We start from the raw sequence: 230686 nt of genomic DNA on the forward strand, positions 1-230686 counted from the left end.
GCGGCGAGCAGGTCTTCCCGGGAGGCACGCAGCAGCCGCCCGCTGCGGGAGGTGCCGAGCAGGTAGACGACGACGATCACGACGGCGGCCAGCGCGATCGGGGCGTCGACGACGGGGAACACCGGGACCTGCGGCAGCACCTGGGGGCCCGGCCCGACGGACGTCGCATGGAAGAAGACGTTGTCCGCGACCATCAGCACGGCGAACGTCGCGATCGCCGCGGAGAGCCCGTTGAGGCGCATGAGCAGCGCGCCGACACCGGCCGCGACTGCGGCGCCGATGACGACGGCCAGGGGGATGGACAGCCACACCGGGCCGTGGGCCGCTTGCAGCGCGGGGAGCAGGTCGGTCAGCACGTTGGCCTTGATCACCGCGGGCATGGTCAGCAGCCCGGTGGTCAGCCCGCCGAGGAGCGCGAACGCGCCGTGTGCGAAGGACAGCACGCCGCTGTTGCCCGTGAACAGCTGCAGGGCGAGCACGAGGACGAGGAGCGTCGCGGTGCGCTCTGCGAGGAAGGCCAGGCCGGCGGACGTGAAGGCCGCCAGGTAGGCGACGCCCACGAAGACGAGGACCGGCCCGAGCACCTCGGCCGGCCTTCGCCGGGTCGCTCCGGTCGGCTGCGGCTTCGTCCTGAGCGGTGCCGCGTTCTCGACGGTCATCGGGTCACACCCTCTCCTTGACGACGCCGCGGCTCAGCAGTCCCGTGGGGCGCAGCAGCAGCACGGTGATGACGAGCACGAACAGCACCGTGTAGCTGTACACGCGGGCGGCGCCGAGCACGGTGTTGAGCACAGAGAGCGTGATGCCGACGAGCATCCCGCCGAGCGCGGCACCTTGGAGGCTCCCCAGGCCGCCGACGACGGTGCCGACGAGCGCCAGGATGGTGATGTTGACGCCGAACCGCGGGTCGACCTGCCCACGCTGGGCGACGACGAAGAAGGCGACGACGGCGGCGAGGAGGCCGCTGACGGCGAACGCGCTCAGGATCACCCGGTTCGAGCGCACGCCGAGCAGTCGCGCGGTGCGGAAGTCCGCGGACGCGGCGCGCAGCTGAAGGCCGACGGTGGTGCGCTCGACGGCGACCTTCATGACGGCCAGCAGTGCCAGCGTCAGGGTGAGCGTGGTCACCGAGCCGCGACTCACCCTGACGTCGCCGAGGGTCCAGACGCCGGCCATCCAGGGTGCGACCTGCCCGGAGAGGGGCAGCGCCCCGAACACCAGCTCGTAGCACCGTTGCAGCAGCACGCTCACGCCGAAGCTCGCGATCAGCAGGACCGAGGGTTCGGCGCCGCGCAGCCGCGAGAACACGCCGAGGTCCATGACGATGGCCAACGCGGCGACCCCGGCAAGTGCGACGAGGATCGCGGGTATCACCCCCCAGCGCAGCGTGACCATCAGGAGGTAGGCGCCGAGAGCGACGAGCTCCCCGTGGGCGAAGTTCACGAGGCGCATGACGCCGAAGACGAGACCGATGCCGAGTGCGGCGAGCCCGTAGAGCCCTCCGTTGCCCAGCGCGTCGACGATTGCCTGGATCACCACGAGCGCACCTCCGTGCCGAAGTAGGCGGCCTCGAGCCGCGCGGTGTCGGCGTCGTCGGCTGCGGTGAGAGTGTCGCGGAGCCTGCCTTCGCGCAGGATGTGAGTTCTCGCCGCCCGCCGGATCAGCAGGTGGGCGCGTTGTTCGACGACGACGGTCCCGGTGCCGCGCGCGACGATCCCGTCGAGCAGCTCGAACACGTCGCGCACGACCGTGGGTGCCAGTCCCAGACTGGGCTCGTCGAGCAGCAGGATGCGCGGTTCGGCGACGAGCGCGCGCGCGATGGCGAGCTGTTGCTGCTGGCCGCCGCTGAGCCCGCCGGCGGGCTGGTGCCGGTGACTGACCAGGACGGGGAAGAGGTCGGTCACCGCGTGCATGGCGGTGCGGGCACCCGCCGTGTCGCGTCGAGCGGTCAGGCCGAGGCGCAGGTTCTCGTCGACCGTGAGGTCGGTGAAGATGTGCCTGCCTTCGGGCACGAGCGCGAGTCCGGCGCGCACGATGTCCTCCGCTCGCCGGGAGCGCAGTTCGGTGCCGGCGAGCCGGACCGATCCGGTGGCGCTGCGCACCGCTCCGGCGACGGCGCCCAGCAGCGTCGACTTGCCGGCCCCGTTGGGGCCGACGATGCCCACGAGCTCGCCTGCGCCGACGGCGAAGGTGACGTCGTGGACGACAGAGAGGTCGCCGTATCCAGCGCTGAGCCCCGAGACGTCGAGCAGGGCCGTCATCGGCGCACCCCCTCGATGTTGTCGGGGCGCCGGGCCGCTACCCCGAGTGCCGCGTCTCCCAGGTAGGCCGCCTGGACGTCAGGGTGGCGCGTGGCGTCACCGGGCGGCCCGTCGAAGATGACCCGCCCGGAGGAGAGCACCACGACGCGGTCGCACACCTGGCCGACGAGCGACACGTTGTGCTCGATGAGCAGCATCCCGCAGCCGAGGTCGTCGCGGATGCGGTGCAGTGCGGCCAGCAGCGCAGGGACCTCGTGCTCGTTGAGGCCCGCGGCCGGCTCGTCCATCACCAGGTACTTGGGCTGTGCGGCCATCGCACGGGCGAGTCCGGCCAAGCGCGCCAGGCCGTGGGGCAGGCCAGCGGCCTCGACGTCGGCGCGGTCGGCCAGCCCGAGTGCGTCGAGCACCCGGGCCGCGACCTCGTCGGCCTCTCGGCGGCTCGCCCCCACGCCCAGCGCTCCGAGGGCGGTGTTCTCGCCGACCGTGAGACGCGGGAACAGGCGCGCCGACTGGAAGGTGCGGGCCAGGCCGAGGCGCGCCCGACGGTCGGGGCCGAGGCCCCCGAGCGGGTCGCCGTCGAGCGCGGACTCCCCCGCGTCGGGTGTCTCGTAGCCGCCGAGGATGTTGACCAGCGTGCTCTTGCCTGCCCCGTTGGGGCCGAGCATCCCGACGATCTCCCCGCGGGCGACGGAGATCGTCACGGAGTCGAGCACCCGCAACGCGCCGAACGACTTGGCGATTCCTGTCGCCGTCAGGGCTCCGTCCGGAGTCATTCGGCGACCGGCTTCTCCGCAGCGCGGTACTCGACGAACCGGTGCTCGCCGTTCTGCACCTCGATCACGGCCATGGGCCTGGAGACGTTCACGTGCAGCTGGGGCGAGAACGACGTCGGCCCCGCGGTCAGGGCGACGTCCTCGAACGTCTCGAGCGCGTCGGACAGCGCCTGACCTTCGAAGCTTCCCGCGCGCCGGGCGGCCTCGGCGAACGCCTCGATCGAGGAGGCACCGGTGACCAGGCCGCTCGTTGCCGCCGGCTGGCCGGAGCTCGCCTCGTATGCCTTGAGCAGGTCGGTGATCTCCTTGTTCGGGTCGTCACCGAAGACGGACGCGTAGGTCACGAACGTGAAGTCGGACAGCCCCGGCACGGCGCCGAGCCAGAACCCGCCGTCCATCCCGAACCCTGCGACGGTGGGTGTGTCCACTCCCGCCTGCCGCAGGGCGGCCATCGCCTCGGCGCCGCCACCCGGGTAGGAGCACAGCGCGACGACGTCGGGGTCGACGTTGGCGATCTCTGCGACCTGGGCGGTGACGGGCGCGGCGAGCGAGCCCTCGGGCGTCTGGGTGAACTCTGGTGCCGCGACGATCTCGCCGCCCAGCTCCTGCCAGCGGGTCTGGAACGCGGAGCACTGGTTCTGCGTGTACTTGATCGTCTGGTCGCGCAGCAGCGCCGCCCGGGGCCCGTACTTCTCGTACGCGTACTCGGCCATGATGGCCGCCTCGCCGGGCACGGCGGAGCCGAGCGAGTACCCGAGGGTCAGCCCGGCCTTGGGTCCCATGATCGTGTCGCCGACGCACGGGGCGATGACCAGCACCCCTGCGGACTGTGCCACCTGCGCAGCCTTGGCGTTCACGTCGTAGTCGCACGTGACGAGCAGCATCCTCGCGCCCTTGGCGATCATCTCGGTGGCGATCTGGGCGCCCTTGTCGGGGTCGGTCTCTCCGTCGATCTCTTCGAGCACGATCTGGCATCCGTTGACGCCGCCGTCGGCGTTGACCTTGTCGATCGCGATCCGCGCGGTGTCGAGTGCAGGGGCGTCGAACGGCGCCATGAAGCCGGTGCGGGCCATCGCGCTGCCGATCAGGACGGACTCGCTGCACGCGCCGTCGCCCGATGTGCCGGCGCCGTCCGCCGAGGTTCCTCCGCCCGCAGGTCCTCCTTCGTTCGTCGACACGCAGGCGGACAGGCTGAGGCACAGCGCCAGGATCGTGCCCGTGGTGGTGGCGGCTGAGCTTCGCGACAGTCGGGTCATCTCGGTACTCCTTCGTCGGGGAGTGCCTGGCTGGGCGCCGGACATGTGGCCGCATGGTTGCGCTATTGAACATTTCATGTCAACCGCTATCGTGGAAAAACTGAAACGTCGTCGCGGCCGGGGCCGACGGCGCCCGAGCGGTGCGTTCGCGGGGCACGTCGTCGAACCGGATCCGCGCCACGCCGTCGTCGACAACGCCGCGACGAGCACGCACGGCTGCCCGCCCGTGCGGGCTCATCTCCAGGACGCTTGCCACGCGCGATCGCACGTGGTTAGGTGAGCCTCACCTTAGCGCGGGGATCCGCGCAGAGCCGGAGCGCGAGACGGGCGACCGCCCGGGGAGAGGACCCACCATGACCAACCCTGGCGGCCCACAGGTTCTGCTGGCCGGCGACGTCGGCGACGTCCAGCGCATCCGGATGGTCCTGGACCACGCCGTCCCGTGCGTCTACGGGCAGATCTACATCGAGATCGAGGACGGGCAGGCGTACCGCGTTCGCGCCATGCTGCCCGAAGACCTGCCCGACGGCCTGTCGCTGACGTTGCTCACCCGTGGCCCGGCGTCCGCGCCCGGCGAGACGCTCGCCAGCGCCCTGACGGGGTGGGCGGCCGAGTGGGCCACCGACGACGCGACGGAGACCGACGAGATCATCGCGATGTGGGTCGGCTGCTCGGGCACCCCCGCGGTCGACGTCGTGTGCCGGTCGCTGGCCGCCCGGCTCAACCGCACCCCTGTCCACCTGCACCGCGACTGACCGACCCCGCTCCAAGGAGGGTTCCTGTCATGCCCGTCACGGCCGCCCCGGCCAACACCACCGGCCACGTCACGCGACACCGCGTCGAGCCCCTGGGACGCCGCATCCTGACCGTGGTCCGCTGCGAGGACGTCACCCCGCGCTACCGCCGCATCGTCCTGTCGGGGCCCGGCCTGGACGGCTTCTCGTTCGTCCGCTTCGCCTGCACCGACCATGTGAAGGTCGTGCTCCCCGACCCGTCCAGCGGAGAGGTCGCGCTCCCCGTCCCGACGCCGCAGGGCCCTCGCCTGCCCGACGGCTCACGGCCCGTGATGCGCGACTACACCGTCCGCGCCTGGGACGCACACGCCGGCGAGCTGACGCTCGACTTCGTCATCCACGAGCACGGTCCCGCCGGGCGCTGGGCCGCCCAGGCCACCGCGGGCGACCGGATCGGAGTCCTCGGCCCACGCGGCCACGTGCTGCTCCCCCAGGGCTACCCCACCTACCTCGCCGTCGGCGACGCCACCGCGCTGCCCGCCGTCGCCCGCGTCGTCGAAGAGCTCCCTGACGGTGCGCGCGCCACCGCGATCATCGAGGTCGCCAACGCCGACGAAGAACAGCCGCTCACCGCACGTGACGGCGTCGAGGTGATCTGGGTGCACCAGGCGCCCGGCGCGCTCGACGCGGCGGTGCGCGCCTGGACGCCGCCGGACGGGACCGACTGGTTTGCCGTGGCTGCAGGCGAGGCCGGGGCCATGACCGCTGTCCGCCGCTACCTGCGGCACGAGGTCGGGCTGCCGAAGCAGCAGGTCGCCGCCGACGGCTACTGGAAGCGCGGAGTCGCCGGGCTCGACCACCACGCCGTGACCGTCGGCGACGACTGAGGATCGGTACGGCGCGCCGGCCCCCTGACCGGCGCCGACCCGTCAGTGCTCGTCGTAGTGATCCCCATGAGGTGCGTGCTTGTGCCCGTCATGGACGTAGTCGACGTGGTCGCCGTGCGGCACCGCCTCGTGCCCGCACCCGCTCCCGTGCGCGTGCTGACCCGTCGAGTGCTCCGCGACCGACTCGTGCTCGTCGTAGTGATCCCCGTGCAGCGCGTGGTGGTGCGTGCCGTGGACGTAGTCGACGTGGTCGCCGTGCGGCACCGCCTCGTGCCCGCACCCGGTGCCGTGCTCGTGCTCCGCTGTCGAGTGTTCCGCGTGGTTGTCGATCGTCGTCATAGCGTGTCCTCCAGTCTGCGATCCGGTCGACCGCTCGTGGGGCGCAGGCCACACGGCGCTCCCGTGGACGAGCCCGTGCTCGGCACCCTCGGCTCCACTCGACCACAGTCGCGTGCGTCACGCAGCACTTTCGGGAAATCGATCAGTCTGCCCGTGTTTTGTGCGTTTCGGGGCCCGTGCCGACCGGTCAGGCCGTTTCCCGGCGACGACGGACAGCCGCCACCACCAGGAACGCGGTCGAGAGGCGCGGCAGGGCATCCGACCGCCGCCCGGGAGGCCGCCGCCGCACGCGTTGCAGCGCAAACGTTGTCCACAGGCGTTTCCGGCCGGTCGGCCGATGCGGTTATCTTGTCGGCTGCGCGGACCCGGACGACCCGCGCGCAGGACCGCACGACAGGGGGACCGCCCGCATGACCCGCACCTTTCTTGCCCGCACCCGCGAAGCCCGCACTCGCACTGCCAGCACTCGCGCTGCCCGCACCGCGGCCCTCGCCGCGGTGGGCGTGGTGCTGAGCCTCACGGCCTGCTCGCCCGACGGCGGCACGTCTGCCGCGCCCCCCGCCCCGGCCGCGTCAAGCCCGGCACCCACCCCGAGCCCGACGGCGTCACGGGTGGTGATCAAGCCCGCGCGACCCGCCGCGATGGACGACGACGGACCTGCGGGCGCGGAAGCGGCGGCCAGGTACTTCCTGGAACTCGACTCGTACATGCAAGCGACCGGGGACACCACCGAGTGGGAGGCCATGTCGCACCAGTCCTGCGAGTTCTGCGCCAAACGTCGGGACCAGGCAAGACAGATCGCCGCCAACGGCGACATCTTCAGCGGTGGCGTCTCTTCCGTTCAGGTCGTCGACACCTACGTGCAGGAACCGACGACAGGCCTCTGGCCAGTCGACCTAGAACTGCACGAGTCGGCGACGACGATCACCGACGACAGCGGCGAGGCCGTCTATCGGAACGCAGCGAACTCTCATCGGACGATCGTCAAGGTCGGGCGCCGTGACAACCAGTGGGTCATTGTCGTCGTTGGGCATGCAGCCTCATGAGAAGACTCCACGCTGCGACCACCATCATGCTGCTCACCACGGCGCTGGTAACCAACGACTACGGTGGCGTCGCAGACGACGAGAACGACAACGTCATCGTTGAAAGCTCTGACTCCGCGTGGACGTCGGCCCCTGACGGGGGCCGCGAGCCCAACCCCTCGACACCACCCCCGGTCAAGTACCTGCGCGCGAACGACATGTACTGCGCCGTCACCGACCTGGACCCCATGGTCACCTGGGCCGAGTACTTCCAAGGCTCCTGCCCCGACGGCAGCGTCAACCTCGCCGCCACCCTCACCTGCCCACCCGACACCTACCAGCTCGACCCCCTCTGGGTCCAACACCTGCAACCCGACGGCACCTACACCACCCCCCAACCCGTCACCGGCACCCAGTGCATCACCCCCGCCGACCTGACCACCCAAGCCCGCAACGCCTTCACCACGATGCACATCCCCACCCCCACCGCCACCCTCCAGACCGCCACCCCCACCCTGCTCCTCAACACCTGGTACCCCGCCTACACCACCCCCACCCCCACCACCCAGCACACCACCCTGCTCGACGTCCCCGTCGAGATCCGCGCCCTCCCCACCCACTACACCTGGGACTTCGACGACCCCTTCTCCCCCACCGGCCCCACCCTGACCACCACCGACCCCGGCCACCCCTGGACCCCCGGCGACCCCGACGTCGACCACCACTGGACCGCCCACGCCTGGACCCGCCTCGGCGACCCCCACACCCCCACCGGCCACACCGCCGGCACCCGCACCACCCCCGACGGCATCCACTACCGCACCGACGTCACCATCACCCTCACCACCACCTGGCACGGCCAATACCGCATCACCGGCACCCCCACCTGGACCGACATCCCCGACACCCTCACCACCACCAGCACCGCAGGCACCTACACCCTCACCGAAGCCCACACCCGCCTCTACTGCGACACCCTCGACGGCCACACCACCTGCTGAACGGTAAGTTCACGACGCACCCACGCACGGCAGGACGGTCGCCGGTCGCCGGTTGCCGGTCGCCGGTCGCCGGTCGCCGGTCGCCGGTCGCCGGTCGCCACGAACACGATCGGCCCGCACCCGGCGGACGCGCGCGCACGGTCGCCGCGCACCCGGCCGGCACGACCCGGCCGACGCCCGGCCACCGGGTCAGCCTCCGGGTCGGCCTCCGCCTGGGGCTCGTCAGGATGTCCGGCTGGTCGCCCCGGCCGGGCCGCCCCGCAGCCCCGCGTCGTGCGGTGCCGCCGCAAGGTCGGACCGAACGTCCCCGGTGGGTCTCGTCGGCACAGGGTCCTGGTCGGTGGCGGCGGCGCCCCCGGCACGCTCCCCGCCGTCAGACGCCCCGCGGTCAGACACCCCGCCGTCGGACGCACCGCGTGACGCCGTCGCTCCGCCGCGAGGCGCGGCCAGCGGCCGCGCGGCCCCCGCCGCGAGCACCGCGACCAGCACCGGTACGGCGACCACCACGAGCGCGCCCCGGTATCCGAGGTGCCCCGCGACGACGCCGATGACTGCGGGTCCGATGATGTACGCGCAGTACCCGATGGTCGTCACCACGGAGACGCGCATCGCGGCGCGGAACGGGTCGTCCGATGCGGCGGAGACGCCGAGCGGGAACCCGAGCGCGGCTCCCAGGCCCCACACGAACGATCCCGCGAGCGCGAGCGGAAGCCAGGGCGAGAGCGCGAAGAGCGCGACGCCGGCGAGCACGGCGCCCGCGCACAGCCGCAGCGCCGTCACGCGCCCGAGACGGTCGACGAGGCGGGTCCCGAGCAGACGCATGGTGAGCATGGCCGAGAAGAACACGGCGACGCCCGCGGCTCCGGCAGCCTCCGATGCGCCGAACCCCGACACGAGCCCAAGGCTGGTCCAGTCGCTCGCGGCGCCTTCGGCGAGCGCCGCGCCGAGGATGACGAGACCCAGCAGCAGCGTGCGCGGTTCGCGCCAGGCGGCGAGGGTCGCATGCAGGGTGCTTCCGCGCCGGGCGCGGTCTCCACGATCGGCATGTGCGTGCGTTCCCATGGCAGGCGGTGGCAGGAACGCCCGCGAACTGAGCAGAGCCGTCCCCGCCGCGACGACCGCGGCGAGCCCCATGTGCGCGAGCAACGGCAGCCCTGTTGCGGCGAGCACGGCGCCGGCTGCCGATCCGGCGACGGTCCCGAGCGACTCGCCCGCCTGGAATCGCGGCATCGCGGAGTAGCCGAGGCGACGCTCGACGAGCGCACCCTCGTAGGTGGTGGACGCGGCCCAGGTCCCTTCGCCGACGCCCGCGGTGAACAGGCCGACGACGGCGAGCGGGGCGTTGCCGAGCGTGACGCCGACGGCGAGGCACAGGTGTCCCATCGCGGCGACGACACCGGACGTGGCGGCGGTGCGGGCGGGGCCGACGCGGGTCGTGACGATGCCTGACAGCGGCAGCGCGAGCACGGACCCGAGCGCCCACATGAGCAGCAGGGCACCCATCTGCGTGGAGTCGAACCCGAGCCCGGCGCGGACGGTGGGCAGCCGCGACGCGACGGTGCCGATCGCGAAGCCCGCGGCCCCGTAGGCGGCGAACACGGCCCACGCCGCACGCGTCACGCGTGCGGTGCCCGATCTCGCCTGGTCGTCGTCCACCGGCAGATTCTCACCGGGCCCTGAGCGCAGTTCAAAGGCACCGTGCACAACGCGCCGCGCTACGCATCACCGGGGCTTCGGCAGGTGCGACGGCGCTCCGACGGCGGCGCCGTCGCACGGCGTTCCGGAGGCCGCACCGAGGCGCTCCCGCGAGCGGTCGTAGGCGCGCGCACGTCGGCCATCGGCGCAACAGCGGGACCTTGAGATCCTCGTCACACTTGCCCGGTTCGGCGGGCGGCAGCCTTCACGCTGCGGCACGTTCCTGGTTTCCTCGCTGTGTGCCCACGACTCTCAGACCCCTGTTCACGCGGCTCGCGACCCTCGCCTGTGCGGCCGCGCTGCTGTCCGCATGCGCCACGACAGGCTCCTCGTCCGGAGGCCCGAGCACGGCAACCCAAGCGAGCTACCTGTCGGTCGCAGACCCGTGGGTCAAGGCCGCCGAGAGCGGGATGACGGCGGCGTTCGGCACGCTGACCAACGACGGCGCCGACGACGCCACGGTCGTCTCGGCCGCGAGCGACGTCGCCGGCGAGGTCCAGCTCCACGAGACGGTGATCGACAGTTCCGGCCAGGGCACGATGCGCGAGAAGGACGGCGGGTTCCTGGTCCCTGCGGGCGGCACGTTCGACCTGGAGCCGGGCGGCGACCACGTGATGCTCATGGACCTGAAGGCGCCGCTGGAGGCTGGTGACCAGGTGACGTTCACCCTCGCGTTCGCCGACGGGTCCACGCTCGACGTCACCGCCCCGGTCAAGGACTATGCGGGTGCGAACGAGTCGTACGACGACATGGGCGGCGACGAGCCCGGCGACGGCACGGACGGCACGGGCATGGACGGCATGGACATGGGCGGCGACTCCCACTGATGCCTGGCCGCGACAATCCCGGCGGGTCACAGCTGTCCCGGCGCCACCTGCTGCTGGGTGGAGCGGTCGGCCTCACGGCGGCCGGTGCCGCGGCCGCGGCCGTGGCGTCCCGGCCCGAGGACCATGACGCCCCCACACCTCCCGAGGCCCTCTTCGGCGACGACCGGGTGCCGTTCCACGGCACCCACCAGGCGGGTGTCGCGACACCGCCGCCCGCGCACGTCGCGTTCGTCGCCCTCGACCTGCTCGCACAGACCGACGCGACGGCGCTCGCGCGCCTGATGCGCATCCTGACCGACGACGCCGTGCGGCTCACCCAGGGCCGAGGCGCGCTGGCCGACACGGAGCCCGAGCTGGCGACGTCGCCGGCACGGCTGACGGTCACGTTCGGGTTCGGCCCGGGGTTCGTCGAGCGCGCGGGCGCGGCGGCCTCGCCCTCGTGGCTGCGCCCCCTGCCCGCGTTCGGCATCGACCGGCTCGAGGACCGATGGTCGGGCGGCGACCTGCTGCTCCAGGTCTGCGCGGACGACCCGCTGACGGTCGCGCACGCGGTACGCATGCTGCTCAAGGACTCGCGCACCTTCACCTCCTTGCGCTGGTCGCAGCGCGGCTTCCGCCGCGCGCACGGCACCGAGCCTGCGACGGCGACCGTGCGCAACCTGTTCGGCCAGGTCGACGGCACCGTGAACCCGGCTCCGGGCACGGACGACTTCGAACGGCTCGTGTGGTCGCACGGCCAGGTGCCATGGCTGGAGGGCGGCACCAGCCTGGTGCTGCGCCGGATCGCGATGGACCTCGACCGCTGGGACCTGGTGGACCGTGCGGGGCGGGAGTCCGCCGTCGGGCGACGCCTTGACACGGGGGCACCACTGACGGGTGTCGCCGAGCATGACGAGCCCGACTTCGACGCGAAGACGCCCGCAGGTTTCCCGGTCATCGCGGACTACTCCCACCTGCGGCGTGCGCGCAGCGACGACCCGGGGCAGAAGATCCTGCGGCGCGCGTACAACTACGACGACGAGCCGGGCACGGACGACGGCGTCTCCCGCTCCGGTCTCCTGTTCGCGGCCTACCAGGCCGACGTCGACGCCCAGTTCGTGCCCATCCAACGGCGGCTCGACGAGCTCGACCTGCTCAACGAGTGGACGACCCCGATCGGGTCGGCCGTCTTCGCGATCCCTCCCGGGTGCCAGGCCGACGGGTTCGTCGGCGACACGCTCCTGGCGTGAGGCGGAGCCGGCGCCGTCCGACGACACCGCAGCGACACCTCCGAGCCACCTGGGCGCCGCGACCGGTCACGCCAGGCCCGCGTGGCGAATACTCGGGAGAGTCGAGCGCGTCCGCACGTCACCGGAGCCGCCCATGACTCCCGAGGTCATCTCGGTCCTTGTCCTTGCCGCGCTGTTCGTCCTCGCGACCGTGCGCAACGTCCATCTCGGTGCGGCAGCGCTCGCCGCGTCCTGGCTCGTGGGCACGCTCGTCTTCGGCGTCTCGGTCGACGTGGTGGTCGCAGGGTTCCCGGCCGGACTGTTCCTCACGCTCGTCGGGGTGACGTACCTGTTCGCGTTCGCGGAGCGGGCAGGGGCGATCAGCGCGGTCGTCTACGCCGCCGTGCGCGCGGTCCGTGGGCGCATCAGTCTCGTGCCGTGGGTCATGTTCCTCGTGACGGCGCTCATCACGTCGGTGGGCGCGCTGACGCCCGCCGCGGCGGCGATCGTCGGTCCCATCGCGATGGGACTGGCGAAGCGGCACAAGATCCACCCCGTGCTCATGGGGATGGCCGTCATCCAGGGTGCGTCCGCCGGGTCGTTCTCACCCATGGGCGTCTACGGCGTGATCATCAACGACATCGTCAGGGCCAACGGTCTGCCCTCCAGCCCGATGGTGCTCTTCGGCGCGGCGTTCGCGTTCATCGTGCTCACGGTCGCCGCCGCGTACGTCGCCTTCGGTGGCGTCGCGCTGTGGCGGGCCGACCACGACCACACCGCCGAGCACGGAGCCGTCATGGAGCGTCCGCGGATCGACGCCAAGGTCGTGTGCTCGCTGCTGGGGATCGTCGCGCTCGGCGTCGAGGCCTTCGTCTTCCAGCACGACATCGGGTTCGTCGCGCTGCTCATCGTCGTCGTGCTGTCGGCGGTGTTCAGCGACACGGCCAAGGGGGCCGTCGCCAACGTCTGCTGGCCGACGGCGCTCCTGGTGTGCGGCGTGGTCACGTACGTCAACCTGTTGCAGAGCCAGGGCGTCGTCGACTGGCTGGGCGGCACGGTCGCACGCATCGGCGCGCCACTGCTCGCGGCGCTCGTCATCTGCCTGATCGCCGCCGTCGTCAGCGCCCTCGCGTCGACCACCGGCATCCTGGGCGCGCTCGTGCCGCTGGCCGTGCCGTTCCTCCTGACTGGCGAGGTCTGGGCGATCGGCCTGGTCGCCGCTCTCGCCGTCTCGGCGAGCGTGGTCGACTGCTCGCCGTTCTCGACGAACGGCGCGCTCATGGTCGCCTACACCGAGGAGAGCCGTCGCGAGCGCACGTACCGGCAGTTCCTCGGCTGGGGCGGCACTCTCGTGCTGCTGGCCCCCCTGGTCTCGTGGGGGGTGCTCGTCGTCGTCCCGGCGCTGTAACCGGAACGGCCCGCACGCCACGCGACGTCTGCCGGACCGGCTCCGTTGCGGCCGGCCCCGCTCAGCCGACGGGCACGACCGCCGCGACGCGCGCCCGCTCCAGACGTTCGACGAGCGCCACGACGCCGGCTGCCGCCGGCACGAGGACGAGGTTGCCGAGCAGCTGCGGGCGCAGGAACGGCAGGCCTGCCGTGTAGCTCGCGAGCAGCCCGTCCCAGCCGCGGGGGTACAGGGCCCCGGACCCGAGCGCCCACACGCCGGAGTTGGTCCACAGGAAGAACACGGCCGTGCCGCCGACGCCGAACGCGACCGAGGCGGCGAACCGTCTCCAGCCGGCCGTGCGGCGCGTGAGCAACGAGCCGAGGCCGATCACCGCCCACGCGCTCCACGTGAACGCGAGGATCGAGGTGTTTCCCAGCAGGAGGTCGCTGGCGGCGACCACTCCGAGCGGCGCGAGGGCTGCGGCACGGTGGCGCAGCACGCCTGCGGCGAGGAACGCGGCGGCGGTCGACAGCTCAAGGTTGGGCGGGGCACCCAGGTCGTTCTTCACGAGTCGCCAGACGACGGCCAGCACGACGGCTGTGACGGCGACTGCGGGCCGCCACCAGCGGCGGGCCAGGTCTGTCAGGGTCAGGTCGCGCATCAGTACGTCTCCAGCTTCCAGGTGATCTCGTCGCCGTCCTTCATGACGTAGGAGCCGGCGCCCACCTGGGCCTGCTCACCGTTGACGTAGAACGCCCAGAACTCGTTCTTGGACTGGTCGGATGCGCGACCGCCGATCGTCGTGACGAACGCGTTGGCGCCCTCGCCGTCGGCGAATGCCTGCGGGTCGAGCGCGAGCAGCCACTCCAGAGCCGTCTTGCCCGCGACGCCCTGGTAGGAGACCTCGGTGCCGTCGGCCGACGTGGTCAGGCCGGTCCCGTCCGATGCGGAAGTCTGGCCGGGCGCTGGCTCGTCGATCCCGGCCCCGTCCCCCGAGCAGCCCGCGGGGAGCCCGAGCGCGAGCACCCCGGCGGTCGGTAGGGCCAGGGCACGGGTCAGGAGGGCTCGTGTCTTCACAAGGCGCGAGTCTAAAGCCTGTCGAACAACCTCGGTGAGGTGTACGGCAGCGTCCTTCTCGGACGTCCTTATGCCGCGGTGGCGGTGAGGGTTCCCACGTCATCCCGGCTGGTTTCGTCTGCGCGTGTGCGCGGGCCAGAGCCGTCTGGTCGGTGGGCGTTGGTGACCTGGCCTCGTGCTTCGGGGTCCAGGACCTGGGTGGTGTGGTGCTGTTCGCCCCAGGTGGCGAGGTTGATCGCGGCGTTGCGGTCGCGATCGATCGTCAGCCCGCAGTCCTCGTTCTCACAGGTGAAGACGCGGTCGCCGAGGGTGAGCGTGGTCTTCACATCACCGCAGGCCGAGCAGGTCTTCGACGAGGGGAACCACCGGTCCGCTGTGACGACTTGCCCGCCGCGCCAGGCCATCTTGTAGCGCAGTTGGCGGGCGAGCTCACCCCAGGCCGCATCGGAGATCGCTGCGGCGAGCCGGTGGTTGGCGAGCATGCCGGTGATGTTGAGGTCTTCGATGACGAGCCGGTCGTGGGTCTGGACCAACGAGTTCGAGACCTGGTGCAGGAAGTGGTGACGGCGGGCACGGACCCGCTCGTGGTGACGGGCGAGGCGGCGCACGGCGGCACGCCGGCTGGCGGAGCCCTTGACCTTGCGAGACACCGACTTCTGGAGTCGCCGGGTGACCGGTTGCGCGGTAAGCAACGCTTTGGGTGCCGTGGCCACACGCAGCACCTCGCTGCCATCGCGGGTAGCGGCGACGACGGGTGCGTGCAGCCCGCGGTCCACACCGGCCCACCCAGCGTGATCGGCGTCGTCACGGGCGGGGTGCTGGGCGGCGGGGTGCAGGTCGGCGGCTTCGACGTTCAAGCTGATGCGCCACCGGCCGCCACGCCGCGAGACGGTTGCGAACAAGATCCGTGCCCGGCCCTTGGCGAGCATGCGCCGCAGGCGGCGGGTGTCGTCGTGGACCTTGATGGCGCCGATCCCGGGCAGCGTGACCGAGCGGGGACCGGCCTCGCCGAGACGGATCGTGGTCCGCTGGCCGGTCCTCGTCTTGGAGGTCTTGTTGCGCAGGCGGAATGAGCCGCGCTCGTAGTTCTTCTTCTTGAACCGTGGGTGCCCGACCGGCCGGCCGGCGCGCTTGCCGCGCCGGGAGCTGGTCCACGCCCCCAGTGCTTTGCCGAGGTCGACGACGGCTTCCTCGAAGACCTGCGCGGATACCTCCGAGCGCCACACAAGACCTGTGACCTCCAGATCAGCAGTCCCGTCGGCGGCGACGACGAAGCAGCGGCCGGCGTCCTCGGTCTTCTTCCACGCGTTGAACGCGTTGATGAGGTCGAACCCCGTCCACGGGACCAACACCGCGTCGGGGTCGTCGCCGGTGAGCACCTCGGTGGCGTTCCTGGATGCCTGGCGGGCGTTCAGGTGCAGTCGCAGGCCCTGGTTGAACGCGAACCGTGCGGCGCCCTCGTGCCGGGCCAGGGCACGCGCCTGCTCCGCGGTGGGGTCAGCCACCAACTGGAACGTCGTATGCCGGGCCACGACCAGGACGCTACCGGCGGGCACAGACACGACCAGGGATGTCAGGCCTGACGGCGACGATGCCGTGGGTGTGACCGCTCCCGCCCGCGCCGCCAGTACCCGTCCGACCTGACCGACACCGCATGGTCGCGGATCAGCGCGCTCGTGATCCCAGCCCACACCCGTGGCGGGCGGCCGTGCCGTGAGCACCGGTGGCGTGAGTACGTCGACGCGCTGCTGTTCGTCGTGACCACGGGCATCCCGTGGCGGGCGCTCCCGCACGACTTCACCATCACCTGGTCCGCGACGCACAAGCACTTCACCAGATGGACGAACAGACGGCTGTGGGAGCAGGTCCTCGCTGTCCTGCGCGCCGAGGACCGCGTCCAAGACGGCCGCGACCAGCGGCCGACGGCGGCCGTTGTCGACTCCTCGTCCGTCAAGTCCACCCCGGTGCCCGGCGAGCGCGGCTTCGACGGCGCGAAGAAGGTCGACGGGATCAAACGCCACATCCTCGTCGACACCGCCGGACGGCTCCTGGCCGCCCACCTGACCGCAGCGAACATCCAGGACCGGGTCGCGTTCGCCGACCTCCTCGCAAAGAACCCCTGCCCCATTACTTCCTAGCGGGTCCTGCGAGGCTCCGGTTCTTGACCGGGTTGCCGCGTGAGGATGCGCGTGGTGGCCGCCGGGCCCGGCATGATTGCTGCCCCCTGTCGCGAGACATGATCCGGGGGGTGTTGTCACCGGGCTCGGCTGGCAGGTCGTCATCGCTGATAGGGGCAAGGCTAGAGGGGCGCGTCGGCGCCGCTCAGGTCGCTCGTAATGTGGATGCCGAGACGTCCTGCCGGTCGACCACCGCCTCGTGTCGGTCCGGCTGGGAGGATGCACAGGTGGTCTCGCAGATCGTTGGGTACGACGACATCGCGGTCTTCATTGGCCTGGACGTCGGCAAGGGTGAGCACCACGCCGTCGCCCTCGACAAGGCGGGCGAGAGGCTGTTCGACAAGCCGCTGCCGAACTCCGAGGCGAGGCTGCGGGCGCTGCTCGAGCCGCTCATGGACCGCGGCCGGGTCCTCCTCGTGGTGGACCAGCCGGCCACGATCGGCGCGCTGCCCGTCGCGGTCGCCCAAGCCCAGGGTGTGACCGTCGGCTACCTGCCGGGCCTGACGATGAGGCGTGTGGCGGACCTGCACCCCGGAGAGGCGAAGACCGACGCCCGCGACGCGCTGATCATCGCGGAGACGGCCCGCACGATGCCGCACACTCTGCGCAGCGTCGACCTCGGCGACGAGCAGGTCGCCGAGCTGACGATGCTGTGCGGCTTCGACGACGACCTGACCGGCGAGATCACGAGAGTGACCAACCGGATCCGCGGGCTGCTCACCCAGATCCACCCCGCCCTCGAACGAGCGGTCGGCCCGCACCTGGACCACCCCGCGATGGTCGACCTCCTGGCCCGCTGGGGCACACCCGCCGCGCTCCAGAAGGCCGGCAAGAGGCAGGTCGCCGACCGTCTGCGCAAGCGCGCCCCCAGGGCTGGGGCGCGGTGGGCCGAGACGGTCTTCACCGCCCTGGGCGAGCAGACCGTCGTCGTGGCGGGCACGGACGCGGCCGGGGCCGTCATCCCCCGCCTGGCCAAGCAGCTCGAGCTGCTGCGCGCACAACGTGACGACGTCGCCGAACAGGTCGAGGCCCTCGTGGAGGCCCACCCTCTTTCCCCAGTCCTGACCTCGATGCCAGCAGTCGGAGTCAGGACAGCGGCCCGCTTGCTGACCGAGGTCGTCGGCAAGACCTTCCCCACCGCCGGGCACCTGGCCGCCTACGCCGGCCTTGCCCCCGTGACCTGGCGCTCTGGGTCATCGATCCGCGGCGAGCACACCTCCCGGCGCGGCAACAAGATCCTCAAACGCGCCCTGTTCCTCTCCGCCTTCGCCGCCCTCCGCGACCCCAGGTCCCGGGCCTACTACGACCGCAAACGCGCCCAAGGCAAGACCCACACCCAAGCCCTACTCGCCCTCGCCCGCCGACGCTGCGACGTCCTGTTCGCCATGCTCCGCGACGGCGCCTTCTACGACCCGCCCACAGCCACCCGACCCGCCGCCGCTTGACACCCGAAGGAGATAGGGGCACCCCCCCGTAGCGCACGTGTGGGCCGACAAGGGCTACACCGGCCAGGCGCCCGCTGACGCTGCGGCAAAGGCTGGGATCCAGCTTCAGATCGTCTCCGGCCCCAAGCCTGCCAGCGGTTTCATCGTTCAACCACACCGGCGGGTGGTCGAGCGGACGAACGGGCGGATCAACCGGCATCGCCGCCTCGTACGGCAGTACGAAGCCACCCTCACCGCCCACGAAGCATTCGTCATCCTGTCCCAGATCCAGCTACTCCTGCGCCGGCTCGACCGCTGCGGGTAGTTGTTCGACAGGCTTTAGGCAAAGGCAGGTCGGAAGCTGTCGGGCGTCTCGCGGGCGCGGCACCTATGCGTCGATCTTCGACCGGTCGAGCGCCCCGGCGCCCGCCACGATGAAGTCCTTGCGCGGTGCGACGTCCGAGCCCATGAGCAGTTCGAACACCCGCTCAGCCGCCTCGGCGTCTTCGGCGCGCACCCTGCGCAGCGTGCGGTGGCGCGGGTCCATGGTCGTCTCCGCGAGCTGGTCGGCATCCATCTCGCCCAGGCCCTTGTACCGCTGGATGTCGTCCTTGTAGCGCTTGCCCGCCCGCTCCAGACGCTTGAGCGTCGCCTGCAGCTCGGCCTCCGAGTACGTGTACACGTACTCGTTGGGCTTGCCTCGCCCGCCGATCACCTCGACGCGGTGCAGCGGCGGCACCGCCGCGTAGACGCGTCCGTCCTCCACGAGAGGCCGCATGTAGCGGTAGAACAGGGTCAGCAGCAGGGTGCGGATGTGTGCGCCGTCGACGTCGGCGTCGGTCATCAGCACGATCTTCCCGTAGCGCGCCCCCTCGAGATCGAAGGACCGCCCCGAGCCCGCGCCGATCACCTGGATGATGGCGGCGCACTCGGCGTTGCGCAGCATGTCGCTGATCGACGCCTTCTGGACGTTGAGGATCTTGCCGCGGATCGGCAGCAGCGCCTGGAAGTCGCTGGAGCGCGCGAGCTTGGCGGTGCCCAGCGCCGAGTCACCCTCCACGATGAACAGCTCGGACCGTTCGACGTCGTCCGACCGGCAGTCGGCAAGCTTGGCCGGCAGCGACGACGTCTCCAGCGCGTTCTTGCGCCGGGAGATCTCCTTCTGCTTGCGCGCGGTCACCCGCGCGCGCATCTCCGCCACGACCTTGTCGAGCAGCAGCGACGCCTGCGCCTTGTCGTCGCGCTTGGTCGACGTGAGGATCGCGCCGAGCTCCTTCTCGACGACGCGGGCCACGATGGCACGCACGGGGCCGTGCCCAGCACCTCCTTGGTCTGGCCCTCGAACTGCGGCTCAGCCAGTCGCACCGTGACCACGGCCGTCATCCCGGCCATGATGTCGTCCTTCTCGATGCGCTCGCCGCCGTCCTTCGCGGTGATCTTCAGGCGCCGGGCGTTGGCCTCGATCTGCTTACGCACGACCTTGAGCAGCCCCTGCTCGAACCCGGACAGGTGAGCGCCGCCCTTCGGGGTGGCGATGATGTTGACGAAGGTGCGCACCTCGGTCTCGTAGCCGGTGCCCCAGCGCAGCGCGACGTCGACCTCGCAGTCGCGCTGCACCTCGCGCGGCGTCATGTGCCCGCGCTCGTCGAGCACCGGGACCGTCTCGGTGAACGTCTCGTGCCCGCGCAGCGTCCAGGTCGCCGTGACAGGCGTGTCCGGCGCGAGGAAGTCGACGAAGTCGACGGCGCCGCCGGAGTGCTGGAAGACCTCCTCGTGCGGCCCCGACTCCCCCGGCGTCCCGGGCAGCCCGCGCTCGTCGCGCACCGTGATCTCGAGACCGGGCACGAGGAACGTCGTCTGCCGCACCCGGGTGACCAGCTCGTCGTAGCTGAACACCGCCGATGTCGGGAAGATCTGCCGGTCCGCCCAGTACCGCACACGGGTGCCCGTGGCCCCCCGCTTGGTGCGCCCGACCACCGCAAGCTCGCTGTGGTCGACGAACGGCGCGAAGACCGACTCGGGCGACGGCCCCGCGGGCCCGTCGGCGAAGGTGCCCGGCTCGCCGCGGTGGAACGTCATGCGGTGGGTCTTGCTGCCGCGGTCCACCTCGACGTCGAGGCGCGCGGACAACGCGTTGACCACCGACGCGCCGACGCCGTGCAGCCCGCCCGACGCGGTGTACGACCCGCCGCCGAACTTCCCGCCTGCATGGAGCTTCGTGAAGACGACCTCGACGCCCGTCAGCCCCGTCTTGGGCTCGACGTCCACGGGGATGCCGCGACCGTCGTCGGTGACGGTGACGGAGGTGTCGGCGTGCAGCACGATCCCGATGTGCTTCGCGAACCCGCCGAGCGCTTCGTCGACGGAGTTGTCGATGATTTCCCAGAGGCAGTGCATGAGGCCGCGCGAGTCCGTCGACCCGATGTACATGCCCGGCCGCTTTCGCACCGCTTCCAGCCCCTCCAGGACGGAGAGGTGCCGGGCGGTGTAGCTCGATTCCGGGGAGGCGGTTGTGGTCACGCCTTGCAGGGTAGACGACGCCGCCGACAGGCCCGCGCAGGCGCCCCGCCCCGCGCCAGCCGGTCACGCAGGGCCGTCCCCTTCGCTACGCCCCTGGCGAACCGGGCCCGCTGACGGGGAATGGACCGGCGCACGGATGGTTGGATTCTCTCGTGACCACTTTGACGACCGAACCGCTCACCGCCGCCGACCGCTGCGACCGCTGCGGTGCTCAGGCGTACGTCCGCGTGGTCCTGCCCGTGGGCGAGCTGCTCTTCTGCGGCCACCACTCACGCGAGCACGCACCGGCCTACGCCGACATCGCGACAGCAGTGCAGGACGAGACCGACAGGCTGCTGGCGGAGCACGGCGCCCGCTGACCCCGCCGTCACTCGAGAGGCCCGCACCCGCCACGGGTGTGGGCCTCTCGTTGCTCGGGCAGCTGTGCGGGCAGTTGCGCGGGCTGTGCGGGCATGTCACGGGCATGTCGCGGGCATGTCACGAACGGCTGACGCGATCCTCTCTCCCGGTGAGCGCATCACGATGCGGGGAGGTCGCATGCCGTCGCCCGAGGCCGTCCAGAGCACCGGTTCGCACGAGGCGCGTGCCGTCGAGCCCGGCCGCGACCCGGCTTCGGCTGCCCGCGTGGCCGTCACCTCCGCCCAGGACGTCGTCCACGCGCTGCGTCATGCGGCGTCCGCCGGACTGCGCGTGACGACGACGCCCCCTGCCGGGTCGGGCACGCTGCTCCTCGACCTGTCCGCGTTCGACGCGACGACCGTGAGCCCGGCCGACCGCACGGTCCGGGTCGGCGCAGGCGTTCGCTGGAACCGGCTCGTCGCCAGCACGGCCCCGCACGGCCTGGCCTCGCTCGCGAGCGAGGACCGGACCCGCAGCGCGGTCGCCGAGACCCTCGTCGGCGCGGTGAGCCCGCTCGCACGCACGTTCGGGCTCGCGTCCGACCACGTGCTGTGCATCGACATCGTGACGCCCGACGGCGCCGTCCGCGCCGTGACCCCCGAGGCAGACCCCGACCTCTTCTCCGCGCTGCGCGGAGGCGCTGCGGGGCTCGGGGTGGCGACGGGGATGATCCTCGGCGTGGTCCCCCTCGACGCGCTCCAGGCCGGAAGCTGGCGGTTCTCCCCGCGGCCGGCCGACGCGGTGGCCGACCTCCTGCATCGCTGGCGCACGTGGTTGGTCGGCCTGCCGGAGTCGATGTCGACGCGCGCGACGGTCGTCGCGTGCGCGGACGGGCTTGCGCTCGACCTGTGGTTCGCTCACGCAGGTCCTCGCGCCGACGGCACGGCGCTCCTGGAGGAGCTGCGCGAGGTGCTCCCCGCACCGGCGGCCGTCACCGTGGCCGACGTGCACCGCCGCGGGTCGCGCCCTCATCCGAACGCGGACGCACCCCGGGTCGGTTTCGTGCGCGGCGCGCTCCTGGACGCCCTGCACCCGGACGCCGTCGACCGCCTCGCGGAAGCAGTCCGCGCCGCACCTCCCGGCACCTGTGCCGAGGTGCGCCTGCGGGGCGGTGCGATGAGTCGCCGCGCCCCCGTCCCCGGCTGCGTACCTGGTCGGCGTGCCGCGTTCAGCGTGCGCGCCGTCGCGGCCGCACAGGCCGACGCCGACACGCTTGCCGACGCGCTCGACCCTTGGGCCACCGGTGGCACCTCCCTCGATCTCGACGATCCGCGCGACGCCCGCACGGCTCGCGCCCTGCGCGTGGGATGGGGTGAGAAGGCGTTCTCCCTGCTCACTGCGCTGCGTGGTCGGCTCGACCCCGACGGCGTCCTGGCAGCGCCGTGGGAACCCGGACCGGTGTCGTCCTGAGCACCCCACAGCAGGAAGGCCCGCACCCCCGACGGGGGTGCGGGCCTTCACCGAGCATCTGTCCCGGGCTGGTCAGTCCAGGTAGTCGCGCAGTAGGGCCGCTTGTGCGCTGTGCGCGACCAGCGGAACCGCTGGGAACGTTAGGCCAGGTCACAAGCGCTGTGGTGCGAAATATCCTGGCCTGAGAATGCGGCCCGAGAGAGCGCGTCAACACTCCCCCGGGCCTAGGCCAGGAACCTTCGCAGGAGGTTCGGCCATGAACAGCAACCCTACAGACCGCGACCCGCTCGACGTCGAGCTCGCGGAACTCCTGTCTTTCGAGGCCGCCGTCGCGGACGTGCTGGCCTTGGTCGGCCGCGGTGGTGCGCGGTGAGCGCGCTGACGTTCCGGCCCGGCGATCGTGTGCGCTCGACGTCGGCCAGCAGCGCCGGCCGCGTGGGCGTGGTGCGTGAGGCTCGGGCATACCTGGCCCGGCTCGACGGCGCCGGCGTAGTGATCGTGCCTGCACGCCAGGTCGTGACGGTCGACCTCGACGGCGAGAGCGCCGGTGTCGCGTTCGTCGCTGACGGCGGCGCGCCGTTGGCGCTCGAGCTGCTCGACGGCGCGCCGATGCCTGAGCCGAACTGCCCGGCGTGGTGCGATCGCTCGCACGGCGGCTTCGACGGGGAGACGTCGCCGGGAGACATCGCGGTGATGCACTCGGCCGTTCGTGGCGGGGTGATCGTCGGTGCGGTCGAGTACCTCGACCCGGATGGGTCGAGGACGCTGACGACGCTCTCGCTCGACCTGCCGAACTCTTCGGGTGACTTCGAGGCCGAGACTCCGGCGGGGATCGCCGTTCAAGTTCGCGCCTTGAACTTGAACCTTGCTGCTCTCGCCGACGCGCTCGACGGCGGCCCCCGGTGAGCGCGCTGGCGGTTCCCGGGGTCGCCCTGGCGTGGCTGCGGCAGTCGGTGGGCCTGACGGTCGACGAGACAGCCCGTCGCGCCGGAGTGGCGCCCGCGTTCCTCGCCCGCGTCGAGGCCGGTGACGCGAGAGCAACGCCCGCATGGCTCGGGGAGGTTGCCACGGTCTTGGCTGACGCTCTCGCCGACCGTGCGCCCGCGCCTGGCCCCGAGCCTGGCAGGACCGACGACGGCACACCGACCCGCTTGCACGAGCACGGCGGAAACGACCGTTGAGCGTCGCCGAGGGTGTCTGCCTGGCAGACACCCTCGGCGGCTCTGAGCGGCCGTCTCTGGCCCTCCCTGCGCCTCCCACAAGGCGGCACAGCCGTACTCACAGCCACGGTGGTCAACGCCGTGGTCGGCCTCGCTCGTCACGTCGCTGAGCCGTAATCAGTCGACGCCCGTCTCTCCCACGCTGCGGGGCGTGGGCCGTAGGTGCGCGGTACAAGCACCCTGCCTCTCGTGAGCGTCCCGGCCGGGGTCGCGTGAGGTCCGAGCACAGCGCGCCGTCGTGACGACGGGGCGCTACTCGGCGTGGATCAGATAGCGCGAGAGCTGGTATCTGGGCGAACTTCTGGGGTGGGGGATCTTGCAAGGCCAGTCGCGCGCAGCGCGTCCGCTCTGCCAGCGCCGCGAGGAAGGCCCGCATCTCAAATGCGAACCCTCCGCTAACTTGGCGGAGGGTTCGTGGCAGCCGTGGCCGTAACGGCCACGGACGGTGCCGATCGCGGCGACCTTGCGGGTGGCGCGGGCGGCGGGGGAAACCTCGTCCAAGATGGACGAGGTTTCGGAGGCTGCCCTCGGGCGCCCGCCCGCCCTTGTTCAGCTGTCACCCGTTCGGCTTCGATCGCGTTGACTTCGACCGCGACTGCTTGCTGTCGATGGTCTCAGGGTCCTGGAACCGGAAACCCTTCGCGACGGGTCGCGCCTGCAGTATTCCTGTGAACATGAGCGCAGCGCCGAAGGCCGCGAGCAGTAGTGCTACACCGCGGAGCCAGGGACTCTCCGTCCGCCAGAGCACTACCGTGATGCTCCCGAAGACGAGCGCGACGACGACGACGGCGGCAACGGTGGGGCCTTCCAGGCGCCGGCGCGCACGAGCGCTCTCCCTGAAGGCGAGCTCCTGGGCGAGCAGCCCAACCTGCTGTTCCACGGCCTCTCTTGCCTCGCCCTCCGGCAAGAGCCCAGCGATCTCGGCAAGCCGTCGAACGCGCTGGTGGAGCGCGCGTTCCCCGGTGGGCCACACGACCTTGAGCAGCGCTGCGACCGCCGGGAGCGATCCGAGGACAAGGGCCAATGCGGGGGGAGACTGAGCCACGGCGACGGACTCTAGCGAGTCGCCGTTGCGATCCGCTGGGGTTCGGCGCCCTACGTGGCCTGCCACGCCTCACGCTCACGACCACAGTGGTGCGTAGGTCATTGGCCGGTGTCGGCAGGCCGGGGTCGGCGTAGGTCAGGGCGCCCACTGGCACCCTCGCCCGGGCGCGTCCCACCTGCTCGACGACGTGTCGATGCTGGCTGCCTGGCAGCGTCGCCGGTCGAGGTAGCCGACGCGCTCGGGGAGGCCGAGGCCTGCGGCCAGGCACCACGCCGAGCGGAATGCGTCGAACCGCAGCCACGGATGGGCCTCGGCGAGCGTCGGGGCTTCCCGTCCGGCGAGCACCCAGGCCCGGGGGCGCCCGACGTCGACCACGAGCCCGAGCTGGGTAGCCAGGCGCTCGACGGCCTCGGCGTCAGACCACAGTGGGTCGCGGCGGGAGGACAGCGCGAGCGGGACGGCCGACAGGTCGGCGGCCGACCCGGCGCGCCTGGCCCTCTTGGCGTCGCGGCGGCTCACTCGACGACCCACCCGAGTGCGAGCATCCCGGCCGGGGTCAGGCCGAGCTTGTCGCCCAGGTGGCGAAACTCCTGGGCCTGCCACGCTGATGCGGCGTCACGGTAGATCGCCGAGGCGTGGCACACGTATGCGGCCACGGCAGCGATGTACGAGTCGTCCCACACGTTCGCCTGCGGGGAGGTCCACAAGTCCTTCCACAACCGCTTCTCTTCGGCCGACCACTCGCGGCCACGCGGGAGTCGGGGCACCGGCAGGTCGCACGAGTCGGGCAGGACCACGAGCGCGCGCGTTGCGGTCGTCGAGGGTGTGCGGTGCGCCCGGCTGTTGGGCTTGGCCGCATTGCGGGTCGGTCCTGGCATCAGTTCTGCCCTCTCTGCGATGGGTCTATCTGGTCGTCGCGCATCGCGCGGCCCTCCCCGGCGGTCAGCGCCGGGTCGGCCTAGGGGTCACCCCCTGGGGTGCAGGCGCGACCGGGGCGCGCGGCTCGACGTGGCGGCTTGGAACGTGAGCGGCGCGGCCCCGACGCCGAAGGTCGGGGCCGCGCGTTCCTCAGAGCCAGCCGCGCGATGCGGCTGGGATCGCGTCTGCGGGTTCGTTCGTCTCGGGGTCGTAATCGACGGGTCGAAGACCGGTCGCGGTTCGCAGGTAGCGCGTCTCGATCGGCTTCGGTCGTCGGTATGGACGAACGTCGGTGACGGCTTCGGGGCGACGAGCTCGGCGCCGAGCCGGTGGAGCGTGCCCCACTTACCCAAGCGACCCTGCTCGCCGTCGAGCGCCTCGAACACCTTGCGGCGATCAGCGCTTTCGGGCACGCGCGCAAGAAGGCCGAGTCCTTCGGGACCAGGGTCGACGTCGCAGGCGGCAGCGACGAGTGACAGGGCGTCGGCGGCGGTGTCGACCTGGGCGGCCAGGCCGGGCGCTTGCCCCCATGCCTCGCGGACGCGCGCGGGAGCACTCAGCAGTGTCTCGGGTGGTGCGTCGAAGTCAACCGCGGCGATCACCTTGACCAGTGCGGCGGCGGCCGTGTTGTACGCCTTGGCCGCCCGCGCGTAGTTCTCGGGGAGCGTCTTGGCCCACTCGGCGCGCTGGGTCGGCAGGACGCCGGCGGCGACGGCGTTGAGTACGTCGGCCCCGTGCGCGGGCTGGACGCTGGCCAGGACGGCGTTGTTCGCTGCTGCGAGCACTGCTGCGAGCTCGCCAGGGTCGGCGTCGAGGTCGCCGGTGATCTTCGCGGTGAGGTTTGCGACGTGGTCGGGCTCGACGAACAGGCTCTCCCACCGCATGCGGATGGCTTCGAACCGCTGGGTCACGGTTCCGCCGTGGGCGGTCATGGCGTCGGCCTGCCGGTGCAGGACGTTGAGTTGGGTGGTTGCGCTCATCGGTCTGTCTCCTTGCTGGTGTCGGTTGTCGTGATTCCCAGGGCCTTGCACAGTGCGGCCGTCAGGGCGTCGTCGTTCAGGGCAGGGGCGTCGGTCGGGGACGGTTGGCGATCGCCATACGAACCGGGTCGCGGCGCTGGGCCGCCAGGTATCGCTCGAACTCTCGGGCGAGCGGGTCGTCAGTCATGGGTGTCTCCGTCTTCGTAGATGCGCCAGGCGATGTGCGCGGCGCGGGTATGCGGGCAGTGGTCGGGCCGGAAACCGACGCCGTGGCGCTCACAGGTCCAGCGGGGCCGGCGCCCGCGCGGCGTCACCCATGCGACCGACACGGCGCGCGCCTGCCCCTTGGCGAGCACGAACGCCGACCACGGCTGCCCGTGCCCTGGCGGGGCGTACAGATGGGCCTCTCCGTCTGGGGCGGCGATCACCGCCGTAGGGCGCGGCGCGCTCACCGTGACCGCCGGGCGCCATGGGCGGGACGCTTGCGGCGCGCGGGCCCGACGTGCTGCCCAGCGCACGCGGGTGCGGGCTCGTCGAGCCGGTCGAGGCACAGGGCGCAGCGTGCGTCGGCGGCGGCCTGCACGAGCCGGTCGCGCACCGAGTTGTGGGGGCGTTCGGTCAGCGCGGCCAGGCGCTCGGCGACGTCGGGCGGCAGCCGGTCGGCGAGGCCGGTCACGAGAGTTCCTGCCGAGCGTTGCGGGCGGCGTCGGCGAGACCGGCGCGCAGGTCGTGTTGGAGGGGTCCGCGGCCGTGGTCGTGCAGGGCGTCGGTCACGTCGAGGACGGGGTCGAGGACGTGGCGGGCGAGCATGCGCAGCGCGGCGGCGGCGACGTATCCGAAGGCGTCGGTCCCGGCTTCGGTCAGGTGCCGGGCGGCGACGGTGTCGAGGGCGTCGGGGTCGTGGCATGCCTCGGCCATGTCGTAGGCGAGCCGGATGGCCTGGCTCTGGACGGTGTCGACGTCTACGAACGCGATCGGGAGTCCGGCGGTGTCGGTCACGAGCAGTCGGCCGGGCAGGTTCTCGGTGGTCATGCTGACTTCCTCTCGGGAGTTGCGGTGTGGGCGGGGCGGCAGCGGGCGAGCAGGCCGGGCGCGGCGAGGGGTTCGCCGCACTGGCTGCACGATGGGGTCGGCTCGGTCTGGGCGAGCAGGGCGTGAATGTCGACGGGCCGGAGGGCCGGGGTCGGCGGGGCGGGGGTCGGCCGGTCGACATCGAACAGGGCAGTGGGCGCCCCCTTTGTCTCCTGGGAGTCCGCGACATGCGCGACATGCGCGACGGTCGGGTGTTCGCGCAGGTCAGGGACTTGCGGGGTGTCGCGGATGGTGTCGCGGTTCTGCGTGGGTGTCGCGGATTCCGTGACAGGTGTCGCGGATGGTGTCGCCCTTTCCGCGACGCTGTGACCTGCGGTGTCGCCCTTGTCGCGGACGCCGCCCTTCTCCGCGGAAGGAGTGGGGGCGTATCGCTGCCATGCGTCCCACAGGTCTTCGCGTCGGTATCCCTTGCGGACACCGAGCGGGGTGCGGACGTCGGTCGGGCGTATGCCGTACTCGCCGAGCAGGTGCGCGAGCTTGCGCGGCTTGAGCCCTTCCCCGTACAGGTCGGCCCACGGCGCCTCGTCGAGCTCGCCGAGGCTCAGGAGCAGGTCTGCGGTCGACATGGTCGGGCGGTCGACGGGCCACACCGCGCGCAGGTCGACCAACAGGCGGACGCCGAGGCTCACGCTCGACAGCGGCTTGTCGGCGATGAACAGCAGACACGCCCGCCGGGCGCGGTCGGGCCAGTGGCCGCGGGCGTGGTCGGCGACCATGAGCAGCGGCTCCCACACGTCGGCGTCACGGTCGGCGACACCCTCGGGCAAGTCGGGGTAGGGCAGCGTCTCGACGGCGCCAGCCCATGCGGCGAGGTCGGCTTGCAGCGTGTTGCCCTCGGCGCGGTGGATGCGGTCGCGCCAAGGCTCGACGCTCTCGCCGGGGGCGCGACGCTTCATGCGCAGGATGATCGAGCGGGACATGAGCGTGTCGGGCAGGTTGCCGAGCCCGGCCATTGCCACGGGCGTGAACACGCGGAACGACTGCACCTCGTCGCGGTTCTGCCCGCCGACGCGCTGCACCACGGCGCCGGTTCGGTAGCCGTTGTTGATGACGCGGCGCAGGTCCTCGGTGCCCTCGGACTTTGACTTGCCGGTGAAGATCGCGTCGACCTCGTCGAGCAAGATCGTGGGCTGGTTGTCGTTGACGATGCGGAAGAACGCCGACATGGACAGGTCCAGCGCGAGCAGCGGGTTCGAGCTGACGGTGTCGAGCACTTCGAGCACGCGCGTCTTGCCGCTTCCCGGCTCCGGGCTCAGGCAGGCAAGTCGCCCGGTGGTGTCCAGCAGACCGATGAAGTGGGTGTGCGCGGCCCACAGCGTGACGGCGACGTATGCCTCGTCAGACGGCAGCACGCAGAACCGCCGCACGAACGTCTCGACGTCGTCGAGCAGCCGGGCCGGGTCGCCGGTGAACGCCGCTCGCGGGGCGGGCGCCGGCTGAGCCTGAGTGGCTTGCTCGGCGATCGGCTCGGGCATGGCCTTGTGGACGTACTGGCCCAGCTCGTCGACGTCGTGCTCGGCGAGGAAGTCGTCGAGTCCGGTCTTGCCCTCGCCGACGTCGGGCAGCACCAGATACCGGACCTCGGCGACGCCACGGTGCAGCAGATAGGCCGCGAGGGCTTCGAGGGCCTTGCGCACAGCGGGCTTGACCATGACGTCTGAGTCGAACGCGAGCACGATCCCGCGGCCCTTGAGTCCCATGTCGTCCCAGTCGGCGACCGCGACGCTCGTCTCGTGACTCGTGCGGCCGGGCTTGCCCTTCCACGACCACACGCCCGGCAGCGCGACGCACACCAGACCGCGCGCGGCGGCGGCGTCGGCCTTCTTCGTCCCCTCGGTGACCCACAGCGGGCGCGTCAGGTCGGCGAGCCCGGCGCGGGCCGCGGGCGGCACGTCGATGCCGTTGCGCTGCCCGGTCGGCGTCTCGTACTTCACCGGCTTGCCGCCGCGCTCGCGCGGGTCGTCGGGCCGGTACTGGAAACCCCACTCGGACCCGTCCGCGCGGCGCATGGGCACCAGCAGGCCGGGCGTGCGCCGACCGGCCGGCGTGATCCCGATGCGCTCGAGAACCGCCTTGTCGCCGATCGAGCGATACCCCCGCGCGTTCGCGGTCTGCGGGTCGATGCCCGACGCCGCGAGCATCCCCGCATGCTGGGGCTGCAAGGCGATGGTGTAGTCCGTCACCAGGCCACCCCCTCGGGCAGCACGTTCGGCACCAGGCGCCCGGTGTCGTCGCGGGCGACCTCGCACGGAACGTCGGCTGTCGGCGGCCGGTGGTTCGTCGTTGCGGTCACCGGCACGAGCCGCACGAGCACCAGGTCGGCGCGGTCGCCTCGTGCCAGGGCGCGCCTCACGGCCCGCTCGGCGGCCGGAAGGTTGAAGTACAGGTGACGGCGCACGGACTTGCCGCGCACGAGCACGGCGAACGACGTCCTGAAGAACACGGCCGCCGTGTCGTGGTCGACGTCGGGGGCGGTCGGTAGAATCGGGAGTGATCCGGCGCCCACCTGATCTGTGAAGCCTTCGCCCTCGGTTCTCCGGCCGGGGGCGTCGGCGTGTCTGGGGTAGTTCACGAGGCGTCACCGCCCAGCGCGGCGAGTTCGGCGTCAGCGGTGACGGCCTCGGCGGCCAGTTCGCGGGAGCGACGGCGGGCGCGGGCGGACTTCAGGGCGAGGCGTTGGAAGTAGGCGCGGCGCAGGTGCTCCGCACGCCGCGGGTCGCCCCCGGCCTCGGCGAGGAACTTGTCTTCCAGCGCACGACGCGCAGGAGCAGTGCGGGCGGATCGGTCGGGGGTCGCGGCCCATGACTCGTGGGCGGCGATGCTGGCGGCGAGGCGCCGCTCGGTTGCGGTGGGCGAGGCCATCTCGCGTCTCCCTCTGGAAACACGAACACCGAGCACGGACGAGTCATCTGGACTCGTTCGCTACTCGGTGTGTGGCATCGCGCCGCGACCGCCCCTCGGAGTGGCTCGACCTTGGCATCGCGCCGCGGTCGCGCCTCCCGTCTCGGGGGGCCTGGGCCGTAGTCCTGAGCATCACGCTCGCGGACACTTGCCGCCCCAGGTTCGCTGGTGTTCTCTCGAACACGATCACCATGCACGATCAGGGCGTGCGCTGTCCACTCGCCGCGCCGCACAGTGCTCGGCGTGTCGCGGCTACAGGTCACCGAGGTTCAGGGCGCGGGCCTCGGCGGCAGCGCGCTCGGCCGCGCGCGCCTTGGTGTACCGGGTGAGCATGTCGGGCCGGGTCCAGCCGGCCACCGCCATAAGCCCGCCCTCGGAGCCGCCCGCGGCGAGCCAGCGGTGCGCGGCGGTGTGGCGCAGGCGGTGGGGGTGGAAGTTCTCGACCCCGGCCAGCGCGGCGCGGTATCTCAGCGTCTTGTGCAGTCCGTCGTAGTTGAACGGCTTGCCGCGATCGCCGAGCCAGAACGCGGGCGTCGACGCGAGCAGGTGCGACGCACGCAGGCGGCGGTAGCGGTCCAGTGCCCGAGCGGTCTGCGGGCCGAACGGGACCGTGCGGCCCTTGCCGCCCTTGCCCCGGCGGACGACGGCAACCCCGTCGAGGAGGTTGACGTCGTCGAGGTCGAGCGCGGCGACCTCCCCGCGCGGGCGCCGGTCTCGACCATGAACCGGATCAGCGCCTCGTCGCGGCGGTCGCGCAGGTCGGCGCCCTGGCATGCCTTGATCAGCGCCTTGATCTGGTCACTGGTCAGGGGCTCGACGATCTTCTGGTCCAGCTTCGGGGCGCGCAGGCCGAGCAGCGGGTCGGCCGGGATCTCACCCTCTTCGGCGAGCCATGCCGCGAACCGCCGCACGCCGAGCTGGCGCGCGCGGACGGTCGACGCCTCACGCCCGGCTTCGAGCAGGTGCGCACTGTAGGCGGTGACGGCCGACTTGGTGAGCACCGGCGGGTGGCCCGTCTCGGCGCACCAGGCGAGGAACCCGCTCACTGCGGCGGTGTAGCTCTTGACGGTCGCGGGGCTCTTGCGCTCCGCGCGCAGCGAGAGCACCCACGACTCAACGAGCGGGGCGAGGTCCGGGTGATCTGGGGTGCGCGGCACGCCACCAGGATAGCGATATCTCGACTAGGAGCGCTGTGCGGTGCTACCGTCAGCGTGTCAGGCACCGAAAGGCGCTCGTCACCTGGGGTAACACCGCACAGCGGCAGGCCGTCTCAGTCGAGATAGTCGCGCAGCACCTGCGAGCGTGACGGGTGCCGCAGCTTGGACATCGTCTTGGACTCGATCTGGCGGATGCGCTCACGAGTGACGCCGTAGACCTTGCCGATCTCGTCGAGCGTCTTGGGCTGACCGTCCTGCAGGCCGAAGCGCATTGAGACCACGCCCGCCTCACGCTCGGAGAGCGTGTCGAGCACCTGGTGCAGCTGCTCCTGGAGCAGGGTGAACGACACTGCGTCGGCCGGGACCACGGCCTCGGAGTCCTCGATGAGGTCACCGAACTCCGAGTCGCCGTCCTCGCCGAGCGGCGTGTGCAGCGAGATGGGCTCGCGGCCGTACTTCTGGACCTCGACCACCTTCTCGGGGGTCATGTCCAGCTCCTTGGCCAGCTCCTCCGGCGTGGGTTCGCGGCCCAGGTCCTGGAGCATCTGGCGCTGCACGCGGGCCAGCTTGTTGATGACCTCGACCATGTGCACCGGGATGCGGATGGTGCGCGCCTGGTCGGCCATGGCACGCGTGATGGCCTGGCGGATCCACCACGTGGCGTAGGTCGAGAACTTGTAGCCCTTGGTGTAGTCGAACTTCTCGACCGCGCGGATCAGACCGAGGTTGCCCTCCTGGATCAGGTCCAGGAAGAGCATGCCGCGGCCGGTGTAACGCTTGGCGAGCGAGACGACCAGTCGCAGGTTGGCCTCGAGCAGGTGGTTCTTGGCGCGCTTGCCGTCATGCGCGATCCACTGCAGGTCCCGCACCAGGCGTCGCGTGTCGGCGTCCGCCTTCGTGCGGTCGAATCCGGCGAACTCCTTGCCGAGCTTCTCCTCGGCGAACAGTCCCGCCTCGATGCGCTTCGCGAGCTCGACCTCCTGCTCCGCGTTCAGCAGGGCGACCTTGCCGATCTGCTTGAGGTAGTCCTTGACCGGGTCGGCCGTCGCGCCCGCGGTCACGACCTGCTGGGCCGGCTGGTCCTCGTCGTCCGAGTCGGAGACAACGAACCCCGTGTCCTCCTCGTCGGCGCCTGCGGGCTTGGCGGCCGCCGGCTTGTCGCCCTCTGCCTCGTCGGTCTCGGTCGCCTCCGCGCCGTCCGCGTCCTCGGCGACGTCGACCTCGTCCACGAGCTCGGCCTCGTCGATCTCGGCGTCGTCGATCTCGACGTCGTCGTCCTCGGACGTGACTTTGGACTCCTTGGCGGGAGACGTCTTCTTGGCGGCGGCCTTGCGGGTCGTCGCGGGCTTGGCGGCGGCCTTGGCCCGGGGGGCGGGCTTGCCGTCCGACGCCTCGTCCGTGCCGGCTGCGGGCTTTGCCGCGCGCGCCGACGGCGCCTTTGCGCGGGCCGAGGTGCTGGTGCGTGCTGTGGTCGCCGCGGCGACCTTGGCCACAGTCGGCATCACCACGTCGACACCGGCGATCGACAGCGCTTTCAGCACGGCCTTGAGGCGCTTTGCGTCGCCGACGCCAGCCGCTTCGCACGCGGTGCGGAACGCGTCGGCGTCGACGTTGCCCTGCGACGTCCCGCGTGCCAGCAGCTCCTGGAGCGCTGGGTGCTCAAACTCACGGGGCAGTGTGGTGTTCTGCTGTGCGGTGCTCTGGGACGTGGACGCCACTAACCGACCTTTCGGGATTCGAGGGGCGGTGTCCCGCCGGTGAGGGTGCGTGCGGCCCGTTGGCCGAGCTCGGACCGTCGAGGCTCCGGCGGACACGGATATTGTACCGTCGCGACTCGTCGCAACCGCGCCGGAACGCGCAATCCGCGCGCAACGCGCCGCACTTCCACCCGCCCGGCGACGAGCGCCGCGTACCCCGGTGTCAACCGTCGAGCCACCGTGAGGATTCCCGAAACCGGTTCATCGATGGGCCCAGTCGTGGCCCCGGCGACCGGGAACACGACCCTGACCTCAGGACTTGACCGCGAGCACGGGGCACGGCGCATCGAGAAGGATCCGCTGTGCGCCGGCTCCGAGGATCAGCTTGCCCACCGGGCTGCGACGCCGCAGCCCGATGACGATCAGCTCGGCGCGCGTGCGCACCGCCGCGTCGACCAGCGCCTCGGCGAGGTCACCTGGCGCCGTCACGACCTCGTGCGTCACCCCGAACTGGTCGAGCCGGGCCAGCACCTCCGCGAGCGCCTCGCCGCCCGGGGCCTCGTGCGGCACCGCCGGCGCAACGACGACGAGCCTGGCCGAGCGCGCGCGCGCCTCCGCCACCGCCGTCGACAACGCCTGCCGACCCTCCGGGTTGTTCAGGTGGCTGACCACGACCGTCATGAGGCGCACGTTACCCGAGGACGGCGCCGACGCCGCGCGCACGTCACCGGTCGCCACGCGCACGCACCCACCCCGGCGGCAGGCCCGCCTCGAGCGCCGCGCCGAGAAGCAGCGCGAGCCGGTGCCCGGGGTCGGCTGCGAGCGCCTCCCGGAGACGGTAGGCGGCTCGTGCGCCTTCACCCGACCACCACGCAACGAACGCCAGCAGCGTGAGCGGCGAGCACGTCCTGCGCCGCGCGGCGTGTGCGACGACCGCTTCGAGGACGGCGACACCGGCCCGAAGCCGTTCCGGGTCGGGAGCCTGGGCGCGCTGCGCGTCGACGACCACCGCCATCGCGTCGCTCGCCGCGGCGTCGGCGTCGGCGGCGGACCAGTCGCCCGCTGCGACGGCAGCGGCGTGTGTCTCGGCTCCCGGGACGAACCACAGCAGGACGGCGTCGCGCACCGCCCTGTCCTCAAGCGCCGCGGCGATCCGGCCGAGGAGAGCGGGCGGGAGCTCGTCGGCGTGCCTCGCGGCGGCGGTCGCCTCGAGCCACGCGCCGAACGACTGCGTGCGCCACGCCTGGTCGTCGCCGCCTGCCCGCCCGCCCGTGCGCTCCCACCGCCCGGCGGCGCGCCCTGCCAGCCCGCGCCGGGCCGCGTCCGCTCGCGCGACGCGGTAGAGCTCCTCGCGCGTGCGAGCGGGCGCGTGTCCTTCGAGCACGAGCTGTGCGCCGGGAACCGTGGACTCAAGGCCGCCGACCGGAAAGCCCTCGGGCGGGCAGCACGCCGCGTCGGTGCAGTCGAGCGACCAGTAGCGCTCGCCGCCGACGGCCCACGACTCGACCTCTGGCACCGCACCGCGCAGCGCGTCCGCCATGCTGTCCGCGGCGGCACGGGCCACGCTTCCGGCGGCGACGTCGCCGCCGCCGTAGAGGACGATGTAGGCGGCCACGGTGCCGTCCTCGGCGGCTCGCGCGGCGACGAGCTCGGCCATTTCTCTCCGCTCGCGGGGGCGGCGCACGCTCGCGAGATCGGTGCGCGCCACGAGGCCGAGGCCGCCGCCGCGGCGCACGCACACCACGACCAGGGACTCGGTGGGACGGTAGCCGAGGGCGAAGGGGACGATGGACAGCAGGTCGCGTGTGTCGCGCACCCGCACGGTGGGGACGGCTGCCGCCGTGGTCGATGTCATGGCCCGATCCCAGCCTGCGCGAGCGGGCACGCCGGCACGCTCATCGGCTCCTCGTTCACAACCCTCGCCGCTCTTCGTATGTGCGCCCGCTCCGCGCGTTCCGCGAAGGCTCGGCGACGCCGACGAAGCAACGGCCGCTACGGTGTGCCCGTGAACCGCCGCGCACCCTTGACCTCCGCGCTCGCGGCCCTGGTCATGGTGGGGCTCACCACGGGCTGCACGGTCGCCCCGTCCGGCCGTCTCGACACCGCACCGAACGGTGGCCTGCCGTCGGAGCAGCCCTCGCCGCCCGCCCCGGTGTCCGACCTGCCGACGTTCGATGCGTCGTCGGCCGTCGGCGGCTACGCCGAGGGCTTCCCGCGGTCGCTGCTGGAGGCCCCGGACGACGCGAGCATCATCGCGAGCTCGGCCGGCCAGGCCGACGGCGGCCTGACGCGCGTCTCGCTCAGCCTGTCCACACCCCGCACCGCCGACGACGTGCTAGCCCAGCTCGGCGGCCCGCTCGCGACGAACGGGTTCACCGAGACACCGCAGGCGCCGTCGGGCCTCACCGCGCAGACCGCCTGGACCCGCCGGACCGAGCGCCCCGAGGGGCCGCTCGTCGAGACGCTGCTGATCGGGGTGCTCGACGAGGGCGACCACCGGCTCGTGTCGGTCAGCGGCACCGTGCTCGCACCCACGGGCTGAGCGGGGCCGTGCCCCTGCCGCGCGGGCCCGTCCCGACGCCGCTGGCATAGGCTTCCCGCATGCCTGACGTCGTCGACCTCGAGAACCTCCGCGCCGACGTCGATGCCGCCGTCAGCCGCCACCTGGCGGTCCTGGAGGGGCAGGTCGCCGTGATCGGACGCGACGCGACCGTGCTGATCGACCAGGCCGCAGCCCTGCTCAGCGGCGGCAAGCGGTTGCGGGCGGCGTTCGCGTACTGGTCCTTCAGGGCCCACGGCGGGGGCGACGCCGGCCACGAGCGCGAGGCGGCGGTCCGCGCGGGTGCCGCGCTCGAGCTCTTCCAGGCAGCCGCGCTCCTGCACGACGACGTCATGGACGCCTCCGACACGCGGCGCGGCCTGCCCACGGCTCACCGTGCGTTCCAGGCGCGGCACGCGGCCTCGGGGTGGGCCGGTGACCCTGGCCGGTTCGGCGAGTCGGCCGCGATCCTGCTCGGCGACCTGTGCCTGATCGCCGCGCAGCGTGAGATCGCCGAAGCGCTCGCGCCCTTGCCCGTCGACCGGGCCCAGGCCGTGCGCACCCAGTTCGACGCGATGCAGAGCGAGGTCATCGTCGGCCAGTACCTCGACGTGCTCGTCCAGGCCGAGCCGTGGGGGGTGGACCCCGCCGCCGACGAGGAGCGGGCGCGCGCCGTGCTGCGGGCCAAGTCCGCCAGCTACTCGGTGCGCCAGCCGCTCGTGATCGGCGCCCTCATCGCGGGTGCCGACGCCGCGCAGGTCGCCGCCGTCGCCGCTGCCGGGCAGCCGCTGGGCGAGGCGTTCCAGCTGCGCGACGACGTGCTCGGCGTCTTCGGCGACCCCGAGATCACCGGCAAGCCCGCCGGCGACGACCTGCGCGAGGGCAAGCGCACGGTGCTCGCCGCGCGGACCATGGCCGCAGGGGACGCCCACCAGCGCGCGCTGCTCACGCAGCGGCTGGGGGACCCCGGCCTCACCGACGCCGACGTGACCGCGCTGCGGGACGCCGTCGTCGCCTCAGGGGCGCTCGACGGCGTCGAGCAGCTCATCGACGACCTCACCCGGACCGCCCTGGCAGGACTGGAGACGGCGGCGCTGACCGAGCGCGGTCGCGCCGTGCTGATCGCGCTCACGCACGCCGCCGTCGACCGCGCCGCCTGATCACGCGACCCGGTCAGCCGACCGCCTGAGCCACCCGCCGCACCTCCGCGCGACGCCCGGCCCGCAACGCCTCGACGGGCGCGACGCCGAGCGACGGCTCGGTCGTGAACAGCCACTCGAGGATCTCGTCGTCGGCGAACCCCTGGTCGCCGAGCACCAGCACCGTGCCGCGCAGCGTGGGGATGACCTCCTCGCCGCCGTCCTCGGCCGGCATCAGGAACGCCTCGGGCACCTGGAACGTGGTGCGCTCACCCCGCTTGACGCCGACGACCGCCCGGTCGCGCAGCAGCGCACGCACACGCGGGAACTCGACGCCGAGGCGTTCGGCAAGATCGGGCAGGGTCAGCCAGCGCGGGACGAGCGCGTCCAGGTCGGTGGTCACGACCGACAGCCTAAGCCGGGTGCGGCCGGCACGGCCCGTGTCCGGCGCCCGTCCGAGGCGCGCCGCACGTCGATGAGGGGACGCCCACGACGGCCCTCCGTACAATCGCCGCGTGGCCCTGGTGACGACCGACCCCCTGCTCGGCCGCCTGATCGACGGGCGGTACGAGATCCGCGCGCGCATCGCGCGCGGCGGGATGGCGACCGTCTACCTCGCGCTGGACCGCAGGCTCGACCGCGAGGTCGCGCTCAAGGTCATGCACGCCCACCTCGCCGACGGAGTCGACGGGGCCGCGTTCGTCTCGCGGTTCCGGCGCGAGGCCCGCGCCGCCGCGCGCCTCACCCACCCGGGTGTCGTCGCGGTCTACGACCAGGGCCTGGACGGCGACACCAGCTACCTGACGATGGAGTACGTGCCGGGCAGCAACCTGCGGCGCGAGCTGCGTGCGCAGGGCACGCTGACGGTAGGGCGCACGCTCGACCTGCTCGAACAGGTGCTCGCGGCGCTCGCCGCAGCGCACGCGAAGGGCCTGGTCCACCGCGACGTCAAGCCCGAGAACGTCCTGATCGCGGCCGCCGAGGGATCTGCGAGCACCGAACGGGGCGATCGCGTCAAGGTCGCGGACTTCGGCCTGGCGCGCGCCGTGACCGAGGTGACCAGCACGACGACGGGCACGATCCTCGGGACCGTCGCCTACCTCGCCCCCGAGGTCATCGCGACCGGTGCGTGCGACGCGCGCACCGACGTCTACGCCGTGGGCATCCTCGCCTTCGAGATGCTCACGGGCGTCCTGCCCCACGACGGCGCCACGCCCATCCAGGTCGCGTTCCAGCATGTGCACGACGACGTGGCGCCGCCCAGCACACGCGTGCCGTGGCTGCCCGACACGGTCGACGACCTCGTCGGCCTGTTCACGGCCCGCGACCCCGCGGCACGGCCCGCCGACGGCGCCGCGGCGCTCGACCTGCTCCGCGCCGTCCGCACGGCCCTCGAGGCGGCCCAGCCCGAGGTGCTCGGGCGCCGCGCCGACCCGCCCGAGGGGTTCGCCACGGTCGCCGACTCCCCTGGTGCCGAGCGGGACGGGGACCCGGACACCACGGGATCCCTCGACGAGATCGACGGCGACGAGCTCGACGCCATCCCGCTCGCCGGAACGCTCACGACACCGTCGGGGCACGCCTCCGAGATCGACCGGCTGTTCCCCGGCGAGGGGACCGCCACCGAGCGGCTCGTCGAGCAGCCGACGACGCGGGTCCGCTCCGGGGACGGCGCCGGCACTCTCGCCGTCTCGACGAGCACGCGAGCCCCGCGCCGCCGCTGGGCGCGCGTGCTCGCCTGGACCGCGGGCCTCGCTGTCGTCCTCGGAGCGAGCGGCTACGGCGCCTGGTGGTGGTTCGACGAGGGTCCGGGCGCCTGGACCACCGTTCCGGGCGGACTCGAGGCCACGTCCGTCGACGACGCGACCGCGCGACTCGCGGCCCACGGGCTCGGCGCGGCGACGACGAAGCAGCACGACGACACCGTCCCGGAGGGGGGCGTCGTGTCCGTCGACCCGGGCGAGGGTGAGCGAGTCCGCAAGGACGGCACCGTCGACCTGGTCGTCTCGCTCGGCATCCGCATGGTCACCGTGCCGGGCGGGCTGGTCGGCGCGACGCAGGCCGACGCCGAGACGGCGCTGCGGGGCGTCGGGCTGACGGTCGGCGAGGCGCAGCAGGAGTGGTCCGACACCGCGCCCACGGGGCAGGTGCTCGCTGCGTCGCAGGACGCCGACACGCTCGTGCCGCACAACACCGTCGTGACCCTCGTCGTCTCCGGGGGCCCGCGCCCGCCACGGTCACGCAGCAGGTCGGGCGCTCCAAGGAGGACGCTCAGGCCGCGCTCGAGGACCTGGGGTTCAAGGTCTCGTTCACGCCGGACGAGGCGTCCGAGACGGTGCCCGCCGGGCGGGTCATCCGCCAGTCGCCCGAGAGCGGCACGAGAGCGCACCGCCTCGACACCATCATGCTGACCGTCTCGTCCGGTCCGCCGATCGTCGCGGTACCCGACGTCGTCGGGATGTCGACGGCCGAGGCCAAGGACGCGTTGACGAACGCAGGGTTCCAGGTCAAGACGACCCGCTACCTGGGCGGTCTGCTGGACCGCGTCCGGTTCCAGGACACGTCGGGCACGGCTCCCAAGGGGTCGACCGTCACCATCACCGTCTTCTGACGCAACCGGCGGCGCCCGTCCGCGCACGGACGGCGGTCAGCGCGTGCGAAGCATCTCGGCGACGAGGAACGCCGTCTCGAGCGACTGCTGGTGGTTCAGGCGCGGGTCGACGAGCGTCTCGTAACGCCGGGCCAGCCCCTCCTCGTCGATCGCCTCGGCGCCGCCGAGGACTTCCGTCACATCGTCCCCCGTCAGCTCCATGTGCAGGCCCCCAGGTACCGTCCCGAGGGCACGGTGCACCTCGAAGAAGCCCTGCACCTCGTCCAGGACGTCGGCGAACCGCCGGGTCTTGTAGCCCGTGCCCGAGGTGATGGTGTTGCCGTGCATGGGGTCGGTCACCCAGGTGACGGCGACGCCTTCTGCCGTCACCTTCTCGACGAGCCCGGGCAGCACGTCCCGCACCCTGCCCGCGCCCATGCGCGCCACGAAGGTCAGCCGGCCCGGCACGTTGCCCGGGTTGATGCGGGAGGCGAGCGCGAGAGCGTCGTCGGGAGTCGTCGTCGGGCCGAGCTTGACGCCGATCGGGTTCGCGACGCGCGAGAGGAACTCGACGTGCGCGCCGTCGAGCTGACGCGTGCGCTCGCCGATCCACAGGAAGTGCGCGCTCGTGTCGTACGCGTTGCCGGTGCGCGCGTCGACGCGTGTCAGCGCGCGCTCGTAGTCGAGCACGAGGGCCTCGTGCGACAGGTAGAGCTCGACGGTGCGCAGCGCGTCGAAGTCCGCTCCGCAGGCCTCCATGAACCGGATGGCCCGGTCGATCTCAGCGGCCGTGCGCTCGTAGCGCGCGTAGGCCGGGTTGCGCATGAACCCGCGGTTCCACTCGTGCACCTGCCGCAGGTCGGCGTACCCACCCTGCGTGAACGCGCGCACCACGTTGGCGGTGGCCGCCGAGATCCGGTAGGCGCGTTCGAGTCGCCGGGGGTCCGGCGTGCGCGCCTCGACGGTGAACTCGAAGCCGTTGATCATGTCGCCGCGGTAGGCGGGCAGCGTCACGCCCTCGCGCGTCTCGTTGTCGGACGACCGCGGCTTGGCGTACTGGCCGGCGAGGCGGCCGATCTTGACCACGGGCGTCGAGGCACCGTGCGTGAGGATGACCGCCATCTGGAGGATGGTGCGGATCTTGTTGCGGATCCGCGTGGCGCTGGCCTCGGCGAAGATCTCGGCGCAGTCGCCGCCCTGGAGCACGAACGCCTCGCCCCGGCCGGCGGCGGCGAGCTTGGCGCGCAGCGTGTCCGCCTCCGCCGGCAGGACCAGCGGGGCCGCCTGGCCGAGGCGGGTGGCGACGGCGTCGAGCGCGGCACGATCGGGCCAGACGGGCTGCTGCAGCGCGGGCAGCGAGCGGAACGTGTCCAGAACCTGCGCCATCGACGCGGACGGCGCGTCGGTGCCGGGACCCCCACGGGTGCCCGCGACCCGTCGTGCGGACTCCTGGGGCTGCGCGGCGATGCTCATGGTGTCGGCCACTTCGGTAGTTGGGACCCTGGCACGGCGAGCCTACCGAGGCCGTGATCGGCCTCGGTAGGCTCGCCGTCCGACCGGGTCAGTGCGCGGCGGGCGTCGCCGGCTTGAACGGCTGGCCGATCTCGCCGAGCAGGCCGGTGAACCAGTCCTGGTTCACGTCGAACGCCTTGCCGCCCGCGATGCGCGGGAACGCGATCGCCTTGAGCTTGTCGCCGTCCTCCTCGTCGTGGCCGATGACGCCGGGCTCGCCGCGCAGGGCGCACTCGACGGCCAGGTCGGTCATCGACTTGATGAGGCGCAGGTCCTCGGCGTTGGCGGCCGCGGCACGCGAGAAGTAGCCCGACTTCTGGACCATGACCTTCTCGGCGCCCAGCTTCTCGGCGAACTGCCGGGCGAACCACTGGCCGGGGTTGATCTCGTCGAGCCGCACGTGCCCGAACGGGTCACGGGCCGGGGGCGTGCCTGCGGCCTCGAGCTGCTCGACGATCTCGTGCATGCCGGCGCCCTCGGACAGCCAGATGTTGACGTTGCCGATCTCGTCCATGACGCCCTTGAGGCGGGCGGCCTCGGCGTCGATGTCGATGGCGAGCTCGGGCACGAACACCGCGTGGATGTCCCAGCGCTCGCGCGTGAGCCCGAGCGCGGGCGCGAACTCCTTGGCGTCGAGGCGCTTGCGGTACTCGGCAGCCGAGGCGGCGGTCAGCCAGCCGCAGTGGCGGCCCATGACCTCGTGCACGATGAGCATGCGGGGGCCCGAACGGTGCTCGCCGATGATGTTCTCGCCGAAGGCCGCGGTCTGCTCGGCCGCGGTCCAGGCACCGAGCGACTGGCGGATCGGCACCACGTCGTTGTCGATGGTCTTCGGGAGTCCGACGACGGTCAGCTCGTAGCCGTTCTCGTGCAGGTAGGCGGCCAGGTCCGCTGCGGTCGTGTTGGTGTCGTCGCCACCGATGGTGTGCAGGACGTCGACACCGTCGGCCTTGAGCTGCTCCGCGGCGACCGTGAGCGGGTTCTCGCCCTCCTTGACCAGACCGCGCTTGACGGCGTCGGCCACGTTGGTGAGCTTGACCCGCGAGTTTCCGATGGGCGAGCCGCCAAAGCGGTGGAGGATGCCTGCCTGCTTACGACCCTCCTCGTCGATCACGATCTTCGTGCCGGTCAGCAGGCCGTGGTAGCCGTGCATGTAGGCGATGATCTCGATCGACGGGTCGAGCTCGTTGTACCGCTCGATGAGCCCGCCGACGGCGGACGAGAGGCACGGGGCGAAGCCGCCGGCCGTCAGCAGGGCCACGCGACGAACAGCCATGTTCAAGCACCTTCCGGGTGGGGGTTGGACCGTGCTCGATCCTAGAGGCTTGCGTCGTGAGGGGCGCAGCCACGGGCGCGCAGCGCGGGCCGTTCAGTCCTCCTCGGCCGCTCCGTCCGCCGGGGAGCGCCCCTCGGCGGCCCTTCGTTCGGCGGCTCTCTCGGCCGCGATCCGGGCCTTGGCCGTGGCCGCGTACACGTCGACGTACTCCTGCTCCGACAGGCGCAGGACCGCGTAGACGATCTCGTCGGTGACCGCCCGCAGCACGAACCGGTCGTTCTCCATGCCCTTGTACCGCGAGAAGTCGAGCGGCTCGCCCAGGACGACACCGATGGGCATCGGCTTGGGCAACGCCTGACCGAGCGGCTGGGCGACGTCGGTGCCGACCATCGCCACCGGCACGACGGGCGCCCCGGACTCGAGGGCCAGCCGCGCGACACCCGTCTTGCCTCGGTACATGCGGCCGTCCGGGCTTCGCGTCCCCTCGGGGTAGATGCCGAACAGCCCTCCCTGGTCGAGCACCCGCAGGCCCGTGCGCAGCGCGGCCTCGCTCGCCTTGCCGCCCGCCCGGTCGACAGGGATCGTGCCGACGCCGCGCATGAAGCCCGCCACGAGCCGGCCCTTGAGCCCGGCGCCGGTGAAGTAGTCCGACTTGCCGAGGAACTGCACCTTGCGGTCGAGCACCAGCGGGAGCACGAAGGAGTCGATGACCGCCAAGTGGTTGGACGCCAGGATCGCCGGTCCGTCGGCCGGAACGTTCTCCAGCCCCTTCGTCCAGGGGCGGAAGTACAGCTTGAGCAGAGGACCAGCCACGACGTGCCTCATGAGCCAGTAGAACAAGCGGTCCTCCTCGAACCTCCGGCGGGCGTCACCACAGAACCGGCTCGGTCAGGCCCGGACCCGGGTGCGCGCGGGGCAGCGCGCAACGCTGCATGAACTCTAAGGTGTTGTCATGGCCGGGACGAGCACAGGCGGCGGCACGGGGCGCGACGACGACGCCCAGGGCGACGGCGCCCGGGGCGCCTCGCGGGAGCCTCCACTCGGAGAGGCGGAGGTCGAGGCACGCTGGGTCGACATCGTCGCGCGGCTCGCCGAGCTCGACGACGGCGAGGCCCCCGCGGACCCGGCCGCGCAGGCTCCCGCCGCCGAGTCGGCGCCTACGGCACCGGGCCACGTCGTCGCCCGCACGGCCGGGCCCCGCGACTGGCCGACGACCCCCGAGGTCGAGGCGCTGGAAGAGGCCGAGTCGCACTTCGCGCCGCCGGACCCCGGCCCCGTGCTCACCTCGCGCGACCCGCTCGCGACCCTGGCCTGGGCCGGTGCCGCGGGCATCCCGTTGCTCGCCGTGGTGGCGCTCGTCGTCCGTTCGTTCCTGCCGGGGATGTCCGTGCCGGGGTGGGCGGGACCGACCGCCGCGCTCGTGTTCCTCGCCTCGGTCGCGGTGCTCGTGTGGCGCATGCCTCACCGCCGGGACCCGTCGGACCACGACGACGGCGCCGTCGTCTGACGCACCTCAGGGGCCTCCTCGGTGGGCTCAGGGCCGGCGTTCAGTGACGCGCCAGGTCTGCCGCACCGACGACGCCCGCCTCGTTGCCCTGCTCGGCCAGCTCGAGACGCGCCATGGGCCGGTGCCCGAGCGCCGAGAGCTGCGCCTCGAACCCTGCACGGGCCGGAAGGAGCAGCAGGTCGCCCGCCCCCGCGACCCCGCCGCCGATGACGATGAGCTCGGGGTCGAGCAGCGCCGCGACCGACGCGGCACCCTCGCCGATCCATCGACCCAGCTTGGCAAGCAGCTCGACGGCGAGCTCGTCGCCCTCCTGCGCCGCCGTCGTCACGTGCGGACCCTTGATCTTCTTGCGCTCCCCGCCTGCCAGCTCGAGCAGCCGCCCCGCCTTGTGAGGAAGCGCTACCACGGCCGCTTTGGCATCCCGGACGAGCGCGCTTCCCGAGGCGTACTGCTCCCAGCAGCCCTCGTGCCCGCACCCGCAGTAGTGCCCGCCGGGGACGACGCGCATGTGCCCCACCTCGGCGGCCGCACCCCATCGCCCGCGCACGAGCGAGCGGTCGACGACGACGGCGCCGCCCAGGCCGGTGCCGATGGTCAGCATGAGCATGTCGGAGCTCCCCCGACCGGCACCGAAGCGGAACTCGGCCCAGCCGGCGGCGTTGGCGTCGTTCTCGACGACGACGGGGACGTCGATGTCCACGAGCTCGGCGATCTTGCGAGCCAGCGGGTACTCGCGCCACGCGATGTTCGGAGCGAACTGCACCGAGGTGCGGTCCGAGCTGACGAAACCGGCGGCCGCCACCCCGATCGCCCCGACCTCGTAGGCCTTGGCGAGCTCGGTACATGCGTCCGCGATCGCGTGGTCGATGCTGGCCACGTCGTCGGGGTCGGTGTCGCGCCGGACCTGCGCGAGGATGCGCCCCGCCTCGTCGACGACGCCGATCGCGATCTTCGTCCCGCCGATGTCGACACCGATCGCATGCATGGGTGAGGTCCTCACGTTCGTCGTTGAAGCCCGCCGGACGTTCGGCGGGCATGCGCGTCGTCCGACGAGGCCCCTGAGGGCACCGGAGCGCGGGTCCAGCCTATCGAGCGCGTCGCGGCTGCGCGGCGCGGGGCCGTTCGCCCAGCGCCAGGTCGCGATACGGTGACGCTGGTCACAAAAGGCGTGAGACCGAGTATCGTGGCGCTCCCCGACGTCACCTGCCACTGGAGCCAGCATGGACGAGATCACGAACCCGCTGCGGATCGAGCTGCCGCGGGAGGCGAACCTCAACGACATCATCGCCGAACGCATGCGCGAGGCCCCGGACGCCGTCCTGGCCGAGGTGCCCCGGGGGCGGGGCTGGGCGCCCATCTCGGTGCGGCAGTTCGACGCTCAGGTCGTCGAGGTCGCGAAGGGCCTCGTGGCCAAGGGCGTCCAGCCGGGCGACAGCGTCGGCATCATGTCCCGCACGCGCTACGAGTGGACGCTGCTCGACTTTGCGGCCTGGGCCGCCGGAGCCGTCCCCGTCCCGATCTACGAGACGTCGAGCGCCGAGCAGGTGCAGTGGATCTTGACCGACGCCGCCGTGACCGTCCTGGTGGTCGAGTCCGCCGAGAACGCCGCGACGGTCGCCGAGGTCCGCAGCCACGCGCCGGCGTGCCGCGAGGTCCTGGTGATCGACGCGTCCACGGGCCCCGGTGCCATCGAAGCGCTGACCACCGCCGGCGCCTCGGTGCCCGACGACGAGATCGCCCGTCGTCGTGCGCTCGCAGACCTGGACGACCTGGCGACGATCATCTACACGTCGGGCACCACGGGCCGCCCCAAGGGCGCCGAGCTCACACACCGCAACTTCCTGTCGCTGACGACCAACACCATCCCCGACGTGCCCGACGTCTTCGCCGCCGCCGGAACCCGCACGCTCCTGTTCCTGCCGCTGGCACACGTCTTCGCGCGGTTCATCGAGGTGCTCGCGGTCCACAGCGGCACGGTGCTGGGCCACTCCCCCGACATCAAGACGCTCGTCGAAGACCTCGGCCAGTTCCGCCCGACGTACATCCTCGCGGTGCCTCGCGTCTTCGAGAAGGTCTACAACGCGGCCGAGCAGACCGCGGCCGCGGGCGGCAAGCTCCGCATCTTCCACTGGGCCGCGTCGACGGCCATCGCGTGGTCGCGTGCATCCGACACGCTCCGCGGACCGTCGGCCTGGCTGCGCGCCCAGCACGCGCTCGCCGGCGCCCTCGTCTTCGGGAAGCTGCGTGCCAAGCTGGGCGGGCAGGCCGCCTACGCCGTCTCGGGCGGCGGCCCCCTGGGCGAGCGGCTGGGGCACTTCTACCGAGGCATGGGCCTGACGATCCTCGAGGGGTACGGCCTCACCGAGTCGACGGCGCCGACGTGCGTCAACCGTCCCGAGCGCACCAAGATCGGCACCGTCGGCGCCCAGCTCCCCGGTTGCTCGGTCCGGGTCGCCGAGGACGGCGAGATCCTGCTCAAGGGCCATCACATCTTCCGCGGCTACCACAACAACCCTCAGGCCACGGCCGAGGCGTTCGACGGCGAGTGGTTCCGCACCGGGGACCTGGGGTCGCTCGACGAGGACGGCTTCCTGCGGATCACGGGCCGCAAGAAGGAGATCATCGTGACCGCCGGCGGAAAGAACGTCGCTCCGGCCACGCTCGAGGATCGCATCCGAGCCCACGCCCTGGTCAGCCAGTGCGTCGTCGTCGGAGACAACCGACCATTCATCGGCGCCCTGGTGACGATCGACCAGGAGGGGCTGCCCGGCTGGCTGACGATGCACGGCAAGCCCGAGCTGACGGTCGAGCAGGCCATGACCGACCCGGACGTGCTCTCGGCGCTCGACCAGGCGGTCACGCGCGCGAACGCCGCGGTGTCCAAGGCGGAGTCCATCCGCAAGTTCACGGTGCTGCCCGGCGACTTCACCGTCGAGAACGGATATCTGACGCCGTCGCTCAAGGTCAAGCGGGCCCTCGTGCTCAAGGACTTTGCCCCCGACGTCGAACGCATCTACGCCCCCGCCGCCGACAGGAAGTCGCTGCACACGGTCTGACGGACGGGCGTGTCGGGGGCTCGTCGTACCGTTCCCGGCATGATCCGCCAGGCAGCCGCGACCGACGCGGGGTACCAGCCCTCGTTCGAGGACCTGGGAACGCCGTTGCGTGACGTCACCTTCGTCGTCGTCGACCTCGAGACCACCGGCACGCGCTCCGACGACGCCGGGATCACCGAGATCGGCGCCGTCAAGGTGCGCGGAGGGCAGGTGCTGGGCGAGTTCCAGTCGCTCGTGAACCCGGGACGCGACGTCCCGGCGTTCGTCGCACGCCTCACCGGGATCACGACGGCGATGGTCGCCACCGCACCCGCGATCGACCTCGTCCTGCCGTCGTTCCTCGAGTGGGCGCACGGGTCCGTGCTGGTGGCTCACAACGCACCTTTCGACGTCGGGTTCCTCAAGGCCGCGGCTTCGGGCCTCGGCTATCCGTGGCCGGGCTTCCCCGTCGTCGACACCGTGCCCCTCGCCCGCCGTGTGGTCACTCGCGACGAGGTGCCCAACCACAAGCTCTCGACGCTCGCGAACCTGTTCCACGCCCGGGTGACGCCCGAGCACCGCGCCCTGGCGGACGCGCGCGCCACCGTGGACGTCCTGCACGGGCTGCTCGACCGGCTCGGCGCCATGGGGGTCACCCACCTGGAGGACCTGGCTTCGGCGGCCGACCCCGTGCCACCCGACGTGCGCCGCAAACGCCATCTCGCCGACGGGCTGCCTGAGTCGCCTGGCGTGTACCTGTTCAAGGGCCCGGGGACGAGGTGCTGTACGTCGGGACCTCGACCAACATCCGCAAGCGCGTGCGCAGCTACTTCACGGCCGCCGAGAAGCGCCGACGCATCACCGAGATGGTGCGGATCGCGCACGAGGTGACACCTGTCGTGTGCGCGACGCCGCTCGAGGCGGCCGTGCGGGAGCTCCGGCTCATCACCGAGCACGAGCCGCGGTACAACCGCCGCTCCAAGCACCCCGAACGGCACGCATGGGTCCGGCTCACCGACGAGCCCTACCCCGCCTCTCCGTGGTCCGGGAGGTGCGAGAGGGCGCCCCGCACATCGGACCGTTCGGCTCGCGCCGCGTCGCGCAGGACGCGGTCGACGCGCTGCACGACGCGCTGCCGCTCAGGCAGTGCACGCTGCGCCTGGCCACCGTCTCGCGTGCGCTCGGCAGCCCGTGCGCCCTGGCCGGGATGGGCCGGTGCTCGGCGCCGTGCACGGCCGTCGACACCCCGGACGCCGCGTACGCGGCCGTCGCACGGGCCGCAGCCGACGCGCTCACCGGCGACCCCTCACCCGTCGTCGCAGCGCTGGCGTCACGGATCGCGCGGCTCGCGGCCGAGGAGCGGTTCGAGGAGGCCGGGCTCGTCACCGGTCGCCTGCGCGCGTTCGTGCAGGGCGCGGGCAGGGCTCAGCGACTCGCACCGCTCGCGGCATGCGCCGAGCTTGTCGCCGCGCGGCCGGATGCCTTGGGAGGCTGGGAACTCGTCGTCGTGCGCCACGCGCGGCTCGCGGCCACCGCGGTGAGCCGGCCGGGCGAGGATCCGCTGGCCGTGGTCGCCGCGCTGCGCGCAACCGCGGAGACGGTCGACCCGCCGGTGCCGCCCGCGCCTGCCTGCCACCCCGAAGAGGCCGGGCTGGTCGTGAACTGGCTCGAGTCGCCCGGCGTGCGGCTCGTGCACGCGAGCACACCGTGGGCGCTCCCCGTGCGATCGGCGCTGTCCCACGCCGACCTTGCGGACGTCTCAGGCGAGGTCAGGCAGCGCATCACTACCATGGCACCATGCTGACCGCGATCGTCCTCATCGACACCGAGCCGAACATGATCCCCGAGGTCGCCGACCAGGTGGCCAACCTCAAGGGGGTCAGCGAGGTCTACTCGGTCACCGGCAAGGCAGACCTCGTCGCCATGGTGCGCGTGCGCGCCCACGACGAGCTCGCCGACGCGATCGCGGACGGCATCAGCAAGGTGCCCGGCGTGCTGCGCACCGAGACGCTCATCGCGTTCCGCGCCTACTCGAGCGTCGACCTCGACCAAGCGTTCGCGCTCGGACTCGACGAGTAGCCGAACCGCGCCTGTCGCACCCGGGCCCGGCGCGATGCCCGGCCCGGGCGGCGTGAACGGCTGAACGCGCGCTCACGCGGAGGCGGCGCGCCACCGTTCGAGCGCCCGCAGGGCCGCACCGTCGTCGATGCTGCGCGCGGCAATCCCCAGCCCCACGGCGAGTCGCTCGAGGAGCGTGCCCGAAGCCGTCCCTGGCAGAGTGCCGTCGGCGACGAGCGCCGCCGCCGCGTTGAGCAGCACGGTCTCGCGCACCGGCCCGCGGTCCGCTCCGTCCAGCACGCCCAGCGCGACGCGTGCGTTGTGCTCGGCGTCGGCGCCTCGCAGGTCGGCGACCTCGATGCGTGTCAGCCCGAGGTCCTCCGCTGCGTCGATCCGCACCGGCGAGACAGCCCCGTCGCGCACCTCCCACACGGCCGTGCCCCCCGTCGCGGCGAGCTCGTCGAGGCCATCGTCTCCTCGGAACACCAGCGCGGACGTGCCGCGTGCGGCGAACACGCCTGCCATGAGCGGGGCCATGCGCGCATCGGCGCAACCGACCGCCGTCGCACTGGTCAACGCCGGGTTGGTGAGCGGACCCAGGAAGTTGAACGCCGTCGGCACCGCAAGCTCCTTGCGCGCCACCCCCGCGTGCCTCATCGAGGGGTGGAACACGGTCGCGAAGCAGAACGTGATGCCGGCCTCGACGGCGATCTGCGCCACGCGGGAAGGCTCATGGTCGAGCCGGATGCCAAGCGCCTCGAGCACATCGGCCGCGCCCGATGCGCTGGTCGCGGCACGGTTGCCGTGCTTGACCACGCGCAGACCGGCCCCGGCGACCACGATCGCCGCCATCGTCGAGATGTTGACGGTGTGCGCGCGGTCACCGCCCGTGCCCACGAGGTCGACCGTGCGACCCGGGACCTCGATTCGCGTGGCGTGCGCGATCATCGACGTCGCGAGACCTCCGAGCTCCTCGACGGTCTCGCCCTTGGCGCGCAGGCCCATGAGAAACCCCGCCAGGCGCGCCGGAGACACCGCACCGGACATGACCTCGTCCATCGCCCAGGCGGCCTGAGCCGCCGTCAGGTCGTCACCGACGACGAGCCGGTTCATGACGACCGGCCACGCCAGCGTGGGATCGGTCGCAGGGGCGTTGTCGACGTCGGGCTGACTCAACGCGGGTCCTTCTCTCGGTGCGAGACGGTGTGCGGACTGGCATCGACCCCGCGTGCGGGCGTGCCGCAACCTGCGAGGTCACCCCGAACGCTACCGGGTCGCGCGCCGAACCGACCCGTCGTCCCGCGACTCAGACCGTCGCGCCGGCCAGCAGCCCCGCGACGGCACTCTGGAGAGCAACCGAGTCCAGCGGTCGCGGCACGACGGCATCGGCGAGCGACCACGAGGCGAGCCACGCGTCCTCGGCCCTGCCCGTGAGCACGAGCACCGGCGGGCACTCGTAGATCTCGTTCTTGAGCTGGCGCGCCAGGCCCATGCCACCGGCCTTGTCCGCCTCGCCGTCGAGCACGACGAGATCCCACCGCTCCCGGTCGGCCGCGTCGACGACCGCCGCGGCGGTCGCCACCTCGAGCCAGTCGATCTCCGGCGCGTGCGCGCGCAGGCGCGGCCCGACGGCGGTTCGCACCTGTGCGCGCACCGTTTGATCGTCGCTGTACAGAAGGACGCGCGGGCCACCTGTGCGCGTGCTGGAACTCGTCATGCGTCATGCCTCCCATCGAGCCACCCGGAGCGACATCGCGCGCCCGCCGGCAGCGTCTCCTCACGTTTTAATGGCATCGTGACACACGCGCGTCACGTCGAGAACCGATAGAACGTGGTCTTTTCGTGGCACTCTCTCACTGATCGTCAGATCGCGCGAGCACTTCGGCGTGAATCCGCGGGTTTTCGCGGTCCACGAACCCCGAAGTGCCGTTTGGCATGGTCACAAGTGTGGTCGAGTCCGCAATAATGACTCCGTGTCCACGACCGAAACGGCTGCTGCCCCCGCTGCCCGACCGCATGTGAGCGTCAACCGCCCGAACCCGGTGTCGGTCGGGACGATCGTCTGGCTCGCCAGCGAGCTGATGTTCTTCGCCGCTCTGTTCGCGATGTACTTCACCATCCGCTCCGTGATGGACCCGGCAGAGTGGGCCGCGCAGACAGACAAGCTCAACATCCCCTTCGCGTTCGCCAACACGACCGTCCTCGTGCTGTCCTCCGCGACCTGCCAGCTCGGGGTGCTCGCAGCAGAGCGCTTCAAACCCGCACGCTCGGGCCGGATCTGGCAGGCCGGTCAGTGGGGCATGCACGAGTGGATGACCCTGACCTACGTCATGGGCGCGATCTTCATCGGCGGCCAGCTCTTCGAGTACGCGTCGCTCGTCCGCGAAGGCCTGACCATCTCGTCCAGCGCCTACGGCTCGGTCTTCTACCTGACGACGGGCTTCCACGGCCTGCACGTGCTCGGTGGGCTCATCGCGTTCCTGTTCCTCCTCGGACGCTCCTTCGCAGCCAAGCGGTTCGGCCACCACGAGGCCACGACCGCCATCGTCACGTCGTACTACTGGCACTTCGTGGACGTCGTGTGGCTCGCCCTGTTCGCCGTCATCTACCTGGCCAAGTGACGGGATCGGCCGCGCACGCACGGGGGCACAGCAGCTCCCGTACCACCCCCGGAAACACCCAAAGCCACGAGACGAGGTCACTGTCGTGAAGGCACTCGCCGCCCGCAGGCACCACCGGTCAGCCCCGGTCGTGCTCCTGCTGATGGCGCTGCTGGTCACGGGCGGCGTGTACGCCGCCCTCGCCCCGAGTCCGGCGAACGCCGCGACCACCAGCACCGCGGACATCGAGACCGGCAAGCAGCTGTTCCAGGCGAACTGCGCCACCTGCCACGGCCCGAACGCCGAGGGAGCCGGCGAAGTGCCCTCCCTGGTGGGGGTCGGCGCCGCCGCCGTCGACTTCCAGGTCTCGACCGGCCGCATGCCGATGCAGATGAGCGGACCGCAGGCTCCGGCCAAGCCACGTCAGATGGACGAGGAGCAGACGGCCGCGCTCGCCGCGTACGTCGCCTCCCTCGGCAACGGCCCGGCGATCCCGACCGACGCCCAGGTCGATGCCTCCCAGGGCAACGCAGCGAACGGCATGGCCTTGTTCCGCACCAACTGTGCGATGTGCCACAACGCGGTCGGTGCGGGCGGCGCCCTGTCCCAGGGCAAGTTCGCGCCATCGCTCATGAAGACGTCGGAACGCAACATCTACCAGGCCATGCTCACCGGCCCTCAGTCGATGCCCGTCTTCAACGACGCCACCATCACCCCGGAGGGCAAGCGCGACATCATCGCGTTCCTCGACGAGCAGCATGCCGGCTCGGCCGGCGGCAACGCGCTCGGCGGGCTCGGCCCGGTGTCCGAAGGGTTGTGGGCCTGGGTCATCGGCCTCGCCATCATGATCGGCGGAGCGATCTGGATCGGAGCGAAGTCCTCGTGAGCGACAGCAACACCCCCGTGAACCCCTCGGGCGACGTCGAACGCGCGCACGACGCGAGTGCGCTCGTCCAGGCCGAGCGCTTTCCCGACCCTGGCGTCCCCGCGCACAAGCCGCGCCTGACGGACACCGACCCCCGGGCCGCCAAACGCGCCGAGCGCACCGTCGTCATCCTCTTCACCATCTCGGCCCTCGGCACGATCGGCTCGCTCGTCGCCTACTTCGCGGTGCGTCCCGACGGCACGACCGCGGGCACGCGACTGTCGACGCTGCTGTTCGGTGTCACGCTGGCCATCTCGCTCCTCGGCATCGGCTTCGCGGCCATCCACTGGGCGAAGGCACTCATGTCCAACCGTGAGTACACCGACGAGCGCCATCCGACCGCGACCTCGCCCGAGGCTCGCGAGGTTGCCGTCATCGCGCTCCAGCAGGGCGTCGAGGACTCGGGCATCGGCCGCCGCGGGGTGCTCAAGGGCGCGTTCGTGGGCGCGCTGGCCCTGTTCCCGCTGACGATCGCCGTACCCCTCGTCAGTTCGGTCGGCAGCGACTGGAACATCAGCAAGTTCCGTCACACGTTGTGGCAGAAGGGCCGGCGACTCGCCTACGACCCGGACGGGCGCCTCGTCAAGGCCACCGACCTCACCGTCGGTTCCGTCGCCCACGTCATGCCTGACGTCCCCGAAGAGGAACGCCGGACGGAGGAGTGGATCTCCGAGAAGGCCAAGGCCATCGTCCTGCTCGTGCGCCTCAACCCCGAGGACATCCGTTCCGAGCACAGGCCCGGAGCCTCGTACGAGGGCATCGTCGCCTATTCGAAGATCTGCACCCACGTCGGCTGCCCCGTCGCGCTGTACGAACAGCAGACGCACCACCTGCTGTGCCCGTGCCACCAGTCGACCTTCGACATCGCCGACGGCGCGAAGGTCGTCTTCGGCCCCGCCAAGCGCCCGCTGCCCCAGCTCCCCATCACCGTCGACGACGAGGGGTACCTTATTGCTGAGGACGACTTCTCCGAGCCCGTCGGCCCGAGCTTCTGGGAGCGCCTGAAGTGAGCACCGCAACCACGTCCCAGACCGCGAAGCGCCGCCCGTCGGCCGAACCGACGACGGCGGCAGGGAAGGCCGCGGACTACCTGGACCAGCGCACGTCGATCGGCGTGGCGGTCAAGGAGTTCGCGCGCAAGATCTTCCCGGACCACTGGTCCTTCATGCTCGGCGAGATCGCCCTGTTCTCGTTCGTCGTCCTCCTCATCACCGGTGTGTTCCTCGCGCTGTTCTTCCAGCCGTCGATGGCGCTCGTGACGTGGAACGGCCCGCTTCCGCAGCTGAACGGCCAGCAGATGTCGGCCGCGTTCGCGTCGACGCTCGACCTGTCGTTCGTGGTCCGCGGCGGCCTGCTGATGCGCCAGATCCACCACTGGTCTGCACTGATCTTCATGGCGTCGATCGTGACGCACATGATGCGCGTGTTCTTCACCGGAGCCTTCCGCAAGCCGCGCGAGCTCAACTGGCTCGTCGGCGCGACGCTGCTGATCCTCGGCCTGGCTGCCGGGTTCTCCGGCTACTCGCTGCCCGACGACGTGCTCTCCGGCAACGGCCTGCGCATCGCCGACGGCGTGGTCAAGTCGATCCCGATCATCGGCTCGTACATGTCGTACTTCATCTTCGGAGGCGAGTTCCCCGGCGAGCACATCATCGCCCGGTTGTTCACGGTGCACATCCTCCTCGTGCCGGGACTGATCCTCGCGCTCGTCGGTCTGCACCTGTTCCTGATGGTGCTGCACAAGCACACGCAGTACCCGGGCGGCGGCCGGACCGACAAGAACGTCGTCGGCTACCCCGCGTTCCCCGTGTACATCGCGAAGATGGGCGGCAACTTCTTCTTCGTCTTCGGTGTCCTCGCCCTCATGGGCGGAACGATGGCGATCAACACGGTGTGGAACTACGGGCCCTTCGACCCGTCCCCCGTGTCCGCCGGCGCCCAGCCGGACTGGTACATGCTGTTCCTCGAGGGTGCGTTGCGCCTCATGCCTGGGCAGGCAGAGATCGTCATCGGCGGGTTCACGCTGTCGCTGAACGTGCTCGTGCCTGCGCTCGTGGTGCCTGGCATCCTGTTCACGTTCCTGCTCGCCTACCCGTTCATCGAGGCGAAGGTCACCGGCGACCACCGTGAGCACCACGTGCTCGACCGCCCGCGCAACGTCCCGGTGCGCACCGGCCTGGGAGTCGCGTTCCTCACGGCGTTCATCATCCTGGCGCTCGCCGGCTCGAACGACCTCATCGCGACGCACTTCCACCTGTCGATCAACGAGATCACCTGGGTCTTCAGGGTGCTGCTCTTCGTCGGCCCCTGGTTTGCCTTCTGGGTGACCAAGCGCCTGTGCCTCGGTCTTCAGCGCAAGGACCGCGAACTGGTGCTGCACGGCCACGAGTCCGGCCGCATCGTTCGCTTCGCGAGCGGTGAGTACATCGAGGTGCACACCCCCCTCGACGAGCAGGAGCGGTGGCTGCGCGTCAACTACGAGGCCCGCACCCCCCTCGAGCTCGCGCCCGCCACCGATGCCCGCGGCGTCAAGCGCAAGGGCTACGCAGCAGAGAAGCGCTGGCACCGACTCTCGAAGTTCTTCTTCGAGGACCGCATCGAACCCGTCACGCCCGCCGAGCTCACCGCCGCCCACGCGCACGGCGAGCACGAGGCGATCGACGCCACGCGCGAGGAGCACACGGCCCTTCCAGCCGGTGCCACCCGCACCGACCAGGAGCGCTGAGCTCTGACCTGACCAACGGCGACGCACGGCCCGTGCGGCGGCCCCCGACGACGGGGCCGCTACGCGGGTCGTCGCCGTTTCCCCACCCGACCGCCACCCGGACGGCCGGACCGCAACAGGAGGAAGTTGATGGCTGTTTACACGCTCCCTGACCTGAGTTACGACTACGCCGCACTCGAGCCCCACATCTCGGGGCGGATCATGGAGCTGCACCACTCGAAGCATCACGCCGCGTACGTCGCCGGCGCCAACGCCGCGCTGGAGAAGCTCGCCGAGGCCCGCGAGAGCGGCGATCTCGCCTCGGTGAACCTGCACGAGAAGAACCTCGCGTTCAACCTCGGCGGGCACGTCAACCACTCGGCATTCTGGACGAACCTCTCCCCCGAGGGCGGCGGCGAGCCGACCGGGGCGATCGGCTCCGCCATCGACGAGCACTTCGGCTCCTTCGAGAAGTTCAAGGCACACTTCGCAGCCGTCGCCGCGGGTGTCCAGGGCTCGGGCTGGGCGATACTCGCCTGGGACTCGATCGGCCAGAAGCTCGTCATCGTCCAGCTCTACGACCAGCAGGGCAACATCGCCCTCGGTCTCGTGCCGATCATCCTGCTGGACTGCTGGGAGCACGCGTACTACCTCGACTACCAGAACGTCCGCGCGAACTACGTGACCGCCTGGTGGAACATCGTGAACTGGGCCGACGCCGAAGCGCGCCTGGCCCGCGCGACGTCCCAGACCGCGGGTCTGATCGTCCCGGCGCTCTGAGTCTCGCCGAACCCGCTCACTGATCGCTGAGAAGCGCCTCGCTCCGGCCCTGCAGGGGCCGGAGAGAGGCGCTTCTTTGTGTGCGTCCTGACTCTCGCCCCGTCTTGCGTGAGGGGCATGTTCGCCGAGGGATGCTCGTGCGACAGGCGCGCCGACGGCGGCACGATCCCGGCGCACGGCATCGGCCCCGCGAAGCCTCCTTCCGCGAGGCGGAGGACTGAGCGCTGGTTCCGACACGCGCGATTTGCGGCATGAGATCGGTCCGTGGGGCTACTCGTGTGCCCCGAATTCGCCGTCCTCGCGGCAGAGCAATGAGGAGGCCCGCCCCTTGACCGGAGCGGACCCCCTCATGTCGCGGCCCGTGGTGGCCGCACCTCCCCCTCGCCTCGTGGAGCGGGGAGGAGTGGTCAGTCAGTGTGCGTGCTGCCCCCGGCTGAACTCGAACACCCAGCCGACCAGGCCGATGACGCCGACGACGAACCCGAAGTACAGCACCCACCACCCGACGGCAAGCCCCAGGAATGCGAGTGCTGCGGCCGCAGCGATGACCAGAGGCCACCAGCTCCACGGCGCGTAGACACCCTGGTCTCCGGCGCCGTCAGCGATCTCGCCGTTCTCGTCGTCCTCGGGCCGCGCGTCGATTCGGCGCGCGGTGAGCGCGAGATACGCCCCGATCATCGCCACGAGAGCGCCGAGCAGGGGCATCCCGAGGAACCCGACCGGCTCCTGCCAGCTGGTGATGAACCCGTAGATGATGCCCATCGCGACGAAGAAGGGCGCAAGATAGACGAAGAGCCTCGTCTCGATCTTCACTTCGCGGCCCCTTCGATGGTGGTGGTGGACGCACCGGCGTACTGGGGGTAGAGCTCCGGGTGCTCCATCGCGGCGACCTCCGGGTGGTGCAGATCAAATGCCGGGGACTCGCTGCGAATGCGCGGCAGCGAGGCGAAGTTGTGCCGCGGCGGCGGGCAGGACGTCGCCCACTCGAGCGAGCGTCCGTAGCCCCACGGGTCGTCGACGGTCACGAGCGGGGCGTTGCGCCAGGTCGTGTAGACGTTCCAGAAGAAGGGCAGCAGCGAGGCCGCGAGGATGAACGAACCGACCGTGGAGACCTGGTTCATCCAGGTGAAGCCTTCCTCGGGCATGTAGTCCGCGTAGCGACGAGACATGCCCATGACGCCCAGCCAGTGCTGCACGAGGAAGGTGGCGTGGAACCCGACGAACGTGAGCCAGAAGTGCACCTTCCCCAGCCGCTCGTTGAGCATGCGTCCGGTGAACTTCGGCCACCAGAAGTAGAAGCCGGCGAACATCGCGAACACGACGGTTCCGAAGATCACGTAGTGGAAGTGCGCGACGACGAAGTAGGAGTCGGAGACCTGGAAGTCGAGGGCCGGGCTCGACAGGATGACGCCGGTCAGACCGCCGAGCAGGAACGTCACGAGGAATCCGATCGTCCACACCATGGGCGTCTCGAACGTCAGCTTTCCTCGCCACATCGTGCCGATCCAGTTGAAGAACTTCACGCCCGTCGGGACCGCGATGAGCATCGTCATGAACGCGAAGAAGGGAAGCGTGATCGCGCCCGTCACGTACATGTGGTGCGCCCAGACGGTGACCGACAGCGCGGCGATCGCGATCGTCGCGTACACCAGGCCCTTGTAGCCGAAGATCGGCTTGCGGCTGAAGACCGGGAGCACCTCGGAGACGATGCCGAAGAACGGCAGCGCGATGATGTACACCTCGGGGTGGCCGAAGAACCAGAACAGGTGCTGCCAGAGGATGGCGCCGCCGTTGTCCGGGTTGAAGACCTGGGCTCCCAGTCGCCGGTCGGCGCCGAGCGCGAAGAGCGCGGCCGCAAGCGGCGGGAAGGCCATGAGCACCAGGATGCTCGTGATGAGCGTGTTCCAGGTGAAGATCGGCATGCGGAACATCGTCATGCCGGGTGCGCGCATCGTGATGATCGTGGTGATGAAGTTGACGGCACCGAGGATGGTGCCGAAGCCGCCGAGCGCGAGACCGAAGACCCAGAGATCTCCTCCGAGCCCAGGACTGAACGCCGTGTTGGACAACGGCGCGTAGGCGAACCAGCCGAAGGATGCGGCGCCCTGGGGCGTGAAGAAGCCCGCGGCGGCGATGAGGCCACCGAAGAAGAAGAGCCAGAACGCGAACATGTTCAGGCGAGGGAAGGCGACGTCCGGCGCACCGATCTGGAGCGGCATGATGATGTTGGCGAAGCCGGCGAAGAGCGGCGTCGCGAACAGCAGCAGCATGATCGTGCCGTGCATCGTGAAGAGCTGGTTGTACTGCTCCTTGCTCTGCACGATCTGCAGCCCCGGCTCGAACAGCTCGGCGCGGATGAACAGGGCCAGCACGCCACCGATGCAGAACCAGATGACCGAGGTGATCAGGTACATGTACCCGATGGTCTTGTGGTCGGTCGACGTGACCCACTTGACCACCGTGCGGCCGAGGGTCTGACGGCGTGGCGCCAGACCTGGGACCAGCGCGGTGCTGGCGGATGCAGTCGTGGCCATCAGTTCTCGGCCTCCTGGGTCTCGGTGGAGGCGCGAACCTCCTGGTGACGGTTCAGGTCGAGGCCGAGCTCGCCCGTGTTCCCCTGCGAGCGCAGGTCGTCCATGTGGGCGTCGTACTCGTCGCGCGTGACGACCTTGACGTTGAAGAGCATCCCGGAGTGGAACTCGCCGCAGAGCTCGGCGCACTTGCCGGCGTACGCTCCGATGCGCTCGGGCGTCACCTCGAACACGTTGGTGCGTCCCGGGAACATGTCCTCCTTGTAGAGGAACGCGGGGATCCAGAACGAGTGGATGACGTCGCGTGAGTCGAGCGTGAACTCGACCTTCTCGCCGACGGGCAGGTAGAGCGTCGGCAGCGCCTTCGACGTGCCGGGCGCACCGTCCACCTCGTCCGCCTTGGTCTGGCTGCCCGGGTCGACGAGGTGCTGACCCGTGTCGTAGACGTCGTCGTCCAGGTAGTTGAAGTCCCAGCTCCACTGCTTGCCGATGACTTGGATGTGGACGTCGGCGTCGCCGTCGACGCGGGTGACGTCAGAGGCGACGCGGTCCGTGTGGTGGAAGAGCACCAGCACCATCGCCAGCGGCACGATCACGTACATGAGCTCGAGCGGCACGTGGTAGCGCGTCTGGACCGGGAGCTGGTCGTCGTCGCGCCGCTTTCGGTAGGCGGCGACGCACCAGAGCATCAGGCCCCAGGTGATGACGCCGACGGCCAGGGCAGCGACCCAGGAACCCACCCACAGCTGGCGCAGGCCCGCGGTCTGGTTCGTCACCTCCCCGTCGGAGTAGCCGGGGAGGTAGCCGCGCTTGACGGCGTCGCTCGCGCAACCTGAGGCCAGCACCCCGACCGTGACGGCAAGGGCCGTCACGCGCAGGATGGTCCGCGGGGCGCGGGTGGGGAGCTTCGACTGCAAGGGAGGCCTTTCACTTCACGACCCGCGCCGTTCGGAGCTTTCAGCGTCAGCGTGTGACACGTCGCGCGCCAGCCCGGTGGCGGGTCCTACTCGTCCTCGATAGCCGAAGCCTAGCGCGCTCGCCGTCGATCGCGGGAGGTCCTCAGGCGGCTGGGAGGTGACGCCGCCCCCCGGGCGCGCCAGCATCTGCGCAGGTCACGACACTGCTCGGAGAGATGTCAGATACCTCGCCCCGCGGTCACCGTCATCCTCGCGCGACGGCGGCAGGTGCTGACGCTCTCTCTCCGAGCGTCTGCACGGCTGTGACGAACACCACCTTCAGAACGAAGAGCGGCCCGGTTCTGCGGAGACTGTGCTCCGCGGAACCGGGCCGCTCTGGGCCGATCGGTCAGGCGAACGATCCGCCGCAGGCACAGGAACTGCCGGCGTTGGGGTTGTCGATCGTGAAGCCCTGCTTCTCGATCGTGTCCGCGAAGTCGACGGTCGCGCCCTCGAGGTACGGGACGCTCATCTTGTCGACCACGACCTCGACGCCGTCGAAGTCGGCGAGCGCGTCGCCGTCCAGCAGACGCTCGTCGAAGTAGAGCTGGTAGATCAGGCCCGAGCAGCCACCGGGCTGCACGGCAACGCGCAGACGCAGGTCGTCGCGGCCCTCCTGCTCCAGGAGGCTGCGAACCTTGGCGGCGGCGACGTCGGTCAGGACCACGCCGTGCGTGGCGGTCTCGAGGGTGTCGGTCATGCTTCCTCCAACGACAGGACGGTTCTCGCTCTTCCCGATACTACGCATCGCGCGCCACGATGCCGCTACCCCGCCTCACCCGCGGCCGCGGTGGTCGACCATCTGGGCGCCCAGGTACGCGCCGCTCGCGCCACGGCGTCGCCGCGCCCACCGACGTCGGCACCAACCTCGTGGACGCCGCTGAGGCCGCCGGTCGACCACTCGCGCCGGCTCACCTCGCTGACGCCCGCCAGCACGACGACGGGAACCGCCCGCTCTCCCGCCAGGCGCGCGACGAGCGGCAGCAGGCCCTCGTGCAGCGCCGCGCCGTCGAGCAGGTCGACGTGGACGACGACGACGTCCGCCGTCCCGAGAAGCGATCGCAGCCGCACCTCGTCGGGATCCGTGGCCGGCGGCGGCGTCGCCAGCCCGAGCGCCGAGAGCGGGACGAACACCCCCGACGGGGCGGGCGTGGGAGGGCGAGGGGCAGGACCGCCGGCTCGACCGAGCCGGTCGACGCGGCCCGCCACTCGGCGGCGAGCTCCTCGGCGAGCGCGGCCCGCGCGGCCAGCAACAGCACATGCACGGTGCCGATGGTGGCACGACGATGGTCCGCATGACGACCAGCGCGGGCCCGCACGTCGGCATCCTCCTGTTCGACGGCGCCGAAGAACTGGACGCCGTCGGCCCGTTCGAGGTTCTGGCGGCCTGGACCACCAGGTCGGCGCTCCAGCCCACGGTCACGACGTTCTCCCGTGACGGCGCCGGGGTGCGGCTCGCGCACGGCCTGCGCATCGTGCCCGCCGCGGCGGCGGACGACGTCGGGCCGCTGCACCTGCTGATCCACCCGGGCGGGCCGGGCGCGGGCGCGCTCCGCGCCGACGCGGAGCACCTGCAGTCGCTGCGCCGCGCCCGCGCCACGACGCCCGTCGTCGCGGGTGTCGGCACGGGTGCCCTCGTCCTGGCAGCCGCGGGACTCCTCGCCGGGCGTCCCGCCACGACTCACCACGTCCACTACGACGAGCTCGCGGCCGTCGACCCGTCGGTCGTCGTCGACACCGAGGCACGGTTCGTCGACGACGGCGACGTCGTCACGTCGGCGGGCGGGATCGCGGGCATCGACATGGCTCTCCACCTGGTAGCGCGGTTCGAGTCGGTCACGGCAGCGCGCGCCGTGCGGAGCGCTCTCGCGCACGAGTCGGCGACGGGGTCCGAACGAGGGATGTGACCCACCTGTGTGACGCAGGTATCGCTCGCGCGCGCACCGCAGTACCCTGCGCGCGTGACCCGGATGCTGCAGCTCGCCTGGAAGACCTTCCGCCCTCGCAAGCCCGTGCCCGGGATGGGCGTGCTCGACCCGTCGGTGACCGAGATGCGCGTCCACCCGGGCGATCTCGACGTCCTGCTCCATGTCAACAACGGCGTGTACCTGCAGATGGCCGACGTCGCTCGCTGGAACTTCGTGGCGGACCTCGACGGGTCCACGCGACTGGGCGACCGGCGCTGGTACCCCGTCGTGGCCGCGTCGACGGTGAAGTACCGGCGGTCGCTCCAGCTGTGGGACCGCTTCCGGATCACCACACGCGTACTGGGGTGGGACGAGCGGATCGTCTACCTGGAGCAGGTCTTCACGCGCGGCGACGACGTCTGCGCGACCGCGTGGCTGGCAGGCCGCTTCCTCTCGAAGGACGGCTCACGCATCCCGATGCCGGACGTCATCGCGCTGCTCGGCCAGGACGCCCCGCCGGCGAGTCCGCCGCTCCCTGCGGAGGTCACGGCCTGGGCGCGTTCCCTCGATGTGGCCCACCGCAGCCCGGCGCCGACGGGTCCCACGCCCGGCACCACGTCGCTGCCCTGACGCGAAGAGCGGCCTCGCCGGGCAGGGTGGTCCGCGGGTTCCGACGCCGGGCTCCGGGGGCGCTCCTCGCGACCGGGCTCGGTCAGCGGGTCGTCTGCGCGATCTGGGTCAGCAGGAGCGCCTCCGCCAGGACGACCTTGCGCAGCTCGCCCAGGTGGACCGACTCGTTCGCCCCATGGGCGCGCGAGTCCGGGTCCTCGACGCCCGTCACCAGGATCGCCGCCTCGGGGAAGACTTCGAGCAGGTCGGCGATGAACGGGATCGACCCGCCGATGCCCGTGTCGACCGGGTCCGTCCCCCACGCCGCCGCGAAGGCCGCGCGGGCGGCACGCATCGCGGCCGTGTCGGCGGGCGCCAGGAACGGCTTGCCCGTCTCCTTGGTGGTCCACGTGACCTTGGCGCCGAACGGGGCGTTGGCCAGCAGGTGCGCCTCGAGGGCCGTGGCGGCGGCCCGCGGGTCCTGCCCCGGCGCGAGGCGCAGCGAGAGCTTCGCCCGCGCGCGCGGCGTGAGGGTGTTGGACGCCTGCGCGACCGGCGTCGCGTCGATGCCGATGACCGACAGCGCCGGCTTGGTCCAGATCCGCGCGGCCAGCGGGCCGGTTCCGGCGAGGGCGACGCCGTCGAGCACCGACGACTCCTCGCGGAACGCGGCCTCGTCGTACTCGACCCGAGGCTCGGGCGCCTGCACGAGACCCGGGACCGCGACGTCGCCGGCGTCGTCGTGCAGCGTCGCGATCAGGCGCGACAAGAGCGTGAGAGCGTCGAGCACCGGGCCGCCGAACATGCCGGAGTGAACGGCGTGCCCCAGCACCTCGACCTCGACGAACCCGTCGACGAGGCCCCGCAGCGACGTCGTCAGCGCAGGGACGCCCACCTTCCAGTTCGCGGAGTCGGCGACGACGATGACGTCCGCCGCGAGCAGCTCCCGGTGGTCTTCGAGGAACGCACGGAACGACGGCGACCCGTCCTCCTCCTCGCCCTCGACGAACACCGTGACGCCGACGTCGGGGAGGCGCCCCGCGGCGGTGAGCGCACGCAGCGCACCCAGGTGAGCCACGATCCCGGCCTTGTCGTCCGCAGCGCCGCGCCCGTAGAGCCGCTCGCCGACCTGCACGGGTTCGAACGGGTCCGTCTGCCACCCCTCGCCCACCGGCTGTACGTCGTGGTGCGCGTACAGGAGCACCGTCGGCGCTCCCGCGGGCGCGGGACGCCTTGCGACGACGGCGGGCGCGCCCGGCTCGCCGTCGGGGCGCAGCGAGCGCAGCACCTGCACCTCGGGCAGCCCGACGCCGCGCAGGAGGTTCGCGACGGCCTCGGCCGACGCCGCCACGTGTGCCTGGTCGTAGGCGGCCATCGCGATGCTCGGGATGCGCACGAGCGAGACGAGGTCGTCCTGGAGAGCAGGGAAGAGCGCGTCGACGGCGGCCCGGAGCGTCTCGACGTCGGCGGGCTCGGGGGTGGTGGGGGTCTGATCGGTCACCCGGTCACGCTACCTGGGCCGCAGGTCTTCCCGCCGGGGAACGGCCCCGTAGACTCGTCCCGTGTTCTCCCGCAACAAGTCCGCGACGCCCGAAGACGCCGACGCCGCCGCACAGGCAGCCGAGATCGAACGGGCTGGTGACGTCGGCAAGGGCCGGCCGACGCCCAAGCGAGCCGCGGCAGAGGCGGCGAACAAGCGACCGCTGGTGCCGAGCGACCGCAAGGCGGCCGCCCGTGAGGCGCGCGTCAAGCAGCGCGAGACGCGCTCTCGCGCGTACGAGGGGATGCAGCGAGGCGAGGAGCGCTACCTGCCTGCGCGCGACAAGGGCGCCCAGCGCCGGTACGTGCGTGACTACGTGGACGCCCGGTGGAGCGTCGGCGAGTTCCTGCTCCCCGTGGCTTTCGCGTTCATCCTGCTGAACTTCGCGGTGATGCAGATCCCGACGCTCTTCGGCATCGTGTTCGTGTCCCTGTACGTCGTCGTGATCGCCGCCGTGATCGACTCCGTGATCCTGTGGTTCCGCCTCAAGCGCAGGCTCCGCGCGAAGTTCGGTGAGATCGAGCGCGGGACCGCCTGGTACGCCGTCATGCGCGCGTTCCAGATCCGCCGGTCGCGCATGCCGCGACCGAACCACAAGAAGCACGGCGTCTGGCCCGAGTGACTGCGGGTCGAATCGTTTTGACCAGCGTTATGGTAGTCGCATGGTCAACTATCGGTACCTCGGCAACAGCGGTCTGAAGATCACGGAGATCACGTACGGCAACTGGCTGACCCACGGCTCGCAGGTCGAGAACGACGTCGCCACGGCGTGCGTGCGCGCCGCGCTCGACGCAGGGATCACCTCGTTCGACACCGCCGACGTCTACGCCAACACCAAGGCCGAGCAGGTGCTCGGCGACGCACTCAAGGGCGAGCGGCGCGAGTCGCTCGAGATCTTCACCAAGGTCTACTGGACCACGGGCCCCGGCGGCCCCAACGACTCGGGGCTGTCGCGCAAGCACATCATGGAGTCGATCAACGGGTCGCTCACGCGCCTGGGCACCGACTACGTCGACCTCTACCAGGCCCACCGCTACGACACCGAGACGCCGCTCGAGGAGACGATGCAGGCGTTCGCCGACATCGTCCGCCAGGGCAAGGCGCTCTACATCGGGGTCTCGGAGTGGACCGCCCCGCAGCTGCGCGCCGGGCACGCGCTGGCCAAGGAGCTCGGCTTCCAGCTCATCTCGTCCCAGCCGCAGTACTCGATGCTGTGGCGCGTCATCGAGGACGAGGTCGTGCCCGCCTCGCGCGAGCTCGGCGTCTCGCAGATCGTGTGGTCCCCCGTCGCCCAGGGCGTGCTGACCGGCAAGTACCTTCCGGGCCAGCCCGCGCCCGCCGGCTCGCGCGCGACCGACGCCAAGGGCGGCGCCACGATGATCAGCCGGTTCATGCACGACGACGTCCTCACGCGTGTGCAGGGACTGCGTCCCGTCGCCGACGAGCTCGGCCTGACGATGGCCCAGCTCGCCGTCGCGTGGGTGCTCCAGAACGACAACGTCGCCGCCGCGCTGGTCGGCGCGTCACGGCCCGAGCAGGTCGCCGAGAACGTCAAGGCCTCCGGGGTGACGATCCCTGCCGAGCTCCTGGCACGCATCGACGAGGTCCTGGGGAGCGTCGTCGAGCGCGACCCGGCCAAGACGGCCGAGGGCGCCCCGAAGAAGCGCCCGAGCTGACACCTCCGGCGCGTCCACCGCGTGCGGCCCACCGCCGTCGGGCCCGCCCCGGACTCGGGGCACCCGACGGCGATGGACCGCGCGGTCACTCGGCCGCGGCGGCCGCGGCGGGCACGGCCACGACCGGTCGCGCGGCGACCGTCGGCGCGAGGCGGCGCGCGGCTGCCTGGACCACGACACCCACCCCGAGCGCGTACGCCACGGTCGCCCACCCGAAGGTGCCGCCCAGGAGCCACCCGAGCACCACGACCGCGACCTCGATCGCCGTCTTGACCACGCGCACCGACAGTCCCGTCCGGGCCACGAGCCCGGTCATCAGACCGTCGCGCGGGCCAGGCCCGAGCCGTGAACCGATGTACGCCGCGGTCGCGACACCGTTGAGCACGATCCCGGCCGCGGCCAGCACGACCTGCTCGCCCAGCGGAGGGTGCGGCAGCGCTCGCTCGAGCACCGCGAGGAACGGGTCGACGCAGGCGCCGATCACGACGACGTTCGCGATCGTCCCGACGCCCGGCCGCTGCCGCAGCGGCACCCAGGCGAGCAGCACGAGGGCGCTCGCGCCGACGATGACGACGCCGAACGGCAGCCCGTGCGCCGCACGAGGCCCTGGTGCAGCACGTCCCAGGGCATCCCGCCCTGGCCCGCGTGCAACATGAGCGCCATCGACAGGGCGTAGGCAAGCAGGCCGAGCAGGAGCTGGGTGGCGCGACGCGCGGCGGCCGCGGCTTTCGGTGTGGTCACGCCGTCATCGTCGGGCGCAGATGGACTGGAAATCCATAGCCAATCGAGCGAGAGTGGTTCGGTGACGCCCCCGCCCGCGCACCGCCACCTGTCCGCCGCCTCCACCACCCGCCTGCTCGGGATCTGGCACGCCGGTGGCCCGGCCTACGCGGCGCTCGCCGACGCGCTGCGCCAGTGCGTGCTCACCGGGTCGCTCGCACCGAACACGCGCCTGCCCAGCGAGCGCGCACTCGCCGCCGCGCTCGGCGTCTCGCGCGCCACCACGACGGCCGCCTACCGCCGCCTGCGCGACGCCGGCTTCGCCGTCTCCCGCACCGGTTCGGGGACCGTCGCCGTCCTCCCCCGCCCCGCCACCCCGCCCGCCCGCGAGCCCGGAGGGGACGCCCCCGCGGCCGTCCCCGCCCCGCACCCCGACGACGTCGTCGACCTCTCGCAGGCGACCCCCGCCGCGCCCCCGAGCTCCACGACGCCTTCGCGAGCGCGCTCGAAGCGTTGCCCGCCTACCTGTCCCGAGGCGGGTACGAGCCGTACGGCATCCCCGCCCTGCGGTCCGCGATCGCCGCCCGGTACGCCGAGCGCGGCACACCGACCTCCGCCGACCAGATCCTCGTGACCACCGGTGCGCAGCACGCCATCGCGCTCCTCGCACGCACGTTCCTGCGCCCGCGCGACACCGTCGTCGTGCAGGACCCGACCTACGTCCACGCGCTCGAGGCCGTGTGGCGCGCGGGCGGGCGCCTCGTCGGCGTTCCGTGCCCCGCGGGAGACGCGCTCGACGTCGAGCAGTTCGCCTCAGCCCTGCGGCAGTCGCGGCCACGCCTCGCCTACCTCGTCACCGACTTCCACAACCCGACCGGGCAGACCCTCACACCCGCCCAGAAGGCCGCCGCACGCGAGGCGGCGCAGCGGTTCGGCGTCACGGTGCTGGGCGACGAGACGCTCACCGAGCTGACGCTCGACGCCGACGACGGCGCCCCGGCCACCGACGCCGACGTCCCGCCGTCCTTCTCTGGTCCCGGCACCGGCCCGCACGTGATCAGCATCGGGTCGGCGTCCAAGACGTTCTGGGGCGGACTACGCATCGGCTGGGTGCGAGCACATCCCGACGTCGTCGCGGCGCTCGCACAGGCGCGCGGGTCGCTCGACATCGCCTCACCGCTGCTCGACCAGCTCGCCGTCGTCGAGCTGCTGGCGCGGCGCGCCGAGGTGCTCGCCGGTCGCCGGGTCACGCTGCGCGCGCAACGCGACGTGCTCGTCGACGGCCTGCGGGCGGGTCTGCCATGGGACGTGCCCCGGCCCGCGGGAGGACTGAGCGTCTGGCCGTCCCTCGGCGCGCCGCTCGCGCACGCGTTCGCGGCGGCCGCGGCCGCCGAGGGCGTCCTCGTCAACGCCGGCCCCACGTTCTCGCCGCACGCGTCGGCCGCGGACCGGGTGCGGCTCACGTTCGGACGTTCGACGGCGGACCTCGAGCGCGCGCTGCCACGGCTCGTGCGGGCGTGGGCACGGGTCGCGCGCTGAGGTGTCGTTCGCGCGACGACTGCCGCGAGCGCGATCGGCGCGCCTGCGCGGCGGGCCGAGGCAGGACAGCACCTCGGAGCGCTGCGCCATGGCGCGCGTCAGCGCGCCCCGTCAGCGCGCCCCGTCAGCGCGCCCCGTCAGCGCGCCCCGTCAGCGCGCCCCGTCAGCGCGCCCCGTCAGCGCGCCCCGTCAGCGCGCCCCGTCTGCGCCGCGTCAGCGCGCCCGGTCGGAGCGCCGCGTCGGAGCACCGCGTCAGGGAACCCGCAGCGGCAGAGACGGCGTCGCCTGCACGCCGTCGTGCATCAGGCGCGCCTCCGTCGCGCCTGCGGCGGCCAGCGCCCGCCAGCGCTCGCCGAGCCATTCCTCGGCGTCGTACTGCGTGGTGAACACCGGGCTCAGCGCGGGGTCGAGCCGACGACCCTCGTCGTCGACCAGGACCCACTCCCAGCGGGGCCGGATGGCGCCGCTCACGGGCGAGCCTTCGCGTCCGCGACGAGCGCGCGGTTGAGGCGAGCCGCCCAGAACGGACCCTCGTAGATGAAGCCCGTGTAGCCCTGCACCAGGTCGGCGCCGACGCGCAGGTAGGCACGGGCGTCGTCGGGCGTCGTGATGCCGCCCGAGCCGATGATCGCCGGGCCCTCCCCCAGCCGGGCCCGCAGGCGCTGGACGACCTCCAGCCCGCGCGCCAGCAGCGGCGGCCCCGACAGACCACCGAGGCCGAGGTCGTGCCGGATCGTCGTATTGACGGCCGCCACGCCGTCGAGCCCGAGCTCGAGCACGAGGTCGGCGACCGCGTCGACGTCGGCGTCGGCCAGGTCTGGGGCGATCTTCACGAGCAAGGGGACACGCGGCACGCCGGCGGCCGTCGTCGCGGCATCCGCCGCCTCGCGTGCCGCCACCAGGATGGGACGCAGCTCCGCCACCGTCTGGAGGTCACGCAGGCCCGGCGTGTTGGGCGAGGAGACGTTGACGACGAGGTAGTCGGCGAACGGCGCCAGGACGCGGGCGCACAGCGCGTAGTCCTCGGCCGCTTCGTGCGCCGGCGTCGTCTTGTTCTTGCCGATGTTGACGCCGATGCGCAGCTGGCGGCCGGCGGCCGTCGAGCGCAGACGGCGCAGCGACGAGGCCGCCGCGTGCGCACCCTTGTTGTTGAAGCCCATGCGGTTGCGCAGCGCGCGCAGCGAGAGCTCGCGGAACATGCGGGGCGCCTCGTTGCCCGGCTGCGGTCGCGGGGTGATGGTGCCGACCTCGACGTACGCGAACCCCAGCATCGTCAGCCCGCGCACGGCACGGGCGTCCTTGTCGAACCCGCCGGCGAGCCCGAAGGGCGCCGCGTAGGTGCGGCCGAGCACCTCGACGCTGCCCGGACCGCCCAGCCCCCGGCCCAGGTAGGGCGCGAGCGCGCCCTGCACCACGTCGCGCAGCACCGGGACACGGCCGGCCAGGCCGATCCAGCGGAACGCGAGAGAGTGCGCGGCCTCGGGGTCCATGCGCTTGAAGACGACGTCGAAGAACAGGTGGTAGGGCTTGACCACGGTCAGGCCTCGCTCTCGGGGGTGCTCGCGGGTGTGCTCGGTGACGGCGCGCCCGTCGCGGCGACGCCGGATACTGAGGGGCGGGTGCGCCACAGCCACCACAGGCCGACGAACGGCAGGACGAGCGGGACGAACCCGTAGTCCGCGCCGAACATCCGCCACACGGTGCCGTCGTGCTGCAGCCGTGCGCTGGCCAGCGACGCCGCCCCGACGCTCAGGACGCCGACCGCCTCGAACAGCACCGCGGCCCACGCGGGCCGGCGCCATCCCTTCGCGATCGCGACCGCCGCCACGACGTACACGACGGCGGCGAGCGCCGACAACCAGTAGGCCGTCGGGACGTGCGGGGCCGACGTCGAGACCTGGTACGACGAGCGCCCGATCGCCGCGAAGGCGAGGATCCCGTAGACCGTGACGACCAGACGCCCGAATCCCTTGCCGCTCACGCCGCCTCCCAGATCTGCCACATGCGGAACGCCAGGAAGCCGACCGTCAGCGAGGCCACCATGAGCACCACCGAGGACCACCTGGTCCGTTCGGCGAAGGCCCAGGCGGCTGCGATCGGCAGCAGCACGAGCGCGGTGGCGACATAGCCCCAGAAGAGCGGACCGTCGACGGCGTGACCGCTCGTGGCCTGGCGCACGCCGGCGACGACGGCCTGCACGACGAGCACGGCCTCCACGACGGCCGCGCCGAACAGCTGACGCAGGATCACGGCCCGGTCCCGGACGACGAAGACGAGCGCCCAGGCGGCGAGCGCCAGGCACAGCGCGACCAGGACGAGAAGGAGGGGCAGCACCACGGGGCCGAGACTACCGGCCTCTGACGGCCACCCGTCCCGGCGGGCGCCCCTCACGGGCGCTAGCATCGCGTGCGTGGCTGATCTCACCCTCTCCGGCAAGAACCCGACCGCGCTCAAGGTCGACGCGCTCGTCGTCGGGACGTGCAAGACGTCGGACGGCCTGGCCGTCGTCGCCGACCAGCTCCCGTCGGACCTGGTCCATCAGATCGAGACGCTCGCGCCGCAGCTCGGCCTGACGGGCGCGCGCGACGAGGTGCGCAGGCTCCCGGCCAGCGGCGTCAAGGCGTCGGTGCTGGTCCTGAGCGGTCTGGGCGAGCGTGAGGCCGACGGGACGTTCGCCGCCGAGACGTTGCGCCGTGCCGCCGGTGCCGCGGTGCGCGAGCTGGCGGGGACGGCGTCGGTCGCGGTCGCGCTCCCCACGGCGACCGAGGCGGACCTGACGGCCGTGGTCGAGGGGGCGCTCCTCGGGGCCTATGCGTTCACCGCCTACCGGGCGGGCGACGCGGCGGCCAAGCAGGCCGCGGTCTCGACGATCGAGCTCGTGACCCCGTTCGCCCGCTCGGCTCGGGCGAAGGCTGCGGCGGAGCGCGCCCGCGTCGTCGCCGACGCGGTCCACGGGGCGCGCGACCTGATCAACACCCCGCCGAACGACCTGTTCCCGGGGGCGTTCGTGGAGGCGGCGCGCGCCGCGGTCAAGGAGCTCGGCGCGAAGGGCATCAAGATCACGGTGCTCGACGAGAAGCAGCTCGCGTCCGGCGGGTACGGCGGGATCTCGGGCGTGGGCCAGGGGTCGGCGCGGCCACCGCGCCTGGTCAAGCTCGCCTACACGCCGCCGAAGGCCTCGTCGCGGGTGGCGCTGGTCGGCAAGGGCATCACGTTCGACACGGGTGGCATCTCCCTCAAGCCACCGGCCGGCATGCACGCGATGACCTCGGACATGTCGGGGGCGGCCGCCGTGCTGCACACGGTCATCGCGACGGCGCGCCTCGGGCTTCCCGTGGCCGTGACCGGCTACCTGTGCCTCGCGGAGAACATGCCGGGCGGCAACGCGCAGCGCCCTGGCGACGTCGTCCGGATACGCGGTGGCAAGACGGTCGAGATCACGAACACGGACGCCGAGGGGCGCCTGGTCATGGCCGACGGGCTCGTCTCCGCCGTCGAGGACGGGCACGACGTCGTCCTCGACATCGCAACGCTCACGGGCGCGCAGGTCGTCGCGCTCGGCAACCGCGTGTCGGGCGTGCTGGGTGACGACGACGTGCGCGACGCGGTCAAGGCCGCTGCCGACACGGCGGGCGAGTCGTTCTGGGCCATGCCGATGCCCGAGGAGCTCAAGGCCGGGCTCAAGTCGAACGTCGCCGACATGGTCAACTCGGCGGCCGACCGTGCGGGCGGGATGCTCTTCGCCGCGATCTTCCTCAAGGAGTTCGTCGGAGCGACCCCGTGGGCGCACCTCGACATCGCCGGTCCCGCGTTCAACGAGAAGGCGGCGTACGGGTACACCTCCGTGGGCGGCACCGGCGTCGGCGTGCGAACTCTGCTGGCCTACCTGGAGGAGCGCGCGCGCTGAGCATTCGAGAACACGTGGTCTGACCTCTAACCTGCGCGTTCATTTGTTCTGAGCGTCACAGCATCGACGGCTCAGAAGGATTGGGGAGCACCCCGGCGTAGTGACAAGATGACTCGCAGTGCCCTCGTGCACCAGGCCCGCGACGGCCTGACAACCGATCGAAGGAGACCCCACAGGTCATGTCTGAGAACGTGCAGCTGCCCGCCCTGGGCGAGTCCGTCACCGAAGGCACCGTCACCCGCTGGCTCAAGCAGGTCGGCGACACCGTCGCAGTCGACGAGCCGCTGCTCGAGGTCTCCACCGACAAGGTCGACACCGAGATCCCCTCGCCCATCGCGGGGGTGCTCGAGCAGATCCTGGTCGAGGAGGACGAGACGGTCGAGGTCGGCGCCACGCTGGCCGTCATCGGCGACGGGTCGGGTGCGGGTTCTGCGCCCGCAGCCCCTGCCGCCGAGCCCGCCGCCGAGGCTCCTGCCGCGCCCGTCGCAGCCCCCGAGCCCACGCCGGTCGCACCGGTTGCGCCTGCACCTGTCGAGGCTCCTGCCCCGGCCGGCGGCGGCACCGAGGTGACGCTGCCCGCCCTGGGTGAATCCGTCACCGAGGGCACCGTGACGCGCTGGCTCAAGCAGGTCGGCGAGACGGTCGCGGTCGACGAGCCGCTGCTCGAGGTCTCCACCGACAAGGTCGACACCGAGATCCCCTCACCCGTCGCGGGCACCGTGCAGCAGATCCTCGTCAACGAGGACGACACCGTCGAGGTCGGCGCCGTGCTGGCAGTCGTCGGCTCGGGAGCGCCCGCCGCACCCGTCACGCCCGCGCCCGCACCGGCTGCTCCTGCACCGGCTGCTCCTGCACCGGCTGCTCCCGCACCGGCTCCCGCCCCTGCGCCCGCACCGGCAGCGCCGGCACCTGCCGCACCCGCCCCGGCGGCACCGGCCGCCGTCGCGGTCGACAGCAAGTCGTACCTGACACCGCTCGTGCGCAAGCTCGCCGCAGACAAGGGCGTGGACGTCGCCACCATCGTCGGCACCGGCGTCGGCGGGCGCATCCGCAAGGAGGACGTGCTCGCCGCAGCAGAGAAGGCTGCCGCGCCGGCCCCCGCGGCTCCGGCCGCCCCGGTTCCGGCCGCCGCAGCACCGTCCGCCCCGGCTGCCAAGGCACCGACCATCCCCGCTCCGTCCCCGCTGCGCGGCACGACCGAGAAGATGTCGCGCCTGCGCAAGATCGTCGCCGAGCGCATGGTCGAGGCGCTGCACACGCAGGCCCAGCTGACGACCGTGGTCGAGGTGGACGTCACCAAGGTCGCCAAGCTCCGGGCGAAGGCCAAGGAGTCGTTCAAGGCGCGCGAGGGCGCGAACCTGACGTTCCTGCCCTTCTACACGCTCGCCGCCGTCGAGGCGCTCAAGGCGTTCCCGAAGATCAACGCGTCGATCGACCCCGAGAAGGGCGAGATCACCTACCACGCGTCGGAGAACGTGGGCATCGCCGTGGACACCGAGCGGGGCCTCGTGGTGCCGGTCGTCAAGAACGCGGGCGACCTCAACCTCGCCGGCCTGGCCCGCCAGATCGGCGACCTGGGCGCACGCACCCGGGCCAACAAGGTGGGACCGGACGAGCTGTCGGGTGCGACCTTCACCATCACGAACACCGGCTCGGGCGGTGCGCTCATCGACACCCCGATCGTCCCGGGTGGGCAGGTCGCGATCCTCGGCACCGGCACGATCACCAAGAAGCCGGCTGTCATCACGGTCGACGGCGAGGAGACCATCGCCATCCGCCAGTTCGCGTACCTCTTCCTGTCCTACGACCACCGTCTGGTCGACGGCGCGGACGCCGCCCGCTTCCTCACGGCCGTCAAGGCTCGCATCGAGGAGGGCGCCTTCGAGTCCGAGGTCGGCCTCTGAGGACCACACGCACGCCGACGACGCCGCCGTTCCCCCGGGGACCGGCGGCGTCGCCGTCTCCGCCCGCCTGCGGTTCAGCGCTCAGCGAGGGGTGTGGCGGATCTCGACGACGGGGAGGCGAAGCGCCGCGGGAGCCGTCGGCGGGACCACCGGCGCCACGGGCCGGACGGGCGACACCCGCACATAGCCGGTGCCCTGGGGTGGGCGCGGGTCGGCGTCGCCGCGGTTGGGCCACATCGCGAACGCCCTCTCCGCCTGGGCGGTGATCGTCAGCGACGGGTTGACGCCCAGGTTGGCGGTGACCGACGACCCGTCGACCACGTGCAGGCCCGCGTAGCCGTGCACGCGGTGGTACGGGTCGACGACGCCGTCGGCCGGCGTCGCACCGATCGTGCAGCCACCGATGATGTGCGCCGTCATCGGGACGTCGAACGGGTCGCCGACGGACCCGCCCGGGTGCCCGCCCATGACGGCGGCCATGCGCCGCACCGCATCGTGTGCCTGCGGGATCCAGGCCGGGTTCGGCTCACCGGTTCCCTGCCGCGAGGTGAGCCGCCGCCCGAGCGGACCCCGGCGCGTGAACGTGGTCAGCGAGTTGTCGCGCGCCTGCATGACCAGCGCGATGACCGTCCGCTCGGACCAGCGGCGCAGGTCGACGATGTCCCTCAGTACCCGGCGCTGCCGCCACAGCTCACCCAGCCACCGACGCCAGCGCGGCCCCTCGCCCGGGCCCGTGCCGTCGACCAGCACGGTCTGCAGGAGGCCCATCGCGTTGGAGCGGTGCCCGTACCGCACCGGTTCGATGTGCGTCGCAGGATCGGGGTAGAACGACGACGTGATGGCGACGCCACGCGAGTAGTCGGGCGCCCGCCGCGTCCGGTCACGGCGCCCGCCCGTCGTCAGCGGCCCGCGCCGGGGCACCATCGCACCGAGCAGCGCCTCCGAGTTGGTGCGGGTCAGGTGCCCGAGCCGTTCGGACAGGTGCGGAAGCCGTCCGGTGTCGCGCATCGCGTGCAGCAACGTCTGGGTGCCGAGCGTGCCCGCGGCAAGGACCACCTGCCGGGCGGTGAACCGCCGCCCCCGCCCGGGGCGCCCGGTGTGCCGTGTCTCGACCGTGAAGCCGTCCCGTCCGGCCAGCGGGGCCACGGCGGTGACCGTCGTCAGCGGGTGCACCTGCGCACCGGCACGCTCGGCCAGGTACAGGTAGTTCTTCACGAGGGTGTTCTTCGCGCCGTGGCGGCAGCCCGTCATGCACTCGCCGCACTGGGTGCACCCGGTGCGGGCGGGTCCCACCCCACCGAAGAAGGGGTCCGGCACGGTGCGACCGGGCTCGACGGTGCCGTCCGCGCCGAAGAAGACCCCGACGTTCGCGTGCCGGAACGTCGACCCTGCGCCCATCTGCTCCGCGACCTGCCGCACCACGTCGTCGGCCGGGGTGTGCCCGGGGAAGTGCACCGAGCCGAGCATGCGTTCGGCCTGGTCGTAGTACGGGTCGAGCTCGGCCTTCCAGTCGGTCAGATGGGCCCATGCCGGGTCGGCGAAGAACGGTTCGAGCGGCCGGTACAGCGTGTTGGCGTAGACCAGCGACCCGCCTCCCACGCCGGCTCCGGCCAGGACGAGGACGTCGCGCAGCAGCCGCACGCGCTGGATGCCGAAGCAGCCGAGGGCGGGCGCCCACAGGAACGAGCGCAGCCGCCACGAGCTCGCGGCGAACTCGTCGTCGGCGAACCTGCGGCCCGCCTCCACCACGCCGACGCGGTAGCCCTTCTCCGTCAGCCGCAGCGCGGCCACCGACCCGCCGAACCCCGATCCGACGACCAGCACGTCGTAGTCGTAGCCCCAGCGACCCGCCGGGCGGGTTCTCGGCGGCACGGTGTGCGTCCGCCGGCTCCGCGCCGGGAGGTTCTTCGTCTGCGCGACTCTCGTCTGCTCCGTGCCCGGGTGGCCCATGTGCAAGTCCCTCCGCGTCGCCGTCGACGTCCGTCCGCGCCACCGTAGCCGAGACCGCGTCTCACGCGACACCCTCCACCCGCCATCCGCCGGCCGTCCAGCGCAGGTCGAGAGTCGACTCGTGCGGCCGCGAGGCGCCGACGGCGGTGCGGCTCCCGTCCGCAGCCACCTGGACGTGCGCCTCGACGACGTACGCGACGCGCACGCGTGCACTCGAGCCGCCGACGGCGACGACGGTGGCGTCCGTGACAGTGGCACGCGGGCGCTCCGGGCGGGTTCCCGACGCGTCGAGCCGGGCGAGAAGTGCGGTGTCCGCCTGGTGCGCGGGCGACCCGGCCACGTCGACCGCTCCGACGTCGGCCACGACTCCGGCGAGCAGATCGAGGCGTCGTTGCGTCAGCGTGGCCGCGGCGGCGTCCGGGCGGGCGTGATCGAGCGTCAGGTCCCCGCGGGCGCCGACGACGACTCCGGCCGCTCGGCTGCCGAGACGCGCGAGTCGCCATGACCGGCTGCCGGCCCGCCGACGGCCCGCACCGTGGCGTCGCTCTGCGCCCGAGCAGCGCCCAGCGGCAGCACGGAGCGGCCCGCGTCCCACAGCCCGGGCCCCGCGCCGGCCATCAGCCCCACGGCCAGGCCGATGCCCGCCACGGCCAGCACCGGCCGCAACGTCGCCCGCCCGAGGAGGCCCGGGTCACGGCGCCGCCTCCGCGTGCCCGACCGGCGTCGTCGCAGGACGCCGCGCGCGGTGGTCTTGCCGCCGCGCGGAGCGACAGACGGCGCACGTCCGCCGCGCCGCGCAGACCGCCCGTCGCGCACCGCTGCGCGCACGTCCGCCGCACGCCCCGGCGCCGCCCGCGCCACCCGTCGTCCAGCCCGCGCCCGCCCGCGAGGCGAGCCGGCGTCCGACGCCGTCTCCCCCACGTCACGGCCCCGCCGTGTGCCCGCGAGCGCCGCGCCGGCGAGGGTCGCCGGGTCGGGCAGGCGAACGTCGGCCGGTTCGCAGGCGCCGTCGACCAGCGCGGCGAGCGTGCCTGCCTCGGGCCGGCTCCGCGCGTCGGCCGCGAGCGCGGGCGCGAGGGCGGCACGGAGCGCGCCTTCGGGGTCGGCGACGGGGTCGCCGTCGGGGAATCGGGGGGCGGCAGTCACCACCGGACGCGACCCGAGCAAACCGTCGACCAGGCGCGCGAGTGCCCGCACGTCCTCGGCGGGCGTCCACTCCTCGGGCGGGGGCCCGGGCGTGGCCGCAGCGCGGGGGCACCGCCGGGGCGCAGGACGACGTCGCGCGGCTCGAGCGGGCCGTGGGTCAGTCCGGCGGCGTGCAGGGCTGCCATGGCCTGCGCGACGTTGACGCCGACCGCCGCGGCCTCCGCGGGCGCGAGCCGTCCCCGGACGGCGAGCACCGCGGGCACGTCGGCCGCCTCGCCTGAGGCGAGGACGACGTCGAGCGTCCCTGGTCGGGTGGCCCTGGCCTCGACCACGGGGACGAGATGCGCGTGCCGAACGTCCGTGAGCGCCGCGACACGCGCGGTCAGCACCTCACGCGCGGCCGCGTCGGCGGGCACGGGGACGACGACGGTGCCCGTCGCGGGCGGGAGATCCTCGGGTCGTGCGGAAGTCACGCGAGGATCGAACCGCATCCCGGCCGGTGCCCGCCGACGTTGTCCACAGGCCCGCGTCGGCGGCGCCGGTGCGCGGACCGTCAGACGTGGATCGTGCGCCCGTCGCGCCCCGAGACCCGGGCGGCGTCGAGCACCTCGGCGGTACGCACCGCGTCGGCCGGGTCGACCGGGATGTCGCCGTCGTCCTGGAGCCAGGCGACGAGAGCACGGTAGAAGTCCACGTGCCCGCCGGGCGCCCGTGGGACGGACGTGCGCTCGCGCCCGCGGGCGAGCCAGCCCTCGGAGTCCTCGGGGGCGCCCGAGTCGAGCACCTCGAACGGGGATCCGTCCTGCTCGTACGTCGTGACGACGTAGGCGCCCCGCGTGCCGAGCGCACGCGTGCGCGGCCCCGGCGCGCCGACCACGGACCCGGCCCACAGCCTGGACACGACGCCGTGCGCCGAGCGGGCGAGACCTCCCCCGGGCTCGTGCTGGAGCACCAGGAACACGTCGTCCTCGGTGGGCGTGGTGAGCCTGCGGGTCTGCGCCCACACGCTCGTGACGCGCCCGAAGAGCTGGGTCGCCGAGTCGACGAGGTGGGGTCCCAGGTCGAGCAGCAGCCCGCCGCCGACGACGTCGTTCTCCTTCCAGCGCTGCTGCGGCTGGGGGCGCCACCGCTCCCAGCGCCGCTCGAAGGTGTGGACGTCGCCGAGGTCGCCGCGTGCGATCGCCGCGGCCAGCGTGAGCTGCTCGGGGTCCCAGCGCCGGTTGTGGAACACGGTGAACGGCGTCGACGTCGCGGCCGCCTCCGCGAGGACGGCGCGCGCCTCGTGTGCGTCGACGCCGATGGGCTTGTCGAGCACGAAGGGGATGCCGGCCCGCGCGAGGTGCGCCGCGTGCTCGGCGTGCAGCGACGTCGGCGACGTGACGACGACGACGTCGTAGCCCGACCGCGCGGCGACGAGCGCGTCGAGGTCGTCGTGCAGCCGCGCCCCGGGCCAGTCGGAGGCCGCCTGCTGGCGCCGCCCGGGGTCGCGCGTGACGACCGCCGTGACCGCGAGCCCGACCTCTCTGACCAGCCGGGCGTGGATCCCCCGGCCCGATCCCCCGTACCCGACGATGGCGATGCGCAGCGCAGTCATGGCCCCATGCTGCCTTGCGCGCGCGGCGGATGCGGGTGGGGCACGCCCCAGGCCGGGAGAACGGCAGGTCCAGCGCGGCCGGACCGCCTCGGCGAGAGCGGGTTCCCCGTGCGCCACCGCGCGGGCGTAGGTTGGACCGCCGTGGGCACAGCACCGTTGATCGAGATCGAGCACCTTCCCGGACACGTCGACTACCACGACGGCTGGGACCTGCAGCGGCGCACGCACGCCGCCGTCGGCGAGGGTGCGCGCGGCCCGGTGGCCTACCTGCTCGAGCATGCGAGCGTGTACACGGCCGGGCGCCGCACCCGCAAGGACGAGTACCCGACCGACGGCACGCGCGTCGTCGACGTCGACCGGGGCGGCAAGATCACGTGGCACGGCCCCGGCCAGCTCGTCGCCTACCCGATCGCGGCACTCGTCGCGCCCGTCGACGTCGTGCGCTACGTGCGCACCCTGGAGTCCGCGGTGATGGACGTGTGTGCACGGCTGGGCGTCGCGACCGTGCGCGTCGAGGGCCGCAGCGGCGTGTGGCTCGCCGCCGACGACGCCGGGCCGGCCCCGCGACGCGAGCGCAAGGTGTGCGCGATCGGCGCACGGGTCGCCAAGGGCGTGACGATGCACGGGCTCGCGCTCAACTGCGATCCCGACCTGGGCGCGTTCGGGTTCATCGTGCCGTGCGGCATCGACGACGCCGACGTCACGTCGTTGTCCGCCGAGCTGGGCCGTGACGTCACGGTCGCCGAGGTGCGGCCGCTGCTCGCCGACGCGCTCCAGCGCCACCTGGCACCGCTCGTGACACAGGTCACCCGTCCCGCTCTGAGCGATCGACCAGCGCCCCTCGGCGCCGTCGTAGGGTGAACGTGTGACCATTGCGCCCGAGGGCCGCCGCATGCTGCGGATCGAAGCCCGCAACGCCGCCACGCCCATCGAGAAGAAGCCCGACTGGATCAAGACCCGGGCCGTCATGGGGCCCGAGTACCGGGACCTGAAGAGCCTCGTGCAGGGGGGCAACCTGCACACGGTGTGCGAAGAGGCGGGCTGTCCCAACATCTTCGAATGCTGGGAAGACCGCGAGGCCACGTTCCTCATCGGCGGTGAGCAGTGCACCCGCCGCTGCGACTTCTGCCAGATCGACACGGGCAAGCCGCAGGCGCTCGACCGCGACGAACCTCGTCGCGTCGCGCAGTCCGTGCAGGCCATGGGCCTGCGCTACTCGACGATCACGGGCGTCGCGCGCGACGACCTGCCCGACGGCGGCGCGTGGCTCTACGCGGAGACCGTCCGCCAGATCCACGAGCTCAACCCGGGCACGGGCGTCGAGAACCTCATCCCCGACTTCAACGGCATCCCGGACCTGCTCGACGAGGTGTTCGAGTCCCGCCCCGAGGTGCTCGCGCACAACCTGGAGACGGTGCCGCGCATCTTCAAGCAGATCCGGCCGGCGTTCCGGTACGACCGCTCGCTCGGCGTGCTGACGCGGGCGCGCGAGGCCGGGCTCGTCACCAAGTCGAACCTCATCCTGGGCATGGGCGAGACGATCGACGAGGTCAAGACGGCGCTGGTCGACCTGCACGACGCCGGATGCGACCTCGTGACGATCACCCAGTACCTGCGCCCGTCGGTGCGCCACCACCCGATCGACCGCTGGGTGCGTCCCGAGGAGTTCGTCGACCTGTCGCAGTTCGCGCTGGAGACGGGGTTCCTCGGCGTCATGGCCGGCCCGCTGGTGCGATCGTCGTATCGTGCCGGCCGCCTGTGGGGCCAGGCGATGAGCAAGCGCGGGCTGGAGATCCCCGCGGCGCTCGCTCACCTGGCCGAGCCGACGACAGCGCGCCAGGAAGCCGCAAGCCTGCTCGCGCGCTGAACCGCCGGACCTCGCCGCGCCGATAGGATCTGGACCCATGGCCCGCTCCAACCAGTCCTCGGACGCCGCTCCGGGGAAGACGAAGAAGCCCAAGAAGCAGCGTTGGTACCACCAGGTGTGGGCCGCGTATCAGATGACCCGCCGCCAGGACCCGTCGGTGACGTGGCTCCTGCTGGGCGTCTTCGTGGGTGTCCTGCTGCTGGGCCTGGTCGTCGGGCTGCTGATCGGCCACCCGATCTACGTGACGGTCGTCGCCGTCCCGTTCGCGGCCCTGGCGACCATGTACATGCTCACGCGCCGTGCCGAGCGCGCCGCCTACACGCAGATCTCGGGGCAGCCGGGCGCCGCGCGCGCCGCACTCGGCACCGTGCGCGGCGGCTGGACGTTCGAGGACGAGCCGGTGGCGGTCAACGCCCGCACGCAGGACTTCGTGTTCCGCGGCGTGGGTCGCCCCGGCGTCGTGCTCGTCTCGGAGGGTCCCGCCCACCGCGTGGGCCGCATGCTCGAGGACGAGCGCCGCCGCATCGCACGCGTGCTGCCGAACGTGCCGATCACCCTCATCCAGATGGGCGACGACGACGGTCAGGTGAAGCTGACCAAGCTGGCTCGCGCCGTGACCAAGCTCAAGCCCAAGCTGACGCGCCCCGAGGCAGCCGAGGTCGGCAAGCGCCTCAAGGCGCTGGGTGGCCAGCGGTTGCCCGTGCCCAAGGGCGTCGACCCGTTCAAGGCACGGCCCGACCGCAAGGGCATGCGCGGGCGCTGAGGTCGTTCGTCCCGACGGCTGCCCGCCGGCGAGCGCAACCGGCCTCGTCCGGCCCCGTCGGCGGGCAGCCGTCAGCGACGCGTGATGACGGTCCCGGCCGCCTTGTCGTGCAGCCCGCGGCCGTCGCCGTCCCAGACGACCGCCGGGATCACCAGGCACAGCAGCACGGTGCGGACGGTCGAGCGCCAGAAGCCGACGAAGGCGCCGTCGACCGTGCCCTCGCCCGGTGCGCCGAGCACACGCACCTGCAACCCGAGCAGCCGGTGGCCGATGGTGAACCCGAGCGACCCGACGAGGATCACGTTCATCACGGCGAGCGCGGCCAGCGGCACCCAGGTGTTCCTGGGCGCGATCAGGGCCGCGATCCCCCACGCCGCCGCCCAGTCGAGGCACAGCGCGACGACGCGCCGCGCCAGGGACGCCATCGAGCCGTTCCCCGACTCGGGCAGTCCGAGCCGTGCCGCGCCGCCCGCGGCGGGCGCCGGACCTTCGAGCCAGGATCCGAGATCTTCGCGTGATGCCACGGCACCAGGCTATGCGGCGTCCCGCCGACGCCGGCGCGGTACCGCGGCGCGACCGTCGCAGGCACTGTGACGTACGCCGCACGACGGCGCCGGGGAGCGCCTGAAATCTCAGAGTGCGGGCAGGCGTCGCCTCGGTTACATGCCCGAAACATCGGTGGCATGGGAGAGTAACGGCGACGTCCTACGTTCGGGGCCAGCCTCGTGACGCGGGCCGTGGACATTCGTTGACCAGCACATCGCGCCGCACCGTCTTCTAAGGAGCATGGATGTTTAACAACGCCGAGGAGGCCATCGCCTTCACCCGCAACGAAGGGGTGGAGTTCATCGATGTCCGGTTCGTCGACCTGCCGGGCGTGTGGCAGCACTTCAACATCCCGACGTCGCAGTTCGGTGAGTCGTCGTTCACCGAGGGCCTGATGTTCGACGGGTCGTCGATCCGCGGCTTCCAGGCGATCCACGAGTCGGACATGAAGCTGGTTCCCGACGTCAAGACGGCGTTCATCGACCCGTTCCGCAAGCGCAAGACCCTGGTCATGAACTTCTCGATCGTCGACCCGTTCACCGACGAGGCCTACTCGCGCGACCCGCGCACCATCGCCGCCAAGGCAGAGGCGTACCTGGCATCGACGGGCATCGCGGACACCGCGTTCTTCGCCCCCGAGGCCGAGTTCTACCTCTTCGACTCGGTGCGCTACCAGACGGCCATGCAGGGCTCCTTCTACGCGATCGACTCCGTCGAGGCGGCCTGGAACACGGGCCGCGAGGAAGAGGGCGGCAACCTCGGGTACAAGACCCGGGTCAAGGGCGGCTACTTCCCCGTCTCGCCGTCGGACAAGTTCGCCGACCTGCGTGACGACATGTGCGACGTGCTCGGCCAGGTCGGCCTCGACGTCGAGCGCGCGCACCACGAGGTGGGCACGGCCGGCCAGCAGGAGATCAACTACCGCTTCAACACGCTGCTGCACGCGGCCGACGACCTGATGAAGTTCAAGTACGTCATCCGCAACGTGGCGCACCAGGCCGGCAAGACGGTCACCTTCATGCCGAAGCCGCTCTTCGGCGACAACGGCTCGGGCATGCACTCGCACCAGTCGCTGTGGGCCAACGGCGACCCGCTGTTCTACGACGAGAAGGGCTACGGCGGCCTCTCCGACATGGCGCGCTGGTACATCGGCGGCCTGCTGAAGCACGCCCCGTCGCTGCTCGCGTTCACCAACCCGTCGGTCAACTCCTACCGCCGCCTGGTCCCGGGCTACGAGGCTCCCGTCAACCTGGTCTACTCGGCCCGCAACCGCTCGGCCTGCATCCGCATCCCGATCACGGGCTCCTCCCCAAGGCCAAGCGCGTCGAGTTCCGCGTTCCGGACCCCTCGGCCAACCCGTACCTGGCCTTCTCGGCACAGCTCCTTGCCGGCATCGACGGCATCAAGAACCGCATCGAGCCGGCCGCGCCGATCGACAAGGACCTCTACGAGCTGCCGCCCGAGGAGCACGCCCAGATCGCTCAGGTTCCGGGCTCGCTCGCCGAGGTGCTCGACAACCTCGAAGGCAACCACGAGTTCCTCACGCAGGGTGACGTGTTCACCGAGGACCTGATCGCCACGTGGATCGACTACAAGCGCAAGAACGAGGTCGAGCCGGTGCAGCTGCAGCCGACGCCCAAGGAGTTCGAGCTGTACTACGACATCTGAGATCGCGGGTTCCGCGACCTCGACTGACGCCCGAGAAGCCGCCCGGCCCGGCGGAACGTCCAGTGACGTTCCGCCGGGCCGGGCGGCTTCTCGCGTGCCGGGCGTGCTCGTGCGCGCCCGGGAACCTGACCGGGGCGTGGCGCTCAACTCGGCAGTTCGTCGTCAGCTCGTGCCCCCGGGGCCACGCTTTGACGACGAACTGCCGACCTGACCGCGCGGGAGCCGAGTCACGCCCGCGCGCGCCCCGATGGTCGCCGTCGGGGGCACCTCGTAGGGTCCCCTCATGAACCCCTGGCTCGAAGCCATCGGCTGGATCGGCTCGGTCCTCGTCGTGCTGTCCCTGACGCAGGCCCGAGTGCTGCGTTTCCGGTGGCTCAACCTCGCCGGTTCCGTGATCGCGACCGTCTACAACGCCGTCGTCGGCATCTGGCCGTTCGTCGCGATGAACGGGGCGATCGCGCTCATCAACGTCTACTGGCTGTGGCGGCTGCACCGCACACGTCACGACGCCGCCACCTACGAGGTGGTCGAGGTCGCTCCCGACGACGCGTACCTGCTGCACGTGCTGCACACCTACGCGACCGACATCCTCACGTTCTCGCCCGGATTCGTCGCCGTTCCCGACGCCGGGGAGCGCCGCGCGGCGTTCCTGGTGCTGCGCGGTGACGAGACGGTGGGAGTCGTCGAGGTGGGCGACGCGGGCGGCGGGACCGGCGTCGTCCTGCTCGACTGGGTGACCAAGCGGTTCCGGGACTTCACTCCGGGCGAGTTCGTCTACCGCCGGTCAGGAATCTTTGCGAGCAGGGGCTACACGCGACTGGTGATCCGGTCTCCGGCCCGCACCGACGAGCACTACCTGACGCGTGTCGGCTTCACCCGCGACGCGGACGGGTGGTCTCGCCCCGTCACCGCGTGACGGCCGCCACCGTCACTCGTCCGCACCGTAGAAGACGCGTTCGAACACCGCCCGTGCACGGCGAGCCGTCCGCAGGTACAGATCCTCCAGGTCCGCGCCCGTGCCGACGTCCCCCAGGACGCGCGCGACGCCGGAGAGGTCACGCCGGTCGTGCGGCAGCACGTCGGCCTGGGCTCCGCTCACCCGACCCGACCACAGGACGACGGCGGACCGCAGCCGCGAGCTGAGGGTCCAGGCGTCGAGGAGGGCACGCGTGTCGTCGGCATCGAGCAGCCCGGAGGCCTCGGCGGCCTCGAGCGCGGCGACCGTGCCCGTGGTCCGCAGCGAGGGGACCTCATGAGCGTGCTGGAGCTGGAGGAGCTGCGCCGTCCACTCGACGTCCGACACTCCGCCACGGCCCAGCTTGAGGTGCCGCTCGGGCTCCACACCGCGCGGCAGGCGTTCCGCCTCGACGCGCGCCTTGATGCGCCGGACCTCGCGCACCTGGGCGAGCGGCAGTCCACCCTCCGGGTAGCGCAGCGGGTCGACGAGCGCGACGAACCGGTCGGCCAACTCGCTCGGGGGCCCGCCAGCGAGGCACCCGCCACGGGGCGTGCGCGCAGAAGCGCTTGGGCCTCCCAGACCGACGACCACCGCTCGTAGTACTCGGCGTAGGAGGCGAGCGTCCGCACGAGCGGCCCCTGCCGGCCCTCGGGGCGCAGGTCGGCGTCCACGGGCAGCGCGGGTTCCGGCCCGACGCCGCCCAGCAGCTCGCGCATGCGGGTCGCCGTCGTCAGGGCGAACCGTCCTGCGACCTGAGGGTCGGCGCCCGGTACCGCCTCGTGGACGAACATGACGTCGGCGTCGGAGCCGTAACCCATCTCGCGTCCGCCCAGCCGACCCATCGCGACCACCAGGTTGCGCGTGGGGTTCGCTGCCGGGTCGGGGTCCAGCCCGAGCTCCTGCCGCGCGACGTGCTCGGCGACGCGCAGCGCACCGCGCAGCGCGAGGTCGGCGGCGTCGGAGATCGCACGCGCGGCACCGACGGGGTCGAGCACGCGCAGCAGCTCTCCGGCGCCGGTGCGCGCGAGCTCGCGCCGACGGACGGCGCGCAGGAGCGTTGCGGCCTGCTTGGGCTCGTCTGCCCGCAGGAGGATCGCGTCCGCCTCCGCGGCGAGCCGCTCGGGCCCCCGCGGCTCGAGACCCGACGGGTCGTCGAACCACTGGACGGACTCGGGCGAGCGCGCGATGGCCTCGGCGAGGTAGCGCGAGGAGGCGAGGACGTGCGCGAGCGACTGCGCGGCCGAGCCCGAGTCGCGCAGCAGCTTGAGGTACCAGTGCGTCGAGCCGAGCTCGTCCGACAGCTTGCGGAACGCGAGCAGTCCGCCGTCGGGGTCGGCGCCCTCGGCGAACCAGCCGAGCAGCACGGGCAGGAGCTGCCGCTGCAGGGCCGCACGCCGCGACATGCCCTCGGTCAGCGCCGTCACGTGCCGCATCGCCCCGTCGGGGTCGCGGTAGCCGATGGCCGCGAACCGTTGGCGGGCGGCCTCGGGAGCGAGCGACACCTCGTCGTCGGACAGGTGCGCGACGGCGGGCAGCAGCGGGCGGTAGAAGAGCGCCTCGTGCAGCGAGCGCACCTCGCGGCGCGTGGTGCGCCAGCGCTCGATGAGGCCTGCGGCGCCCTCGGTGCGCAGCCCCAGCGCTCGCGCGAGACGGCGCAGATCCTCCTCGGCCGTGGGCAGCAGGTGGGTGCGTCGCAGCCGGAAGAGCTGCACCCGGTGCTCGAGCGCGCGCAGGAACCGGTAGCACACGGCGAGGCGCGCGGCGTGGTCGCGGCCCACGTACCCGGCCGCGGCGAGCGCGCCGAGCGCGCCGATGGTGTTGGGCGAGTGGATCGCCGGGTCGGAGCGGCCGTGCACGAGCTGGAGGAGCTGCACCGTGAACTCGACGTCACGCAGCCCCCCTCGACCGAGCTTGATCTGCCGGTCGGCCTCGGCCGCGGGCACGTTGTCCTCGACGCGGCGGCGCATCGCCTGCGAGTCCTCGACGAAGTGCTCACGCGCCACGGCCCTCCACACCAGCGGGTCGACGGCGGCACGGTAGGCGCGTCCCAGTGCGACGTCACCGGCGACAGGGCGCGCCTTGAGCAGCGCCTGGAACTCCCACGTCGCGGCCCAGCGGTCGTAGTAGGCCAGGTGGCTCGACAGCGTGCGGACCAGCGGCCCGGCCTTGCCCTCGGGCCGCAGCGCGGCGTCGACCTGCCACAAAGCCGGCTCGGCCGACGGCCCGCCGCACACCTTCTGCAACGTCGAGGCAAGCCTCGCGCCGACCGCCATCGCCTCGGGCTCGGGAACCGGCTCGCCGTCCTCACCGACGCCCGGTTCGGCCACATAGATGACATCGACGTCCGAGACGTAGTTGAGCTCGCGCCCACCCGTCTTGCCCATGCCGATGACGGCCAGGCGCACGGCGCCGTGGTCGGGGTGCTGTGCGCGGGCGACGGCAAGGGCGCCCTCGAGCGCGGCGGCCGCGAGATCGGCCAGCGCCGCGGCCACCGTGGGCAGCAGCGACAGGGGCTCGGCGGCCGTCAGGTCGTCGGCCGCGACGTCCAGGAGGCGAGCGCGGTAGGCGCGCCGCAGGGCGTCGGTCGCCGTCTTCGCGCCGTCGTCGGGCCAGTCCCCGGGCCCCGCCCCGGCCACCGGGATCGGCGCGTCGGGGTCGGCGCCGACGGCGGTCAGGAGCTCGGCGCGCACGACCGCAGGGTCGGTGCGCAGGCCCGGCTCGCCGAGCCGTGACAGCAGCGCGGGACGTCGGATCACCTCGTCGCCCAGGGCCGCCGAGGCGCCGAGGACGGCAAGCAGCCGACGGCGCAGCTCGCCGTCGTCGGCCAGGACCCGCGCCAGCTCCGGACCCGCTGGCGTAGCCGCGAGGCGCACGAGCTGGAGCAGGGCGAGGTCCGGGTCCGCGCACGCCCCGAGCGCGTCGAGCATGCCTGCGGGGTCCGGGGGCAGGACCTGCGCGAGCGCAGCGTCCTCCCACAGGCCCGCGGAGCGGCTGAGATCGGAGAATCCCGCGCGCAGCAGGCGGCGGGTCGGGCTCTCGCGGCGACCGGTCGGCGTCACAGGAACTGAAGGAAGCGGTGCAGCTCGTACGGCGTGACCTGGGCGCGGTACGCGTCCCACTCCTGCCGCTTGTTCGCCAGGACGTAGCGGAACACGTGCTCGCCAAGGGTCTCCGCCACGAGCTCCGAGCGCTCCATGATCGCGATCGCGGCGTCGAGGTTCTGCGGTAGCGGGGTGATGCCGAGCGCCCGGCGCTCGGCGTCCGTGAGCTCCCAGACGTCGTCCTCGGTGGCGTCGGGCAGGTCGTAGCCCTCCTCGATGCCCTTGAGGCCGGCGGCCAGCATGACGGCGAACGCCAGGTAGGGGTTGGCCGCCGAGTCGATACCGCGGTACTCGATGCGCGAGGAGTTGCCCTTGCCCGGCTTGTACATCGGCACGCGCACCAGAGCCGAGCGGTTGTTGTGGCCCCAGCACACGTAGCTGGGCGCCTCGGCACCGCCCCACAGGCGCTTGTAGGAGTTGACGTACTGGTTGGTCACCGCCGTGACCTCGGCCGCGTGGACCAGCAGGCCGGCGATGAACTGCCGGCCGGTCTTGGACAGCTCGAACTGTGCGCCGGGCTCGTGGAACGCGTTGCGGTCACCCTCGAAGAGGGACACGTGCGTGTGCATGCCCGAGCCGGGGTGGTCGGCGAGCGGCTTGGGCATGAACGTCGCGAAGACGCCCTGCTCGAGCGCGACCTCCTTGACGACCGTCCGGAACGTCATGAGGTTGTCGGCCGTGGTCAGCGCGTCGGCGTAGCGCAGGTCGATCTCGTTCTGGCCCGGACCAGCCTCGTGGTGGGAGTACTCCACGGAGATGCCCATCGACTCGAGCATCGAGATCGCCGCGCGGCGGAAGTCGTGTGTTGACCCGCGCGCCAGGTGGTCGAAGTAGCCGCCCGTGTCGACCGGCACGAGAGGGGCGTTCGGACCCGACATCTGCTCGAAGAGGTAGAACTCGACCTCGGGGTGCGTGTAGAACGTGAACCCCTTGTCGCTCGCGCGGGCCAGGGCGCGCTTGAGCACGTTGCGCGGGTCGGCGAGCGCCGGCTCCCCGTCGGGCGTGAGGATGTCGCAGAACATGCGCGCGGTGCCGTGCCGGTCGCCGCGCCACGGCAGGATCTGGAACGTCGTCGGGTCGGGCTTGGCGATCATGTCGGCCTCGTACACCCGGGTCAGGCCCTCGATGGCCGACCCGTCGAACCCGATGCCCTCACCGAACGCCTGCTCGAGCTCGGCCGGCGCGACCGCGACCGACTTGAGCACCCCGAGGACGTCGGTGAACCAGAGCCGGATGAAGCGGATGTCGCGCTCCTCGACCGTGCGGAGCACGAACTCCTGCTGCCTGTCCATGGGCCTATCCTGCCCGATGAGTGTTGCGGGCAGGTGTCGTTGCCGCAGGTGTCACGACGGCTGTCGGTCCGCGGCGCGGCCCTCGGCCTCGCCGGGGCCGTCCCCGGCCACCCATTCGGCGTCGTCGTGGTCCCAGGCGTCGCTCCGCTCGCGGGCGCGATCGAGGGCGTGCAGGGCCTCCTCCCGGGTTCCGTAGGGCCCCATGAGGTGGCTCCAGGACGAGCGACGCCCGACCTCCACCTCGTGCGTCTGGGTGTTGAACCAGTACTCCGGCGACGTCACCGGCCCGCTCTCCTCGCTCATGCCTCGATCCTGCACCAGGATGTGGCCATGGCACAGCACCTCGCATTCGGGATCGATATCGGCGGATCGGGCATCAAGGGCGCACCCGTCGATCTTGAGACCGGAGAGTTCACCGCCGGACGGCTTCGCATCCCGACCCCCGAGAAGAGCACTCCCGAGGCGGTCGCGCAGGTGCTCGCCGAACTCGTCGGATCGTTCGACCTGCCCAAGAAGGCCGCCGTCGGCGTCGCCTTCCCCGCACCGATGGACCACGGCGTCGTCCGGTTCATCGCCAACCTCGACCAGTCGTGGAAGGGCGTGGACCTGCCTGCGCTGCTGCACGAGGCCACGGGACGCGAGGTCACGGCAGTCAACGACGCCGACGCTGCCGGCATCGGCGAGCAGCGCTACGGCGCCGCCCACGGCCGCGACGGCACCGTCCTGGTGGTCACGCTCGGCACGGGCATCGGCTCGGCGCTCATCGTCGACGGCGTCCTGGTGCCGAACACCGAGCTCGGCCACCTCGAGATCGACGGGTTCGACGCGGAGTCGCGTGCGGCCGACTCGGCGCGCGAGCGGGAGGGCCTCGACTTCGCCTCGTGGGCGCAGCGGCTGCAGCGCTACTTCGAGACGGTCGAGATGCTCCTGTCCCCCGACCTCATCGTCGTCGGAGGCGGCATCAGCAAGAAGCACGCGGAGTTCCTGCCGCTGCTCGACCTGCGGGCCAAGATCATCCCCGCCGAGCTGCGCAACGCGGCCGGGATCGTCGGCGCGGCCGCGCTGGCGGCGTCGGACGCGGAGCGCTCACGGAAGAAGAAGCGCAAGCGCTGAGACCCGGCTCGAGCGGCCGAGGCGCGCGCGAAGGGGCCGGTCGGGCGAGTCCGACCGGCCCGCTTCGGACGGGCCTAGCCGCGCTCCTCGGCGATGGCGGAGTCGGCGCCGATCTGGTGAAACACCTCGGCGACGGCAGGCGGTGGGTTGCGGACGGTGACGGACAGGCCCTCGTCCTGCCCCACGGTGCACAGCTGCACCAGGAAGGCGACGCCTGCCGAGTCGATGAACCCGATGCGCGTCGCGTCGACGATGACCGGCAGGTTGCTCTCCAGCGCGCCGGCGAGCGCCGCGCTCGCCTCGGACCGCAGCGCTGCGTCGATCTCGCCCCACATCTGGACCACGCTCGCGTCCGCGGTACGCACCAAGTCGATGCCCCCGCTGCGCGTGCTCGTCACAGTCATGTCCGTTCCTCCAGTCTGGACCGGCCGTGTGCTCGCTCACGCGAAGCCCCGACGCCCGGCTCGACGGCTTCGTTGCCGTGTGTTGGTGACGCTACACCCGGGAGGCGGCTGGCGGGTACCTGCCTTTGCGACCTGTTGACTCGGAACGGAGCGGGCCCCTGCGGACACGCACACCGGGCACGCGGACGTCAGGCGCGGATGACGATCAGGTAGGTCATATAGGCGGCGTACAGCAGGATGAACCCGATGCCCTCGCGGCGCGAGATGCGCCGGCCCGTGAGGAACACCGGCACGCACAGCAGAGCGGCACCCACCATGAGCGGAAGGTCCACGCCCACGAGCTGAGGGTCGACGCCCACGGCGGGCGGCCCGAACAGCAGCGAACCGCCGAGGATGAACGTGAGGTTGTAGGTGCTCGAACCGATGAGGTTCCCCACCGCGATCGAGCGGCTACCGCGCACGGTCGCCAGGATCGTCGTCGCCAGCTCGGGCAGGGACGTGCCGATCGCCACGATCGTCAGGCCGATGAGCGTCTCCGACACGCCGAACAGCTCAGCGATCTCCACGGCGGCCGTCACCAGCCAGTCCGCGCCGAACACGACGACGGCGATGCCCAGGACCAGCAGCAGCACGTCGACCACCACCGAGCGCCGGGTGCGGGGTGGCTCGTCACCGGCCTCCGGCGACGGGTCGGCCGTGGCCACGACCTGCGCCATGGAGTCGCGACGCGCGGTGCGGATCAGCACCAGCGTGTAGCCGACGGCGATGCCGAGAAGCAGCACACCCTCCCAGGTCGACAAGGTGCCGTCGAGCGACAGGGCGAGCAGCAGCACGGCCGAGCCGACCATCGCCGGCAGGTCGAGCCGCAACGTCTGCCGCTGCAGCGCGATCGGGCGGATCGCGGCCGCGAGCCCCAGGATGAGCAACAGGTTGACCATGTTGGTCCCGGCGATGTTGCCGAGCACCAGAGAACCCTGCCCCCGCGACATGGCATCGATGCCGACGGCGAGCTCGGGCGCCGAGGTGCCGATCGAGACGACCGTCAGGCCGACGATGAGCGGGGAGATCCCGAGCCTGCGCGCGAGCCGCGTGCCGTAGCGCACGATGACCTCGGCACCGCCGATCAAGAAGACCAGGCCTGCCACGAGTGTGACGATCGTCAAGGGGACACCTCCTCGGGGACCATCGTGCCCTGCCGGGGGCACGCATGCTTCCTGGTCAGCGCGACGTGTCGTATGACCCGGCTATGAGGACAGGCCACAGAGGTTCCCGCCGCGCCGCGCCGCCCGTTCACACGCGACGGATGATCCCGCGCCCGTGACCCGTCACGCGTCTGCCAACGCCCACGCGCCAGACGGCGCAGACCGCACGATGATGGCCAGGGCCCCGCGCGAGACACGCCACAGCGCGGCGGGCCCACCGCCGGCGAAGCCACGGCACGGCACAACCTGCGCCGTCTGCGGGCCACGAGGGCACGAGCAGCGGGAGCATGCCGCCGTGAAACTCATCGGAGTCATCGAACCGCTGCCCCCCGCACCCGAGCAGCCCTCGCCGGGGCCGACGCACGAGATCGGCGCGTCGGGCGCCACGTACGCCACGGCACGCGACGCGCTCGACGCCGAGGTCCCCGCTGGGTGGAGGCTGGTGTTCGTGCGAGCCGGCGGGCACTGACGCCGTCGGCGGGCCGAGCCGGGCGCGCGGACAGGGCGTCAGCGCAGCTCGCCCAGGTTGGTGGGGCCGGGTAGCGCGGCATCCAGCACGACACGGCGCGCGCCGACGACCTCGGCCGTGCACCTGCACCCCGCGTCGGAGAGGTCGAACCGCTCCACCTCCGACGGGGCGTCGCGCGTGCCGGACGTGATGGCGTGGGAGCCCGGACGCAGGTCGTCGCTCGTTCCCAGACGCCACCAGTACAGGACGGTCACCGGGTCACCGCACGCGTCGCAGCGGTAGGCGGCGAACTCGCCGAAGGCCACGACGCCGCCGGGGTAGGTCTCGGCGAGCGAGTCGAACGTGTCCTCGAGCGTCAGCCCCGGGACGTCCGGCCAGTCACCGACGCCGGCCGCGAGGCCCCGCACGGGCGAGGTCTGGTCGTACAGGTCAGCCATGCCGCAAGTCTCGCCCTGCCCCGCGCTGGGCTCCGCGGGCTGGCTCGACGTGCACGGCGGGGCGCCCATCGGTGGTGCTGGCTCCAAGAACGGGCTCCTGGCGTCCGCGCTCGAGGGTGAACCCACCGCGCACCTGAGGTACGAGAAGCGTCAACGAGCCCAAGCGGGTCCGTGCGCCGGCAGGGACTCGCCCGGAAACCAGCGGGACGGGGATCCGGAGTCAGTGTCGCAACGGACGCTCGGCGGCTCGCAGACCGAAAGCACACCACGCAGGCCGAGATCGCGTCATCGAGCGGCAGCCCGACGTGCTGGCTCGCCAGGCCGATCCCACCCCGCTCTCGCCGAGCGGCGTCGGGCCGATCCCCGCGTCGTCCCGCCGACGCACGCGGCACCGACCCTCGCGGCAGCAGGTTTGCGAACGCCGCGCGGCAACGGAGCGTGCTGCTCCGCATGCGCCACCACCTCGCGCGCAGGCCAGGCGAGACGTCGCGTGCACCGCCAACCTGCGCACAGGACACGTCACCAGCCGACGCGCGAGGAGCTTCCGCCAGACTTCGACGTACGGTCGGACCATGACGACGGACGCGCCGCCCGACGATGCAGCCCTGGAGCTGGGCGGACGCTTGCTCACCGCGTACGTGGCGAGCAAGCGTGACATGGCCGCGGCACTGCGCAACGTGCTCCCCTGGGTGGCGCACCTACCCGGCGAAGACCTGCGCGACATGGCCGTCGAGGTAGAGCGCCTCTTCGCAGAGCTCGGCCGGCCCGACTACTTCGGCCGGCTCGCGCGCGCGGTCCGCGCGTGGCAGGCGACTGCCGAGCAGACCCGCCTGCAGCTCGACGCACGGGAGGGTCCTTCACCGATGCTGCGCCGATCACACGGCGAGAACTCCGCCGTCGAACACCTTCCGTAGCCGCCCAGGCCACGCGATCCGGCCGCCGCACACATCCATGCACGGGCTCACGGTCAGGCCGAGCGCCGCCGTGTCAGCGCAGCGCCAGCCTCCACGGCGTCGGCGCGGCGTCGGCGCGGCGCCGCACGGACGCCGTCCGGGCGAGGCCGGCGGCACTCGCCAGGGCAGGTCTCAAGCGCTCCTCGCCCTCAGCCCGGGTCGGGCGCTCGGCCGATGAGAAGGCGTTCACCGAGCGGCTCGGCCGCGCGGTGGCCCGAAGGCTCGGGTGAAAGCGATGCACCTGGTCTTCGTACCGCGGCCAGCAAAGCCACTGAGATTCGGGCGCGCATTCACTGAGCCGTCTCGCGAGCCTTGACGCGGCACAAGACGGTTCGCGAGTGTTGACGAAGTCACGCTGATGGAAATTCACAAGGACATGGGTGACCAGACCAGCCACTCCCCGGGCGCGACGACGCACAGCCCAGCGAACAAGCGAAGGATGGCTCTGATGACAACGCAGCGGGTTGCGATCGTGACGGGTGCAGCCGGCGGACTCGGACTGGCCGTGGCCAAGCAGCTCGGAGAGGACGGGTACGCGCTGTTCCTCCTCGACCGGGACGCCGACGGCCTGCGCGCCTCCGCGGACGTCCTGCGAGCGGACGGGTACACGACTGACACCGAGGTGTGCGACCTCACCGACTCCGCCAGCGTGGCCCGCGCCGTCGACGCGCACACCCGCCTCGGCACGCTCAAGGCTCTTGCCAACATCGCCGGCATCTGGGCGCGCGGCCGGCTCGCGGAAGTCAGCGTCGAGGACTTCGACCTCCTGGTCGGCATCAAGCTCCGGGGCGACTTCCTCACGATCAAGTCCGCCATCCCGTGGATGCAGCAGAACGGCGGCGGCGCGATCGTCAACATCAGCTCGATGTCCGGGCGCACCAGCTCCCAGCAGACCTCGACCAGCTACGTCGCGGCCAACGCCGGCATCATCGGCCTCACCATGAGCGCCGCCAAGCAATACGCCGTCGACAACATCCGCGTCAACTGCATCGCGCCCGGCATGATCGACACCCCGATGATGGCCAACTACACGCCCGAAGAGCTCGGGGCCATCTGCCGGGAGATCCCGCTGGGGCGGCTCTCGGACCCGTCCGAGATCGCCGACGTTGTCTCGTTCCTCATCTCCGAGAAGGCCAGCTACATTACGGGCGAGACCATCAACGCCAACGGCGGAATGTTCATGGTCTAGCCTCGAACCTGCGCTTCTTGCGGTCGGCGAACGTCACCCACCGCTGGTGCAGGCGCTGGCTGCCGGAGCGGGCGCGGACCGCGGAGGCCTGCTCATACCGGTTGCGCATGTGCGCCGTGATCACGGACCGGGTGCGGTGGCGCAGGCGGCCTGAGCCGGGAGGCGACGTACGTGCGCGTTGCCCGGCTCCGTGAACTCGCACTGGGATCGGCCGGCGCCCGACCGCCGCGAGGGGCTGCTCGTGGCGTACGGGCGACGCCCGATCCTGTTCGTCCTCAAGTTGCCTCAGGTGCCGGTGTCGCGCCCAGGGCAAGAACACGATCCACGCGACGGCTCTGAACGGGGCGCACAGGCGTCGGAGACGGGGAGTGCGCGCGTTACGCGCAAGCCCGTCACGGCGGCACAAAGGCGGTCAGAATGGAACGCCCCCGCCCGCCCCGATGGCGTCGATGCGGGCAAGAGCATGAAAGGCGGACGAGTCGGTCTGTACGCCGGGTTCTGTGACCGCCCCCGGTTGCCCAGGGCCGGCCGACGGTCATCCATCTAGGCCCTGCGTTGCCGCAGGGCTCGAGCGGTCTACCCGGGAGCTCGGGCGGGCCGCCCTCGATCGCTCCCTGTCTGACCTTGCTCCAGGTGGGGTTTACCGAGCCGCGCCTGTCACCAGGCGCGCTGGTGGTCTCTTGCACCACCGTTTCACCCTTACCGCCGTGACGGGTCACGACGGCGGTCTGTTCTCTGTGGCACTGTCCCGCGGGTCGCCCCGGGTGGCTGTTAGCCACCACCTTGCCCTTCGGAGCCCGGACGTTCCTCGGCACCGGTTGCCCGGTGACGCGACCGTCCGACCGACTCGTCCGCAGGTCGAAGTCTAGACGTCGTCGTCGCCTTTGTTGTCATCGAGTACTTGATGTCATACAGTAATGGCCGTGACACAGTCTCCCGCAGCCAGCTCCGACGACGCCTTCGCCGCCGACCTGCTGCGCGGGCACACCGACACCATCGTGCTCGGCGCCCTGCGCTCCGGTGACCGCTACGGGTTCGAGATCTACAAGACGATCCGCGACGCCACCGGGGGCGACCACGAGATCAAGGAGGCCACGCTCTACGCGACCTACCGCCGCCTGGTGAGGGACGGCCTCGTCGAGGCCTACTGGGGCGACGAGTCGCAGGGCGGCCGCCGCAAGTACTACCGGATCACCGACGCCGGCCGCGCCGTCTACCGCTCCAACGTCGCCGCGTGGGTCGCCACGCGCGACGTGATCGACGCCCTCCTCGACACGCGTGCCGACACCCACCGAAAGGCCCACCCGCGATGACCACCGTCCACCGTCTGCTCGACGAGGCGTTCGCCGGCATCCCCCTCACGCCCGAGGCCGCCGACCTCAAGGAGGAGATCAGGGCCGGATTGCTCGACCGCGTCGCCGAGCTCGAGGCCGGCGGCCTCGGCCCCGACGAGGCCGCACACCGTGCCGTCGCCGAGCTCGGTGACGTGCACGCCCTGATCGCCGAGGTGTCCGACGGCGCGGCACCCCCGGCCGATTCGCCTGCCCCGGGCGGCGCCCACCGCCCGCACTGGGCCGACGCCGCCGCCCTGCGCGCGGCGCATCGCGTGCGGCCGCGACCGGCGTACGTCATCGGCGTCACGCTCGCCGGGGTCGTCGCCGCCGCAGCCGTCGCCACGCTCGCGCTCGTCGTCGTCGGTGCGCTCGACTCACCAGGCGTCGCCGCGACCGTCCTGCTCGCGGGGGTCGGCGGGCTGGCAGCAGGCTGGATCGTGGGCGCGACGCTGCGGCAGGAGACCACGTCGAACCACCCGATGCCGATCCGCCGCGCCGTCGGGTACGGCGTCGCCGGGGGCCTTGTCGTCGCCGGGGCCGCGCTGGCCGCCACGGCGGCCACCAGCGGCGACACCGCCACCGGCTGGCTGCTGACCGGCCTCGCGCTGGTCGTCCTCGGGGGCCTCGGACTCACCTGGCTCGGTGTCACCCAGACCAACCGCAGGAAGGCCTGGGCGCGCAGCGCCGGGCACGGCGACACGCGCTTCGACACCGACCCCGCAGCAGCGGCCAGGTTCGGCATCTACACGGCAGTCATCTGGGTGACCGCCTTCGCGCTCTTCACCGTGCTCGGCTTCGCCTGGAGCTGGGCGTGGTCGTGGATCGCCCTCGTCGCGGGCTGGGCCGTGATGATGCTGCTGCTCGCACACATGCTCTTCGGCTCACGCGACACCCCACAGCGCTGAGTCACAACGTCCCCGGGCGGCTGCCACCGCCCGGGGACCACACCCGAGCCCGGTACACGACCGGATCCGAGACGCACTCACAGCCTACGGGCGCGCGCCGGGCTCGCCGCCACCCCACAGAGAGGCAAGACCGTGCCCGCTACGCTCGCGCTGCCCCAGCGCCCCGACACACGCTCCGGCCCGGCGATCGACGTCGCCGGGCTGACCAAGACCTACCGCTCCCACCACCGCACGGTCCACGCGCTCGACGGGCTCGACCTCGTCGTCGAGCCGGGCACGGTGCTCGGCCTGCTCGGCCCCAACGGCGCCGGCAAGTCCACGACCGTCCGCATCCTCGCGACGCTCGCCCTGCCCGACGCCGGTGTCGCGCGCGTCGCCGGTCACGACGTCGTGCGCGACGCCGCGGCCGTCCGCCGCTCGATCGGCTACGTCGCCCAGAAGCCCGTGACCCGCCCCCTGGACACGGGCCGGGAGAACCTCCTGCTCGCGGCCCGCCTGCACGGGCTCGGGCGGCGCGAGGCCGCCTCCCGTGCCGCGGCGCTGCTCGACGCGTTCGGCCTCACCGAGTCGGCCGACCGGCTCGTGCGCACCTACTCGGGCGGTATGGCCCGCAAGCTGGACGTCGCCGTCGGGCTCGTGCACCGGCCCGCGGTGCTGTTCCTCGACGAGCCCACCACCGGGCTCGACCCCGAGGCCCGGGCCGAACTGTGGGCCGAGCTGTCGCGGCTCGCCGACGACAGCGGCATGACGGTGCTGCTCACCACGCACTACCTCGACGAGGCCGACCGCCTCGCCGACCAGGTCGTGATCGTCGACCGCGGCCGCGTCGTGACGCGCGGCACGCCCGACGCGCTCAAGGACCAGCTTCACGGCGACGGCATCAGCATCGACCTGCCCGACGCCGCCACGGCGGCGCTCGCGGCGAGCGTCGCCGCACGCGTCGCGGGGCTGCGCGAGGTCGGCGTCGACGGACGTCGCCTGCGGGCGCGGGCGACGTCGGGCGCCGGCACGCTGCCCGTCCTGCTCGCTGCCCTGGACGGCGCGGCCGTTCCGGTGCTGGCCGCGAGCCTGGCGCGCCCGAGCCTCGACGACGTCTACCTGCACCACACGGGCCGCACCTTCGAGGCGAGCATGACGCAGGCCGAGGTGACCGCATGAGCGCCCTGGCACACACCACGATGCTGGCCGCGCGCGCCTCGCGCAGCACGTTGCGCGTCCCGGTCTTCGCGGTCATGCAGGTGGTCCAGCCGCTGATCTGGCTGCTGCTGTTCGGGCAGCTGTTCCGCTCCGTGGTCGACATCCCGGGGTTCGCGGAGCCGGGCACCACCTACCTGGAGTTCATCACGCCCGGCGTGGTCATGATGACGGCCATGTTCGGCGCCGCCTGGGCGGGCACGGGCATCGTCGAGGACTCCGAGCGCGGCGTCATGGACCACCTGCTCGCCTCGCCGGCGAGCAGGCTCGCGATCCAGCTCGCGAGCCTCGTGTGGTTCGCCGCCGTCGCCGTCGCGCAGGCGCTCGTGGTGCTGGGCGTCGCCTGGCTGTGCGGGGCCCGGTTCGACGGCGGCGCGACCGGGCTGCTCGTCCTGCTGCTCGGCGTGGTGCTGCTGACGTTCGTGTTCGCGGCGACGTCCAACGCCGTCGCGCTGCTCACCCGGCAGCAGGAGGCGCTCATCGGCATCTCGCAGGGGCTGACCATCCCGCTCATGTTCCTGTCGTCGGCGGTGATGGACACCCGGCTCTCGGCGGGGTGGGTCGCGACCGCGGCGCGGTTCAACCCCTTCGACTGGGCAGTGGTCGCGGGCCGCGAAGCCCTCGCGGGCGACCCGGACTGGGGGCTCGTGTGGGGGCGGCTGGGCCTCCTGGCCGCGCTCGCCGTCGCGATGACGGCGCTCGCGACGGGCGCGTTCCGCGCCTACCGCCGCGCGGCCTGAACCCGGCCGCGCGCGCCCGGGCCCGCGCGGGGCAGGGCGCGCGTGGCCGTAGGGTGGGCCGGTGCTGCTGCTCCTCCCGCCGTCCGAGGGCAAGACCGCCGCGCCCGACGGCGCCGCCCCCGTGGACCTCGAAGCCCTCGCCCACGCCGACGCCCTGGGCGGCCGGCGTGCCGAGGTGCTGGCAGCGCTCGCCCGCGTCAGCGCCCGCTCCGACGCCGCCGACGTGCTCGGCGTGGGAACGTCGCTCGCCGCCGAGGTCGAGCGCAACACCCACCTGGCGTCCGCGCCGGCGGCACCTGCCGCCCGCGTGTACACGGGCGTGCTGTACGCGGCCGCACGTCTCGCCGAGACGGCGGACGCCGCGCGCGCCGACGACGGCGTGCGGATCTTCTCCGGCCTGTGGGGCGCCGTCGCTCCGGGCGACCGCATTCCCGCCTACCGCCTGTCGATGGGCGTGGACCTGCCCGGGGTGGGCAAGCTGTCCACCGCCTGGCGGGCTCCGCTGGGTGCCGCGCTCGACGCGCGAGCAGCGGGCGACGTCGTCGTCGACTGCCGCTCGGCGGCATACGTGGCCGCATGGCGGCCTCGCCCGCGCACCGGCGAGTGGGTCACCGTCCGCGTGGTCCGCGACGTCGGCGGACGGCGGACGGTCGTGTCGCACCACGCCAAGCACACGCGCGGCGTGCTCGCCGGCCACCTGCTGCGCCGGGCGGGATCACCGCCCACGACGGCCCGCGAGCTGCTCGGCGCCGCGGCGGAGCTGACCGGGCAGGTCATCGCCACGGAGGCGGGCACGGGCCTCGCCTACCGCCTGACGGAGGCCACCCTGCACGCCGCGGCCTCCCGGAGCGCCCCGGCCACCCTCGAGCTGGTCACCGCCCCCACGCACCGGTGAGGGCGGGGCCCGGGGTCAGGTGGGGTGGGCCACCGTGACGACCTCGGTCGCGGCAGGGAAGTAGCGCAGGATCGTCAGGGAGCACGGCGGGATCCGCAGGCTCGACCAGGTCGCCGGGGGCATCTGGAGAGCGCGGCCCACCACGGTGCGGATCATCGCCGCGTGACCGGCCACGACCACCGAGCGACCGGTGCCGGCAGCGCGCAGGTCCTCGATCGCCCCGGCCACGCGCTCGCCCACCTGCACGTAGGACTCGCCGCCGGGCGGCGCGAACGTGCCCGTCGCGTACCACTGGGCGAAGTCGCCCGGCCAGCGCTCCTCGACCTGCGCCGGCGTCAGCGACTCCCAATCGCCGAACTCCATCTCGCGCAGCCGTTCGTCGACGGTGACGGGCAGCCCGAGCCGGCGGCCGACGGCGGCCGCGACCTCCTGGGTGCGCACCATGGGCGAGGACGCGATGTGGCTCGGGCGCGGCACGTCGGGCCACGTCTCGTGAAGCCGATGGACGGCGTCGGCGGCGCGCGCGGCCTGGCTGCGGCCCTGCGCGGTCAGCGGCGGGCCCGGCACCTCGCCGCCCGACAGCCCGCCGAGCAGCGTCAGGGGCGTGACCCCGTGCCGCACGAGGACGAGCGTCAGCGCGTCGCACGGGTCGAGCGCCGAGAACGCCCCCGACGGCCGCCAGCGCCCGCCGGTGCCCGGCGCGGCGTCGTCATCGGCGTCCGGGGCCGGAGCGCCCAGGGTCTCCCCCGGCTCGGCGAGCACGGCGTCCGGCCCGTGGTCGCGCGCGATGACCGGCTCCCGGGTGTCCATCGCCTCGTTCGCCAGGGCGTCGGCCGCGGCGTTCTGCGCGCGCGGCACCCACGTGTACTCGACCTGCTCCGCGGGGAACGCGGCGCGCGCCCGGGTGGCGATGGCCCGCAGCCCGTCGTGGCGGATCTGCCACGCACCGGTCATCTGCTCGACGACCAGGCGCGAGTCCATGCGTACCTGCACGCGCGCGCCCGGGTCGATGCCGTGCGCAGCACGCAGCCCTTCGACCAGCCCCGTGTACTCGGCGACGTTGTTGGTGGTGACCCCGAGGTAGCCCGCCCGCTCGGCGAGGACGGCGCCGGTCGCGGCGTCGCGCACGAGCGCCCCGTAGCCCGCAGGCCCGGGATTGCCGCGCGACCCGCCGTCGGCCTCGACGACGAGGGCACGAACACCAGGGGCCGCCATCAGGCGGCAGCCTCCGCGACGCGCACGAGGATGCGCCCGCACTCCTCGCAACGCACCACCTGGTCGGCCGCCGCCGCACGTGCGGCGGCGAGGTCGCCCGGGTTGAGCTCGAGCCCGCACCCCTCGCACCGTCCGCCGCGCAGCGCCGCGGCACCCGTTCCGCCGAGCCGCGTGCGGACCTGGTCGTAGAGCGCGACGAGCGCGGCGTCGATGCCGCCGACAGCCCCGGCACGCTCGGCCGCGAGCGCCGCCGCCTGCCCGTCGAGGTCGGCGAACGCCGCGTCGCGCGCGGCCTCGGCGGCCGTCCGGGCGTCGACGAGCTCCTGGTGGGCCGCCTCGACCTTGCCGAGGGACTCCTGATGGGCTTCGAGGCGTTCCATGACCTCGAGCTCGACCTCCTCGAGCGCCGACTGGCGGCGGCCGAGGGACGTGAGCTCGTCGGAGACGGCGAGCGCGTCCTTGGCGCCGAGCGCGCCCGAGTCGAGGCGCTGCTGGTCCTTGGCGGCACGCGCGACGACCTGGGCGACGTCGGCCTCGGCCTTGGCGAGCTCGCGTTCGAGGTCGCTGACGGCGGTGCGCGAATCGACGAGCGAGCCGTGCAGGTCGGCGATCTGCTTGTCGAGCTCGGCGATGCGGGCGAGCGTCGGGTGCGTGCGGCGCGAGTGCGCGAGCTGCTGCAGGCGGGTGTCGAGCGCTTGCAGGGACAGCAGCCGGAGCTGGTCCTCGGGGGCTGCAGTGGTCACCGCGGGTCCTTCCTGCTGTCTGTCATGGAACTGTCACCGTCGTCGTCCACGGGTCGGTGACGCGTGTGGAGACCGTGCAGGTCACGGTACCTTCCTCGCCGCGTGCTGCGAGCCGCGCGGTGACGCCTGCGGCGAGGTCTGTCGCGGCGTAGCGCAGCCACGGCCACTCGGACGCGTAGTGCGCGGTGTCGACGAGGTAGGGCGTGCCGTGCTCGAAGAGCGCCCGCTCGCGCAGCTCGGACGCCGGGTGGTGGCGCAGGTCGGAGGTGACGTACACGTCGACGGCGGCCGCGCGGACGGCGTCGAACAGTGCGTCGCCCGATCCGCCGACGACGGCGGCGGTGCGCACGGTCGCGTCGAGGTCGCCGGCGACCCGCACGCCCTGGGCGGTGGCCGGAAGGGCGCCCGCCACGCGTCGGGCGAAGTCGTGCAGCGTCGTCGGCGCGGCGAGCCGGCCGACGCGCCCGATGCCGGTCTCGGCTCCGTCGGCGTGCGCGACCAGCGGTGCGCGGTCGACGAGGCCGACGGCGTCGGCGAGGGCGTCGGCGACGCCGCGCGGGGCGGCGTCGGCGTTGGTGTGCGCGTTGTAGAGCGCGACGCCCGCGCGCAGCAGTCGGTGGACCACGGCGCCCTTGAACGTCGTGGCGGCGACGGAGTGGACGCCCTTGAGGAACAGCGGGTGGTGGGTGACGACGAGGTCGACGCCCAGGTCGAGGGCCTCGTCGACGACGGTCGCCACGGGGTCGACGGCGAGCAGGACCGTGCGCACGGGCGCGGCTGGGTCCCCGGCAACGAGCCCGACGGCGTCCCAGCCCTCGGCGGTGTCGGGCGGGTAGAGGCCGTCGAGGACGGCGACGACGTCTCCGAGCGTGGGTACGGCGGTCATGGGGCGAGACTACGGTGGCCCGCCGCGGAGAGTGGTTTCAGCAACTGCTAAAGTAGTGGCTCGTGGACACCCAGCCGCTGTACGCCATCAAGGCGGACCTCTTCAAGGCGCTCGCGCACCCCGCCCGCCTCCAGGTGCTGGAGGTCCTCGCCGCGGACCCCTGCCTCACCGCCCCCGTCGCCCGCCTGCTCGAGGTCACCGGCGCCGAACCTTCCGCGCTGTCCCAGCACCTGGCCGTGCTCAAGCGCGTCGGCGTCGTCGAGTCCTCGCGCACGGGCAACCTCGTGGACTACCGGCTGACCGAACCACTCGTCGCCGAGCTGCTCGTCGTCGCGCGCGCGTTCCTGCTCACCCGCCTCGCCGACGGCGCCACCCGGTCCCAGCACGACGCCGCCCGGCACCTGCCGCCGCTGCCCGGCGCGTCCGCGCAAGGCGTGCTCGAAGCCGCCCAGGCCGCGTTCGCCGGCGCGACACGATGAACGTCCGGGGCCTGCTGCCGGCCCGCACCGACTACGACCTGCGCCCGCGCAGCATCGCCGCCGACCTCGTCGCCGGCCTCACCGTCGGCGTCGTCGCCCTCCCCCTCGCCCTCGCGTTCGGCGTCAGCTCGGGTGTCGGCGCCGCCGCCGGACTCGTCACCGCCGTCATCGCCGGCATCGTGGCCGCCGTCTTCGGCGGCTCCGGCCTCCAGGTCTCCGGCCCCACCGGCGCCATGGCCGTCGTGCTCGCACCCATCGTCGCCAAGCACGGGCTCGGCTCCGTCGCCCTCGTCACCGTGCTCGCCGGCATCGTCGTCCTCGCCGCCGGCGTGCTGCGCCTGGGACGGATCGTCACCTACATCCCCTGGCCCGTCGTCGAAGGGTTCACCCTCGGCATCGCCTGCATCATCTTCCTGCAACAGGTACCCGCCGCCCTCGGCGTCACCGCACCAGCAGGCGGCAACACCGCCGTGACCGCCGTGCGCGCCGCCGTCGACGCCGCCTCGGGCGACGGCACCGCGACCGCCTGGACGCTCGGCGTCGTCGCCGTGGTCGCGCTCGTCATGCTCGTGCTGCCCCGCATCGCAGGCGCCATCCCGGCCTCGCTCGTCGCCGTCGCGATCGTCACCGTGCTCGCCGAGGTGCTCGGCGCGCCCCTGCCCCGCATCGGCGCCCTGCCCGACTCGCTGCCCCTGCCCGTGCTGCCCACCGCCAGCACCGGGGCCCTGCGCGAGCTCGGCGGAGCCGCCCTCGCCGTCGCAGCGCTCGCGGCCATCGAGTCGCTCCTGTCGGCGCGCGTCGCAGCGTCCATGTCGACCACGGACAGCCTCTACCAACCCGACCGCGAGCTCGTCGGGCAAGGCCTCGCCTCCGTCGCCAGCGGGCTGTTCGGCGGCATGCCCGCCACCGGAGCCATCGCCCGCACCGCCGTCAACGTGCGCTCCGGAGCACGCACCCGTCTGGCCGCCGTCGTCCACGCCGTCGTCATCCTCGCCGTCATCACCCTGGCCACCGGGCCCGTCTCACGCATCCCGCTCGCGGCGCTCGCGGGCGTGCTCATGGTGACGGCGTTCCGCATGATCCCGGGCCGCACGGTCGCCACGGTCGTGCGCGCGAGCCGCAGCACCGCGACCACCTTCGTCGTGACCGCCGTCATCACCGTCGCGTTCGACCTCATCGAGGCCGTCGAGATCGGCGTGCTCGTGGCCGCGTTCTTCGCGCTGCGCGCCGTCGCGCGGGCAGCCGGCGTGCACCGCGAGCCGCTGCCGGGGCACGCGCAGCCCGGCGACGAGCACGTCGCGCTGTTCCGCATCGAGGGCGCCATGTTCTTCGGCGCGGCCGACCGCGTGCTGACCGAGGTCGCGCACGACTCGATCCGCGACGGCGTGCGCGTCGTCGTGCTGCGCCTGTCGGGGCTGCGCATGGTCGACGCGACAGGCGCCAAGGCCCTCGGCGACCTCGTGCACGAGCTCGAGCAGCGCGGCGTCACCGTGCTCGTCAAGGGAGTGCAGCCCGGGCACGTCGGCCTTCTGCGCAACGTCGGCGTGCTCGACGAGCTGCGCGACGAGCGTCACCTGTTCGAAGACCTCGACCAGGCCGTCGAACACGCGCGCTCGCACGTGCGGCGCGCCGAGCTCGGCCAGGACGTGCCACAGCTGCGCGGGCTGCGCTGACCTATTTGGCGTCCGCGTAGGTCTCGACGGTCGCGACCGTCAGCGGGAACTCGACAGGGGCGTCGCCGAACAGCAGGCGTCCCGCCTCGACCGCGGCCTGCCGCAGCTCGCGCGCGACGTCGTCGGCCAGCGCGGCCGGGGTGTGCACCACCACCTCGTCGTGCAGGAAGAACGCCAGGTGCGGGCGCCGCCCGAACACACCGGTACCACCCGGGCCCGCCTCCCCCAGGTCCCACAGCCGGCGCCGCGCCGACGCCAGCCAGGCCAGCGCCCACTCGGCGGCCGTGCCCTGCACGACGAAGTTGCGCGTGAACCGGCCCCACGACCGCGTGTAGGCGCGAGCGCGTGCCGCCGCGTCGGCGGACCCCGCCGGCTCGGCCGCGTACGCGCCCGCCTGCACCTGCGCCCACGGCTCGCCCGGGAGCGGCGAGCCGCGCCCGAGCCAGGTGGAGACGACCTCGCCGCGCTCGCCCGCGCGAGCGGCGTCCTCGACCAGCGCGATCGCGCGCGGGAACGTGCGCGCGAGGCTCGGCAGCACGGCGGCGCTCGCGCCCGTGGTGCCGCCGTACATCGCGCCGAGCATGCCCACCTTGGCCAGCTCGCGCGTCGCCACGGCCCCCGACGCGACGATGCCCGCGTACATGTCGCCGCCGCGGCCCGCCGCCGCCATCGCGGCGTCGCCGCTCATCGCGGCCAGCACGCGAGGCTCGAGCTGGGCGACGTCGGCGACCACGAGCGTCCAGCCCGGATCGGCGACGACGGCGCGGCGCACGTCCTTGGGAAGCTGCAGCGCTCCCCCGCCGACCGACGACCAGCGGCCCGTGACGACGCCGCCGACCACGTACTCCGGGCGGAACCTGCCGTCGCGCACCCAGGTGTCGAGCCAGTTCCAGCCGTTGGCGGTCAGCAGCCGGGCGAGCTTCTTGTACTCCAGCAGCGGGGCGACGACGGGGTGGTCGTGCTCCTCCAGCTCCCACTTGCTCAGGCTCTTGACCCCCACCCCCGCGTACTGCATCGCCTTGAGCAGGCTCGGGTGCGAGTCGGGGTTGAGCGAGGGCGGGGCGTCGAGGGCCTCGCGGATGCGCGCGGCGAGCGCCTCGAGCAGTACAGGGCGCTGCCCCGACGGCGGGCGCGGGCCGAGCCGCTCGGTGAGGATCGCGTCGTGCACGTCGGCACGCCAGGGCAGGCCCGTGTGGTGCATCTCGGCGGCGACGAGCGCGCCCGCGGACTCGGCGGCGAGCAGGAACCGCAGGCGGCCGGGGTCGGTGGCCGCGGCGAGGGCCGCCTCCTGCGCCGCGAGCTCGGCGTGCGGGTCGCGGGCGTCGCGGCCGTCGCGCGCGGGCGCAGCGATGTCACCCAGCTCGAACAGCCCCTGCGGTGCCGGGCCGGCGCCGGGCAGCGAGGGTGGCGGCCCGGCGGGCGCGGGCACGAGACCGTCCCACGGCCCGGGATCCGCCCGCGCGAACGGCGTGCGGGCGGTCAGGGGCGAGCGCCGCAGGATCGCGTGCGCGAGCCGCAGGTCGTGGGCCCGCTCCACGCGCACCCCGGCGTCCAGGAGGGCCGGGTACCAGCGGTTGGTGTCGTCCCAGGTCCAGCGCGGCGCGGGTGCCGCGGCCTCGTCGTCGCGCACGAGAGCGCCCAAGCCCTCGGCCCGATCGGTGTCCCGCAGCACGCGCATCACGAGCCCACGATGCCACCCGCCCCCGACATGCCGGCCCGTCGCGCCGCCCTGGGCCACCTGGCGGCTTGCCGTCAGGTCGGCAGTCCGTCGTCAGGTCGTGCGCCCGGGTGCCCGAGCCGACGACGGACTGCCGACCTGACCGGGGCGCGGGGACGGCGGCGGGGTGGGGCGCTACGTGGCCGCGACGGCCGTCTGCACCGGGACGTCGCCGCTGGTCAGGGCCAGCGTGCGCCCCACCGCGTTGCCCGACAGCACCAGCTCTGCGACCACGGCCGCGACGTCGGCGCGCGGCACGGTGCCACGCGTGACGCGTCCGCCCGCGAGCGTGACGCGGCCGGTGCCGGGGGCGTCGGTGAACTGGCCCGGCCGCAGGATGGTCCAGTCAAGATCCGACGCGCGCAGGTCGTCCTCGGCCTGCGTCTTGGCGTCGAGGTACGCGGCCCACACGGGGGTCGACCCGCGGGGCGCGGGAGACCCGGCGCCCTGCGTGGACACCTGGACGAAGCGCCGCACGCCCGCGACGCGCGCGGCCGCCGCGAGGAGGATCGCGCCGTCGCGGTCCACGGTGTACTTGCGCTCGGCGGTGGAGCCGGGCCCGGCTCCGGCGGCGAACACGACCGCGTCCGCGCCGTCGAGCACCGCGGCCACGTCGGCGGCCTCCGCCTGCTCCAGGTCGACGACGACGGCGGTGCCGCCCGCCGCCTCCACGTCCGCCACCTGGCCGGGGTCGCGGACCAGCCCGACGACGTCGTGCCCGCGTGCGGTGAGGTACCGCGTCAGGTGGAGCGCGACCTTGCCATGGCCTCCGGCCACGGCGACACGCACGCGGCGCTTTTCAGTGCGGGGCACAGACCGACCTCCCTCAGGTGCGCTCGGCGGTACGCCGGGCCCGCACCAGTCTGGCAGCGTCGCCTGGGGCGGGCACGTGATCGGGCACGGCGTCCCTCAGCGCGTGGCACCCCGGATGATGCCCCGAGCCTTTCGACGGCGCCGTCGACGTCGACCGCAAGCAGGGGGCGCAGGATCGCACCGTAGTTGTGGAGGGCCGCGAGGCCGAGCGCGACGTCGTAGTCGGCCCGGGCCGGCTCGCCGTCGCGCCCCGTGCGCTGCCGGTGCACCTCGGTGGCGAGCGCCTCGTGCGCCTGCGCGACGAGCGCGCGCAGCTCGGGCTGGGCGCGGGGGTGGCGCAGCGCGAAGAGGTAGACCTCCAGGGAGAGCAGGATGTCGTCGAGGTCGGCCGACGACGGCGTCGCGTCGTCGGGGCCCGTGCCGCGCCCGGCGAACTGCCGGGCGACCTCGACGAACAGGTCCTCCTTGGACGCGAAGTTCGCGTAGAGGGCGCCCTTGGTGTACCCGGCGGCGGACGCGATGTCGGCGACGGAGGCACCCTCGTAGCCCTGGGCGGCGAAGACGGTGCGCGCGGCGGCGACGAGGTCGGCGCGCGTGCGCTCGGCCTTCGTGGCGCGCGCGGTCGACCGCCCGGCGAGCTCGGAGGCGGCGTCGCCGAGCTCGCGCGAGAGCTCGCGCGAGGCGGCGGCGAGCTCGTCGGCGACCTCGCGACGTGCGGCGCTGCCGGCCTCGCTGAGCGTCTGCCCGAGGGCCTTGGTGAGCGCCGCGACGGCGTCCTTGAGGTCGCGGGACGTGGAGCGTGCGTCGGGGGTGTCGTCCGCCATGGCACGCCAGTCTACATGCCAGACGGTATTGCAATACCGTCCGGTATGGTTACGATCCTTCCGTACCGAACGGTATCCACGAGAGGATCCCCATGTCCGACGACGTCCTGGCCATCCGGGACCTGCACAAGCGGTACGGCTCCGGCAGCCGCGCCGTGCAGGCCAACGACGGCATCGACCTGACCGCGAGCGCCGGGCAGGTCGTGTGCCTGCTCGGCCACAACGGCGCCGGCAAGAGCACGCTGGTCAACCAGGTGGTGGGCATCGCCGCCCCCGACCGCGGCACCATCCGGCTCGCGGGCGTCGACGCCGTCGCGCACCCGGCCCGCGCCCGAGCGCTCGCCAGCGTGCAGGCGCAGGCGAACGTGCCGATCACCGGCCTCACCCCGCGCCGCGCCGTCGATCTGGTCGGCCGCATCCGCGGCGGACGACGCGCCGACGTGCGCCGCCGCACCGCGCACCTGCTCGACGCCCTGGACCTCGGCCCGTGGGCCGACGTGCCCGCCGAGAAGGTCTCGGGCGGCGTCGCGCGGCTCACCGCGTTCGCCATGGCCGCCGTCGCTCCCGGGCGCCTCGTCGTGCTCGACGAACCCACCAACGACGTCGACCCGGTGCGCCGCCGCCTGCTGTGGCGCGAGATCCGCGCGATCGCCGACGGCGGCGCCGCCGTCCTGCTCGTGACGCACAACGTGCTCGAAGCCGAGACGGTCGTCGACCACGTCACCGTGCTCGACCGCGGGCGCGTCGTCGCGCAGGGCACGCCCGCCGCGCTGAGCGCCGCGCACCCGGGCCGCTCGCTCGAGGACGCCTACATCCACCTGGTCGGCCAGGCGCAGCCCGCCGCCGCCCGTCACCCGCAGGAGGCCGCACGATGAGCACGCAGGACGTCACCGCCGAACCGACCGCACCGGCCGCGGTCGTGCGCCAGCTCGGCCTGCTCATGCAGTGGCAGGCACGCCGCATGTCGCAGTGGCTGCCGCTGCTCGTCATCGTCCAGGTGCTGCTGGCCGTGACGACGGTGTTCGGCTACGGGCTCCTGGTCGGGACGCCGCCGCGCGAGGCGGCGCTCTACCTCGCCACCGGGGCGCCCACGATCACGCTCGTCATGGTCGGGCTCGTCATGGCGCCCCAGCAGGTCGCGCAGTCGCGCACCGAGGGCAGCTTCGACTGGATGCGCACGCTGCCCATCCCCCGGTGGGTCTTCCTCGCGGCCGACCTCGCGGTCTGGTCGCTCGTCGCGCTGCCCGGCACGGTGCTCGGTGTGGTCGTCGGGGCGTGGCGGTTCGACATCGCGCTGTCGGTCAGTCCGTGGATCGTGCTCGCCGCACCCGTGGTGTCGCTCACCGCGGCGACCGTCGGGTACTCGGTGGCGACCCTGCTGCCCGCGCAGGTCGCGCAGCTGCTCAGCCAGGTGCTCGTGTTCGTGGTGCTGCTGTTCTCGCCGGTCAGCTACCCGGCGGAACGGATGCCGGCGTGGCTCGCCGAGGTGCACCAGTGGGCGCCCGTGCAGCCCATGGCCGAGGTCATGCGTGCGTCGCTGGTGAGCGACGAGTTCGGTGTCTCGGTACGGACGGTGGCGGTGCTCGCCGTGTGGTGCGTCGTCGCGGTCGCCGGGGCGTGCCGGGCACTGCAGCGGCGGGCGTGACACGCCGGATCTACGTGCCGGCCTACGTGCCGGCTCCCCCCACCACCGCGAGCACGGCCTCGCCATAGCGTTCGAGCTTGCTCTCCCCGACGCCGCTGATCGTCGCGAGCTGGTCGAGCGAGACGGGGCGCTGCGCGGCGATGGAGCGCAGCGTCGCGTCGGCGAACACGATGTAGGCGGGCTTGCCCTGCTCCTTGGCCTCGCCCGCGCGCCACGCCCGCAGCGCCTCGAACAACGGGACGTCGGCGTCGGCGAGGTCGGCGGCCGGGCTCGCCTTGCGCGCCCGGGCCGCCCGGGTCGCGCGCTCGGGCTCGTGCCGCATGCGCACCTCGCGACGCCGCGCGAGCACGTCGCCGCTCGCCTCGGTCAGCACGAGCGTGCCGTGCTCGCCCTCCACGGTGAGCAGCCCCTGGGCGAGAAGCTGGCGGACCACGGCCCGCCACTCCCCCTCGGCCAGGTCCGCCCCCACCCCGTACACCGACAGCTCCTGGTGGCGGAACCGCCGGATCTTCTCGGTGTCCCGGCCGAGCAGGATGTCGACCACCTGCCCGGCGCCGAAGCTCTGGCCGCGCTCGCGCGCCAGACGCAGCACCGTCGAGAGGACCTTCTGCGCGGCGACCGTGCCGTCCCACGCCTCGGGCGGCGCGAGGCAGGTGTCGCAGGCCCCGCAGCCGCCCGGGTGCCGCTCGCCGAAGTAGGCGAGAAGCTGGGCGCGGCGGCACTCGACCGTCTCGCACAGCGCGAGCATCGCGCCCAGGTGCTGGTTGAGGTTGCGCCGGTGGGCGGCGTCGCCGTCGGACGTCTCGATGAGGCGCCGCTGCTGGACGACGTCGGCCAGCCCGTAGGCGAGCCACGCCGTCGACGGCAGTCCGTCGCGCCCCGCGCGACCCGTCTCCTGGTAGTAGCCCTCGACGGACTTGGGCAGGTCGAGGTGTGCGACGAACCGCACGTCGGGCTTGTCGATGCCCATGCCGAACGCGATCGTGGCGACCATGACCAGGCCGTCCTCACGCAGGAACCGCGCCTGGTTGGCCGCGCGCACCGGAGCGGGCAGCCCCGCGTGGTACGGGAGTGCGGGAACGCCGTTCTCGACCAGCATCGCCGCCGTCTTCTCCACCGACGCACGCGACAGGCAGTAGACGATGCCCGCGTCGCCCGCGCCGTCGCCGTGTCCGTGCTCGGTGCGCAGCAGCTCAAGGAGCTGCCGGTCGGGGCGGTCCTTGGGCACGATCCGGTACTGGATGTTGGGGCGGTCGAAGCTCGAGACGAAGTGCCGGGCAGCGCCGAGATCCAGGCGCTGGGCGATCTCGGCACGTGTCGCGGCGGTCGCGGTGGCGGTCAGCGCGATCCGCGGCACGTCCGGCCAGCGCTCGTGCAGCATCGACAGCTCGAGGTAGTCCGGCCGGAAGTCGTGGCCCCACTGGGACACGCAGTGCGCCTCGTCGATCGCGAACAGCGCGACCCGCCCTCGCTCCAGCAGCTCGACGGCCGCGCGCGTGCGCAGGCCCTCGGGCGCGAGGTAGAGCAGGTCGAGCTCGCCGGCCACGAACGCCCGCTCGACGGCGCGCCGCTGCTCGCCGTCGAGCGTGGAGTTGAGGAACGCGGCCCGCACGCCGAGCGCGGCGAGCGCGTCCACCTGATCCTGCATGAGCGCGATGAGCGGAGAGATCACGACGCCCGTGCCGGGCCGCACGAGCGCGGGGATCTGGTAGCACAGGGACTTGCCGCCACCCGTGGGCATGAGCACGAGCGCGTCGCCGCCCGCGACGACGGTCTCGATGATCTCCGCCTGCGCGCCGCGGAACGTGTCGTACCCGAAGACGCGGCGCAGCACGTCGAGCGCAGGGCCGGTGGTCGTCTCGGTCGTCACGCCGCGCAGCCTACCGACCGGGTCCGACGGCCCCCGGCGCTCGTCCCCAGGCGCGCGAGAGACGCCGCACGGCCCGACGCCGCACCGTGGGGCTACGCTGTGCCCGGCGATGGATCCCGCCGGGGCGCCAGCCCGAACCGCCGCGAGGCTGATGGTTCCTGTCTCGATGGACGACGTCGGGCAGGAGCGTGCCCGCGGAAGGGAAGCAGCGTGACCACCAACGTCCCGCAACCGGCCGTCGACCGGATGGTCGAGATCTCCGGGCATCCGGCGGTCGTCGGAGTCACCCCCGGCCAGAGCGACCTGGTCCCCCTCACCGCGCTGTCCTGGGCGCGCGCGGTCGGGGCACCGATGATCCACTTCGCCTACGCGGACGTCTCGCGGTTCGTGGTCGAGGAGCGCCCCGACGGCACCGTGAGCCACGCCCCGATCGACCCTGACACCGCGGACGGGACCTGGCACGAGGCCCGTGACCTGCTGCACGCCCAGCTCTCGCGCGCGCTGACGGGCGCGGACGTGCCGTGGCGCCTGGTGTACCTCGCGGGCCGGCCCGACCGGGCGCTGACCCACCTGGCCCGCGCCGTCGACGCCGCCATCCTCGTCGTCGGGACGCGGGCGCCCGGGACGGCGTCGCACCTGCGCGAGCGGCTGGAGGGCTCGGTGGCGCTCCACCTGGCCCACCACCAGCACCGCCCCGTCCTGACGGTGCCCCTCGCCGTGGTGGACTGGACGGCGACGAAGGCACCGTGGCGATGAACGCCGCAGCACCGGCCAACGGTTCGCGCACCGGGCACCTCGCGTCGGCCGGGCACCTCGCGTCGGCCGGGCTCGTCGCGCTCGGCGGGTGCGCGGGCGTGCCGGCCCGCGCCGCGCTCGAGAACGCATTCCCCGCGGCCCCCGGCGGGTTCCCGTGGACGACGTTCGCCATCAACCTGGCCGGATCCCTCGTGCTCGGCCTGCTGCTCGAGGTGCTGCTGCGCACGGGGCCGGACCACGGCTGGCGACGCGCCGTGCGGCTGGGCTGCGGGACCGGCGTCATCGGCGGGTTCACCACCTACAGCACGTTCGTCGTCGAGACCGTCCGCCTGCTCGAAGGCGGGCGTGCCGGGCTCGGGCTCGCCTACGCGGGCGCGAGCGTCGTCCTCGGGGTGGCGGCCGCCGTCGCCGGCATCGGGCTGGGAGCGGCGCTGCACCGGCGGGCCTCGCACGGCGAGGGGCGGCGGCGATGACCTGGGTGCTGCTCACGCTCGCGGGCGGGCTCGGGTCGGCCGCCCGGTTCCTGGTCGACAGCGCCGTCGCGAAGCGCAACCGGCTCTCGCTGCCGGCCGGGACGTTCGCCGTCAACGCCACGGCGTGCTTCCTGCTCGGGCTGCTGGCCGGATGGGGCCTGGCCCACCCGGGTCACGCGGGCGTCAACGCGGTGCTCGGCGTCGGCCTGCTTGGCGGGTACTCGACGTTCAGCACCGCCAGCGTCGAGGGCGCACGGCTCGCCCTCGCGCGACGGCGGCTGGCTGCCGTCGCGCAGCCGCTGCTCATGCTCGTGGCGTGCCTCGCCGCGGCGGCGCTCGGCATCGTGCTCGCCGGCCGCTGACGACGTCACGCAGCCCCGGCGAGCGGTCGCCCGTTCGCGGCCGCGTCGGCCCGTTCCGGGGCACCGAGCCGCTCCATCGCCCGCGCACGCCGTCGATCGTGACTGCCGGGGTGCCGGTGAACGCACCCTCGACGCGGGAATCGCTCGCGGAAAGGCCGGCACCCACGCACCCGGCACGCCCACCCGCCGCGTCGTCACGTCACCGTGCCCCTGCGCGCTCGGGCCACAGGGGCGCGCCGGGTGAATGCGCTGGCGTTCGTGCACGTCGGTGCTGCACGCTGGGCGGTAACGACCCCGATCCACCGGGTCCCGACCAGGAGGAGTGATCGGTATGACGTCCGATCCGGCGCCCCAGGCGCAGTCCGGCACGGCCGAAGGGCAACCCGAAGGGTCGACAGCACCGACTCAGGACGCGAAAGCGCGCTTCAAGGAGGCGCTCGACCGCAAGAACGCGGCCCACGGCCGCAGTGCCGACGGCTCGCGCAACACCGGCGCCGTGCACGGATCCGAGACGAAGGGGCCCGTCCAGAAGATGTTCCGCCGCAAGAGCGGCTGATCCGGCCGGGCGCCAACGCGCCGCACCCCGACGACGGCCGCGTCGTCGGGGTGCGGCGCGTTGGCGCCGTGCCCGGCGGTTGCGCGCTCGAGAGCCTCGGGCCCAGCGCGTGGATCTCGCTCTCGGGTTGCGCAGTGTGCGCGTGCCCCCACCCGGGACTGGCGGCTGGCGTCGACGACGACGCGTCGCGCGGGATGACGGCAATAGACAACGATTCGATTTGCTCAGGCAATTGTCTGAGTCGGGACCTTTGGGCACACGATTGTGATCCTCGCCATAGGATCTATCAACGACTAACACGATCACTCGATGTCTGCCCTCAAACTCAATATCGATATCCATCCATAGCATGCCGCTTTGTCACCGACGTTTCCAAGGTGAGCAGAGTGCGTCGCACGCTGCACTCAGGATGCCCTGCGCCAATCGCTCCGTGACACAAAGAAGATCTCTTCTCGCGTCATTCCCGGCGCCGCGTCGGGAACCACTGGCGGACCGCTCCAGCGCGCCCGCAGTGGTCCAGCCGTCCGGAGGTACTGCTTGGCCCCGCACCCTGCACAGGCCCACCAACCCTCGGCCGACCGGCGACCTTCGACGTTCGCACCGGCCGGACTGCACGACGCGGAACCGAAGGAGGACTGGCCCGACGCCTGCCTTCTGGCGGGCATCGCCGACGGCGACCGCGAAGCGATGGCCGTCGTCTGGTCCCAGCACTACCCGGCTGCGCTGAGGTATGCGCGACGGCTGCCCCACCGGCTCGACGCGGAGGACATGGTCTCCGAAGCGTTCACACGACTCGTGGAGATCGTCCAGTCCGGCAGAGGCGGACCTCAAGGATCGATCACCGCATACCTTTTCGTCATCATCCGCAATATCGCCATGAAATCGTGGCACGACAGGTCCCTCGTCTTCTCGGCGCTTGCGGACGCCGACACACCGTTCGACTGTGTCGACCCCGCAACCCTCGACGCGGACCTGTCCGGACGAATGGTTCGCCAGGCGAACGAAGAACTCCTCGCCGGAGCTTTCGAGAACCTCCCCGCGCGGTGGCGGGAAGCGCTGTGGTGCACGGTGGTGGACGAGGTCCCGGCAGCCCTTGTCGCCGAACGAACGGGAATCGGAGCCAACGCCGTCGCCGCCCTGTGCTACCGGGCACGTCGCGCCCTGAGGGCCGAGTGGATGCAGGAGCACGTGCCGACCTGCGACGCCGAGGGCGCGTGCGCGTGGACGCGAGGACACGCCGGCGCCTATCTCGCCGGCACGCTCTGTGCGTCCGCGCGCCGACGCGTCGACCAACATCTCGACAGCTGCCGGGACTGCCGTCGCGCGCTCGCCGACGCCCGTGCCGACGCGTCGCTCACGCGGGTCGCCGCCGCGCCCTACTGACCCACGCGGCGCGCGGCGGCACAGCCAGGGCCCCCGGGAGCGATCCGCCGTCCGCGGCCCCGTTCGCAGCCGGACGGCCCGGTTGACATTGACGTGACGTCAACCTTTACCGTCGCGGGCGTGGAACGGTCGATTCAGCAGATCGCCCGGCTTGCCGGCACCACCAGCCGCACCCTGCGTCACTACGACGACCTCGGCCTGGTGCCGCCCAGCCGCATCGGCGGCAACGGCTACCGCTACTACGACGAGCGCGCGCTCGCGCGCCTGCAACGAGTCCTGCTGCTGCGCGAGCTCGGCCTCGGGCTGCCGCAGATCGCCGACGTGCTCTCGCGTGAGCACGACGCGGCGTCGGCGCTGACCACCCACCTGTCGCTGCTGCGTCAGGAACAGGACAGGCTCACCCGGCAGATCGCCGCCGTCGAGCGCACCGTCACGGCCCTGAGAGAGGGGAAGGAACTCATGGCAGAGACCATGCTCGACGGCTTCGACCACACCCAGTACAAGGACGAGGTCGAGCACCGCTGGGGGAAGGACGCCTACGCGCGCTCCGACGACTGGTGGCGAGGCATGGGCGACGAGGAACGGCAGGCATGGAAGACCAGCGCGGAACGGCTCGGACGGGACTGGATCGCCGCCGCCGCCGGTGACATCGCCGCCGACTCGCCCGCGGCTCAGGACCTCGCACGTCGGCACGTCGACTGGCTCCGCGCCATCCCCGGCACCCCCGCGTCCGAGCCCGGAGGCGACTTGGACGCCTACGTGCGCGGGCTGGCCGAGATGTACACCGTGGACGAGCGGTTCGCCGCCACCTATGGCGGAGCCCGCGGCGCGGCCTTCGTCCGGGACGCCCTCCTCACCTACCTCGAGAGCACGCGCTGACCCCTCCTCGAACGGCGCAACCAGGGCGCAGGGCAGCGATCACACCCGCTCGCGATGGTCGGCGTCGTCCGCTCACGACGTCGGCCGTCGCGGACATGCCCAGGTCCACAGTCTCCGGCGCCGGGCCCTCCCGCGCCCGCGCCAAGGCCCACGCGACGGGCGTCACCAGCGCCGCGAGCGCGTCGCACCTTCCGCACCGGCGCGATCGGCGCACGTGCGCCTGCCGGACCAGCACGCGCAGGCGCATCACGGATCGCTCGCGACCTGGCAACGCCAGCGTCCGACGACGCCGCCGGGCGGCCGTCCGTGCGTCACGCCCACAAGCGTGCCGGCGTCACGACGACGTTCCCCGTCGCGCTCGCGCACGCAGACCGTCGCGCCCTCCCGGCCCGCTCCCGCGAACCTCCGGCACGAGCAGTCGCGTCACGCACACGGCGGGTTGCGACATCTGACCACCACCGGGCCCGATCGGCGGAATGATGACCGCGCGCGGTTCAGGTCCGCGTGACCGCACGGTCGCAGGGGCTCAGGACGCGCTGGAATGAACGCCCACGACCGCACGGCGAGCGACAGGGGCCTGCGCGACCGTCGCGGGTCTCCAGACCGAGGCCGTTCGCTGTCTCGCCTCCGAGGCAGCGAGGCAGCACCCGTCCGCGAGGGCACCGTTCCAGGAAGGCAGGATCAGCGTGAACAGCATTCCCGACCCCATGGCAGGTCAAGGGCAGCCTCCCCACGTCCCGCAGCCTCCGGCCGAGCCGGGCGCATGGGCTCCGGCGCCCACCCAACAGCCGTATTCGCCGCAACCCCAGTACGCACCGCAGCAGTCCTACGTCGGACAACCGCAGACGCCGCAGTACGGCGGCCCGCAGCAGGCGTACTCCGGGCAGCCGCTCCCCTACGGAGGTCCGCAGCAGCCCATGTACGCCTCAAGCGTCGAGGATCCTGGCAAGACGTTGGGGCTGGTCGGCCTGATCGGCGCGTTCGTCGCCCCGCTGGTCGGCCTCATCTGCTCGATCATCGGCTACAACAAGTCCAAGAAGGCAGGCTTCGACAACAAGCTCGCCTTGTGGGGCATCATCGTCTCGGCCGCGTTCACCGTGATCTCACTGCTCGCTTGCTTGTTGCTGTTGTTGGGTGCTGTCGCCGATGCAAGCGCGTCCTGACCCTCGCGGCTCACTTCGGCACCGCATTCAGCATGGCGCCCGCCCTCACGGGACGGCGACGATTCCGGCCAATCACCGGTCCGACGAGGACTTTCGACGCTGAGACCGCGATACCCCGAGGTTCTTGTCGGGACCGCGTCCGGGCTCAGGACGCCGGTACCTCGCACCACGGCTTGTCGATCACGGCTCGGTCCAGGTGTCGAATCCGATGCGGTCGAGACAGTTGTCCGGGACCACTCCGTCATCGGTGCCGTCTGGCGACGGAGGCCACGTGGTTGGCTCACCCGGTTCGGGGTGCTCCCGATCGGCAGTGTCGAACTCTGGTCCGACCAGGGGACGAATCGCCGCATCCCAGAGCTCGTCCCAGGTCGGACTGGGGACGACGTCAAGACCCATGTCGTGTACGCATTCGAGGAGTGGCACGAACAGCGCGTCTTCACGCCGCATCTCGAACTCGAACTCTGCGGGCGTGGATGTTTGCCAGAAGACGTCCACCCATGCGAAGTAGCGTTCGTAGCAGGCGTCCATGATGGTGGTCGTGCCGTCGGGTGCTGTCGACACCAAGTACTCGATGCGTTCCTGACGCCGGCCGGGGACCACGTGCGGGCCGCTTGTGGAATGGCCCGCATCGCGCATGCACTGCAGGGCATTCTCTGCCGCGGCGAGGACGTCGTCGAGCGTGACCGCATCGTGCGCGAGAATCGCACGTTGTGACTCCGCCGCGCCGGCGTCCATGGCGCGCTGGCGGAATCCGAGGAGTGCTGCCGCGGACGCCTCCTCGGGTGTCTGGGTCCTCGGCGGCCGCCCGCTGGGTGCGGACGCGCAGGATGCGAGCACGGCGACACCGGCGAGCGCTGCCACGGCAGTGCCCCAGCGGATCGTTCTCACGGTTGCCAGGCAACCTGGGCGTCGACGAGGGTGCCGCTGGTCACACGGGCAACAGCAGTCGTGCGGCTCCAGCTCCAGCTGGTCCATGAGGCACCATGCGCGCCTGCGACCTGCCCCTGGGCGCGAGTGCCCCAGTTGACGTTTCCGGTGAGCCGCGACACTTTGGAGCTTCGCTGGCCGAAGCCGACGGTCCAGCGAGCGGTGGCCCTGCCCCCGGCGACGGTGCTCACGCGGCGAGCTTCGGCCGCGGGGACAGCCCCCTCCGCGTCGGCGACGACTGCCCCGCCGCCGATCATTCCCACACAAATGAGAACTGCTGCGATTGCTCGCACAATCCTTCGCACATGAACTCCTTTGTATCAGATCACGCACCGGCAATCATCGGGCAACGGCCCCAGTATCCCTGGCCATGGCATCCGGGAACTCGTGCTGGCCGAAGATGAATGCCGATTCGGCATCAAAGGCTCCGGACTCTTCGCCACAAAGCCTTGGCAGGTCGGCTGACAATGTTGCGTGTACTGTCCGCCGCTTCTGCGGTTAGTTTCTCTGTGGTGTTCTGGTCTGGACCCAGGTCGGTGCGGATGTCATTGACAGGGCCGACACAATGAATGCGTGGACGATGATTGTTGACGATCCTGTCCCTGGCGTGGATGCCGGAGTGCCCGTTCCGCAGCCCGTTGCGGCGGATGGTCCAGGGCAGAGTGGCCGTACCGCGCGGTCGGAGGTGCGGACGCCGCATGAAGGGCACGCCCGGGTGGTGATCGGCGCGCTGCTCGTCGTGCCCGCCCTGGGCCTGGGGGCGTGGTCTGCGGTGGCCCGCGTTCCGGATCCGACGGCGGCGGGGGTAGCGGGGCGCGCGGCGAGGACGTCACCCGGTTGCAGGAGTTCCTGATCACGACCGGAGCCAGGATCTGGCTGGTCGGCGTCGCCGTGGAGGGCCACTACGTGCGCTCGTCGTCGCTTCTCCCGGTGTCCCTCTGGGGCTCGCGTGACCGCCCGACACTCGACGGCTCCAACGCGCGACGACCGCGATCGAGCAGGCCGCCATCCCGGCGTCGTGCGAGGCGCGACGGCTCCGGTGCCCCATGCCAGCGCCTTCGTCAGCGCCGCACTGCCCGGCGGGATGCTGACCCGAGGCGTGCTCGCGGCGCGGGTCGCGCGCTGCGCGGCCCGCGGCGAGCCGATCGGTCCGGGAAGGCAGGACCGTTGTGGCTGCCTGTGCCCATGGTCCGGACCGCGCCGCCGTCGTCGACGCTCACCCTCGCCCACGTCCTCGTGGCGGCCTCGCTGGACCCTGCCGACGTGCTCCTCGTGCGCCACCCGATGAGCAACCCCGACGCCCGCAAGGCTCTCGAGGCAGGCGGCCTCCTGGCATACGTCAGCGAACAGCGGGAGAACTCTCCCGCCCGGCATCAGTACTGGCTGAACTTCCGCGGCGAAGAAGGAAACAGCGCCCGCCTCGAGGCCTGCTACGTCAACCATGGGCATCTCGGCGCGGGCAGGTTCCAGCTCGAGGACTCCGAGGTGCTGGCCGACCTTCACGGTCGGCTCGTCATCGACTGGGGCTCCGGCACCCGGACCTGGAAACAGAACGGCGTCACAGCCGCCGTCAAGCCGGTGCTGGCGATCCTGGAACGCCAGGCTCCGCTGTTTCCCGGGTTCGAGCGGCTCGTCCTGAGCTTTGCCGACCTCAGCGAGATCATCGACCAGCCCCGCCGGTACGCGCACTGGCACACGGCGATGGCATCGATCAACGCCATCTACCTGATCGTCGACACCGTCACCGGCAAGCAGTACATCGGATCGGCGTACGGGCACGGCGGTCTGCTCGGACGCTGGTCGGAGTATGTCGGCACCCTGCATGGCGGCGACAGGAGACTCATCGAGGAGCTCATGGTCGACCCCGAGACCGTCGAGCGTTTCCAGTACAGCGTGCTACAGGTCCTGCCGAAGACCGCAACGATCGACGACGTCGTCGCCGTCGAGACCCTGTACAAGGACAAGCTGCTCACAAGGAGCTTCGGCCTCAACGCCAACTGACCGGCCGATCGCGACCACACCCTGCCCCACGTCAAACTGCTGGCAGGTCTCGGTTCTCGGGAGAGCGGGGCCAAGAGGCTCCGCCAGGCGCAGGCGCACCCACGGGCCTCAGCCGGCGAGGTACGTCAGCGTCGGCAGTCAACGGCCACAACGACCCGGGACGACACCATCTCGGGGTCGTTGGCCGGAACCCACGCGAACCGGACGTTCACGTGCTCGCCCGGCGTCAGGCACCCGGGGTAGGTCGACTGATGGGCATTGCCCGTGTCATCGATCCAGTTCGGGACCGAGCCGACGATGCCGTAGGTGAAGTCGCCGGTCTCTATCGAAGCCTGCCCTTCGACAGCCGTCGCCGTTCCCGCGGTCCAGCGAACTCGCGACCCTGTCGAGCGCCCGAGCCAGAATCCGGCCAACGCTGTGATGACGAGCGCAACGAGAAGTCCGATCGCGATGCTCCGGGCCGTGCTTCGCGGCACTGCTGTTCCGCTCGGAGTCGACATGGTTGAAGTGTGATCTCACCTGGGAGAGAGCGCGAGAGACGCGGCGCGCTCGTCCGCATCCACATCCCTGCACGTTCGCACTGGCACTCGCGGGTCCTCTACGTCCCCGAGTGCCCCGCGTGATCGTCCACAGAGCAAGCCGCGATTCAGGTCTCGTGCGAGACCAGGCGCCTAGGGCCTGTCTCGGAATTGAGCTGTGACCTGCGGTTTCGCCAGGATGCGGGGTCGTGCGTGGTGCGGCTGGTCGACATGATCTGAGTGATGAGGCGCGGGCGGTGCTCGAGCCGTTGCTGCCGGTCAAGGCGCGCGGCCGCAAGGAGTCGAGTCCCGCAGAGTGGTGTAGGTCGGCCAGGTGGTCGTCGCCGGCGTGACAGCCGGGAGATGAGAGGCGGTCACCGCGTGATCCTTCAAGAGACCTTGCGAAAGCACTCTTGGATGGAGAAGCACACGATGACCGCTCCCTACATTGTCGACCCCGCACGTCTGCTCAAGGACGCGCTGGCCGAGTCGTCACCCGACCTGATGCGCTCACTGCTGCAGACGATGATCAACGCCCTGCTGTCCGAGCACGCCGACGCCGTCGTCGGCGCGGAGTGGGGCCAACGCTCCCCAGACCGTCAGGCGCAGCGCAACGGCTACCGCCACCGTGAGATGGACACCCGGGTGGGCACGATCGACGTCGCGATCCCAAAGCTGCGCGAGGGAACGTACTTCCCGGACTGGCTCCTCGAGCGCCGCAAGCGCGCCGAGTCCGCCCTGACCACCGTCGTGGCCGACTGCTACCTGGCAGGTGTGAGCACCCGCCGGATGGACAAGCTCGTCAAGACGTTGGGGATCGACGGCCTCTCGAAGTCGCAGGTCTCCCGCATGGCCGCAGACCTCGACGACCAGGTCGACGCGTTCCGCCACCGCCCACTGGGCGAGTCGGGTCCGTTCACGTTCGTCGCCGCGGACGCGCTGACGATGAAGGTCCGTGAGCACGGCCGCGTGATCAACTCCGTCGTCCTCGTGGCGACCGGTGTGAATGGTGACGGGCACCGCGAGGTCCTCGGCACCCGGGTCGTGACCAGCGAGACGGGGCCGGCGTGGAACGAGTTCTTCGCCGACCTCGTCGCGCGCGGCCTGGCCGGCGTCAAGCTCGTCACTTCCGACGCGCACGCCGGCCTGGTCGAGGCCGTCGCGGCGAACCTGCCCGGCGCGACCTGGCAGCGCTGCCGCACCCACTACGCCGCGAACCTCATGGCCGCCTGCCCCAAGGCGTCCTGGCCCGCGGTCAAGGCCATGCTGCACTCGGTCTACGACCAGCCCACCGAGACCGCGGTCCACGCCCAGTTCGACCAGCTCCTCGACATGGTCGCCGCCGCCCTACCCGACGTGCACGACCACCTCGACGCCGCCCGCGCAGACGTCCTCGCCTTCACGAGCTTCCCGAAAGAGATCTGGCGCCAGATCTGGTCGAACAATCCCAACGAGCGTCTCAACAAGGAGATCCGCCGCCGCACCGACGTCGTGGGGATCTTCCCCAACCGGGACGCCATCGTCCGCCTCGTAGGCGCCGTCCTAGCCGAGCAGCACGACGAATGGGCCGAAGGGCGCCGCTACCTCTCCCTCGACGCGCTCAAGCGGGCACGAACCCCGCTGACCGTCATGACGACCGACGTCGTCCCGACCCAGGCCCTCACGATCGGAGCCGCCGCCTGACCTGACCCAGCACTACGAAGGATCAGAAAGCGCTACACCACTCCGCGGGGCTTGACCCCGCAAGGCAAGGTTTCTGCGCCGGCAGATCGACGGGATCCGGTTCCGGCCCCGGCCGTGCGCCTGTCCGTGTGGCGCATCGACCCGGCAGACCCGAGGACGCCGGGCATCCTGCTGCTCGACGTCGAGGAAACCGGCGATGTCGCTCAGGAGCGTGCTCGGTCCTGGGCGGCTCGTGCGCGGATACGACCCGCACAGACCAATCCGACAGCGAGCGGTCATGTCAAGGCTGAGGCTCAGCTCCTATCAGCCAGACGCCGTCCGCGTGACGAGCAGTCCACTGAGTGTCAGAGGTGCGGACCACGCCTTCACGTGAGTCTGCCGCGCAGAAGTCAACCCTGTCTCGCGATAGCCGAAGCGTCCTGACAGTCGATCCGGACCCGAAGATCAGCCACTGGCCGCCCTCGTCCGAGGTCGTGTCGAGTTGTAGCGCTGCCTTCTTGAACGCATCAGGCAAATGGTCGACTTCAGAGAAGTAAGGGCAGGCCACGACGAGTTCATCCCATGGCTCAAGCGGTGCGGCCGCTTGAGGAAGATGGAAAGACTTTCCGCTTGCGGCTTCGCTGACGAGAGCCTGCTCGTACGTCGCATCAGAATGTGAGCATCCTGACACAGAGAAGGATAGTAGTGCGATGGACATCAGAAATCGGGCACTAACTCGAACTGCCGCTCTTGCTGAAGAGTCCATTACTTAAGGGTCACCAGCTTCCCCTGCTTTGCGAGAGCTGAGCAGCGCTTACTGCTCGCAGCCTTCGTCTTGAGTTCCTTTCCTGTTGCGCGACCGGTCTTATTGTTAGCGAGGTCCATGTCCTTCTCCTTCTTCGGGCCACCTCCTAACGCTTCATGGTTTGATGCAATCTTCTCCGCGGCGCTCTCTCCAATGCCTATCGTCATGAGCGCGTTCCAGTAGCAGTGTCTGTATGCGTCACCCTTGCCGTTGTGCAGGCCAGGTCCGGGAAAAGAGAGTCTTGGCGGAGCGTGATGCGGTGTCGGCCGCTTTCGACGCATTGTTGCATGAGAGCAGGTCGACCAAGACGACACAGGAGGCCTTCTCTAGAATTGAGATTGCGGTGTCGTACCCAGAAGATCGAGGAACTCGGCGAAGCGCCTCTTTGAACAAAGTCTGAATATCGTCAGCACTCATTTCTCGGATCTCGTCCAGAATGAGTTCCTGGTCTTCGGAGCCCATCTGGTCGAGTGCCAAGTATGGGTCGTCGGAATTGCGCAGTGCATCGACAAGTGAGTCGGTTCGCTCTTGAACACCCTGCGGATCAACTGACGCGGGGCTAGCCAGAGCGGAGTGTGTGCCGACGATCATGAGTGCAGTTGCCTGCGTTCCTGCGACGACCGATGATGTGATCTTTCGTGTAGCGAGTCCAGCTCGAACCATTGCAGCCTCCATGTTTGTGAGCGGGTCTGCCGGACTGTCGATCCAACCGATATCACAGACAGGGTGATCGCAGAAGCGAAGCGATCACTCTGTCAGAGGTTCGATCAGAGTTGAGGCCTGGGGGCTCTCGGTTGCTGATCGGCAACTCTGCTCCATCCCAGGCCGAGGGCCGTACGAGCACCGAGACGAGAATAAATGTCGTAGAATCTCGCAGTGGTGTTCCTCGTCAATGATCGATGAAAGGCAGATCGTTTCGCTCCGTCGAGATACCCCGGGGTGGGGTGCCGCAATGCAAGCACCACGTAGCTGAGGGATCGGGCGGATAGGCGTCCTGGTCAAGTCGGCGTGACGATCGGGCTGCCGGGCGCTCCGTTAGGGCCTGTTTCGGAATTGCGCTGTGACCTGCGGTTTCGCCAGGATGCGGGGTCGTGCGTGGTGCGGCTGGTCGACATGATCTAGGTGATGAGGCGTGGGCGGTGCTCGAGCCGTTGCTGCCGGTCAAGGCGCGCGGCCGCAAGGCAGGGCTTCTGCGCCGGCAGATCGACGGGATCCGGTTCCGGCTCCGCACGGGCTGCCCGTGGCGGGACGTGCCCGAGGACCGGTACGGGCCGTGGCACAGCGTGTATCGGCGGTTCCGGGACTGGCAGCGCGACGGCACCTGGGTCAAGGTCATCGACCGGCTGCGCACCATCAGCGACGGCGCCGGGCTGATCGGGTGGGACCTGAACCTCGACTCCACGATCGCTCGCGTCCACCAGCACGCCGCCGGAGCGCGCAAGCGCCCGGATCTGCTGGTCGAGCCGCCCGGGGACGAGCCGGCCGACCACGGGCTGGGCCACTCCCGGGGCGGGTGGACCACGAAGATCCACGCGGTGTGCGAGCAGGGGCAGAAGCTGATGGGCATGGTCGTCACGGCCGGACACCGCGGCGACAGCCCACAGTTCGAGCCGGTGCTCGACACGGTCAAGGTGCACCGCCCGGGTGGGGTCAGGCGCCCGCGTACCCGCCCGCACAGGGTGCGCGCCGACCGGGCGTACTCCTCGGCCGCCAACCGCGCCCTGCTGCGCCGGCGCCACATCCGCGCGACGATCCCGGACAAGATCGACCAGCAGGCCAACCGGAAGAAGAAGGGCTCTGCTGGCGGGCGCCCACCCAAGGTCGACTCCGCCACCACAAGCTGCGGTCCGCGGTCGAGTGCATGTTCAACCGACTCAAGCGGTGGCGGGCCGTGGCCACGAGGTTCGACAAGCTCCAGCTGCGCTACGAGACCACCGTGACCATCGCGGCGATCGACGACTGGGTCACCGCGATCGTGAAGGCAGCCTGATCGCTGGCATCCTTGGCGTTCGTGGACTACTACGCCGCCCCCGAGGCAGGCGACGACGTCGACCAGCCCGACCGCGGCGACCTGATCGAGCTGATCGACGCCCTCGACACCAACGCCAACACGTTCTTCATCGTCTACCCGGCCGACGACGACCTCGAATGGTCCTACGCCGTCTCCAAGCACGTCAGTGCGTTCGGCGGCTTCGAACTCGACCGCTACGACCCCGCCACCGGCGTGCACGACATCACCACCGCCGCCGACACCCACACCATCGCCGACGACACCCTGACCTGGACCAGCCGCCGCTCACCCATTCCGAGACAGGCCCTAGGGGGCCAGCAGGCCCAGGCGTTCACCGCGGCGGCGCTACCGCTCGGCCGGACCTTGTGGGCGCAACTCCATCCACGTGTCGGGTTCGTCGAGCGGCGCCCAACCGTGTTGCCGGTAGAGAGCTGCGCCTTCACCCGACGCCTTGAGGACGATGCGCTTGAGCGCGAGCGGTTTGAGGTCGGCAACGATGCCGACGAAGAGCTGTGGTGGGCCCGGCCGGACTCGAACCGACGACATCCACGGTGTAAACGTGGCGCTCTACCAACTGAGCTACAGGCCCTCGTCGCGCCTCAGGGACGCGACCCTCAAGGGTACGGGAATCAGATCGCCGCGAGCGCCGACCGGTATGCCTCAAGGTCACGGCGCTGGCCGCGCGGGTTGACCACCGCCCATCGGATCACGCCGTCTGCGTCGATAAGGAACGACCCGCGCAGGGCGTGCCCGCGTTCGGCGTCGAACGCCCCGTAGGCGCGCGCTGCGGTCCCGTGCGGCCAGAAGTCGCTGAGCACGTCGAACCCGAACCCTTCCTGCTGCTGCCACGCCTTGAGCGCGAACACCGGATCGGTCGAGACGGCGAGCAGACGCACGCCCGCGGTCTCGAACTCCTCGATGTTGTCCCGCAGCTCGCACAGCTCGCCCGTGCAGATCCCGGAGAACGCGAACGGGAAGAACACGACGAGCACGGCCTCACCGCGCAGGTCGCCGAGGTGGACGGGCGTGCCGTGCGTGTCGGGCAGCGTGAAGTCGGGGGCGAGGTCCCCGGGCTGGAGCGTCATGCCCCCATGGTGCACGATGCCCGCGCCGCCCGGGGTCAGCGCCCGCGTCCGCGGTTGGCGAGCTGCGTCGCCGACCAGTCGCTCGCGACCGCGAACGTGGTCATGGCGTGCAGTCCCGCCGTCGTCGCGGCTTCCTGGATCTCGTCGTGCCCGACATGGCCCGAGCGACCGGGTTTGCGGGTGAACAGCCAGACCGCACCACCGTCGTCGAGAACGGTGAGCGCGTCGACGAGCATGTCGGCGAGGTCGCCGTCGTCTGAGCGCCACCACACGATGACGCCGTCGGTGACGTCGTCGTAGTCCTCGTCGACGAGCTCTCCGCCGGTGATCTCTTCGATCGCCTCGCGCAGCTCGTCGTCGACGTCGTCGTCCCAGCCGAACTCCTGCACCACCTGGCCGGGCGTGAACCCGAGGCGGTCGGCCTGGGGATCCGTCTGCATACCCACGTGGTCCGTCCGTTCCTTCCTGAGGCTAAGTCGTCCCGGTCCGTTGCGCGGACCGGGCTGGTGGTCAACGTAGTCCACGTCGGCCCTATGCGCCTCGTCACAGGCACGGCGACGGCGGGTCGCGCGCCCGTCGGCGCCGTCGCGGGTGGCTTTCTGCGGTTGTTGAGAGCGCAACAGCATGACCGACGTCACGGGCGCGGACCGGGCGAAGCAGTGTTCGCGGGGTTCAGTTGGGGACACAATGGGGGTGATTCGACGCCAGGTGTGACTGCGTGCTGCGCACTCACCCGAGGTCATGACAGAGAGAGGTGCTGGTGGCTTCGTACGACGAGACCGGACCGCTGATCAACGGTCTGCTCAGCTCGGTCCCCGACATCGACCCCGGCGAGACCGCCGAGTGGGTCGAGTCCTTCGACGGCCTGATCGACGACAAGGGCGGGCCGCGGGCCCGCTACGTCATGCTCAACCTGTTGCGCCGCGCACGTGAGCGCAACGTGGCGATCCCGGCGTCGTTCGCGACGCCGTACGTCAACACGATCGGCGTGCACGAGGAGCCGTACTTCCCCGGTGACGAGGCGCTCGAGCGCAAGTACCGCTCGTGGATCCGCTGGAACGCTGCCGTGCTGGTGACGCGCGCGCAGAAGCCGGGGATCGGCGTGGGCGGGCACATCTCGTCGTACGCGTCGGTCGCGACGCTGACCGAGGTCGGCCTCAACCACTTCTTCCGCGGGAAGGACCACCCGGGTGGTGGCGACCAGGTGTACTTCCAGGGGCACTCGTCCCCCGGCATGTACGCCCGTGCGTACCTGGAGGGGCGCCTCTCGCAGGAGGATCTCGACGGTTTCCGCCAGGAGAAGTCGAAGGGCGCTCACGGGCTGCCCTCGTACCCGCACCCGCGCCTGCTGCCCGAGTTCTGGGAGTTCCCGACGGTGTCGATGGGCCTCGGTCCGGCGTCGGCGATCTATCAGGCGTGGACGAACAGGTACCTGCACAACCGCGGCATCAAGGACACCTCACAGCAGGACGTCTGGGCGTTCCTCGGTGACGGCGAGATGGACGAGCCGGAGTCGCGCGGCATGCTGCAGCTCGCGGCGCACCAGGGCCTCGACAACCTGACGTTCGTGGTCAACTGCAACTTGCAGCGACTCGACGGTCCGGTGCGCGGGAACGGCAAGATCATCCAGGAGCTCGAAGCCCAGTTCAAGGGTGCGGGCTGGAACGTCATCAAGGTCATCTGGGGTCGCGAGTGGGACGCGCTGCTCAACGCGGACAAGGACCGCGCCCTGGTCAACCTCATGAACGTCACGCCTGACGGCGACTACCAGACGTACCGCGCCGAGTCCGGCGCGTTCATCCGGGAGCACTTCTTCGGGCGCGACCCGCGCACCAAGGCGCTCGTCGAGAACATGACCGACGACGACATCTGGAACATGAAGCGCGGCGGCCACGACTACCGCAAGATCTACGCGGCCTACGCCGCGGCGCGCGCCCACCAGGGCCAGCCGACGGTCATCCTCGCGCAGACGGTCAAGGGCTACGGCCTCGGTTCGGGGTTCGCGGGCCGCAACGCCACGCACCAGATGAAGAAGCTCAAGTCGGACGAGCTCAAGGCGCTGCGCGACTCGCTGCGCATCCCGATCCCGGACGAGCAGCTCGAGGACCCGTACTCGGCGCCGTACTACCACCCGGGTGCCGACGACACCGCGATCCAGTACCTCCTGGAGCGCCGTCGCCAGCTCGGCGGGTTCGTTCCCGAGCGGCGTCACGCGCCGAAGGCGATCGCGCTCCCCGAGCCGAAGTCGTACGAGCTGCTCAAGAAGGGCTCGGGCACGCAGGAGGTCGCCACCACGATGGCGTTCGTCCGCCTGCTCAAGGACCTCATCAAGGACAAGGAGTTCGGCAAGCGCATCGTGCCGATCATCCCCGACGAGGCGCGCACGTTCGGTCTGGACTCGATCTTCCCGAGCGCGAAGATCTTCAACACCGGTGGCCAGCACTACCTGGCCGTCGACCGCGACCTCATGCTCTCGTACAAGGAGTCCGAGGCCGGGCAGATCATGCACACCGGCATCAACGAGGCCGGTTCGGCTGCGGCGTTCCAGTCGGTCGGCACCGCGTACGCGACGCACGGCGAGCACATGGTGCCCGTCTACATCTTCTACTCGATGTTCGGGTTCCAGCGGACCGGCGACCAGTTCTGGGCGGCGGGCGACCAGATGACGCGCGGCTTCATCATCGGTGCCACCGCGGGCCGCACCACCCTGACCGGTGAGGGCCTGCAGCACGCCGACGGGCACTCGCCGCTCATCGCCGGCACCAACACGGCGATGATCGCGTACGACCCGGCCTACGGCTACGAGATCCGCCACATCATGCGCGACGCCATCGAGCGCATGTACGGGGCGTCGTCGGACGGTGTCCACGACGAGCGTGGCCGCGAGCAGAACGTCATGTACTACCTGACGGTGTACAACGAGCCGCTGGTCCAGCCGGCCGAGCCGGAGGACGTCGACGTCGAGGGCATCCTGCGCGGCATCCACCGGATCGCGGTGTCCGACGTCCCGGGTCCCAAGGCGCAGCTCCTCGCCTCGGGCGTGGGGGTGCCGTGGGCGCTCGAGGCCCAGCGGCTGCTGCGCGACGACTGGGGGGTGTCGGCCGACGTCTGGTCGGTCACGAGCTGGAGCGAGCTGCGCCGCGACGCGCTCGCCGCGGAGAAGGCGGTGTTCGTCGACCCGTCGGCCGAGCCGCGCACCCCGTTCCTGACGCAGAAGCTCCAGGGCACCGGTGGCCCGGTCATCGCGACGAGCGACTACGACCACCTGGTTGCCGACCAGATCCGCAAGTGGGTCCCGGGCGACTACGAGGTGCTCGGCGCCGACGGCTTCGGCTTCTCCGACACGCGCGCCGCGGCCCGCCGCTTCTTCCTCATCGACGGCCCGTCGATGGTGGTCAAGACGCTGCAGGTGCTGGCCCGCCGCGGCGAGATCTCGCCCGACGTCGTCGGCCGCGCCGTGGAGAAGTACCGCCTGCTCGACGTCACGGCAGGTACCTCGGGCAACGCGGGCGGTGAGAGCTGACCGTCTGACGACGTCGAGGGCCTCAGCCCCGGGTGGTGCCGTGAGCATCACCGGGGGCTGAGGCCCTTGACGTGTCGGGGCACCGGCACGGTGCGCTCCCGCACCGCCGTGGGCGGGCGAGAGCGGGCGGCACCGAGATCAGGGTGCGGGCTGCTGGGCGGCCTCGTGGGCGGCGATCGCCTGCTCGAGGGCCGGGCGGACACGGGCGACCTCGCCGTGGTCCGGGTGGAGCTGGAGGCTCGCCAGGTGCTGGCGCGCCTCCAGGACGCGGCCCGCCTCGAGGGCCGCGATCACCAGATGCTCGCCGACGGCGGGGATGTGCTCCCGAGCGCGCCAGTGGCCGACGCCGAGCCCGAGCGCCTCGACCGGCATCCCTGCGCCACGCAGGATCTCCATGCCGCCCGCCAGGGCGCGGCCCTCGGGGTCGCGCTCGGCGGCGGTGGCGAGGCGCCGCACGGCGCCCTCGGGGTCGGAGCTCAGGGACAGCCGGCCCAGCTCGAGCAGCGGGTACCAGCCCCGCGGGTGACCGGCGAACTCCTCTGCGAGCGCCCACACCGCGAGGTCGGCCGCCCGCTCCCGCTGGTCGGCCGGTGTCTCCTCGTCGGCCGCCGCGGTCAGCGGGTCCTCGGGGTTGGCCGACTCGGCGGCGCGCCGACGCACGAGCTCGGCGAGCGCGTCGAACGCCCGCACGTCGTTCGGGTCGTCATGCAGCATCGCGCGCAGCGCGTCTTCCTGGACCGAGTCGCCACGCCGCCGGTCCGTCGACGTGGGACGTCGTGTGCCGACGGTCGACGCCGAGAACTGCCGGCGGAGAAGGGCGCGGAGCCGGGGCATGAGTGCCATGTCATGACCATAACCACAACCGCGCCTTGCGAGTGTGCCGAGATCACTCCGACGGCGCGCGCTGCGGTCCTGCGGCAGCGGCGGACCGTCGTCGTTCGGGGACGGGACCGGTGTGAACGCGGACGATCCCCGTCACAGGGGACCGTTTGTGCCATCCCCACAAGCGTTCCCTGGTCGGGTGTGCGTGTGCGCACGTATCCTCGAAAGGTGCCCCACGCCACCACGAACGCCGACCACAGCCTTGAGCACCGTGCCGCGACGGTGCAGCGCGTCCGTGAGGGGGCCGGGTTCCTGGCAGCGGCAGCCCTGCGCCGCCTCGACGAGGAGCTGCCGTGGTACCGCGACCTCCAGGCCGAGGACCGCTCCTACGTCGGCCTGGTGGCGCAGTCTGGCATCACGGCGTTCGTCACCTGGTTCGCCGACCCGTCGGCCCCGCCCAGCGGTGTGGGCGAGATGTTCGCCGCGGCTCCCCGCGAGCTGACGCAGTCGATCTCGCTGCAGCAGGCGCTCCAGCTCGTGCGCCTCATGGTCGACGTTGTCGAGTCGCACGCCGACCAGGTCGCCGGTCCCGGTGCCGAGCGCGAGGTCCGTGAGGCGGTGCTGCGGTACTCGCGCGAGGTCGCGTTCTCCGCCGCCGAGGTGTACGCCCGCGCCGCCGAGCTGCGCGGGGCGTGGGACGCCCGGCTCGAGGCCCTGGTCGTCGACGCGCTGGTGCGTGGCGACGGCGACGACGCGGTTCGCTCGCGGGTGTCCGCGCTGGGCTGGAGCGGACGCGGGCAGGTGCTCGTGATGGTCGGCACGACGACGGGTGGCCTCGACGAGCTGCACACGGCGGACCTGCGGCGGGCCGCGCGCCGTGCGGCCGGCGACGCGCTCGTGGGCATCCACGGCGACCGCATCGTCCTGGTGCTCGGCGGCGACGGCGACCTGGTGGCCGCCGCCACGAGCCTGGTGCCGCGCTTCGGGTCCGGGACCGTGGTCATCGGCGGGCTCGTGCCGTCGGTCGCGGAGGCTTCGCGCTCGGCGGCCGCCGCCCTCGCGGGGCTCGCGGCCGCTCCGGCGTGGCCGCAGGCCCCGCGCCCGGTGCTGGCCGACGACCTGCTGCCCGAGCGCGTCCTGATCGGCGACGACGCCGCCCGCCGCACGCTCGTCGGGCAGGCGTACCGGCCGCTGGAGAACGCCACCGGGTCGGTGCTCGAGACGCTCTCGGCCTACCTCGGCACCGGGCGCTCGCTGGAGGCCGCCGCGCGTCAGCTGTACGTGCACCCCAACACCGTCCGCTACCGGCTGCGCAAGGTCTCCGAGATCACCGGCTGGGACCCGCTCGACGCGCGCGAGTCGTTCGTGCTCCAGGTGGCGCTCGCTCTCGGCCAGCTCACCTGACGGGTCCGAGCCCGAACACGCTTGTGGGAACCCCACAATCGCGTTCGGGCAGGTTCGTGCCTGTCGGTACGCGCCGCGGGCTGGTGCGTCTGTCACCGTTGACCCGTGCTCGCCGTCGTCTGCCCAGGACAGGGCTCTCAGACCCCCGGGATGCTCGCTCCGTGGCTCGACCTGCCCGGAGGTGCTGACCTTCTTGCCGCATACGCTGCGGCGTCCGGCCTCGACCTCGTCGCCCATGGCACGACGTCGGACGCCGACACCATCCGGGACACGGCGGTCGCCCAGCCGCTCATCGTCGCCTCGTCGCTGCTGTCGCTGCGCGTCGTCCTCGACGGGCGTGACACCGCCGACGTCGTCGACGTGACCGCCGGGCACTCGGTCGGCGAGGTCGCCGCCGCCGCCGTCGCGGGCGTGCTCGACGACGCCGGTGCCGTCGGCCTCGTGACCCGCCGCGCGCAGGCGATGGCGCAGGCGGCCGCCGCTGCGCCGTCGGGGATGAGCGCCGTCGTCGGCGGCGACCCGGACGAGGTGCGGGCCGCCATCGAGGGTGCCGGCCTGTGGCCGGCGAACATCAACGGCGCGGGACAGACCGTCGCGGGCGGCTCGCCGGAGAACCTCGCGGCGCTCGCCGCGAACCCCCCGGCTCGCGCTCGGGTCATCCCGCTCCAGGTCGCCGGCGCGTTCCACACCCCGTTCATGGACTCGGCGCGCGACCTGTTCGAGCCGGTCGCGACGGCGTGGCCCGCGGCCGACCCGCGCGTGCCCTTCCTCGCCGACCTCGACGGGCAGCCGCACGGCGACGCCGCCGCGGTGCTCGCACGCATCGCTGCGCAGATCACCGCTCCCGTGCGGTGGGACCTCGTCATGGAGGGCCTCGCCGCCCGGGGCGTGACGGGCATCCTCGAGCTCGCCCCCGGGGGTGTGCTCACCGGTCTCGCCAAGCGCGCCCTCAAGGGCGTCGAGCTCGTCGCCATCAAGTCGCCTGCCGACGTCGAGGCCGCGCGTGACCTCGTCGCCGCCCACTCCGACGCCGCGCGCACGAACGGAGCCCAGGCATGACAGTCCAGCTCAAGCAGGCCCAGCCGGTCGCCCACTCGCGCATCCTCGGCATCGGCGCCGAGCGCGGAGAGCTCGTCGTCACGAACGACGACATCGCGGGCCCGATCGACTCCTCGGACGAGTGGATCCGTCAGCGCACCGGCATCGTCACCCGCCGTCGCGCGGGCGCCGACCGCGACGTGCTGGACCTGGCGCAGGTCGCCGCGACCAAGGCGATCGCCGCCGCCGGCATCGCACCCGACGAGATCGACGCCGTCGTCATGTCGACCATCTCGCACTTCGTGCAGACGCCGTCGGCCGCCGCCATCCTGGCCGACCGCATCGGCGCCAACCCGGCGGCCGCCTACGACATCTCGGCCGCGTGCGCCGGCTACTGCTACGCGATCGGGCAGGCCGACGCGCTGGTGCGCTCGGGCGTCGCCCGCAACGTGCTCGCGATCGGCGCCGAGAAGCTGTCGGAGATCATCGACCCGACCGACCGCTCCATCTCGTTCCTGCTGGGCGACGGCGCGGGCGCCGCCGTCGTCGGACGCTCGGACACGCCGGGCATCGGCCCCACGGTCTGGGGCTCGGACGGTTCCAAGGCCGCCACGATCCGCCAGACGCACTCGTGGACCGACCTGCGCGCGGATCCGTCGCTCGGCTGGCCGACGCTGCGCCAGGACGGCCAGACCGTCTTCAAGTGGGCGAGCTTCCAGGTCGGCAAGTTCGCGCAGGCCGCGATGGACGCCGCCGGCGTGGGGCCGCAGGACATCGACGTGTTCGTCCCGCACCAGGCGAACATGCGGATCATCGACCAGATGGTCAAGCAGCTCAAGCTCCCCGGCGACGTCGTCGTCGCGCGCGACATCGTCGAGACGGGCAACACCTCGGCCGCGTCGATCCCGCTGGCGATCGACCGGCTCGTGGCCGAGGGCCAGGCGAAGTCGGGCGACGTCGCACTGCAGATCGGGTTCGGGGCCGGGCTGGTGTACGCCGCCCAGGTCGTGGTGCTGCCGTAACCTCGCCCCTGTTCCCACGAACTCCCGGGGCCGCCGGCCCCGGACACCCTCAACCAGAAGGAAAAACACTCATGGCTTACACCGACACCGAGATCCTCGAGGGCCTCGCCGAGATCGTCGCCGAGGAGACGGGCCTGCCCACCGACGCCGTCGTGCTCGAGAAGTCCTTCACCGACGACCTCGACATCGACTCGCTGTCGATGATGACCATCGTGACGCACGCCGAGGACAAGTTCGGGGTCCGCATCCCCGACGAGGAGGTCAAGAACCTCGCCACCGTCGGCGACGCCGTGACCTTCATCGCCGGCGCCCAGGCCTGACCACGGCTCACTGGCCGACGGCGGCGCACCGCCGCCGTCGGCCGCCTCCCCGTACCTCCCGAACCCCAGGAGCATCGCCATGACCGCACCCCGAGACGTCGTCGTGACCGGGCTCGGCGCCACCACGCCGCTCGGCGGTGACGCCGTGTCCACCTGGACGGCCGCGCTGGCCGGCGAGTCGGGCGCTCGGACCCTCGAGAACGACTGGGCGGAGAAGTACGGCATCCCCGTCACCTTCGCGGCGACCATCAAGGTCAAGCCCGACGAGGTGCTCGCGCGCCCCGAGATCAAGCGGATGGACCCGTCCGCGCAGTACGCCATCATCGCCACGCGCGAGGCGTGGGCCGACGCCGGGCTCGCCGGGGCCGAGGTCGACGGCGAGCGCCTGGGCGCCGTCGTGTCGTCGGGCATCGGCGGGATCTGGACGACGCTCGACGGCTGGGACACGCTGCGCGAGCGCGGCGCGCGCCGCATGCTGCCGATGACCGTGCCGATGCTCATGCCGAACTCGCCCGCCGCGTACGTCGAACTTGAGATCGGCGCCCGCGCCGGGGCGCACGCCATGGTGTCGGCGTGCGCGTCGGGTGCCGAGGCGATCGGGTACGGCGTCGAGATGATCCGCAACGGCCGCGCCGACGTCGTCGTCGCGGGCGGCACCGAGGCCACGATCCACCCCATGCCGATCGCCGCGTTCGCGGCGTCGCGCACGCTGTCGCTGCGCAACGACGACCCGGCCGGCGCCTCGCGCCCGTACGACGTCGACCGTGACGGCTTCGTCGTCGGCGAGGGCGCGGCCGTCGTCGTCCTGGAGTCGGCCGAGCACGCTGCCGCGCGCGGCGCGCGCGTCTACGCCAGGATCGCGGGCGTCGGCCTGTCGTCCGACGCCTACCACATCACCTCCCCCGACCCGGAGGGGCGCGGCCAGGTCGCTGCCATGCGCCGCGCGCTGGAGAACGCCGGCGCGACCGGGCGTGACGTCGTCCACGTCAACGCGCACGCCACGTCGACCAAGGTCGGCGACCTCACCGAGACGGCGTCGATCCGCTCGCTGCTCGGCGGTGAGGCCGACCACGTGCTGCTGTCGGCCACCAAGTCGATGACCGGGCACCTGCTCGGCGGGGCGGGTGCGCTGGAGACGCTGTTCACGGTCAAGGCGGTCCACGAGCGCCTCGCTCCCCCGACCATCAACGTCGCCAAGCCCGACCCCGAGCTTCAGGTGCCGCTGGTGCGCGACGTGCCCGCCGCGCTGCCCGCCGGCGACGTCGTCGCGCTCAACAACTCGTTCGGCTTCGGCGGGCACAACGTGGCCCTCGTGGTCACGAACGCCTGACCGCGCCCCCACGCACGACGGCGCCCCGCTCCTCCTCGTCGAGGGCGGGGCGCCGTCGTCGTCCCAGGTGGTGGCTCAGCCGACGCGGTGCAGCCAGCGCACCGGTGCGCCGGCCCCTGCGTAGCGGAAGGGTTCGAGCTCGTCGTCCCACGCGGTGCCCAGCGCGAGGTCGAGCGCATCCCGCATGGCGCGCGGATCGTGAGCGAGGTCGAGCGCCGACCGGACACGGTCCTCGGAGATGACGACGTTGCCATGCACGTCAGTCATGGCGTGGAAGATGCCGAGGTCCGGGGTGTGCGACCAGCGGGCACCGTCGGCACCGTGGCTGGCCTCCTCGGTCACCTCGTAGCGCAGGTGGTCCCACCCGTGCAGGGCAGACGCAAGGCGCGCACCGGTGCCCTGGATGCCCTGCCAGGAGAACTCGGCACGGTGCAGGCCGCGCGCGGCGGGCTGCACCGTCCAGTCCATGGACACGCGCGAACCCAGCACGTTGCCTGCCGCCCACTCGACGTGGGGGCACAGGGCACGTGGAGCCGAATGCACGAAAAGGACACCGCGGGTGATAGCGCCGGACATTGTTCCTCCCTGGGTCGAGGTCCGTCTTCCCCTACGTCCTCAACCAGGTCGGCGTGCGGCGTGTCACCTTGCGGTGTGATCGTGCGGTCACCAGTGTGCCACGCGCCATGATGCCCGACCGCACGCGCTGACGCGAGACGGACGCCACGTCACAGGCGGGCGCGCAGCTCCCGCATCGCCTTGGAGCGCACGCTGCGCTCCAGACGGTCGAGGTAGAGCTTGCCGTCCAGGTGGTCGCACTCGTGCTGGAGGCAGCGTGCCATGAGACCGGTCCCCTCGACGACGACGGCGTTCCCGTCCAGGTCGATGCCCTCCACCCGGGCGTAGGCGGCACGCGTCGTGGGATACCACAGACCCGGCACCGACAGGCAGCCCTCGTCGCCGTCCTGAAGCTCGTCGCCGAGCGCCACGATGCGTGGGTTGAGGACGTAGCCGACCTCGTCGTCGATGTTCCACGAGAACGCGCGCAGGTTCACGCCGATCTGGTTGGCCGCGAGACCGGCACGGCCCTCGGCGTCGACCGTCTCGATCAGGTCGGCAACCAGGCCGCGGACGCCGTCGTCGATCGTGGTGATCTCGTCACACACGGTGCGCAGCACGGGGTCAGGGATCACACGGATCTCTCGCATTGCCATGGCGTGCATTCTTTCACGGCCGACCCCCGCGGCGGTGTCAGCGAAGGACGACGACCAGCCCGACGACGACAGCGACCAGGCCCCAGAACGCCAGGCTCAGCCCCACGGCGAGCGTCAGGCCGCCGGCAGGACCCGGCAGGTCCTCGCGCGCGCGCAAGGCGACGCGGCGGGCGACCACGCCGCCTGTCACCACGAGTCCTACCCCGACCACGAGCCACCACACGGGTACAACCTGCCACATCGACCTCAGGGTTCCGGTCACCTCAAACCATTCGCAGCCCAGTCTGCGACAAAGTTGCACGCCGCGCCCCGCCCGCTGCGAGGCCCGGCCGGCGCGTCGAGCACGGGCATGCGCCCCGGGCAAGAGGCAGAGCGCAAACGTTGCCATTCTTGCGAGCAGGAAGAATGGCGCCGAGACGGCCATCGCTCTCCGCACGACTTCGAACACGGAGCCGGAGCTCAAGGCGCGCCGTGCGCGCCTCCCCGCGGCAATCATCGCGCGCCTGATTCCGCCTGGAAACGCGCCTTCAGCCGCGCTGCGGACGCCACCCGACAAAGAAGACGCGCCATTTTCGCGACGTCATGTCGGAATGCGTCGTTTACTTGCCCAGGCATCGCGTCTCCGCCTTCTACCGCAGAAGCGACGGGCGCTCGCTGCCCAAACACGCCGCCACGCCTGGCCAATGCCTGGCGGCAACGCAGACCCCCGGAAAGGGACCCAAATGCGCACGTGCACACCTCCACTCGACTCGCGCGCGGGCCTGCGCCGTGCCGCGTGGGTCGCTCTCGCACTGGTCGCAGCCAGCATCGCGGGCAGCGGCCTCGCGAACGCCGCCCAGACCTCAGGGACGATCTGGGAGGTCAGCGTGGGAGGCGACGACGCTGTCGCACTCACCGGCGGCTGCTCCGGGACCGGCCCCGAGGGCACGCTGCGGTGGGCGGTCGACCAGTTCGAGACCGTCGCGCGCTCCACGCCGGGCGACTACACGATCAGCATCACGACGACCGAACCGATCAGGCTCAACCCGGACTGCTCGCTCCACGTCACGTCGCCCCCGGGCGACGCGACCTCGCTGACCATCCAGGGACTGGGCTCGACGAAGACGCTCATCGACGCCGGGACGCAGGGCTTCGGCCTGTACAACGGGTCGCAGGCGCGGACGGGTGCCGTGACGATCGCCGGGCTGTCCGTCATCGGCGACGAGATCAACCTCGAGGCCAACGCCGCCAGCCTGACCCTGCGCGACGTCAGCCTCACGGGCACCGCGGCCAGGCCGTCCCGGTCGGCCGCCGACGCCGCCATCCGCATCGGCGCCGCCAGCGAGGTGACGGTCGAGGACTCGACGTTCGCCGTGAGCGCGGGAAGCCTCGCCTTCAGCGCGGCCACCGGACTCGGAGCCGGCAGCGTCTCGATCATCGACACCACGTTCGTCACCACGGACACCAGCTCCAGCAAGACCGGGGTCTATCTCCGGGGCACGGCCGACTTCACGCTCGACAACGTCACGGTGGACAGCGGGAACCTGACCGGGCTGGACACCTACTTCCGCGTCGGCCTGGACAGCGAGGGGGCCGGAGCGGCTTCCGTGACCATCACGAACACGACGATGAGCACCATGGCCGGGTTCGTCAGCGGGTACCTCGCCGGTGAGTTCACCGTCGAGGACTCGACCTTCACGACCCCGGACGTCGACGGGTACGCCGAGCCGTACCACGGCGCCTTCGAGCTGCGCTGCGAGCACGACGCGTCCTGCCGGATGCTGATGAACCGCACCTCGGTCGAGTCCGTCGTCAGCTCGCACACGCCCACGGTCTTCTACGGAGGCCTGCATGCGAGCGCGGGCACCGACGAACCGATCGTCATCATCGAGAACTCGACCTTCACGCTGAAGCGGTCAAGCTCCATCGCCGAGTACCCGGTGGGAGTCTGGGGCGCCGGCATCGACACCGACGGTTCGGCCACCCCCGACCTGGTCATGCGCAACAACACCGTCATCGGCACCGGAGCGAGCATCCTCGCGAGTCTCGACCCGTCCACCCAGGCGATACTCGACAACAACGTCATCGACTCCGGGGACTGTGCGCCCCTCGGCTATCGCGCCGGCACGCAGGACCCGCTGCAGGTGGTCGGCGGCGGGAACGTCATCACCTCGAACTCGATCTCCGGTGAGAACTGCCTGTCCTCGGCGACCATGCCCGACGGCATCTACACGATCGTGGACCGGGCGTCGATGAGGCTCGGCGACCTGACGGACAACGGTGGCGGCACCCCGACGTACAGGCCGCAGGCGGGCAGCCCGCTGATCGACGCAGGCGTCGCGCCCGGCGGAGCCGACGCCGCCTTCTACGCCGGCGACCAGCGCGGTCTGCAGCGCGTCCAGGGCGCCGCGATCGACGTCGGGGCCGTAGAGGTCCAGGGCAACACCGTGCAGTTCGTCGAAGACGTCACAGTCGTCGGCGGCGACGACGCCACGTTCACGATCGAGCGCTCCGGCGACGACACACGGGCCCTCGCGGTCACCGTCCTGACCACGGACGGCTCCGCGAAGTCCGGCGTCGACTACGAGGCCACGACCACGACGGTGCGGTGGGCCGACGGCGACACGTCGCCGAAGACCGTCGCCGTGCCGACGATCGACCACGTGGAGACCGCGCCGGTCAAGTTCACCGCCACTATCGGCTCGCTGAGCAGGGAGAACGCCTCCCTCGGCGCCCGCCCCAGCGCCATCGGCACGATCGTGTACGAGGGCACGGCGAACGAGCCCACGAGTACCCCGACTCCCGTGCCGACAGTCGACCCCGGGACCTCGGACCCCACCGAGCCGAGCGTCCCCGAGGCAGACGCGCCCAGCGGGCTGCTCGCCAGCACCGGCGCTCACATCTCGACGGCGCTCCTCGTCGCCGCCCTCGCGCTCGTCGTGGGGACGAGCCTGCGGATCGCCAGCCGCCGGCTGCGGAACTGACCACTCGTCGCCCCGCCGGCACGGGAGGGGCTGCCGGGCAGGCCGAGCCGGGCGGCACGGCCCGCCCGGCCTGACGCGCGGCTGCGACCACCGCATCACGGCGTCCGCCCCGTGACCCCACCTCGCGGCGGGGCGAGCCGGGTCCGTGCAACGCCAGCCGCGAGCCAACCACCAGAACATGGGCCGCAGGGCCACGCCGTGCCGCGTCCGAGTCGTCGAAGCGATGGGCAGGACGAGGGCGCACCAGTCGAAGGAGGCTCATGAACGCCGCAGACCGCTACTGCTACCGGGTGACGTGGTCGGCAGAGGACCAGAAGTTCGCCGGTACCGTGCTCGAGCTGCCGCTCCTGTGCTGGCTCGGGCCAGACCGGGACTCCGCGATCGCCGGCATCCAGAGGCTCGCCTACGACGTCGTCGAACGCATCGAGGCAAAAGGGAGGACCGTCCCCGTGCCGCTGGCCGACCGCAACTACTCCGGGGAGTTCCGCCTCCGAATCTCCCCGGAGACCCACCGCCGGCTGACCGAGAAGGCCGCCGAGCAACGGGTATCGCTGAACCAGCTCGTCTCCGACCACCTGGCGTTGGTCTGACCACTCGCATCCTGGCCGAGGCAGCCCCCGCCGGCGGCCGGCCCCACGCCTGCTCCACCGTCGCCAGCCAACGCTGTGACCTGCATGTCTGCGCTGGAGCGACAGGGGGTGCGCGACCACTCCGATAGGATGAAACTTCGCCCCGTTAGCTCAGCTGGTCAGAGCAGGAGACTCATAATCTCTCGGTCGCGGGTTCAAGTCCTGCACGGGGCACATGTGGTCGCGACGTCCTTCGATTCCTGCGGGCGTACGTTCGGCGCTCGGCCTGCCGAACACCGAACGTGTGCTCGCCGCCGCCCTGCTCACCGACGGCGGGTGGGCGGTCGCGACGCGCACCGAACTGATCACCACGGACGGGAGCGCCGACGTCGTCGTGCGTCACGTCTGGTCGGACGTCGACCGCGCATCGTTCGACCCAGCACACGCCGCCATCACCGTCCGGTGGGTCGACCAGCAGGCACCGCTGCGGCTTCGTCTTGCCGACGCCACACGGTCCCGGCTTGCGCGGGTCGTGCGGGAGCGCGTCGAGTGGTCGGTCGTGCTCGCCGAGGAGGTTCCGCTGCCGGGCGACCGCACGGCGCGCGTCGCCGTGCGCCGGGACGTCGACGGCACCCTCTTCTCCCAGGTGCTCGCCGGGGCCGGAGTCGACCTGGACGCCCCGGACGTCGGCCCCGTCGTCGACGCCGCTGAGCAGCGCGTTCGTGCCGCGGCGGGGATGGCGTGGTGACCCGCGGCGCTGCACGCACCACCGGGTTCTGAGCACCGCCCGACGCCTGGTATTGTTCTACCCGGCCTCGGGCACGAGGCCGAAGCGATCCCGCGTAGCTCAGCTGGCAGAGCATCCGACTGTTAATCGGACGGTCGTTGGTTCAAGTCCAACCGCGGGAGCCCAAGAAGGCCCTCTGACTTGCGAAAGCACAGTTCAGGGGGCCTTTTTCTTTGCTGCGAGCGTCCGGCATCGGGTTGGCGGGGGTTAGCGGCCAGAAAGTGTGTCCGCGCCGGGCGTGTCGCGGGTTGGCTCGAGCGTCCGCCCCAGCCCTTGCGTGCCCAGAGGGCTACGCCCGGCTGATCCCCCAGCGCACCCAGGTCTCCAGACGGACGACCGACGGTCAACTGCGCGCACGAGCCAGGGCCAAGGCCAAGGCGAACCAGATCCGGGCGTCGGTCGACGAGCAGCCGAAGTGAACCCCCCACGTCGTCGGTGGCCCAGTACATCGCCGACGTCGTCGAACCCGCCCTCTCCACGACCACCCGGCTGGCCGAACGGAGCAGCCGCCGCCGCTACGGCCCGCCGGGTCGCCGGGCGGCGCGGTCCGCGATCGCACGCACTCGCCGATCCGCCGTCTTGGTGCGCCGCGTGAGGGCCGCGTGTGCTCGCGGAGTGCGCAGATCGAAGAGGGCCATCGCCGCGGAGACCCGCACTTCGCCGTCGGGGTCGTCGAGGGCCCCGGAGAGTACGTCGGTGGCGCCCTCGGCACCAGGTCCCATGAAGCAGAGGGCCTCAGCGGCGTGACTGCGCACGTGGGTCTTGTCGCTGGTGAGAGCATCGACAAGTGCGGGCACGGCGCGCGCAGCGAAGGACGCGAGATCCCTGGTCACGCCGTTGCGTGTGGTGTCGTCACCCACTCCCAGGTGTGCCACGAAGGCAGGGATGGCTCGGGGGTCGCCGATCCGGGCGAGCGCCCACCGGGCTTTCGCCGCGACGTGGGGGTCGGCGTCGTCCGCCAACGGGATCATGGCGTCCACAGTCGCCGGGTCCGCGATCTTGCTCAGGACGTGCAGCGCTCGATCGAGCGTGGCCGCACGGGCGCTCGTCAGGGCCTCCAGCAGGAGCGGAGTGGCGGCGGCGGCCACGCGAGTGATCGCCCACGAGAGAGTCTCACGCACGAAGGGGTCCGGCTCCGACCACAGCCGAGCAACCAGGCCCGGTGCAGCGGCAGGGTCAGCGATCTCGCCGACGTTCAGGGCAGCAGCCTGGCGCGCGTCGCGGTCGGCGTGCGCCAGGCGGTCGAGAGCCTCGTCCAACTGCGCGACGCCTTTGCGCGCGACCGGTGCGGTGACCAATGACTGCGTCAAGTTCATCCCGGCCACGGTAGAAGTTGCCGTTGCGAGAAGGTCAAGCCGTAGCATTCGACCGTGCGGTACTCGATCAGCAAGGTCGCCAAGATGTCCGGCGTCTCGGCCCGGACTCTGCGGCACTACGACGAGATCGGACTGCTCGCACCGGCCGAGGTCTCTGCGAACGGGTACCGCTGGTACAGCCGGACCCAGCTCCGTCGGCTCCAACGGATCCTGCTACTGCGCGACCTCGACGTCCCGCTCTCGCAGATCAAGGCGATATTGACCGGAGAAGACGACGAGATCGCCGCGCTGCGGCGCCACAGCCAGCTCGTGACGGCTGAACGCGACCGTCTCGACGCGATCGCGGTCACGATCGGTCGGACCCTCGACGACCTCGAAGGTGGTCGCAGTCTGCCCGACGAGGAGTTCTTCCGTGGTCTGCAGGAAGGACGGGCGCAGCTCGCCGCCACGCTGCGGGAGAATTTCGGGGAGGCGGCGACCCGCGTCCTACCCACGGCCGACGCGTGGCCGGCGCACTGGACCAGGGACGACTACGACGAGGCCGCATCCCGGGCCCGGAACCTCTACAACCGGCTTTCCCGGGCACGCCGCGCGCACCTGGAACCGACGTCGCCCTCAGCGCTCGACCTCGTCTCCGAGCACTACGACGCCGTCTGCGCCACGTGGCCCGCGAGCCCTGCGGCCTATCACGCACTTGCCGACCTGATCGAGTCCGATCCCTCGCAGCGAGCCGTCGTCGGTGTCGACGACCCCGATCTCCCCTCGTGGTTGGCCGCGGCGATCCGGGCCTATGCCGTGCGCCGTCTGAGGTACAGCCCCTGACCGTCGGGGGCAACGGAGGACCGCGCCGTCAGGCCTGACCCCTCGCCGCCGGCAAGCGCCGCGAGTCGAAAGCGCGGCCCTCGCCGGTGAATGGGTCGTCGAACGCCAGCGACCGCGCCAGGAGCTGCAGCGACCGGTCCGGGTTGTCGGGGGCGTCCGCCCGCAGCTCGGGCCAGGAGGGTCGTGCAGCAGCGGCAGGCCGAGCGAGGCCATGTGCGGCCGGAGCAGGTGGGTACGGCCCGTGCGCGGCGCGAGCCGGTACAGCCCCAGAGCCCGCTCGTCGTCGCGGGCGACCAGATCGATCCACGACTCGGCGTTCGGCTCGTCGGGCACCCCTCGGCCCGCACCACCCCGCGGCGCCTGACGATGCGCGACCGCCTCGTAGACCGTTCCTGAGAAGTGAGCGTGAGTGGGTCCGGGGACTTCTCGGTGCTCTGCTGTCCGAACGGTGTTGACGGCGCTGGCGTGTGTTCTATCCCGGTGGGCCTGCGGCGTCGTGCGCCCTCGGCTGTGCGGTGACACGCGAGCGAGAAGCCTTGGTGGTCGTGCCGCCTGGCCTGCTCGGTTTGTCCCGCTGGCACCGGCAGGTTCCCCTCACGGAACCACTTGCGCGATGACGAGCAGTGCCCAACCCCGACCGGCACGAACGTCAGACGATGCTCGTGCGCAGCGAGGCACGACTGGCGCACGCAGAGATGCAGAGTGCATGACGACGCTCGCTCGGCTGCACCGACTGAACAACCGATTCACCCGTGACACGAGCGGCACTCCACGCCACACCCCATGCAGATGCGGTCAGGCGGGAGTAAGACTCCCCTGGCAGCACTCGGGGAGCCGCGCTTGTGACATCACGCCAGAAACCAGATGACCCGAGGTCATCTATGCATGACCACTACAACCGAATATCGCGACACCGTTGCATTGTCACCTCTCACGCTTGAGGGTTGACCCTCTGAGAGGTTTCCCCAAATCATCTCGTGCACTCGGAGGCCTATTCGATCCCACCAACCCACAATCCCGGTCCGTCCATGACCGACCGGAAACCAGAAACCCAGGAACAACTCATGACCGACACCACCACCGAGGTTGTGGCAGTTGCCACGCCCGATACTCACAACAACACCAAGCGCAACGCGATCATCGCGGCCATCGTCGTCGCCGTGCTCGCACTCGGCGCCGTTGGCACCATCGCCTACAACAAGATCCACACCCAGCACAAGATCGACGCCGTCGCCGCCTCCGTGGTCGATGTCGCCAACCAGACAAGGGCCACGCAGAAGACGATCCGCGCCGACCTGGACACCGCGAAGAAGACCGAGGCGACGGTCGAGCACTCGATCGCAGACACGGTCAAGGCCGCCGACCTGGCGTTCGAGATCGAGAAGTCGACCAAAGCCCTCGATATCGTTATCGTCCCCGTCGAGGACGGCTCTACCCTCGAGGAGGCCCAGGCGATCCTCGCTGACGCCAAGAAGACCCTCGCCGACATCAACAGCCGCGACACCAAGCTCAAGGCTGCGAACGAGGCGGCTCTCGCCTCGCACCAGCAGCTCCTGCTCGACAATGCGACGACCGCGTCCGACGCCGCGAAGACGGCACTCGACAGCGTGATCGCCTCAGCCACGCAGACGCTTGCCGGCACGGACGGCCAGGTCGCCGACAACGCGACCCGCCAGGGCCTTCAGGCCGCCATCGACACCGCCAACGCACTGTCGGGTGCGGCCGTCGACGGCACGTCGGTCGACGCGCTGACCAAGGCCGCAGCGGACTTTGCCGCCACCCAGCAGGCTCTTGAGGGTGCAGTCGCCACCGTGAACGACTCTGTCGAGGCGAAGAAGACCGCCGACGCCGAGGCCGCTCGCATCGCTGCCGAACAGAAGGCTGCTGCGCAGAACAAGGCGCAGAGCAGTTCGTCATCGACCGGCTCCAGCAACGGCTCGTCCAGCTCCTCTGGCGGTTCGTCGAAGGGCTCCAGCCGCAGTTCATCGGTAAAGCCAAGCGAGCCGAACACCCCGAAGACCACTCCGAAAATCACACCGCCGCCTCACAACGGCTATGACGACGGGGTCGACGGATGCGGCATGGAATGCGTCAGGATGTGACCTCGTCAATACGGCTTCCGTAAGCCGCACAGGCCCCCGCCACAACGTCCTCGCGACGCTGTGGCGGGGGTTTCTGCGTGTGAGCCCGCGTCAACGCACCAGCCTGCAAAATCCGACGACTTCGACTCCGACTACGTCGGGTCCACCGACTCGCTCGCCAATCGCCCGCCCGCGCACGAGCAACCAGCCCACCAAGGAGGTGTGAGCGATATGCCCTCTCACGACGCGCCCACGCAGAGCGTTGCGTCTGCCCGATCCGAACGCGCACCACCCGACTCATCGCCCGACGTGCATGCGCTCCGCCCGACCGTCAGGGCAGCAGGCAGGGGCAAGGGCAAGTGACCTTCGACGCTCGACGCAGCAACCTGCGACCCGTGCGCCGCCTGGCTCATTCGCAGGAGAACAGAATGGCGTCATCAACGCCGGACTTCTTCATCGCCGCCGCCCAGTCGACTGCTGCGCGTCTGCAGTCGTCGAGAGACACCCAGCAGTGGGCCATTCGACCCTCCCCCTCCGTCTCGCCGTTGTACTTCTCGCACTTGTCTGCGGAGAGCGGAAATATCGGCGCGATGTCGTACTTCCGCTCGTTGGCGCTCGAGCAGGCGCCGATAGCCAGCGCCAATGTCACACAAGTTCCCGCCGCGATGAGCCGGCGTCGATACGTGGTGCTCATGACTCTCCTTTTCGTCGTCGGCCCTCAGCCGACTCGTTCGAACCGTGCTGCCGATACGGAGCTCGGGCGGGTGCACTCCCCGGCGGACCTGCGGGTTGGGTGGGCCACCCGCCGCGCTCCGGGTCATGCGACCGAGGCGCTGCGCTGCGGGCACCCGCTGTCTCGACCCAGCAGGGTCTGGCGCTTCGGGCACAGGGGTGGCTTCGTCGCGAGGCGCGCCTCTGTCCCCGTGGCGGCGGACTTCGAGCACTGCGCACGTGTCTTCGACAGAAGCCTGACCGCGACCTGCAGACCCGCGTCGAGGATGCCTTCGGCCCCGATCGCGCCTCCTCCGCCGTTGGTGGTCGCAGGGGCCGATGCCCCGCCGCCTCAAGAGAAGGTAGCGAGGCAGTAACCCGTGACCGGGTCGGCCCGGGGCAGGATGGCGCTTCAGTTCTCCAGGAATGCTTCCTGGAAAGAGCACGGCTCGCCCACCTGGGATTTCACTCACCGTTGTGAGTGCGTACCTGAAGAGCCGCGAAACACCCGCCGATCAGTCTGCGCCGCGCGATGGCTGGAATGCCACGGCCTTACCACCACCGCTGCGACGACCGCGAGAAGATGGCCTGCCGGGCGGCTGTCACGGACAGGGTCTTCGGGATCGGGCACGAGCGGATGCTGCGCGCGGGACCGGGCCGCGCTGCGGGTGCTGCCATAGGGGGAAGAGCCCAGCGCCGCGCCCTTGGGCCAGGTCTCGCGGAATCCTAGGAACGGGTCAGGAGTCGTGCGTGCCCACGTGCGGCGGCGGCCCGGGCACGCGGGCGGCGGGGTCCCGCTCGTCCGACCGTCCTGCTGCCCAGACGACGAGTGCTCCCGCCGCCGACACGAGCACGATGCCGGTGGTCGCGGAGGGCGTGAGCGCCTCACCGAGCAGGAGCCAGCCGAGCAGCGCACCCATCGCGGGGTCGATCGCGAAAAGCGTGCCGATGACGCGCGCCGAGGTGATGCGACCGGCGACGGTGTCGACGGTGTAGGGCACGACGACGCCCACGACGGCGGAGACGGCGAGGACGCCCCACTGGGGCGAGGTCACGGCTGCGGCGTGCGTGAGGGACACGGGCAGTGTGACCACTGCGGCGACCGTCACGGACAGGGCCAGGTCGCCGAGACCGGCGTCGGACTTGCCCACCGTGTCGGCGCAGATGGTGTAGACCGCGAAGGCCGCCCCGGCGCCGAGGCCGAACAGGTATCCGGCGAGGTCGAAGTAGCCGCCCGGGCCGGCCGAGATGAGTGCGACACCGCCCAGGGCGACCAGCGCGCCGAGCCCTTCGCGCACGCGCCGCGAGCCGAGCAGCGCCACGACGCACGGGCCGAGGAAGTCGAGGGTGACGGCCACGCCCAGCGGGATGCGTTCGATCGCGGCGTAGAGCGACAGGTTCATCAGCGCCATCGCGGCGCCGTACACGACGATGCCCGTCCACTGTGGGCGTGTGCGCCCGCCCAGGCGCGGGCGGAACGCCGCGAGCAGCACGACGGCGGCCATGGCCATGCGCAGCGCGCTGACGGGCGCCGAGCCGAGGGAGTCGAAGAGGGTGGCCGACAGCGCCGACGACGTCTGGATGCCTGCGGACCCGATGAGGACGAGGCCGGCCGCGCGCGTCGCGGCGCGGCGGCCGGGTGGGGTGGGCACCGGGGCACCGTAGCGGGTGCCGTGGCCAGGGTGCGAGGCCGTCCACCAGCGCGAACGCCGCAAACGGTACCGACTGAGGGTTGGCTTACTTAGGTTTGCCAAACCTAAGCCACTTGTGCTGAGGTGACGCCATGCGAACGATGAGAACTACCCGAACGCACCCCTCGGCCCGCCCGGCCTCCCTCGTCGCCGTCACCGCGAGCCTCGTCCTGAGCCTCGCCGCGTGCTCGAGCGGCAGCGCCGACGACGAGGCGGGCGCCTCCTCGCCCGCGCCCACGACGGTCACGGTCGCGAACGCCAAGCCCACCCTCACCACCGCCGAGCGTCGCGGCGAGACCGTCACCGTCGAGGACGACGCCGTCGCGCGCGGCAGCGTCGAGGTCCCGTTCCAGCCGAAGGCCGTCATCCCCTTCGACCTGTCGGCGCTCGACACGATCGACGCGCTCGGCGCGGGCGACGCCGTCGTCGCCCTCCCGGGCGGGCTGACCCTGCCCGACTACCTGTCCGAGTACGCCGACCTGCCCGCCGTGGGCACGCTGTTCGAGCCCGACCTGGAAGCCATCAGCGAGATCGACCCCGACCTGATCATCACCGGCGCCCGCTCCACGGGCCAGTACGACGCCCTGTCGCAGCTCGCCACGACGATCGACCTCAGCGGCGCGCCCGGCGGCGGGTTCGACCCGGCCACCGCGCTCGAACGGGCCGCCCAGCTCGGCGAGATCTTCGGCAAGCAGGACGTCGCCGCCGCGAAGGCCGAGGCGATCGAGGCCACGATCGCGCAGATCAAGCCGCTCACGGAAAAGGCGGGCTCCGCCCTGGTGCTCCAGGTGACCGGCGGCGAGTACGGCGCCTACGCCGAGGGTTCCCGCTTCGGGTACTTCTTCGACGAGCTCGGCCTCACGCCGGCAGTCGCCCAGGCCGACCTGCCGGCAGCCGAGGGCGGCTCGCACGGCGACGGCGTCTCCAACGAGTACCTGTACCAGGCCAACCCGGACTGGCTGATCGTCTTCGACCGCGGCGCAGCCACCGGCCAGAGCAACGAGGCCGCGCAGGAGGTGCTCGACAACGAGCTGGTCGGCAGGACGACGGCCGCCCAGAAGAGCCAGATCGTCTACCTCAGCCCCACCGAGCTGTACATCCTCACCAACGGCCTGACGTCGATCGAGACCGTCCTCGGCGAGGTCAAGACCGCGTTCAGCGCCTGAGATGACCTCTCGTACCACCCTCGGTGCGACCGCGGGCGTGGCGCTCGTCGCCACGCTCGCGGTCGCCTCCACCCTCGTCGGAGTGGCCGACCTCGACCTGTTCGTGCTGTGGGAGAGCCGCATCCCGCGCACCATCGCCCTCGTGCTGACGGGCTTCGCGCTCGCCGTCACCGGCCTGGTCATGCAACTGCTGACCCGCAACAGGTTCGTCGAGCCGTCGACGACGGGAGCCGCCGACGGCGCCGCCCTCGCGCTGCTGCTCGTGCTGCTCATCTCCCCCGGGCTGCCGCTGTGGGCCAAGGCGTGCGTCACCACGGTCGGCGCCGTCGCCGGCGTCACCGGGTTCCTGGCGCTCGTGCGGCGCATCCCGTCGCCGTCGAGCGTGCTCGTGCCCGTCGTCGGGATCATGTACGCGGGCGTCGTCGGCTCCGTCACCGCCTTCATCGCCTACCGCACCGGGCTGCTGCAGGAGCTCGGGAGCTGGGCGATGGGCGACTTCTCGGGCGTGCTGCGCACGCGGTACGAGATGCTCTGGCTCGCCGCCGCGGCCGCCGCCGTCGCCTGGGTCGCCGCCGACCTGTTCACGCTCGCGGGCCTGGGCGAGGACACGGCCACGGGCCTCGGCGTCGACGTGCGCTGGGTCATGGTGCTCGGCGTCGTGATCGTCGCCGCCGTCACCGGCGTCACCACGGTCACGACCGGGGCGATCCCGTTCCTCGGGCTCGTCGCACCCAACGTCGTCAGCAGGCTCATCGGCGACAACATGCGTTCGGCCGTGCCGCTCGTGGGGCTGCTCGGCGCGGCCGTCGTGCTGGGCTGCGACGTCATCGGGCGAGTCGTGCGGTTCCCGTACGAGATCCCCATCGGCGTCGTCGTCGGCGTGCTCGGCGCGGCCATGTTCCTGTGGCTGCTGCTCGGGCCCGCGACCCGGCGACAGGCCGGCCATGCGTGACCGCGTCGGCCGCGCCCGCGGCATCACCCTCGTGCTCCTGGCGGTCGTCGCGCTCGCCTGCGTGGTCGCCTACGTGGCGACCGGCCTGCCCTCACGATGGGAGTTCGCGCTGCGGCTGCGCGCCTCGACCGTGGCCGGCATGGTCCTGGCGGCCACCGCCATCGGCGCCGCGACCGTCCTGTTCCAGACCATCACCGCCAACCGGGTCCTGACCCCCGGCGTGATGGGCTTCGACGCCGTGTTCCTCATGATCCAGACGTTCGCGGCCTTCGTGCTGGGGCCGGTGTTCCTCGCGGCCGCCCCGGGTTCGCCACCTGGCTCACCGAGCTGGTGCTCATGGCCGGGTTCGTGCTCGGGCTGTACTGGTGGCTGTTCGTGCGGCGGCGCCTGGACCTGCCCGTCATCGTGCTCGCCGGGATCGTGCTCGGCACGCTGTTCCGCTCGCTCACCGCGTTCCTGCAACGCCTGCTGGACCCCGACACGTTCGCCGTCGTGCAGAACCTCGCGTTCGCGTCGTTCACCGCCGTCGACGCCGACCTGCTCGCGCCGACCGCGCTCGTCGTGGTCCCCGCCCTGGCCTCGCTCGTGCCCGTGCGCCGCTCGCTCGACGTCATGACGCTGGGCGAGGTGCCCGCGGTCGGGCTCGGCGTCGAGCACCGGCGCGTCACCATGCACGTCGTGGTCGTCGTCGCCCTGCTCGTGGCCGCCTCGACCGCGCTCGTCGGTCCCGTCACGTTCTTCGGGCTGCTCGTCGCGAACGTCGCCTACGGCCTGGTCGGGCACCGGCACCGGCACTCGGTGCCCGCCGCGATCCTGCTGGGCGTCATCACGCTCGTCGGCGGCCAGCTCGTGCTGACCCGCCTGCTCGGCTTCGGCACCGAGCTGCCCATCGTCATCGAGTTCGTCGGCGGCGCGGTGTTCATCCTCTTCGTCCTGACCGGAAGGGCCCGATGATCCAGACAGCATCCGTCACCAAACGGCACGGCAGCGTGCTCGCCGTCGACGACGTCAGCGTGCGCCTCGACGACGGCCTGACGGCCATCATCGGGCCCAACGGCGCCGGCAAGTCGACCCTCCTGGCCACGATCGGGCGCCTGACCCGCATGGACGCCGGGCGCGTCGTCGTCGGCGGGCTCGACGTCGCCACCACCAAGTCCAAGATGCTCGCCCGCCGGCTGGCCGTGCTGCGGCAGGAGAACCACCTGCCGATCCGGCTGACCGTCGAGGACCTCGTCGCGTTCGGCCGCTTCCCCACGGCGGGCACGGCCGGTCCGCGCAGGACCGCCCGCACGTCGAAGGCGCGCTCGAGCTGCTCGAGCTGGACGGGCTGCGCCACAGGTTCCTCGACGAGCTGTCCGGCGGTCAGCGCCAGCGCGCCTTCGTCGCCATGGCGATGGCCCAGGACGCCGACTACCTCCTGCTCGACGAGCCGCTCAACAACCTCGACCCCCGGCACGCGGTCGGCCTCATGAAGCTGCTGCGCACCCTCGTCGACGAGCGGGGCACGCGCATCGTCGTCGTCATGCACGACATCAACGTCGCCGCACAGTTCGCCGACACCGTCGTCGCGATGCGCGACGGCGCCGTCACCGCCCACGGGCCCGTGCGCGAGGTCGTGACCGACGCCGTCCTGCACGCGCTCTACGAGACCCCGTGCGCGTCATCCACGTGGAGAACCAGCCCGTCGTGCTCTGGCGGTGACACCCGGCGGGACGCCGGGAATACGACACGGTTGCCCGGGGCTTGCACCATGCGTGCCCACCCCGCGTGCGAACTCCGTCGGCCTGCGCTCCGAGCGCGGCCCGATCCTGCTGTCCCTCATGCTCTCGACGGCGCTCGTCGCTCTCGACGCGACGATCATCGCCACCGCGTCGTCGACCATCGCCCGCGAGCTGGGCCGGTTCGACCAGCTCCCGTGGCTGTTCTCGACCTACCTGCTCGCCCAGGCCGTCAGCACCCCGGTCTACGGCAGGCTCGCGGACATCGTCGGGCGCAAGCGCCTCATGCTCGTCGGCATCGGGCTGTTCTTCGCCGGGTCGGTGCTCGCCGGCGCCGCGCCGACCATGGGCGTGCTCATCGCCGGGCGCGCGGTCCAGGGCCTGGGCGCCGGGGCCGTCATGCCCGTGTCCATGACCATCACGAGCGACCTGTACACGCTGGAGGAGCGGGCCAAGACGCAGGGGTACCTCGCGTCGGTCTGGGGGATCTCGTCGGTCGTCGGGCCGACGCTCGGCGGCGTGTTCAGCCAGTTCGTGTCCTGGCGGTGGATCTTCTGGGTCAACCTGCCGCTCGCCGTGCTCGCCGCGCTCATGCTCGCGCTGCGCTACAAGGAGTCGCACCAGGTCACGCGACGCGAGCCCATCGACTACCCCGGCGCGGCGCTGCTGACCGCGGGCAGCACGCTGCTGCTGCTCGGGCTGCTGCAGGGCGGCACCCGCTGGGCATGGGTCTCGGCACCCACGATCACGGTGCTGGCCACCGCCGTCGTGCTGCTGGTCGCCTTCCTGGCCCACAGCCGCCGCACCCGCCACCCCATCGTGGACCTGGCGGTGCTGCGCCGCCGCGTCGTCGGCGCGTCCGCGACCGTGTCCCTGCTGGTCGGCGTCGTCGTCGTGGGCCTGTCGACGTACGTGCCCATCTACGCGCAAGAGGTGCTGGGCTTCGGTGCGCTGCTGGCGGGCTTCGCCCTCGCCGCGCTCACGCTCGGCTGGCCGATCTCGGCGGCCAACGCCGGGCGGCTCTACCTGCGGATCGGGTTCCGGCTCACCGCCGTCATCGGCTCGTCGCTCGTCGTCGTCGGAAGCCTCCTCATGCTGCTGCTCGCGGGGGCGACGCCGCTCGTGCTCGCCGGGGTGTTCTGCTTCGTGGTGGGCGCGGGCATGGGCCTGACGGCGGTGCCGACCCTGATCGCCGCGCAGGCCTCGGCCGGGGCCACCGAGCGCGGGGCCGTCACCGGCACGAACATGTTCGCGCGGTCCATCGGCTCGGCCCTGGGCGTCGCCGTGCTGGGCGCGATCGTCAACGCCAACACGACGCTCGGCCCGGACGGCACACCGCACGGGCCGGGAATCCTCCCCGCCATGCACCTGGTGTTCGGGGCGCTCGCCGTCGTCGCCGTGCTGCTGTTCGTCTCCACGACGCTCATGCCGCCCGACCGGCAGGAGGCGGCCGAGCGGCGGGCTCGCGTCGAGGCCGAGGCGTCGTCGCTGGAGCCGGCCGCCTGAGGTCCCGCGCGCCGACCGGTCGGCGGGCCGCAACGGTAGACTGAGGCAAGCATGTCTCTCTCCCTCCCCCTCGCTGCCGATCCCCTGCGCGCCGCCGCGCGCGAAGTCCTCCACCGCGACGTCGTCCGCGACTCCCTCCAGGTCGCGCGCCTGCGCGGCACCGTCGCACCCGCACTGCGCGTCGGCCTCGCCTCGGGCCTGGCGATCGCGCTCCCCGCCCTCGCCGGGCACCGCGAGGCGTCCGCGTTCGCGGCCCTCGGCGCGCTGACCTCGCTCTACTGCCGCGACGACCCGTACCGCCGCCGCGGCGTCCTGCTCACCTGGGTCGCAGGCGTGCTCGTCGCCACCATCGCCGTGTTCAGCCTCGTCACGGCCCTGGGCGCCCCCGCCGCCGTCGGCTTCGCCCTGATGGCGGCGCTCGCCGCAGCGGCGACGGCGCTCGTGCTGCTGCTGCGCATGGGAGCGCCGGGCGCCACCATGCTCATCTTCTGCGCGGGCGCCGGGATGAGCGGTGCCCCCACGCTCGCCGACGTGCTGCCGCGCACCCTCGCCGGGACAGGCGGCGCGCTGCTCGCGTGGGTCGTGTGCATGACGGGCGCCCTCCTGCACCCCACGGCGCCCGCCCGACTCGCGGTGCGGCGCGCAGCGACCGCCGTCCGCGCCGCGCTGCGCGACCCCGGCCCCCGACGCCACGCCGTCGCACGGGCCCGGATCGCCGCGGCACGCGAGGCGCTGGCCGACGACGCGTCCTGGCGCCGCACCCGCCCGACGGCGCTGGCGCTCGCGCACAGCGTCCACGCGCTGGTGACCGCCCTCGACGCCACGTCCACCGAGGTCACGCTCCCGCCACGCCACCCGCTGGGCGCCCAGTTGCGCGAAGCCCTGCGCGGCCCGCGCTGGCGGCTCGCGGCGGCGCGCGTCCTGACGGGCGGGGCGGCGGCGGCGACCGTCGCCACCGCGCTCGGTCTGGGGCACGCCTCCTGGGCGGTCATGGGGTCGACCGCCGTGCTCCAGGGCGCGAGCGCGCGGCACGCGGCCGTCCGGGCGGTGCAGCGCGCCGCAGGCACGGCCGCGGGTGCCCTGCTCCTCGCCTACCCGCTGCTGTCGCTGCACCTGGGCTTCTGGGCGACGGCGGCGACCGTCGTCGTGCTGTCGGTCACGACCGAGGTGGTGGTCGGCCGCAACTACGGGCTGGCCCAGGTGACCATCGCACCGATGGCGCTGCTCATGACGACGCTCGGCCAGAGCGCCGACCCGGCGTCGCTCGCCCGCGACCGTGCACTCGACACCGCGCTCGGCGCGGGCGCCGGGCTGCTCGCCGTCCTGCTCGTGCACCGGTACCGGCGGCATCGGGTCTGAGCCGCGCCCCGCCGTCAGGCGCCGCGCAGCGCCCGGCGTTCCTCCTCCATCGCCAGCACCGCCTGGAGCGCGTCGCGGTGGCCCGCGGCGTCGGCGTCCGGGTCGAGGCGCAGCAGCCGGCTCTTGGCGTCGGCGATGCGCCGCGTGAGACCCAGGTCGAGCAGCGCGCGCACCACGTCTACGACGAACCGCCCGATGGCGTCCTCGCGATCCTCGGGCAGCGGCGCGACGGCGAGCTCGTCGACGAGCCCCGCCACCGTCTCGCCCGCCTGCTGGGCGACCGCACCGACCCAGGCCGCCCCCGAGAGCGTGCGGCCCACGGCCACGCCGCCCGCCGCGCGGATGGCCGCGTGCACGGCCCGCCACGCCGGAGCCCCGAACGCGTCCTGGTCGAGCGTGTCGAACGCCGGCGGGACGTGCTGCGGGTACTGCAACGCGGCGACCAGGGCCATGCGCTCGGTGCGGGCCACCGGGTCGCGCGGGTCCGGCAAGGGCAGGGTGCGCGGCGCAGGCGCCTCCCCTGTCTCCCCCGGCGGCACCGGGCGCCGCGGCACCGACGCCGGGCGCTCCGCCGCGCGCGCGACCTCGCGCCGCACGTCCTCCGGGTCGATGCCGATCCACCGCGCGAGCGAACGCGTGTAGCCGAGCTGCATCGCCCGGTCGCGGATGCCGGCCACCAGCGGCGCGGCCTCGCGCAGCGCGCCGACGCGCCCCTCGACCGTGTCGAGGTCGTGCCCCTCGACGCCCTTGCGGATCACGAACTCGAACAGCGGCACGCGCGAGTCGACCAGGGCCCGCACCGCCTGCGGCCCGCGCGCCAGCCGCAGCTCGCACGGGTCCATCCCGCCGTCGGCGACGGCCACGAACGTCTGGGCGTGGAACCGCTGATCCTCGCCGAAGGCACGCACGGCCGCCTTCTGGCCCGCGGCGTCGCCGTCGAACGTGAAGATGATCTCCCCGCCGAGCGAGGCCCCCGACGCGAGCTGGAGCCCGCCGCCGCCCGCGAAGTCGCCCAGCAGGCGCCGCACCACCTTGGCGTGGTCGGCGCCGAAGGCGGTCCCGCAGGTCGCCACCGCGACCTCGACCCCGCTCAGGTGCGCGGCCATGACGTCGGTGTACCCCTCGACCACCACGACGCGCCGGGACTGCGCGATCGCCTTCTTCGCCAGGTCGATCCCGTACAGCACCTGCGACTTCTTGTAGAGCACGGTCTCGGGCGTGTTGAGGTACTTCGGCCCCTGGTCCTCGTCGTACAGGCGCCGCGCGCCGAAGCCGACGACGGCGCCCGTCGTGTCCCTGATCGGCCACACCAGGCGCCCCCGGAACCTGTCGTAGATGCCACGCTGCCCCTGCGAGACGAGCCCGGCGGCGAGAAGCTCGGCCTGCGTGTACCCCTTGCCCTGAAGGTGACGCATGAGCGCGTCCCACCCGGTGGGCGCGTACCCGACACCGAACCGCTCGGCGTCGGCGCGGTCGAAGCTGCGCTCGGCCAGGAACTTGCGCCCCGCGGCGGCGCCCGGCCCGACGAGCTGCTCGGCGTAGAACTCGGCCGCGACACGGTGAGCCTCGAGCAGCCGCTGGCGGCGGCCCGGCTCCTCGCGGCGCGCCGGACCCGACGCCCCGCCGCCGCGCGCGTCCTCGTAGCGCAGCTGCACGCCCACCCGGTCGGCCAGGTACTCGACCGCCTCGGTGAAGCTCAGCCCGTCGGTCTTCTGCACATAGGCGATGACGTCGCCCGACTCGCCGCACCCGAAGCAGTGGTAACGCCCGACGCCGGGCCGCACGTGGAACGACGGCGATCGCTCGTCGTGGAACGGGCACAGCCCCTTGAGCGAGCCGACCCCGGCCGGTTTGAGCGTGACGTGCGCCGAGACGATCTCCTCGATGCGCGCGCGCTCGCGGACCGCCTCGACGTCCTCACGCTTGATCAGGCCGGCCATGTGCGTGCACCCCCCACGATGCGGGCGTGCCACTGCATGGCCGACACGTCGGTGAGCGAGGCGACCTGGTCGACGACGACGCGCAGCCGGGCGTCGTCGTCGGCGGCTGCGACCCAGTCGGCCGCGAACGCGGGCTCGAGCGCGACCGGGGCACGGTCGGCGAGCACCGCGACCAGGTCGGCGACGATCTCCCGCTGGGCAAGGTAGACCGGCTCCTGCTCACGCGGCGCCATGACGTAGGCGACGGCCACGCCCTTGAGCGCGAGGATCTCCAGCGCCGTCTCGTCGGGCACCACAAGACGAGCCGAGTAGCGCGTGTGCGGACCCGGGCCGTACGCGGCGCGCGTCGCCGCCTGCGCGGACCCGCTGAAGCGCCCGATGAGCGAGCTGGTGAGGTCCTTGAGCCGGGCCAGGCCCCGGCGCGAGCCGTCGACGTCGGTCACGAGCAGCCCCGACTCGCGCAGCCGCGCGAGCGCGGCCTCGATCGCGTCCGCGGTGTGCCAGCCGCCGTACCAGTCCTGCACGGCCTTGACGACCCGGGCCCGCTCGTCGGCCGACTCCAGCAGCCCCAGGTCGAGGCGGCCACCGACGACGGCGTCCTCCACGTCGTGCACCGAGTAGGCGATGTCGTCGGCCAGGTCCATGACCTGCGCCTCGATCGAGCGCACGCCCGCGGGCGCACCCTGCCGCAGCCAGGTGAACACAGGCTCGTCGTCGGGGTAGACGCCGAACTTGGGCGTCGCCGTCCCGTCCGGACGACGCGGGCCCGCGCCCAGCGCCCACGGGTACTTGACCGAGGCGTCGAGCGAGGCGCGCGTGAGGTTGAGCCCGGCGCCCTCGACCTTGGGCTCGAGGCGCGCGAGCAGGCGCAGCGTCTGGGCGTTGCCCTCGAAGCCGCCGATGCCCGCCGCGACGGCCGCGAGCGCCCGCTCCCCGTTGTGCCCGAACGGCGGGTGCCCGAGGTCGTGCGTGAGGCAGGCGGTATCGACCAGGTCGGGGTCGCAGCCCAGGGCGCGGCCCATCTCGCGCCCGATCTGCGCAACCTCGAGCGAGTGGGTCAGGCGGGTGCGGACGAAGTCGTCGGTGCCGGGCGTGAGCACCTGCGTCTTGGCGCCGAGCCGGCGCATGGCCGAGGAGTGGACGACGCGTGCGCGGTCGCGCTCGAACGGGGTGCGCGACTTCTGCTTGGGCGGCTCCTTGACGTACCGCTCGACGTCGGCGTCGCCGTAGGCGCGCGTGGCCTCCTCGCCCTCGGCCGGACGCGGAACGCCGCCGACGACGTCGGGGTCGAACGCGCCCTGCTCGAACGTCTGCACGGACGTCATGCTACGGGCGCGAAGGCCCGTGGCGTGCCCGTGCGCCAGGAGGGACGCTCGGGTCGGACAGGCGCGGGTCGGACAGCCTCGGCCTCGATTCGCGTCCGCGGGGCAGACGGCTCGGGTCGCGACCGTAGCGTGGTCGCATGCCCCTCCCGCCTTCCGACGCGTCCTCCCCTGCGCCGGGGCGGTTCGCGCGCCGCATCTCGGCCACCCAGATGGTGGCCCTCCTGCTCGCGTTCGTGCTCGTCGCGGGTGCGGGCGGCGTGCTCGCGGCCGGCCTGCTGCTGCCTGTCGCGCACGGCGCGCGCAACGTGACCGACACGTCGATGGCCGTCTTCGACGAGGTGCCGTCGGTGCTGGAGCGCACGCCGCTCGCGCAGGCGTCCACGGTGTACGCGGCCGACGGCCAGCACCTGGCGACGTTCTTCGCCCAGAACCGCATCGTCGTGCCGCTCGACGAGATCTCGCCGCACATGCGCAACGCCGTCGTCGCGATCGAGGACGAGCGGTTCTTCGAGCACGGCGGGGTCGACCCGCGGGCGCTCGTGCGCGCGGCGGCCAACAACGTGCTGGGCCGCCCCACGCAGGGCGGCTCGACGATCACGCAGCAGTACGTCAAGAACGTGCTGATCGACGTGGCCTACCAGGCCGGGGACCGCGACGGCGTCGACGCGGCGCGCGAGGAGAGCCTGGCGCGCAAGGCGCGCGAGGCACGGCTGGCGATCGAGCTCGAGAACACGCTGTCGAAGGAGGAGATCCTCGAGGGCTATCTCAACATCGCGCAGTTCGGGCGGCGCAGCATCTTCGGCGTCGAGACCGCGGCACGCTTCTTCTTCAACACGACGGCGGCCGAGCTCACCCCGGTCCAGGCCGCGACCATCGCGGGCATCACGAACGCCCCCAGCCGGTTCGATCCGACGGTCGACCCGCGCCTGTCGGAGCAGCGGCGCAACATCGTGCTGGGCCGCATGTGGGCGCAGGGGTTCCTCACCACCGAGGAGCACGACGAGGCGCGCACCACTCCCCTGGAGGACACGCTCGACGTCACGCCGGTGCCCGTGGGGTGCCAGGCTGCGGGCGGTGCGGCGTTCTTCTGCGACTTCGTCGTCGCCACGATCCGCAACAGCCCCGAGTTCGGCGAGACGCAGGCCGACCGTCTCGACCTGCTGCACCGGGGCGGTCTGCGGATCACGACGACGCTCGACGTCGACATGCAGGCCGCGGCGGCCGAGGAGGTCCTCGCGCACGTCCCGGCGGGCAACTCGGCGGGGCTCGAGGCGGCGATCGTGGCCGTGGAGCCCGGCACGGGCAAGATCCGCGCGATGGCGCAGAACACGCCGTTCGACGCCGCGCTCGACCCGGCTCCGGGCACGACGGCCGTCAACTTCTCCGCCGGCCCCGCGCACGGGTCGTCGCGCGGGTTCCAGTCGGGGTCGACGTTCAAGCCGTTCCTGCTCGCCGAGTGGCTCCAGCAAGGCGGCACGCTGCACGACACGGTCAACGCGGCACGCGTGGTCCGCCCGATGAGCGCCTGGAACGCCTCGTGCACGCAGCTCGGCGGGCGCCCGTGGGGTCCGGCGAACGCGGAGGGCCGCCTGCACGGCAACATCTCGGTGCTGCGTGCCACGTACGCGTCGGTCAACACCGCGTACGCGACGATGTCGACGCAGCTCGACCTGTGCGGGCTGCGCGACACCATGTGGGACATGGGCTTCCGCCCGACGACGCGCCCCGGTGCGGGCGGCGCGGTCACGCTCTTCGACCCGGCGCCCGCGGACATCGAGATCACCCCGGCGATGATCATGGGCACGCAGTCGACGTCTCCGCTCGACCTCGCGGCCGCGTACGCGACGCTCGCGGCCGGTGGCACGCACTGCGAGCCCGTCGCGATCACACGCGTGGTGGGTCCCGACGGTGCGGACCTGCCGGTGCCGGCGTCGCGCTGCACACCGGGTGCCCTGTCGCCCGAGGTCGCGGCGACCGTCACGCATGCGCTGGAGCACGTGATGACCGACGGGACCGCCCGGGCCAGCCGGCTCGCCGGCGGACGCGTGTCGGCCGGCAAGACGGGCACCACGCAGGGCTCGTCGCAGACGTGGTTCGTCGGCTACACCCCGCAGCTCGCGACGGCGGCCTGGGTGGGCGAGGCCTCGGGCGAGACGACGAACTTCAACATCACGCTCAACGGGCGGTTCATCCGCACCCTGTTCGGCTCGACGGTCGCGGCGCCCATGTGGCAGTCGTTCATGGACCGCGCCCTGGCCGACCAGCCGATCGTCCCGTTCCCGGCCCCCGACCCGTCGCTCGTCGGCACGCCCCGCCCGGCCCCGCGGCCCCCGCAGCAGCAGGCCCCGGCCGAGCAGCCTGCCGACCCGTCGCTCCCGGCCGGCCCGGCCCCCGCCGACCCGCCCGCGGCCCCTGCGGCCGACGAGGAGCCTGCAACCCCTGCGGAGTGAGCGCCCGCGGCGGCGGGCCGGCGGTCGTGTCGTACCCACGGCCACGGCCCAGGGCGCGGCGCGTTCTCCGGGCCAGACATCGCTCCCGGCCGGGCACGTTCCCAGGCGCGCTCCCGCTAGATGAGTGATTCCAAGGGGTCAGTGGTCGTAGGCGGTGAGGCTGCGGCGGGTGTTGGCTCCGATGGTGTCGTTGTGCCAGATCGGCATGCGGTTGGAACCTGCTGGCTGAGCGCAGCGTCGTGGGCGTCCTCGTACTCGACCGGGGTGGTCGGCCCGAGCGTGCCGTGGGCGTCGGGGTGGGTCTGTCAGCGGTCTTTGAGGGCTTGGAGCGTGGGTGGGCGCCAGAGGCTGGTGAGGGTGATGAGGGCCAGGGCGGTGGCCGCGGAGGCGAGGCCGTGTGCAGTAGCGGTTCGCAGGATGGTGCTGGCGGGTAGGGGCAGGGCGTGGGCGGCGAGGGCGGCCCACAGGGTGCCCCAGGCGGTGCCGACGACGATGGGGATGGCGGCTTCGAGGGCGCGCAGGGTCACGCCTGCGGGCCAGGGCATGCCGAGGGTGGCGTAGAGGGCTGATCGCTGCCGTCTGGTCCAGGTGATGAAGGCGAGCAGGAGCCCGGCGGCGGCTCCGGCGGCGAGGCTGGCGTGGCGGGTGGGACGGCTGGCGAACTCGCGGGCGGGGTCGGGGCCGAACTCGCCGACGGGGACCTGGCGTTGGACGGTGACGTCTGCGGGTTCGGTCTCGCCGAGGAGTGCGGGCAGGACGGCGGTGACAGTATCCAACGCTGCGGGCTGCGCGCGCACGATGCATTCGTCGGCGGTGCCGATGGGGCGGCGGGGATGATCAGGGTGCTGTCGGCGCCGTCGCCGAGCCGGCCGAGGTTCGCGGTGCCGGCGGTGGTGAGCAGTTCGGCGGGTGGTTCCCAGAGCTCGGATGCCATGCCGTGGTGTGCGGGGAGGAGCTGGATCTGGGTGCCGGTCTGCCAGGACCAGCGGTCGAGCGCGCGCACGGAGGTGAGGATCTGGCCTGGTTGCAGGGTGGGGGCGTCGATGACGTCTTCGAGGCCGGGGGTGGCGGTCATGACGTTCTGCGGGTGTCCGGGGCGCCCGGCGAGGCGTGCCTGGTGGGTGGTGACGGCGGACGCGGCGGTGACGCCTTCGATGTCCGCGATGGCCGCGCAGGCGCGGGCGTCGATGCGGCCGTCGGTGTGGGTGGCGCGCACGATCTCTCCGCCGGCGTCGAGGAAGGCGCGTTCGGCCGCGACAACACGTGCGATGGCGGTGAGGTCGGCGAAGGCTGCGGCAGCGGTCACGAGGGCCACCGCGATCAGCAGGGCGCCGTAGAGGAACGGTGCGGCGAGGGTGTTGCGTCCGGCCTCGCCGAACGCGTGCCGGGTGGCGCGCATCAGGTCACCACCCGTCCGTCGTCGATGTGGACGACGCGGTCGCAGCGCTGGGCAACGACGGGGTCGTGGGTGACGACGACCAAGCCGCGGGCGGTGAGGCCTGCGGGGGCGGTCGCGGGGTTGGTGGGCGTGGTGGTGCGGACGCCGTCGAAGAGGGCGTCGAGGACGGTGTCGGTCGAGGTACGGTCGAGCTGTCCGGTGGGTTCGTCGGCGAGGATGAAGGGCCGGCCGGCGACCAGGGCGCGGGCGGTCACGACGCGCTGGACCTCCCCGCCGGACAGGACCCGGGTGCGGGCGCGCATCCGGGTTCCCAGCCCGACGACGGCCAGGGCGTGGGCGGCCCGGTCGAGGGCGGCGGCCCGGTCGAGGCCGGCGAGCTCGGCGGCGATCGCGACGTTGTCGAGGGCGGTGCGTTCCGGGAGCACGTTCGTGGTCTGCAGAATCCACGCGGACGCCTTTGCGAGGGGCATGGTGGTGGGTGCCCCGGCGTCGTCGGTGACGAACACGGCGCCGGTCGAGGGGGTCGCGAGCCCGCCCAGGACGGACAGCAGGGTGGACTTCCCGGACCCGGACGGGCCCAGGATCGCGACCGTCTCGCCCTGGCGGGCGTGGAAGTCGGCCCGGTTCAGCACGGGGGTGGCCCGGCCGGGGAAGGTGACGGTGACGGCCTGGGCAACGAGTCGCACGTCAGCCCTGACACGCGGGCAGGCCCGCGAGCTGGTGCGGGTTGGCGAGCACGGTCGTCAGGCCCGCATCGAGCGGGACCTGCACGGTCGCGCCGCCACCACCGACGACGGTGACCGCGACCGGCGGCGAGGACTCGTCCGGGAAGATGCACACCAGCCCGCCCTCCCCGGACACCACCGCGGAGGCGGGCAGCACCGCGACCCCGTGCCCCTGCGCGGCCCGGATCTGCCCGGCGCCCTGCTCGACCATGCCCAGGGCCCCGACGAGCGCGGCGACATGCTCAGGGTCGGTGATCGCCCCCGATCCGGGCACGTACGGCACCACGGCGCCGCCGACGACCAGCTCAGGGTCGTCACCGAGGTCCGCTACCAGGCCGCCTTGCGGTTCAGCGACCGCCACCGCGCCCGCCGCGGCCGGGCCGGTCACCACCGGGTCACCGGCCGCGAGCGTGGCCCCGACCGGCGCGTCCACGTGCGCGACCGGGAGCGGGGAGTCGCCCACCCACACCACCCATGCCGGGTCGAACACGGTCGTCGACCGGGGCAGCCCGATCGACTGCGCGAACGAGCGCACCCCCGCCGTGGTCGCCGGACCGAACCGATCCGTGGCCGGACCGCTCAGATGCCCGGTCGTGATCAGGAACTCCTGCAACCGGGTGACGTCCTCGCCGCGCGCCCCGCTACCCAGCGGCCGCCACAGCGGGGCATCGCCCAGCATCGCCACCACCGGGCGGTCATCGACCACCATCACGGTCACACCGTTGTCGAGCACCGCACCCACCTGCGCCGCGCCGGTAACCGTGCCCGAGGTCGACGACGTCGCCACGAACGCCTCACCGGGGACCACCTCGAGAGACACCATCATCGACGCGCGCCGCTCGGCCCGCTCCACGGGCACCACGACCGGTGCCACCGGACGCCCCGCCTCCGTCGGATCCGGAACGCCGACCACCGCAGACCACGCCCCAGGCCCAGGGCGGGCACGGCGAGCAGCGCGCCGATCACCACCCAGGCGTGCCCTTCACGCGGCGTCCGCACCCCCGACGGCTTCCCGCGAACACTGCGCCCGGCATGGTCGTCAACCGCGGGGTCGGGTTGCTCGTCGGGCGCGCCAGCATCCACCGCGGGAACAGGCTCGTCACCAATCATCGTCCACGCATCCATTGTGTCGGCCAGACCAACGGCATCTGCACTGATCCATGACCACGCTAGAGCACCACCGGCAACACCAGGTCCGACTCGGCTGACAATGCACGCCACATTGTCTGTCAATCCCGCCTCGACTCGACGAGGCCAGGCCAGGCCAAGCCAGACCTCCAGGCTCTATTGACGCCGGGCTGGAGTTCAACTTCCACCAGCACGGGCCCGGGCGCCATGGCCAGGGCATGGTAGGGCCCACCGCTCGAAGATCACGCGGCGCATGATCCAAGACAAGAGGGTCCGAATGCAACGAGTTGCGCAAGCAATCGCAGTAGCACTCATTAGCGCAGGAATGATCGAGAACGATCCGCTGGGGCGCTGCCGCGGCAGCGCTCGCCTGTGTCACCGTGCTCGCATCCTGTGCGTCCGCACCCAGCGGGCCGCCACCGAGAACGCAGACACCCGAGGAGGCGTCCGCGGCGGCACTCCTCGGATTCCACCAGCGCGCCATGAACGCCCGCGTAGCCGAGTCGCAGCTCGCCATTCTCGGGCAAGAGACGGTCACTCTTGACGACGTCCTCGCCGCGGCCGAGACGGCCCTGCAGTGCATGCGCGATGCAGGCCTTTCTACAAGCGGTCCGCACGTGGTCCCCGCCCAGAACCAGGAACGCATCGAGTACTCGGTGTCGACAGCACCCGACGGCACGACCACCATCATGGACGCCTGCTACCAACGGTATTTCGAGTTCGTGGACCTCTTCTGGCAAACGTCAACGCCTGCAGAGTTCGCGTTCGAGATGCGACGAGAGGACGCGCTATTCCTTCCGCTGCTCGAATGCGTACACAACATGGGTCTTGACGTCGTTCCTGACCCAACTTGGGACGAGCTCTGGGATGCGGCGATTCGTCCCTTGCTAGGGCCAGACTTCGACCCGACCGATCTCTTGGAATCACTCATCTAGGCGAGGAACGCGCGGCGGAGCCTGTTCGGATCGCGCCCCCTCGGGCGCTCCTGGTGTCTGGTCGACACACGAACCTCCCCGCCTGCACTACGGTCGCCTCACCGGTGAGCCGCGTCGAACGGCCGGCGCGCCACGGAGGACTCATGGAGGCATGGATGACCGTCGCTGGTAGTCGCCCGATCTGCGATCACCCGGGGTGCCCGGAGCCCGCGACCAAGGGGATCTCGACCGGACCGCGGCAGGGAATGCTCTTCTGCGCGCAGCACGTCGCGGTCCGCCCGGCCGCGCCGTCCCCGGCGCGCGCCCCGGCAGGCGCGTACAACTCCCCGCTGCCGGTCTCCGGGTTCGTCCTCGCGTTCCTGGTCCCCTTCGTCGGCATCTTCGTCTGCCGCTCGCAGATGAACCTCGCCGCCCACGAGGGCAGGGACAACCAGCTCGCGCGGGCCGGCTTCTACTACTCGGCCGTGGCGCTCGCGATCGCGGGGGTAGCGGTCGTGGCCTACGCGCTGGTGATCATCGGCGTGCTGGTCGCCGTGCGAAGCTGACGAGCGGCTCGCCATCCTCGCGCGAGCGCATCAGGCGAGCCGCCAGACACCCACCGCGGGTCCGGCGCCACCGACCCGGACGCCGTCGGGCCCGGCCGAGAGCGACGGGGTCGCGACGTACGACCCGCCGTACAGCAGCTCGGGCGCCTGCGTGCCGAGCACCCACGGCGGCAGCGTCGCACCGGACCACGGGCCGCGCGCGACGACGACGAGCACGCGCTCGTCGGGTGTCTCGCGCACGAACGCGACGGCGTCGTCCTCGGCCACGGCCCAGCGCAGGCCGCCGTCGCGCAGGGCACCGCAGTCGCGGCGCAGGCGTGACAGCGAGCGGAACACCCCGTACGTCGTCAGGTCCCAGCGCGGACCACCCGTGGCGGCCTGGTCCCAGGCCATCGTGGTGCGGGCGTGCTCGCCGTTCGAGCCGACGGCACCCGTCTCGTCGCCTGCGAACAGCATGGGCGTGCCCGGATAGGCGAAGAGCATCGCGGCGGCGAGCTCGACGGTCTCCGCCGACCCCAGGAGCGAGCGGACGCGCGGCGTGTCGTGCGAGCCGAGGATGTTCCACTGGGCGGCGGCCACCTGCCACGGCACGCGCGAGGCGAAGTCGCGCATGGCCGCGACCATGGCACGGCCAGGGCCGCGGCCGTAGGGCACGGGCAGGCCGAGGTGCCGGTACCCGGCGGCCGGGTCGGCGAGCCAGCCCCACACGGGCCGCGAGAAGCCCGAGTAGTTCATCGACGCGTGCCAGCCGTCGCCGGGCAGGTCGCCCGTGTAGTCGTGGAAGTGCTCGGCGATGAGCGCGCCCTCGGGTCGCAGCTGCGTGATGCGCTCGCGCAGGCGCTGCGCGACCTGGAGCGCGCGGTCGGCGACCCCGTACCGGCCCGTCATGTTGGCGACGTCGACGCGCCACCCGTCGAGCTCGTACGGTGCCTGCAGCCAGCGTGCGATGACGGAGTCGTCGGCGTCGACCATGCGGCGCCACACCTCGTCGTTCGACCAGTCGAGCTTGGGCAGCGTGTGGTGACCCAGCCACGAGACGTACCCGGGCTGGTGACGGGGGTCGATGTCGGCGCCGTCGGCGGGCACGTCGCCCGAGCCCGCCCACAGGAACATGCCGTGCTCGGGCGAGCCCGGGTCCTGCTGGGCACGCGCGAACCAGTCATGGCCGAGCCCCGTGTGGTTGGTGGTGACGTCGCCCATGACGCGCAGGCCGCGCGCGTGCGCCGCCGCGGTGAGCCGGGCGAACGCCTCGTCGCCACCGAGCACCGGGTCGACCGACCCGAAGCTCGACGCGTCGTACCGGTGGTTGGACCGGCCGGGGAAGATCGGCGTCATGTAGAGCGTGGTGACGCCCAGATCCTCCAGGTGGCCCAGGTGCTCGGCGATGCCGTCGAGGTCGCCGCCGTAGAGCTGCTGCGCCGTGAGCGGGGCGTGGGGCGCGGGCTCGGCGTCCCACGCCGTCGGCACCGCCCAGGCGGGCAGGGTGCGATCGCCGGCGCGCGCAGAGCGCGCGAACCGGTCGGGGAACACCTGGTAGACGGTGCCCGCGCCGAGCCACGCCGGGGCGGGCGGCGCCGTCGTGAGCCGGAAGTCGCCCGCGTCGGGGACGTCGTGCTCGTGCACGCCCGCACCGTTGAGCCAGCGGTACCCGCCCGGCGCGCGGGGCGCGCCGAGCAGGAACCGGTAGGGCGTCGGCTGGTTGTGCACGACGACGTCGGCCACGTAGGTGTCCTCGTGCTCGCCGGCACGGTCGAGGCGTGCCTCGGCCACGCGCGGCTCGCCGTCACGCACGGTGCGCAGCCACACCCCGGCGACGCCGGCCGCGTGCGGCACCCTGACCCGCACGGGCACGACGTCGCCGGCCTCGTGCCGGCCGGCCGGGACGTACCCGGCCGAGCCGTCGTGATGCGGCTGGTCGAGCAGGGTCATCCCTTGACCGACCCTGCGGTGAGCCCGCCGACGATGTACTTCTGCAGGAACAGGAACAGCACGAGCACCGGCATCGCCGCGATCACGGCACCGGCCGCGAACTGGCCCCAGTTGGCGTTGAGCTGGTCGGAGACCCACCCGAACAACCCGACCGCGAGCGTCCAGTTCCCCTGCGACTGCAGGACGATGCGCGCCAGGATGAACTCGCCGAACGAGGTGATGAAGCTGAGCAGCCCCACGACGGCGAGGATCGGGGCCACGAGGCGCAGCACGATGGTCCAGTAGATCTGCGCGTGCGTGGCGCCGTCGATCTTGGCGGCCTCGTCGAGCTCGATCGGGATCGTGTTGAAGAACCCGTACATGAGGAACGTGTTGACGCCGAGCGCTCCGCCCAGGTACACGCAGATGAGCGCGATCTTGCTGTTGAGCCCGACGACGGGGAACACCTGGCCGAGCGTCATGAGCAGCAGGAACACGGCGACGAAGGCGAGCATCTGCGGGAACATCTGGATGACCAGCAGCGCCGTCAGGCTCGTGCGGCGGCCCTTGAACCGGAACCGGGAGAACGCGTACGAGGCCGCGGCCCCCATGAGCACTGTGCCGACCGCCGTCGTGACGGACACGAACAGCGTGTTGCCGAACCACGTCCAGAACCGCGTGCCGCCCAGCGCCTCGAAGTTGTGGAAGCTGATCGTGCGGAAGAGCTGGTTGGAGCCCGTCATCGTGCCGCGCTCGGACAGCGAGGCGGAGATGATGAACACGATCGGGAAGACGGCGTAGACGACGGCGATGACGCCGACGACGTGCCGCCAGCCGAGCTCGCGGGCCCAGCGGCCCGGCTTCATCCGGGTGCGCAGCACCTGCGGCTGCTCGGTCGTGACGCCGGGCGTCGTGACGTGCGTGGCCATCACATGACCTCCTCGAGCTTGCGCGTCTGCCGGAACCCGATCGCGGAGATCGTGCCGACGATGATGAAGATGACGATCGACAAGGCGCTGGCGAGCCCGAAGTTGCGTGCTGCCGTGCCGTCGAGGCCGGACACCGAGTAGACCATCGAGATCAGGATGTCCGTGTGGCCCAGCGGAACCGCGACGTCGGAGAACCGTGGCCCGCCCCGCGTGAGCATGTAGATCAGCGTGAAGTTGTTGAAGTTGAAGGCGAACGAGCTGATGAGCAGCGGCGCCGTCGAGACCAGCAGCAGCGGCATCGTGATCGACTTCCACTGCCGCCACTTGCCGGCGCCGTCGACCTTCGCGGCCTCCATGACGTCCCCCGGCAGCGACTGGAGGGCACCGGTGCAGATGAGGAACATGTACGGGAACCCGAGCCACAGGTTGACGCCCAGCACCGAGAGCCGGGCAAGCCAGGGATCTGTCAGCCACGGGATCGCGGCTCCCCCGAGCAGCACCTGGTTGATGAAGCCGAACGACCTGTTGAGCATGCCGGACCAGATGAGGGCCGCGAGGAAGCCGGGGATGGCGTACGGGAAGATCATCAGGGTGCGGTAGATCTTGCGGCCCTTGAGGCGTTCGTCGTTGAAGACGATCGCGAGCAGGAGGCCGAGCAGGAACGTGGTCACCACGGAGAGGAACGCGAACGCGATGGTCCACACGAGGATGCGCACGAACGGCCCCGAGTAGCGGGCGTCGGTGAACGCGGTGATGTAGTTCTCGAAGCCGATGTTGACGCGCCAGCCGACGTTGAGCGTCGAGCCGTCCGGGGCCTCGAACATGCCGCGGTCGTTGGGCGAGTACACGGTGCCGGTGGTGACGTCGGTCATCGTCCCGGCGTCCTCGTCCCACTCCAGGGACGACATGAAGGCGAACGCGTTGCGGCCGTCGGTCGTGCGGATCGACCCGGACTCCGGGTCCTCCGACACGGGCACCCGCAGCTCGGTGACCTCGCGCTGGTGGTCGGTGACGATCTCCTGGAACGTCAGCACGCGCCAGCCGGGCACCGACGTGACGGTGCCGCCGTCGGCCTGCGCGCCGTCGACGCGCGCGAGCGGCTCGTCGGCGGTGCCGACGCACACGTCGCCGACCTGCGCGCCAGCGCAGATCGACACGTCCTGGGTGACGAGCGCGAAGCCCAGCTCGCCGTCGTTCTCGACGACGGTGATCGGGTAGGACGCCGACCCTTCGACGCGCCGCTCGTTCTGCGCGAGCAGCGCGGTGACCGCCTGCTCCTTGGTCCCGTTGTGGCCGTCGCCGAAGTTCGTGAACGACACGTAGACGGTGTAGCCGACGACGAAGATCTGGAAGACGAGAAGGAACGCCAGGCCGGGGTAGATGTACTTGCCCGGCAGCGCCCGCTTGGAGAAGTAGACGTAGTCGGCGGCGATCAGCAGGACCAGCAGGCCCCAGAACAGCCCCATCGCACCGGCGTTCCAGCAAGCGAGCAGGCCGTAGACGCCCAGGGCGTTGATGGCCGCCATGAGAACCAGCTTGACGATGAAGCCGGGTCCGTAGTCGCGGGCGTGCGACGTCCTGTGCCGCTTGCGCTCCGCCGGGTCGAGCTGGGGTGCCGTCGTGGGCATCGGTGCCTCCGCGAGGTCCAGGGGGTTCCAGGGGTGGTAGATCGAGTGCGTCAGGGCGTGGCCCTAGAGAGAACGGTGGCCCGCAGCGTTGATGCCGCGGGCCACCGTCAGGAGGCGAGGATCAGTCGATCGCGGCCTGGATGTCCGAGACCATCTTGTCCCAGGCGGCGACCGGGTCGCCGGCCTGGCCGGAGATGATCTGGGCCTGCGTGACGCCCCAGAAGGCCCACACGGAACCCATCTGCGGGATCGACGGCATCGGGACGCCGTCGGCGCCGACGGCACGGAAGCCCGCGACGATCGGGTCGGACGAGACGGCCTCGGCGGCCGCGGTCAGCGCCGGCGGACGGTTGCCGGCCTCGAACAGCGCGGTCTGCACGTCCTCGGTCGCCAGGAAGTTGACGAGGAAGTCGTTGGCGACGAGCGCGTTCTGCGACTGGGCCGACAGGTAGAAGCCCTGGACGCCGACGAACGGTGCGGCGGTCTCGCCACCGGCCGACGGGATCGGGTCGATCGACAGGTTCAGGCCGTCGAAGTTCTCCAGGGTCCACGGGCCGCCGATGAGGAACGGAGCCTTGCCCTGGGCGAAGGCGTCGTTGGCGATGTCCGACGTGATGTCGACCGAGAGGTTGCCCGCCTGGCCCTGCGCGGCCAGCCAGCTGGCGAAGTTGTGGCCGGGCTCGCCGCCGAGCTTGAGGACGGGGTTGTAGGAGCCATCCTCGTTCTGCTCGAACACCGGGGCGCCGAACGACGTCTGCAGCGGGTAGTAGTGGAAGGGGTCACCCTCGGTGCCGGTCTGGATCAGCACCTTGAACTCGGTGCCGGCGGCCGTGGCCGCCGCGATCGCGTCGTCCCACGTCGCCGGGGCCTCGGGGCGAGGTCGGTGTTGCGGATCAGGGCGATGTTCTCGATCGCGTAGGGCAGGCCGAAGACCTGGCCGTCCTGGGTGAACGCCTTGATGGCGACGTCCTCGAAGTCGCCGGCCTTGTCGCCCAGCTCGATGGGTGCGACGACGCCGTTCTGCGTCAGCTCGCCGAGCCAGTCGTGCGCGCCGACCGTGATGTCGGGGCCCTCGCCGGTGGGGACCTGCGCGATGAAGTCGGTGCGGATGTCCTCGAAGTTCTTCTGGACGACCTCGACCTGGGTGCCGGTCTCGGCCTCGAAGGCGTCGGCGGCGGCCTGGACGGGGCCGAGGCGGGTCTCGTCGACCCAGACGGTCAGCGAGCCGCCCGAGGCTGCCGGGGTGGTGGCGTCAGGGGTCGGGGTGGTGGCGTCGCCAGCGTCGCCGTTGCCGCCCGCGCAGGCGGTCAGTGCGAGCGTCGCCACGGCGGCGGCGGATAGAAGGATGCCACGTCGCATCGGTACTCCAGGGTGGTGGGAAACGATCTTGACACCGCTCACCGTAGGACGAGTAAAAGGCGGGTGCAAGGCGAGGTGCAAATTTGCATACGCCGTTGCACAGATCGCGCCAGCAAGGCAGGATCATCCGAGGTCTCGACGAGCGAGACCCTCGACGGAACAGGGAGGTCCCGTGACCGACGCCCCCGGCAGACCCCGGCTCGCCGACGTCGCCGCGTACGCCGGCGTCTCGACGGCGACCGTGTCACGCGTGCTCAGCGGCAAGAGCACGGTCTCGGCGGAGACACGCCAAACGGTGCTCGCCGCCGCCGACGTGCTCGGCTACGAACGCCCCCGGGTCTCGGGCACGCGCGCCGCAGGACTCGTGGGCCTCGTGGTGCCCGAGCTCACCAACCCGATCTTCCCCGCCATCGCGCAGGCCGCCGAGGCCCAGCTCGTCAAGGCCGGCTACACGCCGCTGCTGTGCGCCCAGTCCCCCGGCGGGACCACCGAGGACGAGTACATCGAGACGCTCAGCGAGCACGGCGCCGACGGCATCGTCTTCGTGTCCGGCCTGCACGCCGACTCCCTCGCCGGTCACGACCGCTACCGGGCGCTGCGGGAGCGCGGCATGCCGATCGTGCTCGTCGGCGGCTTCGCGCCCGACGTCGACGCACCCCAGGTCGCGACCGACGAGGCCACGGCCGAACGCCTCGCCGTCCGCCACCTGGTGGCCCAGGGCCACCGGCACATCGGCCTGACCCTCGGGCCCGAGCGGTTCGTGCCCTCGCAGCGCAAGCGCGCCGGGTTCGTCGACGCCCTCGTCAGCGCCGGCCTGGCGCACGACGTCACCGACGCCGGCACCCACGTGGCATCCACGCTCTACACTGTCGAGGGCGGCCAGGCAGCCGCGAACGACCTTCTCAACTCCGGGCACACCGCGCTCGTGTGCGCCTCGGACCTCATGGCTCTTGGCGCGATGCGAGCGGTCCGCTCGCGCGGACTGCGCGTGCCCGACGACGTCTCGGTGGTCGGCTTCGACGACTCCCCGCTCATGGCCTTCACCGAGCCGCCCCTGACGACCGTGCGCCAGCCCGTCCACGTCCTGATGCGCGCCGCGGTGTCGATGCTCCTGTCCGAGATCCGGGGCGAGCGCGTGACCCGCACCGAGCTGATGATCGAGCCCGAGCTGGTCGTCCGCGGCTCCACCGGCGCCGCCCCCGCCACACCCCCACGCATCGACCGAGGAGAACCATGACGCCCGTCCACGCGCCGTTCCCGACCGACGAGTGGTGGCGCACCGCCGTCATCTACCAGATCTACCCGCGCTCGTTCGCCGACGGCAACGGCGACGGCATCGGCGACCTTCCTGGCATCACGGCGCGCCTCGACCACCTGGCGGCACTGGGCGTCGACGCCGTCTGGCTCAGCCCCTTCTACCGCTCGCCGCAGCGCGACGCCGGCTACGACGTCGCCGACTACCGCGACGTGGACCCGCTGTTCGGCACGCTCGCCGACGCCGACGCGCTCATCGCGCGCGCGCACGAGCTCGGGATGCGCGTCGTCGTCGACCTCGTGCCCAACCACACGTCGTCCGAGCACGCCTGGTTCCGGGCCGCGCTCGCGGCCGCCCCCGGGTCGCCCGAGCGCGCGCGCTACCTGTTCCGCGACGGGCGCGGCGAACACGGCGAGCTGCCGCCCAACAACTGGACGTCGGTCTTCGGCGGGCAGGCATGGACGCGCGTCCAGGAACCGTCCGGACAGCCCGGGCAGTGGTACCTGCACCTGTTCGACTCCTCGCAACCCGACCTCGACTGGTCGAACCCCGAGGTGCGTGCCGAGCTGGAGGACGTGCTGCGGTTCTGGCTGCGCCGCGGCGTCGACGGCTTCCGCGTCGACGTCGCGCACGGTCTGGTCAAGGCCGACGGCCTGCCCGACTGGGCCGGCCACGTCGCGATGGTCGACGGCACCGATGCGGGCGCGCCCGAGGACGGGTCCACACCCGCGACCGAGAGCGGACCCATGTTCGACCAGGACGGCGTCCACGAGATCTACCGTTCGTGGCGCGCGGTGCTCGACGAGTTCGACGCCGACGGCGAACGCCGCTCGCGAGCCCTCGTCGCCGAGGCGTGGGTCGAGCCGCTGACGCGCCTGGCGCGCTACGTGCGCGACGACGAGATGCAGCAGGCGTTCAACTTCTCGTTCCTCACGTCGCACTGGGACGCCGCCGCCTACCGCGCCGTCATCACCGCGTCGCTCGAGGCGCTCGACGCCGTCGGTGCGCCCGCCACGTGGGTGCTGTCCAACCACGACGTGGTGCGGCACGCGTCGCGGTTCGGACTGGCGGTGCCCGGCGCGCGCCCCAACGGCGTGTTCGCGACCGACCCCCAGCCCGACGAGGCGCTCGGCCTGCGCCGAGCCCGGGCCGCGACGTTGTTCATGCTCGCGCTCCCGGGGTCCGCGTACCTCTACCAGGGCGAAGAGCTGGGCCTTCCCGAGCACACCACGCTTCCCGACGACGTCCGCGAGGACCCGGCGTACTTCCGCACGCAGCACGCCGAGGCGGGCCGCGACGGGTGCCGGGTCCCCCTGCCGTGGGCGGCCGGTGAGCCGGCGTTCGGGTTCTCCCCCACCGGGAGCTCCTGGCTGCCGCAGCCGGCCCAGTGGTCGACCTACGCCGCGGACGCCCAGACGGGTGTCGCGGGATCGACGCTCGAGCTCTACCGCGAGGCGTTGCGCCTGCGCCGCGAGCGCGCGCTGGGCGGCAACGGGCTGGCGTGGCTCGACGGGCACGATGCCGACGTCGTCTCGTTCCGCAGCGTCGCCACGGACGGACGCGACGTCGTCGTGCTGGCCAACCTGGGCTCGGCTCCGGCGTCCCTGCCTACCGGAGCCGAGGTGCTGCTGGCGTCGGCCGACCTCCCTGACGACGGGATGCTTCCCGCCGACGTCACGGTCTGGCTTTCCGCCTGACCGGGCCTGCCTGACCGGGCCTGCCTGACCCCGCGCGCCGGACCGGCCGCGCGGGTCAGGCGGCCGAACCGGCCAGGGCCCCGCGGGCGAGCAGGCTCTGCTCGCGAACCAGCGTGGGGCTCATCCCGGTCGCGCCGCGCACCGCGCGGCGCATGCGCGGAACGGTGCCGAAGCCCGCACGGACGGCGATCTCCTCCATGGACACGTCGGCGAGCATGGGTTCGCGCAGCAGCGCGAGCGCCCGCTCGAGCCGGGACTGGGTGATGTGCTCGGCCACGCCCACGCCGTCCTCCTCGAACAGGCGCTGGAGCGAGCGTCTCGAGATGCCGAGGTCTGCCGCGATCGAGGCGGGCGTGAGCTCAGGTGCAGCGCTGCGCTCCGCGATGTGGGCGAGCACCAGCGAGCGCTGGCGCTGACGGGTCGGAGCCAGTTCGTCGCAGCCCGGAGGCGAGCCGACGACCGACAGGAACGCCGACTGCGCGACCCGTCGCAGCGCGTCACGGCTTGCGGCGCCGATACCGCTCTCGTCGCACCGCACCACCTCGGTGAGGGCGGCGCCGGCGACGCGAAGCATGGGGACGTTCGCAGGCCACACCATCGCGGGGGTGTCCCGCAGCACGGCAGCGAAGGGCGAGTCGTCGGCGGGGACGTCGACGTGGACGCGGCGGACGTCCGTGTCGCTCTCGTACACGTAGTCCTCCCAGCCGCGCAGCAAGGCTCCGCCGCCTGGTCCCAGGCGTACGGTCCGTCCCCCGGCGCTCAGGCTCGCCTCCCCTTCGAGAATGATGAGCAGACGGACGGTGCGGTGCGAGCGGCCGAAGTTGTCGCCCGGGCGGGGGACGACGAACGCCGTGTGCTGAGAGAAGCACACGTCCAGCGAACCGAACCGCGTCATGGCGATCGTCATGCTGAATCGCGCCTTGTCGGCGGCGGTGGGCGCGGTCGCCCCGAAGCTCGCGAGACCCGACACCCCCACCGTTCTCATGATCGTTCGGACGCCGCGGGGAATGTCCTCCGAAATCGTTGATGGGCAAGGGCACGCGCGCGGACGAAAGGGGTGGTGCGTCCGCTGCGCCTCGGTACGGGCAAATGGCGATGTGTGCAGTGCGTCTACTGCATGTTTGGCAGTCACAGAATGTGATTGTCGCGGGTCGAACGCCTCGTGTCGCGCGCTGATTCTTCGGTGGCCACGAAATGGCACCGGTCTGGCGCGATTCAGCATCGGCCCCTGCACGCCGGGCCAAGAGGTCCGCGAGCCATTCCGGCTTAATGGCCTGCGACAACGCGGACGTCTCGCCGGAAACACCCGCCATGGCGCCGTCCGCGACGCTCTTCGAGAACGATATTCGAGATCTTCGACACGTCCAGACTTTCCCTTGCCCCGGAAGGACGACGGGGCCCGCCGAGGAGACGGAGGACACCCGTGATGCGACACCGGACTGCGGCCCGCCCGGTTCGTGGCTGCACACCGAGCCTCACTCCCGCTCGGCGACGCACCATCGCTCGCCGCTGCGCGAGAGCGTCCCGACCCTGACCGAAGGAGGCCGACACGTGAGCGCTCCGGCGTGAACACGTCCTGCAGCGGGCAACCCTGAAAGCCGAATGGAGAAAGCAGTGAAGACACGAGTCCGTGACGGCGCGCTGCGCGCCGTCGGCATCACCTTGGCCGCGGCGCTGTGCGCGCTCGGCGGCGCGGCCGGCACGGCCAGCGCGGCCGACGACAACACGCCCCCCAGCGCGGCCGCGCTCAACCTGATCGACCCGAACGCCATGGGTTCGATCACGATCCACAAGTTCGAGTACCCCGACACGCTCCCGGACGTGCCGGCCGACGGCATGGAACACACCGTCGACGGCCTCACGCCGCTCGCGAAGGTCACGTTCACCGTCGAAAAGGTCGATGGCTACGACCTGACCACGAACAAGGGCTGGACCGACCTGGCCGGACTGGACGTCGACGCTGCCAAGGGCAAGGTCACCGGGACGCCACTCGCCGTCACGACCAACGACGAAGGCATCGCCAAGGCCTCCGGTCTCGCCGTCGGCCTCTACCTCGTCACCGAGACGGGCTACCCGGCAGGCGCCACCCCGGTGGAGCCATTCCTGATCACCGTTCCTCTCACCAACCCGGACGTGAGGAACACGTGGGTCTATGACGTCCACGTCTACCCCAAGAACCCCATCACCACGGCAAAGAAGACCGTGGAGGACCAGAAGGCCGTCAAGCTTGGCGACACCGTGACCTGGACCATTCTCGGAGACATTCCCGACGCCGGTTCCATCGACGGGTACAGGGTCGTCGACAACCTCGACGGAAGGCTCACCTACAGCGGCGCGGCCGTGACCTTGACCAATGACGCTACGCTCGCCGCGTCCGATTACACGATCTCGCACGACCCGACCACCAACATCGTCACCGTGACGTTCACGGACACCGGGCTCAAGGTGCTCGACGCGAACTCCAAGGCGCAGGTCAAGGTCGTCATCACGTCCTCCGCTAACGCGGTGGGCGAGATTCCGAACACTGCGCTGATCTACCCGAACGCCGCAAGCTTCGGCATCGACAGCGGCAAGGAAGGTGGCCCGACCACCACTCCCCCGTCGAGACCAAGTTCGGCAACGTGACGATTCACAAGGTCGCGCAGGGCTCGAACAAGAACCTCGCCGACGCCACCTTCGGCATCTACCTCACCGAGGAGGCCGCCCTCGCCGGCGGCACTCCCATCCAGGAGCAGACGACCGGCGCCGACGGCGTGGCAACCTTCACGGGGCTGCGCTACAGCGGGTTCGCCAACGGCACGACGGTGGTGGACACCGCCGCCGACTACCAGTGGTACTGGATCGCCGAGCTCAAGTCCCCCGACGGCTACGAGCTGCTCGCGAAGCCGATCCAGGTCGACGTCACGGGGACCGACACGGACATCGACCTGACGGTCGAGAACGTCCCGAGCAACGGCGGGTTCTCGCTCCCGCTGACAGGTGGCACCGGCACCGTCGTCCTCAGCGCGGCCGGCGCGCTCCTGCTCGCGGGAGCCGTGCTCCTCGTCGTCCGGCACCGCCGCCGTGAGGTCGTCGAGGACTGAGTTGTCTCCCCATGTCCGGGCCCCCGGCTCGGGCGTGCACGCAGGTGCGGGGAACGGGACCACCCGTTCCCCGCACCTTCCGCCCGCGGCGCGCGTGCCGTCCGCCCCGCTCCCGCCCCCCTCCGAAGCCGTCCCGCCGCTGGTACGGCGCACACGACGCTCCGCGGCGCGCCGTGCCGGCCTGCGACTCGTGGGCGTCCTCACCGTCGCGAGCGTCGGCATCGGGATCCTGCTGTACCCCAGCGCGGCACGCTGGTTCGCGGCCCGCGCCCACGACGAGCAGGTGACCGGCTACGTCGAGGAAGTCCGCCAGCTCCCGCTCCCCCAGAAGCAGGCGGCGCTCACGAGCGCACGCGAGTACAACCAGAGCCTCCCCGGCGTCCCGCTCGGTGACCCGTACCGGTTCCCGCCGGGCATGGACCGCACCGCGGCCGGCGTCGCCACGTACCTCGACCAGCTCGGCCTGACACCGGTCCTCGGCCGCGTCAGGATCCCCGTCATCGGGGTGGATCTGCCGATCTACCACGGCACCTCCGAGCAGACGCTCTCGCTCGGCGTCGGTCACCTGTTCGGGTCGTCGTTGCCCGTCGGCGGCGAAGGCACGCACGCCGTCCTGACGGGGCACTCGGGGCTCGTCGACGCCACGATGTTCGACGGCCTGCACGACCTGAAGATCGGCGATCGCTTCACCATCGTCGTCCTCGACGAGGTCCTCACCTACCAGGTCGACCAGATTCTCACCGTCGAGCCCAGCGACACCGAGCCGCTCCGGCCCACCCCGGGCAAGGACTACGTCACCCTCGTCACCTGCACGCCCATCGGCGTGAACTCCCATCGGCTGCTCGTGCGCGGCATCCGCGTCCCGACCACGGCGAAGGACGCCTCCACCACGACCGTTCCCGGGACGGGTCAGAGCGCAGGGTTCCCCTGGTGGGCGCTCGGGATGCTCGCCGCTCCCTCGGCGGCCGCCGTCGGCATGCGCGCCCCGAAGGCCACACGGCACCGCACCGATCGGCGCCGCACCGTCCGGCGCCGCACGCGACGCGGACCGCGCCGTCCGGTCAGGCACGGTCGCCGTCACGCGGTCCGGCGCGTCCCCCGCGCGGCTCGGCGCACGGTCGGCACGACCCGCCGACGACGGCGCGGCTGACCGCACCTCGCAGCCCGCACGCACCTCACGGCCCGCGGCCTGCGCGGGCCTCGGCACGGCCGCCGGTCAGCCGCGCGCGGCGCCTGCCGCGACGCGGACACCAGCCGCGGACCGCTCCCGAACATCGGACGGGCACATCCCCGTGGCCAGGCGCACCGCCCTGCGCATCCGGGGAACGGACCCGAAGCCCGACAACGCGGCGACCTCCTCCATCGGAAGGTCGATGTACGGGTCGCGCAGCAGCGCGAGCGCATGCTCGAGCCGGGCCGCGGCAATGTGCTCGGCGACGCCCATCGCCTCCGACTCGAAGAGTCGCTGCAGCGACCGCTTCGACATCCCGAGGCCCTCGGCGACGGAGAGCAGCGTGAGGTCGTTCGAGGCGTGGTGCTCGGCGATGTAGGCAAGCACCTGAGTCCGGTGCCGCTGGCGCGCGGGCGCGGGAACACCGCCCCGCGGCGGCGCCGCCAGCACCGAGAGCAGGATGGCTTGCACGAGGCGGCGCAGGGCGTCGCGCTCCACTGCGCGAGCCTCACCCGTGTCACGCCGCACCACCTCGGCGAGGGCCGCTCCCGCGGCCCGCAGCACCGGCGTGTCCTGCCCCCACACGAGGGCGGGAACGTCACGCAGCGCGGCGGCGAAGGGCGGCTCGTCGGCCGCGAGGTCGACGTGGACCCGGCTCACATCGCTCGTGCTCTCGTACACGTACTCGTCCCAGCCGTGCAGCAGAGCACCGCCGCCGGGTCCGATCCGCACGGTTCGGCCACCCGCGCTCACCGTGACCTCGCCCTCCACCACGAAGAGCATCCGCACCGCGCGATACGCATGACCGAAGTTGTCGCCCTGCCGGGGCACGATCACGGCGGTGTGTCGCGTGTGCCCGATGTCGACCCTGTCGAGCCGCGAGACCGCGAGCGTCAACCGGAACGCCGTCCGCTCGGCAGGCGTGTGCGCCGTGCCACCGATGCGCGCGAGCCCCGAGACGCCGCTGATCCGCAGGATCGTCCGGACGCCGAGAGGGAGGTCGGCCTCAAGGGTCGACGGCGTGGGCTGCGGGAGCAGCGGACCCTGCGGCCATTCCTGTTCGGTGGCCGTCGTGGCGGCGATCTGAGGGTCGAGCACGTCATTCAGCGTCACATCGGTGGCACCAGATCGAGGTTCGATGGCGTGCGACGCGCACTCAGCTGGCGCACGAACGAACACCGATTGGCGCGTTCACGTTCACCCCGCTGGCGTCGCGACGGACGGACAGACCTCAGAATGCGCCCTGACCTGGGCATTCACCGCCACTCGGGGCAAATGTTGCCTCGCACATGTCTTGTCAAGGCCAGAAGCGCGCCACAGGCGCGAACGACATGACCTGACACTCGCCGCGTCGGAGTGCTTCGCAGTGCGCGGAGCAACGAAGTGGCGACGTGAAAGGAGCGGGTGAGAGATGAGGCCCAGAACCCCCACACCGAGGAGAGGGCGCGGGTACGCCCGTCGAGCCCTGTGCTCCGCGGCCGCGGCTCTTGCGCTCGTGGCGCTCGCCACCGGACCGGTCATCCCCGCCTCGGCCGCCGCGGAGATCCCCAACGCGATCACATCGATCCAGGTCGTGCCGTCCACACCCAGTCCGGGCGATGAGATCCGGCTCGACCTGACGTGGGCGGTGCCCGACACCGCGCGGGAAGGCGACACCTTCTCACTGACGCTCCCGGGTCTCCTCACGCAGATCACGTCGGAGTTCGACCTGAGGGACGACGACAACAACCTCGTCGCGTACGCAACGGTGACGCAGGGCACCGTCACCTTCACCCTCACCGACTTCGTCAACACGCAACACAACGTGCATGGTTCCGCCTACTTCTGGGCGGGGATCTCCTGGGAGGCGACCCCCGGACAGACGATCACCCTCGAGTACGGCGTCGGGTCCACTGTGATCACCGTGGGCGAGGCAACGGGCGGCGACCCAGGACCGGTCGAGCCCACGCTCACCAAGGGAGGCTGGTGGTGGGGACTGAAGCCCAACGGCGAAGAGGAATGGGGCGTCGAGGGCGATTACATCGGCTACGCCATCACGACACCACCCGGACCGTTCGAAAAGATCGAGATCGTCGACAACCTCGGAGACGGGCAGGAGTACGTCTGCGACGCCCAGCTAGCCCCTGAGGTTCTGCTCTGGGATGTCGACGAGAACGGCGGACTGACCAACGGGAGAGAGAAGGCCGCGACGATCGCCTGCTCTGCGGACGCGCTGACCGTCATGTTCACGGATGTCCCGGAGGGCACGCTCGCAGTGCTGAACTACAAGGTGCGTGTCACGGACAAGAGTCTCAAGAAATACACCAACGGCGCCACGGTGACCATCGATTCGCGGGAGGAAGAAACCTCGGCGGAGGTCGTCCGGAAGGGTGCCGGCGGCTCCGGCACAGGCGAGACGCCTGACACGCCGACGGTCACCGTCGTCAAGTCCGCCAGCCCAGCGAGCGGCACCACCGTGACCAAGGGTCAGGTCGTGACCTACTCCCTCGCGTTCGACCACACCGGCACCGGGCCGGCGGACGTGGACTTCACGGACGACCTGACAGATGTGCTCGACGACGCGACGTTCGTGCGGATCGAGAACGCCGGCGGCCTGACCGTGAGCGGCCCGACCGACGGACGCCTGAGCATCACGGGCTCGCTCGCCGCTGACACGACCGTCGTCTACTCGGTCCAGGTCAAGCCCGACGGTCGCGGAGACAACGTGCTGCGCAATGCCGTCTTCAAGGGCGACACGCCTGAGGGCCCCGGTACCGAGCACCCCGTGCGCTACCTGTACGTCCAGAAGACCGACGGGACGAATCCCCTCGGCGGTGGTGTTCAGTTCGCGCTGCGGGCCGAGCTGGACGGCGAGCCGGGGCCGATCGTCGCGCTCGACGCCGTCGACGAGACCGGCCTGTTCGTCACCGGCGCGATCGAGCCCGGCACCTACCTCCTCGAGGAGCAGCGCGCGCCCGACGGGTACCAGCTCCTGGCCACCCCCGTGCGGTTCCACGTCGCCGCCGACGGTGCGATCACGCTGGACGACGCCGAGGCAGACGGCGGACGCGTCACCGTGTCCACCCACGGGGACGGCATGAACGTGCTGTCGGTCGCCGACGTCAAGGCACCCGCGCTGCCGCTGACGGGCGGCTCCGGACCGCTCGCGTACTGGCTGTGCGGAAGCGCCCTCGTCGCCGCGGCCACGTCCCTCGCGGTCCGTCGCCGCACACACCCGGCGGCGCCTTCGATCTCGGCGGAGGCACGTCGATGACACCTCTTCCGACCACCAGACACCGCTCGTCCGTACTGCCCCCCAGGATGGAGAAGCACGTGAGAACCACACCCTCCCGCCGTGTCCTTCGCACCGTGGGCGCCGCGCTCGTCGCGATGCTCGCGACAGCGGGCCTCGCGAGCACCGCGCAGGCGGCCGACGACCTACCCGTGATCCCCGACGGTGCCACGGGCTCGATCACGATCCACAAGTTCGCGTACCCCGACGCTCTCCCGAACGTGCCGAACGACGGGATGCAGCACCCCGAGATCACGGGGCTCACACCGCTTGACGCAGGCTTCACGGTCCGCAAGGTCGGAGGCTACGACCTCACCAAGAACGCCGACTGGCTCAGGCTGAAGTCGCTCACCCCGGACAACGCGAGCCAGGGCAGCCTGGGGCCCGAGCTGACGGCCGGCACGACGTCCGGTGTCGTCACGTTTGCCAACCTGTCCGTCGGCGTCTACCTGATCACCGAGACGACCTATCCCCAGGGAGCCGCTCCGGCGGCACCGTTCCTGGTCACCGTGCCGATGACGGACCCCACGACGGACGCGAGGTGGGTCTACGACATTCACGTCTACCCCAAGAACGTGGTGTCCACGGCCACCAAGACCGTCGCGGACGCGACGGCCGCCACGTTCAAAAACCCCGTGGTATGGACGATCCTCGGCGACATCCCCGACGTCGACCCGATCGACGGCTACAAGATCGTCGACAAGCTCGACTCCGCGCTGACCTATAAGGACGTCACGGTCTCGCTGACCGGAACCGGCACACCCGCGCTCACGACCGACGACTACACGGCCGTCTACGACCAGAGCACGCACACCGTCACCGTGACCTTCGAAGACACGGGCCTGGCGACGATCGCCAACCGTTCCACCGAGCAGGTCAAGGTCGTCATCGAAACCGAGGCCAACAAGACCGGTGAGATCCCGAACACGGCGATCGTCTACCCGAACAAGCCTTCGTTCGACATCACCCCTGGCCAGCCGGGTGGACCCATCGAAACCCCTGTGGTGGAGACCAAGTGGGGAAGCGTCTCGATCAAGAAGGTCGCGCAGGGTGGTCAGTCCGGCCTCGCCGGAGCCGAGTTCGCGCTCTACCTCAGCCAGGCGGACGCACAGGCGGGGAAGGACGCCATCGCCACCGACGTCTCCGACGTCACGACAGGGCTCGTCACCTTCACCGGGCTTCGCTACTCCGGCTGGGCCGACGGCAAGGCGGTCGGCGTCGGCGACCCGGGCTACCGGACCTACTGGCTCGCCGAGACCAAGGCGCCGGACGGTTTCGAGCTCCTCGCCCAGCCGATCGAAGTCGTGGTGAGCGACGACGACCAGGAGTTCGAGTACACGGTGGAGAACGTGCCGAGCCGAGCAGGCTTCACCCTCCCGCTGACCGGCGGCCTCGGCACCGCGACCCTCATGATCGCGGGCGTCCTGCTCGTCTCGGGCTCCTTCCTCGTGGGTGTCCGCAACCGCCGCGCCCGCACGGCGACGGCCTGATACCGCCCACCGGGTGCGGGGAACGGTCGCCGTTCCCCGCACCCTGACCCAGGAGGCGACCGGTGTCCTTCAGGCCCCCGGCGACGCACCGCACGGCCGCGGCCTCGCCGCGGCACCGTGCGGTGCGTCGCCGTGCGTCGAGGCCCGGCCCGCTCCGGCACCGTTCGGCCCAGCCCCGAGCGTCCAGGCGTCGAGCGGCACGGTCCCGGGTGAGCCGCGCCGTCGTCGCGGCCGTGGCCTGCCTCGGGGTGGCGGTCCTGCTGTACCCCTCCGCGGCCGACTGGTATGCCACACGAGCGCACGCCGCAGAGGTCACCGACTATGTCGAGCGGGTACACGACGTCCCCGGCCCCGAACGGACACGGCTCCTGGCCAGCGCGCGTGAGTACAACTCACGCCTCCCGGGCGTCCCGCTCGGCGATCCGCCCACGACGTCCGCCGGGGACGCCCGCGACCCCGATGTGGCGGCGTACCTCGACCAGCTCGCCACGACACAGACCATGGCCCGCCTGCGGATCCCCGCGATCGACGCCGACCTGCCCGTCTACCACGGCACGGACGAGCAGACGCTCGCCCGCGGCGTCGGGCACCTGTACGGGTCGTCGCTCCCCGTCGGCGGTCCCGGCACGCATGCCGTGCTCACCGGCCACGCCGGCCTGGTCGGCACCACGGTCTTCGACCGCCTCCACGAGCTCACCCGTGGCGACCACTTCACGATCACCGTCCAGGACGAGGTGCTCACCTACGAGGTCGACCAGATCCTCACGGTCGAGCCGGACGACACCGACGCGCTGAGGCCCACGCCCGGCCGCGACCAGGTCACGCTCGTGACCTGCACGCCCATCGGCGTGAACTCGCACCGTCTGCTGGTCCGCGGCGAGCGCGTGCCCACCGTGCCGCAGGCGCCGGAGACGGTGGCCGCCATGGTCGCCGCGGGGACCGGATTCCCCTGGTGGACGCTGGGTGTGCTCGCCGTCCCCGCCGCCTACGGCGTCGGCACGCTGCTCCCTCGCTCGCGCCGCCGCAAGCCATGCCCGACGCAGGGCGACGGCGTCAGCCCCCGCTGACGCTCAGCTCGGCCTCGCGCAGCTTCGCCTCCCACGTGGCGTCCAACTCGCGGCTGTCGAGCCAGCCGTAGGGCAGGTGCGGCGTCTTGGGTGTGCCCGCCCGGCCGCGCTGACCCTCGGCGGCCTCTCCCGGATAGGGTGCGTCGCCGAGCGCGTCGAGGCGCTCGCGCAGCTCGGCACGCGTCGAGACCAGTGCGAGCGCGCGCCGTGCCTCGCCACCGACGGCGTACCCCTTCAGATACCAGGCCATGTGCTTGCGCAGGTCACGCATGCCCTTGCCCTCGGCGTCGGCCGCGTGCTCGGCAGTGTCGCCGTCGCGGTAGTAGTCGATCATGAGCTCGCCGTGCCGGTAGATGGTCTCGGCCACCTGGCGCAGGGTGGGCCGCACGCGCACCGTCTCGCCGTGGAACGCCGCGGCGAGGTCGGCGAACAGCCACGGGCGACCCTGGCAGCCGCGCCCGACGACGACGCCGTCCGCCCCGGTCTCGCGCACCATGCGCAGTGCGTCGTCGGCCGACCAGATGTCGCCGTTGCCGAGCACGGGCACCGTGGTGACGGCCTCCTTGAGGCGGGCGATCGACGTCCAGCGAGCCTGACCCGAGTAGTGCTGCGCGACCGTGCGCGCGTGCAGCGCGACGGCCGCCACCCCCAAGCCCTCCGCGATCGTGCCCGCCTCCAGGTACGTCAGGTGCTCGTCGTCGATGCCCTCCCGCATCTTGATCGTCACGGGCACCCCGTACGGTCGCGCCGCCTCGACGGCCGCCCGCACGATGTCGGTGAAGAGCTGCCGCTTCCATGGCAACGCGCCGCCACCGCCCTTGCGTGTCACCTTGGGCACGGGGCAACCGAAGTTGAGGTCGACGTGGTCGGCGCGGTCCTCGCTCACGATGATCCGTACGGCCGCGCCGACGGTCGCAGGGTCGACGCCGTAGACCTGCGCCGATCGCGGCACCTCGTCGTCACCGAACGTCACGATGCGCAGCGCTTCGCTGTTGCGTTCGACGAGCGCACGCGACGTCACCATCTCGGCGACGTACACGCCCGGGTGGTGCCCGGTGGACGCCCCGGCCTCTCGGCACAGGGTGCGGAACGCGCGGTTCGTCACGCCGGCCATCGGGGCCAGCACGACCGGCGTGTCCACCGTGAGCGACCCGAGCTGCAAGGGCGGCAGGACGCGCGAGAGCGCCGCGGTGGCGAAGGAGGTCATGACGCCCATTCTCCCACCCGGCCCCGCGACCCCTAAAGCCAGCCGTTGTCACGTGCGAGACGCACGGCCTCGGCCCGGGTGCGCGCACCTGTCTTCCCGATGGCCGCCGAGAGGTAGTTGCGCACCGTCCCCTCGGAGAGGAACGCCGTGCTCGCGATCTGCGCGACCGTCGCACCGCTCTCCGCGAGGCGCAGCAGCTCACGCTCGCGGCCGGTGAGCGGTGACTCCCCCGCCGTGAGCGTCTGGACGGCGAGCTCCGGGTCGACGACGCGCAGTCCCGCGTGGACCCGCCGCACCGCGTCGGCCAGTTCCTCGGCGGGCGTGTCCTTGACCACGAAGCCGGATGCTCCGGCATCGAGCGCGCGGCGGAGGTAGCCGGGCCGTCCGAACGTCGTGACGATGAGCGCGCGACACCCCGGGACCTGGGCCCGCAGCGCCGCAGCCGCACCGATGCCGTCGAGGCCGGGCATCTCGACGTCGAGCAGGGCGACGTCGGCGCCCGAGGCGCGGGCGGCCTCCACCACCTCGTCGCCGCGCCCCACCTGGGCGACCACCTCCAGGTCGGCCTCCAGGTCGAGCAACGCGGCGAGGGCGCCGCGGACGAGCGCCTGATCGTCGGCCAGGAGCAGGCGGATCACGGGGCGATCCTCCCATCCGTCTGCGCGGACCCGAACCTCACGGCGATGCGGAAGCCGCCGAGCGGGCCGCGCCCCGCCGAGAGCGTCGCGCCCGCGGCCCTCGACCGTTCGCCGAGCCCCCGCAGTCCGCTGCCGTCCGCCAGCGCGCCGGCATCGGGGCCGCGCCCGTCGTCGTCGACGATGATCGAGTCCTGGCCGAGGGCGACGACCACGCGGCGCGCGAGCGAGTGCCGCAGCACGTTGGTGGTCGCCTCGCGCAGCGCCCACGCGAACAGCTCCTGGCGGGCGGGCGGCACGGTGTCGACAGTGCCGGGCAGCGCAGCCTCGATACCCGCAGCGTCGAACGCGGCACGAGCGGCCGCGAGCTCGCCGGGTAGCGTGACGGGCCGCGCTCCGGTCACCATGCTCCGCACGTCCGCGAGCGCCGAACGCGTGAGCCGCTGGATGTCGGCGAGCTCGGCGGCCGCTCGGTCGGGGTCCTCCCGCAGCAGCCGCGCCGCAAGCTCTGCCTTGACGCTGACGACGGTGAGCGAGTGGCCGACGACGTCGTGGACGTCGCGGGCGAGGCGCTCTCGCTCGTGGGCGGCGGCGAGCGTGGCGACCTCCTCCTGGGCGACGAAGAGCTGGCGGTTGCGTGCGACGAGCTGGGTGAACGCGAAGACGGCCAGTCCGGCCAGCACCGCGGACAACGCCGTGGAGTCCTCGCTCTCCCACCCGGGCACCAGCCGGGGCACGACCAGCAGGACGACGACGATCACGGCGAGCACGACGAGCGCGGTGCGTCGGCGCACGAGGAACACGGAGGTCACGCCCACGAAGACGAGACCGACCATGCCGTGCTGGTGGGCCGCGAGCGACGTGAGGGCGACGAACGCGGTCTGGACCGCCAGCACCGTGACCACGACGCGGGCCGGGGCGTCCTGGAAGCGCAGGGCGTAGACCGAGAACCCGTAGACCGCGGCGACCCCGGCCACTCCGATCACTCCGAGGACCCGCAGGGCGGGCGGTTCCGCGGCGAGCGCGGTGGTGAGCGGCTCGGCGAGGAACACGACCCAGACGAGCCCGAGCAGCGGTCCGAACCGGCGCCAGCCCGGCGCCCGGCCGAGCGCCGCCGGCCGCTGGTCGCGCACGAGTGCGGTACGCCACCCCGGCGTGCTGCCGCCCTCGCCGGGCCGTGCGTGCCCGCCGGGCCGGGCTGCGGCGTCGTGCGGCACGGGGGCTGTGGTCACGGTGTCCACGCTCGCACACGTGGCGCCCGGACCTGGGCGTCAGACACGCGCGGTGTCGCGGCGGAACCGCCACGCGGCGCCGATGCCGAAGATCGCGGCCCACGCTGCGACGTTGACCAACGCCGTCCACGAGAAGTCGCCGCCGAGCGGCCAGCGCACGAGCTCGGCGAGCCCGTAGGTGGGGGTGAACCGGGCGATGTCGTAGAAGAGCGACCCCTTGTCGAGGGGAACGAACAGCCCGCCCGCGAAGGACAGCAGCGCGGTGGCGGGCCCGAGGATCTGCATGACGTTCTCGGTGGGGAGCAGGTAGCCCATGAACAGGCCGAACGCGGCGAACACGACGGAACCGCCCCAGGCGAGCAGAGCGCAGCCGGCCCAGGCTCCGGCGGTCATCTGCGCGTGCGCGAACGCGGCGACGACGAGGGTCAGCGCGACGGACACCGCACCGAGCGCGAGCGCGGCCCCGAGCTTGGTGACGACGTAGGCGGCGGGGCGCAGCGGCGTGAGCCGCAGGTGCCGGGTCCAGCCCTGCGCTCGCTCGACGGAGACGCTCGCGCCGCCCGCGACGGCCGCGAGCATGGCCCCGTACAGCGCCATCGAGACGGCCACGTAGGCCACGACGTTGGCGTGCGCCCCGGCCGGGACCGTCCGGTAGGCGGCGTTGGTGCCGAAGATGAGGAAGAAGACGGGTGGCATGACGAGCGAGAAGATCAGCGAACGCCGGTTGCGGAGCATGCGGCGCAGCTCGATGCGCAGGTAGCGAGCGTTGACCAGCGCGCCGATCCCGCGCGCCGCGCGCGGCCCCGGAACGTCCGTGAGGGCCGGGTGGGTGGCGGCTTGATCGAGGGTCGTGCTCATCGTGCGCTCGCTTCGGTCGTGAGGGCGACGAACGCGTCCTCGAGGTTGCGGGAGGTGATCTCGACGTCCCGGGCCGGGGTGGCGGTCAGCAGGTGGCGTGCGACGGCATCCGAGTCCGCCGTGTGGACGATGAGGCGCACGCCCCGCTCCTCGACCGACTCGACGGCGCCGAGGCGCCGCAGGGCGCCGACGGCGTGGGCGCGGGTCGCGTCGTCGTCGATCTCGGCGGAGACGACGCGGCCCGAGGCGAGCGCCTTGACCTCGGCGGCCGTCCCGTCGGCGACGACGCGCCCGTGGCTGACCATGACGACGCGATCGGCGTAGGCGTCGGCCTCGTCGAGGTAGTGCGTGGCGAAGACGACGGTGCGGCCGCCGGCGGCGTCGGCGCGGATGGCGGCCCAGAACTCGCGTCGCCCCTCGACGTCCATGCCGGTGGTCGGCTCGTCGAGGACGAGCAGGTCGGGGTCGGGCACCAGAGCCATGGCGAACCGCAGGCGCTGCTGCTGGCCGCCGGAGCACTTGGCGACCAGGCGATCGGCGAGGTCGGCGATGCCGGCGCGGGCGAGGTAGGCGGCGGGGTCGACGTCCCTGCCGAACAGTGCGCCCGTGAGGCCCACGGTCTCGCCGACGGTGAGGTCGCGCAGCAGGCCGCCAGTCTGCATGACGGCGGCCACCCGGCCTGCGGCCACGGCCGCCTCGGGCGTCCCGCCGAGCACCGCCACGGTGCCCGACGTGGGTGCGGCCAGGCCGAGGACCATGTCGATGGTCGTGGTCTTTCCCGCCCCGTTCGGGCCCAGGAAGGCGACGACCTCGCCACGCTCGATGCGCAGGTCCAGCCCGTCGACGGCACGCACCGACCCGGACGGGCTGCGGAACTCCTTGACGAGCCCGCGCAGCTCGACCGCCGGTGCGGCAGACGCCCTGGCAGACGCCCTGGCAGTCGGTAGGGCGGCAGCGGGTGCAGGCGATGTGCTCATGTCACGCAGCCTCCCGCCGCCGGGTCCGCGGCGGCAGGCGCGACTGTCACCGGTCGGGCATGACATCCGTCATGCGGGATTCACCGTTCGCGGCCTCCCCCCGGAGGCCGGCGTTGCGCCACACTGTCGCCATGCGCCGTCCCCTCCTCACCGCCGTCCTCGCCGTCGTCGCCGTCCTGGGAGCGTCCGCGTGCTCGTCGGGCTCCGGCCCCGAGGCCGCCCCGGCGACCGGCGACGCCCGCTACGTCACGGCGGGCAAGCTCACGATCGCGACCGCCGAGCCCGCCTACTCGCCGTGGGTGGAGAACGACGACCCGGCCTCGGGCGAGGGGTTCGAGGCCGCCGTCGCCTACGCCGTCGCCGACCGGCTCGGGTTCGCCCGCGACGACGTCGTGTGGACGCGCACCACCTTCGACGAGGCGATCGCGCCGGGCCCCAAGGACTTCGACCTCAACCTTCAGCAGTTCTCCATCACGGACGAACGCCGCAACGCCGTCGACTTCTCGACGCCGTACTACGAGACGACCCAGGTGGCCATCACCGTCGAGGGCTCCCCCGCGGCGTCGGCCACCACGCTCGCGGACCTCAAGCCGCTGCGGATCGGGGCGCAGACCGGCACCACGAGCCTCGACGCGGTCGACGCGTCGATCGCGCCCGACGGCGGCGCCCAGGTCTTCAACACCAACGACGACGCCAAGCTCGCGCTCCAGAACGGCACGATCGACGCGCTCGTCGTCGACCTGCCGACGGCGTTCTACCTGGTCGGAGCCGAGCTCGACGGCGGCACGATCCTGGGCCAGCTCCCGGACTCGGCGGGCGGCGACCAGTTCGGCATCGTGCTCGAGAAGGACTCGCCGCTGACCGCCGACGTCTCGGCGGCCGTCGACGCCCTGCGCGCCGACGGCACGCTCGACGAGCTGGCGCGCACGTGGCTCGGCGGCGAGGGCGCCGCACCGGTGCTCCACTGATGCCGCCGCGGACGCCGTCGGCGCTGGAGCTGGACCGGCGCGTCTACCGCACGCGGCAGGGCTACCGTTCGGTCGCCGTGAGCCTGGTCAGCACGGCGGTGTTCGCGGCGGTCGTGGTCTGGGCGCTGCGCGCGGCTCCGGGCTGGCCGCGCGTCGTCGACTCGTTCTTCGACCTCCAGGCGGCGCGTCGTTCGTTCCCGGCCGTCCTGACGGGCCTGTGGCTCAACCTGCGCGTGCTGCTCGTCGCGGCGGTCGGCGTCCTCGTGGTGTCGCTGCTGGTCGCGACCGCGCGCACGTTGCGCGGGGCGGTGTTCTTCCCGCTGCGCGCCCTGGCCGCCGGGTACACCGACCTGTTCCGCGGGATGCCGCTCATCATCGTGCTCTACCTCGTCGGGTTCGGGGTGCCGGGGCTGCGGTTCTTCCCGCGCATGGACGCCGCGTTCTGGGGCACGATCGCGCTCGTGCTGGTCTACTCGGCCTACGTCGCGGAGGTGTGGCGGGCCGGCATCGAGGCGGTGCACCCGTCGCAGCGGCTCGCCGCCCGGGGGCTCGGGCTCACGCACGGGCAGACGTTGCGGAGGGTGGTGCTGCCGCAGGCCGTGCGCAAGGTCGCGCCGGCGCTCATGAACGACTTCGTCGCGATGCAGAAGGACGTCGGGCTCATCTCGGTGCTCGGCGCCGTCGACGCCGTGCGTGCGGCCCAGATCGAGACGTCTCGCTACTACGACTTCACGCCCTACGTCGTGGCGGGCCTGCTGTTCGTCCTGCTCGCGCTCCCGGTCATCCGGCTGACCGACTGGTACACGGCGCGGCTTCGGCGGCGCGAGCAGGTGGGAGGGTTCGTATGACCGCGCAGCGCCCGCCCGTCCTGGAGCTGCGCGACGTGTGGTGCGCCTTCGGCGACCACGAGGTGCTGCGCGGCATCGACCTGGCGGTCCATCGTCACGAGGTCGTCGTCCTGGTCGGGCCGAGCGGCTCGGGCAAGTCGACGCTGCTGCGCACCGCCAACCTCCTCGAGCACGTCGACGACGGTCAGATCCTGCTGACGGGCGAGGACATCACCGACCCGCGCGTCGACGCCGACGCCGTCCGTGCGCGTGTCGGCACGGTGTTCCAGGCGTACAACCTGTTCCCGCACCTGTCGGTGCTCGACAACGTGACGCTCGCCTCGCGCGTGGTGCACAAGCGCCCCCGGGCCGAGGCCGAGGCGCACGGCCGTGAGCTGCTGGCCGGGATCGGCCTGGGCGCCAAGGCCGACGCGTACCCCGACATGCTCTCGGGCGGCCAGCAGCAGCGCGTCGCGATCGTGCGGGCCATCGCGGCCGACCCCGAGCTCCTGCTGCTCGACGAGATCACGTCGGCGCTCGACCCCGAGCTGGTCGGCGAGGTCCTCGACCTGGTGCGCTCGCTCAAGGACCGCGGGGCGACCATCCTCATGGCGACGCACGAGATGGCGTTCGCGCGCGACGTCGCCGACCGCGTCGTGTTCCTCGACCAGGGGCGCGTGCTGGAGCAGGGCCCGGCCCGGGAGTTCTTCGCAGACCCGCGCGAGACGCGCACGCGCGAGTTCCTCGCGAGGTTCCGCGCGGTGTAGCGGCCCGGCGGTGTTTGCCACGAGCAACTACTCGTGTCAGAGTACTCGCGTGTCCACGGTTCGCCTCTTCGTGCTCGACTCGCTCGTGCGCCACGGCCCCATGCACGGCCACCAGATGCGCGCCCTCGCCGACCAGGAGCACGTCGACGACTGGACGGACATCACCGTCGGGTCGCTCTACGGCGCGCTCAAGCGCCTGGAGGCCGAGGGCCTGCTCGTCGCCGTCCGCACCGAACGCGAGGGCAACTACCCGCCCCGGCGCGTGCTCGACATCACCGAGACCGGGCGCGCCGCGCTCGCCGAGCTGCACGCGGCGGCGCTCGCCGTCGTCGGGCTGCGGCCCGACCCCGTGGACTACGCCCTCGCCCGCCCCCAGCTCGACCAGCTCGACGACCTCGAGTCGGTGCTGACCGACCGGCTCGCCGAGCTCCGCGCGCAGCTCACCGCGCACACGGCTCACCTCGCCGCGGTCGACCAGTACCTCACCGTGGCCGAGCGCCTCACCCTCACGCACACGACCGACCGGCTGACCGCCGAGGTCGTCTTCCACGAGCGCATGCTCGCCGCCGCCCCCGCGATCGTCGCCGACGAGCGCACCCGGAAGGACCCCCATGTCTGACATCACGACGACGCTGCCCTTCAGCGTCCCCCGGCGCACCTGGCTCTCGCTGTCGGTGCTGCTGCTCGGCGTCGCGATGGCGCTGCTCGACACGACCATCGTCAACGTCGCGCTGCCGACCATCCGCGAGAGCCTCTCCGCCTCGGAGTCCACGCTCTCGTGGATCATCTCGGGCTACGCGCTCGCGTTCGGGCTCGCGCTCATCCCCGCCGGGCGGATCGGCGACAGGTTCGGGCACGCGTGGATGTTCATCGGCGGCCTGGCGTGCTTCACGCTCGCGAGCCTGTGGTGCGGCCTGGCGACCGGCCCGACGTCGCTCATCGTGGCCCGCGTCGTCCAGGGCCTCGCCGGAGGCGCGTTCTTCCCCGCCGTCACGGCGCTCATCCAGCTCATGTTCCCCGGACCGCTGCGCGGACGCGCCTTCGCCGTCATGGGCGCCACCATCGGCTTCTCGACGGCGCTCGGGCCGATCGTCGGCGGCCTGCTCATCGAGGCGTTCGGCACGGGCGACGGCTGGCGCACCATCTTCTTCGTCAACCTGCCGTTCGGCGTGGTCGCCGTCACCGCAGCGATCTGGCTGCTGCCGCGCGTGGTCGCCGGGTCGCAGGCACGCGGCGTCGACGTGCTCGGGCTCGTGCTGCTGGCCGGCTCGCTCGTCGCGATCCTGGTGCCGCTCATCCAGGGCGAGGACGCCGGCTGGCCCCTGTGGACGTGGCTATCGATCGCGGGCGGAGTCGTGCTGCTCGCCGTCTTCGGACTGTGGGAGGTCGCCGTCACCCGGCGCGGTGGCACCCCGCTCGTGCCGCCGCGACTGTTCGCCCACGGGCACTTCACCGGCGGCGTGATCCTCGCGCTGGTCTACTTTGCGGCGTTCACCAGCATCTTCTTCACCATCTCGATCCTGTGGCAGGCCGGGCTCGGGCACACCGCGCTGGAGTCCGGCCTCGTGTCGATCCCGTTCGCGATCGGGTCCATCATCGGCGCCTCGCAGAGCGACCGGCTCTCAGCCCGCCTGGGCCGCACCGTGCTCGTCGTCGGCACGGGCATGGTGGCCCTCGGGCTCGTCGCGGTGTGGGTCATCCTGCGCACCGTGGACGCCGCGGATCTCACGCACTGGATCCTGCTGCCCCCGCTCCTCGTGGCGGGCATCGGCTCGGGCATGTTCATCGCGCCCAACGCCCAGTTCATCGTCGCGACCGTCGACAGGTCCGAGGCGGGGGCGGCGTCGGGCGTCGTCGGGACGGCGCAGCGCGTCGGGTCCGCGGCCGGCATCGCCGTCATCGGCTCGGTGCTCTTCGGCTCGCTCGACTTCCCGCAGGGCCGGCCCACGCCCGCCGTGGTCGCCGACGTCTTCACCCACGCGGCGGCGACGGCGATGGTCGTCTCCGCGGCGCTGGCGGTGCTGGCGTTCGCCCTGGTGTTCGCCCTCCCGAAGCAGGTCACGCACTGACCTCGCCCGGTAGTGCCGGGGCGAGGTCAGTGCGTGCGGCGGCGGGTCAGGCGCCCAGCAGGTGGGTCGCCAGGTAGGAGGCGACCTTGTCGAGGGCGATGCGCTCCTGGGTCATCGTGTCGCGGTGGCGCACCGTGACGGCCTGGTCCTCCAGGGTGTCGAAGTCGACCGTGACGCAGAACGGGGTGCCGATCTCGTCCTGGCGGCGGTAGCGCTTGCCGATGGCCTGCGTGACGTCGTAATCGACGTTCCAGTGCTGGCGCAGCTCGGCAGCGAGCTTCTCCGACACCGGCAGGAGGTCGGCCGACTTGGACAGCGGCAGCACCGCGGCCTTGACCGGGGCCAGGCGCGGGTCGAGGTGCAGCACGGTGCGCTTGTCGACACCGCCCTTGGTGTTGGGCGCCTCGTCCTCGTCGTACGCCTCGATGAGGAAGGCCATGAGGCTGCGGGTGAGACCCGCGGCCGGCTCGATGACGTACGGGTAGTACTTCTCGTTCGTCACCGGGTCGCGGTACATCAGGTCCTTGCCGCTGTGCTCCGAGTGCGTCTTGAGGTCGAAGTCGGTGCGGTTGGCGATGCCTTCGAGCTCACCCCACTCCGAGCCCTGGAAGCCGAACCGGTACTCGATGTCGACCGTCCGGGTCGAGTAGTGCGACAGCTTCTCCTGCGGGTGCTCGTACTGCCGCAGGTTCTCGGGGTCGATGCCCAGGCCCGTGTACCAGGCGGTCCGCTGGTCGATCCAGTACTGGTGCCACTCGGCGTCGGTGCCGGGCACCACGAAGAACTCCATCTCCATCTGCTCGAACTCGCGCGTGCGGAAGATGAAGTTGCCGGGCGTGATCTCGTTGCGGAACGACTTGCCGATCTGCGCGATGCCGAACGGCGGCTTGCTGCGCGAGGCCGCGGCCACGTTCTGGAAGTTGACGAAGATGCCCTGCGCGGTCTCGGGGCGCAGGTAGTGCAGCCCGGACTCGTCCTCGACGGGGCCGAGGTACGTCTTGAGCATCATGTTGAAGTCGCGCGGCTCGGTCCACTGGCCGCGCGTGCCGCAGTTGGGGCACGCGATCGTGTCGAGTGCCACCTCGTCCGGGTTGTCCAGACCCTTCTTCTCGGCGACGGCCTCCTGCATCTGGTCGACGCGGAAGCGCTTGTGGCACGAGAGGCACTCGGTCAGCGGGTCGGTGAACACGCCGACGTGGCCCGAGGCGACCCACACCTGGCGCGGCAGGATCACCGAGGAGTCGAGGCCGACGACGTCGTCGCGCCGCGTCATGGCCTTCCACCACTGCCGCTTGATGTTCTCCTTGAGCTCGACGCCGAGGGGTCCGTAGTCCCACGCGGAGCGCGTGCCTCCGTAGATCTCGCCCGAGGGGAACACGAAGCCCCGGCGCTTGGCGAGGGAGACGACGGCGTCGAGACGGGCGGTAGCGGACTGCGCAGCGGCCACGTGATCACTCCTGGAGGTCGGCCGCCGGTGGCTCCGGCGGACGGGCACGATGACGCCGGTCGGCGTCGGCGCCCCAGCCTACGTCCCGCCCGGCAGCGACGCGGCGCGCCCGCCGCCGGGGCGCGCTCGGCGCCCCGGAGTTGACAATCATTCTCACATCTCCTGAAAATCATTCTCATGCACCTGCGACGTACCGCTGCCCTGGCGGCCACTGCCGTCCTCGTCCCGCTCGCCCTGACGGGCTGCGCCACGACCCCGAGCGCCGACGACGCCGACGGGCGCGTCCAGGTGCTCGCCTCGTTCTACCCGCTGCAGTTCGTCGCCGAGCAGGTGGGCGGCGACCTCGTCGACGTCCAGAACCTCACGCCGCCCGCGGCCGACCCGCACGACCTCGAGCTCTCCCCCGCCCGCTCCCGCGAGATCGGCCAGGCCGACGTCGTCGTGTTCCTGTCCGGCTTCCAGCCCGCCGTCGACGACGCGATCGCACAGCGCCAGCCCGAGAACGTCGTCGACGCCGCCGACCACGTGACGCTCCTGTCGGCGTCCGTCACGGGCGGGGACCAGGCCCACAGCCACGACCACGAGGCGGACGAGGCGGACCACGCACACGACGACGCCGAGGCCGATCACGACCACGAGGCGGACACCGGCGCGACGGACGACCACGCCGACCACGACCACGCGACGGACGACCACGACCACGCGACGGACGACCACGACCACGCGACGGACGAGGCCGCGACGGACGAGGCCGCGACCGACGACCACGCGACGGACGGCGACGCAACCGACGACCACGCGGCCGACGACCACGCCGACCACGACGACATGTCCGGCAACGACCCGCACTTCTGGCTCGACCCGACGCTGCTCGCCCAGCTCGCCGACCCCGTCGCCGACGCGCTCACCAAGGCCGACCCCGGCAGCGCCGAGACGTTCGCCGCCAACGCCGCCGCCCTCCGGGACCGGCTCGCCGACCTCGACCAGGAGCTCGCGGAGGGCCTGGCCCCGTTCAAGGGCGCGACGCTCATCACGAACCACACCGCGTTCGGATACCTCGCACAGCGCTATGGTCTGGAGCAGGTCGGCATCACCGGCCTCGACCACAACACCGAGCCGTCACCGGCCCGCCTGCGTGAGATCGGTCAGATCGCGCGCGACCACAACGTCTCGACGCTGTTCTACGAGACACTGGTGAGCCCGCGCGTGGTGCAGACCCTCGCGTCGGACCAGGGACTGAAGTCCGCCGTCCTCGACACGCTGGAGGGCCTGAACCAGCAGAGCCTCGACGCGGGCGACGATTTCATCTCGATCATGCAGCGCAACCTCCAGATCCTCCAGGAAGGACTCGTGGCCCCGTGAGCCCACATCCTCCACAGTCCGGAGGGCTCGGCCGCACCCGCGCGGCCGAGCCCTCCGGGCCTTCCGCGGGCGGCAGCACGGGCGGCGCCGACGGCAGCCACGCCGACGGCGCCCGTGCCGACGTCGTGATCGCCGCCGCGGGCGTGCACGTCCGGCTCGGCACCAGCCACGTGCTGCGCGGCGTCGACCTGACGGTGCGTCGCGGCGAGGTCGTCGCCCTGCTCGGCGCGAACGGGTCGGGCAAGTCGACGCTCGTGCGGACGCTCGTGGGCGTGCTCACGCCCGCGGCGGGCACGGTGCGACTGCCCGGTGCGGCCCGTGTCGGCTACGTGCCGCAGCGCGTCTCGGCGGCCGGCGGCCTGCCCGCGACGGCGGCCGAGGTCGTCGCCTCGGGCCTGCTGCGTCCCGGCCGGCTGCGCCTGCCGCGCGGGTGGCGGGCGCAGGTCGCCGAGGCGCTCGCGCAGGTCGGTCTGGGCGAGCGCGGCAACGTGGCCACCAACCACCTCTCGGGCGGCCAGCAGCAGCGTGTGCTCATCGCACGCGCCCTGGTGCGCAAGCCCGATGTGCTGGTGCTCGACGAGCCCGTCGCCGGCGTCGACCAGCCCTCGCAGGAGCAGTTCGCGGCGACCATGACACGCCTCGTCGCGCAGGGCATCACCGTGCTGGTGGTGCTGCACGAGCTCGGCGAGCTCGCCCCCCTCGTGACGCGCGCCGTCGTGCTGCGGCACGGGCGCGTGGTGCACGACGGCGCCCCGCCCCGTCCGCGGGCGGGGCACGCGGACGCCGGCCACGACCACGTGCACCCGCACGCCGACGGCATGGTGCCGCTCGACAGCATCGAGACCGGCTTCGCCGGGATCGAGGACGCGACCGCGGCCCTGACCGAGCACGGCGACCCCGACGTCGCACCGCGTGCCGTGCGCCCGCAGCGGGCGCTGAGCCACGCCTGCCCAGAGATCACGGAGGAGTGATGGTCGCGGAACTGCAGATGATGCTGTCCGACACGCTCATGCAGCGCGCGCTGATCGCGGCGCTGCTCGTGGGCGCGGCCGCTCCCGTCGTGGGCACCTACCTGGTGCAGCGGCGCCTGTCGCTGCTGGGCGACGGCATCGGGCACATCGCGCTGACCGGTGTCGCGCTCGGCTGGCTGATCGGCTCGCTGCTCGGGCTGCGCCCGCACGACGTGCTGACCGTGCCGGGCGCCGTGGTCACCGCCGTCATCGGCTCGGTGCTCATCGAGGTGGTCCGCCGCCGCGGCCGCACGTCGGGTGACCTCGCGCTCGCGCTCATGTTCTACGGCGGCGTCGCGGGCGGCGTGCTCATCATCGGCATCGCCGGCGGCACGTCGGGCAACCTCATGGCGTACCTGTTCGGCTCGATCTCGACGGTGTCCACCACGGACCTGTGGCTGACGGTCGTGCTGTCGCTCATCATCCTGGCCGTCGGGATCGGGCTGCGCACCGCGCTGTTCGCGGTGAGCCACGACGAGGAGTTCGCCGTCGCGTCGGGCCTGCCGGTGTGGCTGCTCAACATGGCCGTCGCGATCGTGTCGGCGCTCACCGTGACGGTCGCGATGCGCGTGGTGGGGCTGCTGCTGGTGTCGGCGCTCATGATCGTGCCGGTCGCCGTCGCGCAGCAGCTCACGCACTCGTTCCGGCGCACGATGCTCGTGGCGTCGGTGGTGGGCGTCGTCGTGTGCGTCGTCGGGCTGAGCATCACGTACTGGCACAACGTGTCACCGGGCGCGACCATCGTCGTGCTCGCCATCGGGGTGTACCTCGCGGCGTCGCTGTTCCGGCCGCTGCTGCACCGGCGCGGGGCGCTCGCCCCGCACGACCCGCACCCCGACATCCCCGACGACGTCGCCGTCGCCGTCTCCCCCAGGAGGGCGTGTGAGCACCACCCAGCACGGGCCCGTCCGCATGACGCGACAGCGCGCGGCCGTGGCCGACGCGCTGCGCAGCGCCGACGAGTTCCGCAGCGCGCAGCAGCTTCACGAGGTGCTGCGCGCCCGCGGCGACACGGTCGGGCTCGCCACCGTGTACCGCACGTTGCAGACGCTGGTCGACGGCGGCGACGTCGACGTGCTGCGCACCGACGACGGCGAGGCGGTGTACCGGTGGTGCGCGCGCAGCGAGCACCACCACCACCTGGTGTGCCGGGCGTGCGGGCGCACCGTCGAGATCGACGGGCCGACGGTCGAGGCGTGGGCCGCGATGGTCGGCACCGAGCACGGGTTCAGTGACATAGAGCACACGGTCGAGCTGTGGGGGACGTGTCAGGCCTGCCGCGAGGCGTGAGAAGGTTAGGTAATGCTTACCTCGTCGGCGGCTGGTCCGCCGATCACCGGTGAAGCCACGCCGCCGTCCGTCCACCAGCGCCGCGCGCGCTTCGTCGCCGTCCTCGTGGCCGCGCTCGCGCTGCTGGCCCTCGTCGTCGCCGCGAGCCTGCTGCTCGGCGTGCGCACCGTCGCACCGGGCCAGGTGTGGGCCGCCCTGCTGCCCGGCTCCACGGGCCACGACCCCGGCAACCCGGACCAGGCGGTCGTGCTTCAGCTGCGCGTGCCGCGCACCGTGCTGGGCCTGCTGGCCGGCCTCGCGCTCGGATGCGTCGGCACGGTCATCCAGGGCGTCACCCGCAACCCCATCGCCGACCCCGGCCTGCTGGGCATCACGCCCGGCGCGTCGCTCGCCGTCGTCGCCGCGGTCTCGTTCCTCGGCGTGTCGACGCCGCTCGGATTCGTGTGGTTCGCCTTCGCCGGGGCGGCGCTGGCCGCCGTCGTCGTCTTCGCGATCGGGCACGCGCAGCCCGTGCGGCTGGCCCTCGTGGGCGCGGCCCTGACCGCGTTCGTCACGCCCGTCATCGCGCTGCTGCTGCTGCGCGACGTCCAGGCGTTCGACCAGTACCGCTTCTGGGCGGTCGGCTCGCTCGCGGCTCGTGGCCTCGACACGGTCGCCGCGCTGTGGCCGTTCCTCGCCGTCGGCGTCGTGCTCACCGCCCTGCTCGCGCCGCGCCTGACGCTGCTGTCCATGGGCGACGACGTCGCCGCGGCGCTCGGGCAGGACGTGCGGGTCACGCGCGGGCTGGCCGCGGTCGCGATCGTCGTGCTCGCCGGGACGGCGACCGCCTTCGCCGGGCCGATCGCCCTCGTCGGCCTCGTGGTCCCGCACGCCGCCCGGCGCCTCGTCGGGTCCGACTACCGGCGCCTGACGCCCGTCGCGGCCGTGCTCGGCCCGGCGATGCTGCTCGGCGCCGACGTCGTGGGGCGCCTCGTCGTGCCGAACTCCGAGCTGGAGGCCGGCGTCGTCGCCGCGTTCGTCGGGGCACCGGTGCTGGTCGCCGTGGCGCGCGGCCGCTCCGTGGCGGGGGTGTGAGATGAGCGCCGAGACCCTGGACACGGTCGTCGCGCTTCGCGGCGCACGCCGTCGGCGAGGCTCGCTCGTGATCGGCGTGACCCTCGCGGCGGCGCTCGTGCTCGCCACGTTCGCCCTCACGCTCGGGGCCGCCGGGCTCAGCCCGTTCCGCGCGCTGGCCGCCGTCGTCGGCGCGGGCGACGCGACCGACGTCTTCGTCGTCCAGCAGCTGCGCCTGCCGCGCGTGCTCGCCGCGCTGCTGGGCGGGGTCGCGTTCGCGCTCGCCGGCGCGCTGTTCCAGTCGACGCTGCGCAACCCGCTCGCCAGCCCCGACATCCTCGGGGTCTCGACGGGGGCGAGCCTCGGTGCCGTGTGGGCGATCCTCGGCCTGGGCGTCTCCGGGCTGGCCGTCGCGGGCTGGGCGTTCGGCGGCGCGCTCGCCGCGGCGGCCGCGATCTGGGTGCTGGCCTGGCGGCGCGGGCTGCACTCGATCCGGTTCGTGCTCGTGGGCGTCGGCGTCTCGTACGTGTGCGGCGCCGTGCTCGCCTGGCTCATGGCACGCGCCGAGGTGCGCGCGGCGCAGACGGCGCTGCTGTGGACCATCGGCTCGGTCGCCGACGTGCGCGGCACGCCCCTGACGATCCTCGCCGTCGGCGTCGCAGGGCTCGGCGCGGCGACGGTCGTCCTGGCCCGCACGCAGGGCCCGCTGGCGCTCGGGGACGAGCACGCCGCCGCGCTCGGCGTCCGTGTCCACGCCGCGCGCGCCACCGCGCTGCTGGTCGCCGTCGCGCTCGTGGCCGTCGCGACCGCGGCCGCCGGGCCCATCGCGTTCGTCGCGCTGGTCGCCCCCGCGATCGCGCGCCGCCTGCTCGACGACGGCGGCGCCGCGCTCGCGACGTCGTCGGCCGTGGGCGCGCTGCTCGTGCTCGCCGCCGACCTCGCCGGGCAGCACGCCGTGCCGACGATGTCCGTTCCCGCGGGCATCGTGACCGGCCTCGTCGGCGCCCCCTACCTGCTGTGGCTGCTCAGCGGCCGCTCCGACCGAAGGACGTCGCCCTCGTGACCGCCACGACCACCGCCCCCGCCCTGCGTGCCGAGGGAGTCCGGATCGGCTACGACGGCCGCCCCGTGATCGACGGGCTCGACCTGGACCTGCCCGCGGGCCTGGTCACGGCGATCGTCGGCCCCAACGCCTGCGGCAAGTCGACGCTGCTCAAGGGCCTGGCGCGGCTGCACCCCCTCGAGGCGGGCCGCGTGCTGCTGGGCGGGCGCGACGTGGCCGGCATGCCGCGCCGGGAGCTCGCGCGCCGCCTGGGCGTGCTGCCGCAGAGCTCGATCGCCCCCGACGGCGTGCGCGTGGCCGAGCTGGTCGCGCGCGGGCGCTACCCGCACCAGGGCTGGTTCGGCCGCCACTCCTCGACCGACGACGCCGCCGTCGCGCGCGCCCTCGCGGCCACCGGGGTCGCCGACCTCGCGGACCGGCCCGTGGCCGAGCTCTCGGGCGGGCAGCGGCAGCGCGTGTGGATCGCCATGGTGCTCGCGCAGGAGACCGACCTCGTGCTGCTCGACGAGCCGACGACGTTCCTCGACGTGGCACACCAGGTCGACCTGCTCGACCTGCTCGCGGACCTCAACGCCGAGCGCGGCACGACGGTCGTCATGGTGCTGCACGAGCTCAACCTCGCGGCGCGGTACGCCGACCACCTCGTGGTCATGCGCGACGGTCGCGTCGTGGTCCAGGGCGAGCCGGGGGCGGTGCTGACCGAGCAGGCGGTGCATGACGCGTTCGGGCTCGAGGCGCGCGTGGTGGCGGACCCCGTGGCCGGGACGCCGCTCGTGGTGCCCGTGGGCCGGCACGGGGCGGCCGCGCGCGGGTGAGCCCTCCCGTTCGGGGCGACCGTGGCCGGCCGCACCGTCGTCGTGACGCTCGCGCGTCGCGCACGCGGCCCCACCGACGACGACCGGCGCGACCCTGTTGCCGAAAACGCTCTCCGTCAGGTTAGCCTTACCTCACCAACCATCGCCTCGCGGTCTCGCCGCGAGCGTCCCAAGGAGTGTGCGTGCGTTCTCGCCGTCCCCTGTCCGTCCTGACCGCGCTGGCCACCGTCACGGCCCTGGCCCTGTCCGGCTGCTCGTCGTCGACCCCCGACGCGCCCGCCTCCCCCACGGAGGCCACCGCCGGCGACGCGACCGACGCCTTCCCCGTCACCGTGACGTCCGCGCTCGGCGACGCAACCATCGAGTCGGAGCCGCAGCGCGTGGCCACCTGGGGCTGGGGCTCCACCGAGGCCGCGATCGCCGTCGGCGTCTACCCGGTCGCCGTGGCCGAGCAGCGCTGGACCGTCGGCGCCGGCAACCTGCTGCCGTGGGTCGAGGACGCCTTCGAGAAGGCCGGCAAGGACCTCCCGGCGACCCTCACCGACGACGCCGCCGGCTCCACCGTGCCCTACGAGGAGCTCATCGCCGCCCGGCCCGACCTCATCCTGGCGCCCTACTCGGGGCTCACGCAGGAGCAGTTCGACACCCTGAGCAAGATCGCGCCCGTCGTCGCCTACCCCGACGGCCCCTGGACCACGAGCTGGGACGACGTCATCCGGATCACCGCCAAGGCGCTCGGACGGACCGCCGCCGGCGACGCGGTGCTCGCAGGGATCGACGCGTTCCTCGCCCAGCAGAAGGCCGCGCACCCCCAGTTCGAGGGCACGACGTTCGCGGGCATCTGGGACGGCGACGGCTCGGTCTCGGTCTACACCCGCGCCGACTCGCGCGTCGGGATCCTGGAGCGCGTCGGCCTGACGATCGCCCCCTCGGTCTCGGACCTCGACACCTCGGACGGCGGGTTCTTCTACGACCTGTCCTACGAGAAGCTCGACCAGCTCACCGCCGACTTCGTCATCATCTACGGCAACAGCGAGCAGGAGGTCGCCGCATCGCTCGCCAAGCCCGCGATCCAGGCGATCCCGGCGGTCGCGGCCGGCCGCGTGGTCACCGTCGTCGACCCGGTGACCGTGTCGTCCGTGTCCCCGCCGACGGCGCTGACGTTCCAGTGGGCGAACGGCCTGCCCGCCCTGATCGACCAGATCGCGGGCGTGGTGGGCTGAGGCACCGACGTCGGGGCGCCCACGGCGGGTGCCCCGACGCGTCGCCCCCGTGCGCGTCGTCGGCGCCCCCGGGCTCGTCAGGCGATCGAACCGAGCACCTGGGCGATGAGGATCTTCCCGATCATCATCGCCGGGTAGATCATGGCGTACCCGAGCGCGACCCGTGCGTCGGACCCGGTGGCCCCGTTCGAGAACGCCAGCAGCGCGGGCTGGGTCTGCACCGCCGACAGCATGCCCGCGGTCTTGGTGCCGCCCGTGCCGAACAGCCGGCGCACCACGAGGTAGGCGACGGCCACGAGAGCGCTCGTGAAGAAGGCACCGAGCAGCACGATGCGAACCCAGTCGCCGGACGCGAACGCGGCACCGATCTGCCCACCGGCCGTCGTCCCGGCCTGCGCCAGGAACAGCAGCAGCCCCAGGTCGGTCAGCGCCTGTGACGCGGAGATCGGCATGCTCAGCGCGACCGGCCCCACGCGCCCCACCCGGCCGAAGACCAGACCCACGATGAGGCACCCGGCGGCCACGCCCAGCGACAGCCCGACACCCGGCACCGTGACCAACCCGACGAGCGCGCCGATCGCCATCCCACCCGCCAGCGCGAGCGGGTTGAGCTCGGAGTTCCCGCGCGCCGAGTCGCCCAGGAACGCCGTCGCCGAGTCCATCCGGTCGGCCGGACAGATGACCCGCAGACGGTCGCCCATCTGGAGGATGTCCTCGGGGGCGGCGACCTTGTCGACGTCGCCGCGCCGGATCCTGGTGACGGCGGCACCGAACTGGGTGCTCATGCGCAGATCACCCAGCGTGACGCCGACCAGGGCAGGGCTGGACACGGTGATGCGGCGCATCGCGAGGCGGTGCGACTCCCGTTCGATGTGATGGGTGGAGACGTGCCCGAGCAGGGTCGTGGCCTCCTCGACGAGGTTCGTCGGGCCGTCGATGACCAGGACGTCCCCCACCCGCAGCGGGTCGTCGAACATGGCCGTCTCGACCGGACCGTCCTCCTCGTGGCGCACACGCGAGAACGTCACCTGCTCCGAGAACCACTCGTTGACGTCCCCGAGCGTCCGGAAACCTTCGGTCCGCTCCACCCGGATCGAACGGGACACGACCTGCGGCGGCGTGTCCGTGTCGGCGGATCGGTGACGCAGCGCCAGGACGATCAGGGCGAGGGGGCCCAGCGCCCCGAACAGGTAGGCGACGGAGTACCCGATGGTCGGGACCGAGCTTCCGGACGCCTCGACCGCGGCGCCGAGCGCCGGGGTGTTGTTGACGGCCCCCGCGAACGTCCCCGCGATCAGCGGAACGTCCATCCCCATGGCCAGGCCGACCATGACCCCCACGACCGCGACCACGACGAGAGCGGCCACGACCGACACGACGAGCCGCCACGCGGTCCGCAGCGACCGGAAGAGACTAGGACCGCACGCGACGCCGATGGTGAACGTGAACAGCATCAGGCCCAGCGACCCGACCAGTGCGGGCACCTCGACGGGGGTCCCCTGACCGTCGGCCCACGCGGCCACGCCGATCGCCGTGAACAGCACGGCCGCAGGGCCGAGCGCAACCCCGCGCACCTTGATCTTCCCGAGCGCGGTGCCGAGGCAGATCAGCGCGAACACGAAGACGAGCGGCTGCTCGGAGAGCAACGTGAGCACAGGCAGCATGGCGACCGCTGACCTCCTTGGCGACCCTCCTCACAGCATCGGCACCTGCGGGCCCCGACCCCTCGTCGTGTGCGCTCAGTGATCGTTTTCAAGGCGCTGGCCAGGTCTACGCTCGCGGCCGGCGCGCGCACCCCGGTCCGCCACCGCCGCGGTGCGCGCGGCGGCGGCCGGTCACTCGCCCGCCGGACCCGGCAGGTCCACCGCCCCGCCGTAGCGCCGGTCGCGGCTCGCGTACTCCTCGCACGCCTTCCACAGGTGGCGCCGGTCGACGTCGGGCCACAGCTCGGGGATGAACATCAGCTCGGCGTAGGCGGCCTGCCAGATCATGAAGTTCGAGATCCGCTGCTCGCCCGACGAGCGCAGGAACAGGTCGACGTCGGGCAGGTCGGGCTCGTCCAGGTACTTCTGGATCGTCTTCTCGCTGACCTTGTCCGGGTTGATCTTCCCGGCCACGGCGTCGCGCGCGATCGCGGCGGCGGCGTCCGCCAGCTCGGCGCGACCACCGTAGTTGACGCACATCGTCAGCGTGCACCTGTCGTTGTCGCGCGTCATCTGCTCGGCGACCTGAAGCTCCTTGATGACCGAGCCCCACAGGCGCGGGGTGCGCCCCGCCCAGCGGATGCGCACACCCCAGGAACCCATCTCGTCACGCCGCGACCGGATGACGTCACGGTTGAAGCCGAGCAGGAACTTGACCTCCTCGGGCGACCGCTTCCAGTTCTCGGTGCTGAACGCGTACGCGCTGATGTGCTTGACCCCGAGCTGCACGGCCCCGGCGACCACGTCGAGCAGCGACTTCTCACCCTGCTTGTGACCTTCGATGCGGCTCAGCCCGCGCTGGTTGGCCCAGCGGCCGTTGCCGTCCATGACGACGGCGACGTGCCGGGGCAGCAGGTCGGCCGGGATGGGTGGCGGCGTCGCTCCCGACGGGTGCGGGTACGGCTCGGCGTAGGTGCGGGGCATCAGACCTCTCTCACGGTCGTCGGGGTGCGGTCCACGTGCCGCAACGAGCGCAGCGTGCGTTCCAGGTAGTACTGCGTGTAGGCGGCCACGAGGCCGGAGGCCTCCTTGCGGTGTCGCTCCCCCGCCGCGTCCGCGACCGCCCACTCACCCGTCAGCAGCGCGGCCAGCAGGGCGAACGTCTCGGGTGCGGGCGCGGTCGAGCCCGGTGGCCTGCAGCGCGCGCACACCGCGCCTCCCGTGGCGACGGAGAACGCGTGGTGCGGCCCGGGCTCGCCGCACCGCGCGCAGTCGGTGAAGGACGGCGCCCAGCCGGCGACGGCGAAGGCCCGCAGCAGGTAGGAGTCGAGCACGAGCGAGGGCGCGTGGTCGCGTTGCGAGAGCGCCCGCAGCGCCCCAGCCAGGAGCCAGTACTGCTGCACGGCGGGCTCGCGCTCGGCCTCGACGAGGCGGTCGGCGGCCTCCAGCATCGCCGCGCCCGCGGTGTACAGGGTGTAGTCGGCGCAGATCGCGCGGGCGTACGGGCCGACGGTCTCGGCCTGCGTCACGGTGTCGAGCGAACGGCCCACATGAAGCTGCGCGTCCACGACCATGAACGGCTCGAGCCGGGCCCCGAACCGCGACGACGTGCGGCGCACCCCCTTGCCGACGGCACGTACCTTGCCGTGCTCGCGCGTCAGGAGCGTGACGATGCGGTCGGCCTCACCCAGCTTCTGGGTGCGCAGCACGATGGCGTCGTCTCGGTACAGGGGCACGGGAGCATTCTCCCCCGCCGCACCGACAGCGCCGGTCCGCGGCCACGTCGTGCGCCCCGGGCGGACGGACGGCGGACGGACGGCGGACCGACGCTGCTCTGGGCGGATCCGCCGAGAGCAGCGCGCCCTGCCACCGCCGTCTGCCGCCGTGCACGGTGGAGGCATGAGCGACACACCCGCATCACGCCTCTTCGACGCTCGTGCCCGTCGCGAGCTCTACGACCGCCGCGTCCTCGTGCTCGACGGCGTGCTCGACGACGACAACGGCACCCTGCTGGCGACGCAGCTGATCACCCTCGCGGCCGAGGACGACTCCGACATCGCCCTGTGGATCCACTCCCCTGGCGGGTCGGTCCCCGCGATGCTCGCGATCAGGGACCTCATGCGCACCGTCCCCTCCGACGTCGCGACGCTCGCCCTCGGCATCGCGGCCAGCGCCGGGCAGTTCCTCCTGTCGGCCGGCACCCGCGGCAAGCGCCGGGCGCTGCCGCACGCGCGCGTGCTGCTGCACCAGGGCTCGGCCGGCATCGGCGGCCCCGCCGTCGACATCGCGCTGCAGGCCGACGACCTGCGCCACACGCGCGACACCGTGCTTCGCCTCATCGCCGACGACGTCGGCCAGCCCGTCGAACGCGTCTTCGACGACTCGCTGCACGACCACTGGTTCACGGCCGGCGAGGCACGCGAGTACGGGTTCGTCGACGCCGTCGTCACGTCGTACGCGGACATCGCGCCGCTGCGGCGAGGCCGCGCCGGGTTCGGCCACACCGAGGAGGAGCAGTGACCTACACGATCCCCCACGTCGTCGCCGCGCACCCGCGCGGCGAGCGCATCATGGACGTCTACTCCCAGCTCCTGACCGAGCGGATCGTCTACCTGGGCTCGGCGCTCGACGCGGGCGTCGCCAACGCGCTGATCGCCCAGCTCCTGTTCCTGGAGTCCGCCGACCCCGACTCCGACATCCAGCTCTACGTCAACTGCGAGGGCGGCGACCCGAGCGCAGCCCTCGCCGTCTACGACACGCTGCGCTACGTGCGCCCCGACGTCGCCACGACGTGCGTGGGGCAGGCCGTCGCCGTGGGCGCCGTCCTGCTCGCGGCCGGCGCCCACGGCAAGCGTGCCGCGCTCCCGCACGCCCGCGTGGTGCTGCACCAGCCCGCCGCGCAGGGGCGAGGGCCGATCCCCGACCTCATCCTGCAGGCCGACGAGGTGCTGCGGATCCGCTCGGACCTTGAGGACGTGCTCGCGCGGCACACCGGGCAGGCGGTCGCCACGCTGCGTGCCGACACCGACCACGACCGCGTGCTCACGGCCGCGCAGGCGCGGGACTACGGCATCCTCGACCACGTCATCGAGGTGCGCTGAGTCGTGTCGAGGTGCGCTGAGTCGTCGAGCGGCGCTGAGCTCAGGCCGCCAGCGCCCACGCCGTCGGGCCGGCGTGCGCGCGCGCGGACGCCGGCGTGCGCGCGGCCCGCAGGTCCGCGGCGACGCCGAGGGTCAGGTCCACGAGCGTGACGTCCAGCGCACCTGCGACGGCGGCGATCATCTCGCTCGACGGTTCCTTGACGCCCCGCTCGATCTCCGACAGGTACTGCGGCGAGACGCCGGCCCGGCGCGCGACGTCACCCAGGGTTCTGCCGCGGCGATGCCGCAGTCGCCGGAGCCGCTCGCCCAACGCGTCCCGCCACAGCGGTTCGCCCGCTTCGCTCGCCATGGGACGACGCTACCGACGGCGCCGCCCCGCGCGCCCTCGGCTCCGCTGACAGCGGAACGAGGGTGCGCGCGGGGCGGCCGGGCGTCAGTCGCGGGCGGCGAGCCAGGAGTGCTGCGGCTCGTAGCCGAGCACCCGGCGGGCCTTGTCGATGCTCAGGAGCGTCTCGCGCCCGTGGACCGGACGCTTGAGCGGCACCTCGGGAAAATGCTCGGCGAGCAGGGACGCGGAGTCGCGCTCCATGACGGTGTCCCCGTTGGCCACGATGAACGCCTCCCACCCCGTCAGGTCGGCCTCGAGCGCCAGGCGCACGGCCTGGGCGCCGTCGCGCGCGTCGATGTACCCCCACAGGTTCCAGCGGCGCTTGCTCGCGTCGTCCTGCCAGCCGGGGAACTGCGCGTAGTCCTCGGGCAGCATGACGTTCGAGAAGCGCAGCCCGACGAGCTTGAGCGACGGGTCCCACCGGGTCAGGTGCCGCGCCATCTCCTCCTCGACGGCCTTGCCGAGCGAGTAGGTCGTCTCGGGCCGCACCGGGTAGTCCTCGTCGACGGGCACGTACGGCGGCGGCACGTCGAACGGCAGCCCCAGCAGGGTCTCGCTCGACGCCCACACCACGTTCCTGATCCCGGCGACGCGCGCGGCCCGGAACACGTTGTACGTGGCGGGCACGTTGTTCGCGAACGTCGCCGCGTCGGGCGCGAGGCCCGGTGCGGGGATCGCGGCGAGGTGCACGACGGCGGTGGCGGGCGCCGACTCGTCGAACCCGGTGACCAGCTCGACGACCTGGCCGAGGTCGGTCAGGTCGGCTCGCACGAACCGCGCGGGCAGCGGCTCGGGCGGCGGCGTGCGGTCGGCGGCCACGACGTCCCAGCCGTGCTCGGCGAGGTGCCGGACGACGGCCGGTCCCAGCCGCCCGCTGGCCCCGGTGACGACCACGCGCCCCGAGGTCGCGTGGTGCGGGAGGGTCGCGGCCATCAGGCGCGTGCCGCGCGGTTGACCGCCGAGACGATGGCCTTCAGGGACGCGGTCGTGATCGACGGGTCGACACCCACGCCCCACAGCACGTCGTCGCCGACGAGGGCCTCGACGTACGCGGCGGCGCACGCGTCGCCGCCCTCGGACAGCGCGTGCTCGGCGTAGTCGAGCACGCGCACCTCGACGCCTACGTGCGAGATGGCGTCCACGAACGCCGCGACGGGTCCGTTGCCGACCCCCTCGAGCGTCAGCTCCTCGCCCCGGTCGAGCACGTCGATCGACATCGTCGTGGCGCCGTCCTCGGCCGACACCGTGCGCGTCTCCCGCAGCTTGAGGCGACCCCACGGTTCGAGTCCCGCCGCGTTGTCCGGGTCGACCGGGAGGTACTCGTCGGTGAAGATGCGCCAGATGTCGTCGCCGGTCACCTCGGTGCCCCCGGCGTCGGTGTGCTTCTGCACGACGCCCGAGAACTCGATCTGCAGGCGGCGCGGCAGGTCCAGGGCGTGCTCGGTCTTGAGCAGGTAGGAGATGCCGCCCTTGCCGGACTGGGAGTTGACGCGGATGACGGCCTCGTAGGACCGGCCGACGTCGCGCGGGTCGATCGGCAGGTAGGGCACGCCCCACGTCAGCTCGTCGATGTCCTTGCCCGTGGCCTCGGCCCGCCCGGCCATGTGCTCGAAGCCCTTCTTGATGGCGTCCTGGTGCGAGCCGGAGAACGCCGTGAACACCAGGTCGCCCGCGTATGGGTGCCGCTCGTGCACGGGGAGCTGGTTGCAGTACTCGACGGTCCGGCGGATCGCGTCGATGCCGCCGTCGACGGTGAAGTCGATCTGCGGGTCGACGCCCTGGCTGAACATGTTCATGCCGAGCGTCACCAGGTCGACGTTGCCGGTGCGCTCGCCGTTGCCGAACAGGCAGCCCTCGATGCGGTCGGCGCCCGCCTGGTAGCCGAGCTCGGCGGCGGCGACGGCGGTGCCGCGATCGTTGTGCGGGTGCAGCGAGAGCACGACGTTCTCGCGGTGGTCGAGGTGGCGGCTCATCCACTCGATCGAGTCGGCGTACACGTTGGGCGTGGCCATCTCGACGGTCGCCGGCAGGTTGATGATCACGGGGCGGTCCGGCGTCGGCTCCAGGACGTCGAGCACCGCGTTGCAGATGCGGGCCGCGAACTCCAGCTCGGTGCCGGTGTACGACTCGGGCGAGTACTCGTAGTACACGGTCGTCTCGGGGACGGTCTCCTCGAGCTTGCGGCACAGCCGCGCACCCTGGAGCGCGATGTCGACGATGCCGTCGACGTCGGAGCGGAACACGACCTCGCGCTGGAGGATCGACGTCGAGTTGTAGATGTGCACGATCGCCTGCTTCGCGCCGCGGATCGCGTCGTACGTGCGCTCGAGGAGGTGGTCACGGCACTGCGACAGCACCTGGATGACGACGTCGTCGGGGATGCGACCGGACTCGATGAGCATGCGGACGAAGTCGTAGTCGGTCTGCGACGCCGACGGGAAGCCGACCTCGATCTCCTTGTAGCCCATGCGTACGAGCAGCTCGAACATGCGCAGCTTGCGCTCGGCGTTCATCGGCTCGATGAGGGCCTGGTTGCCGTCGCGCAGGTCGACGGCACACCAGCGCGGCGCCTTGGTGATGCGGGTGTCCGGCCACGTCCGGTCGGGCAGCGAGACGTCGATCTGCTCGTGGAACGGCACGTACTTGCGCACGGGCATCGGCGTCGGCGTCTGCGGGTTCCGGGCAGCGATGCCGCGGGTGGTCTCGTGAATCATGCGGGTTCCTTCGGGCTCGGTGTGGTCAGCCGGCACACCACGTCAGCCGCGGCGAGGGGACCGGCCTCAGAGGGCCCCGCCGCGGCACGCAAGGAGGAGGCTCACCGTGCGCCGCACAGCGCCACCATACCCCTGCGCCGGTCCGCGCCCGCCCGGCGGCCGCGATCTGGGCGGTCAGCCGCGCGCACGCAGCGCCGCGTCGATCTGCGGGTCGCCCAGCGCGCCCAGCCAGTCGAGCAGCGCGGGGTAGGTCGACGGGTTGGCCGCGACCAGCGGTCGCAGGTGCGGCGCCTCCTGGACGATCAGCGCCAGGTCGGCGAGCGGGGTGCCCGGGTCGATGGCGTGCGCCGCGGTCCACCGTGAGTCCGGCATGTCGCCGACGGCGGGCAGCACCTGCGTCGCGCCGACGACGCCGAACGGCCCGGTGGGCCCGTGGTGCTCCGGCACCGGGGCCTGCGCGGGAGGCGACGGGTCGGCCGGCTCGCCCTCCCCTGCGGGGCCACCCGCCGCACCGGGCGCCGCGGTGGGTGCGACCGCGGGGGCCGAGCTGGTCGCGAGCACCACCGTCTGGGTCGGGTCGGGCTCGAGCGGAGCGGGAGAGGACCCCCCGGCAGCGTGGACCCCGCCCGGCGGCGCGGCCGCGACCCCGGCCGCCGGAGGCTCCGGATCCGCGGGGGGCTCCGCCGTCACCGGAGCGTCGGCCTCGGGCGCCGCCTGCGGGGCCTGGACCCGCAGCTCGCGCAGCGACCGCGGCACGAGCAGCACCGACAGGACGATCGCGGGCAGCCCGAAGGCCAGGAGCACGTCGACGGGGCTGGTCCGCGTGCTCGCACCCGCACGCACGACGATGAGCACGACCCCGAGCGTCGCGATGACGAGCGCGGCGCCGACGGCGGTGGCGTGGCCCGTGGCGACGTCACGCCTCAGGGCGCGATACGCGAAGAACGCGACGACCGCGACGGCGATGCCGAACACGAGCCTCAGCACCGAGGACGGCGACACCCCGTCCTCGCCGGAGTCGATGAGCCAGGTCAGCGCGATCAGCGCGACGTAGCCGCCCAGCGCGAGCGCGAGCACCAGCGCGAGCACGGCGGCGTCGGCCCACTGCCGCGCCTGGGCGCCGGCCTCGACCGCGTGCCCGACCACCCGCGGCACGGCCGCCGCGGCCATGACCGGCAGCAGCACGATCCCGAACCAGCCTCCGTCGACGCTCTCGACCCAGGGCACCACGGTCTGGCCGCCCAGGAGCGTGCCCGCGAGCGCGATGACGACCCCCAGCCCGACCAGCAGCACGCCCGCCGCGTGGTCCCCGTGCTCGAGGCGCCAGACGGTCAGCCAGAGCACCCCCAGCGCCAGCAACGACGTGAGCACCACCCCGACGAACCGCCAGGCGGAGAACCCGGCGTCGACCACGTCGAGCACCGGGGAGGCGACGGCACCGAGGGCGAGCACGCCCGCGACGACCAGCACCAGGCGCGGCCACGCGATCTCGGCGGCCAGCACCGCGCCCGCCAGCCCGATCCCGAGCCCGATGCCGATGCCGGTGAGACCGCCGGGCAGCACGTCGCGCACGAGGTGGGCCACCGCGACGACCGCCAGCGGGATCACGCCCAGGCTGCGGGTTCTCCGTTCGTCGGCGGCCCACGTGGCCGTCACCAGCTCGGCACGGCGCGCATACGGCACGACGACGGCCAGCAGCGCGACGATCGTGGCGAGCACGACCTCGATGCGGTCGCTGCCGCGCGCCTGGGCCGTCCACGGCAGCACCACCCCGGTCAGCAGCGCGACGGCTGCGACGACGTCCCGCACGAGGTCGCGCGCGGGAACTCCCGCGAACGGCCTGCGCGGTGAGCGTTCGGTGGTCGTGACGGCATCGGTCATGGGCAGTGTCTCCCTCGTTCGCGGCGCCCGCCTGGACGCCTGCGGTCGTTTCTACCGTCTTCACCTGGGGATGTCAGGCCCCGGCCCTCAGATCCCCAGCTGGAAGACGCCCCAGTAGGTGAGCCACAGCAGCAGCGACAGCGCACCGACCAGCACCGCCCACACGGTCAGGTGGGCGGGCCAGCCCTTCGCGACGACCGCCTCGTGGTCGCCCGCTCGGCGCTCCGTCAGCACGTCACGCACGCGCCCGATGAGCAGCGCCGCGCACACCACGGTCGCCAGGCCGAGCAGGCGCACGCCGATCCACCCGGCCTGCACGACGAGGTCGTCCTGCTTGTAGTTGAGCGCGAGCCGGGCGACGGCGCGCAGGTACAGGACCAGGGCGGCCGTGGTCACGACGGAACCCGCGCCCAGCCCTGCCAGCACCGGCCCGACGCCGCGTGCCAGATGTGCCGTGCGTCGGCCCCGCAGCGCGCCGCGGCCCACGGCGGTGAGCCGGCGCAGCAGCGCGGAGGTGCCCCACACGAGCGGGCCGACCAGGAGCAGTGCGACCCCGCCCAGCACGGCACCGATGATGATGTCTCCGTTGCCCCACCACCGTGGCCGCGGCACGGGAGAGGCGAGGTAGAGCTGCTGCGGCTGGGCCCCGGCGATGCGCGGCTGCGCCGTCGCGGTCTCGGGCAGCCCCTGGACCCAGGCGGCGACGTCGCGCGGGAACTGCGGCACGAGGGTCCCGTCCACGCGCAGCCCGTGGTTGGCACCCTCGTAGAAGCGGACCGTGACGGGCGCGGCGGTGCCGCCCACGGCCGTGTCGGCGATGATCTGGCGCGTGCCCTGCTCGATGGGCATGGACGGGTCGCCCGTGCCGTAGGCGACGAGCACGGGTGCCGTCTGCCGTTCGAGCCACGGCCGGACGTCGAAGTCGGCGTAGTCGAGCAGCCCGGTCGGGAGCTGGATGCCGACGGCGCGCGGGATCGCGCGGAAGACCTGCTGGGGCACGTTGGTGTTGCGCAGATAGTTGTCGACGGCGAACGCGGCCTGCTGCCGTGGCTCGACGACGGGTGCCGAGACCAGCACGGTGAACGCGACGCTCGGGTCCTTCGCCTGCATGATCGGCACGATCCAGGCGCCCTCGGACTCGCCGTAGACCCCGACGCGGGCGGGGTCGACCTCCGGGACGTCGCGCAGGACGTCGACCGACCGCAGGTAGTCGTCGGCCATGGTGACGTAGTCGCGGCGCCAGGTCGTGTAGGTGTCGAGACGCTTGTCGGGAACCAGCGTGACGACACCGGCCGAAGCGATCTGCGTGGCCTGCGCGACGAACGCGCTGCTCGCCTTGCCCGTGCCTGCCCCGTGCACGAACACCATGCCCGCCAGACCGTCGCCCGCCCCGACCGGTTCGCGCAGCAGGCCGCCGACGGTGGCCCCGTCGAGGTGGATGCTGACGGGCGTCTCACGCACGGCGAACGTGCCCGGCGGGTGGACGCGCCCGTCGGCCGCCCCGGCCTCCGTCCCGCCGATCGCCGTGGACGACGCCGCCGGGCGAAGGTGGTCGGTGATGGGCACCGGGTCCCAGGTGGGACCGGCGAGCGCCCCGGCGACCGCGAGTCCCACGAGGATCGCCGCACTCGACGCAACCGTCCGCAACACCACCTCGGGAGAATACCCGCGCAGCCGTCGCGCTCGGGGCGAACCGCCGAAGCGGAGCTCCCGTCGACGGATCGACCCGGCCCGGTCGGCACTTCGCGCCACCGGCCCTGGACCCCCATGCCGCGTCGATAACGTTCCCCCGTCCTCGACGGCGACCGGTCCCCCGGCGTCGTCGGCGCCCCCTGCGCCTGGACCCGCACCTGCCGCCACGCGGCGGGTCGTTGCAAGGAGCAAGCATGTGGAAGAAAGCGCTGATCGCTGCCGCGATCCTCGCGCAAGCCGTGTACATCGTCTATCGCGTCGGGTTCACGCTTCCCGTGCGATTCGGCCTCGTCGCGATGGTCTTCGCCGTCGTGCTGGTGGTCGCGGAGATGTCGTCCGTGTTCCAGGGGCTGTTCGAGTTCTTCACCTTCGGGCGCCGCAACGCGGTCCGCAAAGGCCCGCTGGCCGACGAGGACTATCCCGACGTCGACATCTTCATCACCACGCACAACGAGTCCCGCGGTCTGATCTACAAGACCCTCAACGGGTGCACGACGCTGCACTACCCCGACCCGGCCAAGGTCCACATCTACCTGCTGGACGACACGAACCGGCCCGAGATGCGTGAGCTCGCCGCGAGCTTCGGCGTCGACTACATCGGGATGGACGCGGGCGAGAACCCGAGCAAGAAGGCGGGCAACCTCAACAACGCGCTGCGGCACACAGCCTCCCCGCTCGTGGTGTGCCTCGACAGCGACATGATCCCGAAGAGCACCTTCCTCGACGAGGTCGTGCCCTACTTCTACGAGACGGCCCACAACACGCCCGAGGAGGTCAGGGCCTACGTCCGAGAGCTGGAGTCGAACGGTCACCGCTACCGCGTCGGCTACGTGCAGACGCCGCAGGACTTCTACTCGCTCGACTTGTTCCAGCACAACCTGTTCGCCGAGGACATCATCCCGAACGACCAGGACTACTTCTTCAAGAAGGTGAACGAGGCGCGCTCGTCGATGAACTCGCCGATCTTCTGCGGCTCCAACGCGATCCTCTCGCGCGAGGCGCTGGTGTCGATCGGCGGACTGTCGACCGACAGCATCACCGAGGACCTCTCGTCGAGCATCAAGCTCCAGAAGGCCGGGTACGTCTCCAAGGCCATCTCCGAGAGCTATGGCTACGGCCTGTCGCCGTTCACGATCGACGACCTCAGGTCCCAGCGCACCCGCTGGAGCCGCGGGTTCGTCCAGGCCATGCGCGCGAACAAGCCCTTCCGCAGCCGGCTGTCATTCCTTGCCAAGCTCAGCTACCTCGACCTGTACAACTATTGGATGTTCGTGTTCCGGCGCGTCGTCTTCATGGTGCTGCCGATCGTGACCGTCCTGCTGGGCGTGCGCGTCCTCGACACGGACGCCCTCCACTTCGTCGCCCTCTGGGGCGGGGCGTACGCGCTGTACAACGTGACGCTGGCACGCACGTCGGACGGGACCATGGGCCGGTTCTACAGCAATCTCGTCGAGACGATCCTGGCGCCGTACCTCGTCGTCGGGCTGGCCAAGGAGCTCGTGGGGATCCGCGAGGACCGGTTCGTCGTGACCCCCAAGAGCGCCCAGAGCGTCAACGACACGCCCAGCCTGCGCTTCACCGTCCTGAACTGGGTCACGTTCGTCCTGACGGTGGCGGCGCTGGTGCTCAACATCGTCAACATCCAGGGCATGCCGTTCGTCTCGCAGCTCATCGTCGGGTACTGGCTGCTCCAGAACGCCGTGCTGCTCGTCTACGCGATCAGCTTCACCAAGACGCGCCCGGGCATGGAGGACGAGCTGACCAAGTGGAGCATCACGCTGCCCGCGACGGTCGCCGTCTGCGGGGCGCGGTTCGACGCCACGACCCACGAGCTCAACGAACGGCACATCACCGTGCGCTCCGCGCAGGACCTGGCCCTCGCACCGGGCGACCTCGCCGCCCTGACCGTCACCGACGACCGCTACAGCGCGTCCCTGCGGGTGTCGTACCTGCACCGCTCCGGCGACCTGCACACGTTCGGGATCGACGAGTCGGCCGAGACGTTCAACGCCGAGCTCAACCAGTACCTGGACATCCTTCATGACCGGGACACGACCTACAAGCACACCGGAGGCAGCCGCCTCGCCTGGGCCCCGAACTTCCTGAAGAACCTGCGCAACATCCTGCCCGCCGCCCCGGCGACGGCCCGCGGTGCCGACGTCCGCGCGGCACGCCGCGCCGCAGACCTCGAGGCGACGACCGTCGGGGCGCTCGTCGTCCCGCGACCGCGGGCCGCCGCCGGCCGCCGCCGCTGAGGGTGGACCGGCGGGGCCTCAGAAGCCGAGCTTGCGAAGCTGCTTGGGGTCCCGCTGCCAGTCCCTCGCGACCTTGACGTGCAGGTCGAGGTAGACGCGCGCGCCGAGCAGCCGCTCGATGCCCTGGCGCGCGTTCGTGCCGACCTCGCGCAGCCGCGAGCCGCCGCGGCCGATGACGATGGCCTTCTGCGAGTCGCGTTCGACGTAGAGGTTGACACGCACGTCGAGCAGCGGCGGCCGCCCCTTGTCGGGGTCGGCCGAGCCCTCGCGCTCGATGATCTCCTCGACGACGACGGCGAGCGAGTGGGGCAGCTCGTCGCGCACGCCTTCGAGCGCCGCCTCGCGCACGAGCTCGGCGACCATGACCTGCTCGGGCTCGTCGGTCAGCTCGCCGCCGGGGTACAGCTCGGGCCCCGCCGGCAGGTGCGACACGAGGACGTCTTCGAGCGTCGAGACCTGGAACCCGTCCTTGGCGGAGACCGGCACGATGTCGGCCCACTCGCGGTCGGCCTCGCGCGCGAGCGCGTCGACGGCCAGCAGGTGCTCGGCGAGGCGCCCGCGGTCCACGAGGTCGGCCTTGGTGACGACGGCGACGACGGGCACCGCCCGCCGGCCGGTCATGAGCGGCGCGAGCTGGTTCGCGATGAACCGGTCGCCCGGCCCGACCTTCTGGTCGGCGGGCAGGCAGAACGCGATGACGTCGACCTCGCCCAGCGTCTCCCTGACGAGGTCGTTGAGCCGCTGGCCCAGCAGCGTGCGCGGGCGGTGCAGCCCGGGCGTGTCGACCAGCACGAGCTGGGCGTCGGGGCGGTGCACGATGCCGCGGATGGTGTGCCGCGTGGTCTGGGGCCGCGCGGACATGATCGCGACCTTCTCCCCGACCAGCGCGTTGGTCAGCGTGGACTTGCCCGCGTTGGGGCGGCCCACCAGGCAGGCGAAGCCTGAGCGGTGCTCGGCCGGTGGCACGGTCTCGGTCATGCGGTCACGTCCTTGTCGTCGTTCTCTTCCTCGACCCGGGTCCGGCTCACGAGGATGGTCGACACCTGCTTGCGGCGGCCCTCGACACGCTCGGCCTCCAGGTGCAGGCCTCCGACGTCGGCCTGCGACCCGGCCAGGGGTACCTTGCCGATCGCCTTGGCGAGCAGGCCGCCCGCCGTGTCGACGTCGTCGTCGTCGAAGCGCAGGTCGAACAGGTTGCCGAGCTCGTCGACCGGGAGGCGGGCCGGCACCCGGAACACGCCGGGGGCGACGGGCTCGGGCTCGTCCTCGATCACGCGGTCGTGCTCGTCGACGAGCTCGCCCACGAGCTCCTCGAGCACGTCCTCGACCGTGACGAGCCCCGCGACCCCGCCGTACTCGTCGATGACGACGGCGATGTGCGTCGCCTTCTGCTGCATCTCGCGCAGCAGGTCGTCGGCCGGCTTGGACTCCGGCACGAACACCGGCGCCCGCGCGACGTCGGACACGGGCCGGTGCGCGGCACCCGGGTCGGCGTCGAGCAGCCGCGCCACGTCCTTGAGGTAGGCGACGCCGAGCAGGTCGTCGACCGACTCCCCGACGACCGGCACGCGCGAGAAGCCCGAGCGCACGTACAGGCGCATGACCTTGCCGAGCGGAGTCGCGGCGTCGACCGTGACCATGTCCGTGCGCGGCACCATGACCTCGCGGGTCAGGGTTCCGCCCAGCTCGAACACGCTGCGGATCAGCTCGCGCTCGTCCTCCTCGATGACGGCCGACTCCCCCACGCGGTCGACGAGATCACGCAGCTCGTCCTCGGTGGGCGTGGCCTCGCCGTCGCGCACGGTGGGGCGCGCCGCCCACCCGGTCAGGCGGCGTGCGGCGGTCAGCAGCGCGGACAGCGCGAGCACGACGCGCAGCGAGCGGCGGAACCCGATCTGGCGCGGGCTCAGGCGCGCCATGACGAGCCCCGCGAGCAGGCCCAGCACGAGGAGCGCGAGCAGCACCTCCCACCCGTCGTGCAGCAGGTCCTCCAGGAGCAGCGCGAGCGAGCCGAGCGCCAGCAGCTCGGCCGCGACGCGCACGGTCGCCACCGAGGCGACGGTCGCCGTCGGGTCGACGACGAGCGCCTGCGCGGCGCGAACCCGGTCCGCGACCGTCTCTGCCCGCAGGCCCTCGCCCTGCTCGGCCGCGGCGAGCGCGTCGGCCAGCGACGCGCGCGTCACGCGCAGCACGGCCGCCTCGCCCGCCGAGAGCAGCCCGGCGAGCACCAGCCCGCCGACGGCGACGAGCACCAGGACACCGGTCACCGGCGCGTCACCGCCCGGCGAGGAACGTGAGCAGGAGGCGGCGCTGGAGGCCGAACATCTCCTTCTCCTCCTCCGGTTCCGCGTGGTCGTAGCCCAGCAGGTGCAGGATGCCGTGCGTCGTCAGCAGCAGCATCTCCTCGACCGTGGAGTGCCCGGCGACGACGGCCTGCCCGGCCGCGACCTCGGGGCACAGCACGATGTCGCCGAGCGTGCCGGGCGGAGTCAGGTCGCCCTCGCGGCCCGGGCGCAGCTCGTCCATGGGGAAGCTGAGCACGTCGGTGGGTCCGGGCTCGTCCATCCACCGCACGTGCAGGTCGGTCATGACGGCGGTGTCGACGAACAGGATCGACAGCTCGGCCTGGGGGTGGACGTGCATCGCGTCGAGCACGAACCGCCCGAGCTCGGCGAACTCGGCCTCGTCGAGCCCGTCGACGTCGTACCCGGACTCGTTGTTGACTTCAATGGACACCGCTGCTCATTTCCGGTTCTGCCGCTGGTTGGCGCGAGCCCTCGGCTCCCAGCGAGCGTAGGCATCGATGATGTCCCCGACCAAGCGGTGGCGCACGACGTCGGCCGAGGTCAGGCTGCAGAACTCGACGTCGTCGACGCCGACGAGCACGTCGGCGACCACGCGCAGGCCCGATGCGGTGCCGCCCGGCAGGTCGATCTGGGTGGCGTCACCCGTGATCACCATCTTCGAACCGAAGCCCAGGCGCGTCAGGAACATCTTCATCTGCTCGGACGTCGTGTTCTGCGCCTCGTCGAGGATGATGAAGGCGTCGTTGAGGGAGCGGCCGCGCAGGAACGCCAGAGGCGCGACCTCGATGGTTCCGGCCTCGATGAGCTTGGGGATCGAGTCGGGGTCGACCATGTCGTGCAGCGCGTCGTAGAGCGGCCGCAGGTAGGGGTCGATCTTCTCCGACAGCGAGCCGGGCAGGAACCCCAGCCGCTCCCCGGCCTCGACGGCCGGACGCGACAAGATGATGCGGTTGACCTGGTGCGACTGCAGCGCCTGCACGGCCTTGGCCATCGCCAGGTACGTCTTGCCCGTGCCGGCCGGACCGATGCCGAAGGTGATGGTGTTGGCGTCGATCGCGTCGACGTAGTGCTTCTGCCCGACCGTCTTGGGCCGGATGGTGCGCCCCCGGTTCGACAGGATGTTGAGGGTCAGCACCTCGGCCGGGCGCTGCTCGTCGGGCGAGGTCAGCATCGCGACCGAGCGCCGCACGACGTCGGGGGTCAGCGGCGTGCCGGACTCGACCACCTCGACCAGCTCGTCGAGCAGGCGGGAGACGATCGCGACGTCGCCCGCGGGCCCGGACACCGCGATCTCGTTGCCGCGCGCGTGGACGTCGACGCGAGGGAACCCCTCCTCGACGGCCCGCAGCACGGCGTCGCGGCTGCCGAGCAGGTCGACCATCGGGACGTGCACGGGCACCACGATCCGGTGCTCGGCGGGGCGCTCGGTTCGCGCGTCGGGGTTGGCAGTCATGAAGAGGCCATGTTACGCGGGCGTCCACCCCAGACGCGCCCCGCCGACGACGTGCCCGTGCACGTGGAAGACGCTCTGCCCCGCACGCGGGCCGCTGTTGAAGATCAGCCGGTACTGGCCGTCGGCCAGCTCCGTCGCGACCTCGTCCGCAGTGGCGACGACCTCGGCCAGCAGCGACGGGTCGGCGGCCGCGAGCACCGACACGTCGCCGTGGTGCGCCTTGGGCACCACGAGCACGTGCAGGGGCGCCTTCGGGTCGATGTCGCGGAACGCGAGCACGCGCTCGGACGACGCGACGACGTCGGCCGGGACGTCACCCGCGACGATCTTGCAGAACAGGCAGTTGGCCGAGGCCGCCGGTGCGTTCGTCATACCGTTCAGGCTATCCCCAGCGGCCCAGTCGTTCGCTGAGCAACGCGACGGCGACCGGTCCGGCCGTCGAGGTGCGCAGCACGTGCGGCCCCAGCCGTACCGCGCGCGCGCCCGCGTCGGTCAGCGCCCGCACCTCGCCATCGCTGATCCCGCCCTCGGGCCCGACGACGACCAACAGCTCGGGAGCGCCCGCCCCGTCGCGCGCGGGCTCCGGTGTCGGGGCCTCGGCGAGCGGCGTCGTCGCCTCCTCGTGCAGCACGAGCGCGACCCCACCGGCGCCGACCACGTCACGCACCCGCGCGGCCAGCTGCGGCGTCGTCACGGCGTCGCCCACGGCCGGGACCCAGGCGCGCCGCGACTGCTTGACCGCCGAGCGCACGGTGGCGACCCACCGCGCGCGCGACCGGGCGGCACGGTCGCCCCGCCAGACGACGACGGACCGCTCGGCCTGCCACGGCACGACGGCGTCGACGCCCGTCTCCACGGCGGCCTCGACGGCGAGCTCGTCCCGGTCGCCCTTGGCGAGCGCCTGCACGAGCGTCAGGACGACGCCAGGCGCCGCCTCGGTGACGGTCTCCTCGACGGTGAGCCGCACCTGCGAGCCCTCGGTCCCCGCGACGACGCACCGCAGCCGCGTCCCGGCGCCGTCGACGACGTCGACACGCTCCCCGACGCGCTTGCGCTGCACGACCGCCGCGTGACGCCCCTCGGCTCCGTCGAGCACGTAGGTGCTGCCGGAGGCGACCGACGTCAGCGAGGTGCCGTCGGCGAGGAAGACGGGGGCGCTCACGGGCGGCGCACCGGACGGGTCACGCCGTCACCGGCCGCTGAGCTTGTCGCGCAGGCGGCCGAACACACCCGGGTGCGCGGCGGCCAGGCGCGGCTCGGGGCGCTCCTCACCGCGCAGCGCGGCGAGCGAGCGCAGCAGCTGCGTCTGCTCGTCGTCGAGCGACGTGGGCACCTCGACCTCGACGTGGACGTGCAGGTCACCGCGGCCACCCGCGTGCAGGTGGCCGACGCCCAGGCCCTTGAGGGTGACGATCTGGCCCGGCTGGGTGCCGGGGCGCAGGTCGATCTCCTGCGGACCGTCGAGCGTCTCCAGGTCGAGCACGGTGCCGAGCGCGGCCGCCGTCATGGGCACGGGCAGCGTGCAGTGCAGGTCGTCGCCCCGGCGCACGAACGTCTCGTGCGGCTTCTCGCGGATCTCGACGTACAGGTCGCCCGCAGGGCCGCCGCCCGGGCCGACCTCGCCCTGCGCGGTGAGCTTGATGCGCGTGCCGGTGTCGACGCCGGCCGGGACGTTGACCGTCAGGGTGCGGCGCGAGCGGACGCGCCCCTCACCGGCGCAGTCGGCGCACGCCTCGGGGATGACGGTGCCGTGGCCGCCGCACGCGGTGCACGGCGCGGTCGTCATGACCTGACCGAGGAACGAGCGGGCGACACGCTGCACGTGCCCGCGGCCCGCGCAGACGTCGCACGTGCGCAGCGACGTGCCAGGGCGGGCGCCGTTGCCGCCGCACGTGGAGCACGCGACGGCGGTGTCGACCTGCAGCTCACGCTTGGCGCCGAAGGTCGCCTCGGCGAGGTCGACGTCCATGCGAACGAGGGCGTCCTGGCCGCGGCGCGCGCGCGGGATGGGGCCCTGCGCCGCCTGGCCGCCACCGAAGAACGTCTCGAAGATGTCCTGGAAGCCGAAGCCCGCGCCGAACCCGCTGCCTCCGCCGCCCGGGGCGGTCGGGTCGACGCCACGGTCGTACTGCTGGCGCTTGTCGGGGTTGCTCAGCACCTCGTACGCGCGCGCGACGTCCTTGAATCGCTCTTCCCCGGACTCCCCCGCGACATCGGGGTGCAGCTCGCGGGCGAGGCGACGGTATGCCTTCTTGATCTGCTCGGGCGTGGCGTCGCGCTCGACGCCGAGGATCTCGTAGTAGTCGGCCACAGCTCTCTCGGGTTCGTGGGTGTTGATGCGGACGGGTCAGGACGGCAGGACGCGCGACAGGTAGCGCGCGACCGCGCGCACCGCCGCGATGGTTCCGGGGTAGTCCATGCGGGTGGGGCCGATCGAGCCGAGGATCGCGACGGCGTCGCCGTCGCCCGACGCCGGGCCGTACCCGGACGTGACGACCGACGCCTCGGTCAGTCCTTCGAGCCCGTTCTCGTGGCCGATGCGGATCGCGACCGGGCCGACGCCCGGCTCCTGGGCCATCTCGGTCAGCAGGCCGAGCAGCACGACCTGCTCCTCGAGCGCCTCGAGCACGGGCCGCAGACCCTGCTCGAACCGCATCGAGGCACGCGCCAGGTTCGCGGTGCCGGCCAGCACGATGCGCTCCTCGTTCTCCTCACCGAGCGTGTCGACCACCGTCGCAGCGACCTGCTCGGCCAACGGGACGAGCGCGGGCTCGACGCGTGCGGCCACCGACGCGAACGCGTCGCCGAGGTCGGCGAGGCGCTTGCCCGCGGCGGCGGCGTTGAAGCGGGCACGCAGCTCGCCGAGCGCGCCGTCGTCGAGCACGAGCGGCTCGCTCGCACCCGCGCCAGGCTCCGGGACGTCCAGGTAGCGCTGCTCGACGCGGCCCGTGTCCGTGATGACGACGACGAGCAGGCGCCCGGCGCCGACCGGCACGAGCTCCAGGTGCCGCAGCCCCGAGCGCCGCAGCGACGGGTACTGCACGACGGCGACCTGGCCCGTGAGCTGCGCGATGAGGCGCCCGGCACGGCCCAGCACGTCGTCGAGGTCCACGCCCTGCGACAGGAACGTCTCGATCGCGCGCTTCTGCGGGCTCGACAGGGGCCGCACCTCGGCCAGCTGGTCGACGAACAGGCGGTAGCCCTTGTCGGTCGGCACGCGCCCCGCCGACGTGTGCGGCTGGGCGATGTACCCGGCCTCCTCAAGGGCAGCCATGTCGTTGCGGATCGTCGCGGGCGAGACGCCCAGGCGGTGCCTCTCGGTCAGCACGCGCGAGCCGACGGGCTCGCGCGTCGCGACGTAGTCCTCCACGATGGCGCGCAGCACCTCGAGCCGGCGGTCGTCGGCCACGGCTCCTCCTCGCGTCACGGTCAGGCTCACGGCTGTCTCTCTCGGGCCCGGCGCTGTCAGCGCCTGGCACTCCCATGGTTCGAGTGCCATCTTACGGCGCTCGCTGCACACACTCACGGACATCGCAGTCCGGGACCCGAACACGCAGGCGAGGAGGGCGCGAGACCGGACCGTTCGCACGCAGGGTCCGCCTCGCCGGCACACCCGGCACGTCCGCCCGCAGACACGTCGCCCGCCGTCTCGACCGTTCCCGAGGGTCCCGTCGCGCGCTCGCCGATGCCCTCGCAGTCGCGTGGCCCACGCCGGCGCCGCAGCCTCCGGAGCGGCCACAGCCGAGAGAACGGGCACTACGGTGATCGCCCGTGACCCGCCAACCTGAAACGCGCGCCCGCCTCGACCTCGCCCTGATGCTCGCACTGACCTTCTCGACGGGCGTCGCGGACGCCGTCGGCTACCTCGGCCTCGACCGCGTCTTCACCGGGAACATGACCGGCAACGTCGTCATCCTCGCAATGGCGCTCGCCGGCGCCGACGACCTTCCGGTCACCGGCCCGCTCGTCGCGTTGTGCGCGTTCATGCTCGGCGCGGCGCTCGCGGGACGCGTGCTGCGGTCAGCCCCGAGCGGATGGTCGGCACGAGCGACGGCGCTGTTCGCGGTCGTCGGCGCTCTGCTCGCAGGTGTCGGCCTGACCCTCGCCCTGGCGCACGACGGCGCGAGCACCGCGAGCGGGTTCGCACGGGGAGTCGAGCTGGCCTCGACAGCCGGGCTCGCGCTCGCCATGGGGACCCAGGCGGCGACGGCGCGGCACATCGCGGTCAAGGACGTCACCACCGTCGTGGTCACCTCGACGATCACCGGACTTGCCGCAGACTCGTGGCTCGGTCGCGCGGTACCTCAGCCCTGGGTACGCCGGACACTCGCCATCGTTCTCATCGGTGCCGGCGCGTCGGCGGGCGCCGTGCTGCTGCGAACCGGCCTTGCGTGGGGCGTCGTCCTGGCGATGGTGGTGACGATCGGGGTCGCCACCCTCGGCCGCGGAGTCGCACGCCGCGGACCCGCCTGAGGCCCACCGTCCGGCAGGCAAGACACCCCTAGACGCGCGCATCCAAAGTTAACAGGATGGCAACCTGCCGAATACCATCGCCCGCCTCCTGAACTGATTGCATTCAATCTGCCATCGCCGACGAGATTGGACATCCAGTGCGCGCATCCAGGACTCCCTCAACTGCTCGGTTCCCACGACCCCCGCTCCGCCTGCGCCCACGCACCGTGGTCGTGGGCGCCCTCCTCGCCACGGCCGCCCTGGCGACGACCGGCTGTCAGGCGGTCCAGCAGCCGTCCGCCGCCCAGAGCGGCACGACCCCGGCCGACGTCACCGACGTCTCGCTCTCGGGCAAGACGGTCGCCGAGGGCGGCGACCTCGTCATGGCGCTGTCCGCCGAGCCCGACAGACTCGACCCCACGACGTCGTCCTCCCTCTACACGCGCTACGTCATGCAGACGATGTGCGAAAAGCTCTACGACATCGACGCGCACGGCGAGCTGGCCCCGATGCTCGCCACCGACCTTCCGACCGTCTCCGACGACGGCCTCACGGTCACGATCCCGCTGAAGGACGGCGTCACGTTCGCCGATGGCACGCCGTTCGACGCCGACGCGGTCAAGACCACGCTCGAACGGAACGTCAGCAAGAAGGACTCGGCACGCACGAGCGAGCTCGGCCCGATCACCGAAGTGACCGCCGTCGACGACCGCACCGTCCAGATCAGCTACGCGTCCCCGTTCGCCCCGCTGACGGCCGTCCTCGCCGATCGCGCCGGAATGATCATGTCGCCGAAGGCCCTCGCTGACGAGGGCGACGACTTCGGCGACCACCCGGTCTGCGTCGGACCGTTCAAGTTCGTGGAGCGCGTGCCGCAGACCTCCATCAAGGTCGAGCGCGACCCTCTCTACTACGCAGCCGACAAGGTTCACCTCGACACGATCACGTACCGGATCATCACCGACGCATCGATCCGTGCTGCCAACCTGCGCTCTGGCGACGTTCAGGTCGCCGACTCCCTGTCCCCGCAGGACGTGGGCAACCTCGAGGCCGCCGACAACGTGGGCCTGCTCAAGGTAGGGTCCCTCGGCTATCAGGGCCTGACCATCAACATGGGCAACACGGACGGGCTGGGCGCGCCCCCCGGAGTGATCGACACTCCGCTCGCCAAGGACGCGAGAGTGCGCCAGGCACTCTCGTTGGCCGTCGACCGCAAGCAGCTCGTCGCCTCGGTGTTCAACGACGTGTACGACGTCGCATGTTCGCCGATCTCACCCACCAGCCCGTTCAGCACCAACGCCAGCGAGGCGTGCCCCGAGCACGACGTCGCGAAGGCCAAGGAGCTGCTGAAGGAGGCGGGGGTCACGACGCCGTACAGCGTCGAGATGAAGGTCTCGAACAACCCTGACACGCTGCGTCTGGCCCAGGCGATCCAGGCGTCGGTGAAGGACGCCGGCTTCGACATCACGATCACGCCGGTCGAGTACGCAACGCTGCTTGACGCCCAGAACGCAGGCGACTTCTCACTCCTCCAGCTCGGCTGGTCGGGCCGCATCGACCCGCACGGCAACATGTACAACTTCCTCGCGACCGGCGCCGGCAACAACGTCGGTGGCTACTCCGACGAAACCGTGGACCAGAAGCTCACTGAGGCCGCCAGCGAGACGGACACGGCAGCGCGCGCGCAGCTCTACGGCGAGGTCGTCACGAAGGTCCAGCAAGACAACCCCATCATCTACCTGTACCGCCAGCGCTCGATCACCGGGTACACCCTGGACGTCGCCGGCGTCTCGACGTACTCCGACGGCGTCGTCCGCCTGGGGCAGGCCGCGTTCGTCAGCCGGGGCTGACCGGCATGACGCGCTACCTCCTTGCCCGCCTCGGGCAGTCGGTCGTCACGCTGCTGCTCGCCTCCGTCGTGATCTTCGTAGGCATTCGCCTGTTGCCCGGAGACCCGGCGCTGGCGATGGCGGGCGAGGAGGCCTCGCCCGAGCAGGTGGCCGCCGTACGGTCACAGCTCGGCCTCGACCAGCCGCTGCCCGTCCAGTTCGCCGCGTTCCTCGGCCATGTCGTGACGGGCGACCTGGGTGCATCCACGCGTACGGGATCGTCCGTGACGAGCATGATCGCGCTCACCCTGCCCGTCACGCTCTGGCTCAGCCTGTACGCGATCGTCATCGCCGTCGTCCTCGGGATCGCGGCCGGAGTCGTCGCCGAGCGGTTCCGCGGCCGCTGGCCCGAGTGGCTCGCCAACCTGGGGGCGCTCGCGGGCCTGTCCGTGCCGCACTTCTGGCTCGGCATCCTCGCGATCCTGTGGCTCGCCGTCGACCTGAAGGTCTTTCCCGCTTCGGGGTACGTCGATCCCACGACCGACGTCGTCGAATGGGTGCGGCATCTGACGCTGCCCGCCGTCGTGCTCGGCACCGGACTCGCCGCCGTGATCATGCGGCAGACGCGAGCGTCGATGATCGAGGCGATGGGCTCGGACTACGTCCGCACAGCCCGGGCCACGGGCCTCGGCAAGGGCCGGATCCTCGCCCGCTACGGACTGCGCAACTCGCTCATCGTCGTCGTCACGATCACGGGCCTGCAGCTCGGCGGACTCATCTCCGGTGCGGTCGTCACCGAGCGCGTGTTCGCCCTGCCGGGCTTCGGCAAGCTCACGCTCGACGCCGTCTTCACACGCGACTACCCGGTCATCCAGGCCGTCGTGCTCGTCACCACCGCCGGCTACGTGCTCATCAACCTCGCGGTCGACGTGCTGTACACGGTGGTCAACCCGCGGATACGGGTGGGAGGGAAGAGCTCATGACCCAGCTCGTCAACGCCGGCACCTCGGGCGCCGGGCTCGCTGCCGCACCGGCCCGCGAGGCGGCACACCCCCGGTGGCGGGTGCTGACGCACCTCGTGCGTTCACCGCTGGCCCTGGCTGGGCTCGCCATGCTGGCCGTCGTCGTCCTGGCCGCGCTGCTGGCACCGTGGCTCGCTCCGTACCCTCCTGACCAGGTGCACTTCGACGCCCCTCTCCAGCGACCGGGGACCGTGGGTTTCCCCCTCGGGACGGACGACCTGGGGCGGGACGTCCTGTCGCGAATGCTCTGGGGCGTGCGAGCGTCACTGATGGTGGGCGTGATGTCCGTCGTCCTCGCAGTCGGAGTCGGCACGCCGTTGGGCCTGGCGGCCGGATACTGGCGCCGCATCGACCCCGTGCTCTCCCGCCTGACCGACGTGACGCTCGCGTTCCCGTTCCTCGTGCTCGCGGTCGGTCTTGCCGCGATCAGCGGGCCAAGCCTGACGAACGCTGCCATCGCGCTCGGCGTCGCGCAGGTCCCGACGATGGTCCGCGTGGTGCGCGGCGAGACGCTGCGCCTGCGCGAGCTCGAGTACGTGCAGGCAGCGGTCGCGATGGACGCATCCGGACTGCGCATCCTCGCCCAGCACGTGCTGCCCAACTGCCTGTCGGCCGTCGTCGTCCAGGCAACGGTCATCATGCCGGTCGCGGTGCTCGGCGAGGCCGTCCTCTCGTTCCTCGGCCTGGGCATCCAACCCCCGACGCCCAGCCTCGGCATCATGCTCTCCGACGCCCAGCAGTACCTGTCGCGCACGCAGTGGCCAGCCGTTCTGCCTGGCATGGCGATCGTCATCATCTGCCTCGGCTTCAACCTCGTCGGAGACGCGCTCCGTGACGCCATCGACCCCGCGACCGCGAGAAACGAGTGATCACCACCGTGAGAAACGACAGCTTCGTCCCGCCGCCGGCCCATCTCTCCCGCCCCGACCTCAGCGGCACGTTCGGTATGGCCGCCACGACGCACTGGCTGGCCACCGGGAGCGCACAGGCCGTGCTCGAGCGCGGAGGCAACGCGTTCGACGCCGCAGTGGCCGCCGCATTCGTCCTGCACGTCGTCGAGCCCCACCTGAACGGACCCGGCGGTGACATGACCGGCGTGTTCGCGACGGCGGCCGACCCCGGCCGCCCGGTCGTCCTCGTCGGCCAAGGGCCGGCCCCAGCGCGTGCGACCATCGACCACTACCGTGCCGAGGGGCTCGATCTCGTCCCCGGTTCCGGAGCGCTGGCCGCAGCCGTCCCCGGGGCGGTGGACGCATGGCTCCTGCTTCTTCGCGACCACGGCACGTGGCCGCTCGGTGACGTTCTTGCCTTCGCGCTCGAGTACGCCCGGTCAGGCCACCCCGTGCTGCCGCGGGTGGTCAGCACCATCCGCGGAGTCGAGCAGCTGTTCCGCGAACACTGGCCGTCCTCGGCCGCGCGGTGGCTCCCCGGCGGCCGGGTGCCGGAGCCCGGCGAACGGGTCACCGCCCCCGAGTACGCCGCCGTGCTGGAGCGCCTCGTCGCGGCCGCGGCGGGTGCCGTCGCCGTCGGCGCAGACCGTGCCGCAGCGATCGACGCGGCCCGCGAGGAGTGGCGCGCCGTCGTCGGACCCGCCGCCGAGGCGATGGCGCGAACCCCGCACCGGCACGCCGACGGCGCCGATCATGCCGGGGTCATCACGGCCGCCGACATCGCCGGCTTCGCTGCATCGTACGAGGACCCCGTGTGCGTGACGTTCCGCGGGTACACCGTCGCCAAGACCGGGCCGTGGGGGCAGGGGCCGGTGCTTCTGCAAGCACTGAAACTCCTCGAAGGGCTCGACGACCGACGGCTGGACCCGTCCACGGAGGTCGGCGCCCACACCGTCCTGGAGGCGCTGAAACTCGCTCTGGCCGACCGCGACACGTGGTACGGCGATGGCGTGCAGGGCCTGAACACCGAGGATCTCTCCTACCTGTTGTCCGACGGCTACGCCCAGATGCGCCGCGAGCTCATCGGCGAACGAGCGTCGCACGACTTCCGGCCCGGCCGTATCCCCGGACGACAGACCCCTGCCGCGCCACCGATGCGCACCGAACACGAGGCCGCCGGGGTGCTGCGTCCCGGTGCGGTGCGGGTGAGCCCTCCCGCAGGCGTCGGCGAGCCGACGATCGACACGGAGCTCGTACCCGACGGCGCCGGCGCCACGCGGGGAGACACCTGCCACATCGACGTGGTCGACCGCTGGGGCAACGTGGTGTCTGCGACGCCGTCCGGCGGCTGGCTCCAGTCCTCTCCCACCGTGCCTGGCCTCGGCTTCTGCCTCGGCACACGTCTGCAGATGACGTGGCTCGACGACGCATCGGCATCGCGGCTCGAGCCGGGCCGCCGGCCGCGCACGACACTCACCCCGACGCTGGTTCTGAAGGACCGTCAGCCGGTGCTCGCGCTGGGCTCCCCCGGAGGCGACCAGCAGGACCAGTGGCAGCTGCTCCTGCTGCTGCGGGTGCTCGTCGGCGGATATACCCCGCAGCAGGCGATCGACGCCCCCGCGCTGCACACGACGTCGTTCCCCGGGTCGTTCTGGCCCCGCACCTGGACTCCGGGCGGTTCCGTCGTCGAGGACCGTCTGGGCGAGGAGGTCATCCGGGGACTCGAGGCACGCGGACATGTGATCACGCGGGCGGGCGACTGGTCGCTGGGCCGACTGTCTGCCGTGACTCGCGACCCCGCGACGGGCCTCGTGGGCGCCGCCGCCAACCCGAGAGGAGCGCAGGGCTATGCCGCTGGTCGCTGAGAACTCGCCACTGCTCGCGGTCAAGGGTCTTGAGGTCGCCTACGGCTCGCGAACCGTGGTGCATGGGGTCGACCTTGAGATCCGCCGTGGCGAGAAGGTCGCGCTCGTCGGGCAGTCGGGGTCGGGCAAGTCCACGCTCGTGGCCGCTCTTCTCGACCTGCTGCCGGGCGCCGGCCGGGTCACGGCAGGGACGGTGCTCCTCGACGACGTCCTCCTGCTGGGCGAGGGTGCGGACCCGGCGCAGGTCGCTGCGGCACGGGGTCCCCGGATCGGTCTCGTGCCGCAAGACCCGGCAACCAACCTCAGCCCGACCATGCGGGTGGGCGACCAGGTGGCCGACGCGCTGCGCTACGGCACAAAGGATCGCGGCGGGCTCCGCGGTGGCGCCCGGCGACGTCGCGTCGTCGAACTCTTCGACGAGGCCGGCATCCCAGACCCGGCCCGCCGCTCGCGCCAGTACCCGCACGAGTTCTCCGGCGGCATGCGTCAGCGCGTGCTCATCGCACGCGCACTGGCACGCGAACCGGAGCTGCTGGTGGCCGACGAACCGACGTCGGCCCTCGACGTCACAGTGCAGCGGCGCATCCTCGACCACCTTCAAGGTCTCGTCGACGCACGCGGCACGGCGCTGCTGCTGGTCACCCACGACCTGGGAATCGCGGCCGATCGCGCCGATCGCATCGTCGTCATGCTCGACGGCCGCGTCGTCGAAGACGGAGACCCCGATCAGGTGCTCCGCGACCCTCGCCACGAGTACACCCGTCGTCTGATCGACTCCGCCCCGAGTGTCACGGCCGCCAAGGCGATCAGCGCGCGCGTCGAAGTCACCGGTATGCCGGGTGCGCCCGGGGACGATGCCCCACGACCGGACGTCGTCACGGTGCGCGACGTCGTCAAGGAGTTCGCCGTGCGGGGCAGCCGCACGAAGGTGCGCGCGGTCGACGGGGTGTCCTTCACCGTTCCGCGCGGCACCACCACTGCCTTGGTTGGGGAGTCGGGATCGGGAAAGACAACGATCTCCAGGATCCTGCTGGGTCTGGAGACCGCCACCAGCGGCACAGCACTCGTGAACGACACCGACCTGTCGACCTGCACGCGACGCGAACGTCGCGCTGTGCGGCGCACGGTGCAACCGGTCTTCCAGGACCCGTACGGCTCCCTCGACCCGACCCACACGGTCCATCGACTGGTGGACGAGCCGCTGCGCGTCCTCGGCGTCGGCGACCGTCTCTCGCGCCGGCGC

At 72.1% G+C, this 230686-nt stretch carries 214 protein-coding genes, 3 tRNA genes, 1 other RNA gene, 12 pseudogenes and 1 riboswitch (2 of these 231 running past the window's edge); of the genes and pseudogenes, 116 read left to right on the forward strand and 114 right to left on the reverse strand.

The genetic code is table 11. The annotated features are described in order from the left end of the window. The 5 genes in view from ET495_RS06030 to ET495_RS06050 are tightly spaced (at most 4 nt apart) and all read right to left on the reverse strand, a layout consistent with a single transcriptional unit that may run on beyond the window. Positions 1–659 carry the 5' portion of a branched-chain amino acid ABC transporter permease gene (locus ET495_RS06030; protein WP_129203436.1) on the reverse strand. The gene continues 496 nt to the left of window position 1, outside the view, so the window shows 659 of its 1155 coding nt (coding positions 1–659); the start codon lies at positions 657–659; its stop codon lies beyond the left edge, outside the window. Positions 660–663: 4 nt separating this feature from the next. Beyond that, complete coding sequence (locus ET495_RS06035) at positions 664–1539, reverse strand: branched-chain amino acid ABC transporter permease (RefSeq protein WP_129203438.1); 876 nt, start codon at positions 1537–1539, stop codon at positions 664–666. Next, positions 1533–2261 (reverse strand): ABC transporter ATP-binding protein, encoded by a 729-nt coding sequence (locus ET495_RS06040; protein ID WP_129203440.1) that lies wholly within the window; start codon positions 2259–2261, stop codon positions 1533–1535. Before ET495_RS06040 ends, ET495_RS06035 begins: the two co-directional genes overlap by 7 nt. Next, on the reverse strand, positions 2258–3034 hold the full coding sequence (locus ET495_RS06045) for an ABC transporter ATP-binding protein (RefSeq protein ID WP_129203442.1): 777 nt from the start codon (positions 3032–3034) through the stop codon (positions 2258–2260). The genes ET495_RS06040 and ET495_RS06045 overlap by 4 nt, the downstream gene beginning before the upstream one ends. After that, positions 3031–4290, reverse strand: a complete 1260-nt coding sequence (locus ET495_RS06050; protein ID WP_162616379.1) for an ABC transporter substrate-binding protein — start codon at positions 4288–4290, stop codon at positions 3031–3033. The genes ET495_RS06045 and ET495_RS06050 overlap by 4 nt, the downstream gene beginning before the upstream one ends. Before the next feature lie 353 nt (positions 4291–4643). On the opposite strand from ET495_RS06050, the gene ET495_RS06055 reads away from it, so the two are divergent. Beyond that, the gene (locus ET495_RS06055; RefSeq protein WP_129203446.1) at positions 4644–5045 is read left to right on the forward strand and encodes a hypothetical protein; all 402 of its coding nucleotides are present in this window, start codon (positions 4644–4646) and stop codon (positions 5043–5045) included. Positions 5046–5074: 29 nt separating this feature from the next. Beyond that, a complete protein-coding gene (locus ET495_RS06060; protein ID WP_129203448.1) occupies positions 5075–5911 on the forward strand; it encodes a siderophore-interacting protein in 837 nt (278 codons plus the stop codon). 42 nt (positions 5912–5953) lie between these two features. On the opposite strand, the gene ET495_RS06065 is transcribed toward ET495_RS06060, so the two are convergent. Next, entirely contained in the window at positions 5954–6250 is a 297-nt protein-coding gene (locus tag ET495_RS06065; protein ID WP_129203451.1) for a hypothetical protein, read from the reverse strand. Positions 6251–6861: 611 nt separating this feature from the next. Here ET495_RS06065 and ET495_RS06070 point away from each other — a divergent pair. Continuing rightward, positions 6862–7296 (forward strand): DUF6318 family protein, encoded by a 435-nt coding sequence (locus ET495_RS06070; RefSeq protein WP_129203453.1) that lies wholly within the window; start codon positions 6862–6864, stop codon positions 7294–7296. Then, on the forward strand, positions 7293–8276 hold the full coding sequence (locus ET495_RS19135) for a hypothetical protein (protein WP_162616380.1): 984 nt from the start codon (positions 7293–7295) through the stop codon (positions 8274–8276). The genes ET495_RS06070 and ET495_RS19135 overlap by 4 nt, the downstream gene beginning before the upstream one ends. 222 nt (positions 8277–8498) lie before the next feature. Here the strand turns inward: ET495_RS19135 and ET495_RS06085 are convergent, their stop codons facing one another. Continuing rightward, the gene (locus ET495_RS06085; RefSeq protein WP_129203455.1) at positions 8499–9932 is read right to left on the reverse strand and encodes an MFS transporter; all 1434 of its coding nucleotides are present in this window, start codon (positions 9930–9932) and stop codon (positions 8499–8501) included. A gap of 278 nt (positions 9933–10210) precedes the next feature. Here ET495_RS06085 and ET495_RS06090 point away from each other — a divergent pair, with 278 nt between their 5' ends. The 3 genes from ET495_RS06090 (at position 10211) to ET495_RS06100 (ending at position 13414) form a co-directional block, all read left to right on the forward strand. Then, positions 10211–10798: a copper chaperone PCu(A)C gene (locus ET495_RS06090; protein WP_245993341.1), complete on the forward strand. Its 588-nt coding sequence runs from the start codon at positions 10211–10213 to the stop codon at positions 10796–10798. Further along, positions 10798–12027 carry a Dyp-type peroxidase gene (locus ET495_RS06095; RefSeq protein ID WP_129203457.1) on the forward strand — a complete coding sequence of 410 codons (1230 nt, stop codon included), beginning with the start codon at positions 10798–10800 and terminating at the stop codon, positions 12025–12027. The genes ET495_RS06090 and ET495_RS06095 overlap by 1 nt, the downstream gene beginning before the upstream one ends. Positions 12028–12160: 133 nt before the next feature. Next, positions 12161–13414, forward strand: a complete 1254-nt coding sequence (locus ET495_RS06100) for an SLC13 family permease (protein WP_129203459.1) — start codon at positions 12161–12163, stop codon at positions 13412–13414. Between the two features lie 61 nt (positions 13415–13475). On the opposite strand, the gene ET495_RS06105 is transcribed toward ET495_RS06100, so the two are convergent. The 3 genes from ET495_RS06105 to ET495_RS06115 all read right to left on the reverse strand — a co-directional run bounded on the left by ET495_RS06105 (position 13476) and on the right by ET495_RS06115 (position 15978). Beyond that, complete coding sequence (locus tag ET495_RS06105) at positions 13476–14057, reverse strand: DUF6580 family putative transport protein (RefSeq protein WP_129203461.1); 582 nt, start codon at positions 14055–14057, stop codon at positions 13476–13478. Further along, positions 14057–14473 (reverse strand): DUF4430 domain-containing protein, encoded by a 417-nt coding sequence (locus tag ET495_RS06110; RefSeq protein ID WP_162616381.1) that lies wholly within the window; start codon positions 14471–14473, stop codon positions 14057–14059. The genes ET495_RS06105 and ET495_RS06110 overlap by 1 nt, the downstream gene beginning before the upstream one ends. 68 nt (positions 14474–14541) lie before the next feature. Further along, entirely contained in the window at positions 14542–15978 is a 1437-nt protein-coding gene (locus tag ET495_RS06115; protein WP_162616382.1) for an RNA-guided endonuclease TnpB family protein, read from the reverse strand. A 171-nt stretch (positions 15979–16149) separates the two neighbouring features. Here ET495_RS06115 and ET495_RS06120 point away from each other — a divergent pair, with 171 nt between their 5' ends. The 3 genes from ET495_RS06120 to ET495_RS06130 all read left to right on the forward strand — a co-directional run bounded on the left by ET495_RS06120 (position 16150) and on the right by ET495_RS06130 (position 18399). After that, positions 16150–16611 (forward strand): transposase, encoded by a 462-nt coding sequence (locus tag ET495_RS06120; protein ID WP_245993342.1) that lies wholly within the window; start codon positions 16150–16152, stop codon positions 16609–16611. 278 nt (positions 16612–16889) lie between these two features. After that, positions 16890–18095 carry an IS110 family RNA-guided transposase gene (locus ET495_RS06125; RefSeq protein ID WP_129190590.1) on the forward strand — a complete coding sequence of 402 codons (1206 nt, stop codon included), beginning with the start codon at positions 16890–16892 and terminating at the stop codon, positions 18093–18095. A 37-nt stretch (positions 18096–18132) separates the two neighbouring features. Further along, a complete protein-coding gene (locus ET495_RS06130) occupies positions 18133–18399 on the forward strand; it encodes a transposase (protein ID WP_129203469.1) in 267 nt (88 codons plus the stop codon). A gap of 63 nt (positions 18400–18462) precedes the next feature. On the opposite strand, the pseudogene ET495_RS06135 reads toward ET495_RS06130, so the two are convergent. Then, positions 18463–20594 (reverse strand): annotated as a pseudogene (locus ET495_RS06135) (DNA gyrase/topoisomerase IV subunit B). Between the two features lie 152 nt (positions 20595–20746). On the opposite strand from ET495_RS06135, the gene ET495_RS06140 reads away from it, so the two are divergent. The 4 genes from ET495_RS06140 to ET495_RS06155 all read left to right on the forward strand — a co-directional run bounded on the left by ET495_RS06140 (position 20747) and on the right by ET495_RS06155 (position 23584). Further along, positions 20747–20953 (forward strand): DUF7455 domain-containing protein, encoded by a 207-nt coding sequence (locus tag ET495_RS06140; protein WP_129203471.1) that lies wholly within the window; start codon positions 20747–20749, stop codon positions 20951–20953. A gap of 178 nt (positions 20954–21131) precedes the next feature. Then, positions 21132–22403, forward strand: coding sequence for an FAD-binding oxidoreductase (locus ET495_RS06145; RefSeq protein ID WP_162616383.1), 1272 nt, complete (start codon positions 21132–21134; stop codon positions 22401–22403). 369 nt (positions 22404–22772) lie between these two features. Next, positions 22773–23309 carry a hypothetical protein gene (locus ET495_RS06150; RefSeq protein WP_129203475.1) on the forward strand — a complete coding sequence of 179 codons (537 nt, stop codon included), beginning with the start codon at positions 22773–22775 and terminating at the stop codon, positions 23307–23309. Further along, complete coding sequence (locus tag ET495_RS06155) at positions 23306–23584, forward strand: helix-turn-helix domain-containing protein (protein ID WP_129203477.1); 279 nt, start codon at positions 23306–23308, stop codon at positions 23582–23584. The genes ET495_RS06150 and ET495_RS06155 overlap by 4 nt, the downstream gene beginning before the upstream one ends. Before the next feature lie 595 nt (positions 23585–24179). On the opposite strand, the gene ET495_RS06160 is transcribed toward ET495_RS06155, so the two are convergent. The 15 genes and pseudogenes from ET495_RS06160 to ET495_RS06225 form a co-directional block, all read right to left on the reverse strand. Beyond that, the gene (locus ET495_RS06160) at positions 24180–24668 is read right to left on the reverse strand and encodes a hypothetical protein (protein WP_129203479.1); all 489 of its coding nucleotides are present in this window, start codon (positions 24666–24668) and stop codon (positions 24180–24182) included. A 135-nt stretch (positions 24669–24803) separates the two neighbouring features. Continuing rightward, positions 24804–25187: a hypothetical protein gene (locus ET495_RS06165; RefSeq protein WP_129203481.1), complete on the reverse strand. Its 384-nt coding sequence runs from the start codon at positions 25185–25187 to the stop codon at positions 24804–24806. Beyond that, a complete protein-coding gene (locus ET495_RS18065; protein ID WP_211340923.1) occupies positions 25184–25546 on the reverse strand; it encodes a phage terminase small subunit in 363 nt (120 codons plus the stop codon). The genes ET495_RS06165 and ET495_RS18065 overlap by 4 nt, the downstream gene beginning before the upstream one ends. Before the next feature lie 87 nt (positions 25547–25633). Further along, the gene (locus ET495_RS06175; protein WP_129203484.1) at positions 25634–26566 is read right to left on the reverse strand and encodes a hypothetical protein; all 933 of its coding nucleotides are present in this window, start codon (positions 26564–26566) and stop codon (positions 25634–25636) included. 179 nt (positions 26567–26745) lie between these two features. Further along, positions 26746–26994, reverse strand: coding sequence for a hypothetical protein (locus ET495_RS06180; RefSeq protein WP_129203486.1), 249 nt, complete (start codon positions 26992–26994; stop codon positions 26746–26748). 20 nt (positions 26995–27014) lie between these two features. After that, a complete protein-coding gene (locus ET495_RS06185; protein ID WP_129203488.1) occupies positions 27015–27242 on the reverse strand; it encodes a hypothetical protein in 228 nt (75 codons plus the stop codon). Beyond that, the gene (locus ET495_RS06190; protein WP_129203490.1) at positions 27239–27598 is read right to left on the reverse strand and encodes a hypothetical protein; all 360 of its coding nucleotides are present in this window, start codon (positions 27596–27598) and stop codon (positions 27239–27241) included. The genes ET495_RS06185 and ET495_RS06190 overlap by 4 nt, the downstream gene beginning before the upstream one ends. After that, on the reverse strand, positions 27595–29841 hold the full coding sequence (locus ET495_RS06195; protein ID WP_129203492.1) for a DUF3631 domain-containing protein: 2247 nt from the start codon (positions 29839–29841) through the stop codon (positions 27595–27597). The genes ET495_RS06190 and ET495_RS06195 overlap by 4 nt, the downstream gene beginning before the upstream one ends. Next, a complete protein-coding gene (locus tag ET495_RS06200) occupies positions 29838–30230 on the reverse strand; it encodes a hypothetical protein (RefSeq protein ID WP_129203494.1) in 393 nt (130 codons plus the stop codon). Before ET495_RS06200 ends, ET495_RS06195 begins: the two co-directional genes overlap by 4 nt. Beyond that, on the reverse strand, positions 30227–30520 hold the full coding sequence (locus ET495_RS06205) for a hypothetical protein (protein ID WP_129203496.1): 294 nt from the start codon (positions 30518–30520) through the stop codon (positions 30227–30229). Before ET495_RS06205 ends, ET495_RS06200 begins: the two co-directional genes overlap by 4 nt. A 402-nt stretch (positions 30521–30922) precedes the next feature. Beyond that, a pseudogene (locus ET495_RS19650) lies at positions 30923–31333 on the reverse strand (tyrosine-type recombinase/integrase); the annotation flags it as partial. Between the two features lie 161 nt (positions 31334–31494). Next, positions 31495–31716, reverse strand: a pseudogene (locus ET495_RS19655) (phage integrase N-terminal SAM-like domain-containing protein); the annotation flags it as partial. Positions 31717–31829: 113 nt separating this feature from the next. Beyond that, positions 31830–33434, reverse strand: a complete 1605-nt coding sequence (locus ET495_RS06215) for an RNA polymerase sigma factor (RefSeq protein ID WP_245993343.1) — start codon at positions 33432–33434, stop codon at positions 31830–31832. Between the two features lie 291 nt (positions 33435–33725). Continuing rightward, positions 33726–34151, reverse strand: a complete 426-nt coding sequence (locus ET495_RS06220; protein WP_342770154.1) for a universal stress protein — start codon at positions 34149–34151, stop codon at positions 33726–33728. Beyond that, complete coding sequence (locus ET495_RS06225) at positions 34138–35268, reverse strand: DUF4192 domain-containing protein (RefSeq protein ID WP_129203498.1); 1131 nt, start codon at positions 35266–35268, stop codon at positions 34138–34140. Before ET495_RS06225 ends, ET495_RS06220 begins: the two co-directional genes overlap by 14 nt. A gap of 150 nt (positions 35269–35418) precedes the next feature. Between ET495_RS06225 and ET495_RS06230 the strand changes: the two genes are divergently transcribed. Both ET495_RS06230 and ET495_RS06235 read left to right on the forward strand, forming a co-directional pair. Continuing rightward, positions 35419–35955: a hypothetical protein gene (locus ET495_RS06230; protein WP_129203500.1), complete on the forward strand. Its 537-nt coding sequence runs from the start codon at positions 35419–35421 to the stop codon at positions 35953–35955. Positions 35956–36014: 59 nt separating this feature from the next. Then, positions 36015–37112 carry a polyprenyl synthetase family protein gene (locus ET495_RS06235; protein ID WP_129203502.1) on the forward strand — a complete coding sequence of 366 codons (1098 nt, stop codon included), beginning with the start codon at positions 36015–36017 and terminating at the stop codon, positions 37110–37112. A gap of 13 nt (positions 37113–37125) precedes the next feature. Here the strand turns inward: ET495_RS06235 and ET495_RS06240 are convergent, their stop codons facing one another. Further along, a complete protein-coding gene (locus ET495_RS06240; protein WP_129203504.1) occupies positions 37126–37494 on the reverse strand; it encodes an Rv2175c family DNA-binding protein in 369 nt (122 codons plus the stop codon). Positions 37495–37606: 112 nt separating this feature from the next. On the opposite strand from ET495_RS06240, the gene ET495_RS06245 reads away from it, so the two are divergent. Both ET495_RS06245 and ET495_RS18525 read left to right on the forward strand, forming a co-directional pair. Continuing rightward, the gene (locus ET495_RS06245) at positions 37607–39502 is read left to right on the forward strand and encodes a protein kinase domain-containing protein (protein WP_425471208.1); all 1896 of its coding nucleotides are present in this window, start codon (positions 37607–37609) and stop codon (positions 39500–39502) included. Further along, positions 39400–39702: pseudogene (locus tag ET495_RS18525) on the forward strand (PASTA domain-containing protein); the annotation flags it as partial. The gene ET495_RS06245 and the pseudogene ET495_RS18525, both read left to right, overlap by 103 nt. Before the next feature lie 36 nt (positions 39703–39738). Here ET495_RS18525 and ET495_RS06250 read toward each other — a convergent pair. From ET495_RS06250 to ET495_RS06260, 3 genes are all read right to left on the reverse strand, one after another. Beyond that, on the reverse strand, positions 39739–41067 hold the full coding sequence (locus ET495_RS06250; protein WP_129205913.1) for a class II 3-deoxy-7-phosphoheptulonate synthase: 1329 nt from the start codon (positions 41065–41067) through the stop codon (positions 39739–39741). A 175-nt stretch (positions 41068–41242) separates the two neighbouring features. Then, positions 41243–42469 (reverse strand): pyrophosphate--fructose-6-phosphate 1-phosphotransferase, encoded by a 1227-nt coding sequence (locus tag ET495_RS06255; protein ID WP_129203506.1) that lies wholly within the window; start codon positions 42467–42469, stop codon positions 41243–41245. Between the two features lie 93 nt (positions 42470–42562). Beyond that, the gene (locus tag ET495_RS06260) at positions 42563–43309 is read right to left on the reverse strand and encodes a lysophospholipid acyltransferase family protein (protein ID WP_245993344.1); all 747 of its coding nucleotides are present in this window, start codon (positions 43307–43309) and stop codon (positions 42563–42565) included. Between the two features lie 112 nt (positions 43310–43421). Here ET495_RS06260 and ET495_RS06265 point away from each other — a divergent pair, with 112 nt between their 5' ends. After that, positions 43422–43976, forward strand: a complete 555-nt coding sequence (locus ET495_RS06265; protein WP_129203508.1) for a hypothetical protein — start codon at positions 43422–43424, stop codon at positions 43974–43976. Between the two features lie 40 nt (positions 43977–44016). On the opposite strand, the gene ET495_RS06270 is transcribed toward ET495_RS06265, so the two are convergent. Next, positions 44017–44961 carry an ROK family glucokinase gene (locus ET495_RS06270; protein WP_129203510.1) on the reverse strand — a complete coding sequence of 315 codons (945 nt, stop codon included), beginning with the start codon at positions 44959–44961 and terminating at the stop codon, positions 44017–44019. A 235-nt stretch (positions 44962–45196) separates the two neighbouring features. Here ET495_RS06270 and ET495_RS06275 point away from each other — a divergent pair, with 235 nt between their 5' ends. From ET495_RS06275 to ET495_RS06285, 3 genes and pseudogenes are all read left to right on the forward strand, one after another. Continuing rightward, a complete protein-coding gene (locus tag ET495_RS06275) occupies positions 45197–47032 on the forward strand; it encodes an AMP-dependent synthetase/ligase (protein ID WP_129203512.1) in 1836 nt (611 codons plus the stop codon). 39 nt (positions 47033–47071) lie between these two features. After that, positions 47072–48815, forward strand: a pseudogene (locus ET495_RS06280) (DEDD exonuclease domain-containing protein). Further along, positions 48809–49090 (forward strand): Lrp/AsnC family transcriptional regulator, encoded by a 282-nt coding sequence (locus ET495_RS06285; RefSeq protein ID WP_129203515.1) that lies wholly within the window; start codon positions 48809–48811, stop codon positions 49088–49090. The pseudogene ET495_RS06280 and the gene ET495_RS06285 overlap by 7 nt, the downstream one beginning before the upstream one ends. A gap of 72 nt (positions 49091–49162) precedes the next feature. Here the strand turns inward: ET495_RS06285 and trpD are convergent, their stop codons facing one another. Further along, entirely contained in the window at positions 49163–50182 is a 1020-nt protein-coding gene (trpD, locus tag ET495_RS06290; protein ID WP_129205915.1) for an anthranilate phosphoribosyltransferase, read from the reverse strand. A 193-nt stretch (positions 50183–50375) separates the two neighbouring features. Then, on the reverse strand, positions 50376–50786 hold the full coding sequence (locus tag ET495_RS06295; RefSeq protein WP_129203517.1) for a response regulator: 411 nt from the start codon (positions 50784–50786) through the stop codon (positions 50376–50378). Between the two features lie 256 nt (positions 50787–51042). On the opposite strand from ET495_RS06295, the gene ctaE reads away from it, so the two are divergent. The 5 genes from ctaE (at position 51043) to ET495_RS06320 (ending at position 56078) form a co-directional block, all read left to right on the forward strand. Further along, a complete protein-coding gene (ctaE, locus tag ET495_RS06300) occupies positions 51043–51690 on the forward strand; it encodes an aa3-type cytochrome oxidase subunit III (protein ID WP_245993345.1) in 648 nt (215 codons plus the stop codon). A gap of 85 nt (positions 51691–51775) precedes the next feature. After that, positions 51776–52555, forward strand: coding sequence for a cytochrome bc1 complex diheme cytochrome c subunit (gene qcrC / locus ET495_RS06305; protein ID WP_129203519.1), 780 nt, complete (start codon positions 51776–51778; stop codon positions 52553–52555). Between the two features lie 17 nt (positions 52556–52572). Continuing rightward, on the forward strand, positions 52573–53604 hold the full coding sequence (gene qcrA, locus ET495_RS06310; protein ID WP_129205917.1) for a cytochrome bc1 complex Rieske iron-sulfur subunit: 1032 nt from the start codon (positions 52573–52575) through the stop codon (positions 53602–53604). After that, positions 53601–55319 (forward strand): cytochrome bc1 complex cytochrome b subunit, encoded by a 1719-nt coding sequence (gene qcrB, locus ET495_RS06315; protein ID WP_129203521.1) that lies wholly within the window; start codon positions 53601–53603, stop codon positions 55317–55319. Before qcrA ends, qcrB begins: the two co-directional genes overlap by 4 nt. 129 nt (positions 55320–55448) lie before the next feature. Next, positions 55449–56078 carry a superoxide dismutase gene (locus tag ET495_RS06320; RefSeq protein ID WP_129203523.1) on the forward strand — a complete coding sequence of 210 codons (630 nt, stop codon included), beginning with the start codon at positions 55449–55451 and terminating at the stop codon, positions 56076–56078. A gap of 411 nt (positions 56079–56489) precedes the next feature. On the opposite strand, the gene ET495_RS06325 is transcribed toward ET495_RS06320, so the two are convergent. From ET495_RS06325 to ET495_RS06345, 5 genes are all read right to left on the reverse strand, one after another. Then, on the reverse strand, positions 56490–56891 hold the full coding sequence (locus ET495_RS06325; protein ID WP_129203525.1) for a cytochrome c oxidase subunit 4: 402 nt from the start codon (positions 56889–56891) through the stop codon (positions 56490–56492). Continuing rightward, positions 56888–58612, reverse strand: coding sequence for an aa3-type cytochrome oxidase subunit I (gene ctaD / locus ET495_RS06330; protein ID WP_129203527.1), 1725 nt, complete (start codon positions 58610–58612; stop codon positions 56888–56890). The genes ET495_RS06325 and ctaD overlap by 4 nt, the downstream gene beginning before the upstream one ends. Then, entirely contained in the window at positions 58612–59526 is a 915-nt protein-coding gene (gene ctaC, locus ET495_RS06335; protein WP_129203529.1) for an aa3-type cytochrome oxidase subunit II, read from the reverse strand. Before ctaC ends, ctaD begins: the two co-directional genes overlap by 1 nt. 388 nt (positions 59527–59914) lie before the next feature. Next, positions 59915–60265: an iron-sulfur cluster insertion protein ErpA gene (gene erpA / locus ET495_RS06340; protein WP_129203531.1), complete on the reverse strand. Its 351-nt coding sequence runs from the start codon at positions 60263–60265 to the stop codon at positions 59915–59917. A gap of 65 nt (positions 60266–60330) precedes the next feature. After that, the gene (locus tag ET495_RS06345) at positions 60331–60699 is read right to left on the reverse strand and encodes a hypothetical protein (protein WP_129203532.1); all 369 of its coding nucleotides are present in this window, start codon (positions 60697–60699) and stop codon (positions 60331–60333) included. Between the two features lie 161 nt (positions 60700–60860). On the opposite strand from ET495_RS06345, the gene ET495_RS06350 reads away from it, so the two are divergent. Both ET495_RS06350 and ET495_RS06355 read left to right on the forward strand, forming a co-directional pair. After that, the gene (locus tag ET495_RS06350; RefSeq protein WP_129203534.1) at positions 60861–61472 is read left to right on the forward strand and encodes a DJ-1/PfpI family protein; all 612 of its coding nucleotides are present in this window, start codon (positions 60861–60863) and stop codon (positions 61470–61472) included. Positions 61473–61535: 63 nt separating this feature from the next. After that, complete coding sequence (locus tag ET495_RS06355; protein WP_170220608.1) at positions 61536–62102, forward strand: acyl-CoA thioesterase; 567 nt, start codon at positions 61536–61538, stop codon at positions 62100–62102. 82 nt (positions 62103–62184) lie between these two features. Here ET495_RS06355 and ET495_RS06360 read toward each other — a convergent pair whose 3' ends face one another. Then, a complete protein-coding gene (locus ET495_RS06360) occupies positions 62185–63582 on the reverse strand; it encodes a dipeptidase (RefSeq protein WP_129203538.1) in 1398 nt (465 codons plus the stop codon). Between the two features lie 61 nt (positions 63583–63643). Between ET495_RS06360 and ET495_RS06365 the strand changes: the two genes are divergently transcribed. Together ET495_RS06365 and ET495_RS06370 are read left to right on the forward strand one after the other, a co-directional pair. Continuing rightward, a complete protein-coding gene (locus ET495_RS06365) occupies positions 63644–64243 on the forward strand; it encodes a DUF3043 domain-containing protein (RefSeq protein WP_129203540.1) in 600 nt (199 codons plus the stop codon). 40 nt (positions 64244–64283) lie between these two features. Next, positions 64284–65297, forward strand: coding sequence for an aldo/keto reductase family protein (locus ET495_RS06370; protein ID WP_129203542.1), 1014 nt, complete (start codon positions 64284–64286; stop codon positions 65295–65297). Between the two features lie 85 nt (positions 65298–65382). Here ET495_RS06370 and ET495_RS06375 read toward each other — a convergent pair whose 3' ends face one another. Continuing rightward, positions 65383–65844 (reverse strand): YczE/YyaS/YitT family protein, encoded by a 462-nt coding sequence (locus tag ET495_RS06375; protein WP_342770155.1) that lies wholly within the window; start codon positions 65842–65844, stop codon positions 65383–65385. A gap of 255 nt (positions 65845–66099) precedes the next feature. Here ET495_RS06375 and ET495_RS18530 point away from each other — a divergent pair, with 255 nt between their 5' ends. Next, positions 66100–66651: a GntR family transcriptional regulator gene (locus ET495_RS18530; RefSeq protein ID WP_245993346.1), complete on the forward strand. Its 552-nt coding sequence runs from the start codon at positions 66100–66102 to the stop codon at positions 66649–66651. Then, entirely contained in the window at positions 66594–67556 is a 963-nt protein-coding gene (locus tag ET495_RS18535) for an aminotransferase-like domain-containing protein (protein WP_245993412.1), read from the forward strand. Before ET495_RS18530 ends, ET495_RS18535 begins: the two co-directional genes overlap by 58 nt. Before the next feature lie 252 nt (positions 67557–67808). On the opposite strand, the gene ET495_RS06385 is transcribed toward ET495_RS18535, so the two are convergent. Genes ET495_RS06385 through ET495_RS06400 form a run of 4 tightly spaced genes read right to left on the reverse strand, consistent with a single transcriptional unit; the run spans position 67809 to position 69893 of the window. Further along, positions 67809–68027: a hypothetical protein gene (locus tag ET495_RS06385; protein WP_129203543.1), complete on the reverse strand. Its 219-nt coding sequence runs from the start codon at positions 68025–68027 to the stop codon at positions 67809–67811. Next, positions 68024–69046, reverse strand: coding sequence for a quinone-dependent dihydroorotate dehydrogenase (locus ET495_RS06390; RefSeq protein WP_245993413.1), 1023 nt, complete (start codon positions 69044–69046; stop codon positions 68024–68026). The genes ET495_RS06385 and ET495_RS06390 overlap by 4 nt, the downstream gene beginning before the upstream one ends. Before the next feature lie 47 nt (positions 69047–69093). Then, a complete protein-coding gene (locus tag ET495_RS06395) occupies positions 69094–69537 on the reverse strand; it encodes a hypothetical protein (protein WP_245993347.1) in 444 nt (147 codons plus the stop codon). Then, positions 69534–69893 carry a hypothetical protein gene (locus tag ET495_RS06400; RefSeq protein ID WP_129203548.1) on the reverse strand — a complete coding sequence of 120 codons (360 nt, stop codon included), beginning with the start codon at positions 69891–69893 and terminating at the stop codon, positions 69534–69536. The genes ET495_RS06395 and ET495_RS06400 overlap by 4 nt, the downstream gene beginning before the upstream one ends. Before the next feature lie 73 nt (positions 69894–69966). Here ET495_RS06400 and ET495_RS06405 point away from each other — a divergent pair, with 73 nt between their 5' ends. Together ET495_RS06405 and sucB are read left to right on the forward strand one after the other, a co-directional pair. Continuing rightward, on the forward strand, positions 69967–71463 hold the full coding sequence (locus ET495_RS06405) for a leucyl aminopeptidase (protein ID WP_129203550.1): 1497 nt from the start codon (positions 69967–69969) through the stop codon (positions 71461–71463). Positions 71464–71642: 179 nt separating this feature from the next. Continuing rightward, positions 71643–73367, forward strand: a complete 1725-nt coding sequence (sucB, locus tag ET495_RS06410) for a 2-oxoglutarate dehydrogenase, E2 component, dihydrolipoamide succinyltransferase (protein WP_129203552.1) — start codon at positions 71643–71645, stop codon at positions 73365–73367. Positions 73368–73448: 81 nt separating this feature from the next. Here the strand turns inward: sucB and ET495_RS06415 are convergent, their stop codons facing one another. The 5 genes from ET495_RS06415 to ET495_RS06435 all read right to left on the reverse strand — a co-directional run bounded on the left by ET495_RS06415 (position 73449) and on the right by ET495_RS06435 (position 78057). Beyond that, a complete protein-coding gene (locus ET495_RS06415) occupies positions 73449–75317 on the reverse strand; it encodes an FAD-dependent oxidoreductase (RefSeq protein ID WP_129203554.1) in 1869 nt (622 codons plus the stop codon). A gap of 61 nt (positions 75318–75378) precedes the next feature. Beyond that, on the reverse strand, positions 75379–75681 hold the full coding sequence (locus tag ET495_RS06420; protein ID WP_129203555.1) for a hypothetical protein: 303 nt from the start codon (positions 75679–75681) through the stop codon (positions 75379–75381). Positions 75682–75755: 74 nt separating this feature from the next. Beyond that, a complete protein-coding gene (locus tag ET495_RS06425) occupies positions 75756–76463 on the reverse strand; it encodes a hypothetical protein (protein WP_129203557.1) in 708 nt (235 codons plus the stop codon). Further along, positions 76460–76936 (reverse strand): hypothetical protein, encoded by a 477-nt coding sequence (locus ET495_RS06430; protein ID WP_129203559.1) that lies wholly within the window; start codon positions 76934–76936, stop codon positions 76460–76462. Before ET495_RS06430 ends, ET495_RS06425 begins: the two co-directional genes overlap by 4 nt. A gap of 80 nt (positions 76937–77016) precedes the next feature. Further along, positions 77017–78057, reverse strand: coding sequence for a Gfo/Idh/MocA family protein (locus ET495_RS06435; protein ID WP_129203561.1), 1041 nt, complete (start codon positions 78055–78057; stop codon positions 77017–77019). A 141-nt stretch (positions 78058–78198) separates the two neighbouring features. Here ET495_RS06435 and lipB point away from each other — a divergent pair, with 141 nt between their 5' ends. Genes lipB through ET495_RS06450 form a run of 3 tightly spaced genes read left to right on the forward strand, consistent with a single transcriptional unit; the run spans position 78199 to position 80687 of the window. Beyond that, positions 78199–78918: a lipoyl(octanoyl) transferase LipB gene (lipB, locus tag ET495_RS06440; protein WP_129203563.1), complete on the forward strand. Its 720-nt coding sequence runs from the start codon at positions 78199–78201 to the stop codon at positions 78916–78918. A gap of 4 nt (positions 78919–78922) precedes the next feature. Beyond that, positions 78923–79924: a lipoyl synthase gene (gene lipA, locus ET495_RS06445; protein ID WP_129203565.1), complete on the forward strand. Its 1002-nt coding sequence runs from the start codon at positions 78923–78925 to the stop codon at positions 79922–79924. A 37-nt stretch (positions 79925–79961) separates the two neighbouring features. Beyond that, positions 79962–80687, forward strand: coding sequence for a DUF4191 domain-containing protein (locus tag ET495_RS06450; protein ID WP_129203567.1), 726 nt, complete (start codon positions 79962–79964; stop codon positions 80685–80687). Positions 80688–80758: 71 nt separating this feature from the next. Here ET495_RS06450 and ET495_RS06455 read toward each other — a convergent pair whose 3' ends face one another. Next, on the reverse strand, positions 80759–81211 hold the full coding sequence (locus ET495_RS06455; RefSeq protein ID WP_129203569.1) for an RDD family protein: 453 nt from the start codon (positions 81209–81211) through the stop codon (positions 80759–80761). Positions 81212–81477: 266 nt separating this feature from the next. Between ET495_RS06455 and glnA the strand changes: the two are divergent. Continuing rightward, positions 81478–82901 (forward strand): annotated as a pseudogene (gene glnA / locus ET495_RS06460) (type I glutamate--ammonia ligase). A gap of 283 nt (positions 82902–83184) precedes the next feature. Further along, positions 83185–83817, forward strand: coding sequence for a YgjV family protein (locus ET495_RS06465; protein ID WP_129203571.1), 633 nt, complete (start codon positions 83185–83187; stop codon positions 83815–83817). A 12-nt stretch (positions 83818–83829) separates the two neighbouring features. Here ET495_RS06465 and ET495_RS06470 read toward each other — a convergent pair. The 3 genes and pseudogenes from ET495_RS06470 to ET495_RS06480 form a co-directional block, all read right to left on the reverse strand. Beyond that, positions 83830–86918: pseudogene (locus ET495_RS06470) on the reverse strand (bifunctional [glutamine synthetase] adenylyltransferase/[glutamine synthetase]-adenylyl-L-tyrosine phosphorylase). Next, positions 86915–88252 (reverse strand): glutamine synthetase family protein, encoded by a 1338-nt coding sequence (locus ET495_RS06475; RefSeq protein ID WP_129203574.1) that lies wholly within the window; start codon positions 88250–88252, stop codon positions 86915–86917. Before ET495_RS06475 ends, ET495_RS06470 begins: the two are co-directional and overlap by 4 nt. A gap of 51 nt (positions 88253–88303) precedes the next feature. Further along, on the reverse strand, positions 88304–88555 hold the full coding sequence (locus ET495_RS06480) for an SPOR domain-containing protein (protein ID WP_129203576.1): 252 nt from the start codon (positions 88553–88555) through the stop codon (positions 88304–88306). Positions 88556–88582: 27 nt separating this feature from the next. Here ET495_RS06480 and ppgK point away from each other — a divergent pair, with 27 nt between their 5' ends. Continuing rightward, a complete protein-coding gene (gene ppgK / locus ET495_RS06485) occupies positions 88583–89365 on the forward strand; it encodes a polyphosphate--glucose phosphotransferase (RefSeq protein WP_129203578.1) in 783 nt (260 codons plus the stop codon). Positions 89366–89439: 74 nt separating this feature from the next. Here ppgK and ET495_RS06490 read toward each other — a convergent pair whose 3' ends face one another. Then, positions 89440–89769, reverse strand: coding sequence for an STAS domain-containing protein (locus tag ET495_RS06490; RefSeq protein WP_129203580.1), 330 nt, complete (start codon positions 89767–89769; stop codon positions 89440–89442). Positions 89770–89957: 188 nt separating this feature from the next. Continuing rightward, positions 89958–90932 (reverse strand): calcium/sodium antiporter, encoded by a 975-nt coding sequence (locus ET495_RS06495; RefSeq protein WP_129203582.1) that lies wholly within the window; start codon positions 90930–90932, stop codon positions 89958–89960. A 334-nt stretch (positions 90933–91266) separates the two neighbouring features. Here ET495_RS06495 and ET495_RS17575 point away from each other — a divergent pair, with 334 nt between their 5' ends. Continuing rightward, on the forward strand, positions 91267–91440 hold the full coding sequence (locus tag ET495_RS17575) for a hypothetical protein (protein ID WP_162616384.1): 174 nt from the start codon (positions 91267–91269) through the stop codon (positions 91438–91440). Positions 91441–91478: 38 nt separating this feature from the next. On the opposite strand, the gene ET495_RS06500 is transcribed toward ET495_RS17575, so the two are convergent. Continuing rightward, positions 91479–91877: a hypothetical protein gene (locus tag ET495_RS06500; RefSeq protein ID WP_129203585.1), complete on the reverse strand. Its 399-nt coding sequence runs from the start codon at positions 91875–91877 to the stop codon at positions 91479–91481. A 572-nt stretch (positions 91878–92449) separates the two neighbouring features. Between ET495_RS06500 and ET495_RS17580 the strand changes: the two genes are divergently transcribed. Beyond that, the gene (locus tag ET495_RS17580) at positions 92450–92791 is read left to right on the forward strand and encodes a hypothetical protein (RefSeq protein ID WP_162616385.1); all 342 of its coding nucleotides are present in this window, start codon (positions 92450–92452) and stop codon (positions 92789–92791) included. Positions 92792–93278: 487 nt separating this feature from the next. After that, positions 93279–94019 carry an SDR family NAD(P)-dependent oxidoreductase gene (locus ET495_RS06510; RefSeq protein WP_162616386.1) on the forward strand — a complete coding sequence of 247 codons (741 nt, stop codon included), beginning with the start codon at positions 93279–93281 and terminating at the stop codon, positions 94017–94019. 471 nt (positions 94020–94490) lie between these two features. Here ET495_RS06510 and rnpB read toward each other — a convergent pair. After that, positions 94491–94869, reverse strand: an RNA gene (rnpB, locus tag ET495_RS06515) — RNase P RNA component class A. Positions 94870–94942: 73 nt separating this feature from the next. On the opposite strand from rnpB, the gene ET495_RS06520 reads away from it, so the two are divergent. The 5 genes from ET495_RS06520 (at position 94943) to ET495_RS06540 (ending at position 99087) form a co-directional block, all read left to right on the forward strand. Beyond that, on the forward strand, positions 94943–95332 hold the full coding sequence (locus ET495_RS06520) for a PadR family transcriptional regulator (protein ID WP_245993348.1): 390 nt from the start codon (positions 94943–94945) through the stop codon (positions 95330–95332). Beyond that, positions 95329–96258 (forward strand): permease prefix domain 1-containing protein, encoded by a 930-nt coding sequence (locus tag ET495_RS06525; RefSeq protein ID WP_129203593.1) that lies wholly within the window; start codon positions 95329–95331, stop codon positions 96256–96258. The genes ET495_RS06520 and ET495_RS06525 overlap by 4 nt, the downstream gene beginning before the upstream one ends. Before the next feature lie 132 nt (positions 96259–96390). After that, positions 96391–97416, forward strand: coding sequence for an ABC transporter ATP-binding protein (locus ET495_RS06530; protein ID WP_245993349.1), 1026 nt, complete (start codon positions 96391–96393; stop codon positions 97414–97416). Beyond that, positions 97413–98192 carry an ABC transporter permease gene (locus ET495_RS06535; protein WP_129203594.1) on the forward strand — a complete coding sequence of 260 codons (780 nt, stop codon included), beginning with the start codon at positions 97413–97415 and terminating at the stop codon, positions 98190–98192. The genes ET495_RS06530 and ET495_RS06535 overlap by 4 nt, the downstream gene beginning before the upstream one ends. Before the next feature lie 61 nt (positions 98193–98253). Continuing rightward, a complete protein-coding gene (locus ET495_RS06540) occupies positions 98254–99087 on the forward strand; it encodes a YaaA family protein (protein WP_129203596.1) in 834 nt (277 codons plus the stop codon). Positions 99088–99102: 15 nt separating this feature from the next. Here the strand turns inward: ET495_RS06540 and ET495_RS06545 are convergent, their stop codons facing one another. From ET495_RS06545 to ET495_RS06555, 3 genes are read right to left on the reverse strand one after another with little or no spacing between them, the layout of a single operon-like run. Next, a complete protein-coding gene (locus tag ET495_RS06545) occupies positions 99103–100302 on the reverse strand; it encodes a bifunctional RNase H/acid phosphatase (RefSeq protein ID WP_129203598.1) in 1200 nt (399 codons plus the stop codon). Further along, entirely contained in the window at positions 100302–101045 is a 744-nt protein-coding gene (locus ET495_RS06550) for a zinc ribbon domain-containing protein (protein WP_129203600.1), read from the reverse strand. Before ET495_RS06550 ends, ET495_RS06545 begins: the two co-directional genes overlap by 1 nt. Before the next feature lie 22 nt (positions 101046–101067). Continuing rightward, a complete protein-coding gene (locus tag ET495_RS06555) occupies positions 101068–101931 on the reverse strand; it encodes a Nif3-like dinuclear metal center hexameric protein (protein ID WP_129203602.1) in 864 nt (287 codons plus the stop codon). A gap of 62 nt (positions 101932–101993) precedes the next feature. On the opposite strand from ET495_RS06555, the gene ET495_RS06560 reads away from it, so the two are divergent. Further along, entirely contained in the window at positions 101994–102410 is a 417-nt protein-coding gene (locus ET495_RS06560) for an ArsR/SmtB family transcription factor (protein WP_129203604.1), read from the forward strand. Further along, a complete protein-coding gene (locus ET495_RS06565; RefSeq protein WP_129203606.1) occupies positions 102407–104083 on the forward strand; it encodes a SulP family inorganic anion transporter in 1677 nt (558 codons plus the stop codon). Before ET495_RS06560 ends, ET495_RS06565 begins: the two co-directional genes overlap by 4 nt. A gap of 1 nt (position 104084) precedes the next feature. Here the strand turns inward: ET495_RS06565 and ET495_RS06570 are convergent, their stop codons facing one another. The 3 genes from ET495_RS06570 to ET495_RS06580 all read right to left on the reverse strand — a co-directional run bounded on the left by ET495_RS06570 (position 104085) and on the right by ET495_RS06580 (position 107437). Continuing rightward, positions 104085–105761, reverse strand: coding sequence for a bifunctional 3'-5' exonuclease/DNA polymerase (locus ET495_RS06570; protein ID WP_129203608.1), 1677 nt, complete (start codon positions 105759–105761; stop codon positions 104085–104087). A gap of 174 nt (positions 105762–105935) precedes the next feature. Beyond that, positions 105936–106577 carry an SDR family oxidoreductase gene (locus tag ET495_RS06575; RefSeq protein WP_245993350.1) on the reverse strand — a complete coding sequence of 214 codons (642 nt, stop codon included), beginning with the start codon at positions 106575–106577 and terminating at the stop codon, positions 105936–105938. Further along, complete coding sequence (locus ET495_RS06580) at positions 106541–107437, reverse strand: TetR/AcrR family transcriptional regulator (RefSeq protein WP_129203610.1); 897 nt, start codon at positions 107435–107437, stop codon at positions 106541–106543. Before ET495_RS06580 ends, ET495_RS06575 begins: the two co-directional genes overlap by 37 nt. 92 nt (positions 107438–107529) lie before the next feature. On the opposite strand from ET495_RS06580, the gene ET495_RS06585 reads away from it, so the two are divergent. Continuing rightward, on the forward strand, positions 107530–108312 hold the full coding sequence (locus ET495_RS06585) for an ABC transporter ATP-binding protein (RefSeq protein WP_129203612.1): 783 nt from the start codon (positions 107530–107532) through the stop codon (positions 108310–108312). Beyond that, complete coding sequence (locus ET495_RS06590; RefSeq protein WP_129203614.1) at positions 108309–109082, forward strand: ABC transporter permease; 774 nt, start codon at positions 108309–108311, stop codon at positions 109080–109082. The genes ET495_RS06585 and ET495_RS06590 overlap by 4 nt, the downstream gene beginning before the upstream one ends. 22 nt (positions 109083–109104) lie before the next feature. On the opposite strand, the gene recQ is transcribed toward ET495_RS06590, so the two are convergent. After that, on the reverse strand, positions 109105–110961 hold the full coding sequence (gene recQ, locus ET495_RS06595; RefSeq protein ID WP_211340964.1) for a DNA helicase RecQ: 1857 nt from the start codon (positions 110959–110961) through the stop codon (positions 109105–109107). An 87-nt stretch (positions 110962–111048) separates the two neighbouring features. Next, positions 111049–111120, forward strand: a riboswitch (Fluoride riboswitch). A 42-nt stretch (positions 111121–111162) separates the two neighbouring features. On the opposite strand from recQ, the gene ET495_RS06600 reads away from it, so the two are divergent. The 7 genes from ET495_RS06600 to ET495_RS06630 all read left to right on the forward strand — a co-directional run bounded on the left by ET495_RS06600 (position 111163) and on the right by ET495_RS06630 (position 116524). Next, positions 111163–111708, forward strand: coding sequence for a universal stress protein (locus ET495_RS06600; RefSeq protein WP_245993351.1), 546 nt, complete (start codon positions 111163–111165; stop codon positions 111706–111708). Then, positions 111705–112181 carry a FluC/FEX family fluoride channel gene (locus ET495_RS06605; RefSeq protein ID WP_129203618.1) on the forward strand — a complete coding sequence of 159 codons (477 nt, stop codon included), beginning with the start codon at positions 111705–111707 and terminating at the stop codon, positions 112179–112181. Before ET495_RS06600 ends, ET495_RS06605 begins: the two co-directional genes overlap by 4 nt. Continuing rightward, on the forward strand, positions 112178–112543 hold the full coding sequence (locus ET495_RS06610) for a fluoride efflux transporter FluC (protein WP_129203620.1): 366 nt from the start codon (positions 112178–112180) through the stop codon (positions 112541–112543). The genes ET495_RS06605 and ET495_RS06610 overlap by 4 nt, the downstream gene beginning before the upstream one ends. Positions 112544–112874: 331 nt before the next feature. Beyond that, positions 112875–113099, forward strand: a complete 225-nt coding sequence (locus tag ET495_RS06615) for a DUF5302 domain-containing protein (protein ID WP_129203622.1) — start codon at positions 112875–112877, stop codon at positions 113097–113099. 537 nt (positions 113100–113636) lie between these two features. Further along, positions 113637–114482 (forward strand): sigma-70 family RNA polymerase sigma factor, encoded by an 846-nt coding sequence (locus tag ET495_RS06620; protein ID WP_129203624.1) that lies wholly within the window; start codon positions 113637–113639, stop codon positions 114480–114482. Between the two features lie 120 nt (positions 114483–114602). After that, on the forward strand, positions 114603–115361 hold the full coding sequence (locus tag ET495_RS06625; RefSeq protein ID WP_129203626.1) for a MerR family transcriptional regulator: 759 nt from the start codon (positions 114603–114605) through the stop codon (positions 115359–115361). Positions 115362–116047: 686 nt separating this feature from the next. Beyond that, positions 116048–116524, forward strand: a complete 477-nt coding sequence (locus ET495_RS06630) for a DUF4190 domain-containing protein (RefSeq protein WP_129203628.1) — start codon at positions 116048–116050, stop codon at positions 116522–116524. Between the two features lie 180 nt (positions 116525–116704). Here ET495_RS06630 and ET495_RS06635 read toward each other — a convergent pair whose 3' ends face one another. Together ET495_RS06635 and ET495_RS06640 are read right to left on the reverse strand one after the other, a co-directional pair. Beyond that, complete coding sequence (locus ET495_RS06635; protein WP_129203630.1) at positions 116705–117412, reverse strand: hypothetical protein; 708 nt, start codon at positions 117410–117412, stop codon at positions 116705–116707. Continuing rightward, positions 117409–117642: a hypothetical protein gene (locus tag ET495_RS06640; protein ID WP_129203632.1), complete on the reverse strand. Its 234-nt coding sequence runs from the start codon at positions 117640–117642 to the stop codon at positions 117409–117411. The genes ET495_RS06635 and ET495_RS06640 overlap by 4 nt, the downstream gene beginning before the upstream one ends. A gap of 994 nt (positions 117643–118636) precedes the next feature. Here ET495_RS06640 and ET495_RS06645 point away from each other — a divergent pair. Next, entirely contained in the window at positions 118637–119452 is an 816-nt protein-coding gene (locus ET495_RS06645; RefSeq protein ID WP_129203634.1) for a GIY-YIG nuclease family protein, read from the forward strand. A gap of 125 nt (positions 119453–119577) precedes the next feature. On the opposite strand, the gene ET495_RS06650 is transcribed toward ET495_RS06645, so the two are convergent. Continuing rightward, positions 119578–119952, reverse strand: a complete 375-nt coding sequence (locus ET495_RS06650) for a hypothetical protein (RefSeq protein ID WP_129203635.1) — start codon at positions 119950–119952, stop codon at positions 119578–119580. A 450-nt stretch (positions 119953–120402) separates the two neighbouring features. On the opposite strand from ET495_RS06650, the gene ET495_RS06655 reads away from it, so the two are divergent. After that, on the forward strand, positions 120403–121653 hold the full coding sequence (locus tag ET495_RS06655) for an IS256 family transposase (RefSeq protein ID WP_129205902.1): 1251 nt from the start codon (positions 120403–120405) through the stop codon (positions 121651–121653). A 744-nt stretch (positions 121654–122397) separates the two neighbouring features. On the opposite strand, the gene ET495_RS19660 is transcribed toward ET495_RS06655, so the two are convergent. Together ET495_RS19660 and ET495_RS06660 are read right to left on the reverse strand one after the other, a co-directional pair. Beyond that, entirely contained in the window at positions 122398–122718 is a 321-nt protein-coding gene (locus tag ET495_RS19660) for a DUF6973 domain-containing protein (RefSeq protein WP_425471211.1), read from the reverse strand. Further along, positions 122636–123028, reverse strand: a complete 393-nt coding sequence (locus tag ET495_RS06660; protein WP_211340925.1) for a hypothetical protein — start codon at positions 123026–123028, stop codon at positions 122636–122638. The genes ET495_RS19660 and ET495_RS06660 overlap by 83 nt, the downstream gene beginning before the upstream one ends. A gap of 548 nt (positions 123029–123576) precedes the next feature. Between ET495_RS06660 and ET495_RS06665 the strand changes: the two genes are divergently transcribed. Further along, entirely contained in the window at positions 123577–124377 is an 801-nt protein-coding gene (locus ET495_RS06665) for an IS5 family transposase (RefSeq protein ID WP_211340926.1), read from the forward strand. 416 nt (positions 124378–124793) lie between these two features. Here ET495_RS06665 and ET495_RS06670 read toward each other — a convergent pair whose 3' ends face one another. The 4 genes from ET495_RS06670 to ET495_RS06685 all read right to left on the reverse strand — a co-directional run bounded on the left by ET495_RS06670 (position 124794) and on the right by ET495_RS06685 (position 125973). Further along, positions 124794–124994 carry a hypothetical protein gene (locus ET495_RS06670; RefSeq protein WP_129203637.1) on the reverse strand — a complete coding sequence of 67 codons (201 nt, stop codon included), beginning with the start codon at positions 124992–124994 and terminating at the stop codon, positions 124794–124796. After that, positions 124962–125037 (reverse strand) — tRNA-Val (locus ET495_RS06675). Before ET495_RS06675 ends, ET495_RS06670 begins: the two co-directional genes overlap by 33 nt. Positions 125038–125077: 40 nt before the next feature. Beyond that, positions 125078–125533 (reverse strand): peroxiredoxin, encoded by a 456-nt coding sequence (locus ET495_RS06680; protein ID WP_129203639.1) that lies wholly within the window; start codon positions 125531–125533, stop codon positions 125078–125080. Between the two features lie 35 nt (positions 125534–125568). Next, positions 125569–125973 carry a DUF3052 domain-containing protein gene (locus tag ET495_RS06685; RefSeq protein WP_170220572.1) on the reverse strand — a complete coding sequence of 135 codons (405 nt, stop codon included), beginning with the start codon at positions 125971–125973 and terminating at the stop codon, positions 125569–125571. Positions 125974–126293: 320 nt separating this feature from the next. Here ET495_RS06685 and aceE point away from each other — a divergent pair, with 320 nt between their 5' ends. Next, positions 126294–129056, forward strand: coding sequence for a pyruvate dehydrogenase (acetyl-transferring), homodimeric type (gene aceE / locus ET495_RS06690; protein ID WP_129203643.1), 2763 nt, complete (start codon positions 126294–126296; stop codon positions 129054–129056). Between the two features lie 138 nt (positions 129057–129194). On the opposite strand, the gene ET495_RS06695 is transcribed toward aceE, so the two are convergent. Further along, positions 129195–129899 carry a hypothetical protein gene (locus tag ET495_RS06695; protein ID WP_129203645.1) on the reverse strand — a complete coding sequence of 235 codons (705 nt, stop codon included), beginning with the start codon at positions 129897–129899 and terminating at the stop codon, positions 129195–129197. A 207-nt stretch (positions 129900–130106) separates the two neighbouring features. Here ET495_RS06695 and ET495_RS06700 point away from each other — a divergent pair, with 207 nt between their 5' ends. The 5 genes from ET495_RS06700 (at position 130107) to ET495_RS06720 (ending at position 134992) form a co-directional block, all read left to right on the forward strand. Continuing rightward, entirely contained in the window at positions 130107–131282 is a 1176-nt protein-coding gene (locus ET495_RS06700; protein WP_129203647.1) for a PucR family transcriptional regulator, read from the forward strand. 105 nt (positions 131283–131387) lie between these two features. Then, a complete protein-coding gene (locus ET495_RS06705; protein ID WP_129203649.1) occupies positions 131388–132341 on the forward strand; it encodes an ACP S-malonyltransferase in 954 nt (317 codons plus the stop codon). Beyond that, complete coding sequence (locus tag ET495_RS06710; protein WP_129203651.1) at positions 132338–133342, forward strand: beta-ketoacyl-ACP synthase III; 1005 nt, start codon at positions 132338–132340, stop codon at positions 133340–133342. Before ET495_RS06705 ends, ET495_RS06710 begins: the two co-directional genes overlap by 4 nt. A gap of 71 nt (positions 133343–133413) precedes the next feature. Continuing rightward, positions 133414–133662, forward strand: a complete 249-nt coding sequence (locus ET495_RS06715; RefSeq protein ID WP_129203653.1) for an acyl carrier protein — start codon at positions 133414–133416, stop codon at positions 133660–133662. Between the two features lie 79 nt (positions 133663–133741). Beyond that, positions 133742–134992, forward strand: coding sequence for a beta-ketoacyl-[acyl-carrier-protein] synthase family protein (locus ET495_RS06720; RefSeq protein WP_129203655.1), 1251 nt, complete (start codon positions 133742–133744; stop codon positions 134990–134992). A 75-nt stretch (positions 134993–135067) separates the two neighbouring features. Here the strand turns inward: ET495_RS06720 and ET495_RS06725 are convergent, their stop codons facing one another. From ET495_RS06725 to ET495_RS06735, 3 genes are all read right to left on the reverse strand, one after another. Next, positions 135068–135568, reverse strand: a complete 501-nt coding sequence (locus ET495_RS06725) for a DUF3145 domain-containing protein (protein ID WP_129203657.1) — start codon at positions 135566–135568, stop codon at positions 135068–135070. A 149-nt stretch (positions 135569–135717) separates the two neighbouring features. After that, positions 135718–136203, reverse strand: a complete 486-nt coding sequence (gene def / locus ET495_RS06730; protein ID WP_129203659.1) for a peptide deformylase — start codon at positions 136201–136203, stop codon at positions 135718–135720. Positions 136204–136240: 37 nt separating this feature from the next. After that, complete coding sequence (locus tag ET495_RS06735) at positions 136241–136465, reverse strand: hypothetical protein (RefSeq protein WP_129203661.1); 225 nt, start codon at positions 136463–136465, stop codon at positions 136241–136243. Positions 136466–136925: 460 nt separating this feature from the next. Between ET495_RS06735 and ET495_RS06740 the strand changes: the two genes are divergently transcribed. The 5 genes from ET495_RS06740 to ET495_RS06760 all read left to right on the forward strand — a co-directional run bounded on the left by ET495_RS06740 (position 136926) and on the right by ET495_RS06760 (position 140644). Continuing rightward, entirely contained in the window at positions 136926–139166 is a 2241-nt protein-coding gene (locus tag ET495_RS06740; protein WP_129203663.1) for a choice-of-anchor Q domain-containing protein, read from the forward strand. Positions 139167–139426: 260 nt separating this feature from the next. Then, complete coding sequence (locus tag ET495_RS06745; protein ID WP_129203665.1) at positions 139427–139756, forward strand: type II toxin-antitoxin system HicB family antitoxin; 330 nt, start codon at positions 139427–139429, stop codon at positions 139754–139756. A 139-nt stretch (positions 139757–139895) separates the two neighbouring features. Then, positions 139896–139969, forward strand: a tRNA-Ile gene (locus ET495_RS06750). 70 nt (positions 139970–140039) lie between these two features. Continuing rightward, positions 140040–140483, forward strand: a complete 444-nt coding sequence (locus tag ET495_RS06755) for a hypothetical protein (RefSeq protein WP_245993352.1) — start codon at positions 140040–140042, stop codon at positions 140481–140483. Between the two features lie 88 nt (positions 140484–140571). Next, positions 140572–140644, forward strand: a tRNA-Asn gene (locus ET495_RS06760). A 393-nt stretch (positions 140645–141037) separates the two neighbouring features. On the opposite strand, the gene ET495_RS06765 is transcribed toward ET495_RS06760, so the two are convergent. Further along, positions 141038–141838 (reverse strand): HEAT repeat domain-containing protein, encoded by an 801-nt coding sequence (locus ET495_RS06765; protein ID WP_129203669.1) that lies wholly within the window; start codon positions 141836–141838, stop codon positions 141038–141040. 54 nt (positions 141839–141892) lie between these two features. On the opposite strand from ET495_RS06765, the gene ET495_RS06770 reads away from it, so the two are divergent. After that, positions 141893–142660 carry a MerR family transcriptional regulator gene (locus ET495_RS06770; protein WP_129203672.1) on the forward strand — a complete coding sequence of 256 codons (768 nt, stop codon included), beginning with the start codon at positions 141893–141895 and terminating at the stop codon, positions 142658–142660. 1064 nt (positions 142661–143724) lie between these two features. Further along, complete coding sequence (locus tag ET495_RS06780) at positions 143725–144762, forward strand: hypothetical protein (RefSeq protein ID WP_162616387.1); 1038 nt, start codon at positions 143725–143727, stop codon at positions 144760–144762. Positions 144763–145150: 388 nt separating this feature from the next. Here ET495_RS06780 and ET495_RS06785 read toward each other — a convergent pair whose 3' ends face one another. Both ET495_RS06785 and ET495_RS06790 read right to left on the reverse strand, forming a co-directional pair. Next, positions 145151–145435: a hypothetical protein gene (locus ET495_RS06785; protein WP_129203676.1), complete on the reverse strand. Its 285-nt coding sequence runs from the start codon at positions 145433–145435 to the stop codon at positions 145151–145153. A gap of 754 nt (positions 145436–146189) precedes the next feature. After that, positions 146190–147104, reverse strand: a complete 915-nt coding sequence (locus ET495_RS06790) for an EamA family transporter (protein ID WP_129203678.1) — start codon at positions 147102–147104, stop codon at positions 146190–146192. Positions 147105–147244: 140 nt separating this feature from the next. Between ET495_RS06790 and ET495_RS06795 the strand changes: the two genes are divergently transcribed. The 7 genes and pseudogenes from ET495_RS06795 to ET495_RS06820 all read left to right on the forward strand — a co-directional run bounded on the left by ET495_RS06795 (position 147245) and on the right by ET495_RS06820 (position 153844). Next, entirely contained in the window at positions 147245–148309 is a 1065-nt protein-coding gene (locus tag ET495_RS06795) for a siderophore ABC transporter substrate-binding protein (protein WP_162616388.1), read from the forward strand. Between the two features lies 1 nt (position 148310). Next, positions 148311–149261, forward strand: coding sequence for an iron chelate uptake ABC transporter family permease subunit (locus ET495_RS06800; RefSeq protein WP_129203682.1), 951 nt, complete (start codon positions 148311–148313; stop codon positions 149259–149261). Between the two features lie 336 nt (positions 149262–149597). Further along, positions 149598–150215 carry an iron chelate uptake ABC transporter family permease subunit gene (locus ET495_RS18070; protein ID WP_211340927.1) on the forward strand — a complete coding sequence of 206 codons (618 nt, stop codon included), beginning with the start codon at positions 149598–149600 and terminating at the stop codon, positions 150213–150215. Then, positions 150212–150475: pseudogene (locus ET495_RS19375) on the forward strand (ATP-binding cassette domain-containing protein); the annotation flags it as partial. The gene ET495_RS18070 and the pseudogene ET495_RS19375, both read left to right, overlap by 4 nt. A 113-nt stretch (positions 150476–150588) precedes the next feature. After that, positions 150589–150639, forward strand: a pseudogene (locus tag ET495_RS19380) (hypothetical protein); the annotation flags it as partial. Positions 150640–151015: 376 nt separating this feature from the next. Continuing rightward, positions 151016–152485, forward strand: coding sequence for an MFS transporter (locus tag ET495_RS06815; RefSeq protein WP_245993353.1), 1470 nt, complete (start codon positions 151016–151018; stop codon positions 152483–152485). A 51-nt stretch (positions 152486–152536) separates the two neighbouring features. Further along, on the forward strand, positions 152537–153844 hold the full coding sequence (locus ET495_RS06820) for an FUSC family protein (RefSeq protein WP_129203684.1): 1308 nt from the start codon (positions 152537–152539) through the stop codon (positions 153842–153844). 14 nt (positions 153845–153858) lie between these two features. On the opposite strand, the gene dnaG is transcribed toward ET495_RS06820, so the two are convergent. Then, complete coding sequence (dnaG, locus tag ET495_RS06825) at positions 153859–155784, reverse strand: DNA primase (RefSeq protein ID WP_129203686.1); 1926 nt, start codon at positions 155782–155784, stop codon at positions 153859–153861. After that, the gene (locus ET495_RS06830; RefSeq protein WP_245993354.1) at positions 155772–157100 is read right to left on the reverse strand and encodes a deoxyguanosinetriphosphate triphosphohydrolase; all 1329 of its coding nucleotides are present in this window, start codon (positions 157098–157100) and stop codon (positions 155772–155774) included. The genes dnaG and ET495_RS06830 overlap by 13 nt, the downstream gene beginning before the upstream one ends. Positions 157101–157246: 146 nt before the next feature. Here ET495_RS06830 and ET495_RS06835 point away from each other — a divergent pair, with 146 nt between their 5' ends. Next, positions 157247–159559 (forward strand): transglycosylase domain-containing protein, encoded by a 2313-nt coding sequence (locus tag ET495_RS06835; RefSeq protein ID WP_129203690.1) that lies wholly within the window; start codon positions 157247–157249, stop codon positions 159557–159559. Positions 159560–159864: 305 nt separating this feature from the next. Here ET495_RS06835 and ET495_RS17585 read toward each other — a convergent pair whose 3' ends face one another. Genes ET495_RS17585 through ET495_RS06855 form a run of 4 tightly spaced genes read right to left on the reverse strand, consistent with a single transcriptional unit; the run spans position 159865 to position 162557 of the window. Then, a complete protein-coding gene (locus ET495_RS17585; RefSeq protein ID WP_162616389.1) occupies positions 159865–160104 on the reverse strand; it encodes a hypothetical protein in 240 nt (79 codons plus the stop codon). Then, positions 160083–160958 carry a hypothetical protein gene (locus tag ET495_RS06845; RefSeq protein ID WP_129203694.1) on the reverse strand — a complete coding sequence of 292 codons (876 nt, stop codon included), beginning with the start codon at positions 160956–160958 and terminating at the stop codon, positions 160083–160085. Before ET495_RS06845 ends, ET495_RS17585 begins: the two co-directional genes overlap by 22 nt. Beyond that, the gene (locus ET495_RS06850) at positions 160958–161644 is read right to left on the reverse strand and encodes an ABC transporter ATP-binding protein (RefSeq protein ID WP_129203696.1); all 687 of its coding nucleotides are present in this window, start codon (positions 161642–161644) and stop codon (positions 160958–160960) included. The genes ET495_RS06845 and ET495_RS06850 overlap by 1 nt, the downstream gene beginning before the upstream one ends. Before the next feature lies 1 nt (position 161645). Then, positions 161646–162557, reverse strand: a complete 912-nt coding sequence (locus tag ET495_RS06855; protein ID WP_129203698.1) for a peptidoglycan-binding domain-containing protein — start codon at positions 162555–162557, stop codon at positions 161646–161648. A gap of 736 nt (positions 162558–163293) precedes the next feature. Between ET495_RS06855 and ET495_RS06860 the strand changes: the two genes are divergently transcribed. Continuing rightward, a complete protein-coding gene (locus ET495_RS06860; protein WP_129203700.1) occupies positions 163294–163746 on the forward strand; it encodes a hypothetical protein in 453 nt (150 codons plus the stop codon). A gap of 155 nt (positions 163747–163901) precedes the next feature. Then, positions 163902–164291 carry a hypothetical protein gene (locus ET495_RS06865; RefSeq protein WP_129203702.1) on the forward strand — a complete coding sequence of 130 codons (390 nt, stop codon included), beginning with the start codon at positions 163902–163904 and terminating at the stop codon, positions 164289–164291. A gap of 30 nt (positions 164292–164321) precedes the next feature. On the opposite strand, the gene ET495_RS06870 is transcribed toward ET495_RS06865, so the two are convergent. From ET495_RS06870 to ET495_RS06885, 4 genes and pseudogenes are all read right to left on the reverse strand, one after another. Further along, a complete protein-coding gene (locus ET495_RS06870) occupies positions 164322–166220 on the reverse strand; it encodes a glycoside hydrolase family 13 protein (RefSeq protein WP_129203704.1) in 1899 nt (632 codons plus the stop codon). Then, on the reverse strand, positions 166217–167128 hold the full coding sequence (locus ET495_RS06875) for a sugar ABC transporter permease (protein WP_129203706.1): 912 nt from the start codon (positions 167126–167128) through the stop codon (positions 166217–166219). The genes ET495_RS06870 and ET495_RS06875 overlap by 4 nt, the downstream gene beginning before the upstream one ends. Beyond that, on the reverse strand, positions 167128–168756 hold the full coding sequence (locus ET495_RS06880) for an ABC transporter permease subunit (protein ID WP_129203708.1): 1629 nt from the start codon (positions 168754–168756) through the stop codon (positions 167128–167130). The genes ET495_RS06875 and ET495_RS06880 overlap by 1 nt, the downstream gene beginning before the upstream one ends. A gap of 121 nt (positions 168757–168877) precedes the next feature. Beyond that, positions 168878–170115: pseudogene (locus tag ET495_RS06885) on the reverse strand (sugar ABC transporter substrate-binding protein). Between the two features lie 172 nt (positions 170116–170287). Here ET495_RS06885 and ET495_RS06890 point away from each other — a divergent pair. Continuing rightward, positions 170288–171352 (forward strand): LacI family DNA-binding transcriptional regulator, encoded by a 1065-nt coding sequence (locus tag ET495_RS06890; protein WP_245993355.1) that lies wholly within the window; start codon positions 170288–170290, stop codon positions 171350–171352. Then, on the forward strand, positions 171349–173067 hold the full coding sequence (locus ET495_RS06895; RefSeq protein WP_129203712.1) for a glycoside hydrolase family 13 protein: 1719 nt from the start codon (positions 171349–171351) through the stop codon (positions 173065–173067). The genes ET495_RS06890 and ET495_RS06895 overlap by 4 nt, the downstream gene beginning before the upstream one ends. A 55-nt stretch (positions 173068–173122) precedes the next feature. On the opposite strand, the gene ET495_RS06900 is transcribed toward ET495_RS06895, so the two are convergent. After that, the gene (locus ET495_RS06900; protein WP_162616390.1) at positions 173123–174043 is read right to left on the reverse strand and encodes a helix-turn-helix domain-containing protein; all 921 of its coding nucleotides are present in this window, start codon (positions 174041–174043) and stop codon (positions 173123–173125) included. Positions 174044–174669: 626 nt separating this feature from the next. Between ET495_RS06900 and ET495_RS06905 the strand changes: the two are divergent. The 3 genes and pseudogenes from ET495_RS06905 to ET495_RS06910 form a co-directional block, all read left to right on the forward strand. After that, a pseudogene (locus tag ET495_RS06905) lies at positions 174670–176066 on the forward strand (SpaH/EbpB family LPXTG-anchored major pilin); the annotation flags it as partial. After that, on the forward strand, positions 176040–176150 hold the full coding sequence (locus tag ET495_RS18540; protein ID WP_245993414.1) for an LPXTG cell wall anchor domain-containing protein: 111 nt from the start codon (positions 176040–176042) through the stop codon (positions 176148–176150). The pseudogene ET495_RS06905 and the gene ET495_RS18540, both read left to right, overlap by 27 nt. Before the next feature lie 190 nt (positions 176151–176340). Then, positions 176341–177300, forward strand: coding sequence for a class C sortase (locus tag ET495_RS06910; RefSeq protein ID WP_162616393.1), 960 nt, complete (start codon positions 176341–176343; stop codon positions 177298–177300). Between the two features lie 66 nt (positions 177301–177366). Here the strand turns inward: ET495_RS06910 and ET495_RS06915 are convergent, their stop codons facing one another. Then, positions 177367–178419: a helix-turn-helix transcriptional regulator gene (locus tag ET495_RS06915; RefSeq protein ID WP_129203718.1), complete on the reverse strand. Its 1053-nt coding sequence runs from the start codon at positions 178417–178419 to the stop codon at positions 177367–177369. 313 nt (positions 178420–178732) lie between these two features. Between ET495_RS06915 and ET495_RS06920 the strand changes: the two genes are divergently transcribed. The 3 genes from ET495_RS06920 to ET495_RS06930 all read left to right on the forward strand — a co-directional run bounded on the left by ET495_RS06920 (position 178733) and on the right by ET495_RS06930 (position 183149). Continuing rightward, entirely contained in the window at positions 178733–180574 is a 1842-nt protein-coding gene (locus tag ET495_RS06920) for a DUF7927 domain-containing protein (RefSeq protein ID WP_129203720.1), read from the forward strand. A gap of 59 nt (positions 180575–180633) precedes the next feature. Further along, a complete protein-coding gene (locus ET495_RS06925) occupies positions 180634–182082 on the forward strand; it encodes a SpaH/EbpB family LPXTG-anchored major pilin (protein ID WP_162616394.1) in 1449 nt (482 codons plus the stop codon). Positions 182083–182291: 209 nt separating this feature from the next. Next, on the forward strand, positions 182292–183149 hold the full coding sequence (locus tag ET495_RS06930) for a class C sortase (protein WP_162616395.1): 858 nt from the start codon (positions 182292–182294) through the stop codon (positions 183147–183149). Here ET495_RS06930 and dusB read toward each other — a convergent pair. Genes dusB through ET495_RS06955 form a run of 5 tightly spaced genes read right to left on the reverse strand, consistent with a single transcriptional unit; the run spans position 183136 to position 188058 of the window. Further along, positions 183136–184356 (reverse strand): tRNA dihydrouridine synthase DusB, encoded by a 1221-nt coding sequence (gene dusB, locus ET495_RS06935; protein WP_129203725.1) that lies wholly within the window; start codon positions 184354–184356, stop codon positions 183136–183138. The genes ET495_RS06930 and dusB overlap by 14 nt on opposite strands. Before the next feature lie 32 nt (positions 184357–184388). Further along, positions 184389–184994: a response regulator transcription factor gene (locus ET495_RS06940; RefSeq protein ID WP_129203727.1), complete on the reverse strand. Its 606-nt coding sequence runs from the start codon at positions 184992–184994 to the stop codon at positions 184389–184391. After that, a complete protein-coding gene (locus ET495_RS06945) occupies positions 184991–186223 on the reverse strand; it encodes a sensor histidine kinase (protein ID WP_129203729.1) in 1233 nt (410 codons plus the stop codon). The genes ET495_RS06940 and ET495_RS06945 overlap by 4 nt, the downstream gene beginning before the upstream one ends. A 39-nt stretch (positions 186224–186262) precedes the next feature. Beyond that, positions 186263–187081 (reverse strand): ABC transporter permease, encoded by an 819-nt coding sequence (locus ET495_RS06950; protein WP_129203731.1) that lies wholly within the window; start codon positions 187079–187081, stop codon positions 186263–186265. Beyond that, the gene (locus ET495_RS06955) at positions 187078–188058 is read right to left on the reverse strand and encodes an ABC transporter ATP-binding protein (protein ID WP_129203733.1); all 981 of its coding nucleotides are present in this window, start codon (positions 188056–188058) and stop codon (positions 187078–187080) included. The genes ET495_RS06950 and ET495_RS06955 overlap by 4 nt, the downstream gene beginning before the upstream one ends. Before the next feature lie 131 nt (positions 188059–188189). Between ET495_RS06955 and ET495_RS06960 the strand changes: the two genes are divergently transcribed. From ET495_RS06960 to ET495_RS06980, 5 genes are read left to right on the forward strand one after another with little or no spacing between them, the layout of a single operon-like run. Beyond that, a complete protein-coding gene (locus tag ET495_RS06960) occupies positions 188190–189026 on the forward strand; it encodes an ABC transporter substrate-binding protein (RefSeq protein WP_129203735.1) in 837 nt (278 codons plus the stop codon). Beyond that, a complete protein-coding gene (locus ET495_RS06965) occupies positions 189026–189874 on the forward strand; it encodes an amino acid ABC transporter permease (RefSeq protein ID WP_129203737.1) in 849 nt (282 codons plus the stop codon). The genes ET495_RS06960 and ET495_RS06965 overlap by 1 nt, the downstream gene beginning before the upstream one ends. Continuing rightward, complete coding sequence (locus tag ET495_RS06970) at positions 189871–190620, forward strand: amino acid ABC transporter ATP-binding protein (protein ID WP_129203739.1); 750 nt, start codon at positions 189871–189873, stop codon at positions 190618–190620. Before ET495_RS06965 ends, ET495_RS06970 begins: the two co-directional genes overlap by 4 nt. Positions 190621–190669: 49 nt before the next feature. Continuing rightward, positions 190670–191239 carry a PadR family transcriptional regulator gene (locus tag ET495_RS06975; protein WP_129203741.1) on the forward strand — a complete coding sequence of 190 codons (570 nt, stop codon included), beginning with the start codon at positions 190670–190672 and terminating at the stop codon, positions 191237–191239. Next, positions 191232–192689, forward strand: a complete 1458-nt coding sequence (locus tag ET495_RS06980) for an MFS transporter (RefSeq protein WP_129203743.1) — start codon at positions 191232–191234, stop codon at positions 192687–192689. Before ET495_RS06975 ends, ET495_RS06980 begins: the two co-directional genes overlap by 8 nt. A gap of 46 nt (positions 192690–192735) precedes the next feature. Here the strand turns inward: ET495_RS06980 and ET495_RS06985 are convergent, their stop codons facing one another. After that, on the reverse strand, positions 192736–194136 hold the full coding sequence (locus ET495_RS06985; RefSeq protein WP_129203745.1) for a glycine--tRNA ligase: 1401 nt from the start codon (positions 194134–194136) through the stop codon (positions 192736–192738). Between the two features lie 177 nt (positions 194137–194313). Here ET495_RS06985 and ET495_RS06990 point away from each other — a divergent pair, with 177 nt between their 5' ends. The 8 genes and pseudogenes from ET495_RS06990 (at position 194314) to ET495_RS07025 (ending at position 201952) form a co-directional block, all read left to right on the forward strand. After that, a complete protein-coding gene (locus ET495_RS06990; protein WP_129203747.1) occupies positions 194314–195498 on the forward strand; it encodes a metal ABC transporter solute-binding protein, Zn/Mn family in 1185 nt (394 codons plus the stop codon). A gap of 125 nt (positions 195499–195623) precedes the next feature. Beyond that, positions 195624–196469, forward strand: a complete 846-nt coding sequence (locus tag ET495_RS06995; protein WP_245993415.1) for a metal ABC transporter ATP-binding protein — start codon at positions 195624–195626, stop codon at positions 196467–196469. Next, positions 196469–197389: pseudogene (locus ET495_RS07000) on the forward strand (metal ABC transporter permease); the annotation flags it as partial. The gene ET495_RS06995 and the pseudogene ET495_RS07000, both read left to right, overlap by 1 nt. 31 nt (positions 197390–197420) lie before the next feature. After that, entirely contained in the window at positions 197421–197798 is a 378-nt protein-coding gene (locus ET495_RS07005) for a Fur family transcriptional regulator (protein WP_129205923.1), read from the forward strand. Between the two features lie 12 nt (positions 197799–197810). Next, a complete protein-coding gene (locus ET495_RS07010; protein WP_129203751.1) occupies positions 197811–198872 on the forward strand; it encodes a FecCD family ABC transporter permease in 1062 nt (353 codons plus the stop codon). A gap of 1 nt (position 198873) precedes the next feature. Then, positions 198874–199914 carry a FecCD family ABC transporter permease gene (locus tag ET495_RS07015; protein ID WP_129203753.1) on the forward strand — a complete coding sequence of 347 codons (1041 nt, stop codon included), beginning with the start codon at positions 198874–198876 and terminating at the stop codon, positions 199912–199914. Continuing rightward, positions 199911–200729, forward strand: a complete 819-nt coding sequence (locus ET495_RS07020) for an ABC transporter ATP-binding protein (protein WP_129203755.1) — start codon at positions 199911–199913, stop codon at positions 200727–200729. Before ET495_RS07015 ends, ET495_RS07020 begins: the two co-directional genes overlap by 4 nt. Before the next feature lie 182 nt (positions 200730–200911). Beyond that, positions 200912–201952, forward strand: coding sequence for an iron-siderophore ABC transporter substrate-binding protein (locus ET495_RS07025; protein ID WP_129203757.1), 1041 nt, complete (start codon positions 200912–200914; stop codon positions 201950–201952). Positions 201953–202029: 77 nt separating this feature from the next. On the opposite strand, the gene ET495_RS07030 is transcribed toward ET495_RS07025, so the two are convergent. The 3 genes from ET495_RS07030 to recO all read right to left on the reverse strand — a co-directional run bounded on the left by ET495_RS07030 (position 202030) and on the right by recO (position 205331). Beyond that, positions 202030–203616, reverse strand: coding sequence for an aspartate:alanine exchanger family transporter (locus ET495_RS07030; protein ID WP_129203759.1), 1587 nt, complete (start codon positions 203614–203616; stop codon positions 202030–202032). A 171-nt stretch (positions 203617–203787) separates the two neighbouring features. Next, the gene (locus ET495_RS07035) at positions 203788–204579 is read right to left on the reverse strand and encodes an isoprenyl transferase (RefSeq protein WP_129203761.1); all 792 of its coding nucleotides are present in this window, start codon (positions 204577–204579) and stop codon (positions 203788–203790) included. Then, entirely contained in the window at positions 204579–205331 is a 753-nt protein-coding gene (gene recO, locus ET495_RS07040) for a DNA repair protein RecO (RefSeq protein ID WP_129203763.1), read from the reverse strand. Before recO ends, ET495_RS07035 begins: the two co-directional genes overlap by 1 nt. A 163-nt stretch (positions 205332–205494) precedes the next feature. On the opposite strand from recO, the gene ET495_RS07045 reads away from it, so the two are divergent. Together ET495_RS07045 and ET495_RS07050 are read left to right on the forward strand one after the other, a co-directional pair. Beyond that, positions 205495–206115 (forward strand): ClpP family protease, encoded by a 621-nt coding sequence (locus ET495_RS07045; RefSeq protein ID WP_129203765.1) that lies wholly within the window; start codon positions 205495–205497, stop codon positions 206113–206115. Positions 206116–206165: 50 nt separating this feature from the next. Further along, positions 206166–206696: a ClpP family protease gene (locus ET495_RS07050; protein ID WP_129205924.1), complete on the forward strand. Its 531-nt coding sequence runs from the start codon at positions 206166–206168 to the stop codon at positions 206694–206696. Between the two features lie 40 nt (positions 206697–206736). Here ET495_RS07050 and ET495_RS07055 read toward each other — a convergent pair whose 3' ends face one another. The 5 genes from ET495_RS07055 to ET495_RS07075 all read right to left on the reverse strand — a co-directional run bounded on the left by ET495_RS07055 (position 206737) and on the right by ET495_RS07075 (position 213332). Then, positions 206737–207045, reverse strand: a complete 309-nt coding sequence (locus ET495_RS07055; RefSeq protein WP_129203767.1) for a helix-turn-helix domain-containing protein — start codon at positions 207043–207045, stop codon at positions 206737–206739. Between the two features lie 84 nt (positions 207046–207129). Further along, positions 207130–208017 carry an NAD-dependent epimerase/dehydratase family protein gene (locus ET495_RS07060; RefSeq protein WP_129203769.1) on the reverse strand — a complete coding sequence of 296 codons (888 nt, stop codon included), beginning with the start codon at positions 208015–208017 and terminating at the stop codon, positions 207130–207132. After that, positions 208017–209798 (reverse strand): 2-isopropylmalate synthase, encoded by a 1782-nt coding sequence (gene leuA, locus ET495_RS07065; RefSeq protein ID WP_129203771.1) that lies wholly within the window; start codon positions 209796–209798, stop codon positions 208017–208019. Before leuA ends, ET495_RS07060 begins: the two co-directional genes overlap by 1 nt. Positions 209799–209972: 174 nt before the next feature. Beyond that, positions 209973–211679, reverse strand: a complete 1707-nt coding sequence (locus ET495_RS07070) for a DUF7937 domain-containing protein (RefSeq protein ID WP_129203773.1) — start codon at positions 211677–211679, stop codon at positions 209973–209975. Between the two features lie 87 nt (positions 211680–211766). Beyond that, on the reverse strand, positions 211767–213332 hold the full coding sequence (locus tag ET495_RS07075) for an alpha/beta hydrolase family protein (RefSeq protein ID WP_170220573.1): 1566 nt from the start codon (positions 213330–213332) through the stop codon (positions 211767–211769). A gap of 233 nt (positions 213333–213565) precedes the next feature. Between ET495_RS07075 and ET495_RS07080 the strand changes: the two genes are divergently transcribed. Continuing rightward, on the forward strand, positions 213566–215626 hold the full coding sequence (locus ET495_RS07080; protein WP_129203775.1) for a glycosyltransferase family 2 protein: 2061 nt from the start codon (positions 213566–213568) through the stop codon (positions 215624–215626). 18 nt (positions 215627–215644) lie between these two features. On the opposite strand, the gene era is transcribed toward ET495_RS07080, so the two are convergent. The 8 genes from era to hrcA are packed head-to-tail and all read right to left on the reverse strand — an operon-like array spanning position 215645 to position 222794. Then, on the reverse strand, positions 215645–216604 hold the full coding sequence (era, locus tag ET495_RS07085; protein WP_129203778.1) for a GTPase Era: 960 nt from the start codon (positions 216602–216604) through the stop codon (positions 215645–215647). Beyond that, positions 216601–217893: a hemolysin family protein gene (locus tag ET495_RS07090; RefSeq protein WP_129203780.1), complete on the reverse strand. Its 1293-nt coding sequence runs from the start codon at positions 217891–217893 to the stop codon at positions 216601–216603. The genes era and ET495_RS07090 overlap by 4 nt, the downstream gene beginning before the upstream one ends. Positions 217894–217900: 7 nt before the next feature. Then, complete coding sequence (gene ybeY / locus ET495_RS07095; RefSeq protein WP_129203782.1) at positions 217901–218362, reverse strand: rRNA maturation RNase YbeY; 462 nt, start codon at positions 218360–218362, stop codon at positions 217901–217903. Between the two features lie 6 nt (positions 218363–218368). Further along, positions 218369–219385, reverse strand: coding sequence for a PhoH family protein (locus ET495_RS07100; protein ID WP_129203784.1), 1017 nt, complete (start codon positions 219383–219385; stop codon positions 218369–218371). Between the two features lie 12 nt (positions 219386–219397). Next, positions 219398–219757 (reverse strand): HIT domain-containing protein, encoded by a 360-nt coding sequence (locus ET495_RS07105; RefSeq protein ID WP_129203786.1) that lies wholly within the window; start codon positions 219755–219757, stop codon positions 219398–219400. A gap of 10 nt (positions 219758–219767) precedes the next feature. After that, positions 219768–220547: a 16S rRNA (uracil(1498)-N(3))-methyltransferase gene (locus ET495_RS07110; RefSeq protein WP_129203788.1), complete on the reverse strand. Its 780-nt coding sequence runs from the start codon at positions 220545–220547 to the stop codon at positions 219768–219770. Between the two features lie 27 nt (positions 220548–220574). After that, positions 220575–221696 (reverse strand): molecular chaperone DnaJ, encoded by a 1122-nt coding sequence (dnaJ, locus tag ET495_RS07115; RefSeq protein ID WP_129203790.1) that lies wholly within the window; start codon positions 221694–221696, stop codon positions 220575–220577. 36 nt (positions 221697–221732) lie between these two features. Then, positions 221733–222794 (reverse strand): heat-inducible transcriptional repressor HrcA, encoded by a 1062-nt coding sequence (gene hrcA / locus ET495_RS07120; RefSeq protein WP_211340928.1) that lies wholly within the window; start codon positions 222792–222794, stop codon positions 221733–221735. A gap of 362 nt (positions 222795–223156) precedes the next feature. Between hrcA and ET495_RS07125 the strand changes: the two genes are divergently transcribed. The 6 genes from ET495_RS07125 to ET495_RS07150 form a co-directional block, all read left to right on the forward strand. Then, positions 223157–223858, forward strand: a complete 702-nt coding sequence (locus tag ET495_RS07125; RefSeq protein WP_245993356.1) for a YoaK family protein — start codon at positions 223157–223159, stop codon at positions 223856–223858. A gap of 212 nt (positions 223859–224070) precedes the next feature. Next, a complete protein-coding gene (locus ET495_RS07130; protein WP_245993357.1) occupies positions 224071–225687 on the forward strand; it encodes an ABC transporter substrate-binding protein in 1617 nt (538 codons plus the stop codon). Between the two features lie 5 nt (positions 225688–225692). Beyond that, the gene (locus ET495_RS07135; protein WP_129203794.1) at positions 225693–226649 is read left to right on the forward strand and encodes an ABC transporter permease; all 957 of its coding nucleotides are present in this window, start codon (positions 225693–225695) and stop codon (positions 226647–226649) included. Beyond that, complete coding sequence (locus tag ET495_RS07140) at positions 226646–227557, forward strand: ABC transporter permease (protein WP_129203795.1); 912 nt, start codon at positions 226646–226648, stop codon at positions 227555–227557. Before ET495_RS07135 ends, ET495_RS07140 begins: the two co-directional genes overlap by 4 nt. A gap of 77 nt (positions 227558–227634) precedes the next feature. Next, the gene (locus ET495_RS07145) at positions 227635–229443 is read left to right on the forward strand and encodes a gamma-glutamyltransferase family protein (protein WP_129205928.1); all 1809 of its coding nucleotides are present in this window, start codon (positions 227635–227637) and stop codon (positions 229441–229443) included. Then, positions 229427–230686: the 5' portion of a dipeptide ABC transporter ATP-binding protein gene (locus ET495_RS07150; protein WP_129203797.1), read on the forward strand. 402 nt of this gene lie beyond the right edge of the window; the window shows 1260 of its 1662 coding nt (coding positions 1–1260); it begins with the start codon at positions 229427–229429; the stop codon falls past the right edge of the window. The genes ET495_RS07145 and ET495_RS07150 overlap by 17 nt, the downstream gene beginning before the upstream one ends.

The organism is Xylanimonas allomyrinae (assembly GCF_004135345.1).
GTDB classification, from domain to species: domain Bacteria; phylum Actinomycetota; class Actinomycetes; order Actinomycetales; family Cellulomonadaceae; genus Xylanimonas; species Xylanimonas allomyrinae.

Bases quoted from the DNA above. Each gene is read 5' to 3' on its own strand.
- ET495_RS06040 (WP_129203440.1), bottom strand. From the start codon at position 2,261: ATGACGGCCCTGCTCGACGTCTCGGGGCTCAGCGCTGGATACGGCGAC.
- ET495_RS06045 (WP_129203442.1), bottom strand. From the start codon at position 3,034: ATGACTCCGGACGGAGCCCTGACGGCGACAGGAATCGCCAAGTCGTTC.
- ET495_RS06050 (WP_162616379.1), bottom strand. From the start codon at position 4,290: ATGACCCGACTGTCGCGAAGCTCAGCCGCCACCACCACGGGCACGATC.
- ET495_RS06055 (WP_129203446.1), top strand. From the start codon at position 4,644: ATGACCAACCCTGGCGGCCCACAGGTTCTGCTGGCCGGCGACGTCGGC.
- ET495_RS06060 (WP_129203448.1), top strand. From the start codon at position 5,075: ATGCCCGTCACGGCCGCCCCGGCCAACACCACCGGCCACGTCACGCGA.
- ET495_RS06065 (WP_129203451.1), bottom strand. From the start codon at position 6,250: ATGACGACGATCGACAACCACGCGGAACACTCGACAGCGGAGCACGAG.
- ET495_RS19135 (WP_162616380.1), top strand. From the start codon at position 7,293: ATGAGAAGACTCCACGCTGCGACCACCATCATGCTGCTCACCACGGCG.
- ET495_RS06095 (WP_129203457.1), top strand. From the start codon at position 10,798: ATGCCTGGCCGCGACAATCCCGGCGGGTCACAGCTGTCCCGGCGCCAC.
- ET495_RS06100 (WP_129203459.1), top strand. From the start codon at position 12,161: ATGACTCCCGAGGTCATCTCGGTCCTTGTCCTTGCCGCGCTGTTCGTC.
- ET495_RS06105 (WP_129203461.1), bottom strand. From the start codon at position 14,057: ATGCGCGACCTGACCCTGACAGACCTGGCCCGCCGCTGGTGGCGGCCC.
- ET495_RS06145 (WP_162616383.1), top strand. From the start codon at position 21,132: ATGCCGTCGCCCGAGGCCGTCCAGAGCACCGGTTCGCACGAGGCGCGT.
- ET495_RS18065 (WP_211340923.1), bottom strand. From the start codon at position 25,546: ATGCCAGGACCGACCCGCAATGCGGCCAAGCCCAACAGCCGGGCGCAC.
- ET495_RS06175 (WP_129203484.1), bottom strand. From the start codon at position 26,566: ATGAGCGCAACCACCCAACTCAACGTCCTGCACCGGCAGGCCGACGCC.
- ET495_RS06190 (WP_129203490.1), bottom strand. From the start codon at position 27,598: ATGACCACCGAGAACCTGCCCGGCCGACTGCTCGTGACCGACACCGCC.
- ET495_RS06205 (WP_129203496.1), bottom strand. From the start codon at position 30,520: ATGGCCTCGCCCACCGCAACCGAGCGGCGCCTCGCCGCCAGCATCGCC.
- ET495_RS06225 (WP_129203498.1), bottom strand. From the start codon at position 35,268: ATGACATCGACCACGGCGGCAGCCGTCCCCACCGTGCGGGTGCGCGAC.
- ET495_RS06235 (WP_129203502.1), top strand. From the start codon at position 36,015: ATGCCTGACGTCGTCGACCTCGAGAACCTCCGCGCCGACGTCGATGCC.
- ET495_RS06250 (WP_129205913.1), bottom strand. From the start codon at position 41,067: ATGGCGCAGGTTCTGGACACGTTCCGCTCGCTGCCCGCGCTGCAGCAG.
- ET495_RS06255 (WP_129203506.1), bottom strand. From the start codon at position 42,469: ATGGCTGTTCGTCGCGTGGCCCTGCTGACGGCCGGCGGCTTCGCCCCG.
- ET495_RS06265 (WP_129203508.1), top strand. From the start codon at position 43,422: ATGGCCGGGACGAGCACAGGCGGCGGCACGGGGCGCGACGACGACGCC.
- ET495_RS06270 (WP_129203510.1), bottom strand. From the start codon at position 44,961: ATGCATGCGATCGGTGTCGACATCGGCGGGACGAAGATCGCGATCGGC.
- ET495_RS06275 (WP_129203512.1), top strand. From the start codon at position 45,197: ATGGACGAGATCACGAACCCGCTGCGGATCGAGCTGCCGCGGGAGGCG.
- ET495_RS06285 (WP_129203515.1), top strand. From the start codon at position 48,809: ATGCTGACCGCGATCGTCCTCATCGACACCGAGCCGAACATGATCCCC.
- trpD (WP_129205915.1), bottom strand. From the start codon at position 50,182: ATGAACCGGCTCGTCGTCGGTGACGACCTGACGGCGGCTCAGGCCGCC.
- ET495_RS06295 (WP_129203517.1), bottom strand. From the start codon at position 50,786: ATGACGAGTTCCAGCACGCGCACAGGTGGCCCGCGCGTCCTTCTGTAC.
- ET495_RS06320 (WP_129203523.1), top strand. From the start codon at position 55,449: ATGGCTGTTTACACGCTCCCTGACCTGAGTTACGACTACGCCGCACTC.
- ctaD (WP_129203527.1), bottom strand. From the start codon at position 58,612: ATGGCCACGACTGCATCCGCCAGCACCGCGCTGGTCCCAGGTCTGGCG.
- erpA (WP_129203531.1), bottom strand. From the start codon at position 60,265: ATGACCGACACCCTCGAGACCGCCACGCACGGCGTGGTCCTGACCGAC.
- ET495_RS06350 (WP_129203534.1), top strand. From the start codon at position 60,861: ATGACGACCAGCGCGGGCCCGCACGTCGGCATCCTCCTGTTCGACGGC.
- ET495_RS06355 (WP_170220608.1), top strand. From the start codon at position 61,536: ATGCTGCAGCTCGCCTGGAAGACCTTCCGCCCTCGCAAGCCCGTGCCC.
- ET495_RS06370 (WP_129203542.1), top strand. From the start codon at position 64,284: ATGGTCAACTATCGGTACCTCGGCAACAGCGGTCTGAAGATCACGGAG.
- ET495_RS06390 (WP_245993413.1), bottom strand. From the start codon at position 69,046: ATGGACCCCGAGGCCGCGCACTCTCTCGCGTTCCGCTGGATCGGCCTG.
- sucB (WP_129203552.1), top strand. From the start codon at position 71,643: ATGTCTGAGAACGTGCAGCTGCCCGCCCTGGGCGAGTCCGTCACCGAA.
- ET495_RS06415 (WP_129203554.1), bottom strand. From the start codon at position 75,317: ATGGGCCACCCGGGCACGGAGCAGACGAGAGTCGCGCAGACGAAGAAC.
- ET495_RS06435 (WP_129203561.1), bottom strand. From the start codon at position 78,057: ATGACTGCGCTGCGCATCGCCATCGTCGGGTACGGGGGATCGGGCCGG.
- ET495_RS06450 (WP_129203567.1), top strand. From the start codon at position 79,962: ATGGCCCGCTCCAACCAGTCCTCGGACGCCGCTCCGGGGAAGACGAAG.
- ET495_RS06465 (WP_129203571.1), top strand. From the start codon at position 83,185: ATGAACCCCTGGCTCGAAGCCATCGGCTGGATCGGCTCGGTCCTCGTC.
- ET495_RS06475 (WP_129203574.1), bottom strand. From the start codon at position 88,252: ATGGACAGGCAGCAGGAGTTCGTGCTCCGCACGGTCGAGGAGCGCGAC.
- ET495_RS06480 (WP_129203576.1), bottom strand. From the start codon at position 88,555: ATGAGCGAGGAGAGCGGGCCGGTGACGTCGCCGGAGTACTGGTTCAAC.
- ppgK (WP_129203578.1), top strand. From the start codon at position 88,583: ATGGCACAGCACCTCGCATTCGGGATCGATATCGGCGGATCGGGCATC.
- ET495_RS06490 (WP_129203580.1), bottom strand. From the start codon at position 89,769: ATGACTGTGACGAGCACGCGCAGCGGGGGCATCGACTTGGTGCGTACC.
- ET495_RS06500 (WP_129203585.1), bottom strand. From the start codon at position 91,877: ATGGCTGACCTGTACGACCAGACCTCGCCCGTGCGGGGCCTCGCGGCC.
- ET495_RS17580 (WP_162616385.1), top strand. From the start codon at position 92,450: ATGACGACGGACGCGCCGCCCGACGATGCAGCCCTGGAGCTGGGCGGA.
- ET495_RS06510 (WP_162616386.1), top strand. From the start codon at position 93,279: ATGACAACGCAGCGGGTTGCGATCGTGACGGGTGCAGCCGGCGGACTC.
- ET495_RS06525 (WP_129203593.1), top strand. From the start codon at position 95,329: ATGACCACCGTCCACCGTCTGCTCGACGAGGCGTTCGCCGGCATCCCC.
- ET495_RS06535 (WP_129203594.1), top strand. From the start codon at position 97,413: ATGAGCGCCCTGGCACACACCACGATGCTGGCCGCGCGCGCCTCGCGC.
- ET495_RS06545 (WP_129203598.1), bottom strand. From the start codon at position 100,302: ATGGCGGCCCCTGGTGTTCGTGCCCTCGTCGTCGAGGCCGACGGCGGG.
- ET495_RS06555 (WP_129203602.1), bottom strand. From the start codon at position 101,931: ATGACCGCCGTACCCACGCTCGGAGACGTCGTCGCCGTCCTCGACGGC.
- ET495_RS06565 (WP_129203606.1), top strand. From the start codon at position 102,407: ATGAACGTCCGGGGCCTGCTGCCGGCCCGCACCGACTACGACCTGCGC.
- ET495_RS06570 (WP_129203608.1), bottom strand. From the start codon at position 105,761: ATGCGCGTGCTGCGGGACACCGATCGGGCCGAGGGCTTGGGCGCTCTC.
- ET495_RS06580 (WP_129203610.1), bottom strand. From the start codon at position 107,437: ATGGCGGACGACACCCCCGACGCACGCTCCACGTCCCGCGACCTCAAG.
- ET495_RS06585 (WP_129203612.1), top strand. From the start codon at position 107,530: ATGTCCGACGACGTCCTGGCCATCCGGGACCTGCACAAGCGGTACGGC.
- ET495_RS06590 (WP_129203614.1), top strand. From the start codon at position 108,309: ATGAGCACGCAGGACGTCACCGCCGAACCGACCGCACCGGCCGCGGTC.
- ET495_RS06605 (WP_129203618.1), top strand. From the start codon at position 111,705: ATGAACGCCGCAGCACCGGCCAACGGTTCGCGCACCGGGCACCTCGCG.
- ET495_RS06610 (WP_129203620.1), top strand. From the start codon at position 112,178: ATGACCTGGGTGCTGCTCACGCTCGCGGGCGGGCTCGGGTCGGCCGCC.
- ET495_RS06615 (WP_129203622.1), top strand. From the start codon at position 112,875: ATGACGTCCGATCCGGCGCCCCAGGCGCAGTCCGGCACGGCCGAAGGG.
- ET495_RS06645 (WP_129203634.1), top strand. From the start codon at position 118,637: ATGGTCCGGACCGCGCCGCCGTCGTCGACGCTCACCCTCGCCCACGTC.
- ET495_RS06650 (WP_129203635.1), bottom strand. From the start codon at position 119,952: ATGTCGACTCCGAGCGGAACAGCAGTGCCGCGAAGCACGGCCCGGAGC.
- ET495_RS06655 (WP_129205902.1), top strand. From the start codon at position 120,403: ATGACCGCTCCCTACATTGTCGACCCCGCACGTCTGCTCAAGGACGCG.
- ET495_RS19660 (WP_425471211.1), bottom strand. From the start codon at position 122,718: ATGCGTCGAAAGCGGCCGACACCGCATCACGCTCCGCCAAGACTCTCT.
- ET495_RS06660 (WP_211340925.1), bottom strand. From the start codon at position 123,028: ATGATCGTCGGCACACACTCCGCTCTGGCTAGCCCCGCGTCAGTTGAT.
- ET495_RS06670 (WP_129203637.1), bottom strand. From the start codon at position 124,994: ATGTCGTCGGTTCGAGTCCGGCCGGGCCCACCACAGCTCTTCGTCGGC.
- ET495_RS06680 (WP_129203639.1), bottom strand. From the start codon at position 125,533: ATGACGCTCCAGCCCGGGGACCTCGCCCCCGACTTCACGCTGCCCGAC.
- ET495_RS06685 (WP_170220572.1), bottom strand. From the start codon at position 125,973: ATGCAGACGGATCCCCAGGCCGACCGCCTCGGGTTCACGCCCGGCCAG.
- ET495_RS06695 (WP_129203645.1), bottom strand. From the start codon at position 129,899: ATGGCACTCATGCCCCGGCTCCGCGCCCTTCTCCGCCGGCAGTTCTCG.
- ET495_RS06710 (WP_129203651.1), top strand. From the start codon at position 132,338: ATGACAGTCCAGCTCAAGCAGGCCCAGCCGGTCGCCCACTCGCGCATC.
- ET495_RS06715 (WP_129203653.1), top strand. From the start codon at position 133,414: ATGGCTTACACCGACACCGAGATCCTCGAGGGCCTCGCCGAGATCGTC.
- ET495_RS06720 (WP_129203655.1), top strand. From the start codon at position 133,742: ATGACCGCACCCCGAGACGTCGTCGTGACCGGGCTCGGCGCCACCACG.
- ET495_RS06725 (WP_129203657.1), bottom strand. From the start codon at position 135,568: ATGTCCGGCGCTATCACCCGCGGTGTCCTTTTCGTGCATTCGGCTCCA.
- def (WP_129203659.1), bottom strand. From the start codon at position 136,203: ATGGCAATGCGAGAGATCCGTGTGATCCCTGACCCCGTGCTGCGCACC.
- ET495_RS06740 (WP_129203663.1), top strand. From the start codon at position 136,926: ATGCGCACGTGCACACCTCCACTCGACTCGCGCGCGGGCCTGCGCCGT.
- ET495_RS06745 (WP_129203665.1), top strand. From the start codon at position 139,427: ATGAACGCCGCAGACCGCTACTGCTACCGGGTGACGTGGTCGGCAGAG.
- ET495_RS06765 (WP_129203669.1), bottom strand. From the start codon at position 141,838: ATGAACTTGACGCAGTCATTGGTCACCGCACCGGTCGCGCGCAAAGGC.
- ET495_RS06780 (WP_162616387.1), top strand. From the start codon at position 143,725: ATGACCGACACCACCACCGAGGTTGTGGCAGTTGCCACGCCCGATACT.
- ET495_RS06785 (WP_129203676.1), bottom strand. From the start codon at position 145,435: ATGAGCACCACGTATCGACGCCGGCTCATCGCGGCGGGAACTTGTGTG.
- ET495_RS06795 (WP_162616388.1), top strand. From the start codon at position 147,245: ATGAGAACTACCCGAACGCACCCCTCGGCCCGCCCGGCCTCCCTCGTC.
- ET495_RS06800 (WP_129203682.1), top strand. From the start codon at position 148,311: ATGACCTCTCGTACCACCCTCGGTGCGACCGCGGGCGTGGCGCTCGTC.
- ET495_RS18070 (WP_211340927.1), top strand. From the start codon at position 149,598: ATGGCCGGGTTCGTGCTCGGGCTGTACTGGTGGCTGTTCGTGCGGCGG.
- ET495_RS06820 (WP_129203684.1), top strand. From the start codon at position 152,537: ATGTCTCTCTCCCTCCCCCTCGCTGCCGATCCCCTGCGCGCCGCCGCG.
- dnaG (WP_129203686.1), bottom strand. From the start codon at position 155,784: ATGGCCGGCCTGATCAAGCGTGAGGACGTCGAGGCGGTCCGCGAGCGC.
- ET495_RS06835 (WP_129203690.1), top strand. From the start codon at position 157,247: ATGCCCCTCCCGCCTTCCGACGCGTCCTCCCCTGCGCCGGGGCGGTTC.
- ET495_RS17585 (WP_162616389.1), bottom strand. From the start codon at position 160,104: ATGCCCTGGCCCGCAGGCGTGACCCTGCGCGCCCTCGAAGCCGCCATC.
- ET495_RS06845 (WP_129203694.1), bottom strand. From the start codon at position 160,958: ATGCGCGCCACCCGGCACGCGTTCGGCGAGGCCGGACGCAACACCCTC.
- ET495_RS06860 (WP_129203700.1), top strand. From the start codon at position 163,294: ATGAACGCCCGCGTAGCCGAGTCGCAGCTCGCCATTCTCGGGCAAGAG.
- ET495_RS06865 (WP_129203702.1), top strand. From the start codon at position 163,902: ATGACCGTCGCTGGTAGTCGCCCGATCTGCGATCACCCGGGGTGCCCG.
- ET495_RS06870 (WP_129203704.1), bottom strand. From the start codon at position 166,220: ATGACCCTGCTCGACCAGCCGCATCACGACGGCTCGGCCGGGTACGTC.
- ET495_RS06875 (WP_129203706.1), bottom strand. From the start codon at position 167,128: ATGGCCACGCACGTCACGACGCCCGGCGTCACGACCGAGCAGCCGCAG.
- ET495_RS06880 (WP_129203708.1), bottom strand. From the start codon at position 168,756: ATGCCCACGACGGCACCCCAGCTCGACCCGGCGGAGCGCAAGCGGCAC.
- ET495_RS06895 (WP_129203712.1), top strand. From the start codon at position 171,349: ATGACGCCCGTCCACGCGCCGTTCCCGACCGACGAGTGGTGGCGCACC.
- ET495_RS06920 (WP_129203720.1), top strand. From the start codon at position 178,733: ATGAGGCCCAGAACCCCCACACCGAGGAGAGGGCGCGGGTACGCCCGT.
- dusB (WP_129203725.1), bottom strand. From the start codon at position 184,356: ATGACCTCCTTCGCCACCGCGGCGCTCTCGCGCGTCCTGCCGCCCTTG.
- ET495_RS06950 (WP_129203731.1), bottom strand. From the start codon at position 187,081: ATGAGCACGACCCTCGATCAAGCCGCCACCCACCCGGCCCTCACGGAC.
- ET495_RS06955 (WP_129203733.1), bottom strand. From the start codon at position 188,058: ATGAGCACATCGCCTGCACCCGCTGCCGCCCTACCGACTGCCAGGGCG.
- ET495_RS06960 (WP_129203735.1), top strand. From the start codon at position 188,190: ATGCGCCGTCCCCTCCTCACCGCCGTCCTCGCCGTCGTCGCCGTCCTG.
- ET495_RS06965 (WP_129203737.1), top strand. From the start codon at position 189,026: ATGCCGCCGCGGACGCCGTCGGCGCTGGAGCTGGACCGGCGCGTCTAC.
- ET495_RS06970 (WP_129203739.1), top strand. From the start codon at position 189,871: ATGACCGCGCAGCGCCCGCCCGTCCTGGAGCTGCGCGACGTGTGGTGC.
- ET495_RS06980 (WP_129203743.1), top strand. From the start codon at position 191,232: ATGTCTGACATCACGACGACGCTGCCCTTCAGCGTCCCCCGGCGCACC.
- ET495_RS06990 (WP_129203747.1), top strand. From the start codon at position 194,314: ATGCACCTGCGACGTACCGCTGCCCTGGCGGCCACTGCCGTCCTCGTC.
- ET495_RS07005 (WP_129205923.1), top strand. From the start codon at position 197,421: ATGACGCGACAGCGCGCGGCCGTGGCCGACGCGCTGCGCAGCGCCGAC.
- ET495_RS07010 (WP_129203751.1), top strand. From the start codon at position 197,811: ATGCTTACCTCGTCGGCGGCTGGTCCGCCGATCACCGGTGAAGCCACG.
- ET495_RS07015 (WP_129203753.1), top strand. From the start codon at position 198,874: ATGAGCGCCGAGACCCTGGACACGGTCGTCGCGCTTCGCGGCGCACGC.
- ET495_RS07030 (WP_129203759.1), bottom strand. From the start codon at position 203,616: ATGCTGCCTGTGCTCACGTTGCTCTCCGAGCAGCCGCTCGTCTTCGTG.
- ET495_RS07035 (WP_129203761.1), bottom strand. From the start codon at position 204,579: ATGCCCCGCACCTACGCCGAGCCGTACCCGCACCCGTCGGGAGCGACG.
- ET495_RS07045 (WP_129203765.1), top strand. From the start codon at position 205,495: ATGAGCGACACACCCGCATCACGCCTCTTCGACGCTCGTGCCCGTCGC.
- ET495_RS07050 (WP_129205924.1), top strand. From the start codon at position 206,166: ATGGACGTCTACTCCCAGCTCCTGACCGAGCGGATCGTCTACCTGGGC.
- ET495_RS07055 (WP_129203767.1), bottom strand. From the start codon at position 207,045: ATGGCGAGCGAAGCGGGCGAACCGCTGTGGCGGGACGCGTTGGGCGAG.
- ET495_RS07060 (WP_129203769.1), bottom strand. From the start codon at position 208,017: ATGGCCGCGACCCTCCCGCACCACGCGACCTCGGGGCGCGTGGTCGTC.
- leuA (WP_129203771.1), bottom strand. From the start codon at position 209,798: ATGATTCACGAGACCACCCGCGGCATCGCTGCCCGGAACCCGCAGACG.
- ET495_RS07070 (WP_129203773.1), bottom strand. From the start codon at position 211,679: ATGACCGATGCCGTCACGACCACCGAACGCTCACCGCGCAGGCCGTTC.
- ET495_RS07080 (WP_129203775.1), top strand. From the start codon at position 213,566: ATGTGGAAGAAAGCGCTGATCGCTGCCGCGATCCTCGCGCAAGCCGTG.
- era (WP_129203778.1), bottom strand. From the start codon at position 216,604: ATGACCGAGACCGTGCCACCGGCCGAGCACCGCTCAGGCTTCGCCTGC.
- ET495_RS07100 (WP_129203784.1), bottom strand. From the start codon at position 219,385: ATGACTGCCAACCCCGACGCGCGAACCGAGCGCCCCGCCGAGCACCGG.
- ET495_RS07105 (WP_129203786.1), bottom strand. From the start codon at position 219,757: ATGACGAACGCACCGGCGGCCTCGGCCAACTGCCTGTTCTGCAAGATC.
- ET495_RS07135 (WP_129203794.1), top strand. From the start codon at position 225,693: ATGACGCGCTACCTCCTTGCCCGCCTCGGGCAGTCGGTCGTCACGCTG.
- ET495_RS07140 (WP_129203795.1), top strand. From the start codon at position 226,646: ATGACCCAGCTCGTCAACGCCGGCACCTCGGGCGCCGGGCTCGCTGCC.
- ET495_RS07145 (WP_129205928.1), top strand. From the start codon at position 227,635: ATGGCCGCCACGACGCACTGGCTGGCCACCGGGAGCGCACAGGCCGTG.